This is a genomic window from Brenneria tiliae (genome assembly GCF_023347575.1).
Classification (GTDB): Bacteria; Pseudomonadota; Gammaproteobacteria; order Enterobacterales; family Enterobacteriaceae; genus Brenneria; species Brenneria corticis.
In genome coordinates, this window is the sequence record NZ_JAKPCB010000098.1 from 115,344 (window position 1) to 278,764 (window position 163,421).

Here is a 163,421-nt window from a genome sequence, read left to right on the forward strand (position 1 = left end):
GCGTTTCCACTTCCATAAAACCGTGATCGACCATAAAGCGGCGGATCGCCGCCATCACCTGCGAGCGGATACGGAAAGTATGGCGGGATTCTTCATTGGCGATCAGATCCAGGTAGCGCTGACGGTAGCGGGTTTCCTGATCGGCCAGGCCGTGGAATTTATCCGGCAGCGGACGCAGGGCCTTGGTCAGCAAGCGCAGTTCGGTACAGTGCACCGAGAGCTCGCCGGTTTTGGTTTTAAACAGCTTGCCGCGCGCGCCGAGAATGTCGCCCAAATCCCACTTTTTGAACTGCTCGTTGTAGACGCCTTCCGCCAGGTCGTCGCGGGAAACGTACAGTTGAATACGCCCGCCCACGTCCTGCAGCGTGACGAAAGAGGCTTTCCCCATAATGCGGCGGGTCATCATGCGGCCGGCGACGGTCACTTCGATGTTCAGCGCTTCCAGCTCTTCGTTTTCTTTGTCGTCATGGTCGGCGTGCAGGCGATCGGAGGTGCTGTCGCGGCGGAAATCATTGGGAAATGCAATGCCGTGCTCACGCAGCGTCACCAGCTTTTCACGGCGCGCTTTCAGTTCGTTATTAAGATCCTGCGCCTGATCGGCACCCTGTGATTGTGATTCAGCCATGAGAATTCCTTATAACCCCGCTTTTAAACTTGCTTCGATAAATTTGTCCAGATCGCCATCCAGCACCGCCTGGGTGTTGCGCGTCTCCACCCCGGTGCGTAAATCCTTGATGCGCGAATCATCCAACACATAGGAGCGAATCTGGCTGCCCCAGCCGATATCCGACTTGTTGTCTTCCAACACCTGCTTCTCAGCGTTTTTCTTTTGCATCTCAAACTCGTACAGCTTGGCTTTCAGCTGTTTCATCGCCTGATCTTTGTTTTTATGCTGGGAGCGGTCGTTCTGACACTGGGTGACGATATTGGTCGGAAGATGGGTAATACGCACCGCGGATTCGGTCCGGTTTACGTGCTGGCCGCCGGCGCCCGAGGCGCGATAAACGTCAATACGCAGGTCGGCCGGGTTGATTTCGATATCGATATCGTCATCCACTTCGGGATAGACGAAAGCGGAGCTGAACGAGGTATGACGGCGGCCGCCGGAGTCGAACGGACTTTTACGCACCAGGCGATGCACGCCGGTTTCGGTGCGCAGCCAGCCAAAGGCGTAGTCGCCCATAATCTTGATGGTGGCGGATTTGGTGCCGGCCACTTCGCCGTCGGACTCTTCGATAATTTCGGTTTTGAACCCTTTGGCTTCCGCCCAGCGCAGGTACATCCGCACCAGCATGCTGGCCCAGTCCTGGGCTTCGGTGCCGCCGGAGCCCGCCTGGATATCCAGATAGCAGTCCGCGCCGTCATACTCGCCGGAAAACATGCGGCGAAATTCGAGCTGACCCAGTTTGTTTTCCAGCGCGTCCAGTTCGGCCGCGGTTTCATTGAAGGTGTCTTCGTCGTCTTCTTCCACCGCCAGTTCCAGCAGACCTGCGACGTCTTCCAGCCCCTGCGTCATCTGATCGATGGTGTCGACGATGGCTTCCAGCGAGGAGCGCTCTTTACCCAGCGCCTGGGCGCGTTCCGGCTCATTCCAGACGTCAGGCTGCTCCAGTTCGGCGTTTACTTCTTCGAGGCGTTCTTTCTTGGCATCGTAGTCAAAGATACCCCCTAAGGACGGCCGTACGCTCCGACAGGTCCTGGATGCGGTTTTTTACCGGATTAATTTCAAACATGATTTTTATTTCTTACGTTAAGTCGTAGATGACGGAATGGTGTAAACGCGCCATTCTAGCGGATTAAACGCGCGTTTTATACTCTTTCGTCAGCCGAGTTACAGCGGCCACAGGTGCTGAATCAGCAGTTGCACCGAACGCTTGCCGCGAAACTCGTTGACGTCCAGCTTATAGGCCAGCTCCGCTTCGCGCACGCTGCTGTCCGGCCAGATTTTGGTATCGACGTTAAAGGCGATGCCGTCCAGCAGCGGGCCGCCGCTTAGCGGTTCCACCATCACTTTCAGGTGACGCTCGCCCACCAGCCGCTGTTGCAGAATGCGAAACCGTCCGTCGAAGGTCGGCTCGGGAAAAGCCTGTCCCCACGGCCCGGCGTCGCGCAGCATCTCCGCCGTGGACAGACACAGCTCCGGCAGGGCCAGTTCGCCGTCCGACCAGACCACGCCTTCCAGCTGCGAGGCATCCAGCCATTCGCCCACCAGTTCGCCAAAGCGCTGGCGGAAGGGCTCAAACTGCGTCTCTTGCAGCGTGAGTCCCGCCGCCATCGCATGGCCGCCGAACTTGTCCATCATCCCCGGATAGCGCGTATCCAGCCGCTCCAGCGCATCGCGCAGGTGCAGCCCGGCGATGGAGCGTCCCGACCCTTTCAGCATGCCGTCCCCCGCCGGGGCAAAGGCGATCACCGGCCGGTGAAAGCGATCCTTGATGCGCGACGCCAGAATGCCCACCACCCCCTGATGCCACTCCGGATGGTACATCGCCAGCCCGTAGGGCAGCGCGTCGCGGCTTTGCTCCAGCGTTTCGCACAGGCGCAGCGCCTCGACCTGCATCCCCTGTTCGATTTCGCGGCGCGTCTGATTCAGGGCGTCCAGATCGCTGGCCAGCATGCGCGCCTGCACGATATCGTCGCTGAGCAACAGCGCCACCCCGACCGACATATCATCCAGCCGTCCGGCGGCGTTGAGCCGCGGCCCCAGCGCGAAGCCCAGATCGCCGGCGACCAGTTGACCCGCTTCGCGGTTCGCCACTTCCAGCAGCGCCCGGATGCCGGGCCGGCACCTTCCGGCGCGAATGCGGCTCAGCCCCTGCGCCACCAGAATGCGGTTGTTGGCATCCAGCGGCACCACGTCCGCTACCGTGCCCAGCGCCACCAGGTCCAGCAGTTCGGCCAGCTTCGGCTCCGCCAGCCCTTGTTCGGTAAACCAGCCGCTCTCCCGCAGGCGCACGCACAGCGCCATCATCAGATAAAAGGCGACGCCGACGCCCGCCAGCGCTTTCGACGGAAAGGCGCAGTCGCGCAGGTTGGGGTTAATCATGGCATCGGCGGCGGGCAGTGTTTCTCCCGGCAGATGGTGGTCGGTCACCAGCACCGCGATGCCGCGCCGGTGCGCCTCCTCCACCCCGGCATGGGAGGAAATGCCGTTATCCACCGTGACGATAACCTCGGCGCCCAGCTCAGCGGCCTGCGCGACCACTTCCGGGCTTAACCCGTAGCCATCCTCAAAGCGGTTCGGCACCAGGTACTTCACGTTAACGCCGCCCATGCCGCGCAGCGCCAGCACCGTCAGCGCGGTGCTGGTGGCGCCGTCGGCGTCGAAATCGCCGACGATCACCATGCAGCGCCGGTCCGCCAGCGCCCGCCGCAGAAAATCGACCGCCTTGTCGATGCCGTTCAACAGACGGTAGTCCAACAGACCGCGCAGGCTGCGCTCCAGCTCCTGCGCGCCGCTGACGCCGCGCTGCGCGTACAGGCGGCGCAACAGCGGCGGCAAGGTCGCGGGTAAATCACTATCCTCCGCCAGCGGACGCCGGCGCAGCTGGGTTATCAGTTCCACAGTGTAATCAACCACCCGTTTTCAGCGACGCGCTGTGCGCGTCCAGCATCGCCAGCATCTCTTTCGGCCCCTGATAGCCGGGCACCACCGTGCCGTCCTCCAGTACGATGGCCGGAGTTCCCTGCACGCCGAACTGCACGCCAAGCTGATAGTGAGCGGCGATATGGGTTTTGCAGGTGGCGGGGGAAATCTCTTCGCCTTTCAGCGCGTCATCAAACGCCTTGTTGCGGTTCGCCACGCACCAGATGGACTGCATATCCTTTTCGGCCTGCGAGTTCAGCCCCTGACGCGGAAAGGCCAGATAACGCACGGTAATACCCAGGGCGTTGTAATCTTTCATCTGCTCGTGCAGCTTGTGGCAATAACCGCAGGTGATATCGGTAAATACCGTGATCGCATATTTTTCCTGCGGGGCCTTGTAGACGATCATCTGCTCGCGCAGCGCGTCCATTTTTCCTTTCAGCAGTTGATTGGTTACGTTGAGCGGCGCCGCGCCGCCGACGTCGTACAACGGCCCCTGGATAAGATGCTTGCCGTCGTCGCTGATATAAAACGCGCCGCTGTCCGTCAGCACGGTTTTCATGCCGGAAAGCGGCGACGGCTGAATCTCGGCAGCCTGCATCCCCAGGCGGTTCAGGGTCTGTTTTATCGCCGCATCTTCGGCGTGGGCAAAACCGGCAGCCGTTGCCGCCAATAGAGAAAGCAGTAGTAACCCTTTTTTCATTTCATCAATCCTGTTTCGGTTTATCGCCTAATCCGCCGCTGACGGCCATCACGCCCGCGGATGGTGCATCTGATGGAGTTGTTTCAGACGTTCCGTCGCCACGTGGGTATAAATCTGCGTCGTGGAGAGATCGCTGTGTCCCAGCAACATCTGCACCACCCGTAAGTCCGCGCCGTGGTTCAATAAATGGGTGGCGAACGCATGACGCAGCACATGCGGAGAAAGTTTTTCGCTATCGATCGACGCCAGAATCGCATAGTGCTTGATGCGATGCCAGAACGTCTGACGCGTCATCTGCTGCGCGCGGTTACTGGGAAACATCACATCCAGCGCGCGCCCGTTAAGTAGCCACGGCCGCCCATATTCCAGATATTGCTCGATCCAGTACACCGCTTCTTCGCCCAGCGGCACCAGCCGCTCTTTATCGCCTTTCCCGACCACCCGCACCACCCCCTGACGCAGGCTGACATCGCTAATCGTCAGTCCCACCAGTTCGGAAACGCGCAGCCCGGTGGCATACAATACCTCAAGCATGGCCTTATCGCGCAATTCCAGCGGCTGCTCGACGTTGGGGGCGCGCAGCAGCGCTTCAACCTGAGCCTCGCTCAAATCTTTCGGCAAACGCTGCGGCAGCTTGGGGGATGACAGCACCGCGCTGGGATCGTCACCGCGGATTTTTTCCCGGTAAAGGTACTGGAACAGCCGGCGCATGGCGCTCAACAAACGCGCCGAACTGCTTGCCTTATAGCCGCCTTCCAGGCGCTCGGCCAGAAAAGATTGCAGATCGGCGGCCTGCGCCTTGAGCAGGCCGCTATCGTGATGCGCCAGCCACTCTGCCAGCGAGCGTAAATCCAGGCGGTAAGAGGCCAGCGTATTTTCCGCCAGATTACGCTCCAGCCACAGCGCATCGAGAAATTGCTCAATAAATGCCTGATCCTGCTCGTGCATCGCGCCGTCCCCTTTCACTGATGAACCGCTATTATGCCTGAGCAATCCGCTAAGGCGCTAATCGCCGGCGACCTCGGCGAATTAATCGCAGCGATTGCCGAATCTCACTTATCCCGTTATATCTGACATCGCCATAACATTCTCTGGTAAAAACATAATACGATAAGATTATATTTTACGTATTGCGGATATGCCGGAATAGGCTCCACGCGCCGTTTTTCGTCCCGTTATCTCCCCACGGAATCTCCGTTGAAAAGCGCTTTTTTCTATGCATAGAATGGTCGTTCGTGTTGTTAAAAAAGATGAACGAATTACCATGCAAGCCACCATCACTCCCGCTATCGAGGCCGACGCTCCGCCGGTAAATTCCAGAAGTAAAGTTATCATTGCCTCGCTGGTGGGAACCGCGATTGAATTTTTTGATTTCTATATTTACGCCACCGCCGCCGTGCTGGTGTTTCCACATATTTTCTTCCCGCAGGGCGACCCGGCGGCGGCCACGCTACAGTCGCTGGCGACCTTTGCGATAGCCTTTATCGCCCGGCCGATCGGCTCGGCGGTATTCGGTCATTTCGGCGACCGCGCCGGCCGCAAGGTGACGCTGGTGGCGTCATTGCTGACCATGGGAATTTCAACGGTGCTGATCGGCCTGTTGCCCAGCTATGAAACCATCGGCATCCTTGCTCCCATCCTGCTGGCGCTGGCCCGTTTCGGCCAGGGACTGGGGCTGGGCGGCGAATGGGGCGGCGCGGCGCTGCTGGCGACCGAGAACGCCCCGGCCCATAAACGCGCGCTGTACGGTTCATTCCCGCAGCTCGGCGCGCCGATCGGCTTCTTCTTCGCCAACGGCACCTTCCTGCTGCTCTCCTGGCTGCTGACCGATGAACAATTTATGCAATGGGGCTGGCGCGTACCCTTTATTTTCTCCGCCGTGCTGGTGCTGATCGGCCTGTACGTGCGCGTCTCCCTGCATGAAACGCCGGTATTCGCCAAAGTCGCCAAAGCAGGCAAACAGGTGCGGGTTCCAATCGGAACGCTGTTCAGCAAACATATGAAAGCCACCATCCTCGGCACTTTCATCATGCTGGCGACCTACACGCTGTTCTATATTATGACCGTCTACTCCATGACCTACGGCACCACGCCGGCGCCGAACGGGCTGGGCTTTTCGCGCAACGCCTTCCTGTGGATGCTGATGATTGCGGTGATCGCCTTCGCCGTTATCATCCCGTTGTCGGGCTATCTGGCGGATATATTCGGACGGCGTAAAACCATGATCACCGTAACCTGCCTGATGCTGCTGTTCGCCATGCTGTTCCCGTCGATGCTCGGTTCCGGCAATCAGGCTCTGGTGATGGCCTTCCTGATTTGCGGCATGGGCATGATGGGGCTGACGTTCGGCCCGATGGGCGCGCTGCTGCCGGAACTGTTCCCGACGGAAGTACGCTATACCGGGGCCTCTTTCTCTTATAACGTCTCATCCATTCTCGGTGCGTCCGTCGCGCCCTATATCGCCACCTGGCTGACCGTCAATTACGGCCTGTTCTACGTGGGGGTTTATCTGGCGGCGATGGCGTCGCTGACGCTGATTGCACTACTGCTGAGTAAAGAGACGCGCCATCAGTCTCTCTGATCGGAGCTGTCGTGAAGGCCGCACGGCTTTCACGACATTTTCCTGCCGCCGCCTTTTCCTACTGGCGGCGCTTGTCATTCCTTATGCAGACATTCATCTGACGATATCCACGCGGGATTCATAAGGGACGATCTCTCCATCCGGCTGCAGTCTATACCGTTGATTAGATGTCCTGAGCGTGATGCTACCCGCGCCATTGTCATTTATGGAAAAAAGAAGTTGTTTCTCAATGCAGTTTTTCTCTACCGGCATATCTTCAAAACACAGGCGGTCATATTCACTTTCCTTATAACCCTCGCCGAAGTCCCAGAAGGTAATATTGAAGGAACCATAAGACGAGCGTTTGGGGATAGCGTATTTCTCTTTCAGCATCGCCCTATTCTTCAGCCACCAGTCGATCTTTCCCCGATTGGTCAGCGGAAAATTCAGTACCAGCACATGGCTAAAATCACTGTGTTGATGAATCGCCACGATTTTTACCGGCCGGGAAAGCCAGATAATGCCGTAGACGGCGGCCAGAACGGCCAAAACGGCAACCACGCGCCCTTTCGACAAAATCTTCATTTACGCCCCATCCTGGTAATTTCTACCTCGGTTTCCATCTCGGTGATAAACGGCCGCTGCGCCAGCGGGCCGTAGTGTTGCAGAACAAATCAGATCTTAAAGAAACTAAACTGGCGAAATTTCCACTTCAAAATATCCTCGTCATCCAGTCCAAAATGATCCTGCACCCGGTAGTGAACAGCTGCCCGGAAGTCATTATCGCCAATGTGCAGAGACTTCAGGGTAATATGAGCCGCCCAGATATCATGAACGGTAATTCCCATACCGTTAACATGGTCAATCAATCTATCAAACTTTGGCAATACACTAAGCATTATCGCATCTTTGATTTTGCTTTCTGCCGCTAACGGAAACTGTTTATTTTTCCAGTCGATATTAGTATTAATAGCTGCCCCTATATTGTACAACGTACTTTTTTCCGACAAATCCTCGACAAGCTGCTCCCTCAGCGCCTGATCAAGCAGCGGGCTGCGGAAGGTCGCGCCGTTGCCGTAACGCATATGGTCGATCATCTGATGGATAAGGGGCGCGTAAGGACCAATCATAGCGAAAGGCCATGCAAGATCGTGAAATTCGGCGAACAGGCGGCTCAGGCATTCTTCTGTGGTGAGGTATCGGATGTTTGGCCTGCGCCCAACTCATACGGGTAAGTCCAGACGGGAGCCTCTATCTCGGCGCGCGTATAGGGATTAACCCGCGTAGAAACGTCCGTGAGGCTGAAGATAGTTTTGAGGGTGGATTCGCTATGGTCGCCATAGCGCATGTCCGGCGCCTGATAGTCATCCATTTTATTCCGGCTTTCAAAAACGCGATGAGGAAAATGCAACGCGACAGGTTTTATCGTCAATTCAGTCATTATTTGGAAATCCTTTTACCCTGTATGATCAGTGGAGAGCCATCGCCGCGCGGGCCATGCCTCCCTTCCGTTTCAAACAATAATAACCCGCGCAGTTTACCCTATACGTCCAGTAGCGTCATTACCGCTACACGCAATCAGAAGCCTGACTGGCGAATGCCACGATTGCGCTCAATGAAGATGCTTGATTTTACACAACAAGACAATCATGCTCAGCGCTATGCAAAACTGTTTGCTGCAATACCTGTCAATATATTGAATGAAATAGCATCATTGCATTACGGAACACACGATGAAAATTGGTCTGTTTTACGGCTCCAGCACCTGCTATACCGAAATGGCGGCAGAAAAAATCCGCGACATCCTGGGTGAGGATCTGGTGGATCTGCACAACGTCAAAGATGTCTCCCCGCAACGGATGGAAGAGTACGGCATATTGATTCTGGGCATTCCCACCTGGGATTTCGGCGAACTTCAGGAAGACTGGGAGGCCGTGTGGCAACAGCTGCCCACGCTGAATCTGCAAGGCAAGATCGTGGCGCTGTACGGCATGGGCGATCAGTTGGGGTACGGCGAGTGGTTTCTGGATGCGCTGGGGATGCTGCACGCTCAGCTACAGCCGCTGGGGGTGAAATTTATCGGCTACTGGCCGACGGAGGGCTACGAGTTCACCAGCCCGAAACCGCTCGCCGCCGATGGCAAACGGTTTGTCGGGCTGGCGCTGGATGAGGTCAATCAGTACGATCTCAGCGACGAGCGCATTGAGCAGTGGTGCGAACAGATTTTGCTGGAAATGGAACCGCTGCTGTAAACGCCGTTATCGTTTCTGTAACCACCATCTTGCGCGCGCCGGCGCGTCAAAAAAGCTCCAGGCCACAAAGCGGCTCTGTTTCTGCCCCTGCGCCATATTGACGGTCGCGACTTTCTCCGCGCCGACGTTTTCCAGCGCCCGATACAGCTCGGGCAGGTTTTCTTTGCGCGACACCAGCGAGGTGAACCACAGGCACTGGCGGGCAAAGCCGGCGCTCTCGTTAATCATTTGACTGATAAATGCGGTTTCCCCGCCTTCGCACCACAGCTCATCCTGCTGGCCGCCGAAGTTGAGCGGCGAGTTTTTATCCAGGCCGAGATTATGCAGCTTGCGCTGCGACCCCTGACGCGCCTCGGCGGCGGATGCGTGGAACGGCGGATTACACAGCACGGCGTCGAAAATTTCGTTCTTATGAATAATACCGGCAAGAATCGCTTTGCTGTTTTTTTGGCGACGTAAACGAATGGCCCGATTCAGGCCGGGGTTCGCCTCGATGGTGGCGTTGGCCGCCTGCATCGCCTGCGGATTAATTTCGCTGCCGGTAAAACGCCAGTCATATTCACGATGGCCAATCAGCGGATAGATGCAGTTGGCGCCGCAGCCGACGTCCAGCACCGACGCCCCGCGCGGCACCACGGATTGATTATCCTCCGCCAGCAGATCGGCCAGATGATGAAGGTAATCCGCCCGGCCGGGCACCGGCGGACAGAGAAAACCGTCCGGAATAATCCAGTGTTCAATCTGGTAGAAATGGTGCAACAGCGCCTGATTCAGCACCTTGACGGCCTGCGGATCGGAGAAATCAACCGACTCGTCACCGTAAGCATTCGCCTTGACGAAAGGTATCAGCGCCGGATGGATTTGCTTCAGCGCGGTAAAATCATAGCGACCGCGGTGGCGGTTACGCGGGTGCAGCCTGTTTTTTTGCGCGGCATGGTTATCTTTGGGCGTGGTCATCGGCTTCTCTCTTGTTGAATGGCGCGTAAGATACCCGCTGCGCTAAGCCGCGTAAATCATTGCCGTCAATTTCTCTGCAGCAGCAGTTGGCGCAGATGGCGCCACTCGTCGTTTCCCATGCTGTCCGACGCCAGCCACAGACGCTGCCGTTCTTTACCATCCATCGATTTCAGCGACAGCAGAATGCCGTTCTTCAGTATCCACGGACGTTTGATAATCTGCCAGTCCTGCTGCTGCCAGCGCAGGTGCGTTGCTCCGCGCAGGGAAATTTCCCCCTGGCGAACCTTGATGTTGCGCTGGCTGCGGATAAAACCGAACACCACCAGCGTGACCAGCCCCAGCCACAGTGCGGTATAGCTATCCGGCCAGGGAGCCAGCAGTATCAGTAAAACCAGTAATCCGTGCACAACCAGTGAGAACAGCTGCATGCGCCAGGAAACGCGAAGGTCACATTGCCACTGGGCCACGGGCTTTATTTCGCGTCTGGATAAGGGAAATCATACGTTTCAGATCCTGATCTTGCGGTTCACCGTGATTCATCAGCCAGTTAAACAGATCCGGATCGTCACACTGCAGCAGGCGGACGAACGTCCGTTTGTCGCCATCGCTTAGCGCATCATACTCATGCTCAAAAAAAGGCATGATAGAAATATCCAGCTCACGCATACCGCGCCGACATGCCCAGTGAATGCGTGATTTATTATCGATTTCCATGCTTATACCACCTTGTTTATCGATGCTGACTATCAGTGTAACCCGATTTACGCTGCGAATGTTCAACTAATAGTAACACTTTGACATATTTTAACGGCCGATGGATCGCCGCAACGCAGGCTTACGATGCCCCTCGCACAATAACCGCTTGCAAACCCCGGCCGCTCTTTTACCATTAGACCATTCGCTTATTGCCCAAAGCAGCAGGATGGTACTATGGCTCCTCAACCCGCTTTCGCCTCACAACCCCCGTTCGCCTCCGCCCAGTTACCCGCGACGCTGATTTCGCTTGATGACTGGGCGCTGGTCGCCTTGACCGGCCCCGATACCGTCAAGTACCTTCAGGGACAGGTCACCGCCGATGTGGATGCGCTACCCGCCGACCAGCATGTGCTCTGCGCGCACTGCGACGCCAAGGGAAAAATGTGGAGCGGCCTGCGCCTGTTCCAGCGCGGGGAAGGTTTCGCCTTTATCGAACGGCGCAACCTGCGCGATACCCAACTCAACGAGCTGAAAAAATACGCCGTTTTTTCCAAAACCACGATAGCGGCAGACGACGATATCATTCTGCTGGGCGCCGCCGGCGCGCAGATCCGCGAACGCCTGCGGCCGATTTTCGCCGTCCTGCCGGACGCCGAGCATCCGGTGGTTCAACATCAGGGCGCCACCCTGCTCCATTTTTCGCACCCGGCGGAGCGTTTCCTGCTGGTGCTGGACGCGGAGCAGTGCGCGACGCTGCTGCAACGCCTGGCAGGCCAGACCGAATTAAATGATAGCCGCCAATGGCTGGCCTTGGATATTGAATCCGGTCTGCCGATCGTTGACAGCGTAAACAGTGCGCAGTTCATCCCGCAAGCGGCTAATTTACAGGCATTAAACGGCATAAGCTTCAGCAAAGGATGCTACGCCGGGCAGGAAATGGTCGCCCGCGCCAAGTACCGGGGCGCCAACAAGCGGGCGCTCTACTGGCTGGCCGGACGGGCAAGCCGGGTTCCCGAGGCCGGGGAGGATCTTGAATTACAGCTGGGGGAAAACTGGCGCCGCACCGGCACCGTACTGGCGGCCTGCCGCTTGCGGGATGAAAGCGTCTGGGTGCAGGCGGTGCTGAACAACGATCTTGAGGCCGGCAGCGCCCTGCGCGTGCGCGACGATGCCGACGGCAAACTGACGATCCAGCCGCTGCCTTATGTTATTGAAGGCTGAAGCCCTTTCAGATGACTGGCCGTTTGCCCGCTTGATTTAAGCGTTCCCAGCCATGCTTTATGCCATTGCGTAACCTGTGCGCCAGACTTTGACTGGCGCATTTTTATTCATCATAATCCAGAGTAATGAAAGGGACGCCCATGCCTGTGATACTGAGATTCAGAGGTTTTACCTTTTTCTTCTACTCGAATGAGGGCAATCCTCAGGAACCAGCGCATATTCATGTACGGAACTCAGAAGCCGAGGCCAAATTCCGGCTAACGCCAGAGGTTAAACTTGCTCGAAATGACGGGTTTAGTGCCCGGGTATTGAAGGAGCTATCTGAGATTATTGATATTAATAAAGCGTCATTTCTGGAGGCCTGGAGTGACTATTTCAGCTAAGAAGATTCATTTCGATGAATTTAATATGTGGGTAGAGCTTAGTGATGCCCGAACCCTTGGTGTTCCGTTAGCCTGGTTTCCCCGGTTGTTGCATGCAACGGAAGCGGAGCGGAATAGCTATGAGTTGAGTCCTCGTGGAATCCACTGGGACAAGCTTGACGAAGACATTTCCGTTGAAGGTTTGCTGGATGGCCGTGGCGATGTTACCCACCGCCCTCATAGTGCAGCCTAATCTTTTGTGGAGGTTATTTATGGCGGTTGCGAACTGTTGGTAAGGAATCACGGCTTGGGTAAAGCCGTACGATAGAATAAAACGTTATTCGTCAGCCGTTATCGAACTTACTTACACGTACAGATAAATCGCCAGAAAGTGGCAGACGCTGCCGCCCAGCACAAAACCGTGCCAGATAGCGTGGTTGTAGGGAATTCGATTACAGGCGTAAAAGATCACCCCCAGCGTATAAATCGCGCCGCCGACGGCCAGCAGCGTGATGCCGGTAATGGATAATGTCATCGCCAGCTGATAGATCACCACTAACGATAACCACCCCATCACCAGATAGGTTATCAGCGAGAGCGCTTCAAAACGGTGGGCAAACGCCAGCTTAAAGATAATCCCCAGCAGCGCCATACTCCAGATCACCACCATCAGCCCCTGGGCCAGCGGCGAGTTAAGCCCTACCAGCAGGAAAGGCGTATAGGTGCCGGCAATCAGCACGTAAATCGCGCAGTGATCGAACTTCTTCAGCCAGTGCTTGGCACGCGGCGAAGGAATCGCATGGTACAGCGTGGAAGCCAGAAACAAGAGAATAATACTGCCGCCGTACAGGCTGTAGCTGGTGATGGCCACGCCGTCCGCGCCGTTATTCACCGCCTGCACCAACAGCAGCACCAGACCGACAATACCGAAAACCAGGCCGATTCCGTGGCTGACGCTGTTGGCGATCTCCTCCGCCACCGAGTATCCCGACTCCCACAAATTCTTTGACATATTGCCCTTACTTATCAATAACACCGGCCGCTAAGGCCCGATAACGCAGAAGTTAACGCACCGGATGCGTAACCTTTGAGCAGCTTAGCCGAGAATAGTTTCGGTGTACACGTGTACGCTAAAATAATTACCGGACATTACATTTCGCTTTTAACCGCAATCATGCGTATAAATCTCCGGTCACTTCCCCTACAATTACCCACTTTTAAAGCTCAGCTATTGTGAAGCGATATCCTGCTTTGATAACTATACCCAATAGATTTCGAGGTGTAGGAAGGCGGCAACCGAGTGAATCCCCAGGAGCTTACACCAGTAAGTGACTGGGGTGAGCAAGGGCAGCCAACGCACCTGCAACTTGAAAGATGACGGGTATATCGGGTTTTGACATTTTCCGCGCCTGTAATCACTTGCCCGATTTTAACTGAAAGAGGTTGTTCCCATGTCGTTTGCTCCCGCCGTTCTCGATTTCGGTTCACTGACCGATGTGGTCGCTTTTCTGATGGAAATCGACAAGCTGAAAAGCGTGCAGCGCCGTTCAAAAATTATTGGCAGCCCGCGCCATGAGGACTCCGCCGAGCACAGCTGGCATTTTGCCGTCGCCGCCATGAGCCTGGCGCCTTATGCCGGGAAAGAGGTCGATATCAACCGCGTTATTCAAATGGCGCTGATTCACGATATCGTCGAAATCGATGCCGGCGACGTCATGGTTTACGACTTGCCCGCCCGCGCCGCGGTACAGGCTCAGGAAGCGTTGGCCGCCGCGCGGATTTTCGGCCTGCTGCCGGAACCGCAGCGCCAACGGTTCCACCAGCTGTGGCTGGAATACGAAGCGGGCGAAACCGCCAACGCCCAATTTGCCCTGATGCTCGATCGCGTGCTGCCGGTACTGATGAACCTGCACAATCAGGGTCAAAGCTGGGTGGAGAACGGTATCCGGCTGGATCAGGTTCTGGGCCGCGCCGAGTTTATCGCCGGGATTAACCCGGAGCTGTGGCGGCACCTGAAACAGCATTTGCAAGCCGCGCAGGACAAGGGCTGGCTGCTGTAACCTATGCACGGGTTTTGCCGTTGCCGGAATATATTTCAGCCACCAGCCGGGGTTTATAGGGCAAGCGGCGTTTGAGCCGCCCTATTTATTCCACCTGTTTCAGCGCCGTCCTCTCCACGTACGGCTTCATAATGCCGTCCGCCTCCCGTTGGGCGCGCGCCGCGGCGTCCTCCACCTTGGCGCCGGGATCGTTAAGCAGGGCCGCCAGCTGATTTTCCATCGCCTTACGCACGGCGACGGTCTCGTAGGTGGCGTACCACGGATGGGCGTACTGCAACTGCGCCAGCGCCGTTTTCGCCCGCGGATCCTGCGCCAGATAGCTTTTCATTTCCGGCATATCGTAGGCGGCCATGCGCGGGGCGAAATAGCCGGTGAAGCGGCTCCAGCTTCCGTTCACTTCCGGGCTGACCAGATAGCTCAGAAACTGCCAGGCGGCTTTCTTCTGTTCTTCGGAAATGCCTTTAAAACTCACCAGGCTGGCGCCGCCGATGGTCACGCCGCGGCGCTCTTTCTCCGGCATCATCGCCACGCCCAGCGGAAAATCTTTGGTGTTCTCGCGCATAAAGCCCAACGCCCCGGTGCTGAGCATCGCCATGCCCAGCTTGCCGGAGAAGAACGCGGCGCTGATCTGCTTGGAATTAAGTACCCCGGCGGGCATCACCTTGTGGCGATAAACCAGGTCGCGCCAGAACTGCAACGCCCCTTTGGTGGAGGCGGTGTCGTAATAGACTTCGCCGGGATAGTCGGCGTTGTAGTATGCGCCGCCGTTGGCGCGCGTCAGGGAAGACAGCATCCAGCCGCCGTAATCATCGTTGGTGGAGGGGATCATGATGCCCCACAGCCCTTTGGCCGGATCGGTCAGTTTTTTGGCCACCGCCACCACCTCGTCCCAGGTTTGCGGCGGCTGGTCGAATCCGGCCTGCTTCAGCAGAGTCTCGTTGTAGTACAGGATCGGCGTGGAGTTGTGGAACGGAATGGCGTAGGTCACCCCCATCACCTGCGCGTTCTGATGCAGCGCCGGCCAGAAATTTTCGCTCAGAAACGGCGTGGCCCGCTCGTCGCCGTATTTAAACAGCTCATCCATCGGCAGGATCTGATCCTTGATAACCAGATCGGCGGTGAAGTTGGCCGACATGATCACCAGCGCGGGCGGATCCCCCGCCTTCGCGGCGGCTTCGGCCTTTACCTTGGTGGTGTCGTAGCCGCCGGTAAAAATGCCGCGCACCTCCACCCGATCCTGCGACGCGTTGTAGTCGCTAATGATCCGTTTCATTTCCATCGTCAGCTTGCCGTCCACCGGCGCGGGAAACATAAAGTCGATACTCTGTCTGGCCAGCGCCTGGCTCGCACTGAGCAGCGCCACGGCCAGCGCCACGACACGGTACTTACGCATGTTTTTTCTCCTGGGATAAATTGCGGGCGGTGCGCCCGGAAAACCAATGACAATCCTGTAGCGCAAAGCTCAGCGTCAGCGCGGCGCCGACCGCCGGCACGCCCTGGCGATTGGCGCGCCGGTAGCGCAACGCGCCCAGCGGGGTATCCACCTGCATCAGGTATTCCGCGCCAAACAGCTCGCGCTGCGTCACCGTGGCCGGCAGTCGCACCCGCCCTGGCGCCGCGCCCTGCTCGGTAATATGTTCCGGGCGAATGCCCAGCAGCACCGTCGTCAACGCGCGGGTTTCGTCCGTTTCCGGCAAAGCGATCTGTTGATCGAGCAGCGCGGCCTGCCCCGACGTACAGGGCAACGAGATCATATTCATGGTCGGGGTGCCGATAAATCCCGCCACAAACACGTTGGCGGGATGGGCATACAGCTGTTCGGGCGTGCCTACCTGCTGCAATTCGCCCCGATCCAGTACGGCGATGCGATCGGCCATGGTCATGGCCTCAATCTGATCGTGGGTGACGTAAACGGTGGTGGTTTTCAACTGCCGATGCAGCGCCATAATCCCGTCGCGCACGTCGCTGCGCAGCCGGGCGTCCAGGTTGGACAACGGCTCATCCATCAGAAACAGGCGCGGATCGCGGACAATCGCCCGCGCCATCGCCACCCGCTGACGCTGGCCGCCGGAGAGTTTTCCCGGCTTGCGGCTCAGCAGGTCTTCAAGCTGCAACAGGCCGGCGACCCGCCGCACCCGCTCCGGATACTCCGCTTTCGGCTCGCCGCGCATACGCATGCCGAAGGTGATGTTCTGCTCCACGGTCAGGTGGGGAAACAGCGCGTAGTTCTGGAAGATCAGCGAAAAATTACGCTGCTTCGGGCTCCAGCCGGTGATATCTTCCGCGCCGAGCAGAATTTGCCCCTCGCTGACGCTCTCCAACCCCGCCAGCATACGCAACAGGGTGCTTTTGCCGCAGCCGGACGGACCGACCAGCACCAGAAATTCCCCGGCGGCGATATCCAGCGACAGCGATTGCAACGCCGGGGTCTGTTCAAACCGCTTGCTGATATTGCGTAACCGAATCACAGCCATGACTCATCCACCGGGCAGCTGATACGCGGATCGTAGCGATAAGGACCGGCAAACGGCGCCAGCGACTGGCAGTAACTGACCAGACCGGTAAGCGGAACGTGGCGGTGCATAACGAAAGAGGCCGGTTCAAGATTGTAGTAAGGCGCGTCGTCATGATGAAAATAGGGCACCTGATGCACCGTGCCCGGCACGGTGGCGACGATCGCCTGCCGGTATTGGGTAACGATCAAACGATGGTTATGGCCGCAGAACACCCGCGTCAGCTGCGGGAAACGCTCGATCAACCGCAATATTTCACGGCCGTTTTCGCAGGCGATGGGATCCATCTGCGCCGACCCCAGCGGCAGCGGCGGATGGTGCATGAAGATCGCGCTTTCGCGATCCTGATGCGCCGTTAGCTGCTGCTCCAGCCAGTCAAGCGTCGCCGCCGTCAGCCAGCCTTTCGACTGCCCGGCCAGACTGCTGTCGATAAACAGCAGCCGTAGCGGGAAGCCGTCCACCGCATAGCGGATATTTTCCGCGTCGTCCCCCAGCTGCGGGCACAGCGGACGCATGGCGTCGAGAAAATGGTGTTTGTCGTCGTGATTGCCCGGGATCACGTACAGCGGATAGTCCAGCATCTGCAACACGCGGCGCGCCACCTGATACTCCCGCGGGCAGCCGCAGTTGACGATATCGCCGCTCACCACCACCGCGTCCGGCCGTTCCGTCAGCGCGTTCAGCTGACTGACCACCTGCGCATTCTGACCGTTAACATCAATAAATTCATATAACTTGCGCCCCTCACTGCGAAAATGCAGATCGGAAATCTGTGCCAGCAACATGGCGTTTCTCCTACTTGATACCCGAAAAACCAAAACTACTCAGAAACTGTTTTTGGAACAGCACGAACGCCAGCATCAGCGGCAAACACACCAGCAGCGTACCGGCGCAAATCAGCCCCCACTGCCCGCCGGACTCCGCGCCCATGGCGAACGACACCAGACCGATGGTCAGCACCTGTTTGTCCGGGTCGTTGAGCACCATCAGCGGCCACAGATATTCGTTCCAGTGGTAGGTGATGCTGACGGTGGCGAAAGCCAGAATCGACGGCCAGGTCATGGGGATCAGTACGTGGAACACCACCTGCCACCAGCGGCAGCCCTCCATCAGCGCCGCCTCTTCAATTTCCTTGGAAATATTGAGAAACGCCTGGCGCATCAGGAATACGCCGAACGCCGAGGCAAAATAGGGCATCATCACCCCGGTCAGGGTATTGAGCAGGCCCAGCTGTTTCAGCGTCATCATGTTCGGCACCATCATCACCACCGGCATGATCATCAGTTGGATCAGCAGCAGATAGAACAGCAGGGTTTTGCCGCGAAACTGGTGGTAGGCGAAGATGTATCCGGCGGTGGTGATGGTCGCCAACTGCACCAGAAAGGTGCCCAGCGCGAAAATCAGCGTGTTGGCGTACAGGCGGGGCCAGTCGGCGCTGCTCCACGCCTCGCGGAAGTTATCCAGCGTCAGCGGAAAACGGGGCAGCAGCGAAGCCATATCCGCGCCAAAACTGCCGGTGCTGACGGACGACGACAGCATCCACAGAAAGGGGCTTATCCACAGCAGCGCGGCGCAGATCAACAGCAGCGGCAGCGTCAGGCGGCTGGTCGCCCGCAGCGGGCTGGAACGCTCAGCGCTCATAGTGCGCTCCTTTTTCCAGCACGCGCAGGTTCAGCACCGAGAACGCGAACAGCAGCAGCAGCGTGAGAAAGGTGGCGGCGGAGGCTTTGCCGAGATCGTGGGTATCGTTCGCCAGATCCTGAATGTAATACAGCAGCACGTTGGTGGCGTTGTTCGGCCCGCCGCGCGTCATCACCGCCACGTGGTCGATCTGGGTAATGGCGTAAATAAAGGCGATGGTGACGACAAAGGCGATGGTCGGCCGCAGCAGCGGCAGGGTGATATGGAAAAAAACCTGCGGTTTCGACGCCCCTTCCATAATGGCGGCTTCGCGCGCCGAGGTGGAAATGGACTGCAATCCTGCCAGGAAAAACAGCATGTAGTAACCGGCGAATTTCCAGATGCCGATAACGCTCACCGCCGCCAGCGCCGTATCGCTCATGCCCAGGTAGTTATTGTTCATCGGGCCGAAAATTTTCGCCAGATAGTAATCCAGCAGCCCCAGTCCCGGCATAAAGATAAACAGCCACAGCGTCGCCGCGCTGACCAGCGGCACAATCATCGGAAAGAAAAAGGCGGTGCGCAGCCAACGGTTGATGGGGGTGTTTTCCCACAGCATCACCGCCAGCAGCAAGGCCAGCAGCACGCCGGGGATCACGGTCAGCAGGATATACAGCACATTGTTCCACAGCGCCTGCCAGAACACCGCATCCCGCAGCAGGCGAACCATATTGTCCAGCCCGACGAACTGCGGCTCGCCGGCGTTCATCCGGGTGTCATAGAGGCTGTCGACAGCCGAACGCAGCAGCGGGAAATAGGTAAAGGCGAACAGGAAAATCAGCGTTGGCAACAACACCAGGTAAGGAAAATATTTTGCACGCATAACGCATCAGTCACGAAGAGTGAAACACCAGGGGAACACCATAAAGGGACGATATGTCAGCGGGGAGACAGTTCAGTGACAGTTTGTTTGCAGGCAAGGAGAGACGCCGGAACAACACCGGGTTTACCTGGTTGACAAAATCTTTGACATGCATAACGCAGGTGACTAGATTGCTAAATATGTGCGTTACGCCATTAGGGTAACGCAAAGAGTTGATAGCTGAAAAATAGCGAGTGGAGGGGTATCACTATGATGCATAAATTCAAAGGAAATAGAATTTATGATGCAAAAAGCCTCGGTCTTGAACAAGTCGTTACTGCAAAGGAACTGATAGACATAACAAAAGCCGATCGTGATCGCATCTCATCGGTTAAATTTACTCCCCCGGAAATTGGCGGGAAAGGATTCGGCACCTTTCATATAAAATTTCGCCATAATAAATATATCGTTTCTGAGGATTAGAAATGTCAGAGCTCATGGATGATAGGCGCAGTAAACAAAGCGGCAAAGAACATCAGGATGTTCTGGTAGAGAAGATAATTGAAAACCAGCGGCTTGATATTGCTGTAAAAGAAAAAGAACAGGAAGCCCGCGTAAAAGAAATAGAATCAAATGAAAGATTAGGGCTTCGCGCCATAGAGGCCCAGGAGAAGGTTCAGACCGCGCTTGGAAAAAGAGAGACCACCAACATATCCATTCGTGTTGGTGGTTTTGTTTTATGCTTTTTTGCCATTTTGATTTTTATTGGATTTGCGATAAAAAACGATGCAAAGGATATCGTTATAGAGCTAATGAAGTATATCGTGCCGCTCGTCATTGGCGGTGTCGGCGGTTTTTATCTTGGCAAATCGAAAGGCAAAGAAGAAAGCGAGAAAGACTAAAACCCGCGACGGCGATAATCAGCCCGCCGGACGACGGGCGGGCTAATCGGCGGATTTACCGGTAATCCTCCAGCGGCACGCAGGAGCAGAACAGATGGCGGTCGCCGTAGACATCGTCCAGCCGTTTTACCGTCGGCCAGTATTTGTTTTCGCTGCCCGCCGGGAATACCGCCAGCTCGCGGCTATAGGGATGCGGCCACTCCGCGGCCAATTCGTCCTGGGTGTGCGGGGCGTTCACCAGCGGATTGTCTTCCAGCGGCCACTCGCCGTTAACCACGCGCTCGATCTCCGCGCGGATCGCCAGCATGGCGTCGATAAACCGATCCAGCTCGGCCTGACTTTCCGATTCGGTGGGTTCGACCATCAGCGTACCGGCCACCGGGAACGACATGGTGGGGGCGTGAAAACCGTAATCAATCAGCCGCTTGGCGATATCCATTTCGCTAATGCCGCTGCTCTCCTTCAGCGGGCGGATATCCAGAATGCATTCATGGGCGACGCGTCCGTCCCGTCCGCTATACAGCACCGGATACGCCGACTGGAGCCGCGCGGCGATGTAGTTGGCGTTGAGGATCGCCATCTGGCTCGCCTGTTTCAGCCCTTCCGCGCCCATCATGCGGATATACATCCAGCTGATGGGCAGGATGGAGGCGCTGCCGAACGGCGCGGCGGAAACCGCGCCCTGCCCGTTCAGCATACCGTCGATTTTGACTACCTGGTGCCCCGGCACAAAGGGCGCCAGATGGGCTTTTACCCCGATCGGCCCCATGCCCGGACCGCCGCCGCCGTGCGGAATGCAGAAGGTTTTATGCAGGTTGAGGTGGGAAACGTCGGCGCCGATATAGCCCGGCGAGGTAATGCCGACCTGCGCATTCATATTGGCGCCGTCCAGATACACCTGGCCGCCGAACTGATGCACGATCTGGCACACCTCGCGGATGGTTTCCTCATACACCCCGTGGGTGGACGGATAGGTCACCATAATGCAGGCCAGCTTCTCGCCCGCTGACTGCGCTTTCTCACGCAGATCGTGCAGGTCGATATTGCCGAGCTTATCGCAGGCCACCACCACCACGCTCATCCCCGCCATCTGCGCCGACGCCGGATTGGTGCCGTGCGCCGAGCTGGGGATCAGGCAGACGTCGCGGGCGGATTCGTTGCGGCTGTGGTGATAACGCCGGATCGCCAGCAACCCGGCGTATTCCCCCTGCGCGCCGGAGTTAGGCTGCATGCACACCGCGTCGTACCCGGTCAGCTGCACCAACCAGCCGGCAAGCTGCTCGATCATCTTGCGGTAGCCCTGCGCCTGCTCCGGCGGACAGAACGGATGCAGATCGGCGAATTCCGGCCAGGTAATCGGCAGCATTTCCGCGGCGGCGTTAAGCTTCATGGTGCAGGACCCCAGCGGGATCATCGCCTGATTGAGCGCCAGATCCTTGCGTTCCAGACGATGCAGATAGCGCATCATCTCGGTTTCGCTGTGATAGCGGTTAAACACCGGGTGGGAAAGAATGGCGTCATCCCGCTGCAACGCGGCGGGAATCGACGCCGCCTGCTCGCCGACCGCCGCATCGAGCGCGTCGATATCCAGGCCGTGGGCGTATCCCAGCAGGATGGAAAACAGCGTCAGCACGTCTTCCCGCCCGGTGGCCTCATCCAGCGTAATCCCCACCGCGCCGTCAAGATCGGCGCGCAGGTTGACGCCGAAGCTCAGCGCCCGGCTCAATACCGCCTCTTTGTCCTCCACCTCAACGGTCAGGGTGTCGAACCAGCTGTGGTGGCGCAGCGTCAGCCCGCCCCGCCGCAGCCCGAGCGCCAGAATATCCGTCAGCCGATGGATGCGCCCGGCGATGCGCCGCACCCCTTGCGGGCCGTGGAATACGGCGTACAGGCTGGCGATATTGGCCAGCAGCACCTGCGAGGTACAGATATTGGAGTTGGCCTTCTCGCGGCGGATATGCTGCTCGCGGGTCTGCATCGCCATACGCAGCGCGGTGTTGCCCGCGGCGTCGCGCGATACGCCGATAATCCGCCCCGGCATGGCGCGTTTGTATTCGTCCCGACAGGCGAAGAACGCGGCATGCGGCCCGCCGTAGCCCATCGGCACGCCAAAGCGCTGGGCGGAGCCGAAGACGATATCCGCCCCCTGTTTGCCCGGCGCGGTCAACAGCACCAGCGCCATAAAATCGGCGGCGACGCAGCTGATGACCTTGCGCTGCTTCAGTTCCGCCATCAGATCGCGGTAATCGTGCAGTTCGCCGCTGGTCCCCGCCTGCTGCAATAACACGCCGAACACCGCGTCGTCCGCCAGCGCCTGTTGCGCCTTGCCCACCACCACCTCGAAGCCGAAGGTCTCGGCGCGCGTGCGCACCACGTCCAGCGTTTGCGGGTGGACGTCATCGGCGACGAAGAAACGGTCGGCCTGCTTCAGCTTGCTGATGCGTTTGGCCATCGCCATGGCTTCCGCCGCCGCCGTGGCTTCATCCAGCAATGAGGCGGACGCCAGTTCCAGACCGGTTAAATCCTGCGTCACCTGCTGAAAATTCAGTAATGCTTCCAGACGCCCCTGCGACACCTCCGGCTGATACGGCGTATAGGCGGTGTACCAACCCGGATTTTCCAGCACGTTGCGTAGAATCACCGGCGGCATCAGCACCGCGCCGTAGCCCATGCCGATATAGCTTTTGTAGCGCTGATTCAGGCCGGCGATATCCTTCAGTTCCGCCAACGCCTGATGCTCCGTCGCCGCGTCGCCCACCGCCGGCGGACCGGGCAGTTGGATATCGGCGGGCACAATCTGGCGGATTAGCTCGTCGAGCGACGCCGCGCCGACCGCCGCCAGCATATGCCGGCGCTGGCCGGCGGAGGAACCGATATGGCGTTCAGCAAAAGCGCCGTTATGTTCAAGCTGACTGAGAGTCTGGGTCATTACGAAAATTTCCTGCATCACACGTATTGCGAGGGCACAAAACAAAACGCCCGGCTCGGCAGAGTCCGGGCGCCGGCATTATTCGTCTTCTTCCAGCGTCGCCTGATATCCCTCGGCATCAAGCAGTTCATCCAGGTCGGACTCGTCGGATGAGCGGATACGGAACAGCCAGCCGTCGGTATAGGGGGCGCTGTTGACCAGTTCGGGGGCGTTTTCCAACTCGTCATTGACGTCGATAATTTCACCGCTGATCGGCGCGTAGATATCGGAAGCCGCCTTGACCGATTCGGCGACGGCGCAGTCATCGCCCGCGGCGACGATGGTGCCGACCTCCGGCAAATCGATAAACACCATATCGCCCAATAACTCCTGCGCGTGATCGGTGATGCCGACGCTATATACGCCTTCGCCTTCGGACAGCACCCATTCATGGGAAGCGGTATATTTTAGTTCTGCTGGTACATCGCTCATTGCCACTCTCTCCTTTCCTTCACAAAATGGTTAAAACCGGCCGGTTGATAAATACTGAACCATCAGTTAATGCTGAAAATGGGTTTTCCGCCACGGACAAAGCCGGGTTTGGTGACATGCACAGGAAGTTCGCGGTTGCGGATCTGCACAATCGCCTGTTCGCCGATGCCGGCCGGGACGCGCGCCAGCGCGATACTCAGCCCCAGCGTAGGGGAAAAAGAGCCGCTGGTAATGACCCCTTCCCGCATCACGCCGTCGCCATCAGTAAAGCGCACCGGCAGGCCATTACGCAATACGCCTTTTTCCGTCAGCACCAGCCCGACCAACCGCTCGGTGCCTTTTTCCCGCTGGCGCTCCAGCGCCTCGCGGCCGATAAACTGACGCTCCTCCGGCTGCCAGGCGATGGTCCAGCCCATATTGGCGGCCAGCGGCGAAATGCCTTCGTCCATATCCTGCCCGTAAAGATTCATCCCGGCCTCCAGCCGCAGGGTGTCGCGCGCCCCCAGGCCGCAAGGCTTGACGCCCTCGGACGACAGACGCCGCCAGAGGTCGACCGCCTGCTCCCGCGGCAGCGCGATCTCGTAGCCCGCCTCGCCGGTATAGCCGGTCGTGGCGATGAAAAAGTCATCGGCCTGCACGCCGAAAAAGGGCTTCATGCCCGCGACCTGCTCACGCTGGGCGTCATTCAGCAGGCGCTGCGCCTTTTGCTGCGCCTGCGGTCCCTGAACCGCCACCAGCGCCAGATCGTCCCGCACGCGGATATCCAGCAGAAACGGCTCGGCGTGCCGGGCGATCCAGGCCAGATCCTTGTCGCGGGTGGCCGAATTCACCACCAGACGGAAATTGTCTTCCGCCAGAAAGTAGACGATCAGATCGTCAATCACGCCGCCGGACGCATTCAGCATGCCGGTATAGAGCGCCTTGCCCGGCAGGGTAAGCTTCGCCACGTCGTTCGCCAGCAGGTAGCGCAAAAATTCGCGGGTTCGCACGCCGTGCAAATCCACGATGGTCATATGGGATACATCGAACATGCCGGCGTCGCGCCGCACGATATGGTGCTCATCAAGCTGGGAGCCATAATGCAGCGGCATCATCCAGCCGTGAAAATCCACCATTCTGGCGCCGTCCGCCAGGTGCTGCTGATACAACGGAGTCTGCTTTGCCATCTTTTCCCTCTGTGCGGTGCATTGCGCTCAGGCGGTAAAAAAAAACGCCGCGCAAACGATATCTTGCCATTGAACTTACCACCGAAGCGCGGGTTAAACTATACCCGCAGGCATAAGTTAAACTATATGGCAGCCGCCTGAAATGCCGGGCGGCGCAAGGGCGATAAACAGCTAAATAGTCCAAATATAGTTAAATATAAAGCATAAATATTATGCAATAAGCGCAGAGTAGCGAATGATTGATATGAAAAACGGCCGGGCCGCACGCCGGCAGGCGTAAAAAACAGCGCCTTGCATTAGTTAAAATAATGCGAAAAAAGCGCTGAAATTAGATTATTTCAATCAAAACGCCGCCGCGTTTCGCTCCCTTCGACTACTGCGGCAACCCCTGTTCAATACGCTGTATCAGATAGGGGAAAAACGGATTGGAGGAGAGACGCAGCAGCGTGTCCAGATCCACCACCAGCACCGAGCGTTCGCCACGGGCCGCGATCATCCCCAATGGCAGGCCGAACTCGCGGGGATTTTGCGAAAAACGGCCGTAAAGAGAGTCGCTATCCGGAAATGGCAGCGCCACGTGCGACAGCGAGTAAATATCCGGCGGATAGTCGATGCCCAGATCGCGGGAATACTCCCGCTCCGTTCCGGCTTTTACATCAAAGGCGACGGCATGGGCGCTGTCCGGGGCGGCATTGGTGATTACCGTGGTGTCATAATGGCGCGGCGCGGCGGGCAATAGCTGACTGACGGCGCCGTTGGCCGAATCACGCAGTAAAGGGCCGAAGTTAATGGTGCGGTTGACGTCAAACAGCACCAGTTGGCTGCCGTTGGCCGGCAACAGATTATAAAACGACGACACCACCGCCCGCGTGCTCACGGTGAAATCCATCACCGACTGAAAGGTCAGCACCGGAGGCAGGCCCGCCAGCGTTTGATTTTGCGCTTTGCGGGTCAGCTGTCGCTGCAACTCATGGGTCAGCAGCCAGGACTGCCGCGCGCCGTTCACCGGAAACGAATTGTATTTGAACGGGTTGAATTCCGGCAAAATGCCCAGCCATGCCGATTTGGCGAACGCGGGAAACAGCGCGGGCAGCCCGGCGAGACCGGCAAAGCGGGCGTAGCTGGTGACGCCGATCATCGGCGAAATCAGTATCAGCCGATCAGGGCGGCTCAGCGCCGGATCGTCCAGCGCATCCAGGGCGTATTTCAGCGCCAGCGCCCCGCCGTTGGAAAACCCCACCATATGCAGCGGTAACGGCTTACCCGAAGGCTGCGCCAGATAGCGGCCGGCCTCGCGCACCGCCAGACGGGTGGCCGCCAGCCAGTCCTCCCAGTGAATATCCGTCAGCGCGCCGGGAACCGTACCGTGAGCGGGCAGACGAATGCCGACCACCACAAAACCGCGCTGGCGATAAAGCTGCGCAATATGCCGCAGGCTGTAAGGGGAATCCGTTAAGCCATGCAACAGCACCACCGCGCCTTGCGGCGCGCCGTCCGGCATCAGTTGGTAAGAACGATTCCAGTCGTGCTGAAACTTGCCCGGATACACCGGACTGCCGGCGAAATAACGGTTAATGGGCCGTTGTTCATCCTCGTCCAGCTCCTGGGTGACATGCTGTTCGATCTGCTGGAAAATGCTCTCTTCCGCGCGCAGATAAGCCGGCCAGTCCGCCCGGTCAAGCTCGTCCGCCGACAGTTCATCCGGCACAAAGGTGTGCCAGGGCGCCAGCGCCGGCCCGCGCTGCGTATCATAAATACGGATAGCCAGCAGCGTTATCGCCGCTACCGCTACAATAATCACCGCGCGTTTAATCATCCGCCTGACGGAGCCGATCAGCATGCTAATGTCCCTTCCCGTTTGCCGTTTCGCCGCCCGTTTTCAAAGCGGCCCGCACGTCTGAAAGCGTAAACCATCCCGGCCGCCGATGGTATTAAACTTCGTTCAGCGTACAGTCTCCGCAGCGGGCGACGTCGGGAATGCGATAGCGTTGGCAACAGCTGCGGCGCCGCATAAGGCCGCCGCGGGGAATAATGGTGCGATAGAGGGGATTTTCACCGCCGTCCAGCAGTGAACGGGAAAAGAACAGATCGTGGCGCAGCAGGTCGAGTTGGTCCGGCGCGATCAGCGGCGCCATCTCCCCCAAAAACCAGTGCATCAGATAGCCGGTATTATTCCAGGTGAGCCGGGCGTTAAGCGCGCCGAAGCTATCCAGCGTGTTGATAACCGGCGCGATATGCTGATGCAGCAACCGCTCCAGCCGCGCCCGCGGCGAGTCGCCGGCCATTTCCGGCGGCAGCGCCTGCGGCTCGATATAAAACGCCGCCGGGTGTCCTTTACTGGCGTGGAATTCGACATATATCCGGCTCGGAGAGCAGTCCAGCAGCGCGGCGTGTTTCAGCGATACCAGCATCAACGGCGGCACCAGCAGCCCGAAATACCACTGCGCCCATAATGATTGCAGCGGCTTGTCCTCATGCGGCTTATCCGCATGTTCCCGATATAGCTCATTACCGTAGCGCCGCACCAGCCGCTGAAACGCCTCGGGCCGCGACCACTCGGCGAGCGTCATGGCGCCCTCCGGGGGAGCCTCGCCGAACTTAACGCTATCCAGACAGTGCGGGCGATAGCGGCGCAGCAACGCGTTTAACTCGGCGGCCAGCCGCCGGTCGCCGCCGGAAAACGCCGGGTGCGCAACGGTACTGACGATATTTTTGACGGTTGGCATAGGCGGTTCCGCTAGGGTAGGCGAATAAACGGGAAACGAAATGATAACTATTGCCAATAGTATCCGGGTTTATCGCTAATGACAAACCGCGCGCTTCCCGTTAATGCCTCCGCCGTCGGGACCGGCCGGCGCCCAAGGCGCAGGAGCTAGATAAGCTGGCTGATATTCAGATCTTCCATCAAACGCTGATTGTCGGAATAGTCCACCGGAATGGCGATCACCGCCGGCCCCTGAACATCCATCGCCTGGCGCAATTTACTCACCAGCTCGTCTTCCGCTTCGACCGCAAAGCCTCGCGCGCCGAACGCATCCGCATAGGCTTTAAAATCGATCGGCCCGAATTTGACGCCGGAAGAACGGTGATACTTTTTCTCTTCCTGGATCTCGACCATGTTATAGGCGTTATCCACCCAGATAATATGCAGCACATTGCTGTTCAGGCGCACGGCGGTTTCAAGCTCCATGCTGGACTGCATAAAACCTCCGTCCCCTGAAACCGAAATCACTTTCTGACCGGGGTGAATCAGCGACGCGGCAATCGCCCAGGGCAACGCGACGCCCATCGTTTGCTGGCCGTTGGTCATCAGCACCTGCCGCGCCCGGAAGCTGTACAGATAGCGCGCCAGCCAGATATGGAAACTGCCCATATCGACGCACAGCGTGACGTCATGGTTGACGATGTCCTGCATCGCCCGCACCAGCCGCAGCGGATGAATGGCGAAGCCGCGCATATTCATGCCGCGCGTCGCCAGATCGCGCCGTTGCTGACAGCGGTCGCGCAGAATAGCCTGCGCCTGCGGCGAAAGGGTCAACGGCGCGTGGATACAGCCGGCCAGCGCATCGACGGTGGTGGTGATATCGCCAATCAGCTCTACGTCGGGCAGATAGGCGCCGTCGATATTGGCGGGCAGCACGTCGATATGCACCAGCGTCGCTTTGCCGCTGTTCCACAATACCGGGTCATATTCCACCGGGCTGTAGCCGACCGTAATAATCAGATCGGCCTGCTGCAGCAGCTTATCCCCCGCCTGATTGTTGAACAGGCCGACGCGCCCGGCGAAATGGTCGAAGCTCTGCTGGTCAACGGCGCCGGCGGCCTGGTAGGTGCTGGTTACCGGCAGCTGGCTTTGATGCAGCAAGCGGCGTAGCGCCTCGGCGGTTTTCGGCTGGCTCGCCATCAATCCCAGCAGCAAAATAGGATTTTTGGCCCGCTGGATCATCCGCGCGACCTTGTCGATCTCCGCCTGGGGCGCGCCGTTCAGCGCGGGCTGTTCGGGGCGGACCAGTACGGCGCTGGTCACCGGATCGTTGATGATATCCTGGGGCAGGCTGATGAAAGAGGCGCCGGGATGTCCCGTTTCCGCGGCGCGGAAGGCGTTCGCCAGCACTTCGGATATCGCCGACGACGCCCTGACCTCCGCGCTGAATTTGGTTACCGGCTGAAACAGACTGACGGTGTCCAGGCTTTGATGCGTCAGCTTAAGGCTCTCCGCGCGTTTCACCGCGCCGCCGATGGCCACCAGGGGGTCGCCCTCCGAGGTGGCGGTCGCCAGTCCGGTCACCAGATTGCAGCAGCCCGGTCCGGAGGTCACCAGCGTCACGCCGGCTTTTCCGGTCAGTCGTCCGATGGCCGCCGCCATAAAAGCGCCGTTGGCCTCATGGCGCACCGGGATGGTTTGAATCGGCGAGTCCTCCAGGGCATCAAAAACGCGATCGATTTTTGCTCCCGGAATACCAAATACATATTGCACGCCCTGCTGCTCCAGATGCTTCACCACCAGGGCGGCGCCACAGTTCCAGCTCTGCTGACCTGTTGAATTTTCCATTGTCTCACACTCCTCTGAGATGTTTCGTATTCTGCCGTTGCTTAACTTTCCACTGCCTGGATAGCGCTATCGAGATTTTCAGGTGACAGGTCAGCACCGAGAAAATCCCGATCCTGCGGCAGGTCGATAATCAGTTTGGAGATCACCCCAAACGTCAGAACGCCGCTTTCCATCTCATAATCAAGGATGTGTCCTCCTCCTTGGCGATCGTCGGTAATAAAATGCTCATGATAGCCGGCGACGTTGATGCCCTGCGTATAGGCCGGACTGCGAAAACCGATGACGCTTCCCTGACAATGTTCAAAATGGAACGTCGGCTGCTGGGCGATGGCTTCCAGCATCGGTTTATAGGGGCGTTTCTGGCGCGGCACGGTACGGGTTTCAACGTACTTGAAGCGGCCGTCGATGCGCAGGGCGCAAAACAGATTATCCGTCCCCACCAGGCTATCGATTTTCTGGTGCAGACTGTGACGATCAATCGGACTGTTGAAATGGACTTCTTCCGTCGGACGGAAAAAGGTCATCACCGCGAAAGGCGTCTTCTGGTGCGGCTTGGCCGCCCGCGCGCTGCCGTCAGAGCGCAGTTGGAAAATAAGGCGGTTGAAAGCCACCAGCTCGCCGTCCAGATTGTTAAACGTCCCTAATCCAAAATCGCCATGCTGCAATAATTCCTCCATCGTCCGGCTGCCTTCGTACACGCCATTAATTAAACCACTCATTAGTGAAGTTTGATAAATAACGCACTCCGGATGGTGCTGCCGATGTTTAAGCGCATACGTTGCGATCTCTTCCACGCAAGGGTTTACGCCACTATCTTCTTTCATAGGCCTTCTCTTTCGATGGGTTATTACTTAAATCTTTCTAACTCATCCTTAAAGATTGACGCTAACATAGACAAAGTTCCAATATACAAGCCTCGTCATTTTAAGATCTGAAAAATATGGAGCCCGCTAATGGAATTTCGTTACCTGCGCTACTTTGTTGCCGTCGCCGAGGCCCGGCATTTCACGCGCGCGGCGGAAAGCCTGGGCATATCGCAGCCGCCGCTCAGCCAGCAAATCAAAAAACTGGAACATGAAATAGGCACGCCGCTATTCAAACGGCTGACGCGCGGCGTTGAAATGACGGAAGCGGGAAAAGTGTTATATGAAGATGCCTGCCAGATCCTGAAACTGACCGATGCCGCCGTTGACCGCGCCAGAAGCATCGCCAGGGGAGAAGAAGGGAATTTAAACGTCGGTTTTTCCTCATCCGCCTCTTTTCATCCGGTGGTGCTACGGCTGCTGCACGCCTATCGCCAGCGCTATCCGAATGTATCGTTAAGCCCGCGAACGGATAATCCTCCGCAGTTGCTTACCGAGCTGCACAACAGAAATATCGACGTCGCCTTTCTTCGTCTGCCGTGCAATATCGGCAGCGAATTCAATAGCGAGGTTCTGGCCGAAGAACCGATGAAACTGGTGCTGCCCGCCGATCACGCGCTGAATAATAAAAAACGCATCCATTTGAGCGAGCTGAAACAGGAATCCTTGATCACCTTCCCGCGGGAAATTTGCCCCGGATTGCACGATATGGTTATTCGCGCCTGCTATTTATCCGGCTACGAACCCCGGCTTAGCCAGCAGGCGCCGCAGCTAACGGCCACCATCGGCATGGTGTCGGCGGGCTTCGGCATCGCCATCATTCCCGAGTCGCTCTCCTGCATCAAAATAGGCAATGTGTCCTATCACGCCATAGAAGATATCCGCCTGAATACCCAGATCATCATGGTCTGGCGTCAGCACGAGCATAGGCCGATCGCCATGAATATGGTGCAGTTGTCGCGCAATCAGCGGCAAACCGGCTGACGATATCCCCGGCGCCCGCTGATGACAAGGCGCCGCCAAAAGAGTGGTAATTGATATAAATTATTATATGCTATTGGTTATCATTATCATTCTTGGCGGATATGAAATGCTGACAGCGATGATTACCGCATGCGGTTTATGGGGCGTTAGCTGGTGTATGGGAAAACAGCTGTCGAGCGCCTGGGGGATATTATTGCCCTGCGCCGTCATGCCGTTACTGGCCGCGCTTGATCTTGACCTGATGCATCTGAAAGTGATTATCGCCGTCGCCCTGTTGGCGACGCTGGCGATGTTATTTCATCACCGTCTGCGACACTATTTGCTCCTGCCGTCCTGCATTGCATTGGCTGGCGGAGTGGCCGCGCTGACCCTGGTGTTTAATTTAACGCTGGGATAAACGGGTAATCAAAGAGGGAAAAAGATTAACAGAGAAGTGGTGCGAAGAGAGGGACTTGAACCCTCACGCCCGTTAAGGCACTAACACCTGAAGCTAGCGCGTCTACCAATTCCGCCACCTTCGCACAGATAAAGCTCAATTTGCGCCGCCGACCAACCCGTACCACCGCATGGTGCGAAGAGAGGGACTTGAACCCTCACGTCCGTTAAGACACTAACACCTGAAGCTAGCGCGTCTACCAATTCCGCCACCTTCGCAATGTTGCTGCGATACGAATTTACCCTGAAGCACGGTTATTGTGCGGCACATTACTGTGGAACACAATCGTGGCGATGTGGTGCGAAGAGAGGGACTTGAACCCTCACGCCCGTTAAGGCACTAACACCTGAAGCTAGCGCGTCTACCAATTCCGCCACCTTCGCAATCCAGCAACACTGCCTTACGCAATGCCACCACGGAGGCGAATTCTAGAGGTTTTAGCGTCAAGGTCAATGATTATTTCCTCCGAAATGCGGGGGTTGCTGCAAAATTCATCACCTTCAGGATGACAATGGCCGGGCAAAGCGTTCATTCAGCCATTCGATAAATACCCGGATGCGCGGAGCAAGGAAACGCCCCGGCGGATACATCACATACAGCGGCATATCCGGCGGCGGCGTATCCTTAAGAATTTCAACCAGTTCGCCGCTGTCCAGCCAGCGCCGCACGCTGTGGCGCGCGGCAAAGACAGCATTTCGGCCGCACGGCTAAAGCTCCCCAGCTCCGCGATACGCACAAAAATGCGCATCGCCTGAATCTGATCCATCACGCCCCCATTGTTGTTGATTTTTGAATAGTGTTGCATGAAATGGGTTATTTATCTTTATCCAATAAACAACCACACTGATCTGACTTTCCACACCCACATGAGGACCACAGGATGCAACAACGTCAACTAGGTCTTAACGGCCCGTCGGTTTCCGCGCTTGGGCTAGGCTGCATGGGAATGAGCGATTTTTACTCCACCGCTCAGGATGAAAAAGAAGCCATCGCCACGCTGCACCGGGCATTGGAGTTAGGCATAACGCTGCTTGATACCGCGGATATGTACGGCCCGCATACTAATGAGCAACTGGTCGGCAAAGCCATCAAGGGGAAACGTCAGCAGGTTTTCCTGGCCACCAAGTTCGGCATTCTGCGCGATCCGGCCGACCCCGATCTGCGCGGCGTCAGCGGCAAGCCGGAGTATATCCGCCGGGCGATCGAGGGCAGCCTGTCGCGGCTGGGCGTAGAGGTGATCGACCTCTACTATCAGCATCGCATCGACCCGACGGTGCCGATTGAAGAGAGCGTCGGAACGCTGGCCGATCTGGTCAAGGAAGGGAAAATACGCTATATCGGCCTGAGCGAGGCCTCCGCCGAGACGCTGGAACGCGCTCATCGGGTGCATCCCATCACCGCCCTGCAGAGCGAATATTCGCTATGGACGCGGGATGTGGAAACCGACATCCTGCCCGCCTGCCGGCGTCTTGGCATCGGGTTCGTGCCCTACAGCCCGTTGGGACGCGGTTTCCTGACCGGGGCCATCCGCAGCCCGGACGATCTGGCCGCCGATGATTTCCGCCGCCGCAACCCGCGTTTCGCCGGAGACAACTTCGCCAAAAACCTGCAATTGGTGGACAAGGTGAATCAGTTGGCTAAAGAAAAGGGCGTGGCGCCCTCACAGCTGGCGCTGGCCTGGGTACTGGCGCAGGGAGAGCATATTGTGCCGATCCCGGGAACCAAACGCCGCCGCTATCTGGAGGAGAACATCGGCGCGCTGGACGTCGCCCTGAGCGCGCAAGAGCTGGCGGCGATCGACGCCATCTTTCCTTTCAACGCCGCGGCGGGGGACCGCTACGGCGCCGAGGGAATGGCGACGCTCGATCGCTGAGGCTTAACGGCGGCCTTTGCCGGCGGCGCGCGGCGGACGGCCGACCGTCGCCTGATAGACCTTGAAACGCCCGGTTTGCGCCAGCACCTCGTGGCTGCCGAACGCCGCATCCAGCAGCGCCGGATAAGGCAGAAACGCATTGGCGACGATGCGCAGCTGCCCGCCGATCGGCAGATGGGCCACCGCGCCGCGGATCAGCATTTCCACCGCCTGCAGGCTGGTTTGCAAACCGTCGTGGAACGGCGGGTTGGAGACGATTAGATCGAAGCGGCCGTTAATCTCCGAGTACACGTTACTGGCGATAACCTCCCCTTCCAGCTGATTCGCCGCCAGCGTCGCCCGGCTTGAGGCCAGCGCCCCGGCGCTGACGTCGCTGAGCGTCAGGCGGAGTTTCGGCGACTGCTTCGCCAGCACCGCGGCCAGCACGCCGGCGCCGCAGGCGATATCCAGCACTTTGCCTTTCATATGCGGCTCAAAGGTGGAAAGCAGCAGTTGGCTGCCCGGATCCAGCCCGTCGCGGCTGAATACGCCGGGCAGCGCTTTCACGGTGACGCCGTCAATCACATACTCGTCCCACCACTCCGCCAGGTCGAAGGCGGTCTGTTTTTCGATGCGTCCGTGGTACAGCCCGCAGCGCCGGGCGCTGTCGATTTTGGTTACCGGCGCGACCTCGGCCAGCATATTTTCCGCGCTGCGCACGCCGCTGCGGTTTTCCCCCACCACAAAGATTTCACAGCCGACCGGCAGCAGCGACAGCAGGTTAAACAGCTGAAACTCCGCTTCCTGTTTGCTCTTCGGCCAGTAGTAGATCAGCGTATCGCAATCCGCCGCCAGCGCGGCATCCGCCAGCAGGCCGTACTGAATATTATCCTCCAGCGAGCGCTGCAGCTGCTGCCAGTGATGAAACTGGGTGGCGTGGACGCGCACGGCGGCGGCGTCGAACTGCGCGGGCAAGGTGTCTTGTAAATCACCGGCAAACAAGACCCGGCGGGGGATAAATTCGTCGCTATGGCGCAGTATGACTTCACTGGCTGGGGTTAATGCGGACATCAGGCGGAAGCTCCTTAATAATTGAGCGGGGATTATATACTCTTCATCCCCGAAGTTGCAGCGATGTTGGCGCATGTCCGACGGGTTTGTTAGCATAGGCGACCTAAACGCGATCCGGACAAGACAAAGCATGGCATCAAGACGTGACTGGCTGCTACAACAACTGGGCATTACGCAGTGGACGCTAAGGCGCCCGGCGGTGCTGCAGGGTGAAATCGCCGTCAGTCTGCCCGCTCAGGCGCGTCTGGTTATCGTGTCATCGGAACCGCCGGCCGCCGACGATCCGCTGCTGGCCGACGTCCTGCGCAGTCTGGCGCTGACGCCCGAGCAGACGTTCACTCTGACGCCGCAGCAGGTGGTGATGCTCCCCGACGACGCCCGCTGCCACAGCTGGCGCCTGGGCGTTGACCAACCGCTGGCGCTGCAAGGCGTTCAACTCACCAGCCCGGCGCTGACCGAGCTTTACCACAACGCCGACGCCAAACGGGCGCTCTGGCAGCAGATTTGTAAACATGAACGTGATATCGCCCCTGACGCCAGCCGATCTGGCGCAAGCCTTTCAGATTGAACAAGCCAGCCACGCCTTTCCCTGGACGGCGAAAACCTTTGCCGGCAATCAGGGCGAACGTTATTTCAACCTCAAGCTAAGCCATAACGGACGGATGGCGGCTTACGCCATCACCCAGGTGGTGCTGGACGAAGCCACGCTGTTCAACCTTGCCGTTCACCCGGACCATCAGCGCCGCGGTTTTGGCCGCCAGTTGCTGGAGCATATGATTAACCAGTTGGAGCAACGCGGCGTTGTTACGCTGTGGCTGGAGGTGCGCGCCTCGAACCAACCGGCGATAGCGCTGTACGAAAGTCTGGGATTTAACGAGGTATCGCTGCGGCGCGACTACTACCCCACCGCCGCCGGCCGTGAAGACGCCGTAATTATGGCGCTGCCGCTGGGGTAACGGTTTAGCGCCTCCCCCTGACAAGGGGGAGGCTGGGAGGGGGTCTGCCGGCGGGGATTTAGAAATCGATCGACATCGACAGCTTCAGCGAACGCGGGTCGCCCTGGAAAAGATAGGTGCCGTCATCATTGACGGAGGCCCAGTAATTCTCATTGGTGACGTTTTCGATATTGGCGCGCCAGGTCAGCGTCTGGTCGTTTAGCGGCATACTGTAACGCACGCCGAGATCCAGTCGCGTCCAGGGCTTCAGCTTCAGGGTATTATCCTGGTTGGCGTATTGCGAACCGGAGCGGATCACCGTGCCCGTCGCCGTCAGCCCTTCCACCGGTTTGATATCGTATTCCGCGCCGAACACCAACTGGTAGCGCGGCACGCCGATAACATCCTTGCCGTCGTTGCCGCCGTCCAGCGTTTTCGTCTGCTGCGCCGCAATCCAGGTGGCGCTGCCGTTTAGGCGCAGGCCGAACGTCGGCTCGCCGAAGACATTCAGCTCCATTCCGCGATGGCGGCGCTCGCCAAATAGGCCGTAGTTGCCCGTTCGGCTATCGATATACTCATTTGGCCTTTCTATTTCAAACAGTGCCAATGACCCGCCTACGCGTTGGTAATCAAATTTCACGCCCACTTCGTTTTGCTTGGCGACATAAATTCCGGTTACCTGGCCGACATTCGCTGCATTATACGGCGCGGTTTTTCCTGGCGACAGCGCCTCAATATGGTTGGCGTACAGCGAAATATGTTGCCACGGTTTAACCACCAGGCCGTAGGCTGGCGTTATCTTGGTGCGGTTAAAAGCGCTGTCCCTCTCTTCAACGCCATCATAACCATAGTTACGCACCATCACTTCCTGCCGCCGCAGACCGAGCGTCAAAGCCACTTTATCGTCCAACACCGACAGCGTGTCGGACAAGGCGATACCCGAGCTTCTGATCCGGGCGCGCACGTTCGGGTTATTCATATCGCCACCCACCCATTCTGTTGGTGGATACCCGATGTCGCCCGGACGGTAGATATTCGTCGGCCCGACGGGGTCGGACATGGTGTAAGCCGTCTTGTTTCTCGCGTATACGCCGGAATAGCCCAGATTGACCTTATGCTTGATAAAACCGGTATCAAACTGCCCGCGGATACCCAACATACCGGAGAAGGTATCGCGCTCCAGGGGTACGCTTAACCGGGACAACGTTGCATTGCCATTATTGTCGGTTAACGTCGGCGAGGCGTAATTCCCTTCTTCATCGGTGCGGCTGCTACCGATCCCGGAATACAACGTCCAGTTATCGGCCACGTCATATTCGCCGCGCCACATGCCGAAGGTGGTTTTCAGATCGGTATAAACCCAGCTGGGACTGTAGTTCAGCGTGGCGTCCGGCGCCTCCGGGACGCGGGTGGCGCTGCCGATCCCGACGCCGATGCGCCCGCCGTGAACATACTGATGCTGGTAGCCGGCGTCCAGCGAGGTGCGGAAACGATCGCCGCGGTAATCCAGTCCGACGGAGGCCAGCGACATGCGCTCTTTCTGGTCGTGAATGGCGCTTTCCCCTTCGCGGTGCAACACGTTGACGCGCACGCCGAACGCATTGTTATCGCCAAAACGCCTACCGACGTCCAAGGCGCCGCCCACCTTGCCTTTGGATTCATAGTCAACGGTCGCGCGCGTCAGCGCATCGTCGGCGGCGTGCTTCGGCTCCACGTTGACCGAACCGCCGACGCCGCTGCCTGCGCCGCCGCCGGACACGCCGTTGACAAAGGCATTGGCGCCCTTAAATACCTCTACGCGCTCGATCATATTGGTGGAGACCATCTGGCGCGGCATCACGCCGTACAGGCCGCCGAAGGTGATATCGTCGCCGTCCAGCACAAAGCCGCGGATACGATAGGTTTCCATGAAATTGCCGTAGCCTTTCAGGGTTTGGATCGAGGCGTCATTCTTCACCACGTCGGCCAGCGTTTCCGCCTGCTGCGAAAGAATCATCTTATCGGTATAGCTGATAACGTTGAACGGCACGTCGCGCGCGTTTTGCTGCCCCAGAAACCCCACCCGGCCGCCATTGGCGATTTGGCCGTCCAGATACGCGGGAACCAGCTCATCGCCGCCGGAACGGAAATTATCTTCCGGTTTGGCGATAACCGTAATGGTGTCTTTACTGCCCGATGCGCCGGGCTGCGGCGCGGAAGCGGAGGTCTCCGCCGCCAGCGGCATGGCGACGCCGCCGGCCGCCGCGCCGATCAGCAACGCAAGCAGCGTTGGCGCGCTGCGGGGAACTACAGCCTGTTTGGATGTTTCTGAAATTGTCATGGGGGGTTCCGGGGAAAGTTAAATATAAATAATAATTATTTGCTTTCGTGATTATGCGAATGATTGCAATTATTGCAAGCGGCATAATAATTTCCCTGCAAACTTTTTTATCGGGATCGACTTTCCTGCTAACCGGACGACATAAAGTCCGGCAAAACGGGCCGCCGCCATGGGTGAAAAAGCCGCAGCAGCGCTGGCATATTGCAACCCCTGAGACAACTGAGGATTTCCCCACCGCGCCGCCGCCTTGAAACAAAAATCATTCTCAATTAAAATGTGATACACATCGTGTTTTTCCCCGCTACCCGCCATTTTCAGGCCATTGACATGTCATCAGTTCATCTTGATACCGCTGCTGATATCCATCAGCTCTACCACCAGCACCACGGCTGGTTGCAGGGGCTGCTGCGCAAACGCCTGGGAAATTTGTGTGACGCCGCCGATCTGGCGCAGGACGTTTTTTTACGTCTGCTGCTCAAACCGCGTCAGTTCGACAGCCATGCGGGGGCGCGCGCCTATCTGAGCGTGATGGCGCAGGGCATGTGCGTGGATTTATGGCGCCGGCGGGAAATCGAGCGCGCCTGGCTGAGTTCGCTTGGCGATCTGCCGCAGGACGTCGCCCTGTCGGCGGAGCACAGCAACATCATCCTTGAAACGCTGTATCAGGTTGACGCCATGCTGCGGACGCTGCCGGAAAAGGTGCGCGCCGCCTTTGTGATGGCGCAGATTCAGGGATTGGCCTATCGGCAAATCGCCGCGCAGCTCGGCGTTTCCGAACGCATGGTGAAAAAATACATGGCGCAGGCCATGCTGCACTGCGTGCTGCTGGAAGCGGAGCTGGAAGGCGGCGCGCCGTTTGATCGGGCGAACAATGAGCGGTAAACCCGGCTTTAGCGCGCTACAGCAGGCGGCGCAATGGTATGCCCAACTGCTCGATCTCCCCGCCGATGATGAACAGCATCGCCACTGGCAACGCTGGGTGGAGGAGAGCGAGGAGAATCGCCTTGCCTGGGAGTACGTACGGAAAGTCAGCCAGCGTTTTCAGCCTTTGCGCGGCGACACTCGTCAACCCGCCGTCAGCGCCCTGCTGCACCAGCCGACTGACGTTAATCGTCGCGCCGCCCTCAAACTGATGGCTTTCCTGGGCGTCGGCTCGCTTTTATCCTGGGCGACCTATCGTTATACGCCGCTGCGCGGATCGCTGCTGGCGTTAACGGCGGATCACCACAGCGCCACCGGTGAAATCAAACGCCTCAGGCTACAGGACGGCACCCGAATCTGGCTGAATACCGCCAGCGCCATCGACGTACGCTACGACAATCAACGCCGCCAGATTGCGCTGCTGGCGGGCGACGTGCTGATTGACACCGCCCCTGATATCCGCCCGCTGTTTGTTTCCAGCGCACAAGGGCAAATGCAGGCGCTGGGCACCCGCTTCAGCGTGGAGCAGCGCGAGGAAACCACGCATTTAACCGTCTATCAGGGCGCCGTTGAGGTCACCGCCCGTCATGCGCAGACGCCGCGCCGGGTGGACGCCGGTCAGCAGCTGGATTTTGATCTTCGGGGACAGGGATCGTTGCTGCCCAGCCAACAAACCGACGCCGGTTGGTCGCAGGGTCTATTACAGGCGGACAATATGCCGCTGGGCGAGGTGATCGCGCGGCTGGCTCGCTACCGCCACGGCTATCTGGCCTGTCAGCCGGATATCGCCGCCCTGCGGGTGATGGGCACTTTCCCGCTGACCGATACGGATAAGGCGCTGGCGATGCTGGAGCAGACCTTCCCCATCCGGGTCCAACGGCGTTTTCCCTGGTGGGTGACGGTAGAGAGGAAATAAAAAAATTATCATTTCGGTTCCCCTTTTGGTCTCGTCCTTCGATTCACAGTAAAAGCACTCTTTTTTCACTCTGGGTCAGAAGGCAAGATCACTATGTCAATCACACCATATTTCTCCGGACGCGGCGCAGGCCGGACGCCCAAAACCATCGCCGTCGCCATACGGATTCTGCTGTGCGGCGCGCCTTTACTTATCTCTCCCGGCATGGCGCGGGCGGATGTACAGACGCCGCACGCCTACGCGATCCCGGCGGGTTCGTTAAGCACTCAGTTAAACCAGTTCGCCGCTCAGTCCGGCGTCTATCTGGTCGGCGACGCCGCTCTGGCAAGCGGAAAAAGCGGCGCGGCGTTACAGGGGAATTATGACGTGGAGGACGGATTCCGCGCCCTGCTGGCCGGCAGCGGCCTACAGGCGGTGAAGCAGTCTGACGACACCTATCTGTTGCAGAAAACGCCGGAGGGCGATGAGATGCTGGTGGTGGCCGCGGTTAACCGTAACGGCATGACGGAAGGTACCCACTCCTACACCACGCGCGGCATGGGCACCGCCACGCAGCTGAATCTGTCGCCGCGCGAAACCCCGCAGTCGGTCAGCGTAGTGACCCGCCAGCGCATGAACGATCAGAATATGACCACGCTGGATGAGGCGATGAGCCAGACCACCGGGGTCAATGTGGTTAACGAAAGTTCCTACCAGGTAAAATTTCAGTCGCGCGGTTTTACCATGGATAACGTCAAAGAAGATGGCGCCAGTTCATCTTTCCAGAACAGCGTATCCGGTATGGGCTTCTCTGAAGCATCCAGCGAATCGCCCGATCTGGCGATTTACGATCATCTCGAAATTCTGCGCGGCGCCTCCGGCCTGACGCAAGGCAACGGCGAGCCGGGCGGCACCGTCAACCTGGTGCGTAAAAAGCCCACCTATGATTTTCAGGCTTCCGGCAGCGTCGGCGCCGGCAGTTGGGATAATTACCGCAGTGAAATGGACGTTTCCGGACCGCTGAATGACGACGCCAGCCTGCGCGGCCGTATTGTCGGCGTGTATCAGGATAAACAAAGCTTCGTCGATTACGTCGACAGCGAACGCAAGGTGCTGTTCGGTACGCTGGCCTGGGATATGACGCCCGACACCACGCTTACCGCCGGGATTAACTGGCAGAAAACTTCTACCGTTCCCGACCTCTACGGCTTGCCGCTAGCCACCAACTACGGCAGCCTGAAGCTGCCGCGCTCAACCTTCCTCGGCGCCGGCTGGAACCGCATCACCTTTGAAAAAATCAATCCTTTCGCCGAAATCGAACACAACTTCGACAATGACTGGACGCTAAAAAGCGCGCTGAATTACACCCGCTCTTCCGCCGAAGGAAAATTTATCGGCATCTACGGCAGCGCCACGCCGCGCCTGAATAACGCCCTCCAGCGGGAAAACAGCTCCGATCAATGGGGATATAACCTGAGCCTGAACGGTCCGTTTGAATTGTTGAACCGTAATCATGAACTGGTGGTAGGCGCCGATTACCAGAAAGAGAACTTCGATAATCTGTTTGGCCGGGTGATACAAAACGACGCCGTCGATATTTACCGCTGGCAACCCGATTCGCTGCCCGAAGCAGATTGGCCGGACTACATCCGCCGCTACCAATACAATATCTACCAGCGCGCCCTGTTCGCCACCACCCGGCTGGAACTGGCCGATGACTGGAAGCTGATTCTCGGTAGCCGTTACAGCGCTTTCAGCTACGATATGTACAATACCAACCGCGCTACCGGCAATACGATCCATTCCAGCAGCTACAAAGTTCGCGATAAACTCATTCCTTACGCGGGTCTGCTGTGGGATTTCGCTGACAATTACACCTGGTACGCCAGCTACAGCGATATCTACAAGCCGCAGGAGTACACCGATCGCCACAAGGCGCTGCTACCCGCGGTATCGGGTAAAAACTACGAGACCGGGATTAAAGGCGAATTTTTTGATGGCGACCTGAACGCGTCTATCGCGCTGTATCGTATTATTCAAGCCAATCGCGCGGTGGCGGATATCAACTGCCCCGACGGCGATAGCTGCTACCGCGCCGAAGGGAAAGTACGCAGTCAGGGGGTGGAGCTGGAAGTCTCCGGCAAGCTGACGGAAGGATGGCAATTATTTGCCGGCTATACGCTCACCAATACCAAGTATCTGGAAGGAAAAGAGAGTGAGCGGGGGCAAAACTACAGCCCTTATACGCCGCAGCATATGTTGAAGCTCTACAGCAGCTATAACCTGCCGGGCGCGCTTAATCAGTGGACCCTCGGCGCCGGAGTGACGGCGCAAAGCGATACCAACACCACCTACAATGTCTATCAGGGCGGCTATACCCTGGTTAACGCCAATATCACTTACCAGTACGATAAGCATCTGAGTTTTAATCTGACCGGCAACAATCTGACCGATAAAACTTATTACCGCACGCTGAATAATCGCAGCATCAACGGTTACAACTTCTACGGCGATCCGCGCAACTTTATGCTGACGGCGAAATACACCTTCTGATTGCCCTATGCCAGCTCACCGACAGAACGCGGGCCGCTTTACGGCGGGCCGCGGGTTAACTATCCGATGCAAACACTAAAACGCTTTTATCAGCTGATCGCGCCGTTCTGGCGTACCCGCCGCGCGCTCTTGTGCTGGCTGTCGCTGCTCGCCGTTATCGCGCTGACGCTGTCCGTGGTCTGGGTCAGCGTGCTGTATAACAACTGGAGCAAAGACTTTTACGATGCGCTGGCCGACTATTTTCAGCACGCGTCCATTGCCGCGCTGGCCTGGCGCTATGCGGGCTATACCGCCATGTTCGTGCTGGCGATCGTCTGCGGCAACTGGCTGAAAAAGCTGCTGATTATCCGCTGCCGCCAGGATATGACACGGCATTTTGAACGGCTATGGCTGACCCATGGCGCCCACTACCGGCTCAGCCTGCGCGGCGAACCGGACAACCCCGATCAGCGTATCGCCGAGGATATCCGGCTGTTGATTGAGCAAAGCCTGGAACTGCTGCTGTCGCTGTTGAAAAACATCGCCCGCTTTTTCTCCTTTATCGTAATCCTGTGGCAGCTGTCCGGCGTGCAAACCTTCAGCATCGGCGGCCACGGCATTACCATTCACGGCTATCTGGTATGGATTGCGCTGGGTTACGCGCTTATCAACAGCCTGTTCGCCCATCTTCTGGGACATCGGCTGCACGGCCTTAACATCGCCAGGCAGCGCGCCGAGGCGGACTACCGCACTACGCTGCTGCGGGTGCGCGAGCATAGCGAGCAGATCGCGCTTTATCAGGGGGAAGCCGCCGAGCAAACGCGCATGCAGCGGCGCTTCCGGGCGATTGCCGCCAACTGGCGCAGCCTGATGGGGCAAGAGTTCCGGCTGGAAAGCTTTATCACCAGCTATTTTCGCCTCAGCCTGATGATCCCGGTGTTCGCCATTCTGCCGGTTTATCTGGCGCGGCAGATTACGCTGGGCGCGGTGATGCAGGCCAGCAGCGCCTTCGGCTACGTGCTGGACGCCTTCGGCTGGTTTATCGACTCTTATCGCCAGTTGGTGGCCTGGTCGGCCACCATCGAGCGACTGTGGGAGTTCCAGCAGCGCCTGAGCCAGCTGCCGGAGCGGCAAGCGCCGCCCCGCGACGGCGATACCCTGCATATCGCGGCGCTCAGCGTGCATCGCCCCGACGGCACGCCGTTATTGACGCCGCTCAGCGCCACGCTGCAAGAAGGAGAGTGGGCGCTGCTGTCGGCGGCCAGCGGCAGCGGGAAAACCACGCTGCTGCGCGCCCTGGCCGGGCTATGGCCCGCCGTGCGGGGAGAATACCGGCTACCGGCGGGCAAGGCGCTGTTTTTGCCGCAGAAGCCTTATCTGCCGGAGGATAGGCTGCGTCAGGTGCTGTGTTATCCGCAGGCGGAGGCGCCGGAGACGGAGTCATTGCGTCTGGCGTTGCAACAGGTGGGACTGACGTCGCTGCTCGACAGGCTGGATGAAACAACCAACTGGAGTCGGGAACTGTCCGGCGGCGAGCAGCAACGGCTCTCGCTGGCGCGCGCATTGCTGCTGCGCCCCGCGCTGCTGTGTCTGGATGAGGCCACCAGCCAGTTGGATGACGCCGCGGCCCTGCAACTGCTTACGCGGTTACGCCAGACGCTGCCGCGGACGATCGTGCTGGCCGCGAGCCATCAGCCCGCGGTGTGCGCCCGGTTCGAGAAGCGCTTGTGTCTGACGCCCTGCCGCCGGTAGCCGGCCGGCAGAGGGGCGGCCGACTTACTCGCTATCGCCCAGCAGAACGGATTCCAGGGCGATTTCGATCATCTCGTTAAACGTGGTCTGGCGTTCTTCAGCGGTGGTTTGTTCGCCGGAGCGGATATGGTCGGAGACGGTGCAGATAGCCAGCGCCTTGGCGCCGAACTCCGCCGCCACGCCGTAAATGCCGGCGGCTTCCATCTCCACGCCCAGAATGCCGTATTTTTCCATCACGTCGAACATTTGCGGGTCCGGCGTATAGAACAGGTCGGCGGAGAAAAGATTGCCGACGCGCACGCTTACGCCGTGAGCTTTGGCGGCATCCACGGCGTTACGCACCATATCGAAATCCGCAATGGCGGCGTAGTCATGGTCTTTAAAGCGCAGGCGGTTTACCTTGGAGTCGGTACAGGCGCCCATGCCAATCACCACGTCGCGCAGTTTTACGTCGCCGCGCACCGCGCCGCACGAGCCAACGCGGATGATTTTCTTCACGTCGAACTCGGTGATCAGCTCTTTGGCATAGATGGAGCAGGAGGGGATCCCCATGCCGTGGCCCATCACCGAAATATTGCGCCCTTTATAGGTGCCGGTGAACCCCAGCATGCCGCGCACGTTGTTGACTTCGCGGGCATTTTCCAGAAAGGTTTCGGCGATGTACTTTGCGCGCAGCGGGTCGCCCGGCATCAGTACCACGTCCGCAAAATCACCCCTTTCCGCATTAATATGTGGCGTAGCCATGCTTTTATTCCTTATTAATCAACATAAAATCACTCGCGCGCCAGCAGGCGCGAGGTTAAAAACACCGGTCGCGACAGGCGCGACGTAAATTCTGCAATCGTTTGACCCCACCCCGGCCCTCCCCTTCGGCCCTCCCCTTCGCAGGGGAGGGGGCATGTCACTCCTCCCCCTGGCAAGGGGGAGGCCGGGAGGGAGTCCGCAGTAAGCGTTTTACAATATCGACTTGCCATAATCCATCGCCGATAACCCGAAATACTTCGCCACCGTCTGACCGATATCCGCAAACGTATCGCGGTGCCCGTAGGAGCCGGGTTTTACTTTCGGGCCGTAAATCAGCACCGGCACATTTTCGCGGGTATGGTCGGTGCCGTGCCAGGTCGGGTCGCAGCCGTGGTCGGCGGTGAGGATCAAAATATCATCCCCGGTCACCCGCGCGAGCATTTCCGGCAGACGGCGATCGAACAGCTCCAGCGCGGCGGCATAGCCCGCCACGTCCCGGCGGTGGCCGTAGGATGAGTCAAAATCGACGAAATTGGTAAAGACGATGGTGTTATCTCCCGCTTTGTCCATTTCCTGCAGGGTCGCATCGTAAAGCGCGTCAATTCCCGTGGCCTTCACCTTTTGGGTAATACCGACCTGGGCGTAAATATCGGCAATCTTGCCCACCGACACCACCTCGCCGCCCTGCTCTTCCACCAGCTTTTTCAGGATGGTCGGCGCCGGCGGCTCCACGGCCAGATCGTGCCGGTTGCCGGTGCGCTGGAAGTCGCCGGGCTTATCCCCGACGAACGGACGGGCAATCACCCGGCCGATGTTGTAGCCGCCCTCGGTCAACTCTTCGCGGGCGATCTCACACAGTTCGTAAAGCTTCTCCAAACCGAACGTCTCTTCGTGGCAGGCAATCTGGAATACGGAGTCGGCGGAGGTGTAGAAAATCGGCTTGCCGGTTTTCATATGTTCTTCGCCCAGCTTATCCAGGATCACCGTGCCGGAAGAGTGGCAGTTGCCCAGATAGCCCGGCAGATTGGCGCGTTTCACCAGCTTATCCAGCAGCTCCTGCGGAAAGCTGTTTTCTTCATCCTTGAAATAGCCCCAGTCGAACAGCACCGGCACCCCGGCGATTTCCCAGTGACCGGACGGGGTATCCTTGCCTGAGGAGATTTCGCTGGCGTACGCGTAGGCGCCGATAATATCCGCCTGCGGATCCAGCCCCGCGGGAAAAGCGCCGGTGGACTCCTCGGCCGCTTTTCCCAGCCCCAGGCGGCTCAGGTTGGGCAAATGCAGCGGCCCCTTGCGCCCCTGATCGGCCTTGCCCGCCGCGCAGGCCTGGGCGATATGGCCCAGCGTATCCGAGCCCGCGTCGCCAAAGCGCTCCGCATCGGCGCTGCTGCCGATGCCAAACGAGTCGAGCACCATAATATAGGCACGTTTCATTATTTATCTCCTGCGTTGTTACACGCGGCAGGCCCAGCCTGCCGACGTTGGAAAATAGATATCACACCTCGTCCGCGTTCATGCGGCGATAGATAACCGGTGTCGTCGGCGCCGCCCGCTCGCCCACGGCGATCGCCGCGCGCACGTCGTCCGCCGCCTGCCGCCATTGCGCCTCCGTATTGGCGTGGATCACCGCCAGCGGTCGCTGGCCGTCGACGCGCTCGCCCAGGCGAACCACCTCATTCAGCCCCACGCTGTAATCAATGGCGTCGCCGGCCTGGCGGCGTCCGCCCCCCAGCGTCACCACCGCCATACCCAGCGCCCGGGTATCCATGGCGGTCACCATGCCGTCATGGTCGGCAAAAACGGGCTTGCTTAACGTGGCGGCCGGCAAATAGCGTTCATAATGTTCGACAAAGTCGGCGGGACCGCGCTGCGCCGCCACCATCCGCCCGAACACCTCCGCCGCCCGGCCGTTATCCAGCGCCGTTTGCAGTTGGGCGCGGGCATCCGCGGCGCAGTCGGCCAGCCCGCCGGCCAGCAGCATCTCTTCGCACAGCGCCATCGTCACCTCATACAGGCGCGGGTTGCGATGCTCCCCGGTAAGGAAACGCACCGCCTCGCGCACCTCCAGCGCATTGCCGGCGCTGGAGGCCAGCACCTGATTCATATCGGTCAGCAGCGCGCTGGTGCGGCACCCCGCATGATTGGCGACCCCGACGATCGCCTGCGCCAACTGCTCCGAAAGCGCATAGGTCGGCATAAAGGCGCCGGAGCCCACCTTAACATCCATCACCAGCGCATCCAGCCCTTCGGCCAGTTTTTTCGCCAGAATGGAGGCGGTGATCAGCGGTATCGAATCCACCGTGGCGGTAATGTCGCGCGTGGCGTAAAAACGCTTATCCGCCGGCGCCAGCGAGCTGGTCTGGCCGATAATCGCCACGCCGACCTGCTGGATGATGCGCCGGAAAGCGGCGTCGTCCGGGAAGATATCCAGCCCGGGAATGGATTCCAGCTTATCCAGCGTGCCGCCGGTATGCCCCAGCCCGCGCCCGGAGATCATCGGAACGTATCCTCCGCAGGCGGCGACCATCGGCCCCAGCATCAGCGAGGTCACATCCCCTACGCCGCCGGTCGAGTGTTTATCCACCAGCGGCCCGTTCAAATTCAGGCGCTTCCAGTCAAGCACCGTGCCGGAGTCGCGCATCGCCAGCGTCAGGGAAACGCGCTCCGCCATCGACATATCATGGAAGTAGATGGTCATCGCCAGCGCGGCGATTTGCCCTTCAGACACCGTGTTATCGCGGATGCCGTTAACGAAGAAACGGATCTCTTCGTCGCTCAAGGGATGGCCGTCACGCTTTTTGCGAATGATTTCCTGAACCAGAAACAAAGCATGCTCTCCTGATAAGTGAATAAAAGCAGCGGTTATATTTTGCAATCGTCGGCGGCGCGCGCTCAATAACCGCCGGGCCGGTCCGCTGACTGATGGCCCAACGCAGACAGCAGACTGGTTAGCAAACTCGATGCCCCGAAGCGGAAATGCCGCGCGTCAACCCACCCCGGTCCCATAATCTCATCGGCCAGTTGCAGATAGATTGCCGCCTCTGCGGCGCTGCGCACGCCCCCCGCCGCCTTGAATCCCACGCGTTCGCCCACGCCTTTATCACGAATCGCCCGCAGCATGATTTCCGCGCTGTGCGGCGTGGCGTTGACCGCGACTTTACCGGTGGAGGTCTTGATAAAATCGGCGCCGGCGTCAATGGCGATCTCGCTGGCCTGGCGGATCAGCGCGTCCTGTTGCAATTCGCCGGTTTCAATAATCACTTTCAGCAGCACATCGGCCGCCTCGCAGGCCGTTTTACACGCCCGCACCAGATCAAACCCGATTTGCGCGTCGCCGGCGATCAATGAACGGTAAGGGAAGACCACATCCACCTCGTCCGCGCCGTAGGCGATGGCCGCGTTGGTTTCCGCCAGCGCGATGGCGACGTCGTCGTTGCCGTGGGGAAAATTGGTTACGGTGGCGATACGGATCTCCGGGGTTCCCTGCTCGCGCAGTACCTTGCGCGCCAGCGGAATAAAGCGCGGATAGATACAGATAGCGGCCGTTTTGCCCGCCGGGCTATTCGCCTGCTGGCACAGCGCCGTCACTTTTTCATCGCTATCGTCATCGTTAAGAGTGGTTAAATCCATCAGCGCCAGCGCGCGTTGCGCCACAGCGGTTAACGTTGTCATACAGCTCTCCAACTGGTCAGCCGGTCCGACCGACGGGGATTAGGGCTAGGTAGATATTGGATAACATCCTGGGTATTTGACCATGCCGCGCCGGGTTATTTTGCGTTGCCATTCACACTTAATGTAAAAATGATGTAATGGAGTGGGATTATATGTGATCTGGCGCACATATAATGCAGTATTCGTGATTTATTGCGCCAATTACCGGTTGCGGCTATTGCCCGCCGGCGGCGTTGATTTCCACCGTGATATGAACCAGCCCTTTATGCGCCGCCAGCCGCCGCTTGTAATAGTCCGGGCTGACCGGCTGAGCGGTGGTCAAACTCAGGATACAGGCGTATTTGGCCGTTCCCACCCGCCATACGTGCAAATCGGTCAGTTCGGCGGCAATCGGGCTGGCGGTAATAATCTCCCTGATTTCGTCCACCACCGGCGCATCCATTTCGGCGTCCAGCAAGACGCGGCCCGTCTGGCGAATCAATCCGTAGGCCCACAGGGCAACCAGAGCCGCGCCTACAATGCCCATAACCGGATCCAGCCAGGCGGCGCCCCATAGCTTGCCGCCGATCAGCGCCGCAATCGCCAGCACGGAGGTTGCCGCATCGGCAATTACGTGAAGGTAGGCCGAGCGCAAATTCAGATCCTGATGCCTTTCATGCGCCGGCGGCTCATGGGCGTGGTGATGGCCCGGTGCGGCATGATCGTGGTCGGCGTGGCGATCGTGGTGCCTATGTTGATGGCGTGCGGAACGATCGTCGTGAGTATGATGGTCATGGTGCGCATGATGATCATGATGGCCGCGCAGCAGCCAGGCGCAGGCCAGGTTAACCAGCAGGCCGCCCGCGGCAAGCGCGATGGCCTGATTGTATTGAATGACGGCCGGATAAAACAGCCGCTCTACCGACTCATACAGCATCACAATGGCGACGAGCACCAGCAAAATGGCGCTGGTAAATCCCCCCAGAACTTCGATCTTCCAGGTGCCGAAGGTAAAACGGCGGTCCGCCGCCAGCCGCCGGGCCGCGGCGTATGCCATCACCGACAGTCCCAGCGCCAGCGCATGCGAACTCATATGCCAGCCATCCGCCAGCAGCGCCATGGAGTTGAAGTACCATCCTCCGACGATTTCCGCCACCATCATCACCGCGGTCAGCAAGGCGGCATATCGGGTATTCCTTTCCGCCAGAGGATTGCCGGCGTCAAAAACGTGAGAATGCGATCCGTATGTTTGTGGTATGTGCGACATCTCTTCCCCCACCCTGACTCATTGGTACTGACGCTGAGTATAACGCAGCGCCGGTCGGCGAGCATCGACACCCGTCGCCGGTGGCCGTAAAATGCGGAAACCCGATGCAACCACAGCGATAACCATGAGCGATAATCATGCCGTGACCGAACGCCCCGCCGAACCCTGCTGGTATCTGTATATGCTGCGTACGGCAAGCGGCCTGCTCTACACCGGCATCACCACCGATGTGGCGCGCCGCGTGGCTCAGCATCAGGCGGGAAAAGGCGCGAAGGCACTGCGGGGAAAAGGCGCGTTGACGCTGGTGTTCCAGTGTCCGGCGGGCAGCCGCTCAAGCGCGTTAAAGCTGGAGTACCGCATCAAGCAGTTGAGCAAAGGCCAGAAAGAGAGGCTGGTGCGCGACCAGCCTGCGTCGTTGTTCGATGGTCTATGCCAGAAAACGGTGGAAGGGCTCGGCATACTCCACTAACCCGCTCGCGCCTTCAAAATGGTTATCCGTCAGCGGGTAAACCTGAAAAGCCGTGGCGCCCTCCGGCCAGCGGCAGTGCAGCTGTTGCTGCGCGGCGGAAACAAAGCCAAAGCGGGCATAGTAGGCCGGATCGCCGACTACCACCACGGCGGTGTAGCCGAACTCATTCAGCGCATCCAACCCCTCGTACACCAGCTGCTGACCGATCCCCTGACGGCGCAGGCTTTCCTCCACCGCCAACGGCGCCAGCGCCACCCACTGGCGGTCTTCTCCTTCGAGCAGCACCGGGCTGAAAGCGGCGTATCCCACCACCCCGCCCTCATCATCCGTCGCCACGATCCCCAGCGTCAACTGACCGTCTTCGCGCAGTTGGTGAACCAGCTCGGCTTCGGCGTCGGTCGGAAACGACCGCCGCAACAGGCTGTCGATCCCCGCGGCGTCGACCGGAATTTCAACGCGCACTAACATGAAGCGGGCGCGTGATCGGTAGATTGCACCACGCCCTCCTGTAGCCCCGCCTCGACAAAATCAGCCAGTTGCAGCAGCCCGATGCGCAGCGGCGCGGGCATGGCCTCCAGCTCGATGGCGTCCATCAGGTTTTTTACGTACAGCCCGAGTTCGGTATCGCCCTCGATGCGCAAACGACGCTGGAAAAACAGCGTGTCGGGATCCTCCTTACGCGCCGCGATCAGCACAAGATCGTTCGCATCGGCGCTGAAGCTGACATCCGCCGTTTCCTCATCGCTCACCGCCAGCCGGTTATCGCGCAGCGTCATAAACCACCGCAGCCCGACGTCCCGCACCTCAATCTTCAGCCAGCGACCTTCCAGAAACGCCAGTTCGCCCTCTTCCAGCGCCTGACGAAACTGCCAGCGCAACATTTGCTCCAGAACCTGACGCTGTATGGCAAAAGGAGTGAACTTTAATGGTTTGCCCAATAAGCCCGGCCCTTGACGCACAATCCGCGCCCGTAGTTTTTCCAACACTGGCGTACTCCTCTTAAAGCAATCCGACGGTTCAGATAATCTGCGCTCATTTTGCCACATCGCGCCAAAGCAGCCGAGGTCTATGTCAATAATTTAGCCGGTTCTTCACCGCTGCCGACAGCGCGGGTGCAAGGCGTAGCCGTTCATTACACGATTAGCTGGTTTAAATCAAAGTCCTGCGCTGACAGCTTAATTAAGATCATCTATTGTTAAAAATATTTATCGACTGATAAAAATTTTATTGATCCACCAACATCATTGATCGCCTCGGCGCGTCGACGCGTTCGAGTGCCTTGATTAATGAAGGAAAGTGTATGGAACTGCTTTGCCCCGCCGGAAACCTTCCGGCACTGAAAGCTGCTATCGACAATGGCGCGGACGCGGTCTATATCGGCCTGAAAGACGACACCAACGCCCGCCACTTCGCCGGACTCAACTTTACCGACAAGAAACTGCAGGAAGCGCGCGACTACGTGCACCGTCACCGGCGCAAACTGCATATCGCCATCAATACCTTTGCCCACCCGGACGGCTACCAGCGCTGGGAGCGCGCCGTGGATATGGCGGCGCAAACCGGCGCGGACGCGCTGATCCTGGCCGATCTGGCGATGCTGGAATACGCCGCGCGTCGCTACCCCGAGATTGAACGCCACGTCTCGGTGCAGGCTTCCGCCACCAATACCGAGGCGATTCATTTTTACCAGCGCCACTTCGACGTCTCGCGTATCGTGCTGCCCAGGGTGCTTTCCATCCATCAGGTAAAACAGCTGGCGCGCACCAGCCCGGTTCCGCTGGAAGTGTTTGCTTTCGGCAGCCTGTGCATTATGGCGGAAGGGCGCTGCTATCTGTCCTCTTACCTGACCGGCGAGTCGCCGAATACGGTGGGCGCCTGCTCGCCGGCGCGCTTTGTGCGCTGGCAGCAAACCGCGCGCGGGATGGAGTCGCGCCTGAATAACGTGCTGATCGACCGCTATCAGGATGATGAAAACGCCGGCTACCCGACGTTATGCAAGGGACGCTACCTGGTGGACGGGCAGCGCTATCACGTGCTTGAAGAGCCCACCAGCCTGAATACGCTGGAACTGCTGCCCGAACTGCTGGCGGCCAATATCGCGTCGGTAAAAATAGAGGGACGCCAGCGCAGTCCCGCCTATGTCAGCCAGATCACCCGCGTCTGGCGGCAGGCGATTGACCGCTGCGTCGCCGACCCCGCCGCATTCAGCCCGACGCAGGAGTGGATGGATACCCTCGGCGCCGTGGCGGAAGGCACGCAAACCACGCTGGGCGCCTATCACCGCAAATGGCAGTAGCAGGAGACAAGATGAAATATGCACTGGGCGCCATCCTCTACTACTGGCCCAAAGACGATATCGCCGCGTTCTATCAGGCCGCGGCGCACAGCGGCGCGGACATTATCTATCTTGGCGAAACCGTTTGCAGCAAGCGGCGGGCGATGAAAGTCGCCGACTGGCTCGACCTCGCCCGGCAGCTCGCCGCCGGCGGCAAACAGGTGGTCATTTCCACGCTGGCGCTGCTCCAGGCGCCGTCGGAGCTGAACGAACTGAAACGCTACGTGGAAAACGGCGACTTCCTGCTGGAAGCGAACGATCTCGGCGCCGTCAATATGGCGGCGGACCGCCATCTGCCCTTTGTCGCCGGACATGCCCTCAATTGTTACAACGCCTATACCCTGCGCCTGCTGCGCCAACAGGGCATGGTGCGCTGGTGTATGCCGGTCGAGCTCTCCCGCGACTGGCTGCAAAACCTGCTGAACCAGTGCGACGAGTTGGGGTTCCGCAACCAGTTTGAGGTTGAAGTGCTGAGCTACGGACATCTGCCGCTGGCGTATTCCGCCCGCTGCTTTACCGCCCGTTCGGAAAACCGCGCCAAGGATGAGTGCGAAACCTGCTGCATCCACTACCCGCAGGGGCGCAAGGTGCTGTCTCAGGAAGATCAGCAGGTGTTTGTGCTCAACGGCATCCAGACGCAGAGCGGCTACTGCTACAACCTGGGCAACGAACTCCCCGGCATGGCCGGCCTGGTGGATATCGTGCGTCTGTCGCCGCAGGGGATGGAGACGCTGGCGATGGTCGACGCCTTCCGCGCCAACGAAAACGGCCAGGCGCCGCTGGCGCTGGAGAAAAACGCCGACTGCAACGGCTACTGGCGCCGGGTCGCCGGGCTGGAACTGGTGCCGTAAAGTCCGGGCCGGCTGATAACGCTAAATTTCGCTCCGGGGTGTCAAATTGCGCCAAACGGCGCAATACTCAAAGCTATCTGGAACCTGATAAAGTGAGCCTTTGCTATGTCCGTTGATCTTCAGTCCGTCCCTTTTTCTATTCTGGATCTGGCGCCGATACCGGTCGGGTTTACGGCGCGGGATGCCTTCAGCCGCTCGCTGGATTTGGCGCAACAGGCTGAACGCTGGGGCTACCATCGCTACTGGCTGGCGGAACACCACAATATGACCGGTATCGCCAGCGCCGCCACCTCGGTGCTGATTGGCTATCTGGCGTCGGGCACGCAGCGTATCCGTCTCGGCTCCGGCGGCGTGATGCTGCCGAATCACTCCCCGCTGGTGATTGCCGAACAGTTCGGCACGCTGGAGTCGCTCTATCCCGGCCGCATCGACCTCGGGCTCGGCCGGGCGCCGGGCACCGATCAGAGGACCATGAGGGCGCTGCGGCGGCACCTGAACGCCGAAATCGACGATTTCCCCAAAGACGTACAGGAACTGCAACGCTACTTCGCCGACGTGCAGCCGGGACAGGCGGTGCAGGCCGTGCCCGGCCAGGGGTTAGGGATTCCCGTCTGGCTGCTGGGTTCAAGTCTGTACAGCGCGCAGCTGGCCGCCTCTTTAGGGGTGCCTTTCGCCTTTGCCGCCCACTTCGCTCCCGATATGCTGCTGCAGGCGCTGCAGGTTTATCGTGAAACCTTTCAACCCTCGGCCGCGCACGCCAAACCCTATGCCATGGTGTGCGTTAACGTGGTCGCCGCCGACAGCGACCGCGACGCCCGTTTTCTGTTTACTTCGATGCAGCAGCAGTTCATCAACCTGCGCCGCGGCACGCCCGGCCCGCTGCCCGCGCCGGTGGAAGATATGGACGCATTCTGGTCCCCGGCGGAGCAGTTCGGCGTGGAGCAAACATTACGCCTGTCGATCGTCGGCGATCGGGCTAAGGTCCGCCACGGTTTACAGAGTTTGCTTCGCGAAACGCAGGCGGATGAAGTGATGCTAAACGGCCAGATTTTCGACCATCAGGCGCGTTTGCGATCGTTCGAGATCGCCATCGGCGTTCAACAGGATAGGCCGCTATAGCCTGGAAGAAAGCGATGCGCTAACGCATCCCTCAAACACCGCGGCGGTTATTGTGCGCCCGCGGTTACGCTCGGCAGAGCGTCAAACGCGCGCAGCACCTTTTTGTCGTAAGGATTGCCAATCCAGCGTACGTCCGGTTTGAAAGCGGGATTGACCACACTTTTCGCCGGCTCATAAAAGTCATAACTCAGCCCCGCCAAATCAGACCAGGTATGAATCAGATGGGCGTTGCTGTACTTGCGGTCAACGTAAGGCGCATAGTCGGCGGCGTGATTTTTTTGCCACTCCGGCGACATCCACAGCAGAAAAGGAATGGTATACATCGCCCGGGACGGCGCGGCTTCGTTGCGGCCCAGCACGTTGTGCGGCGGCGTTTCATAGACCTCTTCGCCGTGGTCGGAAAAATAGAGCAGAAAACCATTCGGCCGACGTTGCGCGAAGGCGTTGATCAGGCTATCGACGATATAGTCGTTGTATAGCTCCGCATTGTCATACTGGTTAAAGACCTCGGCCTGCGTATCGCTCAGCGCTGTCGGCAAACCGGCGCGATCGTGGAACCGGTCGAACGCGGGCGGATAGCGATATTTATAGTTCATATGCGTTCCCAACAGGTGAACGACGATGAATTTCTTCGCCGCCGGATCGGCCATGACTTCCTCAAACGGCGGTAACACCACATCATCATACTGCCAGGGCGCTCTGGGTGCGCTGGTTGTTGAGGTAATACTGCTTGTCCGTCTGCTGTGAAAAAACCGTCAGCATGGTGTTGCGTTTGGTCATCGTCTGTTGGTTGGTGATCCAGAACGTTTTATATCCCGCCTGCTTCATCAGATTCATCAGCGAGGGTTTGCTCAGGTAGAGATCCGGGTGTTGTTCATCCGCAAAGGTCAGCGCCTGTTGCAGAATTTCAATGGTGTAAGGGCGCGACGTCACCACGTCCTTGAATACCACCAGGTTCGGATCCGCTTTGCTTAAGGCATCCAGACGCGGCGCGGTGGGACGCGGATAGCCATACAGACTCATACGGCTGCGGGTGGTGGATTCGCCGATAACCAGCACCAGCGTGCGCGGCGTATCGCCGTTGGCGTCTTTAAGGTTTTTCAGCGGCGGCAGCGCCGCATTTTGCTGCAACATCGCTTCCATACTGTTTAGTTGCTGACGGTATTCCAGATAGCTGCTAAAAAATTGCCAGGGCGCCGTGGTTCCCATCCGTCCGGCCAGATAGCCGACGGTATCATCCAGCGACAGTTTATTCACCGCCATTTTCTTATAGGCCGGCGCGCCGAAAAGCACGCCAATAATAATTAAAGAGACGCCCGCCTTATATTTGCGCGGCAAATAAACCGGACGCACTCTTGTCCACAGGAAAAAGGCTATAGCGCTATAAGCCAGCAATATGCCAACCACTTTCAGGCTGAAATACTGGCTCAGATATTCGCCGGCTTCCGTTGTATTTGACTCAAACATCACAAACAGAACGCTTTGCGAAAACTCTTGCTGATAAATCGCATAATAACCGAGCGCAACCACCGAAGAGGCCCACAGCACAATACCCAATACGGCGGTAATTAGCCGGGTTTGACGCGGAAAGAAGAACACGGGAACCAACCAAAGCAAGCTGAAGAGTAATGCATCTCTTAATCCATTAAATCCGCTGTGGCCGGTCAATAAAATCAACAGCTGCAACGCGCAGGAAAAGTACCAGAAAAAGAGCAAAAGCCATCCCAGCCTTCGCCATTGAAAGCGTTTCTCGTTTATAACATCAGACATTTATTCTATTCCAAATAGATAATTTAATAAAAAATGTCAAAAGGTTTCGATGTGTGAATCTTTCAGAAAATATTATTTTTATAAAGGCGCGATATCCATCGTCTGCTTATTATTAAGCAATGGCGCGCAACATCATTTAACGACCGCGTATTGGAAAGAGACGAGCGCGTTTTCGGTGAGGCGGTAATATTCGCAAAAAAAAACGGTCCCCAGGAGGACCGTCTTCGTTTTTATAGCAAAAAATATCAGGCGATTAAATATCTAACGCAAAGATATTTTATTTCCTGGTGTAACACGGCCTTAAACGTCAGCCGGGCGACGGCGCGGAGCGCGCGGCGCGGCATCACGGTTGAAGGTGCGTTCGCGACGCTCTCCGCCATTCCCTTCGCGGCGTTCGCCGTTACTGTAGGAACGACGAGGCGCGGCGCCTGCGGGACGACCGCCACGGCGTTCGCCGCCGTTGCCTCGTTCATGCGGCTGGGCATCGCCCAGTAACTGCATGTTCAAGGGTTTGTTCAGAATACGGGTACGGGTAAAGTGAGATAACAAGTCACCCGGCATCCCTTTCGGCAGCTCAATCGTCGAGTGGGAGGCAAACAGCTTGATGTTGCCGATATAGCGGCTGCTGATATCGCCTTCGTTGGCAATCGCTCCCACGATGTGGCGAACTTCCACGCCGTCATCACGGCCCACTTCAATACGATACAGTTCCATATCGCCCGCATCGCGACGTTCACGGCGCGGCGGACGATCGCCATCGCGGCTTTCGCGCGGCTCGCGACGGCGGTCGCCGCGCGCATCGTCACGATCGCGGAATTCACGACGCGGACGACGATCGAATACCGGATCCGGCGGCAGGATCAGCGGACGTTCGCCCTGCGCCATTTTCAGCAGCGCCGCGGCCAGGGTTTCGATATCCAGCTCTTCCTGCGGCTGCAATTTAGCCAGCAGCGCGCGGTACATATCCAGATCGCTGCTTTCCAGCTGTTGCTGCACCTTGGCGGCAAACTTCGCCAGACGGCGCTGTCCCAGCAGTTCGGCATTCGGCAGTTCAACTTCCGGAATGGTCAGCTTCATGGTGCGTTCAATGTTGCGCAGCAAACGGCGTTCGCGGTTTTCCACGAACAGCAGCGCGCGACCGGCGCGACCGGCGCGGCCGGTACGACCGATACGGTGAACGTAAGACTCGGAGTCCATCGGTATGTCGTAGTTGACCACCAGGCTGATGCGCTCGACGTCCAGACCGCGGGCGGCCACGTCGGTGGCGATCAGAATATCCAGACGGCCGTCTTTCAGACGTTCCAGCGTCTGCTCGCGCAGCGCCTGATTCATATCGCCGTTTAACGCGGCGCTGTTATAGCCGCTGCGCTCCAGCGCTTCGGCCACTTCCAGCGTGGCGTTTTTGGTGCGCACGAAAATAATCGCCGCGTCAAAATCCTCGGATTCCAGGAAGCGAACCAGCGCCTCATTTTTACGCATGCCGGAGACCGTCCAGTAGCTCTGGCTGATATCCGGACGGGTGGTGATGCTGGACTGAATGCGCACTTCCTGCGGATCTTTCATAAAGCGACGCGTAATACGGCGGATCGCTTCCGGCATCGTCGCGGAGAATAGCGCGGTCTGATGTTCCGCCGGGATCTGGGCCATGATGTTTTCCACATCGTCAATAAAGCCCATACGCAGCATCTCATCGGCTTCATCCAGCACCAGGCCGCTCAGGTTGGACAAATTCAGCGTGCCGCGCTTCAGGTGATCCAACAGACGTCCCGGCGTACCGACCACGATCTGCGCGCCGCCGCGCAGCGCGCGCAGCTGTACGTCGTAACGCTGGCCGCCGTACAGGGCCACCACGCTCACGCCGTGCATATGTTTGGCGAAATCATTACAGGCTTCGGCGACCTGCACCGCCAGTTCGCGGGTCGGCGCCAGCACCAGCATCTGCGGCGCTTTCAGCTCGGGTTTGAGATTGTTGAGCAGCGGCAGCGCAAACGCCGCGGTTTTACCGCTGCCGGTCTGCGCCATACCCAGCACATCGCGACCGCTCAGCAGGTGAGGAATACATTCCGCCTGAATTGGCGATGGTTTTTCGTAGCCCAGATCGGTAAGGGCATTAATGATTGGAGCAGACAGCCCCAACTCAGCAAAAGTGGTTTCAAACTCAGTCATGTACACGTGCCTCATAAATGGCGGCCAGTCTACATAACTCGTCGAGAAAATTTTCAGTCATTTTCATTGAAAAGTGTGAACCGGCTCAAATTGGATTAAAAAGCGAACAAAAAAGCCCTCACCCGTAACAGGTGACAACCGAAGTTTTTTCAGGCTGAAATAGTTGTTCGTCAGCTATTGCTGGTCCGATCCTGATAGGTCGTCTTGCTCTTGGCCTAATAGCGCCAATTCCAACAATGCATAGCGGTGCTCAACAAAATTATGGACATTGTTGGCAACCGTCAGCTTGAACAGCGCCGAAGCGGTGTTCTTGTCCCCCAGACTTAGGTAGTGCTTACCTAAATAGAAGTCAGTTTCACTGAGATGCTCAGCGAGCGAAGTGTTATCCGTAGCTTCTTCCTGCAAACGCGCCATCAGCACTTTTTGGCTGATTGCGTCCAGGTAGAATTCGACAATATTCCATCCCCACGGTCCTTTCTGCGCCTCGTCATAGCGTTTCTGCAACGCGACTTCGGCCGTCTGCGGATTGATTTCTCGCTCCACCAGATACAGCCACAACGAACGGAAAGGATCATTTGGATCGTCTCGATAAAACGCCAGCAGATCATCCTGCGCTAACAGGTAACGACCGCCATAGTACAAAGCGATGCCCCGGTTTAAACGCGCGTAATTGTAAGTTGGATCAAGCTCTAGTACAGAATCAAACGCTTCATAGGCAGCATCAAAATTGCCTGCCTGCGTTAAATAGATACCCAGATAGTTAAAAACCTCTGGAATATCAGGGCGAATCGCCAACGCTTGTGAAAAATCATTTCGCGCCAACGCCCTCAGCCCGAGGCTATCATACAGCACTCCGCGCTCATATAATAGCTGTGCTCGCTCATCATCGGTTAATGCCCGGCTGGCAAGGATCTGTTCCATGCGCGCCAGAATCACTTCCTGCTGCAAAGTAGGCTGTAACGGAACCGCCAGTACCGCGTCTTTACGCCAATCCGTGTTGCTGCATCCTGCCAGCATGAGTGCTGTCGCAACATAACACCAGCGCAAGAAAGGCTTCATTTCCCACTCCCGAAGACAAACATTGGATGAACATCCTGTCCCGGTCAGCTCAATATAAGGATATCCGATCCTTACGATCACGGCTCCTTACAATGTAAGGAGCCGTACGACTGTTTTTATTTTAACAGTTATTCACCCTCAGAAGGCGCTACGGCCGCTTCCTGAGGTTGAGCATTTGCTTCTTTGATGCTTAAACGCACGCGTCCCTGGCGATCGACTTCCAGTACCTTGACCGGCACTTCCTGACCCATTTGCAGGTAGTCGGTCACTTTCTCAACGCGCTTTTCGGCGATCTGAGAAATATGCACCAGGCCTTCCTTGCCGCCGCCGATGGCGACGAAAGCGCCGAAGTCGACGATGCGCGTCACTTTACCCTGGTAGATGCGGCCCACTTCGATTTCAGCGGTGATCTCTTCGATACGGCGAATCGCGTGTTTGGCTTTTTCGCCGTCGGTGGAGGCAATCTTCACCGTACCGTCGTCTTCAATTTCGATGGTGGTGCCGGTTTCCTCGGTCAGCGCACGGATAACCGAACCGCCTTTACCAATCACATCCTTGATCTTGTCGGTGCTGATCTTGATGGTATGGATACGCGGCGCGAATTCGGAAATATCGCCGCGCGGCGTGCTGATCGCCTGTTCCATCACGCCCAGAATGTGCAGACGGGCGCCTTTGGCCTGGTTCAAGGCAACCTGCATGATTTCGCGGGTAATGCCTTCGATTTTGATATCCATCTGCAACGCGGTGATGCCTTCACGGCTGCCGGCCACTTTGAAGTCCATATCGCCCAGGTGATCTTCATCGCCCAGAATATCGGACAGCACGACAAAGTTGTCGCCTTCTTTCACCAGACCCATCGCAATGCCGGCGACGGCCGCTTTAATCGGCACGCCCGCATCCATCAGCGCCAGAGACGCGCCGCAGACCGAGGCCATGGAAGAAGAGCCGTTGGATTCGGTAATTTCGGAAACCACGCGCACGGTGTACGGGAATTCATTGGCTTTCGGCATCACCGCCAGCACGCCGCGTTTCGCCAGACGGCCGTGGCCGATTTCACGGCGCTTCGGCGAGCCGACCATACCGGTTTCGCCGACGGAGTACGGAGGGAAGTTATAGTGCAGCAGGAAGCGATCGGTACGTTCGCCGGTCAGTTCATCGATGTTCTGCGCATCACGCTCGGTACCCAGCGTGGCGGTAACCAGCGCCTGGGTTTCCCCGCGGGTGAACAGCGCGGAGCCGTGGGTACGCGGCAATACGCCGGTGCGCACGTCCAGACCGCGGATCATGTCTTTTTCGCGACCGTCGATACGCGGTTCGCCGCGCAGCACGCGGCTACGCACCACGTTTTTCTCTACGCTGCCCAGAATGTCCTGGATTTCGCCGGCGTCCAGCGTTTCATCTTCCGCCAGCAACGCCGCGGCAACCTCAGCCTTGATGGCATCAACCTGCGCGTAACGCTCCTGTTTTTCGGTGATGCGGTACGCATCGCCCAGACGCGCTTCGGACAGGGCTTCCACACGCTGCTGCAGGGAAGCGTTGACTTCCGGCGAGTGCCAGTCCCACTTCGGTTTACCGGCTTCGGCAACCAGCGCATTGATGTTTTCGATAACGACCTGCTGTTGCTCATGGCCGAAGACCACGGCGCCGAGCATTTGCTCTTCGCTTAACAGGTCCGCTTCGGATTCCACCATCAGCACCGCGCCTGCGGTACCGGCGACCACCAGATCCAGACGGCTCTCTTTCAGTTCGTCAGTGGTCGGGTTCAGCACGTACTGATCGTTCAGGTAACCGACGCGCGCCGCGCCGATCGGCCCGCCGAACGGGATGCCGGACAGGCTCAGCGCGGCGGAGGCGCCGATCAGCGCCACGATATCGGGGCTAACCTGCGGGTTAACGGAAACCACGGTGGCGATAACCTGAACTTCATTCAGGAAGCCTTCCGGGAACAGCGGACGAATAGGACGGTCAATCAGGCGGGAAATCAGCGTTTCGCCTTCGCTCGGACGGCCTTCGCGACGGAAGAAGCCGCCCGGGATACGTCCGGCGGCGTAGGTGCGTTCCTGATAGTTAACGGTCAGCGGGAAGAATCCCTGACCGGGTTTAGCCTGTTTGGCGCCAACGACGGTAACGAATACCGCGGTATCATCTATGCTGGCCATAACGGCGGCGGTGGCCTGACGAGCCATCATACCGGTTTCTAAAGTGACGGTATGCTGACCATATTGAAATTTACGAACGATCGGATTCAACAAAATAATATCCTTAACTAGGGCGCGTCATGCTTATTGCATAGACGCGTCGATAAATCTCCGATCTTTGCACTACATTCTCACGACTAATGACAACCTTTACCCTGCCCATGCAGATAAAGCCTCTCATTAGCCGCGCGAACCTCTGCAATGAAAGATCATAATTAAAACAACACTACATTACCCTTTCTTACCGGCGCTTCCTAGAAGAAAGGGGCCCAAAGAGGCCCCTTCCTACCGAAACCCGGAAGACTTAGCGACGCAGACCCAGACGCTCGATCAGACTGGTGTAACGTGCCACATCTTTACGCTTCAGGTAGTCCAGCAGCTTACGACGCTGAGAAACCATACGCAGCAGACCACGACGGCTGTGGTGATCCTTTTTGTGCTCGGCAAAGTGACCCTGCAGATGGTTGATCTGCGCGGTCAGCAAAGCAACCTGAACTTCGGTAGAGCCACTGTCGTTAGTGCCACGACCAAATTCCGTAACGATTTTCGCTTTCGCTTCAACACTTAGAGACATAGTAATACTCCAAACATTATAGATAAAAAAACAGGCGCCGATCTCTAATTCAGCCACCTAATAGTCAAGCCGCGCTATTCTACTCTCAGCATCCTGCGATAGCAAGGCGGCGACGGTTTGACTTATTCCTGATACTCGACCACCAGACGGCGGGGAGCGACGCGTCCGTCGCCGTCGATTTCACCCATGCCGATGAACTTGCGCGCTTCGCCTTCGGTGATCCGCACCATGCCGTTCAACGGGGCGTTTGCCGCCTGCACCGGCTGGCCCTGCTTGAGATAACCGGCCACCACGGGCAGCAAGTTCACCTCGGGGAAAATCATCACCGGGCTTTCCATCGGCATCAGCAGAGGATCAAGGCTCAGGGCCGGCGCGCGCTCCTCGGCCTGCGCCTGTTCCAGCAGCGCATTCAGCTGATCCAGCGTCACCATTTTCTCAACCGGGTAGGTCGCCACCTGCAGCCGGCGCAGATAAATCACGTGCGCGCCGCAACCCAGCTTCTCGCCCAGGTCATCGATAATAGTGCGAATATAGGTGCCTTTCGAACAGTGTATTTCCAGTTCCAGCTCATCCCCTTCCCAGCGGATAAACTGCAACTCATACACGGTGATTTCGCGCGCCTCGCGCGGCACCGTCTGCCCCTGACGGGCATACTCATACAGCGGACGCCCCTGATACTTCAAGGCGGAATACATCGAAGGCACCTGCAGCGTGGTGCCGCGAAAGCCGTCCAGCGCCTGTTCCAGCTGCGCCGCCGAAAAGCCGACCGGCCGCTGCGCAATCAGGTTGCCGTCCGCATCCGAGGTGTCCGTGCGCTGTCCCAGCCGGGCGATCACCCGATAACGCTTATCCGAATCCAGCAGGTACTGCGAAAACTTGGTGGCCTCTCCCAGGCAGATCGGCAGCATGCCGGTCGCCAGCGGATCCAGCGCGCCGGTGTGGCCCGCCTTATTGGCGTTGAAGATCCGCTTTACCTTCTGCAATACGTCGTTGGAAGACATGCCCTGCGACTTATCCAATAACAATACGCCGTGTACGTCACGGCCTCGGCGACGAGGACGACTCATTAATCCTCCTGGTCTTCACCCGAGGTGGAACGACGCGCCGCGTCATTCCGGACCACGTTGGTAACCAGGTTGGACATGCGCATCCCTTCAACCAGCGAATTGTCGTAGGAAAACGTCAATTCGGGAACGACGCGCAGGCGCATCGCTTTTCCCAGCAGCACGCGGATAAAGCCCGAGGCGTCCTGCAACGCCTTCAGCGCGGTCTTCACCTGCTCCGGTTCGTTATCGTTGAGAAGGGTCACAAAAACTTTGGCGTAAGCCAGATCGCGTGAAACCTCGACGCCGGATACGGTCGCCATACCGATGCGCGGATCTTTCACTTCCCGTTGAATAATGATGGCGATTTCTTTTTGCATTTCCTGCGCCACGCGCTGGGTGCGGCTGAATTCTTTTGCCATGTTGAAATCCTCAAGTAAAAATCGGGGGGCACAAGGCCCCCCATAAGTAACTTATCGCATCGCTTAACGCCGACTTAAGCGATCGTGCGTTTGATCTCGATCGTTTCAAAGACTTCAATCACGTCGCCGGCGCGAACGTCATTGTAGTTCTTCACGCCGATACCGCATTCCATGCCGTTGCGCACTTCGTTGACGTCATCTTTAAAGCGACGCAGGGACTCCAGCTCGCCTTCGTAGATGACCACGTTTTCACGCAATACGCGGATCTTGTTATGACGTTTAACCACGCCTTCGGTCACCATACAGCCGGCGACCGCGCCGAATTTCGGCGATTTGAACACGTCGCGCACTTCCGCCAGGCCGATGATTTCCTGTTTGTATTCCGGCGCCAGCATACCGCTCATCGCCTGTTTGACTTCATCAATCAAATCGTAGATGACGGAATAGTAGCGCAGATCCAGGCTTTCAGCTTCCACAACGCGGCGGGCGGAGGCATCGGCACGCACGTTAAAGCCAAGGATAATCGCATTCGACGCGGCCGCCAGCGTGGCATCCGTTTCCGTGATGCCGCCCACGCCGGAACCGACGATTTTCACTTTCACTTCGTCGGTGGACAGTTTTTGCAGCGAATCGGAGATGGCTTCACAAGACCCCTGAACGTCGGACTTCAGCACGATATTCAGCTCGGAAACTTCACCTTCCGTCATGTTGGCAAACATGTTTTCCAGTTTGGATTTCTGCTGGCGAGCCAGCTTGACCTCACGGAATTTACCCTGACGATACAGCGCCACTTCACGGGCCTTCTTCTCGTCGCGCACCACGGTCGCTTCATCGCCCGCCGCCGGCACGCCGGACAGGCCGAGGATTTCCACCGGAATCGACGGGCCGGCCTCGGTGATTTCACGTCCCAGCTCGTCGCGCATCGCGCGAACCCGGCCGTATTCAAAGCCGCACAGCACGATATCGCCTTTGTTCAGCGTACCTTCGCGCACCAGCACGGTGGCTACCGGGCCGCGGCCTTTATCCAGGAAGGATTCGATCACCACCCCGCTGGCCATACCGCTGCGGATTGCCTTCAGCTCCAGCACTTCGGCCTGCAGCAAAATGGCGTCCAGCAGTTCGTCGATGCCGGTGCCGGCTTTGGCCGATACGTGCACAAACTGCGATTCGCCGCCCCACTCTTCCGGCATCACGCCGTACTGGGACAGCTCGGTTTTCACCCGATCGGGATCGGCTTCCGGCTTATCGATTTTGTTTACCGCGACGACCACCGGCACCTGGGCCGCTTTGGCGTGCTGGATAGCCTCGATGGTCTGCGGCATCACGCCGTCATCCGCCGCGACGACCAGCACCACGATATCCGTCGCCTGGGCGCCGCGCGCGCGCATCGCGGTAAACGCGGCGTGTCCGGGGGTATCCAGGAAGGTGATCATGCCGTTGTCGGTTTCAACGTGGTAGGCGCCGATATGCTGGGTAATGCCGCCCGCTTCGCCGGCGGCGACCTTGGTTGAGCGGATATAATCCAGCAGCGAGGTTTTACCATGGTCGACGTGCCCCATGATGGTCACCACCGGCGCGCGCGATACGGCGGCGGCGCCGGTATCGCGGTCGCTCATTACCGCTTCTTCCAGTTCGTTTTCACGACGCAGGATCACCTTGTGGCCCATTTCTTCCGCCACCAGCTGCGCGGTTTCCTGATCGATAACCTGGTTGATCGTCGCCATGGCGCCCAGTTTCATCATCGTTTTGATGACCTGAGAACCCTTCACCGCCATCTTGTTGGCCAGTTCGGCGACGGTCACCGTTTCACCGATCACCACGTCGCGGTTGACCGCCTGAGCAGGCTTGTTGAAGCTCTGCTGCAGCGTGCTTGGCTTACGCTTGCCTTTACGGGTAACGGCGCGCGCCTCTTCACGGTCGGCTTTCGACTCGGACTGGCGGTTGCCTTTCTTCTGTTTGGTGGTTTTGGCGGCGCGGGTGCGGGTACGGCGCTCGCCTTCAACCTGGCGATCGTTTTCATCTTCCGCTTCACGGGCATGATGAGAGGTCGTCACGTGATAATCGGCCGACTCTTCGGGTTTGACGGCGCTTTCCGCTTCCCAACGGCCGGCATTTTCTTCAGCCATACGGCGGGCTTCTTCCGCGATGCGTCGCGCTTCTTCCTCAACCTTAAGGCGAGCGGCTTCTTCGGCTTTACGTTTCAGTTCCGCGGCTTCGGCTTCCCGGCGGGCTTTTTCAGCCTGGGCAGGCTTGGTAATACTGTCGTTTTGTTGATTGGTCACTTTTTCTTTTTCCGCTACGTCACGCTTAGCTTTTTCGGCGGCCTCACGTTTGGCTTGCTCTTCGGCAGCACGTTTCGCTTTCTCAGCGGCCTCGCGGCGGGCTTTCTCTTCAGCCTCACGCTTAGCCTGCTCTTCAGCAACGCGTTGTGCCTGTTCTTCCGCTTCACGCCGCGCCTGCTCTTCCTCTTCCGCCTGTTGGGCATCCAGAGGATCGCGTTTTACATAAGTGCGTTTCTTGCGGACTTCGATCTGCACTGACTTACTCTTGCCGCCAGTGCTGGGAATATTTAACGTGCTACGCGTTTTACGCTGTAGTGTCAACTTACCCGGCGCATTTCCGCGCTCGCGGTTCAGATGCGCCAATAAGGTTTCTTTTTCATGCTGAGTCACAGAATCTGCTGCAGACTTGGTAATTCCCGCATCAGCAAACTGCTGTATCAGGCGGTCAACCGGAGTCTGAATCTCTGTGGCCAGCGATTTTACGGTTACATCTGTCATGCTGTTCCTTTCCTGCTACAGTTCGTTATTCGTTGTCGTCGCCAAACCAACAGATATTACGGGCGGCCATAATCAGCTCGCCGGCTTTTTCATCATTAAGCTCTTCGATATCCGTCAGGTCGTCAACGCCCTGCTCAGCAAGATCTTCCAGCGTGCAAATACCGCGTGCTGCCAGCTTAAATGCCAATTCACGCGACAGACCAGGTAAACTGAGCAAATCGTCCGCGGGTTGGCCGTCACCGCGACTTTCTTCCTGCGCCAACGCCAGCGTGGTTAACGCCGCTTTGGCCCGCTCACGCAATGCTTCCACCGTCTCTTCATCAAGACCGTCAATCGCCAGCAGCTCTTTGATCGGCACATAGGCCAGCTCTTCAAGCGAGGAGAAGCCTTCTTCCACCAGCACGGTGGCGAACTCTTCATCGATATCCAGATGCTTGGTAAAGACATCGATGGCGGCATGCGCTTCGGCCTGATGCTTGGCCTGAAGGTCTTCCACGGTCATGACGTTCAGTTCCCAACGGTCGTCTGAACGATGCTGTTTCAGCAGTTGGGAAGCCAGACGCACGTTCTGGCCGTTGCGGCCAATCGCCTGGGCCAGATTGCTGGACTCGACTGCGATGTCCATCGTACAGGTATCTTCGTCAACCACGATGGAAACCACGTCGGCCGGGGCCATGGCATTGATAACAAACTGCGCGGGATTATCATCCCACAGGATAATATCAATGCGCTCGCCGCCAAGCTCGCTGGATACCGCCTGAACGCGCGCGCCGCGCATGCCTACGCAGGCGCCGACCGGATCGATGCGCTTGTCGTTGGTTTTTACCGCAATTTTCGCACGGGAACCGGGATCGCGGGCGGCGGCCTTGATCTCAATGACCTCTTCGCCGATTTCCGGCACCTCGATACGGAACAGTTCAATCAGCATTTCCGGGCGGGAACGGCTGACGAACAGCTGAGCGCCGCGGGCTTCGGGGCGAACGGCATACAGCACGCCGCGGATGCGATCGCCGGGGCGGAAGTTTTCCCGGGGCAACATATCTTCACGGCCGATGACCGCTTCAGCGTTATTACCCAAATCCAGAGAGATATTATCACGGTTAACTTTCTTCACCACACCGGTAACAATCTCGCCTTCCTGCTGGCGGAACTGATCGACGACCATGGCGCGCTCAGCTTCGCGGACTTTCTGTACGATAACCTGTTTGGCGGTTTGCGTGGTAATACGGTCGAAGGTGACGGACTCAATCTGATCTTCGACATAATCGCCGACATCAAGAGCAGGATCTTCAAACTGCGCCGCATCCAGCGTAATTTCACGCGTTGGCTGGGTAACTTCGTTCACCACCAGCCAGCGGCGGAACGTGTCGAAATCGCCGGTTTTACGGTCGATACTGACGCGGACATCAATTTCCTGCTCGTATTTTTTCTTGGTCGCTGTCGCCAGCGCGGTTTCCAGCGCTTCAAAAATCTTCTCACGCGGGAGGGCTTTTTCGTTGGAAACTGCCTCAACAACAGCCAGAATCTCTTTATTCATCCTAGTTGCCTCATCCAAACTTTAAAAGTGGGGTACCAGGTTCGCTTTCTGGATGTTGCTCAGCGCGAACACTTCGTCTTTTCCTTCCACTGTGATGGTGATCATCTCGCCCTCGACGGCCTTGATGACACCCAGCCATTTACGGCGATTCTGGACTGCCATACGCAGTACCACCGTCACTTCTTCACCAATGAAACGCACATAATGCTCTACCGTGAACAAGGGACGCTCAAGCCCCGGAGAGGATACCTCCAGGTTGTAAGCGACAGTGATAGGATCTTCAACATCCAATACCGCACTGACCTGGTGGCTGACATCAGCACAATCATCAACGGTGATGCCATCTTCACTATCAATATAGATACGCAGCGTCGATTGGCGACCCCGGATGAACTCAATACCGACCAATTCATAGCCTAACGCTTCGACCGGCGCTGAAATCATCTCTGTTAATTTTTGCTCTAACGTGGACAAGCCCACCCCCAAGACATAAAAAAAGGGCCTAATAGCCCAGTAATTCTGTTACCAAATAACAAAAAACCCCGATATATCGGGGCTTTATGCAACTGGACCCTATTTACCGCCAAACAGCGCGGCCTAACTTTCGGTTAAGGATTCTTTCAAAACGACTGTGAAAGCGACCGAGACTTACCAAACAGCCCGTTTGAAAAAAAACTCTACCAGGAAAGTTAAGTGGTTGCGGGGGCCGGATTTGAACCGACGACCTTCGGGTTATGAGCCCGACGAGCTACCATGCTGCTCCACCCCGCGTCCGAAAACGTGGCAAATACTACGCTGACAACCTCAAAAATGCAAGTTATCTCTGGGATTGGTATGAGGACGGGACTTGCGTATTCAACCTATTGTATTGACACATAAAGGTATCAATTAAATCCGTATTGCAATCTACCCTTGGCGCTATTTGTATCCGTAAGTCAGGGCGCCAAACGTGCGCAGCATAATACCCATGATGAGGGAAGAAATCAAAGCGCGCTTTTACTTTCGCCGTAAAACATTAATCACACTAATCATTAAAGCCACTAATAGATAGACTCGGCAGCTAACCAGCCCGCTGAAACCCCGATAATCGATACGCGGCCACCCAGCGTGCAAACAAAAAACCGACGGCGCGGACGGGAACAGGATAAACCTGACTCCATCCGGCATCAACGCGGCTTTATGCATTCCAGGGAAACGTCTGTTTATTGCGCGGGAGCGAGACAATATCGTCTTAAATCGTGGCACCTGGGGAATTTATGTCTACGCTAAAATAAGTAAGTAAAATTTACCAATAACTCCCTAAGAGCACCGAAACATGACGCCGCCAATTCCGTACATGCAGATCCTTTCGCCACCAGCTCGCTCCCCCGGCGCCGACAGCCAGCCAAAACCTGACAAGGCGCAATGACCGCCGACATATCGCCCGCCAACAAACCAACGCCCGGAACCAGCAGACTACACCAAGAGGAGTATTTTATGTCTGAAAAGGAAATCTGCCCGCTTAGTAGCGCCCAACAGGAAGTCTATCTCGCTATCGCCCAGGAAGGCGGCAACAAAAATTATCATCTATGCAACGTGATTGAATTCAAAGGCCAATTCCAACCGTCCCTGCTGAAACAGGCCGTTAACGCCGTTTGCCGACAGACCGAAGCGCTGTGCGCCACCTTTGCAACCGACCCCGACTCAGGACAATATACCCAGTACATTCTGCCCCGCCCGCAGGTATCGTTCTTCGAATGGCATGACGTTTCGGCCTCCCCCGCCCCTGAGCGCGCGTGCGACGCGCTGCTGAACCAGTTGCTCAACCAGGATATGGATCTTGCCCAGGCGCCGCTGGCTCGCTATCTGCTCGTCAAAATGGCGAAAAACGTCTACCGCATGATAGAGCTGGGCAGCCACCTTGTTATCGACGGCTGCGGCCACAGCGTGCTGTTTAGCAATATAGCCGATCATTACAGCCGGCTGCGGCAAGGAGAAACCGTCCCGCCGCTGCCGGCCTTGCCGCTGTATAGCGTCATCGAAGCGGAACGGGATTATCGTGAAAGCGACGCCTACGCCAAAGACCGGGCCTACTGGCGTGAATACTGCCTGAATATGCCGGACGCCACCCAACTGGTGCCGGGCGACGCGCCGCTGACCACATTGCACCGGCTGCGTAAAACTTTCTCCGGCGAAACGCTGAACCGTCTTCGCGCCCTGACGTCGGAACGCCGGCTTCGTTTTTCCAGCGTGCTGCTGGCGCTGTCCGCCACCTATCTGCACAAAATGACCGGACAGCAGGAACTGGCCGTAGGCATGCCGGTCGCCGCCCGTCAGGTCAAGGCGCTGCGCGCCATTCCGGCCATGGTGGCCAACATCCTGCCGCTGCATCTCTCCTTTACGGCGCAATCCACGGTGTTTTCGGTCGCCGAAAACGTACAGCGCCAGCTACGTCACCACCTGGTGCATCAGCGTTACCGCTCTGAAACCATGATCCGCGATCTCTATGCCGAACGCGGGCACAAACCGCTGTTCAACACGCTGCTTAATATCATCGCTTACCATCAACACAACGGCTTCGATGACTGCGACATGACGGCGCAGAATATGGCCTGCGGCCCGGCACGCCATCTGAACATCGATATTTTCGACCGCAACAGCGACGGTCACCTGGAAATCTGCTTCGACGCCAATGCCGACCTGTATACGCCGCAGGCGCTGGAGCTGCACTACCAGCGGCTAATCCTGCTGCTGGAACATTTCGTGGACATGCCCGACGCGCCGGCGACCGATTACGACCTGCTCCTGCCCGCCGAGCGCGCACGTTTCTACCCCTTGCCGGCAGCGGCCGCGCCGCAGCCGATATTTCCCGCCGCTTTCGCCGCGACCGTGCGGGCCCATGGCGACGGCGCGGCGCTGCTTCAGGGCGATCGCTCGCTCAGCTACGCTCGGTTGGATAACCATGCCGACCGTCTGGCCTGCCGGCTGCGGACGCTCGGCGTGCGCCCCGGCGACGACGTGGCGGTGGTGACGTCGCGCAGCATCGAATGGGTGACGGCGGCGGTGGCGTTATTCAAGCTGGGCGCCTGCTACGTGCCGATCGTTCCGGACCTGCCGCAGGCGCGCATCGACTATATCTTGCACGATGCCGACCCGGCGCTGCTGATTATTACCGCCGACAGCGATATCGCCACCGCCTTCCCGGCGGAAAAACAGTTGCGTTTAACCGCGGATATGCTGGCAGGACTGCCGCCCGCCGACGGCCCTGCGGTCGGCTTCGATCCGGCTACGCCGGCCTATCTGATCTATACCTCCGGCTCCACCGGCAAGCCCAAAGGCGTCGAGGTGACGCATCGCAACCTTGTTCCTATCGCACGCACGGTTATTGAGGCGACCGGGTTGCAGCCGGGCAAACGTGTGCTGCAATTCATCGCCGCGGGCTTCGATATGTCGATGCTGGAAATCATGCCGACGCTGCTGGCCGGCGCGACGCTGGTACTGACCGACAAGCTCGCCGCCACGCCCGGCAAGCCGCTGGCAACGCTGGTGCGTCGCGAAAATATTCACCACCTGACGCTGACGCCCAGCCTGCTGGCCTGCCAGCAGACGGAGGACTTACCGCGGGGCACCGTACTGCTTCTGGGCGGCGAACCCTGTTCCCCGGCGCTACTGGCGCGTTTCTCCCACTGTCGTCTGCTGAACGTCTACGGGCCGACGGAAACCTCATTCGCCACCTCGATCAACGCACGCTTCGGCGCCGGCGATCTCTCTATCGGAGCGGCCACCGCCAACACCCGGCTGTACGTTGTGGATCAGCAGCAGCGTCTGCTGCCGCCCGGCAGCTGGGGGGAACTGTGTATCGGCGGCCCCGGCGTGGCCAGAGGCTATCGCAATCGTCCGGATCTGACGGCCAAGGGCTTTGTGCCCGATCTGCTGGACGCGAGCGGCACCATGTACCGTTCCGGCGATAACGTTTTCTTCGACCACCTGGGACGTATCTACTATCAGGGGCGCAAGGACGGCCAGATCAAGCTGCGCGGCCTGCGCATCGAACTGGATGAAATCAAGAACGCGCTGCTTGACTGCTGCGGCGTGGAGGACGCCGTGGCGATGCTGCGTAACCTTGCTCACGGCCCGGTCATCGTCGCCTATGTCGCCAACCGGGAGAGGGCGCTGGATAGCGACAGTCTGAAACAGGCCCTCGGCCGCCAACTGCCGCGGCATATGGTTCCAGGCATCATTATGGTGGTGCCGTCTTTCCCGCTGACGCCCAACGGCAAGCTGGCTATCGGCGAACTGCCGCCGCCCGTTCTGCACAACGACGGCGAACGGATCCCGCCCGCTACGCCGCAGGAGGAGACCATGTGCCGGCTGTTCGAATCGCTGCTGGAATGCGGACCGGTGTACGCCAATCAGAATTTCTTCGCGCTGGGAGGGCACTCGCTGCTGGGCCTGCAATTGATCAATCGCGTCAGGGAGGAGTTCGGCGTTGCGCTGAGCATCTCCGACTTTCTGACCTCCCCCACGCCGCGCCAGCTGGTGCAGCGCCTGAAACCCTCCGAGGGCTTCAGCGATCCGTTCGGCGCGGTGCTGCCTCTGCGCACCGAGGGCGATCGTCCGCCGCTGTTCTGCATTCACCCGGGCGGCGGTATCGCCTGGTCCTTCGCCGGCCTGCTGCCCTTTCTGCCGCAAGACCAGCCGGTATACGCCATCCAGTCACCCATCCTGCGCGATCCGCACCGGGTGGTCCATTCGCTGGACGAGTTGGCGAAAGAGTATCTGCAGCATATCCGCGCCATCCAGCCGCAAGGGCCGTACCACCTGACCGGCTGGTCCGTGGGCGGCAATCTGGCGCTGCGGATGGCGGCCATGCTGCAGGCCGCCGGGCAGCAGGTAAATTTCCTGAGCATGTTTGACAGCTACCCGCTGCAAAACGGCCCGGACTCGCTGAAAGTGGACGACGCCACCATCATCACCCGTATGACCAGGGCCATCGCCGGCGTGACGCGCAGCGACATGAAAGGACTGAAAAACGCCATGCAGGGCGTACTGGGCGACGGCGAGATCGGCGAAGACTTCCTCACCCGCCTGATAGACGACGCCAAGCTGATGCTGAAACTGCTGACCGAATGCCGCTACACCCCCTATGACGGCGACGTGGTTTTTATCCGCGCCACTTCCGACGTTCTGCGGGCGCAAGATCAGCAGCCTGAGCTATGGCTGCCCTACGTAACGGGAGAGTTTATCCAGTACAGCGTGGAGGCGCCGCACGAATGCATGCTGCAACGCCAGTATCTGCAACAGTTTGGCCGGCAATTCGCCACGGAGCTGCTCAAGCGGCAACATTGCGCCGTGTTAGAGAGCGAGCATAAACAGGCCTGCTGAAAGCCACTGCCGGTAAAGCGCAGACGGCGCGTTACGCTTTCCCGGCCCCCGCGGGGGCCGCAGCGATCCGTCCTGGTTTAGCGCTCGAACTGCTCCAGCCCGACCAGTCCGCTCCTGGCGAGCCGGTGCCGCTGCACCGCGGCCATCACCGCCGCCACCTGGCGGTAGATGGCCGCCCGATCCGCCCGGATATGCAACTCCGGTTGCCGCGCCTGCGCCGCCGCAAGCCGCAGTTTCTGCTCCAGCGCATCCAGCGTTACCGTCTCATCGTCCCAGAGAATGGCGTTGTCCGCCGCGATGCTGATGCGCACGACCTGCGGCTCGTCCTCCGGCGGCGGGGGATTGTGCCGCGCCGTCGGCAGGTTCAGATCCACCGAGTGCAGTTGCGCCGGGATGGTGATGATTAGCATGATCAACAGCACCAGCATTACGTCGATCAGCGGCGTAGTGTTGATCTCCATCATCACCTGCGGCTGCGCCTGCTTTTTTCCTCTCTTGAGCGCCATCGTTTACCTCAGTGCTTCGCCTGCGGCTCGGTGATAAAGCTCAGCTTGCGGATGCCCGCACGCTGCGCCGCCAGCACCACCCTGCCCACCGGTTCATAGCTGGCCGCTTCGTCGCCATGAATGTGGATGGCGGGCTGCGGCTCGCGTTGCGAAATGTCCTTGAGCCGCGCCAGCAGCGCCTCCTGCCCGGCCAGCGGCTGGGCGTTCCAGTACAGCGCGCCGTCTCCGGCGACCGCAAGGTTGACGTTCTCCGGCGCGGTCTCGCGCGGCTGGTTATTCAGCTTCGGCAGCGCCACCGGCACGGTATGCGTCGCCACCGGAATGGTGATCAGGAAGATAATCAGCAGCACCAGCATCACATCCACCAGCGGCGTGGTGTTGATGGCCGCAACGAGATCGTTCGCGCTCTCCCGGCCGACGTTGATCGCCATGTCAGCGTCCTCCCAGGCTGGCCGCCGACCGGCCGCCCAGCAGCACGGTATGCAGTTCGCTGCCGAAGCTGCGCACGTCGTCGAGCGCGGCCTTGTTGCGCCGCACCAGCCAGTTGTAGCCGAGTACGGCGGGCACGGCCACCGCCAGGCCGATGGCGGTCATGATCAGCGCCTCGCCCACCGGGCCCGCGACTTTGTCGATACTGGCCTGGCCGGCGATACCGATGGCGGTGAGCGCATGGTAGATGCCCCAGACGGTGCCAAACAGGCCGATGAACGGGGCGGTGGAGCCAACCGTGGCCAGCACGGCCAGACCGCCCTGCAGACGCTCGCCTACGGCGTCGACGGCCTCGCCGATGGATTGGCTCAGCCAGGTGTTGCGGTCCACCTGCCCGGTGAGTTCGCCCGCATACTGGCGCTGGGCGATAAGACCGGCATCGGCGACGAAGCGGAATTCGCTGCCGCGCTTGAGCTGCGCGCTGGCCTGGTGCAGGTCGTCCTGCCGCCAGAAGCTGCGTGCGACCTGAAGGGAGCGGCGGCGCAGACGGCTTTGTTCGATAAGCTTGACGACGATGACGTACCAGCTTGCCGCCGACATCAGCGCCAGGATCAGCAGAGTGCCGCTGGATACCCAGTCGCCCTGCTGCCAAATGGCCTTGATGCCGTAAGGATTGCCGGTTTCGACCGGCTGCGGGCCTGGAAACGTGGCGGAATCCGCGGCGGCCGGAGGTTCGGGTCGCGCGGCCGCGCCCGGCGATGCGTCGGCGGCGCTTGATGCGCTTGGTATCGCCGGGGTGGCTGGCTCAGGCGCGGCGCCGTTTGCTGCCCGTTCGGCCGGCGCGGCGCTCTCCTGCGCCAGGGCGCCGCCGCCCAGCGGGGCGATCAGCCCGCTCAGGACCAGCAGCGCGGCCAGCAGGCGATAGGTCAAAGATGTAGGCATAGGGTTCTCCATGTCGGAAATAGGGCGGTGAATGCGCTAACAAGGCCGGGCGCTCAGTTAAGGGTAAATTCAAACGGCACGCTTACCCGCACCGCCGACCTCTGGCCGACGCACTGGAAGCGCCGCACGGCCTGTAGCACGACGTCGTTGAAGACGGCGTCGCTGGAACTGGCGATGCGCACGCTCTCGATGGCGCCGCCGGCGCTGACGGTGAACTCGGCGACAACCTGCCCTTCCAGCCCCCGGCGCACGGCCCGGCTGGGATAGGGGACGCTGGAGCGTACGCGGATATGGTTGGGACAGGCCATGCCGATGGCCACGGTGGGCGCCTGCGCGGGCGCCGCGACCGGTCTGGGCGGCGCCGATTGCACGGCGACGATGGCCGGTGCGGCCGGAGCGGCCGCGGCCACCTCGGGCGGCGGCACGTAGGCCGGCCTGGGGCGCGGCGGTTTGGCCGGCGGCGGCGCGGGTGGCTCCGGTTCCGGCGGTGGCGGCGGCTCCGGCGGCGGCGGTTCTTCCACAACCACCGGTTTGGGCTCTTCGAGCAGCGCCACCTCCAGCGGTTCTTTGAAAACCTGATCGACCGCCTTGCGCGCCAGACCGTTGAGCAGCGCCCAACCCAGCACGAGATGCAGCGCTACCACGAACGCCAGACCGGGCAGGCGTTCACTCAGACGCTTGGCGGGAAGTTTGCGCGTCATACGGTTTCAGACCAGTTCCTTGGTGAGGCGCACCAGCGGAAAGATCCCGGTTTGCGTCACCGTCCCGTCCGTGACGTAGCCCTGCTTCAGGTAAAAGTCCCGCACCTCCAGCTTGCCGGTGACGAGCGCCCGGCGCAGGCCGCGCTCGTAAGCCCATGCCTCCAGCGCCCCCATCAGCAGGCGGCCGATCCCCTGCCCCTGGCGGTCGGCCGCGACGGTGATGCGTTCGAACTTGGCCTGGCCTTCATAATGGCGCAGGCGGCCGGTGGCCACCGGGACCGGGCCGTCCATAAGCAACAGGTAATCGACCTGCTCTCCCGGCTTTTCATCGATTTCCCCCGCCAGCGGAATAGCCAGGCTCAAGGCAACCTGGATGCGCAGATAATGCACCGCGGCCAGTTGCCAGGTCTCTGTGACGCGAATGATCTCCATAACGCTCCCCTCTATCAGTGTTGTTCCGCGGCAAGACGCCGCAGCACGGCGAAAACGCGGCGGTTCTCCTCGTCGTTGCCGATGGTGACGCGGATCCACTGCGGCAGTCCGCTTTCGCGGCCCGAACGCAGTACGATGCCGGCCTCCAGGAATTGCTGCGCCGCCTCGTCGCCGTCGCGGCCGAGATTGATCATCAGGAAATTGGCGAAGCTGGGTATATAGCCCAGGCCCAGCGAGTCGCAGCAGGCGTAGTAGTCGCTGAGCCCCTGCCGTACGGCGGCGACCGAACGGGCGAGAAATTCTTCGTCGTCCAACGCGGCGGCGGCGGCGATCTGCGCGAGATGGTTCACATTGGGCGGGGTCTTGACCTTGTGCAACAGACCTATCGTGCGCGCGGCGGCGACCGCGTAGCCGATGCGCAAACCGGCCAGGCCATAGGCTTTGGAGAAGGTACGCAGCACGATCAGGTTGGCATGCCGGCGTGTGAGTTCGATGCCGTCCGGGAAGTCCTGCGCCGCGGCGTACTCGCCATAGGCTTCGTCGAGCACCACGGCGACGTCCGGCGGCACCCGTTCGAGAAAGGCCCGCAGCTCGCCGCCGGCCACGACGGTGCCCATCGGGTTATGGGGATTGCACAGCCAGACCAGTCGCGTGCGCGGGCCGATGGCCGCCGCGACCGCGTCGAGGTCGATGGCGTAATCCCGCAGGGGAACCGCGACGATACGGCCGCCGCTCACTATGCTGGCGATGTTGTACCAGCCGAAGGAGGGCTCCGGAATGACCACCTCGTCGTTTTTGCCGACGAATACCGCGCCGATCAGCGACAGGATCTCGAAGATGCCGTTGCCGAACAGCAACCGATCCGGTTCGAGATCGTGGCGGCGCGCCAGCTTATGCCGCAACGCGCTACAGAAGCTGTCCGGATAGCGGGAGGCTTCGCCGAGCGCCGCCGCCAGCGCCTGGGCCACGCGCGGCGAGTAGCCCAGGCTGTTCTCGTTAAGCGCCAGATTGGTCAGCCTGCCGCGGGCGTCGGGCTCGTAGGGCGCGCCTGGCGGATGGAATCCACGGATGGTATCCAGAACGGGCCGGTGTTTAATGCTGCTCATAAGGTCTCCTATTTATTGTTTACGCCACGACCGGCTCGCCCCAGCGCCACAGGCCGGCCGTGCCGGCGGCCCCCGGCCCCGAACTCAGCGCCGCGCCGCGCAGCAGCTCGCGTCCATGCGGCGCCAGCCAGGGCGCCAGCGGGTCTTCGTCCGGCGTGATTTCTTCACTAAAACCGCGCCGGTACTTGCCGTTTTCCTTCGGCAGCAGCCCCAGACTGATCTGCTCGCGTTCGTCGATAAAGCCGGGCGTCTGGAACAGATCGCGCGCATAGGCCCACAGGTGGGGAAAATCGGTGATGCGTTTGACGGGGCCGAGTTCGGCTGGGAAATTCGGCCGATAGTTGGTATCGAAAGACGCCAGGGTCACGAACAGGCGGACGTCGGCGTCGGTCAACTGCTCGCCGAACAGATAGCGTCGGCTTTGCAGGCGGAAGTCCAGATCGGCCAGGCGGGCCTCGAACACCGTTTTGGCCGCCGCCGCGGCGCCGGAGGAGGTGGCGAACAGCACCTTGTAGGGGCCATTGTTGACGTCGTCGAATATCTGTTGGTTGAGCAGGTCGATCTGCGGACGCAAAGCCTGCGGATAGAGGTCCGGCGCGCCCCGGCGATGCAGCGGCGTCCAGGCGGTCGCCAGATCTATGCTCAGCGTGTGATAATCGTTGGCCGCCACGCGCCCGGTCGCCGTCTCCACCAGGGCCGGCACCGTGCCTCGCCGGTCGTAGCCCGGCCGGGCGCGCCGGTACAGTTCATTGAGGCGCGCCACCTTGAACACCGCGTCCACCCCGCCGGGCTGGCCGTCGAACTCCCAGCCGTCCTCGCCCCGCGTCGTTACGTAGCCGACCGAAATCGCCTGTTCCAGTCCCAGCAGGCGGCGCACGATCAGCTGACGGCGCGACCAGCCGCAGCCGGTGGAGACGATCAGGCGATAGCGCCCGGCCTCGACCGGCAGTTGTCCCGGCCGCCGGCCGAAGCGCTGCGTAAAGACGTTGCTCTGTCGCACAAAGGCGCCGTCGTGGCTCTGTTCGACGGTTTTTTCCGGAAATATCGTTGTCATGTCACTCTCTCAGTCAATATGGAATGGATGTTTGATGGCGCTCAGAATCGGTAGGCCAGGCTGACGCCGAAGGTGCGCGGATCGCCGTAGCCGGTCGGGTAGTGGCCGTTGGTTGCGTCGGTGCCTCCCTGATAGAGCATGGCCTGATTCTTGTAGCGCCTGTCGGTCACGTTGTTGACGTAGGCGCCGACGGTGACGCGATCGCCCGGCAGCGTATAGCTGGCGTGGACGCTGCCCAGCCAGTACGCCTGCTGCAGCGCGTAAAGGTCGCTGTCGTTGGTAACGTTGAAGTGATGCTTGCTGGTGTAGCTCCAGTCGGTGCCGAGCGCCAGCGTGCCGCCGGCCAGCGCCGTGCGGTAGTCGACGCCGAGCAGCGCGGTCGTCTGCGGCACGCGGGCGAAGCCGTAGCCCTTGTAGTTCCTGCCGCCGGCCAGCAGTTCGTCGAACTCGGTGCGCAGCCGGCTCAGGTTGGCGCGCAGGCGCAGCGATTCGGTGAGCTGGAAGGCGGCTTCGAGTTCGATTCCGTCGACCTTGCCGGAACCGGCGTTCATCAGCGTGGGATAGAAAATGTTGTTCAGCACCTGGTTCACCACCAGCTGCATGTTTTGATAGTCATAATGGTACGCCGCGGCGTTGACAACCAGACGCTGGTTCAGCCAGGTGCTTTTGTAGCCGATTTCATACGATTTCAGCTTCTCCGGATCGACGACCGAGAATTGCGATACGCCCGACACGCCGTTGGGGGTGATGTAAGTGTTGTAGTTGCCGGAACGGAAGCCGCTGGCGTGGCGGAAATAAACCAGCTGGTTGTCGTCGATCTGGTACTCGGGGGTGATGTCATAGCCGAAGTTGGACCAGCTTTTTTTGATGCGGCCGTCGGTCGAATAGTAGGTCGCCAGCCCGGCATTCTCCAGCGCGCCCGGCGACCACCATTTGCCGTTGACGACGTAGGGCGAGGCGCCGGTGGCGTATAGCGTCGTCAGGTCGATGCCGCTTTTTTCGTAGGTATGGCGCAGGCCGCCGCTAAGTTTGAACCGTTCGGTGAACTGAAAGCCGACGCTGCCGAACAGCGCGGCGCTGGTGGTGTCCTGCTCGAAGCTGGTGGTGTTGAAGGACTGGGTGGCGGCATCGCCGGTGAGCTTGCCGCCCGCGCCGTAGGATTCGTTGTCGTCGCGGAACAGGTAGGTCCCGGCGATCCAGGTAAAACGCTCCTCCGGCGGCGAAACCAGACGAAACTCCTGGCTGCGCTGCGTCACTTCGTTGCGCGAGTAGGAGCGGGCGCTGCCGCCGGTCGCATACTCGTAGGGCGTGTAGTCGCCCTCCACCAGCCCGCTGCGCCGGCCGTGGTCGATCGCCGTCACCGAGGTCAGCGTATAGCCGCCGAGGTCCCAGTTAAAGGCGAGGCTGGCGCCTTCGGTTTCGACCTTGAGCGGCAGGTCGAAATTGTAGGCGACATGCTTGCGGTCGCCGCTGCCGTTGCCGATCGGGGCGACGTAGCCATTGACGTCCGGCGCGCCGTTGCGGGTAACCGAATACCAGGGATTCTGCGTGCCGTCGAGCCGGCGAACGTGCACATTGAGCAGGGCGTCGAGTTCGGGTGAGATAAGCGCCAGCAACTGGAAGCGTCCGGCAATATCTTCATAGTCGCCGACGTCGTTGCCGGTGGTGGTGTTCTTGGCCAGCCCGCCGCGCTCCTCGTAATGCAACGCGGCCCGGCCGGCCAGAACGTCGTCCTTGAGCGCTCCCCCGACGGCGCCCTGGAACAGTCTGGAATCCAGGTTGCCGAACTGTAGCTTTGCATTGCCGTCGGTCTCGAAAGACGGCTTGCGCGAGATAAAGTGGAAAGCGCCGCCGGTGGTGTTCTTGCCCCACAGGGTGCCCTGCGGGCCGCGCAGCACCTCGACCCGCTGCAGGTCGAACAGCGGCGTGCCGGTAAACAGATTGTTGTTGTAATACACTTCGTCGGCATAGAAGCCGATCGGATTCACCGTATTATTGGTGGCCTCGTTGGAGCCCACGCCGCGGATGAAGAAGCGCGGACGGGCGCGGCTTTCGGTGTTCCAGCCCTGCGCGCCGGGGATGAACTTGGCGACGTCCTTGGTGGTCCGCAGACCGCCCTCCTCGATCTCCTCGCTGCTGACCACGCTGATCGCCGCGGGAACCTTCTGCAGGCTCTCGGCACGCCGGGGCGCGGTGACGATCACCGGGGCGAGCTGTTGTTCACTCTGCTCGGTTTCCTGCGCCGGCGCGGCGGCGGATAAGGCGGCGAAGAGTCCGCCGGCGACAAGGGCCGCACCGGATGTTTTTTTATGACGAGCGTCCTGGCCGCCGCAAGCGGCGTTAAAAAACACTCCTGACGTTTTTTTATGACGAACGGTTCGGGGCTGATGCTGCATAGCGTCCTCCGGGAATCTCTACGTTGGTGAAAGTGGGTGAAATTGTTTCGGCGCCGGCAAACCGGCAAAAGCGGCGGCAATGCCGCCCGTCAGGCAGGCTCCCGCGTACTGCGACCGAGCCAGATGGCGAGAATGATCCACAGCAGTCCGGCGATGGCGTACCCGGCCGGCGCCACGAATACCGCCACCGCCAGGGTATGGACGTCGGACAGGCGCCCGACCAGCTCCGGGCCGACGATGCCGGCGATGCCCGTGGTCAGCACGATGGACCACGCGGTGGCGCTGTTGCGCAGATAAGGCGGCACCGTTTCGACGATCAGCGTCGTCAGGGTGCCGGCGCTAAAGCCGAAGAGAGCGATCCCGGCGGCGATGCCGGCCCGGGTGAGCGTCAGATCACGGCTGCCGTAGGCGGTGGCGAAGGCCGCGCAGGCCAGCAGCGAGGTGGTCGCCAGAAAGGCGGGAAAGCCCCAGCGGAAAGACCGCAGCGCCACGCTGGAGAAATAGCCGCCGATCAGGCCCACCGGCAAGGTATAGAGCAGAACCTGGGCGAGAAAGTCGGAAGCCTGCTGGTTGCCGAGTTCAAAGACGCGATGCAGATAGGCCGGGATCCAGATCTGCACCGACATGGCGATAAAGAAGAACAGCAGCGCCAGCGAATGCAGGATGTAGCCGGGATAGCGGAAGACGGCCAGACTCTCGCGCACGCCGGGTTTGACGGCGACCAGAGGCGTGCCGCCGACGTCGTCGTGCGCGCCGATGGCCGGCTCTTTGACCCACAGCAGCAGCACCGCAAGCAATAATCCGGGCAGCCCGGCGACAAAAAAGGCGGTGCGCCAGCCGTATTCGGTCGCCAGCCAGCCGCCGAGCGCCAGCGCGGCGGCCGTGCCGACCTTGTTCTTCAGCATGTACAGCGAGAACACCAGATTGCGCCAGCGCGGACGATAGAGATCGGCCAGCCAGCTCGGAGCAAGCGAGTTATAGGCCGCCTCGCCGAAACCGGTGGCGACGCGCCAGAACAGCAGGCCGAGAAAACCGACGGCAAAGCCGGTGGCGATTGACGATACGCTCCAGATGGCGACCCCGGTCAGCAGCACGGCTTTGCGCCCGAATCGATTGGCCAGCACGCCGAAGATCGGCGCGCCGATAAGTCCCGCCAGCGTAAACATCGAGGACAGGCGCCCAATCTGTTCGTCGGTGAAGCCGAACTCCGCTTTGATCGGCGTCAGCAGCGAGGCGATGATCATTGAGTCCAGCACACAGACGATGCCCAGCAGCCAAATCAGGGTCAGTTGCACATGGCTGCCGTTTTGCCAGCGCCCGGCAACCGGCAGCCCGGCATCGAAAGAGTCGGTCAGCGTTTTTTCCTGCGGGATGGTCATGGCGAATGGTTTCCTCGGTTGGCCGACGGCGCGGTTCGCGACGGCTGAAAGGGATGTCATAAGATGCGCTCGCGGCGTATCCGGATTAGGGACTATTATTCGATGCGGGGCTGGGGGACCAGAAGGACAATCCGTGTCATGTATATATAAATATTGTATTAATTTAGATATTTTATCGGCTTGTCATCAGCCGCTGGGCTGGCATAGATTCAGATTTCCCTATCGCTGATAAAAGGACATGCAGGGAAATGAACCGAGCCATAAGATATCCGCCGCCGGACAATTCGTGCCAGTCCCACAGCATGCCTTTCATCGCCGCGGAGAGGGAGCGCGGCGCCGGATCGCCGTCCACCACCGCGAGTTCGCGCTGTATCGGCATGCACGACCGGGAATTCACGCTGTTTCAGGTGTCCGGCCTGCTGCTGACGGCGCAGGAGCAAAATAGTACGCAAGGGCTGCAACGGGATCTCGGCATCGACCTGATACGGGGAGAGTGGCCCGCCGCGACCGTCTCCTATATGGAAATGCGACAGGTTTTCGAACGTTTGTGGCTGTTCGGCGACCGGGCGGAACTGCTGTTCAACCATGCGTCGCGCATCAATTTCGCCAGTTTCGGCACCTCCGGCATGGCGGCAATGGCGCTGCGCGACCGCAAAGCCGGCATCCGCTTTCGCGCCGGTCATTCCCGCACGCCCTGGAACGCGGTACCGGAAAACGGGCACGACGGCGGTATGAGCCTGCTGCATATTCCCAAGTTCTACGATCCCGAATTTCGCGCGGCGTTCGAACACTTCCATTTCGTTAATTGCTTCGCCGTCGCCCGTTCCGGGTCGCCGGGCATCCGCATCGCCGATGCGGTGCGCTTCACCCGTTCCTGCGGTATTTCCAGGTCGGCGCTGGAGCATTATTTCGGCTGTCCGGTCTATTTCGATCAGGATATCGCCCAAATCGAATTCAGCCGGCGCTGGCTCGACCATCCCGTACCCTTTATCGAGAGCGGCCTGCGCAGCAGGCTGGCGCGGATGCTTGAAGAGGTGCTGGCCGGGGAGACGACGCTGCGCAGGCAGAGTATTCTCCAGTTTCTGGGGGCGCATCTGGACGAAATCAGGTCGTCCGAGGATTTGGCGCGGCTGCTGGGCATCAGCCGCCGTACGCTGGCGCGCATCCTCGATCGCGAAGGCGTCAACTACTCCGTTCTGTCGCGCGAGGTGCGCCTGACCGAGGCCCGCCGCATGTTGCGGCACGGGATGAGTATCCCGACGATCGCCGAAAACCTGGGGTTTGCCGATGAACGCAGCTTCCGGCGGGCCTTTCTCCGCTGGGGAGGGACCAGCCCTTCCGAATACCGCCGCAGCAGCGAACAGGTCGGCAGGGAGCGCGGCGGCCTGTAGTAGGTTGGGGTTAAACGCCCGGCGCCGGCGCCTTTACCTGTCACTAAAGCCAAGCAACGAAAAGCCGGCGTGCATAACCTGAACAGCCTAAAATGGCTCAAATCGAACGATTCGCACCATATTAAGGCGGTAATCATGCTCAGTTTTACGGCTAACCAGGCTAAAACCCAGTTTGGGGAATTGCTCACCAAAGCACAGCGTGAGCCGGTCAGCATCACAAAGAACGGCAAACCTTCCGTGGTGGTGATGTCCATTGATGATTATCAGGCTTATGAGGAGATCAAACTCCAGCAACTGCGTGACAGGCTTGCTCATTCCGTTGCGCAGGCCAATGCCGGTCTGGTGCACGATGGCGATGAGGTGTTTGATGCGCTGATGAAGGATCTCTGATGCCCCGTTATAAGCTGACCGACGATGCGCGGGAGGATGTGCGCGAAATAAAAAAGCATTCATTAAAACAATTTGGCTCAAGGGTGACGCGTGAATATCGGCTTGGAATGCAGATCTGTATGCAACGTCTGGCTGAAAACCGGCAAAGGGTCAGTGATAATATTGAAGCGCTTGATATTCAGGGATTGCGGTATTTCCCATACATGAACCATGCCATTTATTATCTGTTCGCCCCTCATGGCATTACGATCGTTGGCGTACTTCATCAAAGCCGTTTACCGAATATATTGCACCAGCGCAGACTTTAAATCGGCACGGAAAGCAGCGAAAACAAGTCCAGCGTATGCGCCAAAATATATACTCGCCAGCATGTTGATATAGGTTGAATCAGGTTGACGTCGGGAGAGTGGAAACAGAAAGGAAAGCGAGTAAATCCGTGGGGTTGAGATAAAAAAATAGACGTCCATCGACGTCTATTGATTCTGTATTGGTACCGAGGACGGGACTTGAACCCGTAAGCCCAATCGGGCACTACCACCTCAAGGTAGCGTGTCTACCAATTCCACCACCTCGGCATCACAATAACTACTATGCAACAGCAATGACCGGCACTGCTGTCAAAACTTTTTACAACGATTACCTTGGAATATCGCTTGCAGGTGCCGAAGGCGCGGCAGGCGTGGTGCTCTGCTCCGCTTTCTCAGGCTGGCTCAGGTTATCCCATGCCCCGCCGCCTCGGTTACTACTCTGCAGCGAACTCATGTTACCCAGCACCAGACTGATAATGAAGAACAGCGTCGCCAATACCGCCGTCATGCGAGTCATGAAATTCCCGGAGCCGCTCGAACCGAACAAAGTGGCAGAAGCACCTGCTCCGAACGAGGCTCCCATATCAGCACCTTTACCTTGCTGCAGCATAATCAAGGCAACCAGCCCGATCGCTATCAACAGGAAAATCACTAAAAGAGCTTCGTACATAGTTGTACCTGTAACCGTTTTCCCCATCATTGATGGAGATTTTAAATTCTTGCGGCAACGCCGCGTGTAGTCCGCCGGGTCGAATGAATGCTCATCCCTTGCCAAGCGGGTCTGAATACTAACCAAAGGCTGTAGCGTACGCAAGGGTAATTTAGCCGCCGTTTACTGATTGAAGAAAAAAAGAGCGGCTTTCGCCATCCTCGCGCCGCCGGCGACGCTGAGCGGGTTTAACCGCCGTTAATCCACCGCTTTTACCGCGTCGGCGATGCGATTAGCCAGCTCAATCACCGTCGCCTCATTCTCGCCTTCGACCATAACGCGAATAAGCGGCTCGGTGCCTGATTTTCTCAGTAATACCCGCCCCCGTCCGGTCAGCTCCTGCTCCACTTCCTGGGTGATCTGTTGCACCCTTTTGTCCTCGAGCGGATCATTCTCACCCGAGAAACGGACGTTAACCAGAATTTGCGGGAATAGCTTCATGCCGCTGCACAAGTCATGCAGGCTCATATGGTTTCTGACTATCGCCGTAAGCACTTGCAAACCGGCGATAATGCCGTCGCCCGTGGTGGTTTTATCCAGCAGGATGACATGGCCGGAGTTTTCGGCGCCGATACGCCAGCCTTTCGCCTGCATGGTTTCCAATACATAGCGATCGCCGACTTTGGCGCGCGCAAACGGAATGCCCAACTGCTTCAATGCCAGCTCCAGGCCCATATTGCTCATCAGGGTTCCGACCGCGCCGCCGCGCAGCTGGCCCTGGCGTAAACCTTCGCGGGCGATGATATACAGGATCTGATCGCCATCGACTTTGTTGCCCAGGTGGTCGACCATGATTAGCCGGTCGCCGTCGCCGTCAAACGCCAGCCCGACATCGGCTTTTTCGGCCACCACGCGCGCCTGTAGCTGCCTGACGTCGGTCGCGCCGCACGCTTCATTGATGTTCATGCCGTCCGGCTCGCAGCCAATGGAAATCACGTTGGCGCCCAGTTCGCGCAATACGCTGGGAGCGATGTGATAGGTGGCGCCGTTCGCGCAGTCGACCACGATTTTCAGGCCGTTCAGGTTCAGCTCGCTGGGGAAGGTTCCCTTGCAGAACTCGATATAGCGCCCGGCGGCGTCGACAATACGGTTTGCCTTGCCCAGCTCCGCCGATTCCACGCACGTCAGCGGTTTTTCCAATTCGGCTTCAATCGCCTCTTCCACCTCATCGGGCAATTTGGTGCCGTCGATAGAGAAGAATTTAATACCGTTATCATAGTAAGGGTTGTGCGACGCGGAAATAACGATGCCGGCTTCCGCTCTGAAGGTGCGCGTCAGATACGCGACGGCCGGCGTCGGCATCGGACCGGTAAAAGAGGCGGACAACCCCGCCGCGGCCAGCCCGGCTTCTAACGCGGACTCCAGCATATAACCGGAAATGCGGGTGTCTTTGCCGATGATGATTTTACGCGAACCGTGTCGCGCCAGAACCTTGCCCGCGGCCCAACCCAGCTTCAGCACAAAATCGGGGGTTATCGGGCTGTCGCCCACCTTTCCCCGCACGCCGTCAGTGCCAAAATATTTACGGTTACTCATAATAGTTTTTATTCCTTCGCTGAAAGAGTGGCTTCCACAATGCGCATGGCGTCTACCGTTTCTTTTACGTCATGGACGCGAATAATTTGCGCGCCTTGCATCGCCGCGATCACCGCACAGGCCACGCTGCCCTGAACCCGCTGCGCGGGAGGGACCTTGAGCAGTTGTCCGATCATCGATTTTCTCGACATTCCGACCAGCAGGGGCAATCCGAAACGGTGTAATTCGCCCAGGCGTGCAAGAAGCTGGTAATTATGCGCCAGATTTTTACCAAATCCGAACCCGGGATCCAGCAAGAGACGACTTTTCGGAATATTACCGCTCACGCAGCGATCGATCTGCCGCTGTAAAAACGCCCCCACTTCCGCCATCAGGTCATCGTAGTGCGGGTTGTGCTGCATGGTTTTTGGCAATCCCTGCATATGCATCAGGCAAACCGGCAGCCCGGTCGCGGCGGCGGCGACCAAAGCCCCCGGCTCCTGCAGCGAGCGAATGTCGTTAATCAAGTGAGCGCCCGCTTGCGCCGCAGCCGTGATGACCTCTGGCTTGGAGGTATCGACGGAAATCCATACGTCAAAACGCCGGGCCAACGCCTCAACGACCGGGATCACGCGCTCCAGCTCCTCTTCCGTGCCGACGTCATCCGCCCCCGGGCGGGTTGACTCCCCGCCGATATCAATCAGCGTGGCGCCGGCGGCGATCATCTCCTGGGCATGAAACAGCGCCGCATCCAGCGTGTTATGTTTGCCGCCGTCGGAAAATGAATCGGGAGTGACGTTGAGAATGCCCATCACGTGGGGACAAGAAAGATCCAGGGTCGACCCTCTGGCGATCAGTTGCATGATTTTTCCCTCAAAATCGTTGCTCTCTCCTAAAACCTGTCCCGCCTATTCAGTAAAAAACCCCGGACAAGTCCGGGGTTTTACAGGAATAACAGCGGGCAATACTAAACACCGGCTTATTTTTGCTCGGACATGGTGCCACCCGGATTCGGCGTGTGGGGCTCATCAACCGGCGTCGGCGCCTTGGGCGAACCGCCATTACCTGAATTGCTATCTGACTTCTGTTCTTCCCAGCCCGCCGGCGGACGAACATCTTTACGCGACATCAAATCGTCAATCTGCGGCGCATCAATGGTTTCATACTTCATCAACGCATCTTTCATTGAATGCAGGATGTCCATGTTCGCCATCAGCAGCTCGCGCGCACGCTGGTAGTTGCGCTCAATCAGCGATTTCACTTCCTGATCGATGATACGCGCCGTTTCGTCGGACATATGTTTGGCCTTGGCGACGGAACGGCCCAGGAACACCTCGCCATCCTCTTCCGCATACAGCAGCGGACCGAGTTTTTCCGAGAAGCCCCACTGCGTAACCATGTTGCGCGCAATGGAGGTGGCGACCTTGATGTCATTCGACGCCCCGGTAGACACTTTTTCCACGCCGTAGATAATCTCTTCCGCCAGACGGCCGCCGTACAGGGTGGAAATCTGGCTTTCCAGCTTCTGACGGCTGGCGCTGATGGCATCCCCTTCCGGCAGGAAGAACGTCACGCCCAGCGCGCGGCCGCGCGGGATAATGGTCACTTTATGCACCGGATCGTGTTCCGGCACCAGGCGACCGATAATCGCATGGCCCGCTTCGTGATAGGCGGTGGACTCTTTCTGCTGTTCCGTCATCACCATGGAGCGGCGTTCCGCCCCCATCATGATCTTGTCTTTGGCTTTTTCAAACTCGACCATCGACACCACGCGCTTGTTGCCGCGCGCGGCGAACAGCGCCGCTTCGTTGACCAGGTTGGCCAAATCGGCGCCGGAGAAGCCCGGCGTACCGCGGGCGATAACCGATGCATCAATATCCGGGGAGAGCGGCACCCGGCGCATATGCACTTTCAGGATCTGCTCGCGGCCGCGCACATCCGGCAGCCCCACCACCACCTGGCGGTCAAAACGGCCGGGACGCAGCAATGCGGGGTCAAGCACGTCGGGACGGTTGGTGGCGGCGATCACGATAATGCCTTCATTGCCTTCAAAACCATCCATCTCAACCAGCATCTGGTTCAGGGTTTGTTCACGTTCGTCGTGTCCGCCGCCCAAACCGGCGCCGCGCTGACGGCCCACCGCATCGATTTCATCGATAAAGATGATACAGGGAGCGGCTTTCTTCGCCTGCTCAAACATGTCGCGCACGCGGGACGCGCCCACGCCGACAAACATTTCGACGAAGTCCGAACCGGAGATGGTGAAAAAGGGCACTTTCGCTTCGCCGGCAATCGCCTTGGCCAGCAGGGTTTTACCGGTCCCCGGCGGCCCGACCATCAGAATACCTTTCGGTATCTTGCCGCCCAGCTTCTGGAAACGGCTGGGTTCACGCAGATATTCGACCAGTTCGCTGACTTCTTCTTTCGCTTCGTCACAGCCGGCTACGTCGGCAAAGGTGGTTTTGATCTGATCTTCCGTCAGCATCCGCGCTTTGCTCTTGCCAAAGGACATGGCGCCTTTACCGCCGCCGCCCTGCATTTGACGCATAAAGAAGATCCAGACGCCGATCAGCAACAGCATCGGGAACCAGGAAATAAAGATTGAAGCCAGCAAGCTCGGCTCTTCCGGCGGCTCGCCAACCACTTTCACATTCTTCGTTAGCAGGTTATCCAGCAGCTTGGGATCGTTGACAGGAATATAAGTCGTGTATCGGTTGCTATCTTTTTTGATAACACTGATCTCACGCCCGTTAATACGTGCTTCGCGGACCTGATCCTGATTCACTTCAGTCAAGAAGGTTGAATAATCCACCCTACGGCCATTCGACTCGCTGGGCCCAAAGCTCTGGAAAACGGACATCAGCACAACTGCGATGACCAACCAGAGAATCAGGTTTTTCGCCATGTCACTCAAGGGATTAACCTCATATTACAACTGTGTTAAAAAACAGCGTTAGGGTACTACAGTTTGCGCCCTGTCGCTACGATATACACTTCACGCGACCTGGCACGCGAAGCGTCTGGCTTACGAATCTTGACCTTCGTAAACAGGGAGCGAATTTCCCGCAGGTATTCGTCAAAACCTTCTCCCTGAAACACTTTAACCAGAAAACTACCACCTGGCGCTAAGACATCCCGACACATATCAAGTGCTAACTCAACCAGATACATCGACTTCGGAATATCAACTGCTGGTGTACCGCTCATGTTCGGCGCCATGTCAGACATCACAACCTGAACCTTGTCGTCCCCCACCCTGTCAAGAAGGGCTTTAAGGACGACTTCATCACGAAAATCCCCTTGCAGGAAATCGACACCAACAATAGGATCCATCGGCAAAATATCACAGGCGATAATACGCCCCTTACCGCCAATCTGCGTCACCACATACTGCGACCAGCCGCCCGGGGCGGCGCCCAAATCAACCACCGTCATGCCGGGTTTAAACAGTTTGTCGCTCTGCTGTATTTCATCAAGTTTAAACCAAGCGCGGGAGCGGAGCCCCTTTTTCTGCGCCTGTAGCACATATTTATCGCTAAAGTGTTCCTGCAACCAGCGACTGGAGCTTGCAGAACGCTTTTTATTAGCCATCTATTTTCCAACTATTCTCTGTAAAGCGCTATCCGGTGAGCGGAAACGTCTCGCATACAGCCAATCCGTACGCCAAATTGGTTATAATGATGAGATGGCGGTAGAATGAACCGTTTTCAATCCCAACCTAAGCAAAAAAGACAATGAACCTAAGCAATAAACAAAAACAGCACCTAAAAGGTCTGGCCCATCCGTTAAAACCGGTCGTCATGCTGGGCAATAACGGCCTCACCGAAGGTGTTCTGGCTGAGATCGAACAAGCATTGGAACATCATGAACTGATCAAAGTGAAAGTCGCGTGTGAAGACCGCGAAACCAAGACTTTGATTGTTGACGCCATTATCCGCGAAACCGGAGCCGGTAACGTTCAGGTCATCGGCCACACGCTGGTGCTGTATCGTCCGGCGAAAGAACGTAAAATTGTGTTGCCACGATAACACTTTTTATTTCAGGATACGCAGTTTTAACGGAAAGGTGCCATGCCTGTCCGTTAGAGAAAAGGCCGCAAGCGGCCTTTTTCCTTTCTTTACAAACTTTGCTGTTTTAATCAGCAAAACAGCAACCTTTACAGATAGTCGACGCTGATGATTTCATACTCCACGTCACCGCCCGGCGTCTGGATCACCACAACGTCATCCGGCTCTTTACCGATAAGCCCGCGGGCGATGGGCGAGTTCACCGAAATCAGATTTTGCTTAAAATCAGCCTCGTCATCGCCAACGATGCGGTAAGTTTGTTCTTCTTCGGTATCCAGATTGATAACCTTGACGGTGGCGCCGAAAATGACGCGTCCGGTGGCGGACATTTTCGTCACGTCAATCACCTGCGCATTGGAAAGCTTGGCTTCAATATCGCGGATACGCCCTTCGCAAAAGCCCTGCTGTTCGCGCGCGGCGTGGTATTCGGCGTTTTCTTTCAGGTCGCCGTGCTCGCGGGCTTCAGCAATCGCGGTAATAATTTCAGGCCGGCGCACGCTCTTTAAAAAATCCAGCTCTTCGCGTAATTTTTCGGCGCCGCGCAACGTCATCGGAAATTGTTTCATAATTGTCTATACCTCTAAAAAAATCCGTACGACTCAAATAATCGTCATCCTGACGCGTTAATAATCAAATACGACGGAGTTCTACTCTATCTTTCAAACCGCCCGAACCTTGGCTTGCGGCGGCTTGAACTCTATGGGATGTACATGCCGGCGTTTGCGGCAATTAAACAAAAGTAACCAGCCCCGGAACAAATTTTCCAGGCCAGCTACGATTTTGCATTTTGATACGTATTTTAACCCAGAGTTCCATGGGGGTCATCGTTTACTTTAGACCTTATTGCGCCGTAGTATGACCACACGTTACCCTGTTGTTAGCTGAGATTATGCGTTTTTCATCGATTATTTCCGGACTTGCCTGCGCTTTTGTTCTGCATGCCAATGCAGCGACGGTTGAAGAACATACCCAGTATTTACCCGATGGCGCCAATCTGGCGCTGCTGGTGCAAAAGGTTGGCGCCACCACGCCGACAATGGCCTTTAACAGTCAACAGATGGCGCTGCCCGCCAGCACGCAAAAGGTACTGACCGCGCTGGCCGCACTCCTTCAGCTGGGTCCAGATTATCGTTTTATCACCACGATGGAAAGCCATGGTCCGGTGACGAGCGGCGTACTACGCGGCAATCTGATCGTGCGCTTCAGCGGCGACCCTACCCTGAAGCGCCAGCAAATACGCAATATGGTGCAGGAATTGAAAAAGCGCGGCGTGCGGGAAATCGCCGGGGATATCATGATCGACACCTCGGTTTTCGCCAGCCACGACAAGGCGCCCGGCTGGCCCTGGAACGATATGACGCAATGCTTCAGCGCCCCGCCGTCAGCGGCGATCGTCGACCGCAACTGTTTTTCCATTTCGCTCTACAGCGCGCCCAACGCCGGCGACAACGCGTTTATCCGCGTCGCGTCCTATTATCCGGTACAGATGATCAGCGAGGTCCGTACGCTGACCAAGGGCTCTCCCGACGCGCAATACTGCGAGCTGGACGTGATCCCCGGCGAGCTGAACCGCTTTACGCTCACCGGCTGCCTGCCGCAACGCGCCGAACCGCTGCCGCTGGCCTTTGCCATTCAGGACGGCGCCAGCTATGCCGGAGCGATCGTCAAAGACGAACTGTTGCAGGCCGATATCAAAATCTCCGGCAGCCTGCGCCGTCAGACGCAGCCCGGCCCCGCCGGCGGCGTGCTGGCGCAAACCCAGTCCGCGCCGCTGCGCGACCTGCTGACCGTGATGCTGAAGAAGTCCGACAATATGATCGCCGATACCGTTTTCCGCACCATCGGCCATGAACGCTTCAAGGTTCCCGGCACCTGGCGCGCCGGCGCCGATGCCGTCCGCCAGGTGTTGCGCCAGAAGGCCGGCGTCGATTTGGGCAACAGCATCGTTGTCGACGGCTCCGGCCTGTCCCGCCATAACCTGATATCGCCGGCGACCATGATGCAGGCGTTGCAGTATATCGCCCAGCACGACGGCGAACTCAATTATATTGAGATGTTGCCCCTCGCCGGGTACGACGGCACCTTACGCTATCGGGGCGGGCTGCATGAAGCAGGCGTCAACGGCAAGGTTTCCGCCAAAACCGGCGCGCTGCAAGGGGTTTATAATCTGGCCGGATTTATCACCACCGCCAGCGGCCAGCGCATGGCCTTCGTACAGTTTCTGTCCGGCTATGCCGTTCCCCCGGAAGATCAGCGTTCGCGCCGCGTTCCGCTGGTGCGTTTTGAAAGCCGCTTATACAAAGACATTTATCAGAACAACTGAATCGCAGCGCGAGTTTGATGGCCTCGCCCGCCATCAAACTCCGCCCGCCCGAATACCTGTCACTCTTTCTGCATCGCTATCGTCCGGCGGCGATAGCGCCCGGCGACCGCGCCCACCCGCTCGTCACGGGCAATCCAGCGGTAGCATCCCGCCGACAGCGCCGCGCCGATAAACCAGCTGAAGTTCGCCACCGCGTGCAGCGACGGAATAAAGCTGATGACCAGGCAAATCGCCACCGACGGCAACAGCGCCGAGATGGCCTTCGGATTGAAGCCCCCGCGATACCAGTAGCGGCCCTGCGGCGTGGCGTTGAACAGGTCGTCCACCGACACCCGGCCGCGTTTGATCAGATAAAAGTCCGCCAGCAGGATGCCGAACAGCGGGCCGATAAAAGATCCGAGCACATCCAGCGTGTAGTGGATCAGTTCGGGAGAATTAAACAGGTTCCACGGCGTCAACAGTACCGATCCCACCGCGGCAATCATGCCGCCGGTGCGGAAGCTGATGTTCTGCGGCGAACAGTTGGAAAAGTCAAAGGCGGGAGAAACGAAGTTCGCCACGATATTGATGCCGACGGTGGCGATAATCATGGTCAGCAGCCCGATCGCCACCGCCAGATCGCTGCCGACGTGGCTGACGGTTTCAATCGGATCGGTAATCATCTTGCCGAACAGCGATTGGGTGCCGGAAACAATCACCACCGTCACGATGGAGAACAGCAGGAAATTAAACGGCAGCCCCCAGCGGTTGCCGCGACGGATTTCCCCCATATTTTTGCCATAACGGGCGAAATCGCCAAAGTTCAGCAGCGGCCCGGAGAAGTAAGACACCACCAGCGCGGTCGCCGTCAGCATCTGGAACGCCTGTTCGCCGCCGCTCAGCTGTTTGCTGCTCAGCGTAAAGGAGATGCCGTCAAAACCGGTCTGGTATACAATCCAGCCGGCCAGCGCCAGCATCACCACATATACCGCCGGCCCGGCGATATCAATAAAGCGCTTGATGGCGCTCATGCCGTGCCAGAACACCATCGCCTGCAATAACCACATAATACCGAAGCACAGCCAGCCAAGCTGAGACAGCCCGAGCCAGGATACCTGGGTCATGGGCGTCAGCGCCGGCCAGAATTTCAGCGCCACCAGCATCAGCGCGTTAGCGGCCAGATAGGTTTGGATGCCGTACCAGGCAAAGGCGATCAATCCGCGGATCACCGCGGGAATATTGGCGCCAAAGACGCCGAAGGCCTGACGGCAAATGACCGCATAGGGCACGCCCGCCATCTGGCTGGGTTTGGCCACCAGATTGGCGCACAGCTGCACGATACAAATTCCCAGCAGCAAACACAGCAATACCTGCCAGCTGGCCAGTCCGAGAGTGAAAAAGCTGGCCGCCACCACGTACCCGCCCATACTGTGTACGTCGGACATCCAGAAAGAAAAGATGTTGTACCAGTTCCAGTTCTGATTACGCGTCGGGGCGAGATCGTCATTACACAGCCGCGGGCTGTAGTTTGCGTTGGCTTCGGATGCCGACGCCGCATCGATAGGTTGACTATTTGGCATGAAACCTGCTCCTCTGAATTTAACAAAGCAACCCTGTACACAATTCAGGTATTGCAGGATCCAGGCCAAATTAATCTTTTTGTATACAAAAACTATTTTTAATGTATACGATTTACAAATGCAGCGGCGTTTACCGGAGTAGGTAATGAAGAGTGAAATCGGTCTGAAAACGGCCTCCGACTTGAATGATAAAGACGAACCCATCTATCAGGCGTTGATGGCCGCCATCGTGGAACATCAGTTGCCGCCGGGCAGCAAGCTGCCGGAAGAGGCGCTTTCCGAGGTGTTCGGCGTGAGCCGTACCGGCATCCGTAAAGTGCTGCAACGCCTCGCGGCAGTGCAAATGATCACCCTGACGCCCAAACGTGGTGCGCAGGTCGCCACGCCCGGCGTGGAAGAGGCGCGGGATATTTTCCACACCCGGTCGCTGATTGAATGCGCCAATCTCCCGGCGGTTATCGCCCACTGCCAGTCAACGCATCTGGTGGCGCTGGAGAAGCTGAACCGGCAGGAACAGCAGGCGCATCACGACCTCGACGGCCCGGCGGCCATCCGCCTCTCCGCCGCCTTTCATATTCAGCTGCAGGCGATTTCCGGCAACCAGGTGCTGACGGAAATGGTCACCCGGCTGAGCCAGCGCTCTTCGCTGGTGGTCGCCGCCTATGGCGCTCCCTGGCAACAGGGCTGCCGCTGCGACGATCACGATCGGCTGATCGTTCTGTTGCGGGAAAAGGCGCTACAGCCGCTGACCGAGGCGCTGCGACACCACTTTGAACATATCCTCGCCACGCTGCATTTTGAGCGCAGCGGCGAAACGCTGCCGGATTTCGGCCGCCTGTTCGCCAATCTACGGGATCGTTAGCATGGAAAAACACCTTATCCAGGTCATCAACCCCAATACCAGCCTGCCGATGACCGAAACCATCGCCCGCGCGGCGCGGGCGGCCGCATCGCCGAACAGCGAGATCGTCGCGGTGTCGCCTGCCCAGGGCGTGCCCTCGATTGAAAGCCACTTTGACGAGGCCGTCGCCGCGGTCGGCGTGCTGGAACAGATCAAAGCCGGACGGGCGCAGGGCGTCAGCGGTCACGTTATCGCCTGCTTTGGCGATCCCGGTCTGCTTGCGGCGCGGGAACTGGCTCAGGGGCCGGTGGTCGGCATTGCGGAAGCGGCGATGCATATGGCCACGCTGGTCGCCACCCGCTTTTCCATCGTCACGACGCTGCCGCGTACCTTGATCATCGCCCGCCACCTGCTCAGGCAATATGGCTTCGAACACCACTGCGCGGCGCTGCACGCCATCGATCTGCCGGTGCTGGCGCTGGAAGACGGCAGCGGTTATGCACAGCAGAAAGTGCGCGAATATTGTATACAGGCAAAACGGCAGGACGGCAGCGGCGCCATTGTACTGGGCTGCGGCGGCATGGCCGATCTGGCGCGCGAACTGACGCACGAACTGCGTATGCCGGTGATTGACGGCGTAGGCGCCGCGGTGAAGATGGTCGAGTCGCTGCTGGCGCTGGGGTTGTCCACCAGTAAACACGGCGATTTGGCGTCGCCGCGCCGTAAAACGCTGACCGGCGCCTTTAGCTCTCTGAATCAGGACGATAATCATGAATAACCAGACGGCAGCGGAAACCTACGATTTTAACCGCGACTACCCGCGCGACCTGCGCGGCTATGCGGGCCAACCGCCCCATGCCGCCTGGCCGGGAGGCGCACGCATCGCCGTGCAGTTCGTGCTGAACTACGAAGAGGGCGCGGAGAATCACGTATTACACGGCGACGCCGGTTCCGAACAGTTTCTTTCCGATATCATCGGCGCCGCCAGCTACCCGGATCGCCATATGTCGATGGACTCGCTGTACGAATACGGTTCCCGCGCCGGCTTCTGGCGCATTCATAACGAATTCGTCAGGCGCGGTTTACCGCTGACGGTGTTCGGCGTCGCCATGGCGCTGGCGCGCCATCCGGAAATTGTGGCGGCGATAAAAACGGCCGGCTACGACGTGGTCAGCCACGGCTGGCGCTGGATCCACTATCAGGGCATGGATGAGGAAACCGAGCGCCGGCATATGCAAAAAGCGATAGATATCTTTGTCGACCTGTTCGGCCGCGCGCCGACCGGCTGGTATACCGGCCGCGACAGCCCCAACACCCGCAGGCTGGTGGTCGAACAGGGCGGCTTCAGCTATGACAGCGACTACTACGGCGACGACCTGCCCTTCTGGACCCGCGTTGCCTGCCGGGACGGCGGTCGCAAACCGCATCTGATTATTCCCTATACGCTGGAAACCAACGATATGCGTTTCGCCACGCCGCAGGGATTCAACACCGCGGAGCAGTTTTATACCTATCTGAAAGACAGTTTCGACGTGCTGTATGAAGAGGGGGAAAGCGTACCGAAAATGATGTCGGTCGGCATGCACTGCCGGCTATTGGGGCGCCCGGGACGTTTTCGCGCCCTGCAGCGTTTTCTGGATTATATCCAGCGGCATGAAAAGGTGTGGATCTGCACCCGTCAGGAGATCGCCGATCACTGGATCGCGCATCACCCCGCGCCCAAAAGCTGAGAGCGGGACCGACAAGGGCGTTTATTCCTGCGGCAAGGAATAAACGCCGGCTTGGTCAGCGATAACGATTAGCGCTGATAAACGGTTTCGACGCCTTCCTCGTCTTCGTCGTCCCAGTCATCATCCCAGTCGTCTTCAGCTTCGCTTTCCGCCGTCGCCAGCTGCTCGCGGTGATAGTCGTCCCACATAAATTCGACTTTCTCCGGCGCGCTCTCCTCGACGGCCATGGCTTTCGGCTGAACCTTGAGGAAGTTCATCACATCCCAGCACAGCGCGTTCACGCCTTCGCGGTTAGCGGCGGAAATCAGGTAATACTTCTCTTCCCAGCCCAGCGCCGCGGCGATTTCCTTGGCGCGCGCTGCGGCTTCGGCCTTATCCAGCAAATCGACTTTATTGAACACCAGCCAACGCGGTTTTTCAGCCAGCGCGGCGCTGTATTGCTGCAATTCATTGACGATCACCTTGGCGTTTTCCACCGGATCGGACTCATCGATCGGCGCCAGGTCGACCAGATGCAGCAGCACGCGGCAGCGCTCCAGGTGCTTCAGAAAACGAATGCCCAAACCGGCCCCGTCAGACGCCCCTTCAATCAATCCGGGGATATCGGCGACCACAAAGCTTTGCTCGCTGTCCATGCGCACCACGCCGAGGCTTGGCACCAGCGTGGTAAACGGATAATCCGCCACTTTCGGCTTGGCGGCCGAAACGGCGCGGATAAAGGTGGATTTACCGGCGTTGGGCAGCCCCAGCATGCCCACGTCCGCCAGCAGCAGCAGCTCCAGCATCAGTTCGCGCTCTTCGCCCGGCGTACCGTTGGTTTTCTGGCGCGGCGCGCGGTTGACGGAAGATTTAAAGCGGGAGTTGCCCAGTCCGTGCCAGCCGCCTTTGGCAACCATCAGTTTCTGCTGATGGCGCGTCATATCGCCCAGCACTTCGCCCGTTCCCTGATCCAGCACCCGGGTGCCGACGGGCACTTTGATGGTGATGTCTTTACCGCGTTTCCCGGTACAGTCACGGCTCTGCCCGTTTTGTCCGCGTTCCGCGCGGAAGGATTTTTCAAAACGGTAGTCAATCAGGGTATTCAGGTTTTCATCCGCCAGCAGATAGACGTCGCCGCCGTCGCCGCCGTCGCCGCCGTCAGGGCCGCCATTGGGAATATATTTTTCACGGCGGAAGCTTACGCAGCCATTACCGCCATCACCCGCCACCACCATAATGGTGGCTTCATCTACAAACTTCATGAATTCTCTCCGCGAAAAACCAATAGAGAATATCTACTTGTTTTAGGCTATTTATTGGTTCTTTTTGGCGCAACCTTTTGATTTTAAGGGTTGTGGCATCTTTTACCCGCCACCATTAAAAACCGACGCGCCAGAACCTGCTCCGGCAAGGGGGCGAATTGTACCCGCTTAGCGCAATATTTTCATCTGTATTAAAAATAAACAGTACAGATGGGATGTCAAAGCGGCCTGTCGCCGACCGCCGCTGTTCCCTATTATCTGATTGATCCGGACGCCGTAGCTATTTTGGCGCAATCACCGAAGCGGGATCCTTTCTGCCGGGGAAAAAACGGTGCCCGATAGCGGAAAACATGGCCCCCGCCACGACCACGAACGCCCCAGTATACCCCACGACATTCAGCGGCGGCGCGGCAAAAAACGTCGGCCAGGCCCATGCCAGCAAACTGGAAAAGAGCAAGGTGAATAACGGCGTCAGCGTAATCACCGCGCTTACCTGAGCCGCCTGCCAGCGCGCCATGGCCTCCGCCAGCGCGCCATAACCTATCAGCGTATTGACGCCGCAAAACAGCAGACAGATAAGCTGCCAGCCGTTGAGCTGTAGAATAACCGCCGGGCGGGCAAACGGCGTGATGGACAGCACGCAAAGCACATACAGCAGGAACAGAATCTGCTGTGACGTCAGGCGGCGTAACAGCACCTTCTGCGCCACGCCATAGGTCACCCACACCGCGGCGGCGCACACGCCCAGCAGCACCCCCAGGGTGTAATCGGTGAGGCGGGTGAAAATTTCAATCAGGCTGGCGTTAAAAAACAGCACCAGTCCGCAAACCAGCATCACGGCGCCGATAACCTGCGTAATCCGCATCTTTTCTTTTAAGATGAGCACGCTGGCGAACATCATGCCGACCGGTGAAAGCTGGCCGATAACCTGAGACGCTGTCGGGCTCAGATATTGCAGCGACGAACTGAAAAAGACGAAATTTCCCAGTAAGCCATAGGTGGCTATCAACAGCAAAATCCACCACCGAGGACGCCGGAAAACCTGCAGCGGCGGTAATTGGCGGCGTGAAAACAACACCATCCCCAGCCCAACGGATGCAATGAGAAATCGATACCAAACGATGGTGTACGGCTCCATCACCACCAGCACCTGTTTCATGGCGATGGGCAGCGCGCCCCAGCAGATCGCCGTGGTCAGCGCCAGACAGAGGCCGATGCCCGTCTGTTGTTTAGTATTCATGCTCGTCTCGGCCAAGGCCAGGAAGTGGAATGTAAAAAGCCCCGCAACGAATTGCGGGGCTTATGTCCTTGAGGCCTAACGCGAAAAATTATTCAGCAACGATACTGATATATTTACGGTTTTTCGGGCCTTTCACTTCGAACTGAACTTTACCGTTAGACAAAGCGAACAGCGTGTGGTCTTTACCGCAGCCTACGTTGCTGCCGGCGTGGAATTTGGTCCCGCGCTGACGAACGATGATGCTGCCGGCTAATACCGCTTCGCCGCCGAAACGTTTTACGCCCAGGCGTTTGCTTTCTGAGTCACGGCCGTTACGAGTTGAACCGCCAGCTTTCTTGTGTGCCATTAATCCGCTCTCCTAAATCTTAAGCGCTGATGCCGGTGATTTTCACGTCAGTGAACCACTGACGATGGCCCGCTTGCTTACGGTAGTGTTTACGACGACGAAACTTAACAATCTTAACTTTCTCGCCGCGACCGTGAGCAACAACTTCAGCTTTGATCTTACCGCCATCGACGAAAGGAACGCCGATTTTGATTTCTTCACCATTGGCAACCATCAGAACCTGATCAAACTCAATAGCTTCACCAGTTGCGATGTCCAGCTTTTCCAAGCGAACGGTTTGACCTTCGCTTACTCGGTGTTGTTTACCACCACTTTGGAAAACCGCGTACATAAAAAACTCCGCTTTCCGTGCGCTCAACGTATGATTATCCAGAGCGCACTATAAATATTCACAATAGGGCGCGAATTCTACGCAAAAAACCTGAGGATGACAAGTGCAGAATCGAGCGATGTGAAGAAAAAGAATACAACATATTAACTGCCGTTTATCTCTCTCATTTTTCCAGTACAATCAACTCAACAAGTTCCATCACATGCCGATATAAAACAGTAATCTTATTTTACGGCAATGCTGAAGAAATTAGCTGGCGCAAACAATGAATCTAGAAGAAATCACAGCATTAACCACTCATGACATGACGGCCGTTAATGAAGTAATTCTTGAGCAACTGAACTCGGATGTCGTTCTCATTAACCAACTCGGCCATTATATCATCAGCGGCGGCGGTAAGCGTATCAGACCGATGATTGCGGTACTCGCCGCCAGAGCGCTCTCCTATGAGGGACGCAAGCACATTACCGTGGCCGCGCTGATCGAATTCATCCATACCGCCACGCTATTGCACGATGACGTGGTGGACGAGTCCGATATGCGCCGCGGTAAAGCGACGGCCAACGCCGCGTTCGGCAACGCCGCCAGCGTACTGGTCGGCGATTTTATCTATACCCGCGCCTTTCAGATGATGACCAGTCTGGAGTCGCTGCGCGTGCTGGCGCTAATGTCGGAAGCCGTCAACGTCATTGCCGAAGGGGAAGTGCTGCAGCTGATGAACTGTAACGATCCCAACATTACCGAAGAAAGCTACATGCGGGTGATTTACAGCAAAACCGCGCGCCTGTTCGAGGCCGCCGCCCAATCATCGGCGATTCTGGCCGGCGCGACGTCCGATCAGGAAAAAGCATTACGGGATTACGGCCGCTATCTGGGAACCGCTTTCCAGCTTATTGATGATTTACTCGATTACAACGCCGACGGCAAAACGCTGGGTAAAAATACCGGCGACGATCTTAATGAAGGCAAACCCACCTTGCCTTTGCTGCATGCGATGCATCATGGCAATGCCGAACAGAGCGCCATGATCCGTCAGGCGATAGAAGAAGGCAACGGACGTCACCTGCTTGAGCCGGTGCTTGCCGCCATGCAGCAATGCGGCTCGCTCAACTATACCCGTCAACGCGCGGAAGAAGAGGCCGATAAAGCGATTGAGGCGTTACGGCCATTACCGGAAACCCCTTTCCGCTCGGCGCTTGAAGGCCTCGCGCATTTAGCGGTGCAGCGGGATTTCTGAGCACGTTGCCTGCCAGCGAGTCAATCATGCCGTCTGGTCATCCGCGATATTTTCCAGACGGGACAGCATAGCCAATGCGCCTTCGCGCAGGATAAAATTAATCAGCCGTGACTGCTCGCTTTCCGAAAGCTGATGGAAAATATGTATCCATGACGCCAGTAGCGGCGACTCTTGTCTGGTATGGTATTCCGCTACCGCGCGCTCTTTCAGCAACAGCGAATTTCTCACTTCCCGCGGCAAACTGCGGATGGAATACTCGACGCCGCGCCCCTGGACGCCTTTGCGCCTGCGCTTCTCCCAGCCGTCCTCGCGGGCCCGCTTGTTTATGCCTTGCGGCGTTTTAGGCAATCCGCCAACGCCGGTCAGTTCATTGGTTGAAAACCATTCTTTATCCATGCCCATCGCTCCCTTGTTTCTTCCCCGGGCAACCTTATCGGATGCCGATTGGTTTCCAAATAATAAACTACAATTACCTAAACATCTAACATTATGCTGTTATTGGTTCGTATAATCGATGGGGGAATCCATAAGCATTACGGTAACTGCCGGTGAGACGGGAATAAAAAGAGGAAGAAATTATGGAAACGCCGGGAAATTACCGTCATGGCGACGAAGGCGGATGGCGCAGGCGAGAAGGCGGATTATTCGGCGTCGGTCGGCGCCGCTAACGGCTCTTCCATCGTCGTAAGCCCAAGCTGGCACAGCATGGTCGATACGCCGACGCGAAGAATATAGGCGATCAGATTATCTCTTTCTTTATCTGAAAGCTGGTGGTAAATCTGCATCCAGATGGCCTGGCTGGCGGGCTGCTGGGGCGCGTATTCCGGAGAATCACTCTCCTGCAGCAACGATTGTTTCACCGGGCCGGGCAGGCTGTGAATGGAGTATTCCACTCCTCTTCCCTGAACGCCTTTACGACGGCGTTTTTCCCATCCGTCTTCACGAGCACGCTTGTTCAATCCCTGTCTTGATTTCGGAAGACCGCCAATGCCAACCAGTTCGCTGGTAGCAAACCACTCTTTTTTCATCGCCTTTCATCCTGATAGTGCCATTCCTAACAAAAACGGACTGATTTGGAAATTAATTGAGAAATTTATAGAAATTTGGTGCTATATTATTTCCAAATAATAGTATCACGTTAGCCTGGCATATAACTAACATTCGTTATTTATACCACTAATACACAGTCGTCTTATAGCAATAAAGGATGGATTATGACTTTAAGGAAACAAGACTGGCATCCCGCTGATATCATTGCCGCTTTGCGCAAAAAAGGCACGACGCTGGCTGCGGTATCACGTGCTGCCGGATTAAGTTCATCAACGTTGGCCAATGCGCTGTCGCGCCCATGGCCGAAAGGGGAATGGTTGATAGCCGATGCGCTGGGGATCCATCCATCAGAGATCTGGCCGAGTCGATATTATGATCCGGAAACCAACGAGCTTATTGACAGAAAAAAACTTATTCGGCCCCAATAAGTAAAAAAGCCGGAGGTAAAATCTCCGGCTCTGACGCATATCACGAAATTTCAGCGTTGCTTAACCTTTAATAAATGACTCGCCTAATTCGATATCCTGATTCAGCGTATCCAACATATTTTTAAGCGCCTCTTGCTCAAACGCACTCAGCGTACCGATCTCTTTGCGTTCAACAATACCGTTTTTACCCAGCAGCACCGGCTGGGCAAAGAAGCGGGCATATTGGCCGTCGCTCTCCACATAGGCGCATTCAACCACGCCATTTTCCCCCTGCAGCGCCCGGACCAGAGACAGGCCGAATCGCGCGGCCGCCTGCCCCATCGACAAGGTTGCGGATCCGCCGCCGGCTTTCGCTTCCACCACTTCGGTGCCCGCATTCTGGATGCGTTTCGTCAGATCGGCCACTTCCTGCTCGCTGAAGCTCACGCCGGGAACTTGCGACAACAGCGGAAGAATGGTCACGCCGGAGTGCCCGCCGATGACGGGGACGTTGACATCTTCCGGTTGCTTGCCTTTAAGTTCGGCAACAAAGGTATTAGAGCGGATGATATCCAGCGTGGTTACGCCGAACAGTTTATTTTTGTCGTAAACGCCGGCCTTCTTAAGCACTTCGGCCGCAATGGCAACGGTCGTATTGACCGGGTTGGTGATAATGCCGATGCAGGCTTGCGGACTGGTACGGGCAATTTGCTCGACCAGGTTACGAACGATACCCGCATTGACGTTGAATAAGTCCGAACGGTCCATACCCGGCTTACGGGCGACGCCGGCGGATATCAGCACGATATCCGCGCCGACCAGAGCAGGCGTGGCGTCTTCGCCGCTATAGCCCTTGATTTTGACCGCAGTAGGAATATGGCTCAGATCGACCGCAACGCCCGGGGTTACCGGCGCGATGTCATAGAGAGATAATTCTGAACCTGAAGGAAGCTGGGTTTTGAGGAGGAGCGCAAGGGCCTGACCAATACCGCCTGCCGCACCAAGAACTGCAACTTTCATCCTAAACTCCTTATTATCGTAAAGTACAAAAAATGCCGTGAATTCATTTAGTTATAGAATCAACATCAGAAAGAAAAAACAAAGTGTATTTACTTATCGTCAGCGAAAAAGAGTTGCCTAAAGATTGAAAAATACCCTATGTCTATAATAATAAACCAAAAAACGCTATTAATTAGAAAGGTAAGTAAAGTTAATGGGCATGTGGACTAATAATGCAGCGCGCATTTATGATCGGTTAACCAGAGAGCTACAGTACACCGTTCGAGAGTAGCTAAACAACATCATTCTGATAACATTTGATTCACTTTTATGTGACGCGTGACGCATTTTTCAGATATGCCGAGGAGATGGCCTGGTTAAAGTTAACCCCTTCATCAGCGCTGGTTGGCGATATAATACGCAGCATAGTTGCATAAAAATTCACTAATCTGCATAATAACGCCACAGATAACCCCATGAATCCGGTGCAGCATGCGTAACTCGACAAAACAGGAAGACTTAGTTAAGGCGTTCAAGGCGCTGCTGAAAGAAGAAAAGTTCAGTTCTCAGAGCGAGATCGTCCAGGCTTTGCAGGAAGACGGATTTGAAAACATCAATCAGTCCAAAGTCTCGCGCATGTTGACCAAGTTTGGCGCCGTGCGCACGCGTAACGCCAAAATGGAAATGGTTTACTGCCTGCCAACCGAACTGGGCGTGCCCACCACCACCAGCCCGCTCAAAAACCTGGTGCTGGACGTCGACTTCAATGATTCCGTGGTGGTTATCCACACCAGCCCCGGCGCGGCGCAGCTGATCGCCCGCCTGCTCGACTCGTTGGGTAAATCAGAGGGGATCCTCGGCACCATCGCCGGCGACGATACCATCTTCACCACCCCGGCCAGAGGATTCAGCGTTAAGCAGCTCTACGAGGCGATTCTGGTACTGTTCGAGCAGGAGCTCTAGCCCAACGGCCCGCAGGGTGGCGGGCAAGCCCGCCATAAATCCAGTAGCGCCAGTACCGCTGATTACCTTCAAAGAGCGGGCAATTCGGCCAGCGGCCAGCGCGGGCGCACCGTAATGCCGAGCTCCCGGCTTTCTCCCTGCTGCAGACGAACCGTCCCCGCGTAGGCGATCATCGCGCCGTTGTCGGTGCAAAACTCCGGCCGGGCATAAAACACCGCCCCGCCCCGTTTTGCCATCATCTCGCCCAGACGCTGGCGCAGCGCACGGTTGGCGCTCACCCCGCCCGCCATCACCAGCCTTTTGAACCCCGTTTCATCCAGCGCGCGACGGCATTTAATCGCCAGCGTATCCACCACGGCATCTTCGAAAGCACGGGCGATGTCCGCCCGGGTTTGTTCATCATCACCGTTATTGCGGATAGTGTTGGCGGCAAAGGTTTTCAAACCGGAGAAGCTGAAATCCATCCCGGGGCGATCGGTCATGGGACGCGGGAAGGTAAAACGCGCGGCGTCGCCGGCCTGCGCAATTTTTGACAGCATCGGCCCGCCCGGATAGTCCAGCCCCAGCAGCTTGGCGGTTTTATCGAACGCCTCGCCCGCGGCATCATCGATTGATTCGCCCAGCAGCCGATACTCGCCGATCCCGGTCACGCTGATAAGCTGCGTATGGCCGCCGGAAACCAGTAACGCCACAAAAGGAAACCCGGGCGGATTATCTTCCAGCATCGGCGCCAGCAGATGCCCTTCCATATGGTGCACCGCCACCGCCGGCACGTTCCAGGCGAAGGCCAGCGCGCGCCCTACCGTCGCCCCGACCAGCAACGCGCCCGCCAGTCCGGGACCGGCGGTATAGGCCACGCCGTCAATGTCGCCGGCGGTTAAATCCGCTTCACGCAGCGCCGCCTGGATCAGCGGCACCGTTTTACGCACGTGATCGCGCGAAGCCAGTTCGGGAACGACGCCCCCGTAATCGGCATGGAGTTTTACCTGGCTGTATAACTGATTAGCGAGTAAACCGGCCTGCGTGTCATAGATGGCCACGCCGGTTTCATCGCAGGATGTTTCGATACCCAATACGCGCATTGCGGTTCCTACTTTTATTAGGGTACAAGCTCACATTGAATCACGGCTTGCTTCATGCGGCGGATAGTCTACCATAAGCCTCCCGGTTTCTGCGCCGACGAAGGCTGCGCGTTTTATGATCGTCCTGCCCCTTTACAAGGGCGCCCTGTTTGCAGTAGAATTCCGCACCATTTTGAAAAGGCTGGCACAAGGCCAGCGGCAAACCGAATTTATTGAGGTGAGAGGCACATGCCGGTAATTAAAGTACGTGAAAACGAGCCGTTCGACGTAGCTCTGCGTCGCTTCAAGCGTTCCTGCGAAAAAGCGGGTGTTCTGGCTGAAGTTCGTCGTCGTGAGTTTTATGAAAAACCGACTACCGAACGTAAGCGCGCTAAAGCGTCCGCAGTAAAACGTCACGCGAAGAAACTGGCTCGAGAAAACGCACGCCGCACTCGTCTGTATTGATTTTCGGAGGTTCTTCCTCCACCGCGTGATTAATCCGCAGACTTAGTAGTTGCATACGAAGGCCGTGCATTTCCGAAAGGAATGCGCGGCTTGTTGTCGTTTATAAGCTGTCGTTTATAAGTTTAAGAAACAGGGGCTTATGGCTGGACGAATTCCACGCGTATTTATCAATGATCTGCTGGCTCGCACCGACATCGTCGATCTTATCGACGCGCGCGTCAAACTGAAAAAGCAGGGCAAGAATTATCACGCGTGCTGTCCGTTTCACCACGAAAAAACCCCTTCATTCACCGTAAATGGCGACAAACAGTTCTACCACTGCTTTGGCTGCGGCGCTCACGGCAACGCCATCGACTTTTTAATGAATTACGATCGTCTCGAGTTCGTTGAAAGCATTGAAGAGCTCGCCACCATCTACGGCCTTGAAGTGCCGTATGAAACCGGCACCGGGCCAACCCAGCTTGAGCGCCATCAACGACAAAGCCTGTATGCGCTGATGGAAAAACTGAGTTCGTTCTATCAGCAAACGCTGAGCCAAACGGCCGGCGCCCCGGCTTTGCATTATCTGCAACAGCGCGGCCTGAGCGCCGAAGTGATTAGCCATTTCGCCATTGGTTTCGCGCCGGCAGGCTGGGATAACGCCTTAAAGCGCTTCGGACGCAATAATGACGATCGCAGCGCATTGAACGATGCCGGCATGTTGGTGACTAACGATCAGGGCCGCAGCTACGATCGTTTCCGTGAACGGGTTATGTTCCCTATCCGGGATAAACGGGGGCGGGTTATCGCCTTTGGGGGACGGGTATTAGGCGATGGCGTGCCGAAATATCTGAACTCGCCGGAAACTGAAATCTTCCATAAAGGCCGCCAGCTCTACGGCCTGTATGAAGCGCAGCAAAACCATCCGGAACTTAAGCGGCTACTGGTGGTTGAAGGGTATATGGACGTGGTTGCCCTGGCGCAGTTTGGTATTGATTATGCGGTTGCGTCGCTGGGAACCTCCACCACCGCCGACCATATTCAGCTACTCTTTCGCGCCACCGATCAGGTCGTCTGCTGTTACGACGGCGACCGGGCAGGACGGGAAGCCGCATGGCGGGCGCTGGAAACGGCCTTACCCTATTTGAACGACGGCCGCCAGTTGCGCTTTATGTTTCTGCCGGACGGTGAAGACCCCGACACGCTGGTGCGTAAAGAAGGCAAAGTCCTTTTCGAACAGCGCATGGAGCTGGCGTTACCCCTGTCGCAGTTTCTGTTTGAAACCTTGCAACAGCAGGTGGACATGAGTTCGCCTGATGGAAGAACCAAGCTCAGTTCGCTGGCGCTGCCCTTGATTGGTCAGGTGCCCGGTGAAACGCTACGCTTGTATTTGCGCCAGCAGTTGGGCAATAAACTGGGGATTCTGGACGACAGCCAGCTGGACAGGCTGTTGCCAAAAGTGGCCGATCATGCTCCGCTCTACCAGCCGCCCCAGCTAAAAGTCACAACTATGCGTATACTTATAGGGCTATTAGTTCAGAACCCAAGACTTTCAGCAGAAGTGCCTGAACTGGCGCTGGAAGACATTGAAGAAAGCAAAGTGGCCGGCCTGTCGCTGTTTCGGGATCTGGTCAAAACCTGTAACGCCAGCCCCGGAATGAATATGGGGCTGCTGCTTGAGAAATACCGCGACAGTAAATACCGCAAGCAGCTTGAAACCATGGCTTCCTGGAGCCATATGATCGAAGAGGATGAACTGGACGATAAGTTCAGGATAAGCCTGGCGGAACTCTACGATCAACTGTTGAAACAACGTCAGGAAACATTAATCGCCCGCGAGAGAACCCACGGGCTTAACGCCAAAGAAAGAAAAGAACTTTGGTCGTTGCAACTGGCTTTAACCAGAAAAAACTGATTACCGAGGCTTAATTGCCGATAAATAGCAGGGTAGAGCCCTGCAAAGTGCCGCTACAGGGGCCGCGGCGATAAGAAAAAATACCCTAAATGCTATTGTTGGCGAACTACGCCGACCGACACCAACCCAAATACTCTGAAGTGTGGATACCGTCTTATGGAGCAAAACCCGCAGTCACAGCTAAAGCTACTTGTCACCCGTGGTAAGGAGCAAGGCTACCTGACCTATGCTGAGGTCAATGACCATCTGCCGGAAGATATCATCGACTCCGACCAGATCGAAGACATCATCCAGATGATTAACGACATGGGCATCCAGGTGATGGAAGAAGCGCCGGATGCCGATGATCTGTTGCTGGCAGAAAATACCAATGACGCAGACGAAGACGCGGCGGAGGCTGCTGCTCAGGTGTTATCCAGCGTTGAGTCCGAAATCGGCCGCACCACCGATCCGGTCCGTATGTATATGCGTGAAATGGGTACCGTCGAACTGCTGACGCGCGAAGGCGAGATCGATATCGCCAAGCGTATCGAAGACGGTATCAACCAGGTGCAATGTTCCGTCGCCGAATATCCGGAAGCGATCACTTATCTGCTGGAACAGTACGATCGCGTCGAGGCGGGCGAAAGCCGCCTGTCCGATCTGATCACCGGCTTTGTCGATCCCAACGCCGAAGAGGATATCGCGCCAACCGCGACCCACGTCGGTTCCGAGCTCTCCAGCGAAGAAATAGCGGATGACGAAGAAGAGGACGATGACGACGACAGCGACGACGATAACAGCATCGATCCGGAACTGGCGCGCCAGAAGTTCAACGACCTGCGCGAGCAATATGAAACCACCCGTAAGGTGATCAAGGCCAACGGCCGCAGCCACGCGAAATCGGCCCAGGAAATTCTGAATCTGTCCGAAGTCTTTAAACAGTTCCGTCTGGTGCCTAAACAGTTTGATTTCCTGGTCAACAGCATGCGTTCCATGATGGATCGCGTGCGTACTCAGGAACGGCTGATCATGCGGCTGTGCGTGGAACAGTGCAAAATGCCGAAGAAAAACTTCGTCACGCTGTTCTCCGGCAACGAAACCAATGACTCCTGGTTTATCGCCGCCATTGCCATGTCCAAGCCGTGGTCTGAAAAGCTGCACGAGGTTGAAGACGACGTTAAGCGCAGCCTGCAGAAACTGCACCAGATCGAAGAAGAGACCGGTTTAACCATTGAACAGGTTAAAGATATCAACCGTCGTATGTCGATTGGCGAGGCGAAGGCCCGTCGCGCCAAAAAAGAGATGGTTGAAGCCAACCTGCGTCTGGTTATTTCCATCGCCAAGAAATACACCAACCGCGGTTTGCAGTTCCTCGACCTGATTCAGGAAGGCAATATCGGCCTGATGAAAGCCGTGGACAAGTTTGAATATCGCCGCGGCTATAAGTTCTCAACCTATGCCACCTGGTGGATCCGTCAGGCCATCACCCGTTCCATCGCCGACCAGGCGCGCACCATCCGTATTCCGGTGCATATGATTGAGACCATCAACAAGCTCAACCGTATTTCACGCCAGATGCTGCAGGAAATGGGCCGCGAGCCGACGCCGGAAGAGCTGGCCGAACGCATGCTGATGCCGGAAGACAAAATCCGCAAGGTGCTGAAGATCGCCAAAGAGCCGATTTCGATGGAAACCCCGATCGGCGATGATGAAGATTCGCATCTGGGCGACTTTATCGAAGACACCACGCTGGAGCTGCCGCTGGATTCCGCCACCTCCGAAAGCCTGCGTTCAGCGACGCACGACGTGCTGGCCGGGTTGACCGCGCGCGAGGCGAAAGTGCTGCGGATGCGCTTCGGCATCGACATGAACACCGACCATACGCTGGAAGAAGTCGGCAAGCAGTTTGACGTCACCCGTGAACGTATTCGTCAGATCGAGGCGAAAGCGCTGCGCAAACTGCGTCACCCGAGCCGCTCGGAAGTGCTGCGCAGCTTCCTGGATGACTAATCCATTTCTCAATGCTTAACATCGCTGAAATAACCCCGGGCCACCGGGGTTATTTTTTTATATATAGCGCCTGGTGCAACGCCCGATAAGAGGCCGCCAGCGACTCCAGCGTCGCGCGATTCAGTCCGCTGGGATTCGGCAACACCCATACCTGCGTCTCGCCGATGGTCAACGCCTGACGCCCCCACTCCACCTTCTTGATACCGAAAGCCTGACCGAACGCCTGCTTGCCCAATACGGCAAGCGCCTGCGGCTGGTAACGCCTTATCTTCTCAATAACCGCGCTTCCCCCCTGCAACAGTTCGCTTCGCCCCAGTTCCGTCGCCGCGACCGTCGGCCGCTCTACCAGCATGGTGATCCCGCATCCGGTATCCAACAGATGACGCTCCTCTTCCGGCGTGAGCAAACGCTCGGTAAATCCGGCCTGATAAATCACTTTCCAGAAACGGTTGCTGGGGTTGGCAAAATGGTAGCCATGGGCGGCGGTCGATAACCCCGGATTGATGCCGCAAAAAACGACCTGCAGGTTGGTCGCCAGAATATCGGTGATCATACTTCCCCTTTACGCATGTTTTCTGCCGTTATCGCCAAATCTAACAATAATAACAATAAGCTATCCTGCATAGAAAACAGACATCCGGCCGAACAACTATAGACCTTTCCCCGCACATTACCGTATAATCGTCGCCCGTCCGGCCCCTTAGCTCAGTGGTTAGAGCAGTCGACTCATAATCGATTGGTCGTTGGTTCAAACCCAACAGGGGCCACCAAATTTTATCTTTAAAATCATGAAATTAAGCCACTTTTAAACAAGTGGCTTTTTAGTATCTTAATGCCGGTGGCGGCAAAATGGCCACAGAAGTTTAAAACCGCTGGAAAAACCATAGGCCAAGCTCTTGCTAAAATACAAGGTTAAAAACAACGGGATTAAAGATGTGACGGGGTGGGTTTTGTTCCCAAGTTTAAGTATTCTGAAATTGCTCGGCTCGGCGTTCTAATTCGGCGAGAAATGATGTTCTTGCCAGTTCATGTGCATTAGGCGTCATGATACTTATCACCTGAAAACTATCTGGGTTTAGCCAATGGCGGGCATATACAAGATAGCTGTTCGACTTTCGCGCGGCCTGCGGAACACCTTCCGACCATGGCGGCTCTCCAGGTATTCTGATATGCATCTTAAAAACATGAGAATCGCATAATTTGCGGCTATCCTCCCATTGCCCTTCGCTTCCAAAAAATGGCGGTAAGACTTTGCTATTCATCCACTCTTGCAAGGCAGAAGCATATTGCTTGGCAATCGTTGGATGCTCCACGTTCAAATGAACTGAAACAGTCGCCATTACGAAACCCGATCAAATGCCGGGATGTCTAATCCTAATGATTTGTGCTCTGCACGGATCATCGCCTTAACTTCATCAGCGCTGGCTTTAATCATTTCAGAGCTTGTTTTCTTTGGTGGATGGGTTTGGTCAATAAATGACAAAAAGTCCTCGGCGGTATATCGCAGGCTTGCAGCCGCACGTCCAAAAGAAACTACTTCTTCGCGCAGATCATCATCGCTGATTTCATTCAACGCCAGCCTTACCGCATCAACAAACTTTGTTGCAATAGCAATGCGCTTTTGTAACTCACGTTCCAGATGCTTCTGTACGAACGGGCTTTGTTTTTCCATGGCGATTGGCGTGCGTTTTTCTTCCCATTCAAAGCGAATATTTTTTAGATGGAAATTCAGGCGGTCAGTCATTGACCTAAGATATTCTGTTGCATCAACAATGGGCAGATATACAACCGAGCCAGGTAATGGCTGTAACGTCGTTCTGGTGTCAGCATGGGTCAACGCAATATCGCTATACCCCAGGGTGCTGGCAGGGACTGGCGCCATGGCTATCGCCATGGCGGTAGCCATATAGGAGACCTTGTTTTTTTTGAGCTTGCTCATAATTTGAACTCCGTAGATTATGCCGCTATCTTAGCTTACAGTGTAGCCAGCCGCAAATGGCTGGCCTTCTATTAGGCTCACTCCAATTCCTGCCATGCCGAAAACAAAGCCCGCTCGCGGCGGGCTGGTCCGGCAGTGATGATATTAGCGGTTTCGGCCACGCGTTCACCGCAAATCCCCGTACTGCTTCGAAAATAATCCGCCAGGGCGGATATGTTTTATACGTATATCAACGGGATGGAAAAGAGCCGCTCCAGGCGCTCCATGACCCGACATACAGCGCCGCGTTGACGCCCACATCCTGCAACGCGGCGACCAGCCAGGCGGAAGCGATGCCGGAGCCGCAGTAAGCCACAACCGGGCGGGTGCTGTCCGGCAGGTTGAGCGACGCCGCCAGGCGTTTTCGCTGTTCGTAAGGCAGCAATCTTCCCTGTTCATCCTGCAGGGATGCGACGGGAAGGTTGATGGCGCCAGGCAAATGAGAAGGAACGACGCCATCGCCGGCAAAGACGCTTTTATTGCGCGCATCCAGCAGCAGAAAATCTCCAGGGTTGCGGGCGATCTCTTCGGTGGTGACTTGCTGAAAAAAGCCCGCGGGTGGCGCTGCGCTTTTATCCGTACGAGGATCGCCCTGCGGCCAGCCTTTCAGGCCGCCATCCAGAATGGAGACGCGATGATGCCCGGCCCAGTTCAGCACCCACCACGCCCTGGCGGCATGGCTGCCTTTTCCGGCGTCATAGACCACGATATCGGTGCCGTCATCAATGCCCGCCTGCGCCAACCAGGCCTGCACCGCGGCCCGTTCAGGCAACGGCAGGCGACCTCGTTCACCGCCGCCCTTCCCCGCATAATGGGTGGCGATCCAGGTTGGCAGCGACCCCGGAATCAGGTTATCCGGGAGCGTGGATTCTTCCGTCACAAACAGCAGCGCGGCATCGGCCGGCAGCCGGGAAATAAAGGGAGATAGAGCGCTCGACGTCATAGTGTTCTCTCATCAGTTTTTGCTTTTTGCCAGTAGGGTAATCCCCACGGAGGACGGCATACGCAGACTCATTACGGCGCTGGCGACGGCAAGCAGCGCCAGCAGCAGGTAGGTCCACAACAGGCTGTCCAGGATGCTTATTCCCGGCAGGCCGGTAAAAATATGCAGCAGCAGCGCCGCCAGCGCCACGCCCAAGGCGGTAGTCAGGTTCTGAATGGATAAAAAGAAGCTGGTCGCCGCAGGCAGGCGCGATTTTTCCACATCGGCATAGGCCAGCGTGCCATAAGCGTTCATCTGCAATGAGCGCGCCCAGCCGAAACCAAACAGCGCCAGCACATAAATGATAACGGCATCCCGCGGGTCGAGTATGCCCGCCAGCGCCAGACAAACGCCGGCAAACACACCGTGTAGCGCCAGCCCGTTGCGATACCCCAGTTTACGCAGCAGCCGCGTACTGAAAAACTTCATGCCCAGGCCGCCCGCGGCAGGTATCAACACCACCATCCCGGCGTGCAGCGGGCTGTAGCCATGGCCTTGCTGTAAGGTGACGGGCAGCAGAAACGGCAGCCCCCCCACCGCGATGCGGAATACCGAACCGCTGAGCATGGAAGCGCGGAAACTGTACAGTTTCAGCAGCGACAAGGTTAATACGGGGGACGCAACGCGTCGGGTATGGAACCGGTAGACGATAATAAACAGCACACCCGCGGCGATGGCGGCGGAAGCGCTAAAGGGATCATGCCGTACCTCTCCCAGCGCGATCAGCCCATAGACCAGGCAGGTAAACCCCAGCCCGGTGAGCACAGACCCGGTTTTATCCAGCGTCACCGCGGGATCGCCCGCCGTAGCGGGTAAAAAACGCCAGATAAGGGCGAGGGAGAGCAGGCAAAGGGGGACGTTCACCCAGAATATCCAGCGCCAGTCCAGCCAGGTGACGATCACCCCGCCGAGGAAAGGACCGATCACCGGCGCGATCATGGCAAGCAAAATAACCAGCGCCATCGCTTCCACCAGTTCATGCTTCGCCGCCGCGCGCAAGACAATCAACCGTCCGACCGGCGCCATCAGCGCGCCCGCCAGCCCCTGGATAAAGCGCAGAACAATCAGCACCTGCGCGTTTTGCGCAAAGCCGCACGCCACGGACACCAGCATAAAGGCGACGATCGCCAGAGAAAAAAGCGACTTGTCGCCAAAGCGTTCGGCCAGCTTGCCACTCACCGGGATCAGCACCGTCAGTCCCAGCAGATAGGCCGTAATGGTCGCGCTCAATGTGATGACATCGCTGCCCAGACTCACGGCCATATCCGGCAGGGCCGGAGCGACAATCGAAGAATCAAGCTGCTCGATAAAAAATACCGCCGAAACAATCCAGGCGACGCGGCGGGTCGACGGAGAGAGCGGCGGCGGCGCATTCTGCGCGGAGGAACTAAGCGTGGTCACTCTGACTCCTGTAATCCCGACAATGCAGCATCGCCGCCAGCGATTAGATCCCGCAGGAATTGCCTGACTCGCACGCGATCGTCAGGCGAGTTTTCCCACTGCTGACGAGCAACAGCGCCGGCCACTTTGCCGGGGCGATCAAACACCAACACCCGGTCAGAGACGTCCAGCGCTTCATCAAGGGAGTGGGTTATTTGATACACGGTCTGCCCGCGCGCCCTGGCAATCTGTATAAAGTCGCTGCGCAATGCGCCGGCCGTCACTTCATCAAGGTGCCCGAACGCCTCATCGGCGATCAAAATATCCGGTTGGGTAATCAACGCCCGGGCAAACGCCACGCGCTGGCGCATACCGCCGGATAACTGGTGGGGAAAGGCGTGTTCGTGGCCGGCAAGGCCCATTCTGGCAAGCAGCTCGGCGGCGGTATCGTCGGCGGCTTTGTTGCGCGTGCGCAAGATTTCCAGCGGCATTAATACATTATCAATGGCGCTACGCCACGGCAGCAGCCGGTCGCTCTGAAAGACACAGCCGATACGCCCGCGCAGGTGCTGAAAGTCATGAAATGGATCGGCGCCCAACACCCGCACCTTGCCCGATGAAACGGGCAGCAACCCCAGCAACAGGTTGACGCTGGTTGATTTGCCGCATCCGGTGCGCCCGACCACGCTGACATGCTCCCCGGCGTTTATCTGGAAATCCAGGTCAGCGATGGCGGCGGTATTGTTCACCCCGCCGTCACGCACGAAGTGGCGGGAAACGTGGGAAAAAACGATAGCCGGTTCAGTTGACACGATCGCGTACTCCATCTTCATGACGATAAAAGAGATAATGGCGTTCAGCCAGGCTTATCACCGCGTTGATGACAATCACGAACAGCACCAGCACCGCCGTCCAGGCAATGGTTTGATCCATACGAAACATCTCCTGGGAAATACGCAGTTCGTGCCCGATGCCGGTAATGCCTCCCAGTAACTCCGCCATAATGGTCACGCGCGTGGCATTACCGATATTGATGCGCCAGCCGGTAAGCAATGCGGGCAGCACCGCAGGCCACCACAAGATGCGCGCTTTTTGCCAGGGCGAGGGGCGCAGCGAACGCACCAGCTCAACCCAGTCGCGCGGGATACTGCGCAGCGCATCGCGCGACTGATAAAAAAACGTCGGCAACGCGGAAGTCACGACGACAAAGGCAATACGCGCTTCGCTATCGGCAAACCACAGAATGGCGAACAGCACCCAGCACAGGGCGGGGATCCCCTGTTTCAGCTCGACCAGCGGCAGCAGAAAACGCTCAACGTGCGCATTCCACGCGGCAAGCAGCCCCAGCAGGGAAGAAATCACAAAGGACCCGGCGAGATAAATAAGAATGCGCGCGTAAGTCGTGCCGACCGACGACCAGCCCTCGCGGCTGGACAGCAGGGTGAATATATTGTCGAGAATCTGCGCCAGCGGCGGAAAAAACATCGGCGTGGAATAGCGCGAAGCCCATTCCCAGGCCACCAGCAGCGACACTATCGCCAGGACGCCCTCCCAGGGCACCCGGCGCCGACTTTTTTGCTTCTGTATCATCTGGCTCACGCAATTAACGCTCAAAGTTAAAATCAGGGACCAGCGAATGCAGTTCGGCATCCGTCAGAGGACGAGGCAACAGTTTCGCTTCCGGCAGCAGTTTCTGGGTCAGCAGCGCGATAGTGTTGCGATGCGGAGCCAGCGGCTCAATGCGGATTAAATTGCGGTAACGGCGCAAAACCTGCTCCATCGACGGCACATCCAGTTTGGCGTCTTTCGCCACCAGCTTCGCCGCCTCTTCGGGATGCGCGGCGATAAACTCGGCCGCTTCGCGGTTTGCGGCATAGAAGCGGCGGGCCAGATCCTGATTTTCGGGTTTGGCGATCCAGTCGCCGGAAACGCCGGTGGTGACCTGCGGAACGAAATCCGTACCGGAGATTTTTTTCCACAGCGCCTGGTTAAACACCGGAATAGTATGGATTTCGCCTTTTCCTTGCTGCACGGCGGCGGCGCCCTCAATGGGGTTGACCAGCAGCGCATCGACCCGGCCCAGCTGTAATTCCGCCAGGAATGCCGCCCCGCGGACGCTGGATGATTTCACCGTCAGTTTGGTCATATCCAGGCCCTGTTGCTCAAAGAACCATTTGGATAACGCCCAGCCGCCGGAAATGGTGTCGGCCAGCAGCGTTTTCCCCTGCAAATCATCCAGAGTCTTAATCGCGGGATCTCTCAGCACGATATCGGATTCAAAATTGAATACGTTCCACAGCAGAGCGATATCCGCCCCCTGCTGTTTAAAGCGGGATACCGCGGGTATCGCCGCGCAATAGCAAAAAGGATCTTTACCGGTGGCGAAATCCGTATACGCCACATTCGACGGCTTCTGGGTAACATTGAGTTTAAAACCGTGTTTTTTATCCAGCTCCAGATGCCGGATTAAGGCCGGGATCCAGACGCTTTGCGACGGAGCGGCAAACACCGTGATATTTAATTCAGGTAAATCTTCCGCTTTAGCGCTGGTGGCAAAAAACGACAACAGCAGCGTTGCTGAAACCAAAATACGAATAAATTTATTAAAATAGCTCATGATAGCCGCCAATAACTCAGTCAATAACCGCACGATGCAGCACACGTTGCTGACCGCCATAATTAAACACGCCCCGATGGTGAACAATTCGGTTATCCCATATCAGCGTGGCGCCATCCTGCCAGTGATACTGAGCAACAACTTCCGGCGAGCGCAGATATTCAAAAACGATGTGTAAAACATGGTCGCTGACAATGCGCGGCAGCCCCAGCACGCGCTGAGCATAGAGCTCGCAGGGAAAGAGTTGCTTAGCGCCTGTTTCAGGATGAACCCGCACCAGCGGCACCTGTAACGGCGGTGTTTTCTGGCGCGCTTCCAGCAACGGCTCCGGCTGGTGATAAGACATGGAAATCAGCCCCATCTGATCGCCATTGTGGATAACGTTCAGGGTGTCCAGCCAGGCTGCCAGCTTCGGATCAAGCAGACGATAAGCCGCCGTGGCGTCCGCAAAGAGGGTTTCTCCGCCGAAACCCGGCGCTTTCACCGCGTGCAGCGCGGTAAATTTTTGCGGATTGGGGCGATAAGCCTGATCGATATGCCAGATGTAATTGGTGCGTGTTTTCTTGTGGGAAGAATCAATGGTATTCAATTCTCCCGCCCCGGCACGCGGCGCCTGCGGGTTGCCGGCAAAGCGGGGAGAACCAAATAGATGAGAAAAACTCTCAAAGGTCTCCTCATTGACGGAGCCCGGCACAAAAGAGAGGAATCCATATTTCAGCAGTGAATGATAGAGAAATTCACGTACGGGGTCGGCGACCGTTGCACCGTCTTTTAACGAAAATCCCTCGACAATACCGCCGACGACCGGGGTAAACGGCGTAATACGGATATCCTGAAAAACTTCCGGCTGATGACGAAAGGTTTGCGGATCCAGCACCGGCGGCTGATGAATTTCCGGATCAAGCGGTTGATGGCGATGAATAAAATCAGAACTCATTAAGAATACCTACCGTACTTTTAGAGCTCTTCAATATTCATAATGTTGAATATATGCTTAGCTCAAATTGAATAAGTGTTCTCAAAGTACAGGCGGGAATAACGGAATTTAAATATATATTAATGAAATGTTAATGCAGATGTTGTATTAAGGGCGTACGGCCCCCGGCTGATGGAATACCGGGGGCCATTGCAAATTTTATACGTCGCCGGGAAATCGCACCGTGGCGAACACCAGTTCATCGCCCTGGAGGTGAGGGTAACCAGGTTCATCGGCCGGCGGTTGCCGAACCGCCGTTTCGTCAGGCGGGTTCTCCCCCACCAGCGCCGAGAGTGCGGCGACCAGGGTCGCAGGGAGCCCATCGCTCACCGCATAAGTTACCGATTTCGCTTCACGAGTGGCGTAAACCAGCCCCGCTTCGCGCAACACCGCCAGATGCTGGGAAAGACTCGGCTGACGGATATTCAGCTGCGTTTCCAGCGCCGATACCGTTTGCGGCTGCCGGTGCAGCAGCAGCGCGATATGCAGCCGGGTCGGGTGCCCCAGCATTCGCAGCAGCGTCGCGACCGCTTCCCGTCTGGTCGCCGGCATCATCACGACTCCTTTTCCACGCGCCGTGGATTGGCGCAGGTTTTGTAGTACCAGTCCGGCGCGCCGGTATCCCCCAGCCGGGACCGGGCGCCTTCCACGGTGCGCGGAGGCGGCACGATAACGTCCTCACCCGGCTGCCACTCCGCCGGGGTGTAATACGGCAGTTCATAGCTGAGTTTTATCGCTTCAAGCTGGCGCAGCAACTCCTGAACCGAACGCCCCGTAGAGATGGGATACCAATTAATCGCCTGAATAATACCTTTGGGATCAATCAGAAAAGTTCCCCTGATGGTGCCGGACGAGTGCGAGTTGCGCGGCAACATGCCAAAAGCCCGCGCCACCGCCATAGAGGGATCTTCAATCAGCGGGAAAGGAATATCGATATTGAAATTGACTTTAATGCTGTTCAGCCAGGCCAGGTGAGAATAAAGTCCATCGACCGACAGACACAATAACTGGCAGTCAAGCGCTTGAAAATTTTCCATTTTATAGGCGAAGGCAATCAACTCGCTGGTGCAGACCGGGGTGAAATCCGCCGGGTGTGAAAACAACAGCACCCAGCGCCCGCGGAAGTCGCTCAGACGAATGTCGCCGTGGGTCGAGCGGGCAACAAAATCCGGGGCCTCATCATACAATAATGGCGGGATATAATAGGCTGGCGATGTCGTTTCTTGTGCTGTCCAGGTCATAAATTGTCTTCCCTAATACGCATTTAATACATTCAATATGTCATATATAAAAACCGTCGTCACGGGAGAGCCTTATGCGTATATCAGCAAAATAAAGCTATTTTTTATCGCAGTCGGCGGAGAAGCCCGGCAATACCTATGCCCGACGCGGGACAAGGTAATTCGCTGATTGAAAAACAATTGAATTTGTCGCTTGTCGTGGCATTCACGGACGAGCCCTCCACGCCGGCTGCAACCCGCTGATTGTCGTGACCGGGGTCACATAACCAACGGATGGCATTGCCGTAAACGGGTGGGATCGTATAGTGTTTCTCCTTAAGACGTTACCGCGCTGCGCGGGCGAGACTTGGGCAAAGGCGAGTGGAATACACTCTCTTTTGCCCAAGTTTTTTTTTGCCTGTTATCCACCTCCGCGGCGAAAATGCGGAAATCGGGCCCGGCGTAACGTTGCGGTGATGAAAACAATGAGGAGAAACAATATGAAAGCATTCCCCACCGGTTTTTTATGGGGCGGTTCTATGGCGGCTAACCAGGTTGAGGGGGCGTGGAATGAGGACGGTAAGGGCGTCTCCACCTCCGACCTTCAGTTGCAGGGGGTGCATGGCCCGGTGACGGAACGCACGGAAAACATAAGCTGCATCAAAGACGTCGCCATTGATTTTTATCATCAGTATCCGCAGGACATCCGGCTGTTTGCCGAAATGGGGTTTAAGGTATTACGCACCTCCATCGCCTGGACGCGCATTTATCCCGCAGGGGATGAAGCGCAGCCCAATGAGGCGGGACTGGCGTTTTACGACGCATTATTCGATGAGATGGCGAAGCACCGCATCCAGCCGCTGATTACCTTATCCCATTATGAAATGCCTTATGGCCTGGTCGAGAAACTGGGCGGATGGGGCAGCCGTGAAACCATCGATCATTTCGAAAAATACGCCCGCACCGTTTTCACGCGCTACAAAGACAAGGTGAAATACTGGCTAACCTTTAATGAAATCAATATGGCGATACACTCGCCCTTTACCGGCGTCGGACTCGTCGGCGAGCCGTCAAAACAGGCCGTTTATCAGGCGATCCACCATCAACTGGTGGCCAGCGCTCGTGCGGTGAAAGCCTGCCATGAGATCATCCCGGATGCGAAAATCGGCAATATGCTGCTGGGCGCGCTGCGCTACCCGATGACCTGCCATCCGAAAGATGTGCTGGAAACGCAGAAAAAAAACCGCGAATGGCTGTTTTTTGGCGACGTGCAGGCGCGCGGCGCCTATCCGGTATGGATGAAACGTTATTTTAACGAAAATGACGTCGTCCTGGAGATTACCGAGCAGGACAGGGACGATCTGCGCCACACCGTGGACTTTGTCTCATTCAGCTATTACATGAGCGGCTGCGCGACCTTCGAGCCGGAGAAATATCAGTCCTCGCGCGGCAATATCGTGCGTTTAATTCCCAATCCGCACCTTAAAGCCTCGGAGTGGGGCTGGCAAATCGACCCCGAGGGGCTGCGCTTTTTGCTGAACGAACTCTACGACCGCTATCAGAAGCCGCTGTTTATCGTCGAAAACGGCTTGGGCGCGCGCGATGTGGTCGAAGCCGACGGCACGATTAATGACGGCTATCGTATCGATTATTTGCGCCGGCACCTGATTCAGGTACGCGAAGCCATCGACGACGGGGTGGAGCTGCTGGGCTATACCAGTTGGGGACCGATCGATCTGGTGAGCGCAGGCACGGCGCAGATGTCGAAGCGCTACGGTTTTATCTATGTCGATCGCGACGACGCGGGACAGGGAACGCTGGCGCGCCGGCGCAAAAACAGTTTCTACTGGTATCAGGAAGTGATTGCAAGCAACGGCGAATCGCTCTGATTCGCCGGCCGGATAACAGACGAGCGCGGCGCAAACGCGGCGCTCGTCAAATCCATCTCAGCGCACGGTTATACTCCCTCCGTGCGCTTCCCGGCGTTTACCGCGCCGCCGGCAGCACCGTCACAATCGCCCGCCGATAAGAGGTTAATGCCGGAGAGCCGTTATCCTTACCTTCCAGAATAATATGGAACGGCGTCGCAGCCTTGACGTCCGGCGCGGTGAAGCTGGTTTGTTCCCCCTCGCTGTGCGACAGCTCAAGCCCCGGCCCGAAATGGACGCCAATCGCCGTGGCCGTCGGCTCTTTATATTGCCACCAGCGATACGCCACCCGATCGCCGTCAACGTCGTTAGAACCCTGCGCCGATAATTTCACCGACTCGCCAGACTTCACCTGCCAGGACACAATCTGCGTTCCCGGCTTGCCGTTGAGCACCAGATTGGGATTATGGTTGGCCTTTTTCACATCGCCGGTCAGCGTCCAGTCCATCCGGGCGGCGAAGTCGTTCTGGAAAGCATCGCGCCACCGCCAGATCGTCGCCGGCGCCGTACGGTATTTTTCCCCGTCTACCCCAACGACTTCATCCGCGGTGCTGGCGCGCAATCCGCCGTCGTCATCCGGCGCGATAGCGGCATAACGGCCGCCCCAACCGCCGTATTCCGCATGTTCGGGATCGCTAAGTCCAGTGCGCAACAAATAGAGAAATGAGGGAGAATCCCCTTCCATCGAATATTCCACCGCCGGATATACCGCCCCCAGCGGTCCTTTACGCCGGATGTTCTCCGCTAGCCACTCGTTATTCACCTTACTCATATCGCCGCCGACCGCCCGCGACGAAGATATGCCGATCCAGGTTGACAGAAAATACTCATTCCAGGCGTGAATACTGGTGATATAGCGCAGCTGTGGGAAATGGCCGCGGATCCACACGCCGGTATTATCCTGATCGGAGATGGCGTAAACGCGGATTTTACTAATGAAAGCCGCGACCTCCTGCGGCGTCCGGCGCGCCTGCACATCGTGCAGCGCCTGCGCCAGATCGACCGCGCCGCCCCATACGGTGATCCATAAAGGACGATGGTCCTGCTTATCGACGGCCTGAATAATCAGCTCCGATGCTTGCGTCGATTTGTTATCGCCGACGCCGGTCATGCCGAATTCCGCCCGGCCGCTGCGCACCACCTGACGTAACGCCTGGGCGGAGGGGTATCCCGGCGCATGTTTTTGCAGATTGGGCAGCACCCGTTCGTAGGCGTCGATACGTTCGTGGATCATCGGCGTGTTGACCTTGTCGCGCAGCCAGGTTGAGGTGGTCGCCACAATGCCTTCGACGTCAAATTGATTGCTATACAACAAAAACCTGACCAGAGACTGGGAGTCATCCGGCTCATTGCCGATATCGCTCAGAATCAGGATGCGGGTTTTTTCCGCGTTCACCGCAGCCGAGGCGCTTCCCTCCGTTACCCCGGAGGCGGCGGCAATAGCAAACGCGGGGCAGCCTGCCGCCGCCAGACATACGCCCAGAGAGATGGCTTTAATACCTTTGGCTGATAAAAACATATTTTTCCCCTTATCAGAAAACCACTTCGGCCTGAACGCCAAAGCTGATTTGATAGTCTTTGTTATCGTTAAAACTATGGTTGTCTATTTCATTATCCAGCGCGCGGAGATAGCTGGTGTAGAAACGAATTTCGGGACGAGATGTCAACAGACTGGTATCCACTTTAAACGTATGCGCCAGCGTCACCTTATAACCTGACTCATCATAGTTAATATTATCGACGCTATTTTCCTGAATAAAATAACCCAGTTCCAGCGCCGTCTGGTTAGTTCTACTCCAAATATAGGAGGGACGAATCACCGCGCGGAAGGTTTCAAAATCGGTGTGCGCCCCGGTATAGGCCGAATAAAGATCGTTACCGCGACCATATACCAGCGTATGGGCCATAATAACATCATCACGCAGGTATATTTCCCCCTGATTCACCAATCGCCAGCCAATGCCATCGCTGTGAATGCCATAATAGGAGCTGTTGTAATCAAAATCCGGGTTGGCGCTCGAAATATTCATAAACTGACTGGCCAGGGAATTGTTGGCGACCTGCGCCGTCAATTCATTAAACCCGCCGAGCACCGGATGCCGTAAAATAGCCTGCCCCAGCCATGACGATTTTACTTTATAGTCGTCACCGGAATTCTGCGCCGCTTTTTGCTCATCGGTCTGATTGGCGAAAGCATATTTCGCGCCAACTTCCAGTGACAAATCTTTGCTCAGCGGAATATTTTTATATCTGACTTCGGCGATATTGACATTGACCTGAGTGGTATCGCTACAGGTCGAGGTTCCGCAAACCGTACTGTAATTATCGATATCATTACGCGTCACGGCCATACTTAATGAACCGACGGGAAGTCGCCAGTCTTCAATACCCAGCCCCGCCCCGGAAAGCGTGCGGTTACTTTTCCAGTCCAGCATCTGGATTTCATATTGCGGCAAGGTGTGTTTACCGATCCAGAATTTCGCTTCCGGTGCAAACGGCAGGAACCCGGTCGTTTCAACGTACAGCTTGCTGAGTTTCCCCATGCCGCCGCCGGCCATTCCTTTTTCAAACGACTCATTACTCTGCGATAATCCCAGATCGCCTTCAAACTGCACGTTCGCCCAGATCGATTTATTCCCTTCCTGCCAGGCGCGCTTTTTAAACGACAGGTTGTACCATCCGTCATATTCATTACCGAATCGCCCTAGCGATCCCACCGCCCAGGATTTAGGACCGCCATTGGTGGTTGAGGCGTATCCGGTACGGAAATAACCCGAATATTTAAAGCCGGTATCATCCTGAACGTATTGGCTGATTTTTTTCAACGTTGACTCGGAAAGCACCGGATCGCTGCCACCCGCCGCCTCTCCGCTCGCCGGCGCGGCCGATAAACGTCCATCCGCCGCCGCGACCGCCTGGGGCTTCACCGCTGAAGAGGGCTGTATTTTTTCTTTTTGCTCATAGGCCTGCAGCCTCTCCTGGGTAATACGCAGCTGCTCTTCCAGCAGCGCCATCCGCTGTTCCAGCGTTAATGTCTGCGCCATAATATCCGGCGCAACCCCATAGCAGGACAACAACATTAAAACGAGCGCTTTCCTTCTGAAAGCCAGACGTTTTTTCTTCATCATTTATTCCTCATTAATATCGACAACTATCACCTGAGCGTACGCCGCGGCGATATATCCCTGATGCGGCAAAAAGCAGCAATTAATCTTCTTTGCGGTTATCTATTCCCCACTCATTTTGAATTAGCGTTGAGTCGATTGATATGGATAGTCAAAAACATGATTTCATCGGTGGTTAATTGATACTGGTAGTGGCGTTCAACATATTGGCAAACCCTCATCGCACAGGTATAAGCGATCGGCATTAACTCTTTTATGCCTTGATAAATACTGTCATCGGCATGGCTTACCGCATTCCGGCTGAGCAGTCGTAACGCGAAAAATTTCAAATGGGTGATAAAACGCTGGTAATCGATGGAATTCTCATCGTATTTAATACGCAGGTCATATTTTACGATGGTCAAAATATCCTTAATAAGTGTGGCGCTTTCCATTGTGCTTTGCATATCGCTGTTATTTATTGCATTAACCAGATGTAATGCAATAAACCCTGCTTCATCATCAGGCAAGCGAATATGCAGTTTCTCTTCAATAATATCCAGCGCGCGTAATCCGACCGAAAATTCTTTCGGATAGAAAACCTTGACTTCCCACAGCAGCTGATTATGAATTTTCAATCCCTCTTTATAGCGCTTGACGGAAAAATTAATATGGTCACTCAAGGCCAGAAACAGCGTATCCTGTAATTCAATGTTCAATGCATTACGCGCCAGCGCAATGATCTGCTCGCTAATATTCAGATATACGGGCGGAATTTCCGCCAGAATTTCCGCAAAAAAGGTATTCAGCCCGCCGCCGGTTTTGAGAAAACGGCTTTCAACCCGCTCCTCGTCCACCCGATCGCCGTTTTTCTTGCCAAAGCCAATGCCGCGCCCCAGCGCTACGCACTCTTCCCCCTTGTCCGTTATCACCAGCACCGCATTATTACTTAATATTTTATTTATTTTCATCACCGCGCCCGCATGGTTGCTTCAGCAGGGCAACGGCCGATTCACGGCCATTGCCCTGCTCCTGTACCGTCGTCATCCTTGCGTGTTGATTTTATTTACGGCGGATAGCCATCTCTGCATTATGCCAACGCGATGATGGTGGCGCCGGCCTTGTGGTGACCCGCGCGACTGAGACCGAGCAGGCGATAATCCTCCGCGTTGGTGACGACCACCGGCGTGATGGTGTCATAACCCGCTTGCGCTATCTCGGCGAGGTCAAACTCCAGCAGCAGCTGCCCTTTCTTCACGTTATCGCCTTCCGCGACCCGCATATGGTAATGCCGGCCTTCCAGCTGCACGGTATTGATCCCCACGTGGATCAGAATTTCAGCGCCGCCCTGTGAACGGATGCCAATCGCATGGCCGCTGTCGAACGTACTGGCGATTTGCCCGTCAACGGGCGAGTAGACGCGCCCTTCCCGCGGCCGGACGGCGATGCCCGCCCCGACGACGCCGGAAGAAAATACTTTGTCATTGACCTCGGTCAGCGGGACCAATTCGCCCTCCATCGGAGAGCCGATTTGTTCGGCGGACGCGGGTACGTCCTCCAGGCCGACAACGGCGGCCTGCGCCCCACCGGCGGCGGGCGCTGCCGATGACGTAGCAGATGATAAAGAGGAAGCGGACGAGGGCGCCGGCGTCTGCGCGGCAGGCTGCGCGGTCGGTTCATCGAATCCGACGATCATGGTTAACACCAGGCTGGCGACGAAGGCGATGGCGCAGCCGATGAGAAAGCCCAGAAAACCCTCGCCGTAGAAAATAGGCAGCGTCAGTAGTCCGGGCATTCCCATGGAGATCGCCGAACTCTTGGCATAGCCCGCCACCGCGCCGCCCATGGCCGCCGCGATCACCGCGCAGACAAAGGGCTTTTTCAGCTTCAGCGTAACGCCGTACACCCCAGGCTCGGTGATGCCGAACAGCGAGGCGATAAAGGTACTGCCCGCCAGCGCCTTGAGCTTTTTATCTTTGGTGCGCAGCATCACGCCCAGCAACGCCCCGGATTGGGCAAAGACCGACGGACTGGAAGCCGCTTTGAGGTAGCTCTGCCCCATTACGGAAATATCATTGATAAAGACGGTGACGAATCCCCAGTGCACGCCAAAAATCACCAGGATCTGCCAGGCGGCGGCAATCAGCGCGCCGGCGATAATCGGGTTAAAGCTATAAATGCTGACGAACAGCGAAGCGATTACTTCACTGGCCGAGATACCGATCGGTCCGATGGTCATCAGCGTCAGCGGCACCATCAGCGCCAGCAGGAAAAATGGCGTCAGAATATTCCGCACGCTCTCATGAATATGCCGATTCAGTAAACGTTCGATATACGACATCAGCCACACGCTGAAAATAATCGGGATCACCGAGGAGGTGTATTTCATCATCACCACGGGCAAGCCGAAGAACGTTACCGGCTGACCGGCCTCGAACAGCCCCAGTATCGAGGGGTAAACCAGCGCCCCGGCGACCGATACCGCGACGAAAATATTGGTTTCGAATTTACGCGCGGCGGTGATGGCCAACAGCATGGGCAGAAAGTAGAACAAGCTGTCGGAAGCCGCATGCAAAATGACGTAGGTGCTTTCCTTGTTGTGCAGCCAGCCCAGCGCGATGGCAATCGCCAGCACGCCTTTCATTACCCCGGCCGCCGCCATCGCGCCGAGCAACGGGGTAAAGATCCCCGCCACCAGATCAATCAGCCGTCCCATCAGCGAGACGTTATTGGCGGACTCCGCCGCCGGGCGTTTATTAGCGCCGTCCTCCAGCAATCCGGAAATCGGACCGAAAGCGCGATACACCTCCGGCACCCGATTGCCAATCACCACCTGTAACTGCCCCGATCCGTTGACCACGGTAATAACGCCGTCCAACGCTTCCAGCGCCGCCAAATCCACTTTCGCGTTATCGACAATTTTAAAGCGCAGACGCGTGGCGCAATGTACCAACGTCGAGACGTTCTCTTCTCCGCCGACCGACCTCAGAATACTTTCTGCTAGCACTTGGCTATTCATAATGACACTTCCCGTTTCGTAAATGGCTGCAACTGCCTATACAATCCACATCGTCTTGCTTGGTGCCCGCTGGCCAGCTGGAAAAAAAGCAAAAAAAAACCTGGATAAAACAGTGTGTGGCACACTGTTTTATCCAGGTCTCGCCCAGAAAATTCTGGTGGCGTCCTTGGCCCTCTTTCTAACAAGTCGGCGCGGAAAAAGCTACCGCCGTGTTTTATTTTGTGAAAACTGTCACTATTTTTTTGTGGCGTGCCATCCCTGGCCGCCACCCTTACGGGCCGTCGCTGACGCAACGTCAAAAACTTCTCCCGGAAGTTTTTTGTGGCGTGCCATCCCTAGCCGCCCCTTTACGGGCTAAGGAATCCCCAGAAATCTGGGAAAGGAATGTCTGTAAGTGCAGTGAGGGTTTCGTGCGCACTAACCTCAGTCGATTTCTGCGACCGTCGCAGCACGCGCCCGACACGGAGGGCTCAAGCGCCAGCCCCCCGTGCCCCCGGGCTTTTCGCGGAAATCGCGTCGCTACGCGATGCCTTCGGCGTTCGTGACCGCTGGTCGGGCCGCCATTGACGCGCTCCCGGCGCGGCACTGGCTTTCGCCGCGTCCATGCGGCTCACCCGGCGGTCACGCCCACCTCAGGGCAATTTTTTACGCGAAGAAAAACCTTAAAAAAACAACACCATGCTATCTAAATCGATTTATTAAATAATGCTTAATTATTTTCTGGGGGTTCCTCAGCCCAAAAGGTAGCGGCCATGATTGCCGCAATAAAAAAACGCCGGGAGCCTGAGGAATCCCCACAAAAATACTTTGTTTGTATTTTATATTTAACATGCTGATATTAAATACAAACTCAGTGTTTAAACTGTTCACCCCATGGCGTAAGAAATTACGCTGAGGTGGACGACCCCGCGAATGAGCCGCAAGGATGCGGCTCAAGCCAGTGCCGCGTCGGGAACGCGTCACTGGCGGTTCGGAAAAGGGGGCGACCGCCGAAGGAACCGCGTTAGCGGCGTGATTTCAGCCACAAGCCCGGGTCCGTAGGGTGGTGGCGTTTGAACCACCCTGCGTCGGGCGCGTGCTACGACGCAGCAGAAAAATGGCGGCTTTATCGCGCACGAAATATTCTCCGGCGTTACATATTTCAATTTCTGGGGGGTTCCCCGACCCCTAGGGCGACGTCAAGAAAAACCGCCGGACCTACCCACCGCGGCGATAACCAGCAGCGATGGATAAATCCGGCGGTCTTAGGGGTTATGCGGTTGCTTACTCAGCCGGCAAGGGTTTCGCGTCCGGTTTTGGCGGTTGAGTCAGGCGTTTTTCAAAATTGTCGTTGTACTGCTTCTTCTGCTCAGGCGTCAGAATATTATAAATCTTATTCTGGGTTTCCAGTCTGCTCAGCTGCTGCGCCTTGCGCGCGGCGTCAGCCTTATCCAACTGCGCCTGCGCCTTTGCCGCGTCAAAAGTATCGGAGGCGATCAGACCGTGGATTTCACGGCGTTCCTCCAATATGGATTTACGCGCATCGTCATGAGAAGCCCGCAAAATCTCTTTCACCTGCTGTTTCTGGGCCTCGGTCAGGTTCAGCTCTTTGAACAGCGCCTCATGGTGCGGACCGCGGGGGCCCTTTCCGTCTTTCAATACTCTTGCTTCCGGATGACCATGACCTTTGGGCGCGTCATCCGCGTGAGCAATACCCGTCATTCCCAGTGCCAAGGATGAAGCCACCAGCAGTGCTGTGAATTTACGCATAATTAATCCTTCTCTCAGGTTAACGCATTAACGACCGTTGTCGTTGTGTCGAAGGGAAGTATAGGTCCGGCTGCTTCAGTTAATTAGAGCAACGGTAAATATCTGCAAGGAATAACTTCATATTTGCGGCAAATGTGGAGAAGACGGGAGAAATGTGTAAGGAATCGGTAGCATTGCGTTAAACCTTGCGCGAGATAGCGCACGGCTCACCTGTCGCGCATCCAATCCGCTGGGCGATCAGGGCAGCGAGCGGACAAAATCCGCCGCGTCTTTTGCCAGCGCATCGATATGCGCGCTGATGACTTTGACTTTCTGCAGCAGCGGATTGCGCGCCGGCGAGCTATCCATGGCGTTCAGCTTGGCGACAAGCTGCTCAATCTGCTCGCCAAGCTGCGCTTCGCGCTGTCTGGACTGCGCCAGCTGCTGCTCCAGCTGCTGATAATCACGCCGCCAGATCTGCTGTTGTTGCCGAACGCTGTGCTCCAGTTCCTGAAACGCCCCGTCCAGCCGTGTCTGCAACTCTTCAACCCACATAGAGATTCCTTCGCCCGCTAATTCAGCGAATTATAATGGCACACCGCTCCGACAACAAACAATCCGGCCGCTTATTAATGCAGCGCTGCGTTTTCCCCTGCCGATGACAATGATATTAATCACAATAAATAAACATAAATTTCACAATTCAGCCGAATACAGCTAGCTTTATGGCAAGAACTCATCAGACCAGTTGTGCCCTTTTATCCGCTGCGCCTGTATGCCGGAGATTGCAATGGCTGCCTACCCTACTCTGTTTTCGCCGCTCGATCTGGGATTCACCACGCTAAAGAACCGGGTCGTTATGGGCTCGATGCATACCGGCCTGGAAGAGCATCCCGACGGTACGCAAAGGCTGTCGGCTTTCTATCGTGAACGGGCGCTGGGCGGCGTGGGCCTGATCGTCACCGGCGGTATCGCGCCCAACCCCAAAGGGGCGGTGGTAAAAGACGGGGCGTCGCTGCACGATGCGTCGCAGCTTGCCCACCACCGGGCGTTGACGCAGGCGGTTCATACGGCGGGAGGAAAGATCGCCCTGCAAATTCTCCACGCCGGTCGCTACAGCTACCAGCCACAGCCGCTGGCGCCTTCTGCGCTACAGGCGCCCATCAGTCCGTTTGTCCCGCTGGCCATGAGCGGGCAAGAGATTGAGCGGACCATCGCTGATTTCGCCCGTTGCGCCGCGCTGGCCCAGCGGGCGGGTTACGACGGCGTGGAAATTATGGGCTCGGAAGGCTACCTGATTAACCAGTTTCTGGTCGCCCGCACCAACCGGCGGGACGACGAATGGGGCGGCGATTTTCAACGCCGCAGCCGGTTTGCGCTGGAGATCGTCCGGGCGGTTCGTCGGATAACCGGCCCCGCGTTTATCATCATCTATCGTTTGTCGATGCTCGATCTGGTCGCCGACGGCTCAAGCTGGCAGGAGATTGAGCAGTTGGCGCAGGCCGTAGAAGGCGCCGGCGCCACCCTGATCAATACCGGCATCGGCTGGCATGAAGCCCGCATCCCCACCGTCGCCGCCCTGGTGCCGCGCGGCGCCTTTAGCTGGGTGACCCAACGGCTGATGGGAAAAGTCGGCATTCCGCTAATTGCCGCCAATCGCATCAACGATCCCGCCGTGGCGGAACAGCTACTCGCCGCCGGCTGCGCCGATATGATTTCGATGGCGCGCCCCTTTCTGGCCGACGCGGAGCTGGTGAACAAGGCCGCGGCAGGCCGTGCCGATGAAATCAATACCTGCATTGGCTGTAATCAGGCCTGTCTGGATCGGATCTTTATCGGCGAGCTGACCTCTTGTCTGGTAAATCCGCGCGCCTGTCACGAAACCCTTCTGCCGCTCACGCCGGCGCAGGTCGTGAAACGGCTCGCCGTGGTGGGCGCCGGACCGGCCGGTATGGCGTTTGCGATGAATGCCGCCGGGCGCGGCCACCGGGTCACGCTGTTTGAATCCGCCGCGCACATCGGCGGGCAGTTCGATCTGGCGCGGCAGATCCCCGGCAAAGACGAATTTAACCAGACCCTGCGTTATTACCGCCGCCAGCTGGCGTTGAATAAGGTGACGCTGAGGCTGGGCGTACGCGCCGGCGTGGACGACCTGGCTGATTTCGACGAGGTGATCCTGGCCAGCGGCATCGTGCCGCGCATACCGGCGATTGAGGGGATCGATCACCCCATGGCGTTAAGCTATCTGGATGTGCTGCGTGATAAAAAACCGGTCGGGAGGCGGGTGGCCATCATCGGCGCCGGCGGCATCGGTTTCGATACCGCCCACTATCTCAGCCAGCCGCCCCACGCCGATTTTTATGCCGAATGGGGCATCGACCGTCGGCTGCGCCGCAGAGGCGGCCTGCTGGGCAACCACGCGCATACGCTTCCCCAGCGCCGGGAGATAACCTTATTGCAGCGTAAGGCGGGAAAACCCGGCGCCAATCTGGGTAAAACCACCGGCTGGATCCATCGAGCCAGTTTACTGCGCCACGGCGTGACCATGCTGGAGAGCGTGCGCTATCAGCGCATTGACGACGAGGGATTGCATATTGTGCATCAGGGGCAACCGCGCTGCCTGCCGGTGGATAACGTCATCATCTGCGCCGGCCAGGAGCCGTGCCGCGAGCTTTACCTGCCGCTGCAAGCCGCCGGTCGCCGCGTGCATCTGATTGGCGGCGCCGACGTCGCCCAGGAACTGGACGCGCGCCGGGCGATAGAACAGGCCACCCGGCTGGCATTAAGCATTTGATCCGGGTTTACCTTGCCGCCGCGCTTTTCACCGCCCGCAGCACCACAAACTTGGCGTTGCCGGCAATCAGCTCTGCGTTGCCAAACAGCCGTTTCAGCTTGTGGAAGTAATCCAGATGGCGGTTGCCGACGATGCGCAACTCGCCGCCGACCTGAAGACAGCGGCGGGAATCGAGGAACATTTGCCAGGCGATATTATCGGTAACGGCCTGCTGCTGATGGAACGGAGGGTTACACAATACCGCCTGCAAGCTGTCGCGTGCCACGCCGGACAGGCCGTGATTAACGGCAAAACCACAGCGGTCCCCATCCTGCGGGCAATTAAGCGCAACGTTCATCCGGCTGGAGGCTATCGCCATATAGGACTCATCAAAGAAGCTGACGAAAGCGTCCGGGTTGGCGGATAGCGCCGCCAGCCCGATAACGCCGTTGCCGCAGCCTAAGTCGACGATTTTACCGTCCAGTTGCCGAGGCAAATGCTGCATAAAGAAACGGGCGCCGATATCCAGCCCGCCGCGCGAAAAGACATTGGCGTGGTTGTGAATGCGATATCCGAACTCTTCCAGATCCCACTCAGTAGTTAGTGGCTGCTCACTCACCTTTAAATCCGCCACCTCACAGTGGATCAAGCGCGCTTTTTTCCAGGCCAGCGAGGTTTTCGTCGGCCCCAGAATGCGCTCGAACAGCTGTAGCGTCGACGTATGGATGTCCCGGGCTTTGGCGCCGGCAATAATGCGGGTTTGCGGCGTCGCCACCTTGCGCAGCATACGCAGCTGATATTCCAGCAGCGCCATGGTTTTCGGAATTTTTATCACCGCCAATGCGGGCGCCGCGGGCAAATCCGCCAGGCTGTCCAGCAGTTCCACCGACTCCGCCTCAAAACCGTTCAGCGCCAGATTATGGCGCGTCGCCAGTTGGCTCATATACGAATCGCTGATGCTGATCGGCGACTGAGCCTGCAACCCGCAGGCCAACGCCCCGAAGGCGTCATTAAAAATCAGGCGGGGGCCGGGCGCCGTCTCCGCGGATGTAAGCTCTCGCAGCAGAAACTCATCCGCCGCCTCCCACGCCTGCAGCGCCGTGTTGTCGGCTACCGGAGGATAACGCACCAGCGTCAGATTACGCGTTTCCAGTTCGAGTTGGCTCATTCTCCCTCCTGAATCACAAAATTTGCGCTGTTTATCCCCTAAAATCACGCGCCAGTAAATGCTTTTCTCAGACGGACAGGCAATCGGCCCGTTATCCATACCTTAACAGTAACCTTGTGTTGTTATTTCACCATGATAATCCGAACGCTTTACCGCATCGGGCCGAACGAAACGCCATCTCCGCCATCGTGACGATATTTATTTGACCGGGATCAACTTTTCACCTATCTTCTGTGGCAGCAAAGGGGAGTAACTTTTCCGCCGGTCAATCGTCATTACGGTGCCGTACCCGCCAGATTCAACAGGCTGGGGAAACGCATCCGGTTACCGGGCAACCTTAAGCAGATTACCGCATTAACGTTGTAAGTGAGACCTTGCCGGGAGGCGAGGTGCATTTGCAGCTATAATGATTAGCGGCCAGCGTCTTCCGACGTTGGCCGTTTTTGTTTTTATTCAAAGGAAATTGCTATGCATACCATTGGCACGCCGTGGCTATGGGGCAGCTTTGCTGCCATTGTTATCATCATGCTGGCCGTCGACCTGCTCTATCAGGGGCGCAAGGGTTCGACAGTGATGACCTTCAAACAAGCCGCCGCATGGTCGATTGTCTGGGTGTCGCTCTCCCTGCTGTTCAACGCCGGTTTCTGGTGGTATCTGGACGGCGCCCTGGGGCGGGAAGTCGCCAATACGCAGGCGCTGGCCTTTCTGACCGGTTATCTGATCGAAAAAGCCCTCGCCGTCGATAATGTGTTCGTCTGGCTGATGCTGTTCAGCTATTTCTCGGTGCCGCCGCAATATCAGCGCCGGGTGCTGATTTACGGCGTGCTGGGCGCCATAGTCCTGCGTACGCTGATGGTGTTCGGCGGCAGCTGGCTGGTGACCCAGTTCCAATGGCTGCTGTACGTATTCGGCGCATTTCTGCTGTTTACCGGCATCAAAATGGCGCTGGCGAAAGAGGATGACGGCGCCATCGGCGACAAGCCGCTGGTGCGCTGGCTGCGCGGACATCTGCGTATGACCGACAACATTGAAAACGACAAATTCTTTGTTCGTCGCAGCGGCATACTTTATGCCACGCCGCTGTTTCTGGTGCTGATACTGGTGGAAATCAGCGACGTTATTTTCGCCGTCGACAGCATCCCGGCCATCTTCGCCGTGACGACCGATCCCTTTATCGTCCTGACCTCCAACCTGTTCGCCATTTTGGGGCTGCGCGCCATGTACTTCCTGCTGGCGGGCGTGGCGGAGCGTTTCTCCCTGCTGAAATACGGGCTGGCCGTCATCCTGATTTTCATCGGCATCAAGATGCTGCTGATCGACCTGTTCCATATTCCCATCGCCATTTCGCTGGGCGTGGTTGCCGGAATTCTGGCCGTCACCCTGCTGATCAATATTTGGGTCAACCGCCGCGCGGAGCGGTAACCGCCCCGCTTTTCCGCTCTTGCCGCACGGCGTTTCTGCCGTGCGGCAATCCTCCCCCGCCGATAAAAAAACGCCGGGAGCGTTTTTCAACGTCGTTTGCGACGGCCCGCTAGGGTGGCGGGCAGGACGCCCGCCATAAAAAATCCGACCCACCGCAGAAAAAAGTGCCATCGCCTCTTCTCCTGGTATGATTTTCTCATATACTGACACGCGCAAACACATCTCGTTACGGAATAGAAAGAAATCCGGCGTCTCGCTCGCCAGAGGTTTCACCTCTGTAAAACACAATCACTCAACGGAAACGGCCGCGCCGTCAATACTATGGAAAATCAACAGTCACGTTTTTTGCAGTACATTACTCGCGGTAGTCTGGTGCAACAGATACTACTGGGGCTGGTCGCCGGGATTATTCTGGCGTCGGTGTCGACCAAAGCCGCGATCGCCGCCGGTTTGCTGGGCATATTGTTCGTCGGCGCCCTCAAGGCCGTGGCGCCGGTGCTGGTGTTGATGCTGGTCATGGCCTCCATCGCCAATCATCAGCAGGGGCAAAAAACCAACATTCGTCCGGTGCTGGTGCTTTATCTGATCGGCACCTTCTCGGCGGCGCTGATCGCCGTGGTGCTGAGCACCCTCTTCCCTTCCACGCTGGCGCTCAGCGCGCAGGCGGCAGACATTACGCCGCCCTCCGGTATTGTGGAAGTGCTGAAGGGGCTGTTGATGAGCGTCATCGCCAACCCGATCCATGCGCTGCTGAACGCCAACTATATCGGTATTCTGGCGTGGGCCGTCGGATTGGGGATAGCGTTCCGCCATTCCGCTGCGAGCACCAAAACCCTGATTACCGATGCGTCCGATGCGGTCACCTTTATTGTGCGCGTGGTGATCCGCTTCGCGCCCCTGGGGATTTTCGGTCTGGTCGCCGCCACGCTGGCCGAAACCGGTTTCGGCGCACTGTGGGACTATGCCCACCTGCTGATGGTGTTGATCGGCGGGATGCTGCTGGTGGCGCTGGGCGTCAATCCCCTGATCGTCTACTGGAAGACGCGCCGCAATCCTTATCCGCTGGTATTGCGCTGCCTGCGTGAAAGCGGCGTAACCGCCTTTTTCACCCGCAGCTCCGCCGCCAATATCCCGGTGAATATGGAACTGTGCCGTAAGCTGAAGCTGGATGAAGATACCTATTCCGTCGCCATTCCGCTGGGCGCCACCATCAATATGGCGGGCGCGGCCATTACCATCACCGTGCTGACCATGGCGGCGGCCAACACCCTGGGCATCCATGTCGATCTGCCCACCGCGCTGCTGCTCAGCGTGGTGGCGTCGCTCTGCGCCTGCGGCGCGTCCGGCGTCGCCGGCGGTTCGCTGCTGCTGATCCCGCTGGCGTGCAGCATGTTCGGCATCTCAAACGATATCGCCATGCAGGTGGTGGCCGTCGGCTTTATCATCGGCGTATTGCAGGACTCCGCGGAAACCGCGGTCAACTCCTCGACGGACGTGATTTTTATCGCCGCGGTTTGCCAGGCGGAAGACGACAAATTGGCGAAGCAAGAACGGCTGAATACGCTGTAACCCGGCGTTATCACCTGCCACCCCTGCTCTCTTGTCGCCCCCTGCTCCCTTGTCATCCTCTATTCCCTTGTCATCCCCGCGAAGGCGGGGATCTTGTACTCCGAGCCGCCAGCGGAAAGATCCCCGCCTACGGCTGCGGGGATGACGGAAATGGGAGCCGGGGATAACGGTGGCGGTATTCGTAGGAACGAAATACGCAGAATGACGGGATCGACGACATTATTTATCGACCGCATGGCGTTACGCCTTATCCGCCTTTTTTTTCTCCACCTTAAACGGATCGATACCGCGTTTCTGCATCCGCCGGAAACGGATGATGTTAAAACCATTCATCAGCAGGAAACTGCCTTCAATCAGCGAGCCGCCGATCGACCCCAGCCAGATATTATGCGTTACCCAGCAGGCGGTAGAGCACCACATTACACAGCGCGTGGTTAAACCCGACGTCCGAAACAGCGCCCAGGTGCTGGCGATCGTTCCCACTATCGGCAGCAGCTCCACCATATGCCGTATACCGGGCAGACCGAGCGCCAGCGTCAGAGCGATAAACACGAACATCACGGCGATATTATGCGTTTTGATCGATATCAGCGTACGGGCGGAATTCAGCATCGCGCTGATCCCCGCCGCATTCGCGCCCATCATAAAAAAGTGACAGCCGATAACCAGGGTGTACACCGAGAGCTGTAGCTTGAATTTACGCTCGTCGCGATTAAAAAACAGAGTAATACCGACCAGAAAGGCCAATACCCCCACCGACTGGGCAAACCAGTAATACGCCATTGATCCCTGCCTTAAAAACGACCGTGGAAAAGCAAAACGGCGCCATATAAATGAAACGCCGTTTTATCTTAGTTTTAGCACAGCAGATTTACAATGTTACGCCACTTTTAAAGATAGCCAACTCACGGAAGTCATTAATTTCATTTTTCGCCGCTTTGCCATCGGCAATCTCGACGATCAGATCGACAAACCGCGCCAGCAGTTCATCCATCGCCATGCCGTGAATCAAACGGCCGGCGTCAAAATCGATCCAGTGCGGCTTTTTTTGCGCCAGTTCGCTGTTGGTCGCCAGCTTCACCGTCGGGACAAAACCGCCGTAAGGCGTACCGCGTCCGGTACTGAACAGCACCATATGACAACCCGCAGCCGCCAGAGCGCTGGTTGCCACCGCGTCATTGCCCGGCGCGCTGAGCAGATTAAGCCCCGACGTATGTAAGCGCTCACCATACTTCAGCACATCCACCACCTTGCTCTGGCCGGCTTTTTGCGTGCAGCCAAGGGATTTCTCCTCCAGCGTGGTGATGCCGCCCGATTTATTACCCGGCGAGGGGTTTTCATAAATCGGCTGCTGGTGGGCGATAAAATAACGTTTGAAGTCATTGACCATCCGCACCGTTTTTTCAAAGGTGGCCCGATCGCGGCAACGGCTCATCAGAATGCGCTCGGCGCCAAACATTTCCGGCACTTCCGTCAGTACGGTGGTGCCGCCGTTGGCGATCAGATAGTCCGAAAAACGGCCCAGCAGCGGGTTGGCGGTAATCCCCGACAGCCCGTCGGAGCCGCCGCACTCCAGACCGAATTTGAGTTCGCTGAGCTTGCCCGCTTCACGCCTGTCGTAACGCATCGCCTGATACAGCTCATGCAAACGCGCCACTCCGGCCTCCACCTCATCATCCTGCTGCTGGCAAATCATAAAGCTGACCCGCGCGGCGTCATATTCACCCAGCGTGGCGCGAAAATCATCCACCTGATTATTCTCGCACCCCAGCCCGACGACCAGCACCGCGCCGGCATTCGGATGACGCACCATGTTTTGCAGCACGGTGCGGGTGTTCTCATGGTCCTGCCCCAGCTGCGAACAGCCGAACGGGTGGCTGAACAGATGCACGCCGTCGATGTCCTGCGCATCCTGCGTTTCCTTCAGAAAACGCTGCTGGATCTGCCGGGCGATGCCGTTGACGCACCCCACCGTCGGCAGTATCCACAGTTCGTTGCGGATGCCGACATCCCCGTTGCCGCGGCGGTAAATCCGCACCGGCCGATCGGCCATTTGCGGCGGCAGATCGATAAATTCCGGCTGATATTGATAGTCATCCACATCGCTCAGATTGGTTTTCGCATTCTGGGTATGAATATGTTCGCCCGGCGCAATGGCCGCCAGGGCATGGCCGATCGGCAGACCGTATTTGATAATCATCTCGCCGGCGGCGATGGCTTCCAGCGCGAACTTATGGCCGCGCGCGACGCTTTGCCGCAGCGTCGCCGTGCGGTCGCCCGCGGACACCGATACGCCCGGCGCCAGATCGCGCAGGGCCACCGCCACATTGTCCGCAGGATGAATTTTTATCACGCTTTGCATGGCTACACCTTTTTGCTGTTAGCAATACGCTTCCACCGCCGCCCGCATGCCGCGCTCAACGATGGTTTGCAACTGCTGCGTGACCTGCGCCGCCAGCCCCGGCACCCGGGTCAAATCCTGTTGCCAGTGTTCGGTATCGCTGAGTACGGTATTGACCAGATCGGCCAGGCTGACGGTGCGCTGTTTAACGCCGGCCCATAAGGCGGCATAACAGGCCAGCCAGCGGGCATAATCCTGCAACGGATAGCTTTCCCCTGCGCGCTCGCCCCGGTAAAACGCCAGCAGCGCCGCCAGGGCGAACGTCAGACGCGGCGGCAGCTCGCCGCGGCGCTCGCGGTATGCCAGCAGCTGCGGCAAAATGCGGGTGCGGAATTTGGTCATGCCGTTCAGGGAGATAGACAGCAGTTGATGCTGGATAAAGGGATTACGGAAGCGGCTTAATACGGCCCGGGTAAACGACGTCAGCTCATCGCTGGGCAAATCGAGCGTCGGTACGATCTCTTCCACGATGGTTTTTTCCACAAACCGGCCGATCCGGGCATCGTTCATCGCCTCTCCAACGGTGTCCAGCCCCGCCAGCCAGGCGACAGGCACCAGCGCGGTATGCGCGCCATTGAGGATGGCGACCTTGCGCTCCTTATAGGGTTTGAGATCCTCGACGAAGCGAATATTGAGATCCAGCTTATTCAGACGCAGCTCCTCCGCCAGCCACGGCGGTCCCTGAATCACCAACAGATAGAAGTATTCGGCGGCGTCCAGCAGGCTGTCCTGATAGCCCAGCTCTTGCTGTAACTCGTCCGCTTCGCCATGCGGATAGCCGGTGACGATCCGGTCCACTAGCGTGGAGCAGAACCTATTGTGTTCGTTCACCCAGGCGGCGAATGCGGGCGGCAGCGCCCACTGTTCGGCGTAGCGCAATACCAGCGCTTGCAGCGCCGCGCCGTTATCATCGATCAGTTCGCAGGGCAGCAGTGTCCAGCCCTTGTCCGCGGCGCCGTCGAAATGGCGAAAACGTTCATACAGCAGGCGGGTTAGCTTGGCCGGAAAACTGACGGGCGGCGTATCGGTCAGGCGGTCGTCGGCGCGGTAACAGATCCCGGCCTCGGTGGTATTGGAAAAAACCAGGCGTATGTTCGGGTCGCGCGCCAGCGCCAGATATTCATCAAACTGACGATAGGTATTGATTTCACGGTTGACGGAGCGGATCAGCCGCGATTCGCGCACCGTCTCGCCCTGTTCATTCAGGCCGCGAACGAGGGTGGTGTATAAACCATCCTGTCGGTTCAGCGCGGACGGGGAGTCGGCATCTCGCGGGCGCACCACCACGATCCCCGCATCCAGATCGGTATGTTCATTCAGCAAGTCCAGCTGCCAGTCGATAAAGGCGCGCAGGAAATTGCCTTCGCCAAATTGAATAACCCGGTCCGGGTGCCGGCGACCGGGGAAATGACGACGGTTTAACGTTTGCATTGACAGGTTACCTCGGGAGAGCGTTCGCATGCGGGATGCGGCGGATGCAATACCGCCGCCGTCCTTGCCTGAAATCACACCGCTGGGCGACAGGCCGCCCACTCAGGGTTTACAGTTCAATGGCGAAATACTTTTCAGCGTTGGCGAAACAGATGTTTTTCACCATTTCGCCCAACAGCGGCAGGTCGGCGGGCGCTTCGCCCTCCTCCACCCAGCGCCCGATCATCTGGCACAGAATGCGCCGGAAATACTCATGGCGGGTGTAAGACAGGAAGCTACGGCTGTCCGTCAGCATCCCGACGAAGCGGCTCAACAGCCCCAGCTGCGCCAGTTGGGTCAGTTGACGCTGCATACCGTCTTTCTGATCGTTAAACCACCAGCCCGAACCAAACTGCATCTTGCCCGGTATACCCTCACCCTGGAAGTTGCCCGCCATGGTGGCGATCGCTTCGTTATCACGCGGATTCAGGCAGTAGAGGATGGTTTTCGGCAGGCGATCGTCTTTTGCCTGCGCGTCCAGCAGGCGGGAAAGCGGCTGAGCCAGAGGCCGATCGTTGATGGAGTCAAAGCCGGTATCCGGCCCGAGAAGCCGCAGCTGGCGGCTATTATTGTTGCGCAATGCGCCGATATGGTACTGCTGCACCCATTCGCGACGGTGGTATTCACCGCCCAGAAACAGCAGCACGGCGGTTTTGAACCGGGCCGCCTCTTGCGGCGTCGGCTGCGCGCCGCTCAGGCGGCGGGAGAGGATCGCATCCAGCGTCGCCTCATCCGCTTCGCCGTATACCACCTCGTCCAGCGCATGGTCGGATACCTTGCAACCGTGCGCGGCAAAGTGGTCCATGCGTTTTTTCAGCGCGGCGCACAAATCGCCGAAACGGGTAATGGTCGTATCGGATACCGCTTCCAGGCGCAGCATATAATCAGCAAAGCCTTCCGCTTCGATATTGAACGCTTTGTCCGGGCGCCAGCTCGGCAGCACTTTAATGGCAAAGCTGTCGTCCTGGGCGATGGCTTTATGGTGGCGCAGGTCGTCCAGCGGATCGTCGGTGGTGCCCACCATTTTCACGTTCATTTGCCGCATAATGCCGCGCGCCGTAAAGTCGTCACGCTCCAACAGGGCGTTGCCGCGCTGCCAGATATCTTTGGCGGTTGAGGGGGACAACAGCGTGCCGGTAATGCCGAACGGACGGCGCAGCTCCAGATGCGTCCAGTGATACAGCGGGTTGCCGATAGTATGGGGAACGGTCGCCGCCCAGGCCGCAAACTTTTCCCAATCGCTGGCGTCCCCGGTGCAAAAGCGCTCGGCAACGCCGTTGGCGCGCATCGCCCGCCACTTATAGTGATCGCCCTTCAACCAGATGTCATACAGATTCTTAAAGCGATAATTTTCCGCTATCTGCTGCGGCGGTAAATGGCAATGGTAGTCAAATATAGGCTGACTGGCGGCATAGTCGTAATATAACCGGCGGGCAAACGGGCTATCCAACAGGAAATCTTCACTGAGAAACTGAGACATATTTTTCGTCCTTACCGTGCGGTTGGTGCGGCAAATGGGGTGATCGCTCAAAGATGTCACACCAATTATGTTCGATATCTCACACCATTAGTGAGGCCAGGATCGCAAAAAACCCCACAAACGGGATAATATCAACGCTATGCCGGCAAACCAGCGACGGCTACGGCGTATAACTGTGACTCAAACCTTGGTGGCGGTCGCCATTAGGTGGTATAACAGATCATTCCCGAAGATTAGCGAGACAGGGCTCCAGGCCCTGACATCGCACATGGACCGTTATCTATCTAAGAGCAGGCATCATGGAACTCACAGAACCCCGGCGTCTCTACCGGCAGCTTGCCGCGGAATTGAAGCAGCGTATCGAAGGCGGCGTTTATCCGGTTGGCGAAAAGCTGCCGGCGGAACGTTATATCGCCGAAGAAATGAACGTCAGCCGCACCGTGGTGCGCGAAGCGATCATTATGCTGGAGGTGGAAGGATACGTTGAAGTCCGTAAAGGCTCCGGTATTCACGTGGTCTCCAACCAGCGGAAAAATCTGGTAATCCATAACGATGACGTCGAATTCGCCACCGTCGGTCCGTTTGAACTCCTGCAGGCCCGTCAGCTGATTGAAAGCAATATCGCCGAATTCGCCGCTACCCAGGTTACCCGGCAGGATATCGTGCAATTGGTGGAAATTCAGGAGCATGCCCGGCAGGAGGACCGCTTCCGCGATTCACACTGGGATTTGCAATTCCACGTGCAGGTGGCGCTGGCCACCCAAAATTCGGCGATGGCGACCATCGTCGAAAAAATGTGGAGCCAGCGCATTCACAACCCATACTGGCGTAAACTGCAGGAACATATTGACGACAGGTCGATTGAAAGCTGGTGCGACGACCACGACAAGATCCTGAAGGCGCTGATTCGTAAAGATCCTTATGCGGCCAAGCTCGCCATGTGGCAGCATCTGGAGAACACCAAACAAATGCTGTTCCGCGCCACCACCGACGATTTTGAATTCAATGTGGACCGCTATATGTTTGCGGACAACCCGGTCGTCCACCTGGATCAGATAAATATCGGCAAGCCCTGATGACGCTTTATCGCGACGTCGTCCCCGGTCCCTGAACCGGGGCAAAGAGTCAAAAAGCGTCGATTTCTGTCAGCGAGTGTAAAATATGGCGGAAACACCACTATTGGCGTCATAACATGCCTTAAATCAACCTGCTTGCTATGATATTTTTCTGTCTCAATACCGCCCGTTTTGTTACAGTTAGAGCGCTTTTTTACACATAATTCGCAGCTTTGGGCGTAAAACGCGTCAGTGACAGACAATCCATAACCAAATGGTTTTGGGCTACTATCTGTCAGGTAGGCAGAAACGCGATCGGAGAACAATAATCAGCCCCGAACGCCGGCATTATCATCGGTATGGCCGCACACAGATATTATCTTCCAAGAAACGTCGCTGAATGGGCCGCCTGATGAACCGTATTCACCTTTTATCATGACCGGAAGCGTTTATATCGCCATGGGTTAAATGAAATGCAGCTGTATTAGGAATACCGGATGGATATTATTAAAGAACTGTTAAATGCACTCTGGCACCAGGATTTTGATGTTTTAGCCGATCCCAAACTGGTGTGGACCATCTACCTATTGCTGTTCTTAATCCTTTTTCTGGAAAATGGCCTGCTGCCCGCCGCCTTCCTGCCCGGCGACAGTTTACTTATTCTGGTTGGCGTGCTGGTGGCCAAGGGCACGATGAATTTCCCCTTTACCATCGTCCTGCTGACAACGGCGGCCAGCCTGGGATGCTGGGTCAGTTATATTCAGGGGAAATGGCTGGGCAATACGCGAATAGTGCAAAGCTGGCTGTCGCATTTACCCGCCCATTATCACCAGCGCGCGCACCAACTTTTCCATCGACACGGACTTTCCGCGCTATTAATCGGGCGCTTTCTGGCATTTGTTCGTACACTATTACCAACGATCGCCGGCCTGTCAGGCTTAAACAACGCTCGTTTTCAGTTCTTTAACTGGATGAGCGGGCTATTGTGGGTATTGATTCTGGTTTCGCTCGGTTTCGCATTGGGGAAGACCCGCGTATTTCTGAAATATGAAGACGAACTGATGTTTTTCCTGATGATGCTGCCGCTGGCGCTGCTGTTTATCGGCCTGTTTGGATCACTATTCGTACTCTGGCGTAAAAAGCGTACCGCAAACGCAGAAAAAGGAAATTAACGGTGTCAATCCGCCGGTTTTACCGCAAAAAAATATGGCGCATACTATTGCTGGTGACGCTGCCGCTCCTGGCGCTGACGCTGTCGCCGGGCCGCCCCCAGAGTGAGGCGATGCTGCATATCAAACCGCTTTATCACGGCGCGGCGCTGCCTGACGGCTTCTATATTTATCAGCGATTGAACGAACACGGCATCGCCATAAAGAGCATCACCCCCGCGCAGGACAGCCTGATCGTGCGTCTGGTTTCTCCCGAGCAGAGCGTTGAAGCCAGAAACGTACTGCGCGTCTCCTTGCCCAAAGCGAACATCACTACGCAGCAGGCCGCCAAACCCGCGCCCTACTGGCAGCAAAAGCTGACGCAAAAACAATCTAAACTGGGATAAGAAATTGAAACTACATCATATTATGATGGCCGCCCTAGTGGCATTCACGGCCGGCGCCACGGCTCAGGCCGCCGATAGCCAGGGCGGCTGTTTACAAAAACAGCAGGAAATTCAGCGCCAGATCGACCACGCCCGCAACCACGGCAATCAGCAGCGCATCGCCGGATTGCAACGCGCGCTGGACGGGGTGAAATCACACTGTACCGATGAAAAGCTGGCCGCCGAACACCAGAACAAAATTGCGGAAAAACGTGCGGAAGTGGCTGAACGCCAACGGGATCTGAACGAAAGCAAACGCGACGGCGATCCGCAAAAAATCCTTAAACGCGAGCAAAAACTGGCTGAAGCGCAGCAGGAATTGCAGGCGGCGGAAAAAGATAAATAGCCCGAACGGCGGCCGGTATAGGTCGTTTTACCGCCGCCCGCATCGCTCATTTTATAACCAGAATGCAAATTACTAAAACTTACAACAAGTTATCAGAATTATCCGCGCGCAGTTTAACAAGCATAAATTGAAACATAAGCTATAGTTAAATCTCCTGCTTTATGACGACAAATAAGGGTTATTCAATATGGCTAAAGATCAGAATTCCGAGTATTTACGCGCTGAATTAAAATCGCTGGCAGATACGCTGGAAGAAGTATTGAGCACCTCCAGCGACAAATCCAAAGCAGAACTGGACAAACTGCGCAGCAAAGCAGAAACGGCGCTGAAAGAAACCCGTTCCCGTCTGAGCGATACCGGTGAGAAAATCGCCTCCCAGACCCGCGAAGCGGTGGGATATGCCGACGACTATGTGCGTGAAAATCCGTGGACCGGCGTTGGCATCGGCGCCGCGGTGGGTGTAGTGCTTGGTGTCCTGCTTTCCCGCCGTTAATTATCCTGACCATTATGACGGATAAACAACGACAAGGCCCCGCCAGCGGGGCTATAGCTTCAGCTCAACGCATCATCACCATTATCGTCAATATGGTGGAAACACGTGTCCGCCTGGCCGTTATCGAACTCGAAGAAGAGAAAACCAATCTGATTCAGTTGCTGATAATGGCCGGATTGACGCTGCTTTTCGCCACATTTGGGCTAATGAGCCTGATTGCATTGATTATATGGGGAATAGAGCCCCAATATCGCCTGTTTGCGCTGGGATGCATTACCGCGACCCTGCTTGGACTGGCCGTCATTGGCGGCATCTGGACGCTGCTGAAGGTGCGGAGATCCACCCTGCTCAAGGCTACCCGCAAAGAGCTGGCAACCGATCGGGAGCTGCTGGAGGATGAATCAAAATGAGTCATCAGCCACGCGACGAAGAAAAAACCCGGCTTTTACGTAAAATCCAGCAGCAAAGGCTGGATTTATCGGCGGCTAAAAAATGCTGGCTGGAATCAACCGCTCCCTATGACCGCTACTGGCACAACCTGCTGCAATGGCGGAAATACTGGGTTTTCGGCTCCGGCCTTATCGCTCTTTATGGCGTTCGCCACCCTAGCCGCATGATCCGCTGGGCGCGCCGCGCAGTCGGGCTGTGGGGTACCGTCAGGCTTTTCCGCAAAACCTTTTCCCTGCGCTAACTTTCCCTATCCCCTCATCGCCAGATATTCGCCTTTTATCGTCTGGCGTTTACGCTATGCCGATTGCCATGGTCGCAACATCAATTTTTCTGAAGAAAACCAACAATTTTACTCGCTGGCGCCCGATTCCATCTCTCTATACTATCTGCTCCATAAGCTGATAGCAGGGGATATTTTCAATAAATCCCTGCATCTAACCCACGTCAGGTCATTAATGTCTGTGAAAAAAATATTGGAGAGATGATGAAAAATTTAGAAAGTACTGCCCTGTTGGTTGCGCGTATTTTAATACCGATTCTATTTATCGTGGCGGGTTACGGAAAGCTGGGCGATGCCTATGCCGGCACGCAACAGTATATGCAGGCCATGGGGGTTCCGACCTTCCTGCTGCCGCTGACGATTTTGCTGGAACTGGGCGGCGGTCTGGCAATCCTGTTTGGTCTGCTGACCCGTACCGTTGCGCTGTTCACCGCCGGTTTTACGCTGCTGACGGCGCTGCTTTTCCACACCAATTTCGCCGAAGGCGTTAACCAGATCATGTTCCTGAAAAATCTGACCATCGCCGGCGGGTTACTGTTGCTGGCCGTTACCGGTCCCGGCGCCTACAGCATTGACCGCATCCTGAATAAAAAGTGGTAACACCGGGAGTTTTCTCCCCTGTACTACACTTGGTTTATTAAAATGCACGGCGACGGCAACCGTCGCCGTTGCGCATGGTTTATCAACGGGAGGATTTATGGGGCAACTGGTTGACGGCGTATGGCACGATACCTGGTACGAAACCAAATCTACCGGCGGTCACTTTAAACGTTCGGAGTCGCATTTCCGACACTGGATCACCGCGGACGGCGAGCCGGGAATCACCGGCGACGGCGGCTTTCAGGCCGAGTCCGGCCGCTATCATCTGTATGTTTCCCTTGCCTGTCCCTGGGCGCACCGCACCCTGTTAATGCGCCAATTGAAAGGACTGGAAGCCCATATCGCCGTTTCCGTCGTTCATCCGTTAATGCTGGATCATGGCTGGACCTTCGATACCGACTTCCAGGACGCCACCGGGGATGCGCTGTATCAGCATGAGTTTCTCTACCAGCTGTATCTGCACGCCGACCCCGGCTACAGCGGACGCGTTACCGTTCCGGTACTGTGGGACACCGAACGGCATACGATAGTCAGCAACGAGTCGGCCGATATCATCCGCATGTTCAATAGCGCCTTTGACAATATCGGAGCCAAACCGGGAGATTACTATCCGCCGGCGCTGCGCGCCCAGATTGATGAACTGAACGGCTGGATCTACGATCGGGTCAACAACGGCGTGTATAAAGCCGGTTTCGCCACCAGCCAGCCGGCCTATGACGAAGCCGTCAGCGGCCTGTTCGCCGCGCTATCCCGGCTGGAGTCGATTCTAGGACGCCAGCGTTACCTGACCGGCGATAGCCTGACCGAAGCGGACTTGCGCCTGTGGACGACGCTGATACGCTTTGACCCGGTTTATCACACCCATTTCAAGTGCGATAAATACCGCTTAAGCGATTATCCGCAGCTGTACGGTTTTTTGCGCGATATCTACCAGCTGCCCGGCGTGGCGGATACCGTCAATCTGGCGCATATTCGCCACCACTACTATCGCAGCCACCGCACCATCAATCCGCACGGCGTGATATCCGTCGGGCCGGCTCAGGATCTGGATAGCCCCCACGGGCGGGACAGGCGGTTTTCCCCGGCAATAAGCGAGTAACCGGCTGGGAAAGTCGCCTGTAACCCGGGCCCCTCGCCACGCTCTCCCTAATAACGAGCTTTATCAATGGATTGAGGCGTGAGCTATCGCGCCTTTTCTGCATCAAGCGCGGGAAAACTCAGGCCTGATGCAGCAGCTTGGGGATTTCGCGTAAAAACCAGGACTTCGCCTCGCCCATACTGTCGCGCCGCCAGGCCATGATGATCTGGCTTTCCAGCGAATACTCAGGGCTGACGACGCGCAGGCGGCCTTCGGCGATATCCTGCGCCACCATCGGATAAGGCATGGTCGCCACCCCCAGCCCGGCCAGCAAGGCGCGGCGTTTATCATCAAGGGAGCTGAGGGTCAGACGCTGCTGCTTGTCCAGCAGTTGCACGGTTAATACCGGGCGCTCGCGGGCGGTGTCCGCCACGGCGATCCCACGGTATTTCACCCGGGTCACCTCGGAAAGCGGCTCCGGCTCCTGATGTATCGGATGGTCGGGGCTGGCGACATAAACGTTCTTCATCGTATACAGCTTGCGGCTGTTCACTTCGGAAGAGGCGCGGAAATGCATATCCGGCGCAATGACGATATCCGCCCGCCCCTGCTCCAGGCGCTCCCAGGCGCCGGCCAATACCTCCGTCAAAAGTGAAACCTGGGTGTTGGCCTTCTGCGACAATTTATCCAGCAGCGGAAAGAGCTTTGCGGTCGGGATCAGCGCCTCGACGACGATGGTCAGATGGGTTTCCCAGCCGCGGGCCAGCGCTTCGGCATCGGTGGTAAGCTTATCGGCGGCTTCCAGCAGGATGCGCCCGCGCTCCAGCAGCATACGCCCGACATTGGTGAATTTGGTGCGATGTCCCGATCGATCGAATAACACCACATCCAACTCTTCTTCCAGCTTTTGCATGGTATAGCTCAGGGCCGAAGGTACGCGTCCCAACTCATCCGCCGCCGCGGCAAAACTTCCCCGCCGGTCAATCGCATCCATGACTCTTAAGGATTCCAGCGTCAATGCTCGTTCTTTAGACATGTAGACACTCATTCAGTAATTTTGAATATACCCACCAGATTAACTAGCTAACAATCGAGCGTCCACACAATTACTATCTGTTTAAGAAATAATTATCCGGGCTTACTACCATGATCATAAAAAGATCGGCAGAGCAATGCGGTCAAGCTGACTATGGCTGGTTGCAGGCGCGCTATACATTCTCTTTCGGCCATTACTTCGACCCGCAACTGCTGGGCTACGCCTCGCTGCGGGTGCTGAATCAGGAAGTGCTGGCGCCGGGCGCGTCGTTCCAACCGCGCACTTACCCGCGCGTCGATATCCTCAATATCATTCTTCAGGGCGAGGCGGAGTACCGCGACAGCCAGGGTCACCATATCCAGGCCCAAACGGGCGACGTGCTGCTGCTGGCGACGCAGCCCAACGTCAGCTACAGCGAACATAATACCAGCGCGAACCAACCGCTGACGCGTATGCAGCTGTGGCTGGACGCCTGCCCGACGCGGGAAAACTGCCCGCTGCAGCGGTTGAGGCTGAATAAAACCGCCCTAAGTTTACTGGCCTCGCCGGAGGGGGAGCAAAACAGCCTGCAACTGCGCCAGCAGGTGTGGGTCCATCACCTGGAACTACAGGAAAATGAGCGGCAGAGCATTAAACTGAACGGCAATCAGGCTTATCTCCAGTTGCTGCACGGCTCGGCGGCGGTGAGCGGCAACAGGCATGACGGCGACAGGCTGGGCTGCGGCGATGGCGCGTTTATCCGCCAGGAAAGCGGGTTGACCATTCAGGCCGAGACGCCGCTGCGCGCTTTGCTGATCGATCTGGTGGTTTAAGTTTTCGCTCTCCATCTTTAGCGGCCGGTGAACGTCACTGGTTCTGCCTTTTCTTGCAGCCGTGGTAAGATATCGGCCTGGTTCCTTTATGCGTCAGGGTGATATGGCAATGGATTCAACCAATCAGGACAAACTACTTGCCCAGGCTGAACAGATTTGTCAGCACCGCGGCGTACGTTTGACGCCGCAGCGGCTGGAAGTGTTACGCCTGATGGCGCAGCAGTCCGCTGCGATCAGCGCATACGATCTGCTCGATCTGCTGCGCCTATCCGAGCCGCAGGCCAAACCCCCGACGGTTTACCGCGCGTTGGATTTTCTGCTGGAGCAGGGATTTATTCATCGGGTGGAGTCAAACAACAGCTATGTGCTTTGCCACCATATCGAAGATCATAGCCACACCTCGGCGCTGTTTATCTGCGACCGCTGCGCTCAGGTTACCGAGCGTCAGACGGAAGGGGTGGAGGAAATACTGCGCGGTCTGGCGCAGCAGGCGGGCTTTACCCTGCGCCACAGCGTGATTGAGGCGCACGGACTTTGTGAAGGCTGCCAGGAAGTTGCGGCCTGTAAACAAACGGAGCATTGCGATCACGACCACAGCATTCCCATCAAGAAACGCTAGTTCCGGCAAAGGGTTGCAAGGGCCGATCGGTCCCGTCCGTCATTCACCGCGCCCTTGCTTATTCACTGGCTGTTTTTGATGCTTTTCTTAAAATCGCCGATAAACTCTTTTAGGGCCGGGTGGATTTTTTGAAACATCTCTTCTTTCCTGTTAAGCGTGACTACCTCGCCAAACAGTTTCATGCCGACTAAAAATGGATACAGCTGCTCTTCAGGCAGCGCTGTTTTGCCGTCGCATAAGGAAAGGATTTTGGTTAGATCGTCATGGGAGGTGAACGGAAATGAGACTTCATTATCAGGTTGTTCCGTATCTTTTACGGTAATGATATAGCGTTTTGACATAAGCTGGTTTTCCACTTGGCGCAGGTGTGATTATAAGGTTTATTCCCTGTGATACGATACTGGATCCGGCGGACCGAAATCGATCGTTTTTATCACCACCGCACGTTTCGTCCCGTTTCCAACCCAGCCATATCGCCCCGCAAGCGGAGCGATAATCGATAAGAAACGCCAGGGACTATCGCCTGTGTCAAAGACGTAAAATCAGCTCCAGTCGCCGTTGCGAATAACGCCGACCGCCAGCCCTTCAATAGAGAAATTCTGCTGCCGCAGATCGACGACAATAGGGGAAAACTCTTCGTTTTCAGCCAGAAGATGTACGGTATTACCTTGTTTTTTCAATCGCTTGACCGTGACTTCATCTTCAATCCGTGCCACAACCACCTGCCCGTTACGGACGTCCTGCGTTTTATGCACCGCCAGCAAATCACCATCCATAATACCGATATCTTTCATCGACATTCCGCTCACGCGCAGCAGGAAGTGGGCGCTTGGTTTGAACATGGACGGGTCGACCTGATAGTGGCACTCGATATGCTGCTGAGCCAGCAGCGGCTCACCCGCCGCGACGCGGCCAATCAGCGGAATGCCGGTCTCTTCTTCCATCAGCAGGCGAATACCGCGCGACGCGCCGGATACGATTTCAATGACGCCTTTGCGCGCCAATGCCTTTAAATGCTCCTCGGCGGCATTTGGCGACCGAAATCCCAGCTGCTGGGCAATTTCCGCACGCGTCGGCGGCATACCGGTATGCGCAAGATGATCGCGGATCAGGTCATAAACCTGCTGCTGTCTGGCTGTTAATGCTTTCATTCCGCCCCCTGGTTGTTTATACAGTTTTGCTGTGAGTATATACAGGTAAGGAATAATTGGGAACCGGTAAATCAGTAACTTCATGCCGTCCCGTACGTTAAATCGGTCGCTTTGCCGATTTTTCATCCCGTTTTTCAATCCTCAGAGCGGATTAATCGGTAAATCCGCTGCGGACGCCCCACCTTACCGTAAACAATTTCAGCTTCAATCATCTGCCTGGCGGCACAATACTCCAGATAACGCCGCGCGGTGGTCCGGCTCAATCCAAGCTGCAACGCAACGGTTTCCGCCGTATGGCGAGTTTGCTCACCATGAAACAACGATTGCACTTTATTCAGCGTCAGTTCATCAATGTTGGCAGGTAATTTTTCTTTTGGCTTCCCCCGGGCATAAGCATTGTACATATCATCGATTTGGCTCTGGCTAATGCCATTATGCTGGTTAAACATATCCAGCCGATGCCAAAAACGCTCCAGAGTCTGACTCAGACGCTCATAGGCAATAGGTTTGATGAGATAGTCAAACACCCCACAGCGAATAGCGTCGGCCACCGTATCCATATCACTGTCCGCCGTGATAAGCACAACACCGCCCGCAAAGTGATTCAGGGTCAGTTCATGCAACAGGCTTAGGCCTTGTCCATCGGGTAGAAAATTGTCCAGAAGTATCAAATCGGGGTTAAAACGGTCCACCATCGTCCGGGCCTGGCTCAAATTACCCGCCAGCCATATTTGCCCGCATTCACGATGCTGTCGGATAAACTCCACGTGCATTTCCGCCAATGGCGTTTCATCCTCCACGATTAATATATTTATCTTCGTCATGGGTATCCCTTCGTTTTCGGAATAAATATGGAAAAGAGCGTGCCGCAGGGCGTATTGTTTTCTAAAGTAATGACTCCGCCGCTACGGCCGACGTAGCTGGCAACCAGGTAAAGCCCAATGCCGTGTTCGCCAGCCTCTTCGGTTTTAGTACTCACCCCTTGTTTAAAGATTTTTTCTCTGAGTGAGTCGGGAACGCCGCATCCCTGATCGGCAACTTCGATGACGACATCCTGCCCTTCATCAGAAAAGAACAGTTCAATCGTATGATTACCTTGCGGATTTTTCAGACTGGCTTCAAAAGCGTTATCCAGCAGATTGCCCAATACGGCGGAGAATTCGGTGCTATCCATGCCCTGGGGGAGTTGGCGTAACCGGCTGCCGGGAACCAACGTCAGAATCAGTCCCAACTGTCTGGCCCGTAGGATTTTACCAAACAGCAAACCCGCGACCTGACGATCGTCAATGGCGCTGCGCAAGCTATCCACCAGAGTCTGCTGTGCCTGCGAAGCGCTGTTTACCATCAACAAAGCCCGATCATATTCTTTCATTTGCAACAGACCGCTCAGCGTGGACATCCAGTTGAGATGTTCATGGCGAACGGTACGTAAATTCTCGGCGTATTGCTTAATCTGGCTCAGCTGGGCATTCAACGTGGCAATCTCGTCTTTGGCTCGAAAGCTGACAATGGCGCCCAGTAACTCCTCCCCCGAACGGATCGCCGCCCGATTGGCAATAACATTCAGTCCATTAAAGGTGCATATTACGTCCTGGCGATTCTCCTCCAGATGGCGCGTAAAAAAATCGGCCGGCATCACCACCTGGCCGATGGGCTTACCCAACCATTGACGCCCCGGTGAATTCAGCCCCAGCATTTTGCGCGCATTGCGATTGATTGCCGTAATCAGTCCATCCGGATCAACGGCGATCATGCCTTCGATCATCGCACTGAACAGCGCTTCTTGCTGACGGATAACGCGAACGATCTGCTTCGGTTCCATTCCCATCATTTGGTGTCGTATATGTCTGGCGAACTGCCAGGAAAGAAGCAGTAATATCAGAAGGACAACCACAAAAGCGATCCCCATCGGCAACAGAAAGGTTCTCTGCCAGTGATCGATCTTACTGAGCAGATAACCGATGGAGACCACCCCGATCACTTCATCCTCGGCGTTAAAAATGGGGGTCTTGGCACGCATCGCCAATCCCATCGAACCTTTTCCGGTAATGAAATAGCTTTCACCCCGCTCCAGCGCGCCAGGTTTGGTCCATTGCATCGGCGCCCCGAGCTTTTGCGGATTGGGATGGTAAAGGCGGATGGAATATCGATCGCCGATAACCACATAATCGGAGTTGGAGTTGGAGCTGAACTTCCTGGCTATCGCTTCCAGCCGTTGGATATCGCGTTGCTCAACCGCCAGTATGACTTCGTCCATCGAAGCAATGATCTTGGCCTGATTCATAGCCATATCACCGACCTGCTGCGCCAGATAGCGCTCAAAATTTTTTGACAGAAATAGATCGAGGCTGACGACCAACGAAAGGGAAACCATCAGCAATAATATAAAAATGCGCAGAGGAAAAGCGATACCGTCAATAAACTGGAACTGAAGGATAGTAGATTTTGTACTCATGACTCCCCTTAATCCCATATTTTTATTAAATTTATTTCGTCATGTTTATTTTGTTAATAATGTAACGAAATTGTTTTTTCAACATACTCCGGCTCATAAATAACATCATACACATACTATCACTTAAACGAATTAAACAAATAATATTTACGAAAATATAAATAGATTAAGGAAATAAATAGCAATAAACCAAATAAAAAAAATTTAACCTATTTAAATTCAAGTTATTTTTGTGAATCATGTCAAGATAATACTTACCTATTCTATTTAGGATAAGTCCATAAATAACGGACGGGCACCAGAAGCGATTTTATTTTCATATATATCCGATGTCTCTATTTCAATGAGATAGCATAACCCATCGCGGCAATGCTATAGAAAGGTGTTGACCAATGGATAACAACATATTCTTTTCACGGGTAAAAATATCCGAAAGCAGGAAAATCGCGGAGATTATCAAATTCCTGCGCCAGAATGATCTGCATATGGACATAACCATTGACGATTTCATTACCGTGACCCGGAATGAGACGTTAATTGCCTGTGGTGGAATCTCCGACAATATCATCAAATGCGTGGCAATCAGTAAATCAGTACGTGGCGAAGGACTGGCGCTCAAACTGGCAACCGAATTAATTAACCTGGCCTATGAGCGTCATCACCGTCATTTATTCATATATACAAAACCACAAAATGAATCACTATTTAAACATTGCGGTTTTCATACCATTGTTGATGTTCCAGACACCGTAGTACTGATGGAAAATAGCGCTAATGGCCTAAAACGTTACGCCGCATCACTGACCGCACTGCGCCGGCCTGGTAAACGAATCGGCAGCATTATTATGAACGCCAATCCATTTACCAACGGGCACCTTTATCTTGTTCAGCAAGCCGTAAAACAATGTGACTGGCTGCATATCTTTTTGGTGAAAGAAAATACTTCACGTTTCCCTTATGAAGATCGTCTGCAACTGGTACGACGCAGCACTGCCGATATCGCGAATCTGACCGTACATCCGGGATCCGACTATCTGATTTCGCGGGCCACATTCCCTTGTTATTTCATTAAAGACAAAGGTGTCGCCGACCATTGCCACACCGAAATTGACCTCAAAATTTTTCGCCAATACCTGGCCCCCGCATTAGGCATCACCCACCGGTTTGTCGGCAGCGAACCATTTTGCCATGTGACGGCCAAGTATAACCAGGATATGCGTTACTGGCTGGCCACGACCTCACTGCCTTCCCCACCCATTGTAGTGATGGAAATCGAACGATTGTGCTACCACGGAACCCCGATTTCCGCATCCGGCGTTCGCAAGCTATTGGTGAAAAAAGATATCAAAGCGATCGCGCCGTTAGTGCCTCGTGCGACCCGCGACTATTTGCAACGCATGCTCGCAGCCAACGCCGCCGCCGCGTCCTCCTCAAAAAAAACCGTATTGGAATCAGGTGAAAAATGAAAATTACCCGCGCAGCCGTCGCCGGCACTCTCGAATCGAGCGACGTGATGATACATATCGCCCCATCTGAAACGCCAGGCGTCGATCTGCAAATCAGCAGCAGCGTTGAAAAACAGTTTGGCGACGCCATTCGCACCACCGTGCTGGACGTGTTCTCTCAGCACAACATCAGCAACGTTCAGATCGTCGTGGATGACAAAGGCGCGCTGGACTGCATTCTGCGAGCACGTATGGAAACGCTGTTACTACGGGCAAGCGGCCTTTCACATTTACCCTGGGAGAACAGAGATGACGCCTGAAAGAAAAAATCGGATCCGTCGCAGCATGCTTTTTGTTCCCGGAGCCAATGCCGCAATGGTCAGCAATGCGTTTATCTACCGTGCCGATTCGCTGATGTTCGACCTGGAGGATTCCGTCGTTCTTCGTGAAAAAGACGCGGCCCGTCGTTTAATTTATCACGCGTTACAGCACCCGTTGTATCAGGAAGTAGAAACCATCGTACGGGTGAATCCCCTGAATTCCGCCTACGGTCTGGACGATCTGGAAGCCGTAGTACGAGGCGGCGCCGATATTATCCGCCTGCCAAAAACCGATACTGAACAGGACGTTTGGGATATTGAACATGAAATCACGCGGATTGAAAAAGCATGCGGCCGTGAAGCCGGCGATACAGGCCTGCTCGCCGCCATCGAATCGGCCGAAGGCATCACCCACTGCGCCGCCATTGCGCTGTCCTCGCCCCGGCTGATCGGTATCGCTCTCGGGGCCGAAGATTATGTCCGTAACTTACGAACCGAACGTTCCCCACAAGGCATGGAGTTGCTGTTCGCCCGCTGTTCCATTCTTCAGGCCGCCCGCGCCGCGGGGATCCAGGCTTTTGACACCGTGTATTCCGATGCCAATAACGATGAGGGTTTTCTTCAGGAAGCCGCGTTGATTAAGCAACTCGGTTTTGACGGTAAATCGCTGATCAATCCGCGCCAGATAGAGCTACTGCATAACCTCTATTCACCAACCCGGAAAGAGGTCGAACACGCGCAACGCGTCATTACAGCCGCTGAAGCCTCGGCACGCGAAGGGCGCGGCGTCGTGTCGCTGGACGGGAAAATGGTAGACAGCCCGGTCATCGAACGCGCCCGTCTGGTCCTTTCACGCGCCGCACTCTCCGGCATCCAGGAAGAATAAGGTAAAACAATGATGACTCAGCAACAGAATTCCCTGCGGCAACAGCATGTTGTCGCCTTTGGCTCTCAATCCGACCAACCACTGAAAACCTTTCAGGAGGATGACAAAAACGCATATCGGGCGCAAAGGCGCCATGATAGAAAATTGTGCGACCAATTGGATGACGCCATTCGGCGTTCCGGCTTACGTGATGGTATGACCGTCTCATTTCATCACGCGTTTCGCGGCGGTGATCTGACACTCAATCAGGTGATGTCCGGCCTCGCGCAAATGGGGTTCAAAAACCTCACGCTGGCCTCCAGTTCGCTGAATGATTGCCATGCGCCGTTAATTGAACATATCCGCAACGGCGTAGTGAGCAAAATCTATACCTCCGGCCTGCGTGGGGCGCTGGCGGAGCAGATCTCCCGCGGGCTGCTGGCCGAACCGGTGCAGATTCATTCCCACGGCGGGCGGGTGCATTTAATCAATAGCGGCGAATTGCACATCGACGTCGCGTTCCTTGGCGTTCCCGCCTGTGACTGCGAGGGAAATGCCAACGGCTACACGGGCAGAGCCTGCTGCGGCTCGCTCGGTTATGCCCAGGCCGATGCGGAAAACGCCGACTGCGTGATACTGCTCACCGAACAGATTCTGCCCTACCCCCATAACCCGGCGAGCATTATGCAGGATCAGGTTGATCTGATCGTACAAATCGACCAGGTCGGGGATCCCGACAAGATCGGCGCGGATGCAACCAGAATGACCTCCAATCCCCGCGAGCTACTCATTGCTCGCTCGGCGGCCGACGTGATCGTCAACTCGGGCTATTTCAACGCCGGATTTTCACTACAAACCGGTACCGGCGGCGCGTCACTGGCCGTTACCCGTTTTCTGGAAGATAAAATGCGTCGCCGCAATGTTCACGCCGGTTTCGCGCTGGGCGGCATTACCTCCACAATCGTTGATCTGCATGAGAAAGGATTGATTAAAAAACTTCTTGATGTGCAGAGTTTTGATCGCTTTGCCGCCGAATCATTGGCGCATAACCCCAATCATATCGAGATCAGCGTCAACCAGTACGCCAACTGGGGTTCCAAGGGCGCGGCTGTGGATCGGCTCGATATTGTGGTGCTCAGCGCTCTGGAGGTGGATACCCAGTTTAACGTCAACGTATTGACCGGCTCTGACGGCGTACTGCGCGGCGCATCCGGCGGTCATTGCGATACCGCGGTCGCCGCAGCCTTATCGATCATTGTCGCACCGCTGGTACGCGGCCGTATCCCTACGCTGGTTAATCAGGTTCTCACCTGCGTCACGCCGGGATCCAGTATCGATATCCTGGTTACCGATCATGGTATCGCCGTCAATCCGGCGCGTCCGGAACTTGCCGAGCGACTCATCCAGGCTGGGTTAAACGTCGTCTCCATCGACTGGCTGCATCAGCGCGCCCGCCTGCTGACCGGTCAACCTCAACCGATCGACTTTACCGACAAGATTATCGCCGTTGTGCGCTATCGCGATGGCTCAGCGATCGATGTGGTTCATCAGGTAAGGGAATAAACGATGACGCCAATCGCCCCCCATTTGGCCGCCAACCCTATCGTTTCCGTGACGGGGCTGCTACCCAGCCGTGAATTCAGGCAGGCCCGCCAGGCGTTGCGCACGTGAACAGGCGCAATCCCTTCCCGAACTCATCACCCGAATGGAGCCATTGCCCTATGCCGCCCATGACATCCAGTACCGCTGATATCGCCTCGATACTGCGGGTGGAACCTTACAGCGTTCTCGCTTGGCGCGCGATGCTGACGGAAGTAAACCTGACGCCCAAACCCGGACTGGTCGATCGCCACAACTGCGGGGCTCACAAGGATATGTCGCTGCTCGATTTTCATCGCAGCGCGTTCGCGATTCGCCAGTGGCTCCCCTATTTTCTGGAATTCGGTTTCTGCAGCGCTTCACTTCCGCCAACGCATGTTCTATCCGGTATTCGTCCTCTGGGAATGGCCTGCGAAGTACAGATGCTGCGCGCTACCGCCGGGGTAAATACTCACAAAGGCACTGTTTTCATACTCGGCCTGCTGTTTACGGCGCTGGGGAGGCTATTACATCAGCAACAGCCGATAACGCCGGAGCGGCTATGCCGGACCGTCGCCTCATTTTGTTCGGGGTTGGTGGCGCGTGAGCTGGAAACCCGCAATTTACCGCAAACGGCAGGAGAACGGCTGTTCCGGCAACTGAGGTTAACCGGCGCGCGCGGCGCGGCCGAAGCGGGCTACCCGCTCATTATCCGACTGGCGCTGCCCCACTACCGGCTCCGTCTGCAACAGGGAACCGATCCCGAGTTGGCGCTGCTCGATACCCTGATATTGCTTATCGCCCACAATGACGACACCAATATCGCCTCACGCGGCGGGCAATCCTCACTGCGGTGGATACAGCAACAGGCCGCCGCGATTCACTCCCAAGGCGGTATCCGCCAGCATTCCGATCTCAAGAAAATCCATCAATTCGACATTGCATGCATCCAACGCAACCTCAGTCCCGGCGGCAGCGCCGACCTGCTGATCGCAACCTGGTTTCTGGCGCAACTCACCACGCCAGCAAACCTATTCCTCTAAAGGAACTTTATTATGGATATGCCAAAAAAGCGGTTGTATAAAATAGCGGCCGTAGTCATTTTTCCGCTCATAACACTGTGTTTCCCCTATCCGGAAGGGCTCACCGAGCTATCCTGGATTCTGGCCGGCATTTACCTGGGAGCCATTGCCGGCCTGGTGCTAAAACCCTTTCCTGAACCGGTCATTCTGCTGATTGCCATCGCCGCGTCCATGGTGGTGGTCGATAACCTGGGCGGCGATACGGTCAAAATGTCAGCGGTACTGAGCGGCTACGCTTCCGGCACCACCTGGCTGGTTTTTTCGGCCTTCACGCTCAGCGCCGCCTTTGTCATCACCGGGTTGGGCAAGCGTATCGCCTATCTATTGATTGGCAAAATAGGTAATACCTCACTGGGATTGGGCTATGTCACCGTTTTTCTCGATCTGATTCTGTCACCGGCCACGCCGTCAAACACCGCCCGCGCCGGAGGTATTGTCCTGCCAATCATCAACAGCGTTGCGGTCGCTCTGGGATCGGAGCCGGAGACATCGCCGCGCCGTATCGGCCACTACCTGATGATGAATGTCTATATGGTGACCAAGACCACCAGCTACCTGTTCTTTACCGCCATGGCGGCCAATATTCTCGCCCTCCAGCTGGTGCAGGATATTATGCATATCCAACTGAGCTGGGGGGGCTGGGCACTGGCATCGCTGGTGCCGGGAATGACCATGCTGTTACTGATCCCTTTCATTATCTATAAAATGTATCCCCCTGAATTGAAAAAAATCGATAACAAACCCATTGCCGCAGCAGGGCTACAGGAACTCGGCCCGATGAAGCTATCCGAGAAAATGTTGCTGTCATTGTTTGTATTCGCGCTGCTGGGATGGATTTTTGGCGGGCATTTTGGTCTGAGCGCCGCGACGGTCGCCATCATCGTCATGGGGCTGATGCTGCTTCTGGGGATTGTCACCTGGGATGACGTCATCAAAAACAAAGGCGGCTGGAATACGTTAATCTGGTTTGGCGGCATTATCAGCCTCAGTTCTTTACTGTCTAAAACCGGCTTCTTCGCCTGGCTTGCCGCCGTGTTGCAAAACAGCCTGTCTTTTGGCGATCATGGCAATATCGCGCTACTGGTAATCATTTTCCTCAGTATCATCGTGCGTTATTTCTTCGCTTCCGGCAGTGCTTATGTGGTTGCCATGGTCCCCGTGTTCGCCATGCTGGCGAACGTCTCCGGCGCGCCAATCATGCTCACCGCACTGGCGCTGCTATTCGCAAACTCCTACGGCGGCTGCGTCACCCACTATGGCGGGGCGGCAGGCCCGGTGATTTTCGGCCTGGGATACAACGACGTCAAATCCTGGTGGCTTGTCGGGCTGGTCATCACACTGCTGACCTATCTGGTGCAGATGACGCTTGGCATCTGGTGGTGGAGCCAGCTCATCGACATGAATTGGTTATGACGGCTCGCCTGCGGGAATAACGAATCCATTGCATGGCGGGAAAGGCCGCCCGCCATCGCTACAATGAAACCGCAATCAAACATAATGCTCAAACAGAATGCTGCCCCACACCACCGCGGCCAGCAGAATGGCGACCAGCACCGCGGCCGAGCCCATGTCCTTTGCCCGGCCGGATAGCTCGTGGTGCTCAAGGCCGATACGATCGACCACCGCCTCAATCGCGCTGTTGACCAGCTCAAATAGCACGATCAATACCACCGAGCCGATAAGCAGCAGTTTTTCAACCAGGGTGACCGGCAGCAGACAGGCGACGATCGTCCCGACAATCGTCAGCCAGGTTTCCTGACGGAACGCCGCCTCATGTCGCCATGCCTGCTTCAATCCCTGCAGGGAATAGCCGGTCGCCTTGACTATCCGGGTTATCCCCGTTGCCTTATTCATTCTTTCTCCAATTATTTATCGACAATCGGTGGCATTTTAACGCACAGCCGTTGTCTCATCACAACAGATCTCCAGCGCAGTTTCTGGTATCCTTGCGACGCATTGCTAACAAGAGGCTTCAAGTTGTTATGTCAGGTTGGCGTAAAATTTACTATAACTTACTGAATTTCCCACTCAAACTGTTAGTGAAAAGTAAGGTCATACCCACAGATCCCGTGGCTGAATTGGGGTTGGATCCCTCGCGCCCGGTTCTCTATGTATTGCCTTATAATTCGCAGGCGGATTTACTGACGCTAAGGGCAAAATGTCAGGCGTTAGGTCTGCCGGATCCGCTACAACCGGTGGATATCGGCGGCGTGCGGCTGCCCAGTCATGTTTTCATTAATGACGGACCGCGGGTTTTTCGCTACTACGTTCCGAAACAGAAATCGGTAAAACTGTTTCACGACTATCTGGACCTGCACCAGGGCAATCCCGAACTGGACGTACAGATGGTGCCGGTATCGGTGATGTTCGGCCGTTCTCCCGGCCGCGAAGGGCAGAGTCCGGCGACGCCGCATTTGCGGCTGCTTAACGGCATTGAGAAATTCTTCGCCGTACTGTGGCTGGGGCGGGACAGTTTTGTCCGTTTCTCCAGTCCGGTGTCGTTGCGCTATATGGCGACCGAGCACGGCACGGATAAAACCATCGCCCACAAGCTCGCCCGCGTCGCCCGCATGCACTTCTCACGCCAGCGTCTGGCCGCGGTGGGTCCGCGCCTTCCGGTGCGTCAGGAGCTGTTTAATAAACTGCTTAACTCCAAAGCGATCAAAAAAGCCATTGACGACGAGGCGCGCAGCAAGAAGCTCTCCCATGAGCGGGCGCAGCAAAACGCCATTGCCCTGATGGAAGAGATCGCCGCCGACTTTTCCTATGAAGCCGTGCGCTTATCGGATCGCGTATTAAGCTGGACCTGGAACCGCCTCTATCAGGGCATTAACGTCCATAACGCCGAACGCGTGCGCCAGCTGGCGCAGGACGGGCATGAAATCGTTTATGTGCCCTGCCACCGCAGCCATATGGACTATCTGCTGCTTTCCTACGTGCTCTATCATCAGGGGCTGGTTCCGCCGCACATCGCCGCGGGGATCAATCTCAATTTCTGGCCTGCCGGTCCGATTTTCCGCAAGCTGGGGGCCTTCTTTATTCGCCGCACGTTCAAAGGCAATAAGCTGTACTCCACCATTTTCCGCGAATATCTGGGCGAGCTATTTGCCCGCGGCTACTCCGTCGAATATTTCGTCGAAGGCGGACGCTCGCGCACCGGACGGCTGCTGGAACCGAAAACCGGTACGCTGGCCATGACCATCCAGGCCATGCTGCGCGGCGGTACGCGCCCCATTACGCTGGTGCCCATTTATGTGGGCTATGAGCATGTTATGGAAGTCGGCACCTATGCGAAGGAGCTGCGCGGCGCGACGAAAGAGAAGGAAGGCTTTATCCAGATGGTGCGCGGCCTGCGTAAGCTGCGTAACCTCGGACAGGGCTATGTGAACTTCGGCGATCCGCTGCCGCTGACCGCCTATCTGAACCAGCACGTGCCGCAGTGGCGCGATGCCATCGACCCGATTGAAGCGCAGCGCCCAAGCTGGCTATCGCCGACGGTGCAGGATATCGCGATGGATATCATGGTGCGCATCAACAACGCCGCCGCCGCCAACGCCATGAACCTCTGTTCAACGGCGCTACTGGCGTCTCGCCAGCGCTCCCTTACCCGCGAGCAAATGCACGAACAGCTGGACTGCTATCTGCAACTGCTGCGCAACGTTCCTTACCATAAAGACATCACCGTACCTAAAAAGACGCCGGATGCCTTGCTGGAACACGCGTTGAGCATGGATAAATTTGAAGTCGAGAAAGACAATATCGGCGACATCATTATTCTGCCGCGGGAACAGGCGGTGCTGATGACCTATTACCGCAATAATATTCAGCACCTGCTGATCCTGCCTTCGCTTATCGCCAGTATGGCGATCCACCATCGCCGCATTACCCCGAGCGAACTGATCCGCCAGATTACGCTGATTTATCCTCTGCTTCAGGCGGAGCTGTTCCTGCATTACAGCCAGGAAGCGCTGCCGGAAGTGTTGTCCGCACTGACGGCGGAACTGACGCGGCAACAGCTGCTGAGCGCCAAAGAGGATGAGCTGCTTATCAACCCGGCGCGCATCCGTACGCTACAGCTGTTAGCGGCCGGGGTGCGCGAAACCTTGCAGCGCTATGCCATTACGCTGTCATTGCTGGGAGCCAATCCGGGCATCAATCGCGGAGCGCTGGAAAAAGAGAGCCGCAATATGGCGCAGCGGCTGTCGGTTCTGCACGGCATCAACGCGCCTGAGTTCTTCGACAAAGCGGTGTTTTCCACCCTGGTCGCCACCCTGCGCAGCGAAGGCTACATCACGGATAGCAGCGAGGCGGCTCAGCGGGATATTCTGGAGATCTACAATATCCTGGGCGACTTAATCACCCCGGAAGTCAGATTGACCATCGAGAGCGCCAGTTCGCCGGCGCTGGCGCTGGCCGACAGCGAAAAGCCGACAAGCGAAGAGCGTTCTCCCGCCGCGTAATGCCTAAAAAGAAAGGCGGCGGGAACGCCGCCTTTCAGATTGCTGACGAACCCCACATTTTCCGTGGGGTTCTTGTTTTATAAGCGACCGTAGGTCGCGAGCGCGATATTTTTTGCCTTCAGCCCATGACCACGTTTAGTGTCATCATCCGCTTCTTATTG

General features: G+C 57.2%; 154 protein-coding genes, 6 tRNA genes and 3 pseudogenes (1 of these 163 only partly in view). 59 read left to right on the top strand and 104 right to left on the bottom strand.

All coding sequences use genetic code 11. The features are described from left to right. The 5 genes from lysS to xerD form a co-directional block, all read right to left on the bottom strand. Window positions 1-625, bottom strand: partial view of a lysine--tRNA ligase gene (lysS, locus tag MFP24_RS13000; RefSeq protein WP_249230721.1) — the 5' end (the start) only. 893 nt of this gene lie to the left of the window's left edge; the window shows 625 of its 1,518 coding nt (coding positions 1-625); it begins with the start codon at window positions 623-625; its stop codon lies off the left edge, out of view. Window positions 626-634: 9 nt separating this feature from the next. Continuing rightward, a protein-coding gene (prfB, locus tag MFP24_RS13005) for a peptide chain release factor 2 (RefSeq protein WP_249230722.1) occupies window positions 635-1,733 on the bottom strand; the annotation gives its coding sequence in 2 pieces (ribosomal slippage) (window positions 635-1,657 and window positions 1,659-1,733; 1,098 coding nt in all). Between the two features lie 98 nt (window positions 1,734-1,831). Next, on the bottom strand, window positions 1,832-3,565 hold the full coding sequence (gene recJ / locus MFP24_RS13010; RefSeq protein ID WP_249230875.1) for a single-stranded-DNA-specific exonuclease RecJ: 1,734 nt from the start codon (window positions 3,563-3,565) through the stop codon (window positions 1,832-1,834). A gap of 7 nt (window positions 3,566-3,572) precedes the next feature. After that, window positions 3,573-4,289 carry a bifunctional protein-disulfide isomerase/oxidoreductase DsbC gene (dsbC, locus tag MFP24_RS13015; protein WP_249230723.1) on the bottom strand — a complete coding sequence of 239 codons (717 nt, stop codon included), beginning with the start codon at window positions 4,287-4,289 and terminating at the stop codon, window positions 3,573-3,575. 48 nt (window positions 4,290-4,337) lie between these two features. Further along, the gene (gene xerD, locus MFP24_RS13020; protein WP_249230724.1) at window positions 4,338-5,237 is read right to left on the bottom strand and encodes a site-specific tyrosine recombinase XerD; all 900 of its coding nucleotides are present in this window, start codon (window positions 5,235-5,237) and stop codon (window positions 4,338-4,340) included. Between the two features lie 316 nt (window positions 5,238-5,553). On the opposite strand from xerD, the gene MFP24_RS13025 reads away from it, so the two are divergent. Further along, window positions 5,554-6,870, top strand: a complete 1,317-nt coding sequence (locus MFP24_RS13025) for an MFS transporter (RefSeq protein ID WP_249230725.1) — start codon at window positions 5,554-5,556, stop codon at window positions 6,868-6,870. 93 nt (window positions 6,871-6,963) lie between these two features. On the opposite strand, the gene MFP24_RS13030 is transcribed toward MFP24_RS13025, so the two are convergent. From MFP24_RS13030 to MFP24_RS24005, 3 genes are all read right to left on the bottom strand, one after another. Further along, on the bottom strand, window positions 6,964-7,434 hold the full coding sequence (locus MFP24_RS13030) for a DUF943 family protein (RefSeq protein ID WP_249230726.1): 471 nt from the start codon (window positions 7,432-7,434) through the stop codon (window positions 6,964-6,966). 89 nt (window positions 7,435-7,523) lie between these two features. Continuing rightward, window positions 7,524-8,054 carry a YPO3983 family protein gene (locus MFP24_RS13035; protein ID WP_318011344.1) on the bottom strand — a complete coding sequence of 177 codons (531 nt, stop codon included), beginning with the start codon at window positions 8,052-8,054 and terminating at the stop codon, window positions 7,524-7,526. Continuing rightward, a complete protein-coding gene (locus tag MFP24_RS24005) occupies window positions 8,024-8,290 on the bottom strand; it encodes a DUF3289 family protein (protein ID WP_263458494.1) in 267 nt (88 codons plus the stop codon). The genes MFP24_RS13035 and MFP24_RS24005 overlap by 31 nt, the downstream gene beginning before the upstream one ends. Window positions 8,291-8,582: 292 nt before the next feature. Between MFP24_RS24005 and fldB the strand changes: the two genes are divergently transcribed. Next, the gene (gene fldB / locus MFP24_RS13040; RefSeq protein ID WP_249230727.1) at window positions 8,583-9,101 is read left to right on the top strand and encodes a flavodoxin FldB; all 519 of its coding nucleotides are present in this window, start codon (window positions 8,583-8,585) and stop codon (window positions 9,099-9,101) included. 6 nt (window positions 9,102-9,107) lie between these two features. On the opposite strand, the gene rlmF is transcribed toward fldB, so the two are convergent. From rlmF to sdhE, 3 genes are all read right to left on the bottom strand, one after another. Next, window positions 9,108-10,058: a 23S rRNA (adenine(1618)-N(6))-methyltransferase RlmF gene (gene rlmF / locus MFP24_RS13045; protein ID WP_249230728.1), complete on the bottom strand. Its 951-nt coding sequence runs from the start codon at window positions 10,056-10,058 to the stop codon at window positions 9,108-9,110. Between the two features lie 65 nt (window positions 10,059-10,123). Beyond that, window positions 10,124-10,525 (bottom strand): protein YgfX, encoded by a 402-nt coding sequence (locus MFP24_RS13050; protein WP_249230729.1) that lies wholly within the window; start codon window positions 10,523-10,525, stop codon window positions 10,124-10,126. After that, on the bottom strand, window positions 10,506-10,772 hold the full coding sequence (sdhE, locus tag MFP24_RS13055) for an FAD assembly factor SdhE (protein ID WP_009114398.1): 267 nt from the start codon (window positions 10,770-10,772) through the stop codon (window positions 10,506-10,508). The genes MFP24_RS13050 and sdhE overlap by 20 nt, the downstream gene beginning before the upstream one ends. Window positions 10,773-10,988: 216 nt before the next feature. Between sdhE and ygfZ the strand changes: the two genes are divergently transcribed. The 3 genes from ygfZ (at window position 10,989) to MFP24_RS13070 (ending at window position 12,590) form a co-directional block, all read left to right on the top strand. Beyond that, window positions 10,989-11,975, top strand: a complete 987-nt coding sequence (gene ygfZ / locus MFP24_RS13060; protein WP_249230730.1) for a tRNA-modifying protein YgfZ — start codon at window positions 10,989-10,991, stop codon at window positions 11,973-11,975. Between the two features lie 140 nt (window positions 11,976-12,115). Then, window positions 12,116-12,358: a DUF4160 domain-containing protein gene (locus MFP24_RS13065; RefSeq protein ID WP_249230731.1), complete on the top strand. Its 243-nt coding sequence runs from the start codon at window positions 12,116-12,118 to the stop codon at window positions 12,356-12,358. Next, complete coding sequence (locus MFP24_RS13070; protein ID WP_009114401.1) at window positions 12,342-12,590, top strand: DUF2442 domain-containing protein; 249 nt, start codon at window positions 12,342-12,344, stop codon at window positions 12,588-12,590. Before MFP24_RS13065 ends, MFP24_RS13070 begins: the two co-directional genes overlap by 17 nt. Before the next feature lie 111 nt (window positions 12,591-12,701). On the opposite strand, the gene trhA is transcribed toward MFP24_RS13070, so the two are convergent. Then, a complete protein-coding gene (gene trhA, locus MFP24_RS13075) occupies window positions 12,702-13,349 on the bottom strand; it encodes a PAQR family membrane homeostasis protein TrhA (RefSeq protein ID WP_249230732.1) in 648 nt (215 codons plus the stop codon). Window positions 13,350-13,788: 439 nt separating this feature from the next. Here trhA and MFP24_RS13080 point away from each other — a divergent pair, with 439 nt between their 5' ends. Next, window positions 13,789-14,397: an HD domain-containing protein gene (locus MFP24_RS13080; RefSeq protein ID WP_249230733.1), complete on the top strand. Its 609-nt coding sequence runs from the start codon at window positions 13,789-13,791 to the stop codon at window positions 14,395-14,397. Between the two features lie 85 nt (window positions 14,398-14,482). Here MFP24_RS13080 and MFP24_RS13085 read toward each other — a convergent pair whose 3' ends face one another. Genes MFP24_RS13085 through MFP24_RS13105 form a run of 5 tightly spaced genes read right to left on the bottom strand, consistent with a single transcriptional unit; the run spans window position 14,483 to window position 19,413 of the window. Beyond that, window positions 14,483-15,790, bottom strand: a complete 1,308-nt coding sequence (locus MFP24_RS13085) for an ABC transporter substrate-binding protein (RefSeq protein ID WP_249230734.1) — start codon at window positions 15,788-15,790, stop codon at window positions 14,483-14,485. Beyond that, window positions 15,783-16,871, bottom strand: coding sequence for an ABC transporter ATP-binding protein (locus tag MFP24_RS13090; RefSeq protein ID WP_249230735.1), 1,089 nt, complete (start codon window positions 16,869-16,871; stop codon window positions 15,783-15,785). The genes MFP24_RS13085 and MFP24_RS13090 overlap by 8 nt, the downstream gene beginning before the upstream one ends. Further along, window positions 16,862-17,695 (bottom strand): glycerophosphodiester phosphodiesterase GpdQ, encoded by an 834-nt coding sequence (gpdQ, locus tag MFP24_RS13095; RefSeq protein ID WP_249230736.1) that lies wholly within the window; start codon window positions 17,693-17,695, stop codon window positions 16,862-16,864. The genes MFP24_RS13090 and gpdQ overlap by 10 nt, the downstream gene beginning before the upstream one ends. 10 nt (window positions 17,696-17,705) lie before the next feature. After that, a complete protein-coding gene (locus MFP24_RS13100; protein WP_249230737.1) occupies window positions 17,706-18,551 on the bottom strand; it encodes a carbohydrate ABC transporter permease in 846 nt (281 codons plus the stop codon). Beyond that, window positions 18,541-19,413, bottom strand: coding sequence for a carbohydrate ABC transporter permease (locus MFP24_RS13105; RefSeq protein WP_249230738.1), 873 nt, complete (start codon window positions 19,411-19,413; stop codon window positions 18,541-18,543). The genes MFP24_RS13100 and MFP24_RS13105 overlap by 11 nt, the downstream gene beginning before the upstream one ends. A gap of 249 nt (window positions 19,414-19,662) precedes the next feature. Between MFP24_RS13105 and MFP24_RS13110 the strand changes: the two genes are divergently transcribed. After that, a complete protein-coding gene (locus MFP24_RS13110) occupies window positions 19,663-19,875 on the top strand; it encodes a hypothetical protein (RefSeq protein ID WP_136165550.1) in 213 nt (70 codons plus the stop codon). Window positions 19,876-19,877: 2 nt separating this feature from the next. After that, window positions 19,878-20,294, top strand: a complete 417-nt coding sequence (locus MFP24_RS13115; protein ID WP_249230739.1) for a hypothetical protein — start codon at window positions 19,878-19,880, stop codon at window positions 20,292-20,294. 55 nt (window positions 20,295-20,349) lie between these two features. On the opposite strand, the gene gcvP is transcribed toward MFP24_RS13115, so the two are convergent. The 7 genes from gcvP to budA all read right to left on the bottom strand — a co-directional run bounded on the left by gcvP (window position 20,350) and on the right by budA (window position 30,236). Then, window positions 20,350-23,223: an aminomethyl-transferring glycine dehydrogenase gene (gcvP, locus tag MFP24_RS13120; protein WP_249230740.1), complete on the bottom strand. Its 2,874-nt coding sequence runs from the start codon at window positions 23,221-23,223 to the stop codon at window positions 20,350-20,352. 78 nt (window positions 23,224-23,301) lie between these two features. After that, complete coding sequence (gene gcvH, locus MFP24_RS13125) at window positions 23,302-23,694, bottom strand: glycine cleavage system protein GcvH (RefSeq protein WP_249230741.1); 393 nt, start codon at window positions 23,692-23,694, stop codon at window positions 23,302-23,304. Window positions 23,695-23,756: 62 nt separating this feature from the next. Then, window positions 23,757-24,860, bottom strand: coding sequence for a glycine cleavage system aminomethyltransferase GcvT (gene gcvT, locus MFP24_RS13130; RefSeq protein ID WP_249230742.1), 1,104 nt, complete (start codon window positions 24,858-24,860; stop codon window positions 23,757-23,759). Window positions 24,861-25,233: 373 nt separating this feature from the next. After that, window positions 25,234-26,700 (bottom strand): alpha/beta hydrolase, encoded by a 1,467-nt coding sequence (locus MFP24_RS13135; RefSeq protein WP_249230743.1) that lies wholly within the window; start codon window positions 26,698-26,700, stop codon window positions 25,234-25,236. A gap of 91 nt (window positions 26,701-26,791) precedes the next feature. Continuing rightward, entirely contained in the window at window positions 26,792-27,586 is a 795-nt protein-coding gene (gene fhuF, locus MFP24_RS13140) for a siderophore-iron reductase FhuF (protein WP_249230744.1), read from the bottom strand. 146 nt (window positions 27,587-27,732) lie between these two features. Beyond that, window positions 27,733-29,412, bottom strand: a complete 1,680-nt coding sequence (gene alsS / locus MFP24_RS13145) for an acetolactate synthase AlsS (RefSeq protein WP_249230745.1) — start codon at window positions 29,410-29,412, stop codon at window positions 27,733-27,735. A 41-nt stretch (window positions 29,413-29,453) separates the two neighbouring features. Further along, window positions 29,454-30,236: an acetolactate decarboxylase gene (budA, locus tag MFP24_RS13150; RefSeq protein WP_249230746.1), complete on the bottom strand. Its 783-nt coding sequence runs from the start codon at window positions 30,234-30,236 to the stop codon at window positions 29,454-29,456. A gap of 129 nt (window positions 30,237-30,365) precedes the next feature. Here budA and MFP24_RS13155 point away from each other — a divergent pair, with 129 nt between their 5' ends. After that, entirely contained in the window at window positions 30,366-31,259 is an 894-nt protein-coding gene (locus MFP24_RS13155) for a LysR family transcriptional regulator (protein ID WP_249230747.1), read from the top strand. A 106-nt stretch (window positions 31,260-31,365) separates the two neighbouring features. Further along, window positions 31,366-31,656 carry a DUF1435 domain-containing protein gene (locus tag MFP24_RS13160; protein ID WP_249230748.1) on the top strand — a complete coding sequence of 97 codons (291 nt, stop codon included), beginning with the start codon at window positions 31,366-31,368 and terminating at the stop codon, window positions 31,654-31,656. A 37-nt stretch (window positions 31,657-31,693) separates the two neighbouring features. Here the strand turns inward: MFP24_RS13160 and MFP24_RS13165 are convergent. The 5 genes and pseudogenes from MFP24_RS13165 to MFP24_RS24405 all read right to left on the bottom strand — a co-directional run. After that, window positions 31,694-31,780 (bottom strand) — tRNA-Leu (locus MFP24_RS13165). A 46-nt stretch (window positions 31,781-31,826) separates the two neighbouring features. After that, window positions 31,827-31,913, bottom strand: a tRNA-Leu gene (locus MFP24_RS13170). Between the two features lie 78 nt (window positions 31,914-31,991). After that, window positions 31,992-32,078, bottom strand: a tRNA-Leu gene (locus tag MFP24_RS13175). Window positions 32,079-32,195: 117 nt separating this feature from the next. Beyond that, window positions 32,196-32,354, bottom strand: a pseudogene (locus MFP24_RS13180) (LysR substrate-binding domain-containing protein); the annotation flags it as partial. An 11-nt stretch (window positions 32,355-32,365) separates the two neighbouring features. Further along, window positions 32,366-32,461 (bottom strand): annotated as a pseudogene (locus MFP24_RS24405) (helix-turn-helix domain-containing protein); the annotation flags it as partial. Between the two features lie 114 nt (window positions 32,462-32,575). Between MFP24_RS24405 and MFP24_RS13185 the strand changes: the two are divergent. Then, the gene (locus MFP24_RS13185) at window positions 32,576-33,568 is read left to right on the top strand and encodes an aldo/keto reductase (RefSeq protein WP_249230749.1); all 993 of its coding nucleotides are present in this window, start codon (window positions 32,576-32,578) and stop codon (window positions 33,566-33,568) included. 3 nt (window positions 33,569-33,571) lie between these two features. On the opposite strand, the gene rsmC is transcribed toward MFP24_RS13185, so the two are convergent. Next, the gene (gene rsmC / locus MFP24_RS13190; RefSeq protein ID WP_249230750.1) at window positions 33,572-34,618 is read right to left on the bottom strand and encodes a 16S rRNA (guanine(1207)-N(2))-methyltransferase RsmC; all 1,047 of its coding nucleotides are present in this window, start codon (window positions 34,616-34,618) and stop codon (window positions 33,572-33,574) included. Between the two features lie 130 nt (window positions 34,619-34,748). Between rsmC and MFP24_RS13195 the strand changes: the two genes are divergently transcribed. Then, a complete protein-coding gene (locus tag MFP24_RS13195) occupies window positions 34,749-35,186 on the top strand; it encodes a DNA polymerase III subunit psi (protein WP_249230751.1) in 438 nt (145 codons plus the stop codon). After that, entirely contained in the window at window positions 35,131-35,574 is a 444-nt protein-coding gene (gene rimI / locus MFP24_RS13200; RefSeq protein ID WP_249230752.1) for a ribosomal protein S18-alanine N-acetyltransferase, read from the top strand. Before MFP24_RS13195 ends, rimI begins: the two co-directional genes overlap by 56 nt. A 58-nt stretch (window positions 35,575-35,632) precedes the next feature. On the opposite strand, the gene MFP24_RS13205 is transcribed toward rimI, so the two are convergent. Both MFP24_RS13205 and MFP24_RS13210 read right to left on the bottom strand, forming a co-directional pair. Continuing rightward, window positions 35,633-37,873 (bottom strand): TonB-dependent receptor, encoded by a 2,241-nt coding sequence (locus MFP24_RS13205; RefSeq protein WP_249230753.1) that lies wholly within the window; start codon window positions 37,871-37,873, stop codon window positions 35,633-35,635. Window positions 37,874-37,942: 69 nt separating this feature from the next. Then, window positions 37,943-38,185, bottom strand: coding sequence for a hypothetical protein (locus MFP24_RS13210; RefSeq protein ID WP_249230754.1), 243 nt, complete (start codon window positions 38,183-38,185; stop codon window positions 37,943-37,945). Between the two features lie 15 nt (window positions 38,186-38,200). Here MFP24_RS13210 and MFP24_RS13215 point away from each other — a divergent pair, with 15 nt between their 5' ends. The 4 genes from MFP24_RS13215 to MFP24_RS13230 all read left to right on the top strand — a co-directional run bounded on the left by MFP24_RS13215 (window position 38,201) and on the right by MFP24_RS13230 (window position 43,973). Further along, complete coding sequence (locus tag MFP24_RS13215) at window positions 38,201-38,755, top strand: sigma-70 family RNA polymerase sigma factor (RefSeq protein WP_249230755.1); 555 nt, start codon at window positions 38,201-38,203, stop codon at window positions 38,753-38,755. Continuing rightward, a complete protein-coding gene (locus MFP24_RS13220; RefSeq protein ID WP_249230756.1) occupies window positions 38,745-39,710 on the top strand; it encodes a FecR domain-containing protein in 966 nt (321 codons plus the stop codon). The genes MFP24_RS13215 and MFP24_RS13220 overlap by 11 nt, the downstream gene beginning before the upstream one ends. Before the next feature lie 93 nt (window positions 39,711-39,803). Further along, window positions 39,804-42,242: a TonB-dependent siderophore receptor gene (locus MFP24_RS13225; RefSeq protein WP_249230757.1), complete on the top strand. Its 2,439-nt coding sequence runs from the start codon at window positions 39,804-39,806 to the stop codon at window positions 42,240-42,242. A gap of 66 nt (window positions 42,243-42,308) precedes the next feature. Further along, the gene (locus tag MFP24_RS13230) at window positions 42,309-43,973 is read left to right on the top strand and encodes an ABC transporter ATP-binding protein/permease (RefSeq protein ID WP_249230758.1); all 1,665 of its coding nucleotides are present in this window, start codon (window positions 42,309-42,311) and stop codon (window positions 43,971-43,973) included. Window positions 43,974-43,997: 24 nt separating this feature from the next. Here the strand turns inward: MFP24_RS13230 and deoD are convergent, their stop codons facing one another. From deoD to dmeF, 5 genes are all read right to left on the bottom strand, one after another. Next, window positions 43,998-44,717: a purine-nucleoside phosphorylase gene (gene deoD / locus MFP24_RS13235; protein ID WP_249230759.1), complete on the bottom strand. Its 720-nt coding sequence runs from the start codon at window positions 44,715-44,717 to the stop codon at window positions 43,998-44,000. A gap of 210 nt (window positions 44,718-44,927) precedes the next feature. Continuing rightward, window positions 44,928-46,151 carry a phosphopentomutase gene (gene deoB / locus MFP24_RS13240; RefSeq protein WP_249230760.1) on the bottom strand — a complete coding sequence of 408 codons (1,224 nt, stop codon included), beginning with the start codon at window positions 46,149-46,151 and terminating at the stop codon, window positions 44,928-44,930. 61 nt (window positions 46,152-46,212) lie between these two features. Then, window positions 46,213-47,544 (bottom strand): thymidine phosphorylase, encoded by a 1,332-nt coding sequence (deoA, locus tag MFP24_RS13245; RefSeq protein WP_249230761.1) that lies wholly within the window; start codon window positions 47,542-47,544, stop codon window positions 46,213-46,215. Between the two features lie 65 nt (window positions 47,545-47,609). Continuing rightward, the gene (gene deoC, locus MFP24_RS13250; protein ID WP_249230762.1) at window positions 47,610-48,389 is read right to left on the bottom strand and encodes a deoxyribose-phosphate aldolase; all 780 of its coding nucleotides are present in this window, start codon (window positions 48,387-48,389) and stop codon (window positions 47,610-47,612) included. 214 nt (window positions 48,390-48,603) lie between these two features. Then, window positions 48,604-49,635 (bottom strand): CDF family Co(II)/Ni(II) efflux transporter DmeF, encoded by a 1,032-nt coding sequence (dmeF, locus tag MFP24_RS13255; protein WP_249230763.1) that lies wholly within the window; start codon window positions 49,633-49,635, stop codon window positions 48,604-48,606. A 124-nt stretch (window positions 49,636-49,759) separates the two neighbouring features. Here dmeF and MFP24_RS13260 point away from each other — a divergent pair, with 124 nt between their 5' ends. Continuing rightward, window positions 49,760-50,104, top strand: a complete 345-nt coding sequence (locus MFP24_RS13260) for a GIY-YIG nuclease family protein (protein ID WP_249230764.1) — start codon at window positions 49,760-49,762, stop codon at window positions 50,102-50,104. Here the strand turns inward: MFP24_RS13260 and MFP24_RS13265 are convergent. Continuing rightward, complete coding sequence (locus MFP24_RS13265; protein ID WP_249230765.1) at window positions 50,063-50,572, bottom strand: GNAT family N-acetyltransferase; 510 nt, start codon at window positions 50,570-50,572, stop codon at window positions 50,063-50,065. The two genes, MFP24_RS13260 and MFP24_RS13265, sit on opposite strands and share 42 nt — an antisense overlap. After that, on the bottom strand, window positions 50,566-51,090 hold the full coding sequence (gene ubiT / locus MFP24_RS13270; RefSeq protein ID WP_249230766.1) for a ubiquinone anaerobic biosynthesis accessory factor UbiT: 525 nt from the start codon (window positions 51,088-51,090) through the stop codon (window positions 50,566-50,568). Before ubiT ends, MFP24_RS13265 begins: the two co-directional genes overlap by 7 nt. Window positions 51,091-51,404: 314 nt before the next feature. On the opposite strand from ubiT, the gene ubiU reads away from it, so the two are divergent. The 3 genes from ubiU (at window position 51,405) to MFP24_RS13285 (ending at window position 54,409) form a co-directional block, all read left to right on the top strand. Continuing rightward, on the top strand, window positions 51,405-52,400 hold the full coding sequence (ubiU, locus tag MFP24_RS13275) for a ubiquinone anaerobic biosynthesis protein UbiU (protein ID WP_009114431.1): 996 nt from the start codon (window positions 51,405-51,407) through the stop codon (window positions 52,398-52,400). 11 nt (window positions 52,401-52,411) lie between these two features. Beyond that, window positions 52,412-53,290 (top strand): U32 family peptidase, encoded by an 879-nt coding sequence (locus tag MFP24_RS13280; protein ID WP_249230767.1) that lies wholly within the window; start codon window positions 52,412-52,414, stop codon window positions 53,288-53,290. A 105-nt stretch (window positions 53,291-53,395) separates the two neighbouring features. After that, the gene (locus tag MFP24_RS13285) at window positions 53,396-54,409 is read left to right on the top strand and encodes a luciferase-like monooxygenase (RefSeq protein ID WP_249230768.1); all 1,014 of its coding nucleotides are present in this window, start codon (window positions 53,396-53,398) and stop codon (window positions 54,407-54,409) included. A gap of 47 nt (window positions 54,410-54,456) precedes the next feature. Here MFP24_RS13285 and cptA read toward each other — a convergent pair. The 12 genes and pseudogenes from cptA to MFP24_RS13340 all read right to left on the bottom strand — a co-directional run bounded on the left by cptA (window position 54,457) and on the right by MFP24_RS13340 (window position 68,729). Then, window positions 54,457-56,179 (bottom strand): annotated as a pseudogene (cptA, locus tag MFP24_RS13290) (phosphoethanolamine transferase CptA). 300 nt (window positions 56,180-56,479) lie between these two features. After that, window positions 56,480-58,345, bottom strand: coding sequence for a DEAD/DEAH family ATP-dependent RNA helicase (locus MFP24_RS13295; protein ID WP_249230769.1), 1,866 nt, complete (start codon window positions 58,343-58,345; stop codon window positions 56,480-56,482). Further along, a complete protein-coding gene (gene yrbN / locus MFP24_RS24265; protein WP_099049240.1) occupies window positions 58,338-58,412 on the bottom strand; it encodes a protein YrbN in 75 nt (24 codons plus the stop codon). Before yrbN ends, MFP24_RS13295 begins: the two co-directional genes overlap by 8 nt. Window positions 58,413-58,519: 107 nt before the next feature. Then, the gene (gene nlpI / locus MFP24_RS13300; RefSeq protein ID WP_249230770.1) at window positions 58,520-59,404 is read right to left on the bottom strand and encodes a lipoprotein NlpI; all 885 of its coding nucleotides are present in this window, start codon (window positions 59,402-59,404) and stop codon (window positions 58,520-58,522) included. Window positions 59,405-59,532: 128 nt separating this feature from the next. Continuing rightward, window positions 59,533-61,656: a polyribonucleotide nucleotidyltransferase gene (pnp, locus tag MFP24_RS13305; RefSeq protein WP_249230771.1), complete on the bottom strand. Its 2,124-nt coding sequence runs from the start codon at window positions 61,654-61,656 to the stop codon at window positions 59,533-59,535. A gap of 250 nt (window positions 61,657-61,906) precedes the next feature. Next, window positions 61,907-62,176 (bottom strand): 30S ribosomal protein S15, encoded by a 270-nt coding sequence (gene rpsO, locus MFP24_RS13310; RefSeq protein ID WP_249230876.1) that lies wholly within the window; start codon window positions 62,174-62,176, stop codon window positions 61,907-61,909. A gap of 122 nt (window positions 62,177-62,298) precedes the next feature. Then, window positions 62,299-63,243, bottom strand: coding sequence for a tRNA pseudouridine(55) synthase TruB (truB, locus tag MFP24_RS13315; RefSeq protein WP_249230772.1), 945 nt, complete (start codon window positions 63,241-63,243; stop codon window positions 62,299-62,301). Further along, window positions 63,243-63,641 carry a 30S ribosome-binding factor RbfA gene (gene rbfA, locus MFP24_RS13320; protein WP_136165582.1) on the bottom strand — a complete coding sequence of 133 codons (399 nt, stop codon included), beginning with the start codon at window positions 63,639-63,641 and terminating at the stop codon, window positions 63,243-63,245. The genes truB and rbfA overlap by 1 nt, the downstream gene beginning before the upstream one ends. A 74-nt stretch (window positions 63,642-63,715) precedes the next feature. After that, window positions 63,716-66,421, bottom strand: a complete 2,706-nt coding sequence (infB, locus tag MFP24_RS13325; protein ID WP_249230773.1) for a translation initiation factor IF-2 — start codon at window positions 66,419-66,421, stop codon at window positions 63,716-63,718. A gap of 25 nt (window positions 66,422-66,446) precedes the next feature. Then, window positions 66,447-67,958: a transcription termination factor NusA gene (nusA, locus tag MFP24_RS13330; protein WP_249230774.1), complete on the bottom strand. Its 1,512-nt coding sequence runs from the start codon at window positions 67,956-67,958 to the stop codon at window positions 66,447-66,449. 21 nt (window positions 67,959-67,979) lie between these two features. Then, window positions 67,980-68,432, bottom strand: coding sequence for a ribosome maturation factor RimP (gene rimP, locus MFP24_RS13335; protein ID WP_136165585.1), 453 nt, complete (start codon window positions 68,430-68,432; stop codon window positions 67,980-67,982). A 220-nt stretch (window positions 68,433-68,652) separates the two neighbouring features. Beyond that, window positions 68,653-68,729, bottom strand: a tRNA-Met gene (locus MFP24_RS13340). Between the two features lie 705 nt (window positions 68,730-69,434). Between MFP24_RS13340 and MFP24_RS13345 the strand changes: the two genes are divergently transcribed. Beyond that, the gene (locus MFP24_RS13345; protein ID WP_249230775.1) at window positions 69,435-73,322 is read left to right on the top strand and encodes a non-ribosomal peptide synthetase; all 3,888 of its coding nucleotides are present in this window, start codon (window positions 69,435-69,437) and stop codon (window positions 73,320-73,322) included. Window positions 73,323-73,399: 77 nt separating this feature from the next. Here MFP24_RS13345 and MFP24_RS13350 read toward each other — a convergent pair whose 3' ends face one another. The 9 genes from MFP24_RS13350 to MFP24_RS13395 all read right to left on the bottom strand — a co-directional run bounded on the left by MFP24_RS13350 (window position 73,400) and on the right by MFP24_RS13395 (window position 82,327). Further along, window positions 73,400-73,828, bottom strand: a complete 429-nt coding sequence (locus MFP24_RS13350) for an ExbD/TolR family protein (RefSeq protein WP_249230776.1) — start codon at window positions 73,826-73,828, stop codon at window positions 73,400-73,402. An 8-nt stretch (window positions 73,829-73,836) separates the two neighbouring features. Then, window positions 73,837-74,259 (bottom strand): ExbD/TolR family protein, encoded by a 423-nt coding sequence (locus MFP24_RS13355; protein ID WP_249230777.1) that lies wholly within the window; start codon window positions 74,257-74,259, stop codon window positions 73,837-73,839. Window position 74,260: 1 nt separating this feature from the next. Beyond that, entirely contained in the window at window positions 74,261-75,199 is a 939-nt protein-coding gene (locus MFP24_RS24095; RefSeq protein ID WP_283164104.1) for a MotA/TolQ/ExbB proton channel family protein, read from the bottom strand. Between the two features lie 53 nt (window positions 75,200-75,252). Next, window positions 75,253-75,900: an energy transducer TonB gene (locus MFP24_RS24010; RefSeq protein ID WP_263458497.1), complete on the bottom strand. Its 648-nt coding sequence runs from the start codon at window positions 75,898-75,900 to the stop codon at window positions 75,253-75,255. Window positions 75,901-75,906: 6 nt separating this feature from the next. Next, complete coding sequence (locus tag MFP24_RS13375; protein ID WP_249230778.1) at window positions 75,907-76,332, bottom strand: GNAT family N-acetyltransferase; 426 nt, start codon at window positions 76,330-76,332, stop codon at window positions 75,907-75,909. Window positions 76,333-76,346: 14 nt separating this feature from the next. Beyond that, complete coding sequence (hisC, locus tag MFP24_RS13380; protein ID WP_249230779.1) at window positions 76,347-77,438, bottom strand: histidinol-phosphate transaminase; 1,092 nt, start codon at window positions 77,436-77,438, stop codon at window positions 76,347-76,349. A gap of 19 nt (window positions 77,439-77,457) precedes the next feature. Beyond that, window positions 77,458-78,492, bottom strand: coding sequence for a glutathione S-transferase C-terminal domain-containing protein (locus MFP24_RS13385; protein ID WP_249230780.1), 1,035 nt, complete (start codon window positions 78,490-78,492; stop codon window positions 77,458-77,460). Window positions 78,493-78,533: 41 nt separating this feature from the next. Next, on the bottom strand, window positions 78,534-80,888 hold the full coding sequence (locus MFP24_RS13390) for a TonB-dependent receptor (RefSeq protein ID WP_249230781.1): 2,355 nt from the start codon (window positions 80,886-80,888) through the stop codon (window positions 78,534-78,536). An 89-nt stretch (window positions 80,889-80,977) separates the two neighbouring features. After that, entirely contained in the window at window positions 80,978-82,327 is a 1,350-nt protein-coding gene (locus MFP24_RS13395; protein ID WP_249230782.1) for an MFS transporter, read from the bottom strand. Window positions 82,328-82,515: 188 nt separating this feature from the next. On the opposite strand from MFP24_RS13395, the gene MFP24_RS13400 reads away from it, so the two are divergent. The 3 genes from MFP24_RS13400 to MFP24_RS13410 all read left to right on the top strand — a co-directional run bounded on the left by MFP24_RS13400 (window position 82,516) and on the right by MFP24_RS13410 (window position 84,356). Next, entirely contained in the window at window positions 82,516-83,658 is a 1,143-nt protein-coding gene (locus MFP24_RS13400) for a helix-turn-helix domain-containing protein (protein ID WP_249230783.1), read from the top strand. A 135-nt stretch (window positions 83,659-83,793) separates the two neighbouring features. Next, the gene (locus tag MFP24_RS13405; RefSeq protein ID WP_249230784.1) at window positions 83,794-84,048 is read left to right on the top strand and encodes a type II toxin-antitoxin system Phd/YefM family antitoxin; all 255 of its coding nucleotides are present in this window, start codon (window positions 83,794-83,796) and stop codon (window positions 84,046-84,048) included. Then, on the top strand, window positions 84,048-84,356 hold the full coding sequence (locus MFP24_RS13410) for a type II toxin-antitoxin system RelE/ParE family toxin (RefSeq protein WP_249230785.1): 309 nt from the start codon (window positions 84,048-84,050) through the stop codon (window positions 84,354-84,356). The genes MFP24_RS13405 and MFP24_RS13410 overlap by 1 nt, the downstream gene beginning before the upstream one ends. Window positions 84,357-84,536: 180 nt before the next feature. Here MFP24_RS13410 and MFP24_RS13415 read toward each other — a convergent pair. From MFP24_RS13415 to rlmE, 6 genes are all read right to left on the bottom strand, one after another. Then, window positions 84,537-84,623 (bottom strand) — tRNA-Leu (locus MFP24_RS13415). Window positions 84,624-84,684: 61 nt separating this feature from the next. After that, entirely contained in the window at window positions 84,685-85,026 is a 342-nt protein-coding gene (gene secG, locus MFP24_RS13420) for a preprotein translocase subunit SecG (RefSeq protein WP_249230786.1), read from the bottom strand. Between the two features lie 237 nt (window positions 85,027-85,263). Further along, window positions 85,264-86,601 (bottom strand): phosphoglucosamine mutase, encoded by a 1,338-nt coding sequence (gene glmM / locus MFP24_RS13425; RefSeq protein ID WP_249230787.1) that lies wholly within the window; start codon window positions 86,599-86,601, stop codon window positions 85,264-85,266. 8 nt (window positions 86,602-86,609) lie between these two features. After that, complete coding sequence (folP, locus tag MFP24_RS13430) at window positions 86,610-87,443, bottom strand: dihydropteroate synthase (RefSeq protein WP_249230788.1); 834 nt, start codon at window positions 87,441-87,443, stop codon at window positions 86,610-86,612. A gap of 116 nt (window positions 87,444-87,559) precedes the next feature. Next, the gene (ftsH, locus tag MFP24_RS13435) at window positions 87,560-89,494 is read right to left on the bottom strand and encodes an ATP-dependent zinc metalloprotease FtsH (protein ID WP_249230789.1); all 1,935 of its coding nucleotides are present in this window, start codon (window positions 89,492-89,494) and stop codon (window positions 87,560-87,562) included. Window positions 89,495-89,541: 47 nt separating this feature from the next. Then, window positions 89,542-90,171, bottom strand: coding sequence for a 23S rRNA (uridine(2552)-2'-O)-methyltransferase RlmE (gene rlmE / locus MFP24_RS13440; RefSeq protein WP_249230790.1), 630 nt, complete (start codon window positions 90,169-90,171; stop codon window positions 89,542-89,544). A gap of 143 nt (window positions 90,172-90,314) precedes the next feature. On the opposite strand from rlmE, the gene yhbY reads away from it, so the two are divergent. Then, window positions 90,315-90,608, top strand: coding sequence for a ribosome assembly RNA-binding protein YhbY (gene yhbY, locus MFP24_RS13445; RefSeq protein ID WP_249230791.1), 294 nt, complete (start codon window positions 90,315-90,317; stop codon window positions 90,606-90,608). A 128-nt stretch (window positions 90,609-90,736) separates the two neighbouring features. Here yhbY and greA read toward each other — a convergent pair whose 3' ends face one another. Beyond that, entirely contained in the window at window positions 90,737-91,213 is a 477-nt protein-coding gene (greA, locus tag MFP24_RS13450; protein ID WP_249230792.1) for a transcription elongation factor GreA, read from the bottom strand. A gap of 323 nt (window positions 91,214-91,536) precedes the next feature. Here greA and dacB point away from each other — a divergent pair, with 323 nt between their 5' ends. Next, the gene (dacB, locus tag MFP24_RS13455) at window positions 91,537-92,970 is read left to right on the top strand and encodes a serine-type D-Ala-D-Ala carboxypeptidase (protein WP_249230793.1); all 1,434 of its coding nucleotides are present in this window, start codon (window positions 91,537-91,539) and stop codon (window positions 92,968-92,970) included. Between the two features lie 59 nt (window positions 92,971-93,029). Here dacB and MFP24_RS13460 read toward each other — a convergent pair whose 3' ends face one another. Next, window positions 93,030-94,529 carry an NCS1 family nucleobase:cation symporter-1 gene (locus MFP24_RS13460; protein ID WP_249230794.1) on the bottom strand — a complete coding sequence of 500 codons (1,500 nt, stop codon included), beginning with the start codon at window positions 94,527-94,529 and terminating at the stop codon, window positions 93,030-93,032. Between the two features lie 145 nt (window positions 94,530-94,674). Here MFP24_RS13460 and MFP24_RS13465 point away from each other — a divergent pair, with 145 nt between their 5' ends. From MFP24_RS13465 to puuE, 3 genes are read left to right on the top strand one after another with little or no spacing between them, the layout of a single operon-like run. After that, complete coding sequence (locus tag MFP24_RS13465; protein ID WP_249230795.1) at window positions 94,675-95,391, top strand: GntR family transcriptional regulator; 717 nt, start codon at window positions 94,675-94,677, stop codon at window positions 95,389-95,391. A 1-nt stretch (window position 95,392) separates the two neighbouring features. Then, entirely contained in the window at window positions 95,393-96,148 is a 756-nt protein-coding gene (gene hpxA, locus MFP24_RS13470; protein ID WP_249230796.1) for an allantoin racemase, read from the top strand. Continuing rightward, on the top strand, window positions 96,141-97,100 hold the full coding sequence (puuE, locus tag MFP24_RS13475) for an allantoinase PuuE (protein WP_249230797.1): 960 nt from the start codon (window positions 96,141-96,143) through the stop codon (window positions 97,098-97,100). Before hpxA ends, puuE begins: the two co-directional genes overlap by 8 nt. A gap of 68 nt (window positions 97,101-97,168) precedes the next feature. Here puuE and cgtA read toward each other — a convergent pair whose 3' ends face one another. The 4 genes from cgtA to rplU all read right to left on the bottom strand — a co-directional run bounded on the left by cgtA (window position 97,169) and on the right by rplU (window position 100,258). Then, window positions 97,169-98,341, bottom strand: a complete 1,173-nt coding sequence (gene cgtA / locus MFP24_RS13480) for an Obg family GTPase CgtA (protein WP_249230798.1) — start codon at window positions 98,339-98,341, stop codon at window positions 97,169-97,171. 280 nt (window positions 98,342-98,621) lie between these two features. Beyond that, a complete protein-coding gene (locus MFP24_RS13485; RefSeq protein WP_249230799.1) occupies window positions 98,622-99,581 on the bottom strand; it encodes a DMT family transporter in 960 nt (319 codons plus the stop codon). A gap of 88 nt (window positions 99,582-99,669) precedes the next feature. Then, complete coding sequence (gene rpmA, locus MFP24_RS13490) at window positions 99,670-99,927, bottom strand: 50S ribosomal protein L27 (RefSeq protein WP_208228494.1); 258 nt, start codon at window positions 99,925-99,927, stop codon at window positions 99,670-99,672. Window positions 99,928-99,946: 19 nt separating this feature from the next. Beyond that, complete coding sequence (gene rplU / locus MFP24_RS13495) at window positions 99,947-100,258, bottom strand: 50S ribosomal protein L21 (RefSeq protein ID WP_009114476.1); 312 nt, start codon at window positions 100,256-100,258, stop codon at window positions 99,947-99,949. Window positions 100,259-100,523: 265 nt separating this feature from the next. Between rplU and ispB the strand changes: the two genes are divergently transcribed. Further along, window positions 100,524-101,495, top strand: coding sequence for an octaprenyl diphosphate synthase (ispB, locus tag MFP24_RS13500; RefSeq protein WP_249230800.1), 972 nt, complete (start codon window positions 100,524-100,526; stop codon window positions 101,493-101,495). A 24-nt stretch (window positions 101,496-101,519) separates the two neighbouring features. Here the strand turns inward: ispB and MFP24_RS13505 are convergent, their stop codons facing one another. Together MFP24_RS13505 and MFP24_RS13510 are read right to left on the bottom strand one after the other, a co-directional pair. Next, window positions 101,520-101,891, bottom strand: coding sequence for a DNA-binding protein (locus MFP24_RS13505; RefSeq protein ID WP_249230801.1), 372 nt, complete (start codon window positions 101,889-101,891; stop codon window positions 101,520-101,522). A gap of 245 nt (window positions 101,892-102,136) precedes the next feature. Continuing rightward, entirely contained in the window at window positions 102,137-102,523 is a 387-nt protein-coding gene (locus MFP24_RS13510) for a DNA-binding protein (RefSeq protein ID WP_249230802.1), read from the bottom strand. A 186-nt stretch (window positions 102,524-102,709) separates the two neighbouring features. On the opposite strand from MFP24_RS13510, the gene MFP24_RS13515 reads away from it, so the two are divergent. After that, window positions 102,710-102,973, top strand: coding sequence for a helix-turn-helix domain-containing protein (locus MFP24_RS13515; protein ID WP_249230803.1), 264 nt, complete (start codon window positions 102,710-102,712; stop codon window positions 102,971-102,973). Between the two features lie 60 nt (window positions 102,974-103,033). On the opposite strand, the gene mdh is transcribed toward MFP24_RS13515, so the two are convergent. Beyond that, complete coding sequence (mdh, locus tag MFP24_RS13520; protein WP_249230804.1) at window positions 103,034-103,972, bottom strand: malate dehydrogenase; 939 nt, start codon at window positions 103,970-103,972, stop codon at window positions 103,034-103,036. Window positions 103,973-104,443: 471 nt separating this feature from the next. Here mdh and argR point away from each other — a divergent pair, with 471 nt between their 5' ends. Then, a complete protein-coding gene (argR, locus tag MFP24_RS13525; protein ID WP_009114482.1) occupies window positions 104,444-104,914 on the top strand; it encodes a transcriptional regulator ArgR in 471 nt (156 codons plus the stop codon). Window positions 104,915-104,982: 68 nt separating this feature from the next. Here the strand turns inward: argR and tsaD are convergent, their stop codons facing one another. Next, complete coding sequence (tsaD, locus tag MFP24_RS13530) at window positions 104,983-105,996, bottom strand: tRNA (adenosine(37)-N6)-threonylcarbamoyltransferase complex transferase subunit TsaD (RefSeq protein WP_249230805.1); 1,014 nt, start codon at window positions 105,994-105,996, stop codon at window positions 104,983-104,985. A gap of 228 nt (window positions 105,997-106,224) precedes the next feature. On the opposite strand from tsaD, the gene rpsU reads away from it, so the two are divergent. The 3 genes from rpsU to rpoD all read left to right on the top strand — a co-directional run bounded on the left by rpsU (window position 106,225) and on the right by rpoD (window position 110,326). After that, window positions 106,225-106,440: a 30S ribosomal protein S21 gene (rpsU, locus tag MFP24_RS13535; RefSeq protein WP_001144069.1), complete on the top strand. Its 216-nt coding sequence runs from the start codon at window positions 106,225-106,227 to the stop codon at window positions 106,438-106,440. Between the two features lie 139 nt (window positions 106,441-106,579). Then, complete coding sequence (gene dnaG / locus MFP24_RS13540) at window positions 106,580-108,334, top strand: DNA primase (RefSeq protein WP_249230806.1); 1,755 nt, start codon at window positions 106,580-106,582, stop codon at window positions 108,332-108,334. 156 nt (window positions 108,335-108,490) lie between these two features. Continuing rightward, on the top strand, window positions 108,491-110,326 hold the full coding sequence (rpoD, locus tag MFP24_RS13545; protein WP_249230807.1) for an RNA polymerase sigma factor RpoD: 1,836 nt from the start codon (window positions 108,491-108,493) through the stop codon (window positions 110,324-110,326). 49 nt (window positions 110,327-110,375) lie between these two features. Here rpoD and mug read toward each other — a convergent pair whose 3' ends face one another. After that, complete coding sequence (mug, locus tag MFP24_RS13550) at window positions 110,376-110,879, bottom strand: G/U mismatch-specific DNA glycosylase (RefSeq protein ID WP_249230808.1); 504 nt, start codon at window positions 110,877-110,879, stop codon at window positions 110,376-110,378. Window positions 110,880-111,020: 141 nt separating this feature from the next. Between mug and MFP24_RS13555 the strand changes: the two genes are divergently transcribed. Then, a tRNA-Ile gene (locus MFP24_RS13555) sits at window positions 111,021-111,096 on the top strand. 192 nt (window positions 111,097-111,288) lie between these two features. Here the strand turns inward: MFP24_RS13555 and MFP24_RS13560 are convergent. From MFP24_RS13560 to MFP24_RS13605, 10 genes are all read right to left on the bottom strand, one after another. Next, the gene (locus MFP24_RS13560) at window positions 111,289-111,666 is read right to left on the bottom strand and encodes a type II toxin-antitoxin system YafO family toxin (protein ID WP_249230809.1); all 378 of its coding nucleotides are present in this window, start codon (window positions 111,664-111,666) and stop codon (window positions 111,289-111,291) included. Then, window positions 111,666-112,265, bottom strand: a complete 600-nt coding sequence (locus MFP24_RS13565) for a hypothetical protein (RefSeq protein ID WP_249230810.1) — start codon at window positions 112,263-112,265, stop codon at window positions 111,666-111,668. The genes MFP24_RS13560 and MFP24_RS13565 overlap by 1 nt, the downstream gene beginning before the upstream one ends. Window positions 112,266-112,494: 229 nt before the next feature. Then, complete coding sequence (locus tag MFP24_RS13570; RefSeq protein ID WP_249230811.1) at window positions 112,495-113,247, bottom strand: sulfurtransferase; 753 nt, start codon at window positions 113,245-113,247, stop codon at window positions 112,495-112,497. A gap of 12 nt (window positions 113,248-113,259) precedes the next feature. Then, entirely contained in the window at window positions 113,260-114,687 is a 1,428-nt protein-coding gene (locus MFP24_RS13575; RefSeq protein ID WP_249230812.1) for an MFS transporter, read from the bottom strand. After that, window positions 114,684-115,478 carry an ABC transporter ATP-binding protein gene (locus MFP24_RS13580; protein WP_249230813.1) on the bottom strand — a complete coding sequence of 265 codons (795 nt, stop codon included), beginning with the start codon at window positions 115,476-115,478 and terminating at the stop codon, window positions 114,684-114,686. Before MFP24_RS13580 ends, MFP24_RS13575 begins: the two co-directional genes overlap by 4 nt. Then, window positions 115,468-116,256: an ABC transporter permease gene (locus MFP24_RS13585; RefSeq protein ID WP_249230814.1), complete on the bottom strand. Its 789-nt coding sequence runs from the start codon at window positions 116,254-116,256 to the stop codon at window positions 115,468-115,470. The genes MFP24_RS13580 and MFP24_RS13585 overlap by 11 nt, the downstream gene beginning before the upstream one ends. A 13-nt stretch (window positions 116,257-116,269) precedes the next feature. Continuing rightward, window positions 116,270-117,283, bottom strand: a complete 1,014-nt coding sequence (locus MFP24_RS13590; RefSeq protein WP_249230815.1) for an ABC transporter substrate-binding protein — start codon at window positions 117,281-117,283, stop codon at window positions 116,270-116,272. Window positions 117,284-117,299: 16 nt separating this feature from the next. Beyond that, a complete protein-coding gene (locus MFP24_RS13595) occupies window positions 117,300-118,220 on the bottom strand; it encodes a TauD/TfdA dioxygenase family protein (protein ID WP_249230816.1) in 921 nt (306 codons plus the stop codon). 198 nt (window positions 118,221-118,418) lie between these two features. Beyond that, window positions 118,419-118,814 (bottom strand): ArsR/SmtB family transcription factor, encoded by a 396-nt coding sequence (locus MFP24_RS13600; RefSeq protein ID WP_249230817.1) that lies wholly within the window; start codon window positions 118,812-118,814, stop codon window positions 118,419-118,421. Then, window positions 118,814-119,500 carry a peroxiredoxin gene (locus MFP24_RS13605; RefSeq protein WP_249230818.1) on the bottom strand — a complete coding sequence of 229 codons (687 nt, stop codon included), beginning with the start codon at window positions 119,498-119,500 and terminating at the stop codon, window positions 118,814-118,816. The genes MFP24_RS13600 and MFP24_RS13605 overlap by 1 nt, the downstream gene beginning before the upstream one ends. Before the next feature lie 479 nt (window positions 119,501-119,979). Between MFP24_RS13605 and MFP24_RS13610 the strand changes: the two genes are divergently transcribed. Continuing rightward, complete coding sequence (locus tag MFP24_RS13610) at window positions 119,980-121,368, top strand: glycoside hydrolase family 1 protein (protein ID WP_249230819.1); 1,389 nt, start codon at window positions 119,980-119,982, stop codon at window positions 121,366-121,368. A 97-nt stretch (window positions 121,369-121,465) separates the two neighbouring features. On the opposite strand, the gene MFP24_RS13615 is transcribed toward MFP24_RS13610, so the two are convergent. From MFP24_RS13615 to MFP24_RS13640, 6 genes are all read right to left on the bottom strand, one after another. After that, complete coding sequence (locus MFP24_RS13615; RefSeq protein WP_249230820.1) at window positions 121,466-122,926, bottom strand: DUF1593 domain-containing protein; 1,461 nt, start codon at window positions 122,924-122,926, stop codon at window positions 121,466-121,468. A gap of 13 nt (window positions 122,927-122,939) precedes the next feature. Further along, on the bottom strand, window positions 122,940-124,535 hold the full coding sequence (locus MFP24_RS13620; protein ID WP_249230821.1) for a carbohydrate porin: 1,596 nt from the start codon (window positions 124,533-124,535) through the stop codon (window positions 122,940-122,942). A 110-nt stretch (window positions 124,536-124,645) separates the two neighbouring features. Beyond that, window positions 124,646-125,482: a BglG family transcription antiterminator LicT gene (licT, locus tag MFP24_RS13625; RefSeq protein ID WP_249230822.1), complete on the bottom strand. Its 837-nt coding sequence runs from the start codon at window positions 125,480-125,482 to the stop codon at window positions 124,646-124,648. 119 nt (window positions 125,483-125,601) lie between these two features. Beyond that, window positions 125,602-127,530 carry a beta-glucoside-specific PTS transporter subunit IIABC gene (locus tag MFP24_RS13630; RefSeq protein WP_249230823.1) on the bottom strand — a complete coding sequence of 643 codons (1,929 nt, stop codon included), beginning with the start codon at window positions 127,528-127,530 and terminating at the stop codon, window positions 125,602-125,604. Between the two features lie 1,263 nt (window positions 127,531-128,793). Beyond that, window positions 128,794-129,279 carry an ATP-independent periplasmic protein-refolding chaperone Spy gene (spy, locus tag MFP24_RS13635; RefSeq protein WP_249230824.1) on the bottom strand — a complete coding sequence of 162 codons (486 nt, stop codon included), beginning with the start codon at window positions 129,277-129,279 and terminating at the stop codon, window positions 128,794-128,796. Window positions 129,280-129,516: 237 nt separating this feature from the next. Beyond that, window positions 129,517-129,813 carry a hypothetical protein gene (locus tag MFP24_RS13640; protein WP_249230825.1) on the bottom strand — a complete coding sequence of 99 codons (297 nt, stop codon included), beginning with the start codon at window positions 129,811-129,813 and terminating at the stop codon, window positions 129,517-129,519. Window positions 129,814-130,048: 235 nt separating this feature from the next. On the opposite strand from MFP24_RS13640, the gene MFP24_RS13645 reads away from it, so the two are divergent. Then, complete coding sequence (locus tag MFP24_RS13645) at window positions 130,049-132,052, top strand: NADPH-dependent 2,4-dienoyl-CoA reductase (protein ID WP_249230826.1); 2,004 nt, start codon at window positions 130,049-130,051, stop codon at window positions 132,050-132,052. A gap of 7 nt (window positions 132,053-132,059) precedes the next feature. Here the strand turns inward: MFP24_RS13645 and rlmG are convergent, their stop codons facing one another. Beyond that, a complete protein-coding gene (gene rlmG / locus MFP24_RS13650; RefSeq protein WP_249230827.1) occupies window positions 132,060-133,199 on the bottom strand; it encodes a 23S rRNA (guanine(1835)-N(2))-methyltransferase RlmG in 1,140 nt (379 codons plus the stop codon). Window positions 133,200-133,667: 468 nt separating this feature from the next. Here rlmG and MFP24_RS13655 point away from each other — a divergent pair, with 468 nt between their 5' ends. Beyond that, window positions 133,668-134,621: a TerC family protein gene (locus MFP24_RS13655; RefSeq protein ID WP_249230828.1), complete on the top strand. Its 954-nt coding sequence runs from the start codon at window positions 133,668-133,670 to the stop codon at window positions 134,619-134,621. Between the two features lie 321 nt (window positions 134,622-134,942). Beyond that, entirely contained in the window at window positions 134,943-136,190 is a 1,248-nt protein-coding gene (sstT, locus tag MFP24_RS13660; protein WP_249230829.1) for a serine/threonine transporter SstT, read from the top strand. Between the two features lie 240 nt (window positions 136,191-136,430). On the opposite strand, the gene MFP24_RS13665 is transcribed toward sstT, so the two are convergent. The 4 genes from MFP24_RS13665 to uxaC all read right to left on the bottom strand — a co-directional run bounded on the left by MFP24_RS13665 (window position 136,431) and on the right by uxaC (window position 141,541). Further along, window positions 136,431-136,973, bottom strand: coding sequence for a YgjV family protein (locus MFP24_RS13665; protein WP_249230830.1), 543 nt, complete (start codon window positions 136,971-136,973; stop codon window positions 136,431-136,433). Between the two features lie 88 nt (window positions 136,974-137,061). Next, window positions 137,062-138,552, bottom strand: a complete 1,491-nt coding sequence (locus MFP24_RS13670) for a UxaA family hydrolase (RefSeq protein WP_249230831.1) — start codon at window positions 138,550-138,552, stop codon at window positions 137,062-137,064. A gap of 18 nt (window positions 138,553-138,570) precedes the next feature. After that, the gene (locus tag MFP24_RS13675) at window positions 138,571-140,022 is read right to left on the bottom strand and encodes a tagaturonate reductase (protein WP_249230832.1); all 1,452 of its coding nucleotides are present in this window, start codon (window positions 140,020-140,022) and stop codon (window positions 138,571-138,573) included. Window positions 140,023-140,131: 109 nt separating this feature from the next. Continuing rightward, entirely contained in the window at window positions 140,132-141,541 is a 1,410-nt protein-coding gene (uxaC, locus tag MFP24_RS13680) for a glucuronate isomerase (RefSeq protein WP_249230833.1), read from the bottom strand. Between the two features lie 299 nt (window positions 141,542-141,840). Between uxaC and exuR the strand changes: the two genes are divergently transcribed. From exuR to MFP24_RS13725, 9 genes are all read left to right on the top strand, one after another. Next, a complete protein-coding gene (gene exuR, locus MFP24_RS13685) occupies window positions 141,841-142,617 on the top strand; it encodes a transcriptional regulator ExuR (RefSeq protein WP_249230834.1) in 777 nt (258 codons plus the stop codon). Between the two features lie 476 nt (window positions 142,618-143,093). After that, window positions 143,094-143,768: a DedA family protein gene (locus tag MFP24_RS13690; protein ID WP_009114505.1), complete on the top strand. Its 675-nt coding sequence runs from the start codon at window positions 143,094-143,096 to the stop codon at window positions 143,766-143,768. Window positions 143,769-143,770: 2 nt separating this feature from the next. Beyond that, entirely contained in the window at window positions 143,771-144,151 is a 381-nt protein-coding gene (gene mzrA / locus MFP24_RS13695; RefSeq protein ID WP_249230835.1) for an EnvZ/OmpR regulon moderator MzrA, read from the top strand. A 4-nt stretch (window positions 144,152-144,155) separates the two neighbouring features. Then, window positions 144,156-144,536: a DUF1090 domain-containing protein gene (locus MFP24_RS13700; RefSeq protein ID WP_249230836.1), complete on the top strand. Its 381-nt coding sequence runs from the start codon at window positions 144,156-144,158 to the stop codon at window positions 144,534-144,536. 187 nt (window positions 144,537-144,723) lie between these two features. Beyond that, window positions 144,724-145,029 (top strand): ElaB/YgaM/YqjD family protein, encoded by a 306-nt coding sequence (locus MFP24_RS13705; RefSeq protein ID WP_136165649.1) that lies wholly within the window; start codon window positions 144,724-144,726, stop codon window positions 145,027-145,029. Between the two features lie 14 nt (window positions 145,030-145,043). Beyond that, window positions 145,044-145,439 (top strand): phage holin family protein, encoded by a 396-nt coding sequence (locus MFP24_RS13710; protein ID WP_249230837.1) that lies wholly within the window; start codon window positions 145,044-145,046, stop codon window positions 145,437-145,439. Continuing rightward, a complete protein-coding gene (locus tag MFP24_RS13715; RefSeq protein WP_249230838.1) occupies window positions 145,436-145,720 on the top strand; it encodes a YqjK-like family protein in 285 nt (94 codons plus the stop codon). Before MFP24_RS13710 ends, MFP24_RS13715 begins: the two co-directional genes overlap by 4 nt. Window positions 145,721-145,963: 243 nt before the next feature. Next, a complete protein-coding gene (locus tag MFP24_RS13720) occupies window positions 145,964-146,359 on the top strand; it encodes a DoxX family protein (RefSeq protein ID WP_249230839.1) in 396 nt (131 codons plus the stop codon). Between the two features lie 97 nt (window positions 146,360-146,456). Further along, window positions 146,457-147,458: a glutathione S-transferase family protein gene (locus MFP24_RS13725; RefSeq protein WP_249230840.1), complete on the top strand. Its 1,002-nt coding sequence runs from the start codon at window positions 146,457-146,459 to the stop codon at window positions 147,456-147,458. 118 nt (window positions 147,459-147,576) lie between these two features. On the opposite strand, the gene MFP24_RS13730 is transcribed toward MFP24_RS13725, so the two are convergent. Beyond that, window positions 147,577-148,473: a LysR family transcriptional regulator gene (locus MFP24_RS13730; RefSeq protein ID WP_249230841.1), complete on the bottom strand. Its 897-nt coding sequence runs from the start codon at window positions 148,471-148,473 to the stop codon at window positions 147,577-147,579. Window positions 148,474-148,583: 110 nt separating this feature from the next. Between MFP24_RS13730 and MFP24_RS13735 the strand changes: the two genes are divergently transcribed. After that, window positions 148,584-149,285, top strand: coding sequence for a pirin family protein (locus MFP24_RS13735; protein WP_249230842.1), 702 nt, complete (start codon window positions 148,584-148,586; stop codon window positions 149,283-149,285). Window positions 149,286-149,394: 109 nt separating this feature from the next. Then, on the top strand, window positions 149,395-149,904 hold the full coding sequence (gene zur / locus MFP24_RS13740; protein WP_249230843.1) for a zinc uptake transcriptional repressor Zur: 510 nt from the start codon (window positions 149,395-149,397) through the stop codon (window positions 149,902-149,904). 62 nt (window positions 149,905-149,966) lie between these two features. Here zur and MFP24_RS13745 read toward each other — a convergent pair whose 3' ends face one another. From MFP24_RS13745 to dpiB, 4 genes are all read right to left on the bottom strand, one after another. Next, window positions 149,967-150,245 carry a DUF3861 family protein gene (locus MFP24_RS13745; protein WP_249230844.1) on the bottom strand — a complete coding sequence of 93 codons (279 nt, stop codon included), beginning with the start codon at window positions 150,243-150,245 and terminating at the stop codon, window positions 149,967-149,969. 201 nt (window positions 150,246-150,446) lie between these two features. Continuing rightward, window positions 150,447-151,055: a transcriptional repressor LexA gene (gene lexA / locus MFP24_RS13750; RefSeq protein ID WP_249230845.1), complete on the bottom strand. Its 609-nt coding sequence runs from the start codon at window positions 151,053-151,055 to the stop codon at window positions 150,447-150,449. Window positions 151,056-151,189: 134 nt separating this feature from the next. After that, on the bottom strand, window positions 151,190-151,879 hold the full coding sequence (gene dpiA / locus MFP24_RS13755; protein ID WP_249230846.1) for a two-component response regulator DpiA: 690 nt from the start codon (window positions 151,877-151,879) through the stop codon (window positions 151,190-151,192). Next, complete coding sequence (gene dpiB / locus MFP24_RS13760; protein WP_249230847.1) at window positions 151,876-153,510, bottom strand: sensor histidine kinase DpiB; 1,635 nt, start codon at window positions 153,508-153,510, stop codon at window positions 151,876-151,878. The genes dpiA and dpiB overlap by 4 nt, the downstream gene beginning before the upstream one ends. Before the next feature lie 392 nt (window positions 153,511-153,902). Here dpiB and citC point away from each other — a divergent pair, with 392 nt between their 5' ends. The 6 genes from citC (at window position 153,903) to MFP24_RS13790 (ending at window position 160,213) form a co-directional block, all read left to right on the top strand. Beyond that, window positions 153,903-154,976: a [citrate (pro-3S)-lyase] ligase gene (citC, locus tag MFP24_RS13765; RefSeq protein WP_249230848.1), complete on the top strand. Its 1,074-nt coding sequence runs from the start codon at window positions 153,903-153,905 to the stop codon at window positions 154,974-154,976. Continuing rightward, window positions 154,973-155,275 carry a citrate lyase acyl carrier protein gene (gene citD / locus MFP24_RS13770; RefSeq protein WP_249230849.1) on the top strand — a complete coding sequence of 101 codons (303 nt, stop codon included), beginning with the start codon at window positions 154,973-154,975 and terminating at the stop codon, window positions 155,273-155,275. Before citC ends, citD begins: the two co-directional genes overlap by 4 nt. After that, on the top strand, window positions 155,265-156,161 hold the full coding sequence (locus tag MFP24_RS13775; protein WP_249230850.1) for an aldolase/citrate lyase family protein: 897 nt from the start codon (window positions 155,265-155,267) through the stop codon (window positions 156,159-156,161). Before citD ends, MFP24_RS13775 begins: the two co-directional genes overlap by 11 nt. 12 nt (window positions 156,162-156,173) lie before the next feature. Further along, window positions 156,174-157,703 (top strand): citrate lyase subunit alpha, encoded by a 1,530-nt coding sequence (gene citF / locus MFP24_RS13780; RefSeq protein WP_249230878.1) that lies wholly within the window; start codon window positions 156,174-156,176, stop codon window positions 157,701-157,703. Between the two features lie 167 nt (window positions 157,704-157,870). Then, a complete protein-coding gene (citG, locus tag MFP24_RS13785; RefSeq protein WP_407062006.1) occupies window positions 157,871-158,761 on the top strand; it encodes a triphosphoribosyl-dephospho-CoA synthase CitG in 891 nt (296 codons plus the stop codon). Window positions 158,762-158,779: 18 nt separating this feature from the next. Beyond that, window positions 158,780-160,213 carry an anion permease gene (locus MFP24_RS13790; protein WP_249230879.1) on the top strand — a complete coding sequence of 478 codons (1,434 nt, stop codon included), beginning with the start codon at window positions 158,780-158,782 and terminating at the stop codon, window positions 160,211-160,213. Window positions 160,214-160,288: 75 nt separating this feature from the next. Here the strand turns inward: MFP24_RS13790 and MFP24_RS13795 are convergent, their stop codons facing one another. Next, entirely contained in the window at window positions 160,289-160,654 is a 366-nt protein-coding gene (locus MFP24_RS13795; RefSeq protein ID WP_249230852.1) for a diacylglycerol kinase, read from the bottom strand. A gap of 128 nt (window positions 160,655-160,782) precedes the next feature. Here MFP24_RS13795 and plsB point away from each other — a divergent pair, with 128 nt between their 5' ends. Beyond that, window positions 160,783-163,260, top strand: coding sequence for a glycerol-3-phosphate 1-O-acyltransferase PlsB (gene plsB, locus MFP24_RS13800; protein ID WP_249230853.1), 2,478 nt, complete (start codon window positions 160,783-160,785; stop codon window positions 163,258-163,260). The last annotated feature ends 161 nt before the right edge of the window (window positions 163,261-163,421 follow it).

Excerpts from the sequence above, each read along its gene's own strand:
- dsbC (WP_249230723.1), bottom strand. The coding sequence starts at position 4,289 with ATGAAAAAAGGGTTACTACTGCTTTCTCTATTGGCGGCAACGGCTGCC.
- xerD (WP_249230724.1), bottom strand. The coding sequence starts at position 5,237 with ATGCACGAGCAGGATCAGGCATTTATTGAGCAATTTCTCGATGCGCTG.
- MFP24_RS13025 (WP_249230725.1), top strand. The coding sequence starts at position 5,554 with ATGCAAGCCACCATCACTCCCGCTATCGAGGCCGACGCTCCGCCGGTA.
- MFP24_RS13030 (WP_249230726.1), bottom strand. The coding sequence starts at position 7,434 with ATGAAGATTTTGTCGAAAGGGCGCGTGGTTGCCGTTTTGGCCGTTCTG.
- MFP24_RS24005 (WP_263458494.1), bottom strand. The coding sequence starts at position 8,290 with ATGACTGAATTGACGATAAAACCTGTCGCGTTGCATTTTCCTCATCGC.
- fldB (WP_249230727.1), top strand. The coding sequence starts at position 8,583 with ATGAAAATTGGTCTGTTTTACGGCTCCAGCACCTGCTATACCGAAATG.
- rlmF (WP_249230728.1), bottom strand. The coding sequence starts at position 10,058 with ATGACCACGCCCAAAGATAACCATGCCGCGCAAAAAAACAGGCTGCAC.
- sdhE (WP_009114398.1), bottom strand. The coding sequence starts at position 10,772 with ATGGAAATCGATAATAAATCACGCATTCACTGGGCATGTCGGCGCGGT.
- ygfZ (WP_249230730.1), top strand. The coding sequence starts at position 10,989 with ATGGCTCCTCAACCCGCTTTCGCCTCACAACCCCCGTTCGCCTCCGCC.
- MFP24_RS13065 (WP_249230731.1), top strand. The coding sequence starts at position 12,116 with ATGCCTGTGATACTGAGATTCAGAGGTTTTACCTTTTTCTTCTACTCG.
- trhA (WP_249230732.1), bottom strand. The coding sequence starts at position 13,349 with ATGTCAAAGAATTTGTGGGAGTCGGGATACTCGGTGGCGGAGGAGATC.
- MFP24_RS13080 (WP_249230733.1), top strand. The coding sequence starts at position 13,789 with ATGTCGTTTGCTCCCGCCGTTCTCGATTTCGGTTCACTGACCGATGTG.
- MFP24_RS13085 (WP_249230734.1), bottom strand. The coding sequence starts at position 15,790 with ATGCGTAAGTACCGTGTCGTGGCGCTGGCCGTGGCGCTGCTCAGTGCG.
- MFP24_RS13090 (WP_249230735.1), bottom strand. The coding sequence starts at position 16,871 with ATGGCTGTGATTCGGTTACGCAATATCAGCAAGCGGTTTGAACAGACC.
- gpdQ (WP_249230736.1), bottom strand. The coding sequence starts at position 17,695 with ATGTTGCTGGCACAGATTTCCGATCTGCATTTTCGCAGTGAGGGGCGC.
- MFP24_RS13100 (WP_249230737.1), bottom strand. The coding sequence starts at position 18,551 with ATGAGCGCTGAGCGTTCCAGCCCGCTGCGGGCGACCAGCCGCCTGACG.
- MFP24_RS13105 (WP_249230738.1), bottom strand. The coding sequence starts at position 19,413 with ATGCGTGCAAAATATTTTCCTTACCTGGTGTTGTTGCCAACGCTGATT.
- MFP24_RS13110 (WP_136165550.1), top strand. The coding sequence starts at position 19,663 with ATGATGCATAAATTCAAAGGAAATAGAATTTATGATGCAAAAAGCCTC.
- MFP24_RS13115 (WP_249230739.1), top strand. The coding sequence starts at position 19,878 with ATGTCAGAGCTCATGGATGATAGGCGCAGTAAACAAAGCGGCAAAGAA.
- gcvP (WP_249230740.1), bottom strand. The coding sequence starts at position 23,223 with ATGACCCAGACTCTCAGTCAGCTTGAACATAACGGCGCTTTTGCTGAA.
- gcvH (WP_249230741.1), bottom strand. The coding sequence starts at position 23,694 with ATGAGCGATGTACCAGCAGAACTAAAATATACCGCTTCCCATGAATGG.
- gcvT (WP_249230742.1), bottom strand. The coding sequence starts at position 24,860 with ATGGCAAAGCAGACTCCGTTGTATCAGCAGCACCTGGCGGACGGCGCC.
- MFP24_RS13135 (WP_249230743.1), bottom strand. The coding sequence starts at position 26,700 with ATGCTGATCGGCTCCGTCAGGCGGATGATTAAACGCGCGGTGATTATT.
- fhuF (WP_249230744.1), bottom strand. The coding sequence starts at position 27,586 with ATGCCAACCGTCAAAAATATCGTCAGTACCGTTGCGCACCCGGCGTTT.
- alsS (WP_249230745.1), bottom strand. The coding sequence starts at position 29,412 with ATGGAAAATTCAACAGGTCAGCAGAGCTGGAACTGTGGCGCCGCCCTG.
- budA (WP_249230746.1), bottom strand. The coding sequence starts at position 30,236 with ATGAAAGAAGATAGTGGCGTAAACCCTTGCGTGGAAGAGATCGCAACG.
- MFP24_RS13155 (WP_249230747.1), top strand. The coding sequence starts at position 30,366 with ATGGAATTTCGTTACCTGCGCTACTTTGTTGCCGTCGCCGAGGCCCGG.
- MFP24_RS13160 (WP_249230748.1), top strand. The coding sequence starts at position 31,366 with ATGCTGACAGCGATGATTACCGCATGCGGTTTATGGGGCGTTAGCTGG.
- MFP24_RS13185 (WP_249230749.1), top strand. The coding sequence starts at position 32,576 with ATGCAACAACGTCAACTAGGTCTTAACGGCCCGTCGGTTTCCGCGCTT.
- rsmC (WP_249230750.1), bottom strand. The coding sequence starts at position 34,618 with ATGTCCGCATTAACCCCAGCCAGTGAAGTCATACTGCGCCATAGCGAC.
- MFP24_RS13195 (WP_249230751.1), top strand. The coding sequence starts at position 34,749 with ATGGCATCAAGACGTGACTGGCTGCTACAACAACTGGGCATTACGCAG.
- rimI (WP_249230752.1), top strand. The coding sequence starts at position 35,131 with ATGAACGTGATATCGCCCCTGACGCCAGCCGATCTGGCGCAAGCCTTT.
- MFP24_RS13205 (WP_249230753.1), bottom strand. The coding sequence starts at position 37,873 with ATGACAATTTCAGAAACATCCAAACAGGCTGTAGTTCCCCGCAGCGCG.
- MFP24_RS13210 (WP_249230754.1), bottom strand. The coding sequence starts at position 38,185 with ATGGCGGGTAGCGGGGAAAAACACGATGTGTATCACATTTTAATTGAG.
- MFP24_RS13215 (WP_249230755.1), top strand. The coding sequence starts at position 38,201 with ATGTCATCAGTTCATCTTGATACCGCTGCTGATATCCATCAGCTCTAC.
- MFP24_RS13220 (WP_249230756.1), top strand. The coding sequence starts at position 38,745 with ATGAGCGGTAAACCCGGCTTTAGCGCGCTACAGCAGGCGGCGCAATGG.
- MFP24_RS13225 (WP_249230757.1), top strand. The coding sequence starts at position 39,804 with ATGTCAATCACACCATATTTCTCCGGACGCGGCGCAGGCCGGACGCCC.
- MFP24_RS13230 (WP_249230758.1), top strand. The coding sequence starts at position 42,309 with ATGCAAACACTAAAACGCTTTTATCAGCTGATCGCGCCGTTCTGGCGT.
- deoD (WP_249230759.1), bottom strand. The coding sequence starts at position 44,717 with ATGGCTACGCCACATATTAATGCGGAAAGGGGTGATTTTGCGGACGTG.
- deoB (WP_249230760.1), bottom strand. The coding sequence starts at position 46,151 with ATGAAACGTGCCTATATTATGGTGCTCGACTCGTTTGGCATCGGCAGC.
- deoC (WP_249230762.1), bottom strand. The coding sequence starts at position 48,389 with ATGACAACGTTAACCGCTGTGGCGCAACGCGCGCTGGCGCTGATGGAT.
- dmeF (WP_249230763.1), bottom strand. The coding sequence starts at position 49,635 with ATGTCGCACATACCACAAACATACGGATCGCATTCTCACGTTTTTGAC.
- MFP24_RS13260 (WP_249230764.1), top strand. The coding sequence starts at position 49,760 with ATGAGCGATAATCATGCCGTGACCGAACGCCCCGCCGAACCCTGCTGG.
- MFP24_RS13265 (WP_249230765.1), bottom strand. The coding sequence starts at position 50,572 with ATGTTAGTGCGCGTTGAAATTCCGGTCGACGCCGCGGGGATCGACAGC.
- ubiU (WP_009114431.1), top strand. The coding sequence starts at position 51,405 with ATGGAACTGCTTTGCCCCGCCGGAAACCTTCCGGCACTGAAAGCTGCT.
- MFP24_RS13280 (WP_249230767.1), top strand. The coding sequence starts at position 52,412 with ATGAAATATGCACTGGGCGCCATCCTCTACTACTGGCCCAAAGACGAT.
- MFP24_RS13285 (WP_249230768.1), top strand. The coding sequence starts at position 53,396 with ATGTCCGTTGATCTTCAGTCCGTCCCTTTTTCTATTCTGGATCTGGCG.
- MFP24_RS13295 (WP_249230769.1), bottom strand. The coding sequence starts at position 58,345 with ATGACTGAGTTTGAAACCACTTTTGCTGAGTTGGGGCTGTCTGCTCCA.
- nlpI (WP_249230770.1), bottom strand. The coding sequence starts at position 59,404 with ATGAAGCCTTTCTTGCGCTGGTGTTATGTTGCGACAGCACTCATGCTG.
- rpsO (WP_249230876.1), bottom strand. The coding sequence starts at position 62,176 with ATGTCTCTAAGTGTTGAAGCGAAAGCGAAAATCGTTACGGAATTTGGT.
- truB (WP_249230772.1), bottom strand. The coding sequence starts at position 63,243 with ATGAGTCGTCCTCGTCGCCGAGGCCGTGACGTACACGGCGTATTGTTA.
- rbfA (WP_136165582.1), bottom strand. The coding sequence starts at position 63,641 with ATGGCAAAAGAATTCAGCCGCACCCAGCGCGTGGCGCAGGAAATGCAA.
- infB (WP_249230773.1), bottom strand. The coding sequence starts at position 66,421 with ATGACAGATGTAACCGTAAAATCGCTGGCCACAGAGATTCAGACTCCG.
- nusA (WP_249230774.1), bottom strand. The coding sequence starts at position 67,958 with ATGAATAAAGAGATTCTGGCTGTTGTTGAGGCAGTTTCCAACGAAAAA.
- MFP24_RS13345 (WP_249230775.1), top strand. The coding sequence starts at position 69,435 with ATGTCTGAAAAGGAAATCTGCCCGCTTAGTAGCGCCCAACAGGAAGTC.
- MFP24_RS13350 (WP_249230776.1), bottom strand. The coding sequence starts at position 73,828 with ATGGCGCTCAAGAGAGGAAAAAAGCAGGCGCAGCCGCAGGTGATGATG.
- MFP24_RS13355 (WP_249230777.1), bottom strand. The coding sequence starts at position 74,259 with ATGGCGATCAACGTCGGCCGGGAGAGCGCGAACGATCTCGTTGCGGCC.
- MFP24_RS24095 (WP_283164104.1), bottom strand. The coding sequence starts at position 75,199 with ATGCCTACATCTTTGACCTATCGCCTGCTGGCCGCGCTGCTGGTCCTG.
- MFP24_RS24010 (WP_263458497.1), bottom strand. The coding sequence starts at position 75,900 with ATGACGCGCAAACTTCCCGCCAAGCGTCTGAGTGAACGCCTGCCCGGT.
- MFP24_RS13375 (WP_249230778.1), bottom strand. The coding sequence starts at position 76,332 with ATGGAGATCATTCGCGTCACAGAGACCTGGCAACTGGCCGCGGTGCAT.
- hisC (WP_249230779.1), bottom strand. The coding sequence starts at position 77,438 with ATGAGCAGCATTAAACACCGGCCCGTTCTGGATACCATCCGTGGATTC.
- MFP24_RS13385 (WP_249230780.1), bottom strand. The coding sequence starts at position 78,492 with ATGACAACGATATTTCCGGAAAAAACCGTCGAACAGAGCCACGACGGC.
- MFP24_RS13390 (WP_249230781.1), bottom strand. The coding sequence starts at position 80,888 with ATGCAGCATCAGCCCCGAACCGTTCGTCATAAAAAAACGTCAGGAGTG.
- MFP24_RS13395 (WP_249230782.1), bottom strand. The coding sequence starts at position 82,327 with ATGACATCCCTTTCAGCCGTCGCGAACCGCGCCGTCGGCCAACCGAGG.
- MFP24_RS13400 (WP_249230783.1), top strand. The coding sequence starts at position 82,516 with ATGAACCGAGCCATAAGATATCCGCCGCCGGACAATTCGTGCCAGTCC.
- MFP24_RS13405 (WP_249230784.1), top strand. The coding sequence starts at position 83,794 with ATGCTCAGTTTTACGGCTAACCAGGCTAAAACCCAGTTTGGGGAATTG.
- MFP24_RS13410 (WP_249230785.1), top strand. The coding sequence starts at position 84,048 with ATGCCCCGTTATAAGCTGACCGACGATGCGCGGGAGGATGTGCGCGAA.
- secG (WP_249230786.1), bottom strand. The coding sequence starts at position 85,026 with ATGTACGAAGCTCTTTTAGTGATTTTCCTGTTGATAGCGATCGGGCTG.
- glmM (WP_249230787.1), bottom strand. The coding sequence starts at position 86,601 with ATGAGTAACCGTAAATATTTTGGCACTGACGGCGTGCGGGGAAAGGTG.
- folP (WP_249230788.1), bottom strand. The coding sequence starts at position 87,443 with ATGCAACTGATCGCCAGAGGGTCGACCCTGGATCTTTCTTGTCCCCAC.
- rlmE (WP_249230790.1), bottom strand. The coding sequence starts at position 90,171 with ATGGCTAATAAAAAGCGTTCTGCAAGCTCCAGTCGCTGGTTGCAGGAA.
- yhbY (WP_249230791.1), top strand. The coding sequence starts at position 90,315 with ATGAACCTAAGCAATAAACAAAAACAGCACCTAAAAGGTCTGGCCCAT.
- greA (WP_249230792.1), bottom strand. The coding sequence starts at position 91,213 with ATGAAACAATTTCCGATGACGTTGCGCGGCGCCGAAAAATTACGCGAA.
- dacB (WP_249230793.1), top strand. The coding sequence starts at position 91,537 with ATGCGTTTTTCATCGATTATTTCCGGACTTGCCTGCGCTTTTGTTCTG.
- MFP24_RS13460 (WP_249230794.1), bottom strand. The coding sequence starts at position 94,529 with ATGCCAAATAGTCAACCTATCGATGCGGCGTCGGCATCCGAAGCCAAC.
- MFP24_RS13465 (WP_249230795.1), top strand. The coding sequence starts at position 94,675 with ATGAAGAGTGAAATCGGTCTGAAAACGGCCTCCGACTTGAATGATAAA.
- hpxA (WP_249230796.1), top strand. The coding sequence starts at position 95,393 with ATGGAAAAACACCTTATCCAGGTCATCAACCCCAATACCAGCCTGCCG.
- puuE (WP_249230797.1), top strand. The coding sequence starts at position 96,141 with ATGAATAACCAGACGGCAGCGGAAACCTACGATTTTAACCGCGACTAC.
- cgtA (WP_249230798.1), bottom strand. The coding sequence starts at position 98,341 with ATGAAGTTTGTAGATGAAGCCACCATTATGGTGGTGGCGGGTGATGGC.
- MFP24_RS13485 (WP_249230799.1), bottom strand. The coding sequence starts at position 99,581 with ATGAATACTAAACAACAGACGGGCATCGGCCTCTGTCTGGCGCTGACC.
- rpmA (WP_208228494.1), bottom strand. The coding sequence starts at position 99,927 with ATGGCACACAAGAAAGCTGGCGGTTCAACTCGTAACGGCCGTGACTCA.
- rplU (WP_009114476.1), bottom strand. The coding sequence starts at position 100,258 with ATGTACGCGGTTTTCCAAAGTGGTGGTAAACAACACCGAGTAAGCGAA.
- ispB (WP_249230800.1), top strand. The coding sequence starts at position 100,524 with ATGAATCTAGAAGAAATCACAGCATTAACCACTCATGACATGACGGCC.
- MFP24_RS13505 (WP_249230801.1), bottom strand. The coding sequence starts at position 101,891 with ATGGATAAAGAATGGTTTTCAACCAATGAACTGACCGGCGTTGGCGGA.
- MFP24_RS13510 (WP_249230802.1), bottom strand. The coding sequence starts at position 102,523 with ATGAAAAAAGAGTGGTTTGCTACCAGCGAACTGGTTGGCATTGGCGGT.
- MFP24_RS13515 (WP_249230803.1), top strand. The coding sequence starts at position 102,710 with ATGACTTTAAGGAAACAAGACTGGCATCCCGCTGATATCATTGCCGCT.
- mdh (WP_249230804.1), bottom strand. The coding sequence starts at position 103,972 with ATGAAAGTTGCAGTTCTTGGTGCGGCAGGCGGTATTGGTCAGGCCCTT.
- argR (WP_009114482.1), top strand. The coding sequence starts at position 104,444 with ATGCGTAACTCGACAAAACAGGAAGACTTAGTTAAGGCGTTCAAGGCG.
- tsaD (WP_249230805.1), bottom strand. The coding sequence starts at position 105,996 with ATGCGCGTATTGGGTATCGAAACATCCTGCGATGAAACCGGCGTGGCC.
- rpsU (WP_001144069.1), top strand. The coding sequence starts at position 106,225 with ATGCCGGTAATTAAAGTACGTGAAAACGAGCCGTTCGACGTAGCTCTG.
- dnaG (WP_249230806.1), top strand. The coding sequence starts at position 106,580 with ATGGCTGGACGAATTCCACGCGTATTTATCAATGATCTGCTGGCTCGC.
- rpoD (WP_249230807.1), top strand. The coding sequence starts at position 108,491 with ATGGAGCAAAACCCGCAGTCACAGCTAAAGCTACTTGTCACCCGTGGT.
- mug (WP_249230808.1), bottom strand. The coding sequence starts at position 110,879 with ATGATCACCGATATTCTGGCGACCAACCTGCAGGTCGTTTTTTGCGGC.
- MFP24_RS13560 (WP_249230809.1), bottom strand. The coding sequence starts at position 111,666 with ATGGCGACTGTTTCAGTTCATTTGAACGTGGAGCATCCAACGATTGCC.
- MFP24_RS13565 (WP_249230810.1), bottom strand. The coding sequence starts at position 112,265 with ATGAGCAAGCTCAAAAAAAACAAGGTCTCCTATATGGCTACCGCCATG.
- MFP24_RS13570 (WP_249230811.1), bottom strand. The coding sequence starts at position 113,247 with ATGACGTCGAGCGCTCTATCTCCCTTTATTTCCCGGCTGCCGGCCGAT.
- MFP24_RS13585 (WP_249230814.1), bottom strand. The coding sequence starts at position 116,256 with ATGATACAGAAGCAAAAAAGTCGGCGCCGGGTGCCCTGGGAGGGCGTC.
- MFP24_RS13590 (WP_249230815.1), bottom strand. The coding sequence starts at position 117,283 with ATGAGCTATTTTAATAAATTTATTCGTATTTTGGTTTCAGCAACGCTG.
- MFP24_RS13595 (WP_249230816.1), bottom strand. The coding sequence starts at position 118,220 with ATGAGTTCTGATTTTATTCATCGCCATCAACCGCTTGATCCGGAAATT.
- MFP24_RS13600 (WP_249230817.1), bottom strand. The coding sequence starts at position 118,814 with ATGATGCCGGCGACCAGACGGGAAGCGGTCGCGACGCTGCTGCGAATG.
- MFP24_RS13605 (WP_249230818.1), bottom strand. The coding sequence starts at position 119,500 with ATGACCTGGACAGCACAAGAAACGACATCGCCAGCCTATTATATCCCG.
- MFP24_RS13610 (WP_249230819.1), top strand. The coding sequence starts at position 119,980 with ATGAAAGCATTCCCCACCGGTTTTTTATGGGGCGGTTCTATGGCGGCT.
- MFP24_RS13615 (WP_249230820.1), bottom strand. The coding sequence starts at position 122,926 with ATGTTTTTATCAGCCAAAGGTATTAAAGCCATCTCTCTGGGCGTATGT.
- MFP24_RS13620 (WP_249230821.1), bottom strand. The coding sequence starts at position 124,535 with ATGATGAAGAAAAAACGTCTGGCTTTCAGAAGGAAAGCGCTCGTTTTA.
- licT (WP_249230822.1), bottom strand. The coding sequence starts at position 125,482 with ATGAAAATAAATAAAATATTAAGTAATAATGCGGTGCTGGTGATAACG.
- MFP24_RS13630 (WP_249230823.1), bottom strand. The coding sequence starts at position 127,530 with ATGAATAGCCAAGTGCTAGCAGAAAGTATTCTGAGGTCGGTCGGCGGA.
- spy (WP_249230824.1), bottom strand. The coding sequence starts at position 129,279 with ATGCGTAAATTCACAGCACTGCTGGTGGCTTCATCCTTGGCACTGGGA.
- MFP24_RS13640 (WP_249230825.1), bottom strand. The coding sequence starts at position 129,813 with ATGTGGGTTGAAGAGTTGCAGACACGGCTGGACGGGGCGTTTCAGGAA.
- MFP24_RS13645 (WP_249230826.1), top strand. The coding sequence starts at position 130,049 with ATGGCTGCCTACCCTACTCTGTTTTCGCCGCTCGATCTGGGATTCACC.
- rlmG (WP_249230827.1), bottom strand. The coding sequence starts at position 133,199 with ATGAGCCAACTCGAACTGGAAACGCGTAATCTGACGCTGGTGCGTTAT.
- MFP24_RS13655 (WP_249230828.1), top strand. The coding sequence starts at position 133,668 with ATGCATACCATTGGCACGCCGTGGCTATGGGGCAGCTTTGCTGCCATT.
- sstT (WP_249230829.1), top strand. The coding sequence starts at position 134,943 with ATGGAAAATCAACAGTCACGTTTTTTGCAGTACATTACTCGCGGTAGT.
- MFP24_RS13665 (WP_249230830.1), bottom strand. The coding sequence starts at position 136,973 with ATGGCGTATTACTGGTTTGCCCAGTCGGTGGGGGTATTGGCCTTTCTG.
- MFP24_RS13670 (WP_249230831.1), bottom strand. The coding sequence starts at position 138,552 with ATGCAAAGCGTGATAAAAATTCATCCTGCGGACAATGTGGCGGTGGCC.
- MFP24_RS13675 (WP_249230832.1), bottom strand. The coding sequence starts at position 140,022 with ATGCAAACGTTAAACCGTCGTCATTTCCCCGGTCGCCGGCACCCGGAC.
- uxaC (WP_249230833.1), bottom strand. The coding sequence starts at position 141,541 with ATGTCTCAGTTTCTCAGTGAAGATTTCCTGTTGGATAGCCCGTTTGCC.
- exuR (WP_249230834.1), top strand. The coding sequence starts at position 141,841 with ATGGAACTCACAGAACCCCGGCGTCTCTACCGGCAGCTTGCCGCGGAA.
- MFP24_RS13690 (WP_009114505.1), top strand. The coding sequence starts at position 143,094 with ATGGATATTATTAAAGAACTGTTAAATGCACTCTGGCACCAGGATTTT.
- MFP24_RS13705 (WP_136165649.1), top strand. The coding sequence starts at position 144,724 with ATGGCTAAAGATCAGAATTCCGAGTATTTACGCGCTGAATTAAAATCG.
- MFP24_RS13710 (WP_249230837.1), top strand. The coding sequence starts at position 145,044 with ATGACGGATAAACAACGACAAGGCCCCGCCAGCGGGGCTATAGCTTCA.
- MFP24_RS13715 (WP_249230838.1), top strand. The coding sequence starts at position 145,436 with ATGAGTCATCAGCCACGCGACGAAGAAAAAACCCGGCTTTTACGTAAA.
- MFP24_RS13720 (WP_249230839.1), top strand. The coding sequence starts at position 145,964 with ATGAAAAATTTAGAAAGTACTGCCCTGTTGGTTGCGCGTATTTTAATA.
- MFP24_RS13725 (WP_249230840.1), top strand. The coding sequence starts at position 146,457 with ATGGGGCAACTGGTTGACGGCGTATGGCACGATACCTGGTACGAAACC.
- MFP24_RS13730 (WP_249230841.1), bottom strand. The coding sequence starts at position 148,473 with ATGTCTAAAGAACGAGCATTGACGCTGGAATCCTTAAGAGTCATGGAT.
- MFP24_RS13735 (WP_249230842.1), top strand. The coding sequence starts at position 148,584 with ATGATCATAAAAAGATCGGCAGAGCAATGCGGTCAAGCTGACTATGGC.
- zur (WP_249230843.1), top strand. The coding sequence starts at position 149,395 with ATGGATTCAACCAATCAGGACAAACTACTTGCCCAGGCTGAACAGATT.
- MFP24_RS13745 (WP_249230844.1), bottom strand. The coding sequence starts at position 150,245 with ATGTCAAAACGCTATATCATTACCGTAAAAGATACGGAACAACCTGAT.
- lexA (WP_249230845.1), bottom strand. The coding sequence starts at position 151,055 with ATGAAAGCATTAACAGCCAGACAGCAGCAGGTTTATGACCTGATCCGC.
- dpiA (WP_249230846.1), bottom strand. The coding sequence starts at position 151,879 with ATGACGAAGATAAATATATTAATCGTGGAGGATGAAACGCCATTGGCG.
- dpiB (WP_249230847.1), bottom strand. The coding sequence starts at position 153,510 with ATGAGTACAAAATCTACTATCCTTCAGTTCCAGTTTATTGACGGTATC.
- citC (WP_249230848.1), top strand. The coding sequence starts at position 153,903 with ATGGATAACAACATATTCTTTTCACGGGTAAAAATATCCGAAAGCAGG.
- citD (WP_249230849.1), top strand. The coding sequence starts at position 154,973 with ATGAAAATTACCCGCGCAGCCGTCGCCGGCACTCTCGAATCGAGCGAC.
- MFP24_RS13775 (WP_249230850.1), top strand. The coding sequence starts at position 155,265 with ATGACGCCTGAAAGAAAAAATCGGATCCGTCGCAGCATGCTTTTTGTT.
- citF (WP_249230878.1), top strand. The coding sequence starts at position 156,174 with ATGACTCAGCAACAGAATTCCCTGCGGCAACAGCATGTTGTCGCCTTT.
- citG (WP_407062006.1), top strand. The coding sequence starts at position 157,871 with ATGACATCCAGTACCGCTGATATCGCCTCGATACTGCGGGTGGAACCT.
- MFP24_RS13790 (WP_249230879.1), top strand. The coding sequence starts at position 158,780 with ATGCCAAAAAAGCGGTTGTATAAAATAGCGGCCGTAGTCATTTTTCCG.
- MFP24_RS13795 (WP_249230852.1), bottom strand. The coding sequence starts at position 160,654 with ATGAATAAGGCAACGGGGATAACCCGGATAGTCAAGGCGACCGGCTAT.
- plsB (WP_249230853.1), top strand. The coding sequence starts at position 160,783 with ATGTCAGGTTGGCGTAAAATTTACTATAACTTACTGAATTTCCCACTC.